The organism is Ensifer sp. ENS08 (genome assembly GCF_014852195.1).
Lineage (GTDB): Bacteria > Pseudomonadota > Alphaproteobacteria > Rhizobiales > Rhizobiaceae > Ensifer > Ensifer adhaerens.
Window position 1 is genome coordinate 57,672 of record NZ_JACVBF010000009.1, and the last position, 177,498, is coordinate 235,169.

At 63.2% G+C, this 177,498-nt stretch carries 156 protein-coding genes (1 of these 156 cut by a window edge); 92 read left to right on the forward strand and 64 right to left on the reverse strand.

Annotated features, from left to right (window positions below):
* Positions 1-680, forward strand: partial view of a xanthine dehydrogenase accessory protein XdhC gene (xdhC, locus tag IB272_RS19870; protein WP_192444882.1) — the 3' portion only. 187 nt of this gene lie to the left of the window's left edge; 680 of the gene's 867 nt are visible here — the last part of the coding sequence; the start codon falls outside the window, past its left edge; its stop codon occupies positions 678-680.
* Positions 681-692: 12 nt separating this feature from the next.
* Here xdhC and IB272_RS19875 read toward each other — a convergent pair whose 3' ends face one another.
* The gene (locus tag IB272_RS19875) at positions 693-1,502 is read right to left on the reverse strand and encodes an NAD(P)H-dependent oxidoreductase (protein WP_192444759.1); all 810 of its coding nucleotides are present in this window, start codon (positions 1,500-1,502) and stop codon (positions 693-695) included.
* Between the two features lie 94 nt (positions 1,503-1,596).
* Between IB272_RS19875 and IB272_RS19880 the strand changes: the two genes are divergently transcribed.
* Both IB272_RS19880 and IB272_RS34740 read left to right on the forward strand, forming a co-directional pair.
* Complete coding sequence (locus IB272_RS19880; protein WP_192444761.1) at positions 1,597-2,523, forward strand: LysR family transcriptional regulator; 927 nt, start codon at positions 1,597-1,599, stop codon at positions 2,521-2,523.
* A gap of 269 nt (positions 2,524-2,792) precedes the next feature.
* Positions 2,793-3,317 (forward strand): hypothetical protein, encoded by a 525-nt coding sequence (locus tag IB272_RS34740; protein WP_210339481.1) that lies wholly within the window; start codon positions 2,793-2,795, stop codon positions 3,315-3,317.
* 189 nt (positions 3,318-3,506) lie between these two features.
* On the opposite strand, the gene IB272_RS19890 is transcribed toward IB272_RS34740, so the two are convergent.
* Positions 3,507-4,421 carry a LysR family transcriptional regulator gene (locus IB272_RS19890; protein WP_034799367.1) on the reverse strand — a complete coding sequence of 305 codons (915 nt, stop codon included), beginning with the start codon at positions 4,419-4,421 and terminating at the stop codon, positions 3,507-3,509.
* A 147-nt stretch (positions 4,422-4,568) separates the two neighbouring features.
* Here IB272_RS19890 and IB272_RS19895 point away from each other — a divergent pair, with 147 nt between their 5' ends.
* Both IB272_RS19895 and guaD read left to right on the forward strand, forming a co-directional pair.
* Positions 4,569-5,807: a urate hydroxylase PuuD gene (locus tag IB272_RS19895; RefSeq protein WP_034799370.1), complete on the forward strand. Its 1,239-nt coding sequence runs from the start codon at positions 4,569-4,571 to the stop codon at positions 5,805-5,807.
* Complete coding sequence (gene guaD / locus IB272_RS19900) at positions 5,804-7,156, forward strand: guanine deaminase (RefSeq protein WP_192444762.1); 1,353 nt, start codon at positions 5,804-5,806, stop codon at positions 7,154-7,156. Before IB272_RS19895 ends, guaD begins: the two co-directional genes overlap by 4 nt.
* Positions 7,157-7,245: 89 nt before the next feature.
* Here guaD and IB272_RS19905 read toward each other — a convergent pair whose 3' ends face one another.
* On the reverse strand, positions 7,246-8,067 hold the full coding sequence (locus IB272_RS19905) for an IclR family transcriptional regulator (protein ID WP_034799375.1): 822 nt from the start codon (positions 8,065-8,067) through the stop codon (positions 7,246-7,248).
* 171 nt (positions 8,068-8,238) lie between these two features.
* Between IB272_RS19905 and gcl the strand changes: the two genes are divergently transcribed.
* The 4 genes from gcl (at position 8,239) to IB272_RS19925 (ending at position 13,313) form a co-directional block, all read left to right on the forward strand.
* Positions 8,239-10,023 carry a glyoxylate carboligase gene (gene gcl, locus IB272_RS19910; RefSeq protein WP_192444764.1) on the forward strand — a complete coding sequence of 595 codons (1,785 nt, stop codon included), beginning with the start codon at positions 8,239-8,241 and terminating at the stop codon, positions 10,021-10,023.
* A 77-nt stretch (positions 10,024-10,100) separates the two neighbouring features.
* Positions 10,101-10,916 (forward strand): hydroxypyruvate isomerase, encoded by an 816-nt coding sequence (hyi, locus tag IB272_RS19915; RefSeq protein ID WP_192444766.1) that lies wholly within the window; start codon positions 10,101-10,103, stop codon positions 10,914-10,916.
* A 5-nt stretch (positions 10,917-10,921) separates the two neighbouring features.
* Positions 10,922-11,806: a 2-hydroxy-3-oxopropionate reductase gene (locus IB272_RS19920; protein ID WP_034799385.1), complete on the forward strand. Its 885-nt coding sequence runs from the start codon at positions 10,922-10,924 to the stop codon at positions 11,804-11,806.
* 238 nt (positions 11,807-12,044) lie between these two features.
* Positions 12,045-13,313, forward strand: coding sequence for a glycerate kinase (locus tag IB272_RS19925; protein WP_192444768.1), 1,269 nt, complete (start codon positions 12,045-12,047; stop codon positions 13,311-13,313).
* Positions 13,314-13,355: 42 nt separating this feature from the next.
* Here the strand turns inward: IB272_RS19925 and hpaH are convergent, their stop codons facing one another.
* The 3 genes from hpaH to IB272_RS19940 form a co-directional block, all read right to left on the reverse strand.
* Complete coding sequence (hpaH, locus tag IB272_RS19930) at positions 13,356-14,159, reverse strand: 2-oxo-hept-4-ene-1,7-dioate hydratase (protein ID WP_034799390.1); 804 nt, start codon at positions 14,157-14,159, stop codon at positions 13,356-13,358.
* A gap of 72 nt (positions 14,160-14,231) precedes the next feature.
* Positions 14,232-14,846, reverse strand: a complete 615-nt coding sequence (locus tag IB272_RS19935; RefSeq protein ID WP_192444770.1) for a LysE family translocator — start codon at positions 14,844-14,846, stop codon at positions 14,232-14,234.
* Between the two features lie 207 nt (positions 14,847-15,053).
* Entirely contained in the window at positions 15,054-15,713 is a 660-nt protein-coding gene (locus tag IB272_RS19940; RefSeq protein WP_034799397.1) for a response regulator transcription factor, read from the reverse strand.
* Positions 15,714-15,901: 188 nt separating this feature from the next.
* Between IB272_RS19940 and IB272_RS19945 the strand changes: the two genes are divergently transcribed.
* On the forward strand, positions 15,902-17,578 hold the full coding sequence (locus tag IB272_RS19945) for an ATP-binding protein (RefSeq protein ID WP_348646797.1): 1,677 nt from the start codon (positions 15,902-15,904) through the stop codon (positions 17,576-17,578).
* Here IB272_RS19945 and pbpC read toward each other — a convergent pair.
* The 3 genes from pbpC to IB272_RS19960 form a co-directional block, all read right to left on the reverse strand.
* The gene (gene pbpC / locus IB272_RS19950; RefSeq protein WP_192444774.1) at positions 17,568-19,649 is read right to left on the reverse strand and encodes a penicillin-binding protein 1C; all 2,082 of its coding nucleotides are present in this window, start codon (positions 19,647-19,649) and stop codon (positions 17,568-17,570) included. The genes IB272_RS19945 and pbpC overlap by 11 nt on opposite strands.
* Positions 19,650-19,657: 8 nt before the next feature.
* Positions 19,658-25,108: an alpha-2-macroglobulin family protein gene (locus IB272_RS19955; protein ID WP_192444884.1), complete on the reverse strand. Its 5,451-nt coding sequence runs from the start codon at positions 25,106-25,108 to the stop codon at positions 19,658-19,660.
* A gap of 218 nt (positions 25,109-25,326) precedes the next feature.
* Entirely contained in the window at positions 25,327-25,992 is a 666-nt protein-coding gene (locus IB272_RS19960; protein WP_051659493.1) for a GntR family transcriptional regulator, read from the reverse strand.
* Positions 25,993-26,245: 253 nt separating this feature from the next.
* Between IB272_RS19960 and IB272_RS19965 the strand changes: the two genes are divergently transcribed.
* Together IB272_RS19965 and IB272_RS19970 are read left to right on the forward strand one after the other, a co-directional pair.
* Positions 26,246-27,145: a GNAT family N-acetyltransferase gene (locus IB272_RS19965; RefSeq protein ID WP_112974747.1), complete on the forward strand. Its 900-nt coding sequence runs from the start codon at positions 26,246-26,248 to the stop codon at positions 27,143-27,145.
* Between the two features lie 296 nt (positions 27,146-27,441).
* A complete protein-coding gene (locus IB272_RS19970) occupies positions 27,442-28,473 on the forward strand; it encodes a proline racemase family protein (RefSeq protein ID WP_112974748.1) in 1,032 nt (343 codons plus the stop codon).
* A 71-nt stretch (positions 28,474-28,544) separates the two neighbouring features.
* Here the strand turns inward: IB272_RS19970 and IB272_RS19975 are convergent, their stop codons facing one another.
* Positions 28,545-29,165: a cupin domain-containing protein gene (locus IB272_RS19975; RefSeq protein WP_192444776.1), complete on the reverse strand. Its 621-nt coding sequence runs from the start codon at positions 29,163-29,165 to the stop codon at positions 28,545-28,547.
* A 227-nt stretch (positions 29,166-29,392) separates the two neighbouring features.
* Between IB272_RS19975 and IB272_RS19980 the strand changes: the two genes are divergently transcribed.
* The 15 genes from IB272_RS19980 (at position 29,393) to ugpC (IB272_RS20050) (ending at position 47,418) form a co-directional block, all read left to right on the forward strand.
* Positions 29,393-30,970 carry an ABC transporter substrate-binding protein gene (locus tag IB272_RS19980; protein ID WP_113079851.1) on the forward strand — a complete coding sequence of 526 codons (1,578 nt, stop codon included), beginning with the start codon at positions 29,393-29,395 and terminating at the stop codon, positions 30,968-30,970.
* 63 nt (positions 30,971-31,033) lie between these two features.
* A complete protein-coding gene (locus IB272_RS19985) occupies positions 31,034-31,975 on the forward strand; it encodes an ABC transporter permease (RefSeq protein ID WP_060518297.1) in 942 nt (313 codons plus the stop codon).
* Complete coding sequence (locus IB272_RS19990; protein ID WP_034799417.1) at positions 31,972-32,841, forward strand: ABC transporter permease; 870 nt, start codon at positions 31,972-31,974, stop codon at positions 32,839-32,841. Before IB272_RS19985 ends, IB272_RS19990 begins: the two co-directional genes overlap by 4 nt.
* Position 32,842: 1 nt before the next feature.
* Positions 32,843-33,856 (forward strand): ABC transporter ATP-binding protein, encoded by a 1,014-nt coding sequence (locus IB272_RS19995; RefSeq protein ID WP_060518295.1) that lies wholly within the window; start codon positions 32,843-32,845, stop codon positions 33,854-33,856.
* Positions 33,853-34,881: an oligopeptide/dipeptide ABC transporter ATP-binding protein gene (locus IB272_RS20000; protein WP_348646798.1), complete on the forward strand. Its 1,029-nt coding sequence runs from the start codon at positions 33,853-33,855 to the stop codon at positions 34,879-34,881. Before IB272_RS19995 ends, IB272_RS20000 begins: the two co-directional genes overlap by 4 nt.
* A 10-nt stretch (positions 34,882-34,891) precedes the next feature.
* Positions 34,892-36,694: an aminopeptidase P family protein gene (locus tag IB272_RS20005; RefSeq protein WP_192444778.1), complete on the forward strand. Its 1,803-nt coding sequence runs from the start codon at positions 34,892-34,894 to the stop codon at positions 36,692-36,694.
* A gap of 223 nt (positions 36,695-36,917) precedes the next feature.
* On the forward strand, positions 36,918-37,649 hold the full coding sequence (locus IB272_RS20010; RefSeq protein WP_034799429.1) for a DeoR family transcriptional regulator: 732 nt from the start codon (positions 36,918-36,920) through the stop codon (positions 37,647-37,649).
* 173 nt (positions 37,650-37,822) lie between these two features.
* Positions 37,823-38,836, forward strand: coding sequence for a deoxyribose-phosphate aldolase (deoC, locus tag IB272_RS20015; protein ID WP_192444780.1), 1,014 nt, complete (start codon positions 37,823-37,825; stop codon positions 38,834-38,836).
* A 5-nt stretch (positions 38,837-38,841) separates the two neighbouring features.
* Positions 38,842-41,226, forward strand: a complete 2,385-nt coding sequence (locus IB272_RS20020) for an aldehyde dehydrogenase family protein (RefSeq protein ID WP_192444782.1) — start codon at positions 38,842-38,844, stop codon at positions 41,224-41,226.
* A gap of 134 nt (positions 41,227-41,360) precedes the next feature.
* Positions 41,361-41,813: an RbsD/FucU family protein gene (locus tag IB272_RS20025; protein WP_060518285.1), complete on the forward strand. Its 453-nt coding sequence runs from the start codon at positions 41,361-41,363 to the stop codon at positions 41,811-41,813.
* Positions 41,814-41,916: 103 nt separating this feature from the next.
* Positions 41,917-42,849, forward strand: coding sequence for a ribokinase (rbsK, locus tag IB272_RS20030; RefSeq protein WP_060586191.1), 933 nt, complete (start codon positions 41,917-41,919; stop codon positions 42,847-42,849).
* On the forward strand, positions 42,846-43,721 hold the full coding sequence (locus IB272_RS20035) for a sugar ABC transporter permease (RefSeq protein WP_034799444.1): 876 nt from the start codon (positions 42,846-42,848) through the stop codon (positions 43,719-43,721). Before rbsK ends, IB272_RS20035 begins: the two co-directional genes overlap by 4 nt.
* The gene (locus tag IB272_RS20040; protein WP_034799447.1) at positions 43,718-44,746 is read left to right on the forward strand and encodes a carbohydrate ABC transporter permease; all 1,029 of its coding nucleotides are present in this window, start codon (positions 43,718-43,720) and stop codon (positions 44,744-44,746) included. Before IB272_RS20035 ends, IB272_RS20040 begins: the two co-directional genes overlap by 4 nt.
* Before the next feature lie 40 nt (positions 44,747-44,786).
* The gene (locus IB272_RS20045; RefSeq protein ID WP_034799450.1) at positions 44,787-46,241 is read left to right on the forward strand and encodes an extracellular solute-binding protein; all 1,455 of its coding nucleotides are present in this window, start codon (positions 44,787-44,789) and stop codon (positions 46,239-46,241) included.
* 85 nt (positions 46,242-46,326) lie between these two features.
* A complete protein-coding gene (ugpC, locus tag IB272_RS20050; protein ID WP_034799453.1) occupies positions 46,327-47,418 on the forward strand; it encodes a sn-glycerol-3-phosphate ABC transporter ATP-binding protein UgpC in 1,092 nt (363 codons plus the stop codon).
* Positions 47,419-47,461: 43 nt separating this feature from the next.
* Here the strand turns inward: ugpC (IB272_RS20050) and IB272_RS20055 are convergent, their stop codons facing one another.
* The 5 genes from IB272_RS20055 to IB272_RS20075 form a co-directional block, all read right to left on the reverse strand.
* Complete coding sequence (locus IB272_RS20055; RefSeq protein ID WP_034799456.1) at positions 47,462-47,968, reverse strand: GAF domain-containing protein; 507 nt, start codon at positions 47,966-47,968, stop codon at positions 47,462-47,464.
* Between the two features lie 68 nt (positions 47,969-48,036).
* The gene (locus IB272_RS20060; RefSeq protein ID WP_060586295.1) at positions 48,037-48,777 is read right to left on the reverse strand and encodes an ABC transporter ATP-binding protein; all 741 of its coding nucleotides are present in this window, start codon (positions 48,775-48,777) and stop codon (positions 48,037-48,039) included.
* The gene (locus tag IB272_RS20065; RefSeq protein ID WP_192444784.1) at positions 48,774-49,607 is read right to left on the reverse strand and encodes an ABC transporter ATP-binding protein; all 834 of its coding nucleotides are present in this window, start codon (positions 49,605-49,607) and stop codon (positions 48,774-48,776) included. The genes IB272_RS20060 and IB272_RS20065 overlap by 4 nt, the downstream gene beginning before the upstream one ends.
* Complete coding sequence (locus tag IB272_RS20070) at positions 49,607-50,512, reverse strand: ABC transporter permease (RefSeq protein WP_034799460.1); 906 nt, start codon at positions 50,510-50,512, stop codon at positions 49,607-49,609. The genes IB272_RS20065 and IB272_RS20070 overlap by 1 nt, the downstream gene beginning before the upstream one ends.
* Positions 50,513-50,525: 13 nt before the next feature.
* Positions 50,526-51,518 (reverse strand): ABC transporter permease, encoded by a 993-nt coding sequence (locus tag IB272_RS20075; protein WP_210339025.1) that lies wholly within the window; start codon positions 51,516-51,518, stop codon positions 50,526-50,528.
* 210 nt (positions 51,519-51,728) lie between these two features.
* Between IB272_RS20075 and IB272_RS20080 the strand changes: the two genes are divergently transcribed.
* The 3 genes from IB272_RS20080 (at position 51,729) to IB272_RS20090 (ending at position 54,566) form a co-directional block, all read left to right on the forward strand.
* On the forward strand, positions 51,729-52,412 hold the full coding sequence (locus IB272_RS20080) for an XRE family transcriptional regulator (protein ID WP_034799462.1): 684 nt from the start codon (positions 51,729-51,731) through the stop codon (positions 52,410-52,412).
* A gap of 10 nt (positions 52,413-52,422) precedes the next feature.
* Complete coding sequence (locus IB272_RS20085; RefSeq protein WP_192444788.1) at positions 52,423-54,012, forward strand: ABC transporter substrate-binding protein; 1,590 nt, start codon at positions 52,423-52,425, stop codon at positions 54,010-54,012.
* A 125-nt stretch (positions 54,013-54,137) separates the two neighbouring features.
* Positions 54,138-54,566, forward strand: coding sequence for an OsmC family protein (locus tag IB272_RS20090; protein ID WP_060518277.1), 429 nt, complete (start codon positions 54,138-54,140; stop codon positions 54,564-54,566).
* 81 nt (positions 54,567-54,647) lie between these two features.
* Here IB272_RS20090 and IB272_RS20095 read toward each other — a convergent pair whose 3' ends face one another.
* From IB272_RS20095 to IB272_RS20115, 5 genes are all read right to left on the reverse strand, one after another.
* Positions 54,648-55,943 (reverse strand): MFS transporter, encoded by a 1,296-nt coding sequence (locus IB272_RS20095; RefSeq protein WP_192444790.1) that lies wholly within the window; start codon positions 55,941-55,943, stop codon positions 54,648-54,650.
* A 185-nt stretch (positions 55,944-56,128) separates the two neighbouring features.
* A complete protein-coding gene (locus tag IB272_RS20100) occupies positions 56,129-56,524 on the reverse strand; it encodes a MarR family winged helix-turn-helix transcriptional regulator (protein ID WP_192444792.1) in 396 nt (131 codons plus the stop codon).
* 69 nt (positions 56,525-56,593) lie between these two features.
* Positions 56,594-57,118, reverse strand: a complete 525-nt coding sequence (locus tag IB272_RS20105; RefSeq protein ID WP_348646799.1) for a GNAT family N-acetyltransferase — start codon at positions 57,116-57,118, stop codon at positions 56,594-56,596.
* Positions 57,119-57,134: 16 nt separating this feature from the next.
* Positions 57,135-57,656 carry a hypothetical protein gene (locus IB272_RS20110; RefSeq protein ID WP_060644423.1) on the reverse strand — a complete coding sequence of 174 codons (522 nt, stop codon included), beginning with the start codon at positions 57,654-57,656 and terminating at the stop codon, positions 57,135-57,137.
* 52 nt (positions 57,657-57,708) lie between these two features.
* Complete coding sequence (locus IB272_RS20115; protein WP_034799473.1) at positions 57,709-58,134, reverse strand: Lrp/AsnC family transcriptional regulator; 426 nt, start codon at positions 58,132-58,134, stop codon at positions 57,709-57,711.
* A 92-nt stretch (positions 58,135-58,226) separates the two neighbouring features.
* Here IB272_RS20115 and IB272_RS20120 point away from each other — a divergent pair, with 92 nt between their 5' ends.
* The 8 genes from IB272_RS20120 to IB272_RS20155 all read left to right on the forward strand — a co-directional run bounded on the left by IB272_RS20120 (position 58,227) and on the right by IB272_RS20155 (position 65,483).
* A complete protein-coding gene (locus IB272_RS20120) occupies positions 58,227-59,309 on the forward strand; it encodes an ornithine cyclodeaminase (protein WP_060530301.1) in 1,083 nt (360 codons plus the stop codon).
* A gap of 1 nt (position 59,310) precedes the next feature.
* Positions 59,311-60,282 carry an arginine deiminase-related protein gene (locus IB272_RS20125; protein ID WP_034799479.1) on the forward strand — a complete coding sequence of 324 codons (972 nt, stop codon included), beginning with the start codon at positions 59,311-59,313 and terminating at the stop codon, positions 60,280-60,282.
* Between the two features lie 31 nt (positions 60,283-60,313).
* The gene (locus IB272_RS20130) at positions 60,314-61,117 is read left to right on the forward strand and encodes an arginine deiminase family protein (RefSeq protein ID WP_034799482.1); all 804 of its coding nucleotides are present in this window, start codon (positions 60,314-60,316) and stop codon (positions 61,115-61,117) included.
* A gap of 27 nt (positions 61,118-61,144) precedes the next feature.
* Positions 61,145-61,945 carry a transporter substrate-binding domain-containing protein gene (locus tag IB272_RS20135; protein WP_034799485.1) on the forward strand — a complete coding sequence of 267 codons (801 nt, stop codon included), beginning with the start codon at positions 61,145-61,147 and terminating at the stop codon, positions 61,943-61,945.
* Between the two features lie 160 nt (positions 61,946-62,105).
* On the forward strand, positions 62,106-62,819 hold the full coding sequence (locus tag IB272_RS20140) for an ABC transporter permease subunit (protein ID WP_034799489.1): 714 nt from the start codon (positions 62,106-62,108) through the stop codon (positions 62,817-62,819).
* Positions 62,819-63,520 carry an ABC transporter permease subunit gene (locus IB272_RS20145; protein ID WP_060586196.1) on the forward strand — a complete coding sequence of 234 codons (702 nt, stop codon included), beginning with the start codon at positions 62,819-62,821 and terminating at the stop codon, positions 63,518-63,520. Before IB272_RS20140 ends, IB272_RS20145 begins: the two co-directional genes overlap by 1 nt.
* 36 nt (positions 63,521-63,556) lie before the next feature.
* Entirely contained in the window at positions 63,557-64,321 is a 765-nt protein-coding gene (locus IB272_RS20150; RefSeq protein ID WP_090426603.1) for an ATP-binding cassette domain-containing protein, read from the forward strand.
* Positions 64,322-64,331: 10 nt separating this feature from the next.
* Positions 64,332-65,483, forward strand: a complete 1,152-nt coding sequence (locus IB272_RS20155) for a M20 aminoacylase family protein (protein ID WP_192444794.1) — start codon at positions 64,332-64,334, stop codon at positions 65,481-65,483.
* Positions 65,484-65,509: 26 nt separating this feature from the next.
* On the opposite strand, the gene IB272_RS20160 is transcribed toward IB272_RS20155, so the two are convergent.
* Together IB272_RS20160 and IB272_RS20165 are read right to left on the reverse strand one after the other, a co-directional pair.
* Positions 65,510-66,886, reverse strand: coding sequence for an FAD-containing oxidoreductase (locus tag IB272_RS20160; protein WP_112772153.1), 1,377 nt, complete (start codon positions 66,884-66,886; stop codon positions 65,510-65,512).
* The gene (locus IB272_RS20165; RefSeq protein ID WP_060518257.1) at positions 66,883-67,350 is read right to left on the reverse strand and encodes a hypothetical protein; all 468 of its coding nucleotides are present in this window, start codon (positions 67,348-67,350) and stop codon (positions 66,883-66,885) included. The genes IB272_RS20160 and IB272_RS20165 overlap by 4 nt, the downstream gene beginning before the upstream one ends.
* A 335-nt stretch (positions 67,351-67,685) precedes the next feature.
* On the opposite strand from IB272_RS20165, the gene IB272_RS20170 reads away from it, so the two are divergent.
* The 14 genes from IB272_RS20170 (at position 67,686) to IB272_RS20235 (ending at position 80,342) form a co-directional block, all read left to right on the forward strand.
* Positions 67,686-68,597, forward strand: coding sequence for an ABC transporter substrate-binding protein (locus IB272_RS20170; RefSeq protein WP_134887177.1), 912 nt, complete (start codon positions 67,686-67,688; stop codon positions 68,595-68,597).
* A gap of 99 nt (positions 68,598-68,696) precedes the next feature.
* Positions 68,697-69,866 carry an ABC transporter permease gene (locus IB272_RS20175; protein WP_192444797.1) on the forward strand — a complete coding sequence of 390 codons (1,170 nt, stop codon included), beginning with the start codon at positions 68,697-68,699 and terminating at the stop codon, positions 69,864-69,866.
* On the forward strand, positions 69,863-70,801 hold the full coding sequence (locus IB272_RS20180) for an ABC transporter ATP-binding protein (RefSeq protein ID WP_034799514.1): 939 nt from the start codon (positions 69,863-69,865) through the stop codon (positions 70,799-70,801). Before IB272_RS20175 ends, IB272_RS20180 begins: the two co-directional genes overlap by 4 nt.
* Entirely contained in the window at positions 70,801-71,538 is a 738-nt protein-coding gene (locus IB272_RS20185) for an ABC transporter permease (protein ID WP_192444799.1), read from the forward strand. The genes IB272_RS20180 and IB272_RS20185 overlap by 1 nt, the downstream gene beginning before the upstream one ends.
* Positions 71,539-71,617: 79 nt before the next feature.
* Positions 71,618-72,430 carry a pirin family protein gene (locus IB272_RS20190; RefSeq protein ID WP_113293628.1) on the forward strand — a complete coding sequence of 271 codons (813 nt, stop codon included), beginning with the start codon at positions 71,618-71,620 and terminating at the stop codon, positions 72,428-72,430.
* Between the two features lie 241 nt (positions 72,431-72,671).
* On the forward strand, positions 72,672-73,829 hold the full coding sequence (locus IB272_RS20195) for a Gfo/Idh/MocA family oxidoreductase (RefSeq protein ID WP_127889961.1): 1,158 nt from the start codon (positions 72,672-72,674) through the stop codon (positions 73,827-73,829).
* Between the two features lie 13 nt (positions 73,830-73,842).
* Entirely contained in the window at positions 73,843-74,727 is an 885-nt protein-coding gene (locus IB272_RS20200) for a sugar ABC transporter permease (protein ID WP_034799524.1), read from the forward strand.
* A complete protein-coding gene (locus IB272_RS20205; protein WP_192444801.1) occupies positions 74,724-75,581 on the forward strand; it encodes a carbohydrate ABC transporter permease in 858 nt (285 codons plus the stop codon). Before IB272_RS20200 ends, IB272_RS20205 begins: the two co-directional genes overlap by 4 nt.
* 38 nt (positions 75,582-75,619) lie before the next feature.
* A complete protein-coding gene (locus tag IB272_RS20210; protein WP_034799533.1) occupies positions 75,620-76,849 on the forward strand; it encodes an ABC transporter substrate-binding protein in 1,230 nt (409 codons plus the stop codon).
* A gap of 95 nt (positions 76,850-76,944) precedes the next feature.
* Positions 76,945-78,078, forward strand: a complete 1,134-nt coding sequence (gene ugpC, locus IB272_RS20215) for a sn-glycerol-3-phosphate ABC transporter ATP-binding protein UgpC (RefSeq protein WP_192372788.1) — start codon at positions 76,945-76,947, stop codon at positions 78,076-78,078.
* Between the two features lie 152 nt (positions 78,079-78,230).
* Entirely contained in the window at positions 78,231-79,007 is a 777-nt protein-coding gene (locus IB272_RS20220) for a helix-turn-helix transcriptional regulator (RefSeq protein ID WP_192444803.1), read from the forward strand.
* Between the two features lie 126 nt (positions 79,008-79,133).
* Positions 79,134-79,529, forward strand: coding sequence for a VOC family protein (locus tag IB272_RS20225; protein WP_127889965.1), 396 nt, complete (start codon positions 79,134-79,136; stop codon positions 79,527-79,529).
* A gap of 55 nt (positions 79,530-79,584) precedes the next feature.
* Positions 79,585-79,989 carry a VOC family protein gene (locus IB272_RS35610; protein WP_060518242.1) on the forward strand — a complete coding sequence of 135 codons (405 nt, stop codon included), beginning with the start codon at positions 79,585-79,587 and terminating at the stop codon, positions 79,987-79,989.
* A complete protein-coding gene (locus tag IB272_RS20235) occupies positions 79,989-80,342 on the forward strand; it encodes a DUF1801 domain-containing protein (protein WP_210339483.1) in 354 nt (117 codons plus the stop codon). The genes IB272_RS35610 and IB272_RS20235 overlap by 1 nt, the downstream gene beginning before the upstream one ends.
* 35 nt (positions 80,343-80,377) lie before the next feature.
* Here IB272_RS20235 and IB272_RS20240 read toward each other — a convergent pair whose 3' ends face one another.
* Positions 80,378-81,853 carry a M81 family metallopeptidase gene (locus tag IB272_RS20240; protein WP_034799551.1) on the reverse strand — a complete coding sequence of 492 codons (1,476 nt, stop codon included), beginning with the start codon at positions 81,851-81,853 and terminating at the stop codon, positions 80,378-80,380.
* Between the two features lie 122 nt (positions 81,854-81,975).
* Entirely contained in the window at positions 81,976-82,473 is a 498-nt protein-coding gene (locus tag IB272_RS20245) for a hypothetical protein (RefSeq protein ID WP_034799555.1), read from the reverse strand.
* A gap of 114 nt (positions 82,474-82,587) precedes the next feature.
* Here IB272_RS20245 and IB272_RS20250 point away from each other — a divergent pair, with 114 nt between their 5' ends.
* From IB272_RS20250 to IB272_RS20275, 6 genes are all read left to right on the forward strand, one after another.
* The gene (locus IB272_RS20250) at positions 82,588-82,977 is read left to right on the forward strand and encodes a RidA family protein (RefSeq protein WP_034799761.1); all 390 of its coding nucleotides are present in this window, start codon (positions 82,588-82,590) and stop codon (positions 82,975-82,977) included.
* A gap of 72 nt (positions 82,978-83,049) precedes the next feature.
* A complete protein-coding gene (locus tag IB272_RS20255; protein ID WP_034799558.1) occupies positions 83,050-83,913 on the forward strand; it encodes a MurR/RpiR family transcriptional regulator in 864 nt (287 codons plus the stop codon).
* A 21-nt stretch (positions 83,914-83,934) separates the two neighbouring features.
* Positions 83,935-84,711, forward strand: coding sequence for an SDR family oxidoreductase (locus IB272_RS20260; protein WP_034799561.1), 777 nt, complete (start codon positions 83,935-83,937; stop codon positions 84,709-84,711).
* A gap of 24 nt (positions 84,712-84,735) precedes the next feature.
* The gene (locus IB272_RS20265) at positions 84,736-86,655 is read left to right on the forward strand and encodes a beta-N-acetylhexosaminidase (RefSeq protein WP_192444807.1); all 1,920 of its coding nucleotides are present in this window, start codon (positions 84,736-84,738) and stop codon (positions 86,653-86,655) included.
* An 11-nt stretch (positions 86,656-86,666) separates the two neighbouring features.
* Complete coding sequence (locus IB272_RS20270) at positions 86,667-88,109, forward strand: M81 family metallopeptidase (RefSeq protein ID WP_034799565.1); 1,443 nt, start codon at positions 86,667-86,669, stop codon at positions 88,107-88,109.
* A 181-nt stretch (positions 88,110-88,290) separates the two neighbouring features.
* Positions 88,291-89,511 (forward strand): MFS transporter, encoded by a 1,221-nt coding sequence (locus tag IB272_RS20275; protein WP_192444810.1) that lies wholly within the window; start codon positions 88,291-88,293, stop codon positions 89,509-89,511.
* A gap of 1 nt (position 89,512) precedes the next feature.
* Here IB272_RS20275 and IB272_RS20280 read toward each other — a convergent pair whose 3' ends face one another.
* The 15 genes from IB272_RS20280 to IB272_RS20350 form a co-directional block, all read right to left on the reverse strand.
* Positions 89,513-90,151 (reverse strand): hypothetical protein, encoded by a 639-nt coding sequence (locus tag IB272_RS20280; protein ID WP_192444812.1) that lies wholly within the window; start codon positions 90,149-90,151, stop codon positions 89,513-89,515.
* Positions 90,152-90,419: 268 nt separating this feature from the next.
* The gene (gene hutU / locus IB272_RS20285) at positions 90,420-92,093 is read right to left on the reverse strand and encodes a urocanate hydratase (protein ID WP_192444890.1); all 1,674 of its coding nucleotides are present in this window, start codon (positions 92,091-92,093) and stop codon (positions 90,420-90,422) included.
* Positions 92,094-92,095: 2 nt separating this feature from the next.
* Positions 92,096-92,914, reverse strand: a complete 819-nt coding sequence (gene hutG, locus IB272_RS20290; protein ID WP_192444814.1) for an N-formylglutamate deformylase — start codon at positions 92,912-92,914, stop codon at positions 92,096-92,098.
* A gap of 1 nt (position 92,915) precedes the next feature.
* A complete protein-coding gene (hutH, locus tag IB272_RS20295; protein WP_060530312.1) occupies positions 92,916-94,451 on the reverse strand; it encodes a histidine ammonia-lyase in 1,536 nt (511 codons plus the stop codon).
* Entirely contained in the window at positions 94,448-95,692 is a 1,245-nt protein-coding gene (hutI, locus tag IB272_RS20300; RefSeq protein WP_192444816.1) for an imidazolonepropionase, read from the reverse strand. Before hutI ends, hutH begins: the two co-directional genes overlap by 4 nt.
* Before the next feature lie 300 nt (positions 95,693-95,992).
* Positions 95,993-96,577 carry a phosphonate metabolism protein/1,5-bisphosphokinase (PRPP-forming) PhnN gene (gene phnN / locus IB272_RS20305; protein WP_192444818.1) on the reverse strand — a complete coding sequence of 195 codons (585 nt, stop codon included), beginning with the start codon at positions 96,575-96,577 and terminating at the stop codon, positions 95,993-95,995.
* Entirely contained in the window at positions 96,574-97,713 is a 1,140-nt protein-coding gene (locus IB272_RS20310) for an alpha-D-ribose 1-methylphosphonate 5-triphosphate diphosphatase (RefSeq protein WP_060530314.1), read from the reverse strand. Before IB272_RS20310 ends, phnN begins: the two co-directional genes overlap by 4 nt.
* Position 97,714: 1 nt before the next feature.
* Positions 97,715-98,422 carry a DUF1045 domain-containing protein gene (locus IB272_RS20315; protein WP_060518331.1) on the reverse strand — a complete coding sequence of 236 codons (708 nt, stop codon included), beginning with the start codon at positions 98,420-98,422 and terminating at the stop codon, positions 97,715-97,717.
* Positions 98,423-98,548: 126 nt separating this feature from the next.
* Positions 98,549-100,066, reverse strand: a complete 1,518-nt coding sequence (phnE, locus tag IB272_RS20320; RefSeq protein ID WP_192444820.1) for a phosphonate ABC transporter, permease protein PhnE — start codon at positions 100,064-100,066, stop codon at positions 98,549-98,551.
* A 9-nt stretch (positions 100,067-100,075) separates the two neighbouring features.
* Positions 100,076-101,038 (reverse strand): phosphonate ABC transporter, permease protein PhnE, encoded by a 963-nt coding sequence (gene phnE / locus IB272_RS20325; protein ID WP_060518329.1) that lies wholly within the window; start codon positions 101,036-101,038, stop codon positions 100,076-100,078.
* 169 nt (positions 101,039-101,207) lie between these two features.
* Positions 101,208-102,113, reverse strand: a complete 906-nt coding sequence (gene phnD, locus IB272_RS20330; RefSeq protein ID WP_034799586.1) for a phosphonate ABC transporter substrate-binding protein — start codon at positions 102,111-102,113, stop codon at positions 101,208-101,210.
* A gap of 84 nt (positions 102,114-102,197) precedes the next feature.
* Positions 102,198-103,040, reverse strand: a complete 843-nt coding sequence (gene phnC, locus IB272_RS20335) for a phosphonate ABC transporter ATP-binding protein (protein ID WP_034799588.1) — start codon at positions 103,038-103,040, stop codon at positions 102,198-102,200.
* Between the two features lie 237 nt (positions 103,041-103,277).
* Positions 103,278-103,661, reverse strand: coding sequence for a YciI family protein (locus tag IB272_RS20340; protein WP_090295868.1), 384 nt, complete (start codon positions 103,659-103,661; stop codon positions 103,278-103,280).
* A 389-nt stretch (positions 103,662-104,050) separates the two neighbouring features.
* Positions 104,051-105,178 (reverse strand): FAD-binding oxidoreductase, encoded by a 1,128-nt coding sequence (locus IB272_RS20345; protein ID WP_192444822.1) that lies wholly within the window; start codon positions 105,176-105,178, stop codon positions 104,051-104,053.
* Between the two features lie 79 nt (positions 105,179-105,257).
* The gene (locus IB272_RS20350) at positions 105,258-106,226 is read right to left on the reverse strand and encodes a LysR family transcriptional regulator (RefSeq protein ID WP_060530317.1); all 969 of its coding nucleotides are present in this window, start codon (positions 106,224-106,226) and stop codon (positions 105,258-105,260) included.
* A gap of 235 nt (positions 106,227-106,461) precedes the next feature.
* Here IB272_RS20350 and IB272_RS20355 point away from each other — a divergent pair, with 235 nt between their 5' ends.
* The gene (locus tag IB272_RS20355) at positions 106,462-107,649 is read left to right on the forward strand and encodes an acyl-CoA dehydrogenase (protein WP_034799596.1); all 1,188 of its coding nucleotides are present in this window, start codon (positions 106,462-106,464) and stop codon (positions 107,647-107,649) included.
* 11 nt (positions 107,650-107,660) lie between these two features.
* Positions 107,661-108,845: a CaiB/BaiF CoA-transferase family protein gene (locus tag IB272_RS20360; protein ID WP_192372792.1), complete on the forward strand. Its 1,185-nt coding sequence runs from the start codon at positions 107,661-107,663 to the stop codon at positions 108,843-108,845.
* A 92-nt stretch (positions 108,846-108,937) separates the two neighbouring features.
* Here the strand turns inward: IB272_RS20360 and htpG are convergent, their stop codons facing one another.
* Positions 108,938-110,827: a molecular chaperone HtpG gene (gene htpG, locus IB272_RS20365; RefSeq protein ID WP_192444824.1), complete on the reverse strand. Its 1,890-nt coding sequence runs from the start codon at positions 110,825-110,827 to the stop codon at positions 108,938-108,940.
* 358 nt (positions 110,828-111,185) lie between these two features.
* Here htpG and IB272_RS20370 point away from each other — a divergent pair, with 358 nt between their 5' ends.
* From IB272_RS20370 to fabI, 4 genes are read left to right on the forward strand one after another with little or no spacing between them, the layout of a single operon-like run.
* A complete protein-coding gene (locus IB272_RS20370; protein ID WP_192444826.1) occupies positions 111,186-113,402 on the forward strand; it encodes a DUF3141 domain-containing protein in 2,217 nt (738 codons plus the stop codon).
* A gap of 15 nt (positions 113,403-113,417) precedes the next feature.
* Positions 113,418-114,374: a phosphate acetyltransferase gene (locus IB272_RS20375; RefSeq protein ID WP_060586225.1), complete on the forward strand. Its 957-nt coding sequence runs from the start codon at positions 113,418-113,420 to the stop codon at positions 114,372-114,374.
* Positions 114,375-114,376: 2 nt separating this feature from the next.
* Complete coding sequence (locus IB272_RS20380) at positions 114,377-115,561, forward strand: acetate/propionate family kinase (protein ID WP_192444828.1); 1,185 nt, start codon at positions 114,377-114,379, stop codon at positions 115,559-115,561.
* 17 nt (positions 115,562-115,578) lie between these two features.
* Positions 115,579-116,364 (forward strand): enoyl-ACP reductase FabI, encoded by a 786-nt coding sequence (gene fabI, locus IB272_RS20385; RefSeq protein ID WP_034799607.1) that lies wholly within the window; start codon positions 115,579-115,581, stop codon positions 116,362-116,364.
* A gap of 20 nt (positions 116,365-116,384) precedes the next feature.
* Here fabI and IB272_RS20390 read toward each other — a convergent pair whose 3' ends face one another.
* The gene (locus tag IB272_RS20390) at positions 116,385-117,860 is read right to left on the reverse strand and encodes an NAD-dependent succinate-semialdehyde dehydrogenase (RefSeq protein WP_113293612.1); all 1,476 of its coding nucleotides are present in this window, start codon (positions 117,858-117,860) and stop codon (positions 116,385-116,387) included.
* Between the two features lie 257 nt (positions 117,861-118,117).
* Positions 118,118-119,386: a 4-aminobutyrate--2-oxoglutarate transaminase gene (locus IB272_RS20395; RefSeq protein WP_034799611.1), complete on the reverse strand. Its 1,269-nt coding sequence runs from the start codon at positions 119,384-119,386 to the stop codon at positions 118,118-118,120.
* A gap of 225 nt (positions 119,387-119,611) precedes the next feature.
* On the opposite strand from IB272_RS20395, the gene IB272_RS20400 reads away from it, so the two are divergent.
* Positions 119,612-120,424, forward strand: a complete 813-nt coding sequence (locus IB272_RS20400) for a MerR family transcriptional regulator (protein ID WP_034799613.1) — start codon at positions 119,612-119,614, stop codon at positions 120,422-120,424.
* 143 nt (positions 120,425-120,567) lie between these two features.
* Here the strand turns inward: IB272_RS20400 and fba are convergent, their stop codons facing one another.
* Positions 120,568-121,611: a class II fructose-bisphosphate aldolase gene (gene fba, locus IB272_RS20405; RefSeq protein WP_192444830.1), complete on the reverse strand. Its 1,044-nt coding sequence runs from the start codon at positions 121,609-121,611 to the stop codon at positions 120,568-120,570.
* 760 nt (positions 121,612-122,371) lie between these two features.
* On the opposite strand from fba, the gene IB272_RS20410 reads away from it, so the two are divergent.
* The 4 genes from IB272_RS20410 to IB272_RS20425 are packed head-to-tail and all read left to right on the forward strand — an operon-like array spanning position 122,372 to position 127,674.
* Complete coding sequence (locus tag IB272_RS20410; protein ID WP_034799615.1) at positions 122,372-123,970, forward strand: peptide ABC transporter substrate-binding protein; 1,599 nt, start codon at positions 122,372-122,374, stop codon at positions 123,968-123,970.
* A 54-nt stretch (positions 123,971-124,024) separates the two neighbouring features.
* Entirely contained in the window at positions 124,025-124,948 is a 924-nt protein-coding gene (oppB, locus tag IB272_RS20415; RefSeq protein ID WP_034799616.1) for an oligopeptide ABC transporter permease OppB, read from the forward strand.
* Positions 124,941-126,071 carry an ABC transporter permease subunit gene (locus tag IB272_RS20420; protein ID WP_034799617.1) on the forward strand — a complete coding sequence of 377 codons (1,131 nt, stop codon included), beginning with the start codon at positions 124,941-124,943 and terminating at the stop codon, positions 126,069-126,071. Before oppB ends, IB272_RS20420 begins: the two co-directional genes overlap by 8 nt.
* Position 126,072: 1 nt before the next feature.
* Positions 126,073-127,674: an ABC transporter ATP-binding protein gene (locus tag IB272_RS20425; protein ID WP_060530325.1), complete on the forward strand. Its 1,602-nt coding sequence runs from the start codon at positions 126,073-126,075 to the stop codon at positions 127,672-127,674.
* Positions 127,675-127,749: 75 nt separating this feature from the next.
* Here the strand turns inward: IB272_RS20425 and IB272_RS20430 are convergent, their stop codons facing one another.
* Positions 127,750-129,111, reverse strand: a complete 1,362-nt coding sequence (locus tag IB272_RS20430; protein ID WP_192358259.1) for a sigma-54 dependent transcriptional regulator — start codon at positions 129,109-129,111, stop codon at positions 127,750-127,752.
* Positions 129,108-130,934 carry a sensor histidine kinase gene (locus IB272_RS20435; RefSeq protein WP_060586233.1) on the reverse strand — a complete coding sequence of 609 codons (1,827 nt, stop codon included), beginning with the start codon at positions 130,932-130,934 and terminating at the stop codon, positions 129,108-129,110. Before IB272_RS20435 ends, IB272_RS20430 begins: the two co-directional genes overlap by 4 nt.
* Positions 130,935-131,168: 234 nt before the next feature.
* Between IB272_RS20435 and IB272_RS20440 the strand changes: the two genes are divergently transcribed.
* Together IB272_RS20440 and IB272_RS20445 are read left to right on the forward strand one after the other, a co-directional pair.
* On the forward strand, positions 131,169-132,098 hold the full coding sequence (locus IB272_RS20440) for a VOC family protein (protein WP_034799621.1): 930 nt from the start codon (positions 131,169-131,171) through the stop codon (positions 132,096-132,098).
* A 154-nt stretch (positions 132,099-132,252) separates the two neighbouring features.
* Entirely contained in the window at positions 132,253-132,855 is a 603-nt protein-coding gene (locus IB272_RS20445) for an alpha/beta hydrolase (RefSeq protein WP_192444832.1), read from the forward strand.
* Here IB272_RS20445 and IB272_RS20450 read toward each other — a convergent pair whose 3' ends face one another.
* From IB272_RS20450 to IB272_RS20485, 8 genes are all read right to left on the reverse strand, one after another.
* The gene (locus tag IB272_RS20450) at positions 132,856-133,968 is read right to left on the reverse strand and encodes an ABC transporter permease (RefSeq protein ID WP_192444834.1); all 1,113 of its coding nucleotides are present in this window, start codon (positions 133,966-133,968) and stop codon (positions 132,856-132,858) included.
* Between the two features lies 1 nt (position 133,969).
* Entirely contained in the window at positions 133,970-135,118 is a 1,149-nt protein-coding gene (locus IB272_RS20455; RefSeq protein WP_192444836.1) for an ABC transporter permease, read from the reverse strand.
* Positions 135,115-136,845 carry an ATP-binding cassette domain-containing protein gene (locus IB272_RS20460; RefSeq protein ID WP_192444839.1) on the reverse strand — a complete coding sequence of 577 codons (1,731 nt, stop codon included), beginning with the start codon at positions 136,843-136,845 and terminating at the stop codon, positions 135,115-135,117. Before IB272_RS20460 ends, IB272_RS20455 begins: the two co-directional genes overlap by 4 nt.
* A complete protein-coding gene (gene hlyD, locus IB272_RS20465; protein ID WP_192372802.1) occupies positions 136,842-137,849 on the reverse strand; it encodes a secretion protein HlyD in 1,008 nt (335 codons plus the stop codon). The genes IB272_RS20460 and hlyD overlap by 4 nt, the downstream gene beginning before the upstream one ends.
* Positions 137,846-138,547 carry a CerR family C-terminal domain-containing protein gene (locus IB272_RS20470; RefSeq protein WP_192444841.1) on the reverse strand — a complete coding sequence of 234 codons (702 nt, stop codon included), beginning with the start codon at positions 138,545-138,547 and terminating at the stop codon, positions 137,846-137,848. Before IB272_RS20470 ends, hlyD begins: the two co-directional genes overlap by 4 nt.
* A gap of 181 nt (positions 138,548-138,728) precedes the next feature.
* Complete coding sequence (locus IB272_RS20475; RefSeq protein ID WP_034799628.1) at positions 138,729-139,895, reverse strand: HPP family protein; 1,167 nt, start codon at positions 139,893-139,895, stop codon at positions 138,729-138,731.
* A 169-nt stretch (positions 139,896-140,064) separates the two neighbouring features.
* Positions 140,065-141,423, reverse strand: coding sequence for a HAMP domain-containing sensor histidine kinase (locus IB272_RS20480; protein WP_192444843.1), 1,359 nt, complete (start codon positions 141,421-141,423; stop codon positions 140,065-140,067).
* A complete protein-coding gene (locus tag IB272_RS20485) occupies positions 141,420-142,094 on the reverse strand; it encodes a response regulator transcription factor (protein WP_034799630.1) in 675 nt (224 codons plus the stop codon). Before IB272_RS20485 ends, IB272_RS20480 begins: the two co-directional genes overlap by 4 nt.
* Positions 142,095-142,364: 270 nt before the next feature.
* On the opposite strand from IB272_RS20485, the gene IB272_RS20490 reads away from it, so the two are divergent.
* From IB272_RS20490 to IB272_RS20505, 4 genes are all read left to right on the forward strand, one after another.
* The gene (locus tag IB272_RS20490; protein ID WP_060586247.1) at positions 142,365-144,077 is read left to right on the forward strand and encodes a phosphoethanolamine--lipid A transferase; all 1,713 of its coding nucleotides are present in this window, start codon (positions 142,365-142,367) and stop codon (positions 144,075-144,077) included.
* A gap of 142 nt (positions 144,078-144,219) precedes the next feature.
* Positions 144,220-144,591, forward strand: coding sequence for a hypothetical protein (locus tag IB272_RS20495; protein ID WP_090295831.1), 372 nt, complete (start codon positions 144,220-144,222; stop codon positions 144,589-144,591).
* Between the two features lie 214 nt (positions 144,592-144,805).
* The gene (locus IB272_RS20500) at positions 144,806-145,477 is read left to right on the forward strand and encodes a metallophosphoesterase family protein (protein WP_034799633.1); all 672 of its coding nucleotides are present in this window, start codon (positions 144,806-144,808) and stop codon (positions 145,475-145,477) included.
* Positions 145,478-145,590: 113 nt separating this feature from the next.
* Positions 145,591-146,265 (forward strand): HAD family hydrolase, encoded by a 675-nt coding sequence (locus IB272_RS20505; protein ID WP_083523538.1) that lies wholly within the window; start codon positions 145,591-145,593, stop codon positions 146,263-146,265.
* 59 nt (positions 146,266-146,324) lie between these two features.
* Here the strand turns inward: IB272_RS20505 and IB272_RS20510 are convergent, their stop codons facing one another.
* Positions 146,325-147,914, reverse strand: a complete 1,590-nt coding sequence (locus tag IB272_RS20510; RefSeq protein WP_060518168.1) for an ABC transporter substrate-binding protein — start codon at positions 147,912-147,914, stop codon at positions 146,325-146,327.
* 154 nt (positions 147,915-148,068) lie between these two features.
* Complete coding sequence (locus IB272_RS20515) at positions 148,069-148,755, reverse strand: GntR family transcriptional regulator (protein ID WP_192444845.1); 687 nt, start codon at positions 148,753-148,755, stop codon at positions 148,069-148,071.
* Positions 148,756-148,994: 239 nt separating this feature from the next.
* Between IB272_RS20515 and IB272_RS20520 the strand changes: the two genes are divergently transcribed.
* From IB272_RS20520 to IB272_RS20535, 4 genes are all read left to right on the forward strand, one after another.
* Positions 148,995-150,026 (forward strand): amino acid ABC transporter substrate-binding protein, encoded by a 1,032-nt coding sequence (locus tag IB272_RS20520; protein ID WP_060530331.1) that lies wholly within the window; start codon positions 148,995-148,997, stop codon positions 150,024-150,026.
* Between the two features lie 171 nt (positions 150,027-150,197).
* The gene (locus tag IB272_RS20525; protein WP_060601369.1) at positions 150,198-151,346 is read left to right on the forward strand and encodes an ABC transporter permease subunit; all 1,149 of its coding nucleotides are present in this window, start codon (positions 150,198-150,200) and stop codon (positions 151,344-151,346) included.
* 3 nt (positions 151,347-151,349) lie between these two features.
* The gene (locus IB272_RS20530; RefSeq protein WP_192444847.1) at positions 151,350-152,456 is read left to right on the forward strand and encodes an amino acid ABC transporter permease; all 1,107 of its coding nucleotides are present in this window, start codon (positions 151,350-151,352) and stop codon (positions 152,454-152,456) included.
* Positions 152,449-153,888 (forward strand): amidohydrolase family protein, encoded by a 1,440-nt coding sequence (locus IB272_RS20535; RefSeq protein WP_192444849.1) that lies wholly within the window; start codon positions 152,449-152,451, stop codon positions 153,886-153,888. The genes IB272_RS20530 and IB272_RS20535 overlap by 8 nt, the downstream gene beginning before the upstream one ends.
* Before the next feature lie 16 nt (positions 153,889-153,904).
* Here IB272_RS20535 and IB272_RS20540 read toward each other — a convergent pair whose 3' ends face one another.
* Both IB272_RS20540 and IB272_RS20545 read right to left on the reverse strand, forming a co-directional pair.
* On the reverse strand, positions 153,905-154,492 hold the full coding sequence (locus IB272_RS20540) for a YqaA family protein (protein ID WP_034799640.1): 588 nt from the start codon (positions 154,490-154,492) through the stop codon (positions 153,905-153,907).
* A 129-nt stretch (positions 154,493-154,621) separates the two neighbouring features.
* Positions 154,622-155,527 carry an AraC family transcriptional regulator gene (locus IB272_RS20545; RefSeq protein ID WP_192444851.1) on the reverse strand — a complete coding sequence of 302 codons (906 nt, stop codon included), beginning with the start codon at positions 155,525-155,527 and terminating at the stop codon, positions 154,622-154,624.
* Between the two features lie 97 nt (positions 155,528-155,624).
* Here IB272_RS20545 and IB272_RS20550 point away from each other — a divergent pair, with 97 nt between their 5' ends.
* Positions 155,625-156,368 carry an SDR family oxidoreductase gene (locus IB272_RS20550; RefSeq protein ID WP_192444853.1) on the forward strand — a complete coding sequence of 248 codons (744 nt, stop codon included), beginning with the start codon at positions 155,625-155,627 and terminating at the stop codon, positions 156,366-156,368.
* A 25-nt stretch (positions 156,369-156,393) separates the two neighbouring features.
* Here IB272_RS20550 and IB272_RS20555 read toward each other — a convergent pair whose 3' ends face one another.
* From IB272_RS20555 to IB272_RS20565, 3 genes are all read right to left on the reverse strand, one after another.
* Positions 156,394-157,203, reverse strand: a complete 810-nt coding sequence (locus tag IB272_RS20555; RefSeq protein WP_060518324.1) for a PhnD/SsuA/transferrin family substrate-binding protein — start codon at positions 157,201-157,203, stop codon at positions 156,394-156,396.
* 127 nt (positions 157,204-157,330) lie between these two features.
* Positions 157,331-159,610 (reverse strand): methyl-accepting chemotaxis protein, encoded by a 2,280-nt coding sequence (locus IB272_RS20560; protein WP_112985874.1) that lies wholly within the window; start codon positions 159,608-159,610, stop codon positions 157,331-157,333.
* Between the two features lie 164 nt (positions 159,611-159,774).
* Positions 159,775-160,422, reverse strand: coding sequence for a TetR/AcrR family transcriptional regulator (locus IB272_RS20565; protein WP_112772179.1), 648 nt, complete (start codon positions 160,420-160,422; stop codon positions 159,775-159,777).
* Between the two features lie 134 nt (positions 160,423-160,556).
* Between IB272_RS20565 and ligD the strand changes: the two genes are divergently transcribed.
* The 6 genes from ligD to IB272_RS20595 all read left to right on the forward strand — a co-directional run bounded on the left by ligD (position 160,557) and on the right by IB272_RS20595 (position 166,821).
* Positions 160,557-163,028, forward strand: a complete 2,472-nt coding sequence (gene ligD, locus IB272_RS20570; protein ID WP_192444856.1) for a DNA ligase D — start codon at positions 160,557-160,559, stop codon at positions 163,026-163,028.
* A gap of 26 nt (positions 163,029-163,054) precedes the next feature.
* Positions 163,055-163,939 carry a Ku protein gene (locus tag IB272_RS20575; RefSeq protein ID WP_034799645.1) on the forward strand — a complete coding sequence of 295 codons (885 nt, stop codon included), beginning with the start codon at positions 163,055-163,057 and terminating at the stop codon, positions 163,937-163,939.
* Positions 163,939-165,021, forward strand: coding sequence for a tetratricopeptide repeat protein (locus IB272_RS20580; protein WP_192444858.1), 1,083 nt, complete (start codon positions 163,939-163,941; stop codon positions 165,019-165,021). Before IB272_RS20575 ends, IB272_RS20580 begins: the two co-directional genes overlap by 1 nt.
* Before the next feature lies 1 nt (position 165,022).
* A complete protein-coding gene (locus IB272_RS20585) occupies positions 165,023-165,664 on the forward strand; it encodes an alpha/beta family hydrolase (RefSeq protein WP_113136224.1) in 642 nt (213 codons plus the stop codon).
* Positions 165,665-165,677: 13 nt separating this feature from the next.
* Positions 165,678-166,451 (forward strand): exodeoxyribonuclease III, encoded by a 774-nt coding sequence (gene xth / locus IB272_RS20590; RefSeq protein WP_192444860.1) that lies wholly within the window; start codon positions 165,678-165,680, stop codon positions 166,449-166,451.
* 163 nt (positions 166,452-166,614) lie between these two features.
* Positions 166,615-166,821 (forward strand): molybdopterin-binding protein, encoded by a 207-nt coding sequence (locus IB272_RS20595; protein WP_034799649.1) that lies wholly within the window; start codon positions 166,615-166,617, stop codon positions 166,819-166,821.
* A 58-nt stretch (positions 166,822-166,879) separates the two neighbouring features.
* Here the strand turns inward: IB272_RS20595 and tsaA are convergent, their stop codons facing one another.
* The 4 genes from tsaA to IB272_RS20615 form a co-directional block, all read right to left on the reverse strand.
* On the reverse strand, positions 166,880-167,401 hold the full coding sequence (tsaA, locus tag IB272_RS20600; RefSeq protein ID WP_192444862.1) for a tRNA (N6-threonylcarbamoyladenosine(37)-N6)-methyltransferase TrmO: 522 nt from the start codon (positions 167,399-167,401) through the stop codon (positions 166,880-166,882).
* Positions 167,376-168,200: an ABC transporter ATP-binding protein gene (locus IB272_RS20605; RefSeq protein WP_192444864.1), complete on the reverse strand. Its 825-nt coding sequence runs from the start codon at positions 168,198-168,200 to the stop codon at positions 167,376-167,378. Before IB272_RS20605 ends, tsaA begins: the two co-directional genes overlap by 26 nt.
* Positions 168,197-169,204 carry an iron ABC transporter permease gene (locus IB272_RS20610; RefSeq protein WP_034799652.1) on the reverse strand — a complete coding sequence of 336 codons (1,008 nt, stop codon included), beginning with the start codon at positions 169,202-169,204 and terminating at the stop codon, positions 168,197-168,199. The genes IB272_RS20605 and IB272_RS20610 overlap by 4 nt, the downstream gene beginning before the upstream one ends.
* A gap of 117 nt (positions 169,205-169,321) precedes the next feature.
* The gene (locus IB272_RS20615; protein ID WP_348646800.1) at positions 169,322-170,266 is read right to left on the reverse strand and encodes an iron ABC transporter substrate-binding protein; all 945 of its coding nucleotides are present in this window, start codon (positions 170,264-170,266) and stop codon (positions 169,322-169,324) included.
* Positions 170,267-170,492: 226 nt separating this feature from the next.
* Here IB272_RS20615 and IB272_RS20620 point away from each other — a divergent pair, with 226 nt between their 5' ends.
* The 6 genes from IB272_RS20620 (at position 170,493) to IB272_RS20645 (ending at position 177,331) form a co-directional block, all read left to right on the forward strand.
* The gene (locus IB272_RS20620) at positions 170,493-172,262 is read left to right on the forward strand and encodes a cytochrome c biogenesis protein DipZ (RefSeq protein WP_192444866.1); all 1,770 of its coding nucleotides are present in this window, start codon (positions 170,493-170,495) and stop codon (positions 172,260-172,262) included.
* A gap of 9 nt (positions 172,263-172,271) precedes the next feature.
* On the forward strand, positions 172,272-173,012 hold the full coding sequence (msrA, locus tag IB272_RS20625) for a peptide-methionine (S)-S-oxide reductase MsrA (protein ID WP_246810389.1): 741 nt from the start codon (positions 172,272-172,274) through the stop codon (positions 173,010-173,012).
* A gap of 182 nt (positions 173,013-173,194) precedes the next feature.
* Complete coding sequence (locus IB272_RS20630; RefSeq protein WP_060530346.1) at positions 173,195-173,389, forward strand: hypothetical protein; 195 nt, start codon at positions 173,195-173,197, stop codon at positions 173,387-173,389.
* Between the two features lie 63 nt (positions 173,390-173,452).
* Positions 173,453-174,778 carry an acetamidase/formamidase family protein gene (locus IB272_RS20635; protein WP_246810390.1) on the forward strand — a complete coding sequence of 442 codons (1,326 nt, stop codon included), beginning with the start codon at positions 173,453-173,455 and terminating at the stop codon, positions 174,776-174,778.
* 329 nt (positions 174,779-175,107) lie between these two features.
* The gene (locus IB272_RS20640; protein ID WP_192444869.1) at positions 175,108-175,905 is read left to right on the forward strand and encodes an SDR family oxidoreductase; all 798 of its coding nucleotides are present in this window, start codon (positions 175,108-175,110) and stop codon (positions 175,903-175,905) included.
* Positions 175,906-175,987: 82 nt separating this feature from the next.
* A complete protein-coding gene (locus tag IB272_RS20645) occupies positions 175,988-177,331 on the forward strand; it encodes an epoxide hydrolase family protein (protein WP_034799663.1) in 1,344 nt (447 codons plus the stop codon).
* Positions 177,332-177,498 lie beyond the last annotated feature (167 nt).

The following is a 177,498-nucleotide window of genomic DNA, read 5'->3' on the forward strand; positions in this document are numbered from 1 at the left end:
GGGCGCTGAAGCGCGGCGACGCGCCGGAGGCGATGACGATCCCGCTCGGACCGGAGATCGGCCAGTGTTGCGGCGGGCGCGTGGCGCTTGCCTTCACACGAATCGATCGGGAGAAAGCCGCCATGCTGATTGAACGCAGCGACCTGGAAATCGCCAGCCGGCCGCATGTCTATGTCTTCGGCGCGGGCCATGTCGGCGATGCACTGGCGATGGCGCTCTCCCTGGTGCCGGTGCGCACCGTTCTTGTCGATACCCGCGAGAACGAGCTTTCGGCCGTTGCCGACATTCCCGGCATCGAGACCTGCCTGACGGCGATGCCGGAGGCAGTGGTGCGCGACGCGCCCCCCGGCAGCGCCTTTGTCATTCTCACCCACGACCACGCGCTCGACTTCCTGATCGCGGCAGAAGCGCTTCGCCGCGACGATGCCTCCTATGTCGGTATGATCGGCTCGAAGACGAAGCGCTCGACTTTCAAGAACTGGCTGTCGCGCGAGATCGGTCGACCGGACCTCTTCGACCGGCTGGTCTGCCCGATCGGCGGCACGACGGTGAAGGACAAGCGGCCAGCGGTGATCGCTGCGCTTGCCGCCGCCGAAGTCATGGCGGCTGCGCTCAATTTTCGCCAGCCGGTGCAAGCGGACATCTCGCGTCGGCCGGCTGCCGCCAAGCTTGCTCGTTAGCAAATCCGCCCGTCAGCGGAGCGCCGTTTCGCCCCGGTGCGCACCGTTGACGTGGAGCGCAAAGCCGTTGATGCGCGGGTCGCCGACCTCCGGTCGGAGTTCAAGCGTCGGGATCGCATAGTCCCCGCCGTTCTGCCGGCGATAGGGAATGGGCGCAGTTGTCGCGAGTGTGTGCATTCTTTCTTTCAGTTGATCCGCTGTGGCTTGAAAACCAGCGTCGTCAAGGCTGTCGACGCGGTAGGCGACGAACGGCGGGAGCACGTCGTAACCGGGATAGAAGAGGATCCCGTGGTTGATCGGGAAGAGCAGGTCGTCGATCGGCCCGTTCACGCCCCGCGGCGAATAGTGCTCCTCCCAGCCGCCCGTCGTCACGACAAGCATGGCGCGTTTGCCGGCCAGCGTTCCCTCGCCGAAGCGCCTGCCCCAATATTTGTCGCTGTGCTCGCCGACGCCATAGGCAAAGCCGTAGGCATAGACGCGATCGACCCAGCCTTTCAGGATCGCCGGCATTGAATACCACCACAGCGGAAACTGCAGAATCAGCGCGTCGGCCCAGAGCAGCTTTTCCTGCTCGGTCTTGACGTCGTCGGTCAGCGTATCGGTGGCGAAGGCCTCCTTCGACGCGCGGCTCGGCTTGAACCGGGCATCGGGGGCAAGGGCCGGAAAATCGGCGCGACCGATCTCGGACTTCCATCCCTCGGCATAGAGATCGGTGACACGAACCTCGTGGCCTTCGGCTTCAAGCGTCTTGACGGCGATATCGCGCAGCGCGCCGTTCAGTGAACGCGGTTCGGGGTGGGCATAAACAAGCAGAACTTTCATGGTCGATATCCTCGGTGCCATCAACTGAGACTCTAGGTAGACCGCCCCAGCCCTATGCGGTAGATATTCGAAATGCATAGGATCATGCCAAAAAATGGATAAGTCTGATGTTACGCTTGAACGCATGCGCACCTTCGTGCGCGTCGCCGAGCGGGGCAGTCTTTCGGCTGTTGCGCGTGAACTCGGCATCGGCCAGTCGACGGTGACGCGGCAGCTGCGAGAGCTCGAGGACGCGATCGGCGTGCCGCTGCTTAGCCGCACCACCCGTCGCGTCACGGTGACCGACGAAGGCACCCGTTACTACGCCGATAGCGTCCAGATCCTGCGACTGGTAGAACAGGCCGGCGACGAAGCGCGCGGTGCGCGTGGGGCTGCTGCCGGTACCATTCGTGTGTCCTGCACGTCCGCATTCGGAGTGCTGCACGTTACCCGGCTGATCTTTGCTTTCCAGGACAGGCATCCCGACATCGGCGTCGATCTGAGCCTGACCGACGAGCGCATCGACCTCGTGCGGGAAGGCATCGACGTCGCGTTGCGGCTCGGGCCGCTTAGCGACAGCTCCATGAAGCTTAGGCCGCTTGGGCAGAGCCGGCGTCTTCTGGTGGCTGCTCCGGCCTACCTGGCCGCGCGCGGATTTCCGCGCGCCCCAAGTGACCTCTCGGCGCATGAGGGGATCCGCATGTCGAACATTGCCGGCAGTGACAGGCTCAACTTCGAAGCCACAGACGGGCGGCATCTGTCCGTGCCCTTCGGTGGACGCCTTCGCATCGATCATGGGCTTGCTGCACGTGAGGCCCTCGTCGCCGGCCAGGGCATCGCGCCTGCCCACCGATGGCTCGTCGACGATCTGATCGAGGCCGGCGTGTTGGTACCGCTGCTTCCGGACTATTCATTGCCTGCGGTGCCGCTCAGCCTGCTGATCGTGCCGGAACGCTCTGGCATCGCCCGTGTTCGTCTGTTGGTTGATTTCCTGGTCGAGGCGATCGGCAACCTTCCGGGGATCGAGAGGTCCAGAGCCTAGCGGCCTCGTCCGTCCGCCAGCTGCGACAGCGTGATCCCTAACCCGAATGGATCGGTCGCATGACCCGTGCGCCGTAAGCCATACCACAAATGTGTCGCTTACCCTTTGCTTCCGGATCTGTCTATCATCAGTGGTTTCTAAAATAAGGTTGACGCTGAGGTCGACCTTAGCGGAAGTAAAGCGTCCAGTATTTTCTTTAGTGCTTTTCAGACAAGTCGCGTTTTACGCAATTGCACAGAGACGGGGACGCATCAGATCGGGAGACGACTATGAAGAAACTGACGCGTGCTCTGCTCTTGTCCACGGCATTCGCGGTGCTGACGCACTATAGCGCGCCGTTCATGATCGGCGTTGCCCACGCCGATGGGGGTACTACCAGTGGTGAAGGCAGCACGGGCGGCGATGGTGGTGGCACCGGCGGCGATGGCGGTGGCACCGGTGGTGACGGTGGTGGCACGGGCGGTGATGGCGGCGGCACCGGTGGCGATGGTGGCGGCACGGGCGGTGACGGTGGTGGCACGGGCGGTGATGGCGGCGGCACCGGTGGCGATGGCGGCGGCACCGGTGGCGACGGTGGTGGTACCGGCGGCGATGGCGGCGGCACGGGTGGCGACGGTGGTGGTACCGGCGGCGATGGCGGCGGCACGGGTGGTGACGGTGGCGGCACCGGTGGCGATGGCGGCGGCACCGGCGGTGGCGGTGGCGGCAAGCCCAAGCACGCCAACAACGGCTTCGGCAACGGCGGCGGTGACGGCGTTCCCGGCAAGTCGAAGCACAGCGACGTGAAACGCTGATCTCTGAAAAATATTGAGGGCGCGCCGCATCGGCGCGCCTTCTTTCTTTTGCAAACCACGTTGAGATCGCCCGGTGCCGGGCGAAAGAATCGGCTCTCCGTCGATAGGAGCCGCCGGCAGCCCCCGGCGATGCCTAGGGCGTGCAGTCTTGCTCCTTGGTCCAGGCCGAAACGGCCGGAAGACGAATGGTCAGGCCAGCATTCCGTTGATCAGGCGCTGACAGCGCTCGGCCATGTAATCGATCATCAGTCGCACCTTCGGGTCCTGGAACCGCTTGTGCGGATAGATCGCCGCAAGTTGCACGCTGAGCGGCGGCGTGTCGACGAGGATCGGCACGAGTGCGCCGGAATTGATGTGTGCCTTCACCTCGAACAGCGGCTTGTTGATAATGCCGCGGCCGTCGAGCGCCCACTGCGTCAGCACGTCGCCGTCGTCGGAATCATAGGGTCCGGTGACTTCGAGCTTGCGCACGCCTTCCATGGTCTGGAGCGTCCAGAAATACTCTTTCGAACCGGGATACCTGAGCAGCAGACAGTCGTGCTTGTCGGCGATCAGTGCGTCGGGCGTCTGAGGGATGCCCCGCTTCTCGAAATAGGCAGGCGCACCGCAGACAACGCGCTCGCAATTCATGATGCCGCGCATGCGCAGGTTCGAATCTTCGAGGATGCCGAGCTTGAAGGCGACGTCGACGCCTTCCGACAGGATATCGACATTGTGGTCCGACAGGCGAAGCCGCACTTCGATGTCGGGATACTTGTCGTGAAACTCCGGAATGCCCGATGCAATCAGCCGCCGACCTATCCCCAAAGGAGCGGTAATCTTCAGCGCGCCCTTCGGATTGCGCGAGAGATCGGCGATCGCATTTTCTGCTTCGTTGACAGCCTCGAGGATCTTCACCGCGCCGTCGTAAAAGACGCGACCGTGCTCCGTCGGGGTCAGCTTGCGCGTCGTCCGATTGAACAGGCGAACGCCCATATGGCGTTCCAACTCTTTGATTCTATTGCTTGCAACCGCCGGCGTCACGCGCTGGTCGCGACCCGCTGCCGACAGGGTTCCAAGCTCTACGACGCGTACGAAGACGCGCACATTGTCCAGATAAGACATGCCTCCGTCCCACTCCTTCAGGCTCTCTCTAGCCTATCCATTCCGTCGCTATTTTATAGATTTTTTTGAAAGTGTTGGTGAAGCAGCGACGTTCCCGCGACCTCCAGCAATGACACATAATGGTCCGAGGAGAAATGGGAGAATTTCATGTACGACTATGCCATCGCCTGGGATTGGCTGACCTTTGCCGTGAGATGGCTGCACGTCATCACCGCCATTGCATGGATCGGTTCGTCCTTTTACTTCGTCGCCCTCGACCTCGGTCTGAAGAAACATCCCGGCCTGCCGGTCGGCGCCTATGGCGAAGAATGGCAGGTGCACGGTGGTGGCTTCTACCACATCCAGAAATACCTGGTTGCGCCGGCCAACATGCCGGAGCACCTGATCTGGTTCAAATGGGAGTCCTACGTCACCTGGCTCTCCGGCTTCGGCATGCTCTGCCTGGTCTACTACGCCGGCGCCGACCTCTACCTGATCGACCCGAACGTGCTCGACGTCTCGAAGCCGGTGGCGATCGCCATCTCGCTCGGCTCGATTGCCTTCGGCTGGCTCGCCTATGATACGATCTGCAAGTCGCCCTTCGGTCGCGACAACACCCGACTGATGGTGCTGCTCTACTTCATTCTGGTCGGCATGGCCTGGGGCTACACGCAGCTCTTCACCGGCCGCGCAGCCTTCCTGCATCTCGGTGCGTTTACCGCGACGATCATGTCGGCCAACGTCTTCTTCATCATCATTCCGAACCAGAAGGTGGTCGTCGGCGACCTGATCGCTGGCCGCACGCCCGACGCCAAGTACGGCGTGATCGCCAAGCAGCGCTCGACCCACAACAACTACCTGACGCTGCCGGTTCTCTTCCTGATGCTGTCGAACCACTATCCGCTGGCGTTCGGTACCCAGTACAACTGGATCATCGCCTCGCTGGTCTTCCTGATGGGCGTGACCATCCGCCACTATTTCAACACGCGTCACGCGAACAAGGGCAACCCGACGTGGACCTGGCTCGTAACCGCGCTGCTCTTCGTCGTCATCATGTGGCTGTCGACCGTGCCGAAGATTCTTGCCGGCGGCGAGGAGGCGAAGATTTCCGCCGCGCAACAGCCGTTCGTGACGGCGGAAGCCTTTCCGAAGGTTCGCGACACGGTGCTTGGCCGCTGTTCCATGTGCCATGCCAAGGAGCCGGGCTGGGAGGGCATCGTCGTCCCGCCGAAGGGCGTGATGCTCGAGACCGACACTGAGATCGCCAATCACGCGCGTGAAATCTACCTGCAGGCCGGCCGCAGCCACGCGATGCCGCCCGCCAATGTCACCGGCGTATCGGACGAGGAGCGGCAGCTGCTCGTCGCCTGGTACGAATCCGTCGTGAATGGAGGAAAGACCCAATGACCGATCTGCTGATCCGCGGCCGTGTGCTGACCTTTGTCGAGGAACCGAAGGGCATCGACGACACTACCTCCTATCGCTACTTCGAAGACGGCGCCGTGCTCGTGCGCGGCGGCAAGGTCGCCGATATCGGCGATCATGCCGATGTCGCCCGTCGTGCCGGTGCCGGCGTCAAGGTCGCCGACCATCGCCCCCATCTGGTGTTGCCAGGCCTGATCGATACGCATCTGCATTTCCCGCAGACGCAGGCGATCGCCTCCTACGGCGCCCAGCTTCTCGAATGGCTGAACACCTACATCTTCGTCGAGGAGCAGAAGTTCCGTAAACCGGAGCATGCCGACTTCATCGCCGGCCGTTTCCTGGATGAGCTTCTGGCGAACGGCACGACGACGGCGGCCGCCTATTGCTCGGTGCATCCGGAGAGCGTCGACGCCTATTTCGGGGCCGCCGAAGCGCGCGGCATGCTGATGATTGGCGGCAAGGTGATGATGGACCGCAATGCGCCCGATGCGCTGCGCGACACGGCGCAGCAGGGCTATGACGAGACGAAGGCGCTGATTGCCAAGTGGCACGGCCGTGGCCGCGCGCACTACGCCATCAGTCCGCGCTTTGCCATCACCTCGACGCCGGAGCAGATGGAGGCGAGCCGCACGCTCGTCGCCGAGCATCCGGGGTGCTACGTCCAGACGCATCTCTCTGAAAACAGAGACGAAATCGCCTTCGCCACGTCGCTCTATCCGGAAGCGAAGGACTATACCGACATTTACGCGCGCTACGATCTGCTGACGCGCAAGACCTTGCTCGGCCACTGCATCTATCTGAGCGACCGCGAGATTTCGGTACTCGCCGAAACCGGTGCCGTCGGCAATTTCTGCCCGACCTCGAACCTGTTCCTCGGCTCGGGTCTCTTCGATCGCGATCGCTTCGACAAGCTCGGCGCCCGCTGGTCGGTCGCGACCGATGTCGGCGCCGGCACCAGCTTCTCGATGCTGGAGACGATGGACGAGGCCTACAAGGTTCTGCACCTGCAGGGCCAGCGGCTGACGCCATTCAACTCCTTCTACCGCATGACACTCGGCAACGCCCGGGCGCTCGATCTCGACGACCGTATCGGCTCGCTGCATGTCGGCGCCGATGCCGATATCGTGGTGCTTGATAGCCGCGCCAAGCCGTCGATGGACTTGCGCATGCGGGTTGCCGGTTCGCTTGTCGAAGAACTCTTCATCCTGCAGACGATGGGTGACGACCGATGCGTGGCCGAGACCTATGTCGCCGGCAAGCCGATGAAGGGAGCTGCACGCGCTGCGAAGGACGCAGTCACCTCGGCAGTAAAGAGCCTCGAAACGGCCTAAGGCGCGTCCGCCCCTGCTGGCTCGCCAGCATTGCTTATTATTACGCCGCGTGTCCGGATCGGACGCGCGGCGTTTCTGTTGGTCGGGGTTTAAAGCTCTTCCGGTCGCTTGCCGCCCATCGCCTTGGTCAGCGCATCCGCGCGTTCGCGCACGATGGGGCCGAAGGTCGAGAGCTTCTGATCGCTGACGCGGACCGACGGGCCCGAGATGGATATGCCGGCGATCGTTTCGCCATATTCGTTGAAGATCGGAGCGGCGACGCAGCGCATGCCGAGCGTGTGCTCCTCGTCGTCGACCGACCAGCCGCGGTGGCGGATCTCCTGGATATCCTTCAACAGCGCCGGCAGCGTATCGCGCGTCTTGTCGGTGAAATGCGCGAGTTCGCGACCGTGGAGCAGCTGGGCGATCTCCTTGTCGGACCAGGTGGACAGGATGGCCTTGCCGATGCCGGAGGCATGAACCGGACCGCGGCGGCCGGGACGGAAGAAAGCGCGCATCGGCGCGTGGCTTTCGACCTGCGAAATGAAGACGACGTCGCCGCCTTCCTCGATGCCGATATTCGCCGTCTCGCCGCTTTCCTCCATCAGTCCTTTTAGAAACGGCCGACTGATGGTGCCGAGCTTGCGGAAGCGCAGATAGGCGTTGCCGATCTCGAACGCCTTCAAACCGACAGTCCAGGCGCCCGTGTCCGGGTCGTGCATCACCATGCCGTGGCCGGCAAGCGTTGCCAGCAGCCGGTGCACGGTCGACGGCGCCATGCCGGTCTCGTCGGCGAGCTGGGTGAGGGTTGAGCCGTCGCCTTCGGCCACGACCGTCAAAAGGGCGAGACTGCGATCAAGCACCTGGACGGATGAAGGGGCGGCGTTCTCGCCCGCCTTGCGTCCGCGTTTTCCCCTGCCGTTGCCGTCCATAAAAGCCTCTCTGCAAATCACGTGTCTCGCCCATCATCCTCTATCAGGCCATGCCGCGATTTTCTCCGAATTATTGAAAATCTTTATTTCCACATGATGGAAATGAATTCCATTGGTGTGTTGCGTATCGACGATAATGGATTATTGTTTCAGGAAATTGGAGGAGTTCCCATGGCTAAGATGCGTGCCGTTGACGCGGCTGTTATTGTTCTGGAAAAGGAAGGCATCGACTGTGCCTTCGGCGTACCGGGTGCCGCCATTAATCCGTTCTACTCGGCGCTTAAGGCGCGCGGCTCGGTTCGTCATATCCTGGCGCGCCACGTCGAAGGCGCTTCCCACATGGCCGAAGGCTATACGCGCGCCAAGCACGGCAATATCGGAGTCTGCATCGGCACGTCGGGCCCGGCCGGCACCGACATGATCACCGGCCTCTATTCGGCCTCGGCGGATTCGATCCCGATCCTCTGCATCACCGGCCAGGCGCCGCGCGCCCGTCTCGACAAGGAAGATTTCCAGGCTGTCGATATCGCCAAGATCGCAGCACCGGTCACCAAGTGGACGGTTACCGTCATGGAGCCGGCGCTCGTTCCCTTCGTCTTCCAGAAGGCGTTTCACATCATGCGCTCCGGCCGTCCCGGCCCGGTGCTGATCGACCTGCCGGTCGACGTCCAGCTTGCCGAGATCGAATTCGATCCGGACACCTACCAGCCGCTTGAAGCCTACAAGCCGAAGGCGACGCGGGCCCAGGCCGAGAAGGCGATCGCGATGCTGAACGAAGCGGAACGCCCGCTGATCGTTGCCGGCGGCGGCATCATCAACGCCGATGCATCGGACCTTCTGACAGAATTTGCCGAAATCACCGGAATTCCGGTTATTCCGACGCTGATGGGCTGGGGCACGATCCCGGATGACCATCCGCTGATGGCCGGCATGTGCGGCCTGCAGACCTCGCATCGCTACGGCAATGCCAACATGCTCGCCTCCGACTTCGTGCTCGGCGTCGGCAACCGCTGGGCAAACCGCCACACCGGCAACGTTCCGACCTACACGGAAGGCCGCAAGTTCGTTCACGTCGACATTGAGCCGACGCAGATCGGCCGCGTCTTCGCGCCCGATTTCGGTATCGTCTCGGATGCCGGCGCTGCGCTGAAGCTGTTCCTTGACGTTGCGACCGAGTGGAAGACGGCGGGCAAGCTGCGTGACTGGTCCGCCTGGGCGGAAGAGTGCCGCGAGCGCAAGCGCACCATGCTGCGCAAGACCCACTTCGACCAGACGCCGCTGAAACCGCAGCGCGTCTATGAAGAGATGAACAAGGCCTTCGGCCGCGACACCTGCTACGTTTCGACCATCGGCCTCAGCCAGATCGCCGGCGCCCAGTTCCTGCACGTCTACAAGCCGCGCAACTGGATCAACTGCGGCCAGGCCGGACCGCTCGGCTGGACCTTGCCTGCGGCACTCGGTGTTCGCGCTGCCGATCCGGACCGGACGATCGTCGCGCTTTCCGGCGACTACGACTTCCAATTCCTGATCGAGGAGCTGGCTGTCGGCGCTCAGCACAAGCTGCCTTACCTGCATGTGGTCGTGAACAATTCCTATCTCGGCCTCATCCGCCAGGCGCAGCGCGGTCTCAACATGGACTTCGAAGTCAGCCTCGCCTTCGACAACATCAACGCGTCGGGCGATGCGGAGAAGGGTTACGGCGTCGACCACGTCGCGGTTGCCGAAGGTCTCGGCTGCAAGGCGATCCGGGTGCGCAGTCCGAACGAATTCCAGGAAGCCTTCGACCGGGCGCGCGCGCTGATGGACGAGCATCAGGTTCCCGTCGTCATCGAGTTCATCCTCGAGCGCGTCACCAACATCTCCATGGGCGCCGACATCAATGCGGTCGTCGAGTTCGAGGAACTGGCGCTGCGCGGCGAGGACGTGCCGACCGCGATCACGGCTCTGCTCGACTGAGCCTTGAATGACTGAGGAGATGCGGGCGCTCCGCCGCCCGCATCGCTCACAAGACAAACACAAGGAGGAAACATCGCATGGCGAAGTTCGCTGCGAACCTGACAATGCTGTTCAACGAGGTGCCGTTCCTCGATCGTTTCGCCCTTGCTGCCAAGGCCGGCTTCGAGGGCGTGGAATATCTGTTTCCCTACGAATTCGAAAAGGTGAGCCTGCGCGCAGAGCTTCAGCGCCATGGCCTGACCCAAGTTCTGCACAACCTGCCGGCCGGCAACTGGGCGAGCGGCGAACGCGGCATCGCCATCCTGCCTAACCGGGTCGACGAGTTCCGCAAAGGCGTGGCGAGCGCCATCGACTACGCGACGGCGCTCGACTGCAAGCAGGTCAACTGCCTGGTTGGCATCGCGCCTCACGGTGTCTCTGAACATGTGCTGCGCGACACGCTGGTCGCCAATCTCAAGCTTGCTGCAAGCGAACTCGGCAAGCAGGGCATTCGCCTGCTCATCGAACCGATCAACGACTTCGATATTCCGGGCTTCTATCTCAACACGGTCGAGCAGGCGGCTTCGATCATTGAGGAGGTCGGCAGCGACAACCTGTTCATCCAGTACGACCTCTACCACCAGCAGCGCACGCAGGGCGAGTTGATCGGCACCTACAAGCGCTTTGCCGATCGCATCGTTCATGTCCAGCTTGCCGACAATCCGGGCCGCAACGAGCCGGGCACCGGCGAGATCAACTATCCCTTCGTCTTCGACGCGCTGGAAGCGGCCGGCTACGACGGCTGGATCGGTTGCGAATATAAGCCGCGCACCACGACGGCCGAGGGCCTTGGCTGGCTCGGCGCCGAGCGCCAGCGCACCCAATCCGCAGACATCATCAAGATCAGGAGCTAAACACCATGGCAACAATCGGTTTCATTGGACTGGGTATCATGGGCACGCCGATGGCGCGCCACCTGCAGGATGCCGGCCACACCATCGTCACCTCGAAGTTCGTCATCCCGCCGCGCCAGGAGCTGCTCGACAACGGCCTCAAGTTCGTTGACTCGCCGAAGGCGTTGGCCGAAACCGTCGACACCATCATCCTGATGCTGCCGGATACTCCTGAGGTCAAGGATGTTCTCTTCGGCGAAAACGGCGTCGCCTACGGTCTTTCCAAGGGCAAGCTCGTCATCGACATGAGCTCGATCTCGCCGATCGAGACGAAGGAATTCGCCAAGAAAGTTCGCGAGACCGGTGCCGAATACATCGACGCCCCGGTTTCCGGCGGCGAAGTCGGCGCCAAGAATGCTTCGCTCTCGATCATGGCGGGCGGCGCCCAGGAGAGCTTCGACCGCGCCCTGCCGCTCTTGAAGTTGATGGGCAAGAACATCACGCTCGTCGGTGATTGCGGCGACGGCCAGGTCACCAAGGTCGCCAACCAGATCATCGTTGCGCTGACGATCGAAGCGGTCTCGGAAGCGCTTGTCTTCGCCTCCAAGGCGGGCGCTGATCCGGCGCGCGTCCGCGAAGCGCTGATGGGCGGCTTTGCCTCCTCGCGCATTCTCGAAGTTCACGGCGAGCGCATGATCAAGCGCACCTTCGATCCGGGCTTCCGCATCTCGCTGCACCAGAAGGACCTCAACCTGGCTCTCCAGGGTGCCAAGTCGCTCGGCATCTCGCTGCCGAACACGGCGGCAACGCAGGAACTCTTCAACAACTGCGCCGCCAACGGCGACAGCGGCCTAGACCACTCCGGCCTCGTCCGGGCGCTGGAGCGCATGGCGAACCACCAGGTTGCCTAAGCAATTCCAGGGAACGTGCGAAGCGGTTTTCCGTTAGGAACTGCGCCGCTTTGAAAAGATCAGGCGACGACCTTAAATGCGCATGACTCGTCCGGCGTCCCATTGTGCCGGACCGGTCATGCGTCCGGGCGGCGGTTGGAGGAACCGCCGCCCGAGACTTTCATGCAGTTCCAACCGCGATTTGCGCTGGGATGACATATAAGGATGGAGCGACGCGACATCCTCCAGGGGGAGACCAATGCCAGCCATCACCGATCCACGCCGTTTCCTCGAAGCGCTGTTCACCTCGGCCGTTGCGGCGGCTGATCCGGAGAAAGTGATCGCGGCCAACCTGCCGGCGCGACCGAAGGGGCGGACGGTGGTGGTTGGGGCCGGCAAGGGTGCGGCCCAGATGGCAGCCGCCTTCGAACGCCATTGGGATGGTCCGCTCTCGGGCGTGATCGTCACCCGCTATGGCTATGCAGCCCCATGCGAGACGATCGAGGTGCTGGAAGCGTCGCACCCCCTGCCTGACGAAAACGGTTTGCTGGCTTCGAAGCGCTTGCTCGCCGAAGTCGGCGGCCTGACGGCGGACGATCTTGTCGTCGCGCTCGTCTGCGGCGGTGGCTCGGCGCTTTTGCCCTCGCCACCACCCGGCTTGACGCTGGAAGACGAGATCGCCGTCAACCGGGCGTTGCTTGCCTCCGGCGCGCCGATCAGCGCCATGAACGCCGTGCGCAAGCACGTCTCGATGATCAAGGGCGGTCGGCTGGCTGCCGCGGCCTATCCGGCCAAGGTCGTTTCGCTGATCGTTTCCGATATTCCGGGTGACGATCCGGCGCTGGTCGCCTCCGGCCCGACACTGGCGGACGCCAGCACGCGCGAGGATGCGCTGACGCTGATCGAGCGCTACAGTCTGAACCTGCCGGCAAAGGTTATGGCGTGGATCAATAGCCCGGATAGCGCCGCGCCATCTCCTGATGACCCGCGTTTTGCCCGTAACGAAGTCCGGCTGATCGCATCCGCATCCGTCTCGCTCGAGGCCGCGGCTGCAGAGGCGCGTGCCGCCGGCATCGACGCGATCATTCTTTCCGATGCGATCGAGGGAGAGGCGCGCGACGTTGGCGGTGTGCATGCGGCGATCGCCCGGGAAGTCGCCGGCCGCGGTCGATCGTTCACCAAACCGGTCGTCGTTCTCTCGGGCGGCGAGACGACCGTCACCATCCGCGGCAAGGGCAAGGGCGGACGCAACAGCGAATTCCTGCTGGCGCTGGCGCTCGGCATCGACGGTGCCAAAGGGGTCTCGGCGCTCGCCGCAGACACCGACGGCATCGACGGCTCCGAGGACAACGCCGGCGCTTTCGCCGACGACACCACCATCGCCCGCCTCGCGGCGCAACGGCTGGATGCCGCGACATTCCTGCAGAAGAACGACAGCTGGTCGGCGTTCGATGCGCTCGGCGATCTCTTCAAGCCGGGGCCAACGGGCACCAACGTCAACGACTTCCGCGCCATCCTGGTGCAGTGATATCCGCGCGGCGGGTGTGTAGCTTGCCTGTCGTTATACACTTCACGCGAAGTGGCAACTGACCGAGCCGTAAGCGCCGAAATCGGCGACGATCGTGTCGCCGTTCCTGGCTTCGAGCGTGCGGATGAAAGAGCCTGAGAGAACGATTTGGCCGGGCTCGATCGCGTCGCCGCATTGCGCGAGACGATTGGCGAGCCAGGCGATGCCGCGCGCCGGATGGTTGAGCACACCGGCCGCAAGTCCCGTTTCCTCGATCACCGCATTGCGCGAGACGATCGCCCCCATCCAGCGCATGTCGACCGTATCGGGGCGCACGGCGCGGCCGCCGAGGATGAGGCCGCCATTGGCCGCATTGTCGGCGATCGCATCGACGAGGATGCGCGCCTTCTTTGTTTTCGGATCCGTGCGGACGATCCGGCTGTCGAGAATTTCCAGCGCCGGCATGACATAATCCGTGGCGTTCAGGACCTGGACGATGTTGACCCGCGGGCCTTTGAGCCCGGTTTTCATGATGAACGCGATCTCCGCTTCGACCCGTGGCTGGATGAAGCGATCGGCGGGTATGCTTGCGCCGTCGTCGAACAGCATGTTGTCGAAGAGCACGCCGGAATCGGGCGTGTCGATGCCGAGCGCCTGCTGCATGGCATTGGACGTCAGCCCGATCTTCCAGCCGATGATGCGGTGGCCGTCGTCGCGTTTGCGCCGGACCAGAGCCGCCTGGATCGCATAGGCGTCGTCGACCGTCATTTCGGGATGCTTGAGCGAGAGGAGCCCGATCTGTTTTCGATCGCGTTCGGCCTGATGCAGGCTTTCGGCGGCCTTGGCGATCTCGGTTGCATTCAGCATGGCGCCCCCCGACTTCAGCGTCCTTAAGGATACACCAAGGTCGGACCCGGCGCGCGCACCGTCTTTGGGCGATCAGATCGGCTGACTTGCCAGCATCAGGCCGAGGCCGATGAGGATCGAACCGCAGGCGCGCGGAACAAGATTGCCGGCGCCACCAACCAGCCGACCGAGCGTGAAGGAGGCGAGGAAGACGGCTGCGATATCGGCGACCGACAGGGCAAGGTTCACCAGCAGGCCGAACATCAGGAACTGCAGCGACATCGGCATCGCCGCGGCCGGATCCACGAACTGCGGCAGGAAGGTCACGAAGAACAAGGCGGTCTTGGGATTGAGGACTTCCACCACGATGCTGTCGCGCAGGACGCCGGGTTTCGCAGCCTCGGCGTGGGCGGCATGTTTGCCGACCCCGAGCAGCATGGTCGCGCCGAGCCAGACCAGATAGACGGCGCCGGCAAGCTTGATCGCCCCATAGAGAAGCGGTGCATGGTGAAGAAGGGCGGCAAGCCCGAGCGCCGCGGCGGCGATGTGGACGTAGCAGCCGATATGAATGCCGAGCGCCGCCAGGAGGCCGGCCTTGCGGCCATGCGCCAACGTCTGCGCCGTCATATAGAGAATGGCGGGGCCCGGCATGAAGGCGAAAATCGCCGTTGCCAGTGCGAACGAAATCCAATGCTCCAGCGACGGCATGGGGGCTCCTCCCGAAATAGCCGGAACGCCCCGGGCCGACGTCTTGGCGTCGAACCATCTCGGTGGCGCGATAGAGCGGGAGAACTACGCTTGGTTGTATCCGATTGACATACGGCAGGTGCCGTATTTCGGCGTTGTGGCAGGATCGCCTGTTTTGCCGTGGTTAAGGGAAGGTGATTTCCGGAAAGACCGGCGAGGACTGCGATATCAACCGATCGGCAGGCCGATGCGCAGCGCATAGGCCGCGATCTCTGCCGTGTTGTGCAGACTGAGCTTGCGCATCAGGTTCTCGCGATGCTTGCGGGCCGTGAGCGGGCTGATACCGAGGCGATCGGCGGTCTCGCGCGCGGTCAGCCCCTGGGCGGCGAGAGAGAGGATCTGCATTTCGCGGCGGGTGAGGGGGATGGGGGAGAGCGCCGTATCGGTTGTCGGCGGCGGCTGGTGGCTGCGGGGATCGTCGATGGCGAAACGAACCGATTGGCTGAGATAAATTTCGTTTCGCAGCATTGCGTCGAGTGCTGCATTCAGTTCGGCCGGGTCGCCGGTCTTCGTCAGGTAACCGCTGGCCCCGGCGGCGATCACGGCCCGCACGGTTCGCGGCTCGATGTTTGCGGTCAGCGCCAGGATCTTCATGCGCGGCGCGACCGCCCGGAGTTCGTTGATGAACTGCACGCCGGCAACCCCCGGCATGCCGAGGTCGAGGATCACCAGATCAGGACTGCTGGCGCGAACGATGGTCGTCAGCGTCTCGCCGTCGGCCGCTTCCGCAACCACCGATACGTGGTCCATGGTGGAGAGCAGCAGCTTCAGGCCCTCGCGAACGATGGCGTGATCGTCTGCCACCACGATCGTCAGCAGTTTGCGCATGTAAGCAATCCTTCATCGAAATCGGCAATTCTCCGCGGACATGGCGTTGCATCGAGACAGGAGCGGCAATGGAGACTCGCGAACACCTGCAACCTCTCCTGATAGGCTTATTATTTCGTCAATCTTACGCGGTGCTTTTTGCCAATTTCGCAATTCCACTGCCGGTTGCTTATGTCCTGCGCGATCTTGTGTCGTGGGACCTGCTGTTTTCATGGGGCGCCGCACTCTATCTGCTGACGTTCGCCCGCATTCTTCTCGACTGGCGATATCGGCGGCAGACGGATGAAGGGCGGACGCGGGACTGGCGGCGATGGGCCTGGCGCTTCACGCTGCTTTCGTGGGTTTCCAGCGGTCTCTGGGGCGCGCTTGGCTGGTTTGCCTTCCATCCGGACGAGCCGCAGACGCTTGCCTTCGTCTGCATCGTGATCACAGGCATTGCCAGCGGTGCGGTGCCGTCGCTGTCTGCCTTTCCGCTCGCCTATGCCGGCTCGCTGGTTGCGATCCTCCTGCCCTTCGCGATCCGCTGCTTCCTCGGCGAAGGGCCGATCTACGACACCTATCTGATTTTCACCATCTGCCTCTTCGGCGTCGACCTCTACTACAGCCGCGTCACCCACAGGACGCTTGCCGAAACGGTGCGGCTGCGTTTCGAGAATCTGTCGCTGATCACCAGCCTTGAGGCAGAGCGCGACAAGGCGCAGAGCGCCGATCGCTCCAAGTCGCGGTTCCTCGCTGCCGCAAGCCACGACCTGCGTCAGCCGATCCACGCCCTCAGCCTTTTCACCTCGACGCTCGCAGCACTCGGTCGCAACGGTGACGTTCCGGCCAAGAACGCCCGCGACCTCGCCGATCGCGCGCGCTCGGTTATCGGCAATCTCGGCGGTCTGCTCGACGCGTTGCTCGACATTTCCAAGCTTGACGCGGGAATCGTGACCGTCGCGCGAGAACCGGTGTCCCTACGGCGACTGTTCCACGACCTCAAGGCGGAGTTCTCCGGCATTGCGAAGGACCAGGGCCTCGGATGGCGCGTGGTGATGACGGATGTCTGGGTCGATACCGACCCGATGATGCTGAAGCGTGTCCTCGACAACCTCATTTCCAATGCGTTCCGTTACACACGGACCGGCAAGGTGCTGATCGGTTGCCGACGCCGCGGTGCGGCGGTGGAGGTGCAGGTCTGGGACACCGGTGTCGGCATCCCCGATTCAGAGCAGGAAGCGATCTTCGAGGAGTTCGTGCAACTGCAAAATCCTGCACGCAACCGGGCGCAGGGGCTCGGGCTCGGCCTTGCCATCGTGCAGCGTACCGCCGCTCTGCTCGGCCACCCGATCAAGGTAGTCTCGACGGAGGGTCGCGGTTCGATGTTTTCCATCACTTTGCCGGTGGTCGCGCCGCCTTCGCTGGCAAAGCCCGGACGCGCCCATCCGACCGCTGCGACGCAGCAAGGGGGTATCGTCGTCATCGACGACGAGCGCGACGCGCTGGATGCGACGGCGCTGTTGCTCCGCACGCTCGGCTATGCGGTCTATGCCGGGCGTTCGGCTGCCACGGCCCGAAAGGAGCTGGCGAAGGCTGCGCGCCTGGGAGAGGCGCCGGTCGATCTTGTCATCACCGATTACCGTCTCGAGGCCGGCAAGACCGGGATCGATGCGATCCGGGAGATCAGGGCCCATCTCGGGCGGGAGGTGCCGGCGCTGATCCTTTCCGGCGATACGTCGCCGACACGGCTGAAGGAAGTGACCGCAAGCGGCCACCGTCTTCTCCACAAGCCGCTCGATGCGGTGCGGTTGGAGGAGGAGATCGAAGCGCTCCTCGCCGAGCGGCCTGAAGATGCGGCACGCGAGATCCGCACTGTTACTCGATGAAGACGCGCACGCTGGCGGCGCGGCCGACGGAATCGATCACCGTCAGCGTCGAATAGCCGGCACCATCCGGTTGCCACTGCGTGACCCGCCGGCGGGTGAGCTCCGGCAGAGGCTTGCCATTGGCAAGCCAGCGGAACGGCGCGCGTCCGCCCTGGAGCTTGAGTGTCAGCGGCGAAAGCGCCTGATGGTTCGCACTGAGCTCGACGCGTGCGCCCTCGGGCGGAAACACGATCTGCGGTGCCGGCTCGCGGGCCGAAGCGTTGACGAGGCCGCTTGCCGTCAGCGAGAAGCGGCGCTGGCTGATCGGCAGTTCGGCTTGAGAAATGCGGATCGCGCCGGCCGGCGCATCGGGCAGCGGTGTGATGCCGAAGCCGGATTTGGCGAAGCCTTCGAAGAGAATGGGGGCGGCGCTGCCATAGCCGGTGAGGCCGGGAACCGCCCCATTGTCGGGCCGTCCGACCCAGACCCCGAGCACATGGCGGCCGTCATAGCCGACCGACCAGGCATCACGGTAGCCATAGCTGGTGCCGGTCTTATAGGCGATGCCGCGCTGGCGACTGCCAGCGGGCGGCAACACGCCGGAGAGCGCGTCGGAGACATTCCAGACGGCGACCGGCGAAAGCACCGGTTCCGCTTCGATCAGGCCCGCCTTGCCCTCAACGCCGTCGCCGAGCCGGAGCGGGAAGCCGCGATTGGCAAGCGCCGCATAGAGCTGCACGAGATCGCGCAGGGAAAGTCCGACGCCGCCAAGACCGATCGCAAGGCCGGGTGCTTCGCCGGCAGGAAGTGCCGGCTTCACCTCGCCGCGGCGAAAGCGCATCATCAGCTCGGCCGGGCCGACCGCGTCGAGCAGGCGGATCGCCGGAACGTTCAGAGACAATTGCAGCGCCTCGCGCACGCTGACATCGCCCTGGTAGCTCATGTCGAAGTTGCGTGGGCGGTAGCCGAAGAAGTCCGCCGGCCGGTCCTCGATGATCGTCTCCTGGCTGACGAGCCCTTCTTCGAAGGCAAGGCCATAGATGAAGGGCTTGAGGGTAGAGCCCGGTGAACGCGTGATGCGCGTCATGTCGATCCAGCCGGAGCGGCTCGCATCGAAATAGTCGGCCGATCCGACCGAAGCGACGATCTCTCCGGTCTTCGCATCGGCCATCACCATGGCGACCGAAACCTTCGGTCCGAGCTTGGCTGCCCCTTCCTTTGCCACGGCTTCGAGGTTGCGCTGGACGGCAAGGCGCAAGCTCGTCTCATGCCGAACCGCCTTCGGATCTTTGCGCAACGCCCGTTCGGCGAGGTGCGCGGCATAGGCCGGGAGTTGCAGCCGGCGCGACGGAACGGACGTGGCGATCGCGCGTTCCGCTTCGCCGTCGCCAATCACGTCAGCAACGGCGAGACGCCTCAGCACCCGTTCGCGGGCGGCGACAGCGGCGGCATGGTTGCGGTCCGGGCGGCGCTTCTCCGGCAATTGCGGTAGTGCCACGAGCAGGGCCGCTTCGCCGGCCGTCAGCCGTTTCGGCTCCTTGCCGAGCCAGGAGAGGCTCGCGGCGCGCACGCCCTCGATATTGCCGCCATAAGGCGCATGGGTGAGATAGAGATTGAGGATCTGGTCCTTCGATAGCCGTCGCTCGATCTGGATCGCGCGTGCGATTTGCAACAGCTTGGCGGTTATCGAGCGCTGCTGCCGTGGCTCGATCAGCCGGGCGACCTGCATGGAAAGCGTCGAGGCGCCCGAGACGATCCGGCCATTGCTGACGAATTGAAGCGCGGCGCGGCCAAGCGCCAGGATATCGACGCCGGAATGCTCCTCAAAACGCTGGTCTTCGTAGGCGATCAGCATCTTCAGGAACTGCGGATCGACATCGTCGACCGTGGTCTTCAGTCGCCAGAGGCCATCCGGCGTTGCGAAGGCGCGCAAGAGCTGTCCGTTGGCGTCGTCCACCTCGCGCGAGACGACGTCCGCCTCCGCAAGCGGCGGCGGGAAGGCCTCGTCAGCCTTTTCGATCGCAAAGCCCGTCAGCCCCGTCACCAGCAGGCAGACGGGCAAGGCGATCAGCAGTTTGCGCCCAATCGACATGATCTTGCCTATTGCGCGGCCAGCACCTCCATGCGCCCGGTCGCGGTGCGGGCCGAAAGCTGCGGTCGGTACATGTCCTCGACAGTTGCGGCCGGATGGTCATAGGTGCCCGGCGTTACCGCGCGCACGACATAGGCCAGCGTGACCTCGCGGCCGGCGCCGATGCTGCGGTCGAGTGCTGCGACGAAGCGGTCGTTACGGAACTCCGTATGGGTCGCGGTGATTTCGCCGAGCCACTCGAAATTGCTGAGCTGGGCACTGTCGACGAGGCTCGGATTGTCGATCTGGAAACCGGCCGGCAGCAGGTCGGTGACCAGCACGCGCGACGGCCAGTCGTTGGCCTCCGTGACTTTCAGCACGACGACGTAGCGTTCGTTCTGCCGCGCTTCCATGACGTTCGCCTCGGCTCCGTCGAGCGTGTAGTAGGTGCGCTCGATGGTGAAGCCGTCGCCGCCGGCCGAAAGCGGCTGGGCGGGGGCGGCGACCGTGGTGACCACGGCCGAAACCGGATCGGCACCCTGGTTGCGGATCACCACCGGGTGGGTGATGAGCGCGTCGCCGGTCATCTGGGCGGCATAGCTGCCGGACTTCGATGCGCCGTTGACGTCGAGCGCCATGTCCTCGTCGCCATTCTGGATGGCGCGGGCGGCAAGCAGCATCCAGGCCTGTTCCTGGGTGCTGGTATAGGTCTTCTGTTCCCATTCGCGGGCGACCATTTTTGATAGCTCTGGAACGATCGGCGGGACCGGTCGGCTTTCGGCCGCAAGCGCCAGCACCGCCGCGCCGTCACGCAGCGACGAGCCGTAGTCGGAGCGCGACAGGCTGACATTGACGAGGCCCGTCGACATGTTCGCCGCGTTGGCAAACGTGTCCTGCGCCCCTTGAGCATCGCCATACAGCGAAAGCGCTGCGGCGATATGAGCCTTGGCGAGCGGCGTCGGGAAGTCGTTGATCAGCGTGTTTGCGTAATAACGCAGGTCGTTGATCGCCGCCTTGCGATTGCGGGCAAGCACGTAGAGCGCATAGGCGATCTCGTTGCCGCGATCCTTGGCGTTGGTGTCGTAGCTGACGCCGTTCTGCAGGTTTTCCAGCGCCTGAACCATTGCGGCCTCGGGCACGTCATATTTCTGCTCGCGGGCGCGGGTCAGGAAGTCGGTGACATAGGCGTCGAGCCAGAGGTCGCCGTAGCCCGGCCCCCAAAGCCCGAAGCTGCCCGACGAGGACTGGTTGGAGAGCACGCGGTAGATCGCCTCCTGCACCCGTTTCGTCACGCCCTCGTCATCGGCAAGGCCGGACTGCTTGGCGAGTTCGCTCAGGTAGAGCAGCGGCAGCGCGCGGCTGGTCGTTTGCTCCGTGCAGCCATAGGGATAGCGATCGAGGGTCATCAGCAGTGCCGGCATATCGAAGGCGGCAGAGCGGGTGACGCTGAGGTTGACGGAAGCGCCCTGCAGGATGCTGTCGGCGAGCAACTGCCCGTCGACCGTCAGGCTGCTTCCTGGCGCGATCGAAACCACTTGTCGCTGTGTCACCGGCAGGGTTGCCGGACGCACGAGCAGGTCGAGCGACTGCTCGAGCGAAAGGCCGTTGGCGCCGGTCAGCGCCACGGTGACGACGCCGTTGCCGGGATATTGCCCGACGACCGGCAAGGTGATGGAGGAGCGACCGCCCTGGTCCAGGGTGACCGTGCTGCCCGTCCCCGGTTGCTCGACCGTGGCTTGGCCACTGGTCGTCACATGGATCTGGTAATCGCCGGCCGGTGCGTCGGTATTGGCGATATCGAGCCTCAGGTCCGACCGGTCTCCGGGCGCCAGGAACCGCGGCAGGCTGGCGGTAACGACGACGGGGTCGCGGATCACCACGTCGCGCGTGGCGTGGCCGACACCGGATTTCGTCCAGGCAACGGCCATCAGTCGCGCCGTTCCGTTGAACTGCGGGATGTCGAAGCTGACGGTTGCCTTGCCGTCGCCGTCGAGCTGTACCGGTCCTTCGAAGAAGGCGACCAGCTTTTCCGTGGGCGGGCTGCCCTGAAGCGCGACCTGGCCGCCATCGCCGCCGGTGCGCAGTTTTCCGGTCGCGCCGAGCGAGCCGTCGATCAGGCGACCGTAAAGGTCGCGGATTTCAAGGCCGAGCTGTCTCTGGCCGAAATACCAGGCTTCCGGGTTCGCCGGCTCGTAGCGGGTGAGATTGAGAATGCCGACATCGACGGCGGCGATCGTCACATAGGCTTCCTCATTGGCACCGGCACCGGCGACCTGGAGGCTGATGTCGAGCGGCTGGCGCGGCTCCATCTTTTCGGGCGCGTTAAGCGTGACGGCGAGCTTGCGCTCGGCCGGATCGACCGTGAGCCATTTGATGCCGATGGCGCGCATCGGCATGCGGCTTTCCTGGGCATCGCCCGGCCGGTAGAGCGTGGCGGTGACATAGGCGCCGGCGCCCCAGGCGTCGGTCACCGGCAATTCGACTTCGCCGCCTTCAGCCGCAATCGATGCCGTCTCGGTCGTGATCAGGTTCTCTGTGCCGACGGTGACCAGCAGTTCGCCGGCAAAACGCGGCGAGACCTTCAGCTTGGCCGTGTCGCCGACCGCATACTTCTCCTTGTCGAGCGCGATCTCAAGGCCGTCAGGCGTTTCCGTCGAGGTGGCCGCGACATACCAGCCGGCGTCGAATTCGACGCTCGAAGTCGGGCCATCGACCGCGGCCGTCTCGACTTCCAGGCGATAGCGCCCCCAGCCGACGGGCACGGAGATATCGCCGCCGTCTTCCGTCAGGTCGACGCTGCCGTTGGCCACCTGTTTGGTGGTAACGACGGGCTCGTATTTCCAGGCGCTGCCGTCGCGATACCAGTGATAGTTCCGTTCGACGCTGATCAGCTTCCAGAGGAGCCCCTGCATGGCGACCTTGCTGCCGGCCGGATCGACGGCGATGACGCGGAACTTGCCGACGGAGTTTTCGGCGAGCTCACCCTCGAATTCCGGCTTGATGCCGAGCATCGGGCCCTCGGCGCGCACCGGCAGTTTCAGCGAGCGCTCGACGGCGCGGCCGCCGGCTTCACGCATGCGAACGGTCACGGTGGCATTAAGCAGCTGCGTGGTCGAGGGCACTTCGTCGATGAGGACGTCGAAGCTGGATTTGCCTTCCTCGTCGAGCGACGAAAGCTCTTCGAGCGGCAGGCGCGTGTCTTCGCTCGCCTCTTCGTCGGCAAGACCGAAGGAATAGCCCTTGAAGGCGGCGTTTTCGCGCGTCGGCTTGATCGTCACTTCGCCTTCAAGTTCGAGGCCGGCAGCCGGCGCGCCATAGAGATAGCGCCCGTCGACTGCCACGCTTGCCGTCTCACCGACGGCGATTTCCTTGGCGTCGCTGGTGAGATCGAATTCGGTGCGATCCGGCACGAAGTCATCGATCAGGAACTGCTTCTCGCCGATCGCAGGCGACTTCGGGTCAGTGAAGATCTGCATCGTCCAGGTGCCGCGCATGGCGTTTGCCTGGGTGTCGAGGTCGAGCGTATGGCCGCCGAGCTTGCCGCCGGCACTGGTCATGCGGCGATATTCGACACCATCCGGGCGGAGGAAGACGAAGGTCAGCGGCAGGTTCTCGATCGCCATGCCGTCAACGTCACGGGCAAGCGCTGCCGCATGCACGGTTTCGCCGGCACGATAGATGCCGCGCTCGGTCCAGGCGAGAATGTCGATGGCGCCAGGAGCCGCGCGCCCCGTGACGCCACGATCCGAAAGGTCGAAGCCGGCGCGGCTCATGTCGAGGAAGACATAGTCGTCCTCGCCCTTCTTGGCGGTGATGACGGCGGGCGTGAGCCCGGCCGTGCCGCGGATCAGGCCAGCAGTGAAGGTCACGCGGCCGTCATTATCGCTCACCGCCGTGCCGAGGATCTCGTTGTTCTTGGCGACGAGTTGCAGTTCGACGCCTTCGATCGGCTCGGCAGTCGCAAGCGAGCGCACGAAGACGTTCAGCCCGTCTGTGCCGGCATAGGTGGAGATGCCGATATCGGAAACGACGAACCATTGCGTCGCGCGCGCATCCCATTCCTGGCTGATACCGGTGGTCGGTGCGGCGGTCAGGACGTAGACGCCGGGCTTGCGTTGAGGCAGTGCCTCGTCGACCGGGAAGCTTGTGACGACTTCCTTGTTGACGTCGCGCTCGATGTCGAGCGAGCCCTGCCAGACGAGTTCGCCGATCTCATCCTCGATGCGCTGGGCGCTGTAGCCGTCGAGCTGGGTCAGGAACTGCGAGCTCTGCAGCACCTGGGCGATGCTGCGATCGCCGACGCGGTAGAGTTTCAGCTTGGCGCTGTCGGTGTTGACGGAAACGAGCGGGATGCCGCGGCGCGCGGTCGACGGCAGCACGAAGCTGTCGCCGGTGAAGCGCACCATTTGGGCGCGGTCCGCGACATAGATATCGAGGGTGACGGGCGCTTCGAGCATTTCGTCGACGGTGGACGGCAGGCCGGCGCGAAGGGTCAGCTTGTAGCGCTCGCCATGCGATAGGCCTTCGATGCAGATCTGGTCGCCCTTCGCCTCAAGCGCCTTTGGCGCAGCACCATTGACGGTGACGAAGGAGGCATAGTCGGCGCCGCTCTTCAAAAGCTGCTCGGAGAACTGCACGCAGGCGCGCGGCGTCGCAGCGTCGGAATCGATCGTATGTTCGACGACGCGGAAGCCCTTGCGCTGCTTAAGGTCGAGATAGGCTGCCTCGACCGATTTTGCCTTCACCAGTTCCAGGCTCGCCTTGTAGGCGTTCAGTGCGGCGCGGAAATTCTCGGCGCCTTCCAGCGATTTGGCCATGACGGCAAGCGCATGCGCCCGGCTCTCGGTGGTGCGGGTCAGCTCGTAGCCGTTGATCGCGGCGATCGCCGCCTGGATCGATACGCTTGAATTGTTGGTGATGCGGTTCGCGGTTCGCGCCGCCTCCAGCCAGAGTTCGGCGTCATCAGGATTGATCGCCAACGCGCCCTGGAAGGCCTTCAGCGCATTTTCGATATTGCCCATGCCGGCCTGGCCGCGTGCCATGTCGATGAGCGTATTGACGCCCATGCCCTGCTGATCGTCGGCAAGGGTAAGATTGGCCTTGGTGTTGCGGGCGTCCTGCAGCAACTGATCCGACAGGAATTTCAGGCGCGGCGGCGCGCCGATGTCGGCTTGTGTGACCTGCGGCTGCACGACCTTGCCGGCGATGGCGCCGGGGAAGGTGTTGAGCTGGTTATAGTCGGACTTGAGGAAGCACCACTTCACCTTGGGATTGTAGGTGAAGGCGCGGCAGGCCTGGTCCGCGATGCATGTCTGCTGGCATTCGTCGAGCGAGACGTTCTGTTCGGTCCTGAGGTCGAAACCGAAATAATCGCCGTCCTGAGTGATCTCGATCTGCCGTCCACTCTCCTGGGCGACGGCGGGGATGCCGGCGGTCAAAAGCGACAGGAAGAGGGTGGAAAGGCCGAAAAACGCGCGCACAGACATCAAGTCCTCCCAACGCTGCCGGTCTCGATAGAGGCTTCACTTTTCAGGCTTCCGCCCCGCTTGTCAACCGGAGAGCGGTCGACGTGCGGCGCAATTTCAGCGGGAGCACTGCTGTGAAGGATCGAGCATCGATCCGGAATGAAACACGATAAAATGATATGTAAATCAAACTATTATGACGGTCGGCCAAAGCCGCGGGAGAAACCGCGCCGCTAGCCTCGTTGTTCTCTCAGGAAGACGGTCAGCGAGCGACCGGCATCGAGGATATGATCGCGCGTCAAGGCGCTGGCCCGCTCGGCGTCGCGCGCCACACAGGCATCCAGGATCGCCTTGTGTTCGCGGCGCGCACGCGCGACGCCCGAGGTTAGCGTCAGCTGCGCCCGCAGGTAACGGTCGATGCGATCGAGAGAGGCGCGAACGATCTGCAGGTAATAGGGGCGACGAGCTGCCTCGTAGAGGCTGTAGTGGAAGTTGCGGTTGATTTCGCCCCAGCGGTCGGAATTTTCCTCCTGCTCGAATTCCTCGCAATGCTGGCGTGCAAGGTCCAGAGTACGGCGGTCGAGACTGGGTACGGCAAGCCGAATGACCTCAGCCTCGATCAGTGCGCGGAACTCGAAAATCTCCTCGATTTCCTCAATCGAGAGGCCGGCGACAACGGCGCCCTTATAGCGCTCGGTGGTAATCAGCCCATGCTGCTCCAGCCGCGAAAGCGCCTCGCGCACCGGAATGCGGCTGGTGTTGAACATCTGGGCGATGTGGTCCTGGCGCAGGTTCTCGCCTTCGGCAAGGTCGCCTTCGATGATCGCCTTGCGCAAGGCCTCATAGACGATATCGGCCGCTGAGGCGGCTTGCCTGACATCGACGGCGTCGAGTTTCATCCTGTTCAAACCCCGCTGGCCAAGCCTCTCGGCACGGCGAATTCGGAAGCGTTTTCGCGCTGTTGGTCAACGGTCATAGGTCCAATCCGGGCGCCGGGCAACAGAGCTTTGGAAAGTAGGCGCGACGATCTCGTCGCCGGAGCCGGAAATCGTCTGACGGAGGAAAGGTCTCTGATGAAGCGGAGCGGCAGAGCGTGATATGGTCGAGCCTGCGAAGCCAGCCTTGTCTTGGAAACCTCTCGTGGTGTTACCAATGCCGCTCGTTTACAGGCCTGCTCAAGCCGACGAATTGGCTGCGACCGATGCACTGGTCGTCTCAAGCATCAACGATCTTACCATTCGGCACGGCTTCGGCGCGATGGCGGCGACAAGCCCTCCCAATTTTCAGCTTTTTTGCCTTAGGGACGATCCGGACGGCCTCTGGGTGGCCGAAGAGGGCGGGGGCATCGTCGGATGCGCCTGGAGTTGGACTTGCGGGGATCTCTGGTTTCTCGCCCAGTTGTTCGTCGATCCCGCTCAACAGGGCCGGGGCATCGGAAATTCGCTGCTGGAACGAACTCTGGAACATGCGCGCAAGTCAGGCGCAGCCCACAAGGCGCTGATCACCTTCACCTTCAATCGGGTGTCGCAGGGGCTCTACATGCGACACGGCTTCTTTCCGCGCACGCCGATCTATTTTTTCGATGCCAGGCGGGAGGCAGTGCGGATGTTGCCGGAGGCGGTCCTGCGCGCCGTGCCGATCGAACCCGATGCAGCGACCATGGAGACGCTGGCGACGGTCGATCGCTGCGCCATCGGCGTATCGCGGGACAAGCACCATCGCTACCTGCTTGGCGATCTGGCAACCCGAGGGTTTCTGTTTTACGCCGGCAGCGATCCTGCCGGATACGGCTATATCGGCGCCAACGGGCACATCGGCCCACTCGCCGTCCTGTGGCCCGACAATGTTCAAGATGCCTTCGCGGCCGCGTTGCGATTGGCCGCCGCGGGCACGTCTGAGAGGATTTCGGCCTTCTTGCCCGGGGCATGCGACGGCGCTTTGAGCCTTGCGGTCAATCAGGGGATGCGGATCACGTTTCCAATGCTGCTGATGGCGTCTCCCGGTTATGGCGACTGGACGCGCTATCTGCCCCGCAATCCGGGGTTCATGTGAGCTCTTGAGGTGTGCTCGAGGCGCTTCCATGTCGCAGATCGAACTCAAAGCGCAGCTATTTCGACGTCGCTGCCGACAAGCCGGTCGGCGGACTGTCACGGCGTACGTTTGCAGCAGGCCTCTCTGGCCGGATTTGGATTATGAGTATTTTCAGATTGTATATTGGATCCAATTTTTCTAAGAGTCGTTTCGTCGACGGGCGACGCCATCGCGTCACCCGGTGAAATGGGGGAGCGGCCGCAAGTGATGGGCGCGCCCGGGTGGCGTCCGTCCACCGTCACGGAAGGAGAAAGCGCATGCGCAGCAACAAGGTCGTTCATATCGTTTCCTGCCACGCGGAAGGGGAAGTCGGCGACGTCATCGTCGGCGGCGTCGCGCCGCCGCCTGGAAACACGCTCTGGGAACAGCGCCGCTTCATCGCCGAAGACCAGACGCTGCGCAATTTCGTGCTCAACGAGCCGCGCGGTGGCGTCTTCCGCCACATCAATCTGCTTGTGCCGCCGAAGGACCCGCGCGCGACCATGGGCTTCATCATCATGGAGCCCGAAGATACGCCGCCGATGTCCGGTTCGAATTCCATCTGCGTCTCCACCGTTCTGCTCGACAGCGGCATCGTACCGATGCAGGAGCCGGAAACGCGCCTGGTGCTGGAAGCGCCCGGTGGACTGGTCAACGTCGTTGCCGAGTGCCGCAACGGCAAGGCCGAGCGCATCACCGTCACCAACGTGCCGTCCTTTGCCGACAAGCTCGACGCCAAGCTTGAAGTCGAGGGTCTGGGCACGTTGACGGTCGATACCGCCTATGGCGGCGACAGCTTCGTCATCACCGACGCTCGCGCTCTTGGTTTCTCGGTGACGCCAGACGAGGCGCGCGAGCTTGCCGAAACCGGCATCAAAATCACCCGCGCGGCCAACGAACAGCTCGGCTTCACCCATCCGGAAAATCCGGAATGGGATCATATCTCCTTCTGCCAGCTGACGATGCCGGTCGAAGAAAAGGACGGCATCCTGCATGGCCGCAACACGGTGGTCATCCAGCCGGCCAAGCTCGACCGCTCGCCGACCGGCACCGGCTGCTCGGCGCGCATGGCGGTGCTGCACGCGCGTGGGCTGATGAAGGTCGGCCAGCGCTTCAGCGGCCACTCGATCATCGATTCGACCTTCAATTGCCGCATCGTCGGCGAAACGACGGTCGGCGGACGCCCGGCGATCGTGCCTGAGATCTCCGGACGTGCCTGGATCACCGGCACGCACCAGGTGATGCTCGACCCGGCCGATCCGTGGCCAGCCGGCTACCGCCTTGCCGACACCTGGCCGCGCAAGCAGTAAGGTCTGCCTTTGCGGGCCGCCTCGTTGCGGCCCGTACCTTTCGGCCCAAGCCTTTGGATTGTTCTGCCGGTTCAGTCTTCCTTGATGATCCGGGTGGTGCCGACCCAGAGTTCGCGGGCCGGTCCCGCGCCGACATTGCGGGCGCGGTGCGGCAGCGAGGCGGGGAAGTGCAGCGTGTCGCCGGCCTTCAGCAGATAGTCCTTGCCATCGATCTGGTAGAGCATCTCGCCCTCGATCAGGTAAAGGAAGTCCTCGCCCTCGTGGCTGGTCAGTTCCGACGCATAGCCCGGCGGCATTTGGGTGATGCAGCCGTTGAGCGCCGCGCCCGGAAAGCCGCGTTCGATCAGTTCGTAGACGCGCTCCTTGGTCTCGACATTGTAGCCGGGGCGTTCCCCTGCGTGCGAGACCATCGAATGCGAATGCTGCGGCGGCTGCGACAGGAAGGTGTCGACGCTGGTGCCGAGCGCATTGGCGACGTTGTACAGCGAGATTAGCGACGGGGTGGAAATGCCGCGCTCGATCTGGCTGATGAAGCCTTCGGTCAGCCCGGCCTCGCGCGCCACGTCCTTCATGGTCTTGCCGATTTCCTTGCGGCGAGCTCTGAGCATTTGCCCGAGCGAGGCGGGTGTCGAGGCTTCGGGGAGGGAGGCGCCTTCATGGGCTCCGGGCGCCTCTTCGATCTTCAGGGGCATGACTTTCTTTCCGCTTGACTCACGTCTATCGATGTACTTTAGTCCAGCTAAAGTTGGTTCGGCAAGCCGATCAGATCGTATGCCAGCCTTCTTGAAAAGGGGAACTACAAGAACGTCTTCGCGGCAATCCGTCGGCGGCAAAAAATACTAAGAAAAATTGGATCCAATATCCAATAAACGTGTTCAGCGCGCGATCGATGTCGGCTGCGGTCAAAAGGAGGAGTGAGATGAAACCTATATTGCCTATTCTGCTCGGCACGACGCTGGGTCTGCTTGCGGCCACCTCGGCGTTTGCGATCGAACGCGGTGGCGCGATGACATTCGCCCGCTACGACGACTCGACCGTCATCGATCCCGTTTACGCCGACCGCAATCCCGATCTCTGGATGGTGAACGGTCTCTACGAAACGCTGCTCCGCAACGGTCCTGATGGTTCGATCGTGCCGGGTCTCGCCGAGGCTCACGAGGTTTCGGCAGATGGCAAGACCATCACCCTGACGCTTCGAAGCGGCCTCAAGTTTTCCGACGGCTCCGACCTTACCGGCGCCGACGTCGTCTTCTCGCTGGATCGGGCACGCAATGCCGAACTCGGCCCCTGGGCGGGGCTGCTCGGCGCAGTCGACGCGGTCACGGCCGATGGCAACAAGATCACTGTGTCGCTGAAAAATCCCGACCCGACGATCATCTCGATCCTTGCAACTTTCAACACCGGCATCATGCCAAAGGCAGCCTTCGAAAAGGCGGCCGGCGCGACCGACCAGGAAAAGGCGCGCGCCTTCTTCTCGGCTGGTCCGGTGACATCGGGGCCCTTCGTCATGAAGAGCCATGTGCAGGGCTCGAGCATGAGCTTCGAACGCAACCCGAACTACTGGCGCCAGGGCGAAGACGGCAAGCCGCTGCCCTATCTCGACCGGGTGGAATTCCTCGTCATTCCAGATGACGCGACCCGCATCCTCAAGCTTCAGGCCGGCGAAGTCGACGCCGCCGAGTTCATTCCGTTTGCCCGTGTCGGCGAGCTCGGCGCCGATCCGAACCTGAAGATGGAGCTCTTCCCCTCGACCCGCATCGTCTACGCGCCGATCAATACGCGCGAGGCGAAGAAGGACGGCGCGAAGAACCCGCTTGCCGACGTCAAGGTGCGCCAGGCGCTGAACTATGCGACCGACAAGAGCGTGCTGATCAAGCTCGTGACCTTCGATACCGGCAAGCCGATGACCTCGCTGATGTCGGCTGCGACGCAGCTGCATTACGGTCCGGCGCCGCTTTACCCCTACGATCCGGAAAAGGCCAAGCAGTTGCTGTCGGAAGCCGGCCTCAGCGGCGGCTTCGAGGTTAAGCTCACCACGCTTGCCGGCAGTGCCGACGACGCAACATTGTTTACCGCACTTCAGCAGATGTGGGCGCCACTCGGCGTCAACCTCAAGGTCGAGCAGGTCGACAACCCGACCCGCGGCGAGAAGAACCGGTCCGGCGATTTCGACATCCACTCCTATGGCTGGGCGAACGACGTCAACGACCCGGCGCAGGTGACCGGCTGGCTCGGCTATTACAAGCAGCGTCAGGCCGTCGGCACCGGCTGGAACAACCAGGAATTCAACACGCTGTTCGAGGCCTCCAACGTCGAGACCGATCCGGCCAAGCGCAAGGACGAATACAAGCGCATGCAGGAGATCTACGCGGCCGAGGCACCGTTGCTCTTCCTGTTCGAAACGCCGTTTGCCGTCGCCGTCTCGAAATCGATCGAAGGCTACGTCCAGACGCCGCTCGGCGCCAATGACTTCTCTGAAGCCTGGCGCGCCGACTGATAGCGGAACGATCTGCGAAAACCGGGCGGCAAGCCGCCCGGTTCTCCGTTGAAGGTTGGAACCATGCCCTCACTTTCCTATCTCGTTGCACGGCTGCTGCAGATCATCCCGACGTTCCTGTTGGTGATGATCTTCATCTTCCTGCTCGTGCGCCTTTTGCCGGGAGATCCGGCCATCGCCATGGCCGAGGCCAAGGCGACCGATGCGCAGCTTGAACAGATCCGGCACAATCTCGGTCTCGATGAGCCGTTGCCGGTGCAGTTCCTCGTCTTCGTCAAGAACACGCTGACCGGCGATCTCGGCCGCTCGATCATGTTGAAGGCGCCGGTGACCGAGGTCATTCTCAGCCGGTTGCCGACGACGATCTTCCTGGCGCTCTATGCGGTCGTGCTTGCTGTGTTCCTCGCCGGGCCGCTCGCCTTCCTCGCGGCAGCGCGCGTCAACAGCCCTGTCGATGTTGCCATCCGCAGCGTCTTTCAGGTCGGTCTTTCCATGCCCGTCTTTTACATCGGGCTCCTGCTGCTCACCGTGCTTGCGGCGCAGTTGCGCTGGTTTCCGGTCGGCGGCTACGGCAAGACCTTTTTCGCCAATCTCTATCACCTGATCCTGCCCGCACTCAGCGTCGCGCTCTATACGTCGGCGATCATCCTGCGCAATCTGCGCGCCTCGCTGATCGAGGTGCTCGACGCCGACTATGTGCAGTTCGCGCGGGCCAAGGGCCTGTCGCCGCGCATCATCATGACCCGGCACGTGTTGCGCAATGCGCTCGTTTCGACGGTCACTCTGCTGGGGTTGTCGATCGGCAACCTGATGAGCGGCACGCTGGTGACCGAGACGGTTTTTGCCATTCCTGGTGTCGGCCGGCTGATGCTGGAGGCGATCTTTGCCCGCGACTATCCGCTGATCCAGGGCCTGACGCTCACCTTCGCCGTGCTCGTCTCCGTCGTCTTCCTCTTGACGGATGTCGTGCAATCCTGGCTCGATCCGAGGCTTCGCCAATCATGACGGTCCTGACTCTCACCCATTCGCGGACGCGGGGACGGCTCGCCGCCTTTCTGGCACGCGCCTTCGCCCGTCCTTCTTTCGTGATCGGCATTGTCATTCTCGGCCTGTCGCTGGCGCTTGCGGTGTTCCCTCAGCTCTTTGCTCCTTACGACCCGCTTGCCTTCGACCTCCAGGCGATCCAGCAGGGGCCGAGCCTTGCGCATCCCTTCGGCACCGACAATTTCGGCCGCGATGTGCTCTCGCGCGTCATCTGGGCCTATCGCGTCGACATGCAGATGGCCTTCTTCGCGACGATCTTCGCGCTTTTGATCGGCCTCACCGTTGGCGCCTTCGTCGGTTACTACGGCGGCATTGCCGACGTGATCTTCGGCCGTTGCGTCGACGCGATCATCACCTTTCCCTTCCTGGTGCTGGTGATCGCGATCGTCGCGGTGCTGGGCCCTGGCCTCGTCAACATGTATGTGGCGATCACCGCGGTGAACTGGGTCTATTACGCCCGGCTGACGCGCGCCGAAATCATGGCGCAGAAGGCCAACGACTATGCCGCGGCCGGCCGGGTTCTCGGCTACTCCGATCGCCGCATCATCTTCCGCCATCTGCTGCCGAACGCGATCTCGCCAATCCTCGTCTATTGGATGACCGATATGGCGCTCGCGATCCTGCTCGGCTCGTCGCTCGGCTATCTCGGCCTCGGCGCACAGCCGCCGGCTGCCGAATGGGGCGTCTTGATCGCGGAGGGCCGCAACTTCCTGATGACGGCCTGGTGGATGAGCCTGATGCCCGGCATCGCCATCGTTCTGACCGGGCTCGGCTTCAGCCTCGTCGGCGACGCGCTGGCCGATCTGCTTCGGCCGAAGGGGCGCTGAGATGAAAAGCACAGAAAAACCGGTCGTGCTCGACGTCAGGCACCTTCGAACCGAGTTCGGCCCGCAAGATCGCCCACTGGTCGCGGTGGACGACGTCTCGTTCCAGGTGGGGCAGGGCGAGATCCTTGGGCTGGTCGGCGAATCCGGCTCGGGCAAGAGCATCACGCTGCGCTCGATCCTCGGCATCATCCGGCCGCGCGGCCGGGTCGCCGGCGAAATCCTCTGGAACGGCCGCGACCTCGTTCCGCTCGACGAGGCGCGTCTCCGGCGCATCCGCGGCCGCGAGATTGCGATGATCTTCCAGGAGCCGATGTCGTCGCTCAATCCACTGCTGACGGTCGGCCTGCAGATCCAGGAAAACCTCGTGGCGCATACGAACCTCGACGCAAAAGCGCGGAAGGCACGCGCGATCGAACTGCTCGACCTCGTCGGCATCCCCGGCGCCCGCAATCGTCTCGACGATTTCCCGCACGAGTTCTCCGGCGGCATGCGCCAGCGGGTGATGATCGCCATTGCGCTTGCCTCCAATCCGAAGCTGCTGTTGGCCGACGAGCCGACGACGGCGCTCGATGTCACCATCCAGGACCAGATCCTCAGGCTCATCCAGTCGCTGAGCCGCGATCTCGGCATGGCGGTGATCCTCGTCACCCATGACATGGGTGTCGTCGCCGAGACCTGCGATCGCGTGGCCGTCATGTATGGTGGCAGGCTTTGCGAAGTCGGTACGACGACGGATGTGATCGCCGACGCGCGCCATCCCTATTCCTTGGGGTTGTTGCGCTCGATCCCGCGCGACGTTGCGCCGCGAACGCCGCTCTATTCGATCCCCGGCGCGCCGCCGGCGTTGAACGCGCTTCCAGGCGGCTGCGCCTTCAGCGCCCGCTGTCCGGTCGCAGGACGCGAATGTCCTGACATTCGGCCAGCGCTCGAAGTGATTGGTTCGTCGCGGCTCGTTGCCTGCCATCATCTTGAAGATGCCCAAGCGCATTTCGGACCGCGGGAGGCGGCGCAATGATCATGCCCACTTCAGCAAGCACAACGCCTTTGCTTTCGCTGCGTGCGCTGTCGATCCAGTTCGAGAAACGGCGCTCGCTGTCCGACACGCTCGCCCGCCGTCCGCAGCAGGTCGTCTCGGCGGTCAACGGCATCGATCTCGATGTGATGCCCGGCGAGACGCTCGGGATCGTCGGTGAATCCGGCTGCGGCAAGTCCACGCTTGCGCGCCTGATCGCCGGCCTGCACCGGCCGACATCAGGCGATATCCTGTTCGACGGCGAGAGCGTCGTCGGCCTCAAGGGGGCACGGAGGCGCGCCTATAACCGGCGCGTCCAGATGATGTTTCAGGACCCCTATACCTCGCTCAACCCCCGCATGACCGTGCGCGATACCTTGCGAGAGGCGATCACGGTGCATCGCATGCGCGATGGAGCGGCGATCGATCGTCGCGTCGACGAGCTGCTGGATCTGGTGCGGCTGCCCGAAGGGGCCGCGGATAAGTTCCCGCACGAGTTCTCCGGCGGCCAGCGCCAGCGCATCGGCATTGCGCGGGCGCTGTCGCTGGAACCGACCTGCCTGGTCGCCGACGAACTCGTTTCCGCGCTCGACGTTTCGGTGCAGGCGCAGGTCGTCAATCTCCTTATCGAACTTCAGGACGAGCTGGGCCTGACGGTGCTGTTCGTTGCCCACGACCTTCGCCTCGTACGCCATGTCTCGCACCGCGTCGCCGTCATCTATCTCGGCGCCATCGTCGAAATAGGCCCGTCGGAGGCGCTGTTTTCGAAGCCGATGCATCCCTATTCCAAGGGACTGCTTGCTGCCGCACCGTCGCTTGACCCGGGCGCCAGGCGTCGCACGCCGGCACTGTCGGGTGAGCTGCCGAGCCCGCTCGCCATCCCGCCCGGCTGCCCCTTCCACGTGCGCTGCCCGCACGCGACCGAACGCTGCCGCCGCGAAAAGCCGGCGTTGCGCCCGGTCGGATCGGGCATGACCGCCTGCCATTTCGCCGAGACGATCGGCGACGCCTCAAACGCCACTCGATAGGAAAGACATCATGGATACGAGAGCAAGGCCGGATATCTCCGGCCGCATCGGCGCGCTGCGGCGCAAACTTGCGGAAGCGGGGCTCGACGGCTACCTCGTGCCGCGCTTCGACGAACATCAGGGCGAATACTGCGCGCCACACGACCATCGACTGGCCTTTGTCACCGGCTTCACTGGCTCGGCCGGCGTGGCGATCGTCATGCGCGACCGCGCCGCGATCTTCGTCGATGGTCGCTATCAGGTGCAGGTGCGCGACGAAGTGGATCTCGGCACCTTCGCGATCGAACACTTCTATGACGCACCGCTCAAGGATTGGCTGAAGAACAATCTGCGCAACGGCGAACGCGTCGGCTTCAATGCGATGCTGCTGCCGTCCACCTGGGATGCGGATTGCAGCCGCTCGGTCGAGCTGGCGGGTGGCGTCTGGACGCCTGTCGACGGGGATCTTGTCGACGCGATCTGGACCGACCAGCCGGAAAAACCGCTCGGCAAGATCACCGCCTTCCCGGTCGCCAATGCCGGCGAAAGCGTTGCCGAGAAGAAGCGCCGCATCGCCGCCATGCTGGCGGAGCAGGGGGCCGATCTTTTGATCGAGACGCAGCCGGACAATATCGCGTGGTTCCTCAATGTCCGCGGCCGCGACGTCGCCTTCAACCCGATGCCGCAGTCCTTCCTGATCTTCGACCGCGCCGGGCAAACGGAATGGCTGGTCGATCATCGCAAGCTTCCGAACGACCTCTCGGACTTCGAGCTTGACGATGTTGCCATTGCCGAGCCTGGCAAGTTGCTCGACCGCGTCAGGGCGATGGCGGCCGGACGCACGGCGCTGATCGATCCCGGATTTGCCCCGTCGGCCACGGCCCATGCCACACGCGCCGCAGGCGGCACCGTGCAGCTCGCGAAGAGCCCGATCACGCTCGCCAAGATGCACAAGAACACGACCGAGCTCTCGGGCTTCCGCGATTGTCACCGTCTGGACGGCGCCGCCTGGGTTCGCTTCTTTGCCTGGCTCGAGCGGCACGCCGCCGAACGGGAGGCGAGCGGAAAACCGGTGACCGAACTGGAAGCGGAAGAGCGTATCCTCGCCTATCGCCAGATGGCCGAAAGTTTCGTCGAGCCGAGCTTCCGCTCGATTTCGGCAGCCGGCGGTCATGCCGCCATGTGTCACTACGCAGCCACCGAGGCGAGCAACGGGCTGATCCGCAAGGACGGCGTCTATCTGCTCGATTCTGGCGGGCAGTATCTGACCGGCACCACCGATGCCACGCGCACGACGGCGATCGGTCCGGTCAGCGACGAGATCCGGCGGGCCTACACGGCCGTCCTTAAGGGGTTGATCTCTATGGCATCGCTGAAATTCCCCAGGGGAAGCTTCGGCCACCAGCTCGACGCCTTTGCCCGCCGCCCGCTCTGGGATCTTGGTCTCGATTATGACCACGGCACCGGCCATGGGGTCGGTCACTTTCTTTCGGTCCACGAACAGCCGCAGCGCTTCGATCGCCGCGTCAACGAGATCGAGCTGAAGCCGGGCATGGTGACGACGATCGAGCCGGGCTACTACAAGGCCGGCGCCTACGGCATCCGCATCGAAAACCAGGTGGAGGTGGTCGACGACGGCGACGGTTTCCTGAGCTTCCGCAGCCTGACGCTGGTGCCGATCGATCTGCGGCTGGCCGATTTCGGCTTGCTGACGGCGGCTGAGCGGACCTGGATCGATGCCTATCACCGTCGCGTCGCGCAGGAACTGGACGGCTTGCTTGAACCGGAGACGGTGGGCTGGCTTTCCGACCGGACGGCTCCGATCAGCGCGTGATAGCGCCTCGTCCGCTTCTTCTCGCGGATTGATATGACGACAGCGGAGCGGCGGGCCGGTAGGTCCGCCGTTGTCATTTCTTGGCGATGGGCTCCCCGGCCGCGATCAGGTCGCTTTCAATCAATGTGACTCCTCTTGCTTGGGGGAGATGGTTTGTGATATTTTTCACAAAACCTGTTCACGCCATGAACGGCTGCAGAACTCGTCGGACACGGAAGAAATTATGGTCAGCCGCAAGACAGCCCGCATCATCCAGCTCGCAGATGCCCTTTCAGGACGGAGAGTCCTGCACTTGCGCGACGCCGCGGCCCTGCTCGGCGTCTCTGAAATGACGATCCGTCGTGACGTTGCCGACAATCCCGGCCAGTTTGCTTTTCTCGGCGGACATATCGTGCCGGCGTCGGAGATCGAAGGCGATGCGCCCTACGAGCTGGCACGCGAGGCCGACAGCCACGCTGCCGCCAAGCGCGAGGCCTGTGTCCACGCGGCGCGCCATATCCGCCCGGACGAGACGATCTTCATCGATTGCGGCACCACACTCGAATATCTCGTCGACCTCGTTCCCGAGAATTATTCAATAACAGCAGTATGTTATTCTCTGAACGTGGCGGAGAAGCTGACCCATAAGCCGAATGTTCGGATCGTCATGCTTGGTGGCGTCTATCACCCTTCGTCTGCGTCTTTCTCCGGCAACTCCGGTCTGGAGACTCTCGATTCGCTCGGCATCAACGTCGCCTTCCTGTCGGCCGCCGGCATCGATCCGGCGCGTGGTGCGACCTGCGTGCATTTCCACGAAGTGTCGGTGAAGCAGAAGGTCATCTCGCTGGCGCGCGAGAGCCATCTGGTCGTCGACCTCAGCAAGATCGGCAAGCTGAAGCCGGCTTTTTTCGCGCCAATCGGCGTTTTTCGCTCTATCATCACCGAAGAGGGCGAAACGCAGCTGCCGGGCCTGTGAAGGCGGCATCCGCAAAAATATTACGAAATCGTCAAAACGGCCGTGTCTCGCTTGACACTCTCTGTTCTTGATGGAATAGTCACAAAAATTCGATAGAAAAATAACAAAAATGAGTTCTCGGCGGCTGTGCTCGAGTGCGGCTGGTCGTGACAGGGAGTTCAAGGAGCCATCGCTTGGAAGACCTTGCTGTGAAAACTGGCGCGCCGAAGGCCGCGCATTCGCCGGCGGTGGGCCATAACTGGCCGCGCAACAACGGCATCGATCTCGATCTTGGCTGGGTGCTGGACCAGCGCGTCAATCTGTCGGCCGCCGAGCGTCGCGTTGCGACGCTGCCCGGTCGCCGCACGGTGAAGAAGGACGCGCAGGCCGCCTGGCTGTTGAAAGCCGTTACCTGCATCGACCTCACGACGCTCAATGGCGACGACACGACGGAGCGCGTCAAGCGGCTCTGCGCCAAGGCGCGCCAACCGGTGCGCCAGGATCTGCTCGACGCGCTCGGCATGGGCGGTCGCGGCATCACGACGGGCGCTGTCTGCGTCTATCATCGCTTCGTCTCGACCGCCGTCGAGGCGCTCGAAGGGTCCGGTATCCCCGTTGCTGCCGTCTCCACCGGATTTCCGGCCGGCCTCATCCCGCATGATGTGAAGCTGCGGGAAATCGAGGCGTCTGTCGCCGATGGCGCCAAGGAAATCGATATCGTCATTACCCGCGAGCATGTGCTGACCGGCAACTGGCAGGCGCTCTACGACGAGATGCGCGATTTCCGTGCCGCCTGCGGTGATGCCCATGTGAAGGCGATCCTTGCGACCGGCGACCTGAAGACGCTGCGCAACGTCGCGCGCGCCTCGCTCGTTTGCATGATGGCCGGTGCCGATTTCATCAAGACCTCGACCGGCAAGGAAGGCGTCAACGCCACGCTGCTGGTGACGCTCATCATGCTGCGCATGATTAGGGCCTATCAGGAGCAGACCGGCCTCAAGGTCGGCTACAAGCCGGCGGGCGGCATTTCTGCGGCAAAGGACATCTTGAACTACCAGTTCCTGATGAAGGACGAGCTCGGGCGCGAATGGCTCGAGCCGGATCTCTTCCGCATCGGCGCATCGAGCCTGCTTGCCGATATCGAGCGCCAGCTCGAACACCACGTTACCGGCGCCTATTCGGCCCTCAACCGTCACCCGATTGGATGATCCCGATGACTGTCGCAAGGTATTTTGACGAAATGTCCTATGGTCCAGCACCGGAAGCCGACACGGAAGCCCGCCAGTGGCTGGCGCGCCACAAGGGCGAATTCGGCCACTTCATCAACGGCGCCTTCGTCGCCTCCGCGTCCGGCAAGACCTTCGAGACGAACGAGCCGGCAACCGGCAAGCTGCTTGCAAAGATCGCGCTCGGCGGTGCCAAGGATGTCGACGATGCCGTCGCCGCTGCCCGCAAGGCGCAAGCCGCCTGGGCGAAGCTGCCGGGCCATGCCCGCGCCCGCCATCTCTATGCGCTCGCCCGCATGATCCAGCGCCACGCGCGCCTGATCGCCGTGGTCGAGGCGATCGACAACGGCAAGCCGATCCGCGAAACCCGCGACATCGACGTGCCGCTGGCCGCCCGCCACTTCTATCACCATGCCGGCTGGGCGCAGCTGCAGGAAACCGAATTTGCCGATCAGGTTCCGGTCGGCGTCGTCGGCCAGGTCATTCCCTGGAATTTCCCGTTCCTGATGCTCGCCTGGAAGGTCGCGCCCGCTCTGGCGCTCGGTAACACCGTGATCCTGAAGCCGGCGGAGTTTACGCCGCTGACGGCGCTGCTCTTTGCCGAACTGTCCGCTGCAGCAGGTCTTCCGGCCGGCGTGCTCAACGTCGTTACCGGCGAAGGTGAAACCGGCGCGCTGATTGTCGAGCATGCGGACATCGACAAGATCGCTTTTACCGGCTCGACCGAAGTCGGCCGCCTCATCCGTGAGCGCACTGCCGGCACCGGCAAGTCGCTGACGCTCGAACTCGGCGGCAAGTCACCCTTCATCGTCTTTGACGACGCTGATATCGACGGCGCCGTCGAAGGCGTGGTTGACGCCATCTGGTTCAACCAGGGCCAGGTCTGCTGCGCCGGCTCGCGCATCCTCGTGCAGGAAGGCGTGGCACCGCTGTTCTACGAGCGCCTGAAGCGCCGCATGCAGACGCTGCGCGTCGGCCATCCGCTCGACAAGGCGATCGACATGGCAGCGATCGTCGCGCCGGTGCAGTTGCAGCGGATCGAAGACCTGGTCGCCAAGGGCGTCGCCGAAGGAGCAGCGTTGCATCAGCCGAAGATCGAACTGCCGAAGGGCGGCAGCTTCTATCCGCCGACCCTGCTCACCGGCGTGCAGCCGACCTCGATCGTTGCGACGGAAGAGATCTTCGGCCCCGTCGCCGTCTCCATGACCTTCCGCACCCCGGAAGAGGCGATCCAGCTTGCCAACCATACGCGCTACGGCCTTGCCGGCAGCGTCTGGAGCGAGACCATCGGCCTGGCATTGCATGTCGCGGCCAAGCTCGCCGCCGGTGTGGTTTGGGTCAACGCGACTAACCTCTTCGATGCGTCTGCTGGCTTCGGCGGCAAGCGCGAATCCGGCTTCGGCCGCGAGGGTGGTCGCGAGGGCTGCTACGAATATCTGAAGCCGAAGGCTTGGGTCGGCCGAAAGCTGCGTCCCGCCGCCGCCGAACCGGCATTGAAGCCCGTGGCTGGCGATTTCGCCATGCCTGACGTCGACCGTACCGCCAAGCTTTTCATCGGCGGCAAGCAGGCACGGCCGGATGGCAACTATAACCGCAACGTGCTCTCGCCCAAGGGCAAGGTGCTTGGCGAGGTCGGCGAGGGCAACCGCAAGGACATCCGCAACGCAGTCGTCGCAGCGCAAGCCGCATCCGGCTGGTCGTCGGCAACGACGCACAACCGCGCGCAGATCCTCTACTACATCGCCGAAAACCTGAGTGGCCGTGCGGACGAATTCGCCGATCGGATCGCCGACATGACCGGCGCGTCTGCGGCCAACGCCAAGGCGGAAGTCGAAGCCTCGATCGCACGCCTCTTCACCTATGGCGCCTGGGCCGACAAGTACGAAGGCGCGATCCACCAGCCGCCGCTTCGCGGCGTAGCACTTGCGATCCCCGAGGCGATCGGCGTCGTCGGCGTCGTTTGCCCGCCGGAAGCGCCGCTGCTCGGTATGATCAGCCTGGTCGCGCCGCTGATCGCCGCCGGCAACCGTGTCGTCGTGGTGCCGAGCGAACAGCATCCGCTGGCGGCCACCGATTTCTATACGGTGCTCGAAACATCAGACGTCCCGGCCGGTGTCGTCAACATCGTCACCGGTTCGACGATCGAACTGGCAAAGACGCTCGCAAGCCACAACGACGTGGATGCGCTCTGGGCTTTCGGCTCGGCGGAACTTTCGACCCTCGCGGAGAGGCTCTCGGTCGGCAACCTGAAGCGCACCTTTGTCGACTACGGAAAGGCGACGAACTGGCTCGATCGCGAGGCGGCAGAAGGCCTAGCCTATCTGCGCCGCGCGACGGACGTCAAGAACATCTGGATCCCCTACGGCGAGTAGGAGAGCCACCACGCGCGGGGCGGGGGGAGCCGGCCCGCGCTGTGGGACAAGTGAACAGTAGGGAGACGCGTTCGCCTGCAAGGGGGAATGCATTGCGCGCCACGGAAACCGGAGCGCGCCAGGAGGAGGACTGTATGCTGAAGAATATCGATCCGGCGCTGAATGCCGATGTGCTGCACGCGCTCAGGTCCATGGGACACGGCGACACGCTGGTCATTTCCGACACCAACTTCCCGTCCGACGCCATTGCCCGCAAGACCACGCTGGGCACGCTGTTGCGCATCGACAACGTCTCGGCCGCGCGTGCCGTCGAAGCGGTGCTTTCCGTACTGCCGCTCGATACGCCGCTGCAGCCTTCGGCCGGGCGCATGGAGGTGATGGGTGCGCCCGACGAAGTGCTGCCCGTGCAGCAGGAAGTGCAGGCGGTAATCGATCGCGCTGAGGGTAAATCGGCGCCGATGTACGGCATCGAGCGCTTCAAGTTCTACGAGGAAGCCAAGAAGGCCTATTGCGTCATCACCACGGGCGAGACGCGCTTCTATGGCTGCTTCCTCTTCACCAAGGGCGTCATTCCGCCCAAGACCTGACGGACCGCGCGGTCGCCGCGCGGCACGAGACGACAGATGAAATCGCGAGAGATTGCCTGGACACGCCGCTTTGCTTGCGGTGCGGTCGCAGGGGGAGGCTTGAATGAAGACTGGTGTTTCGATCCTTGGCATCTTCGTGGCCGACACGGCCTATCTGGCGCGGCGCATGCCGGTTGTCGGTGAAACGATTACCGGCAGCGGCTTTTCCGTCGGGCCGGGTGGCAAGGGCTCGAACCAGGCGGTCGCCTGTGCTCGGGCGGGAAGTCCCGTTTCCTTCATCTCCAAGCTCGGCCGCGACACCTTTGGCGAGATGGCGCTGCGCACCTATGCCGAGGCCGGCGTGACGCCGAAGATCGTTGAGATGGACGATCTGCCGACGGGGGCTGCCTTCATCTATGTCAACGACCAGAACGGCGAAAACGCCATCATCGTCTATCCGGGAGCCGCCGGCTCGATCGGGATCGACGATGTCGAGGCCGCGCGCGAGACGATCGAAGGTTCGCGCATCTTCGTCACCCAATTGGAGCAGCCGGTGGCCGCCGCTCGGCGGGCGCTCGAAATTGCCCATGCGGCCGGCGTCATCACCGTCTTCAACCCGGCGCCGGCCGAAGCCTTCCCGGATGCGATCTATCCGCTCTGCGATTATCTTGTGCCGAACGAGACGGAAGCCGCAGCCATCGTCGGTTTTGCGCTCGCCACGGAAGACGACGTTCGTCGTGCCGGTGACGCGATCCTGAAGAAGGGTGCGAAAACGGCGCTGATCACGCTCGGTGAACGCGGCGTGCTCTATCACAACCACGAGCAGTCGGTGCTGGTGCCGGCGATCGCCAGCGGGCCGGTAATCGACACGACCGGGGCGGGGGACGCTTTTGTCGGAGGCTTCTCCGCAGCGCTCGCCCGCGACCTTTCACCCGTTGACGCTGTACGCTTCGGCTGCGCCACCGCCGGCATCGCGGTCACCCGCCGCGGCACCGCGCCCGCCATGCCGACGCTGGCCGAGATCGAGGCGCTGCTTGCGCGCGGGGCGTCCGCATGACGCGCAACGACCCGATCAAGCACTTCTTCATCTGGCCGGCGCTGATCATCGTGCTGATGATCTCGATCTTCCCGCTCGTCTATTCGCTGACGACCAGCTTCATGAGCATGCGGCTGGTGCCGCCGACGCCGGCCCGCTTCGTCGGCTTCGGCAACTATCTCGATCTCCTGCAGAACCCGCGGTTCTGGCATGTGGCGGGAACGACGACGCTGATCGCTTTCATCTCCGTCGGGCTGCAATATGTGATCGGCCTTTCGGTGGCGTTGGCGTTGAATTCTAGAGTGCCGGGAGAGGGCATCTTCCGCGTCAGCTTCCTGCTGCCGATGCTGGTGGCGCCGGTCGCCGTCGCGCTGATCGCCCGCCAGGTGCTGAACCCGACGATGGGCCCGCTCAACGAACTGATGACGGCAATCGGGTTCCCCAACCTGCCGTTCCTCACCCAGACCAGTTGGGCACTCGGCTCGATCATCGCCGTCGAGGTCTGGCAATGGACGCCTTTCGTCATCCTCATGCTGCTTGCCGGGCTGCAGACCTTGCCCGACGACGTCTACGAGGCGGCCGCGCTCGAAAATGCCACGCCCTGGCAGCAGTTCCGCGACATCACCTTTCCTATGCTCCTGCCGATCTCGGTTGCCGTCGTCTTCATCCGGCTGATCGAGAGCTACAAGATCATCGACACGGTCTTCGTCATGACCGGCGGCGGGCCGGGGATATCGACCGAGACGCTGACGCTGTTTGCCTATCAGGAAGGCTTCAAGAAGTTCAACCTCGGCTACACCTCGGCGCTTTCGTTCCTGTTCCTGATTGTCATCACGGTGATCGGTCTCGTCTATCTCGCCATCCTCAAGCCCTATCTGGAGAAGCACAAATGAGCGTGCGCACTCTCAAAGGGAAACGGCGCTGGCTGGCGCTCGGCGGCTGCCTCGTCTGGCTCGCCATCACCTTCTTTCCGCTCTATTGGGTGCTGATCACCTCGTTCAAGACGCCGATCGCCGTCGTCGGCGGGCCGACCTATCTGCCCTTCGTTGATTTCGAACCGAGCTTGACGGCCTGGAGCGAGCTGTTGTCGGGCCAGCGTGGCCAGTTCTTCAACACCTTCCTGGCCTCGACAATCATCGGCCTTTCGGCGTCGATCGCCGCGACCTTCATCGGCGCCATGGCAGCCTATGCGCTGGTGCGCTTCACCTTCCGCTTTCGCCTGCTCTCGGCACTGATCTTCGTGGTGATCGCCTTCGGCGGCTTCCTGCTCGGCCGCCATGTGCTTGGCTACGGCCAGGGCATCTCGCTGGTCTATGCCTTTGTCGCAGCGCTCGCGCTTGCGGTGATCTCGAGCCGCTTTCGCCTTCCGGGGCCGGAACTTGGCAACAACGACATCGTCTTCTGGTTCGTCAGCCAGCGCATGTTCCCGCCGATCGTCGCTGCCTTTGCGCTCTACCTGATGTACACCGAGATGGGCAAACTCGGCTTCAAGCTGGTCGACAGCTATATCGGCCTCACTTTCGCCTATATCGCTTTCTCGCTGCCGATCGTCATCTGGCTGATGCGCGACTTCTTCGAGGCGCTGCCGGTGGAGGTCGAGGAGGCGGCGATGGTCGACAACGTGCCGTCGTGGCGGATCTTCTTCGGCATTGTGCTGCCGATGTCGAAGCCGGGTCTGATCGCCACCTTCATGATCACGCTCGCCTTCGTCTGGAACGAGTTCCTGTTCGCGCTGTTCCTGACCAACTCCAAATGGCAGACGCTGCCCATTCTCGTTGCCGGCCAGAACAGCCAGCGCGGCGACGAATGGTGGGCGATTTCCGCTGCCGCCCTCGTTGCCATCATTCCGATGATGGTCATGGCCGGGCTTTTGAGCCGGCTCATGCGCTCCGGCCTGCTTCTTGGAGCGATCAAGTAACCAACCGCTTTGGCATGCATTCATTCACAGGGAGGATAGAATGAGGAAATTGCTACTGGCATCTGCATCTCTCGCCGCACTCGCATCGGGGAGTGCTGGAACGGCGCTCGCCTGCGACCCGGATTACACCGGCGTCGAACTGACGGCGACCACACAGACCGGTCCTTACATTGCCTCGGCGCTGCAGCTTGCGGCCAAGGGCTGGGAGGAAAAGACCTGCGGCAAGGTCAAGGTCGTCGAGTTCCCGTGGTCGGAGCTCTATCCGAAGATCGTTACCTCGCTGACCTCTGGCGAAGACGCTTTCGACGTGATCGCCTTTGCACCGGCCTGGGCCCCTGATTTCACCGACTTCCTGTCGGAAATGCCGGCCGACATGCAGAAGGGCGCCGACTGGGACGATATCGCGCCCGTCTACCGCGAACAGCTGATGGTCTGGAACGGCAAGGTGCTGTCGCAGACGATGGACGGCGACGCCCATACCTACAGCTACCGCATCGACCTCTTCGAGAACGCCGACAACCAGAAGGCCTTCAAGGAAAAGTACGGCTACGATCTGGCGCCGCCCAAGACCTGGAAGCAGTACCTGGACATCGCCGAATACTTCAACCAGCCGGCCAACAACCTCTGGGGCACGGCGGAAGCCTTCCGCCGCGGCGGCCAGCAATTCTGGTTCCTGTTCAGCCACGTGGCCGGTTATACCAGCCATCCGGACAATCCGGGCGCCATGTTCTTCAATCCGGAAACGATGGATGCGCAGGTCAACAATCCCGGCTGGGTTCGTGGCCTCGAGGAATACATCCGGGCCTCAAAGCTCGCGCCGCCGAACGCGCTGAACTTCTCCTTCGGCGAAGTGAACGCCGCTTTTGCCGGCGGCCAGGTGGCGGAATCGATCGGCTGGGGTGATACCGGCGTCATCGGTGCCGACCCGAAGCAGTCGAAGGTGGCCGGCAATGTCGGCTCGGCATCGCTGCCGGGATCGGACGAGATCTGGAACTACAAGACCAAGAAGTGGGACAAGTTCGACCACGTCGTCCAGACCTCCTTCATGGCCTTCGGCGGTTGGCAGGCGGCAGTTCCCGCGACCTCGACCAAGCAGGAAGCAGCCTGGAACTACATCCAGTACCTGACGAGCCCGGCCGTCTCGGGCCAGGCGGCGATTACCGGCGGCACCGGTGTGAACCCTTACCGCATCTCGCACACGACCAATCTCGATCTCTGGTCGAAGATCTTCTCCGAGCGTGAGGCGAAGGAATATCTTGGTGCGCAGAAGGAGGCGGTGACCGCCAAGAACATCGCGCTCGACATGCGCCTTCCCGGCTACTTCTCCTATACCGAAGTGCTGGAGATCGAGCTTTCCAAGGCGCTTGCCGGCGAAGTGACGCCGCAACAGGCGCTCGATAGCGTCGCGGAACAGTGGAACAAGCTGACCGACGAGTTCGGCCGCGACAAGCAGCTTGCCGCCTATCGCGCCTCGATGGGCTTGCCGCAGCAGTAACGAACCCACGCCCGCCCCGAAACGATCGGGGCGGGCGCCACCGTCCCCGGCGAGACCGGGCACAGACAGCATCAGAGGCTACAGCATGTCACAGGTCCGATTGCAGCAGATCACCAAGTCCTTCGGGAGCGTCACCGTCATTCCGCCGCTCGATCTCGACATTGCCGATCGTGAGTTCGTCGTGCTCGTCGGTCCCTCCGGCTGCGGCAAGACGACGACGCTCAGGATGATTGCCGGCCTCGAAACTGCGACTTCGGGTTCGATCCGGATTGGCGATCGCGACGTGACCGATCTCAGACCGGGCCTGCGCAATTGCTCCATGGTGTTTCAGAATTACGCGCTCTATCCGCACATGACGGTCGCCGAGAACATCGGCTACGGCATGAAGGTGCGCGGCACGCCGAAGGCGGAGATCGAAAAGGCGGTAACGGATGCCGCTCGCATCCTCAACCTCGGCGCCTATCTCAATCGCAAGCCGAGCGCACTATCGGGCGGCCAGCGCCAGCGCGTGGCGATCGGCCGGGCGATCGTACGCCAGCCGGATGTCTTCCTCTTCGACGAGCCGCTGTCGAACCTAGATGCCAAACTTCGCATCGAAATGCGCACCGAAATCAAGCTCTTGCACCGGCGTCTTCAGACGACTGCCGTTTACGTGACCCACGATCAGGTGGAAGCCATGACCATGGCCGACCGCGTCGTCGTCATGAACCAGGGCCGCATCGAGCAGGCGGCCGATCCGATCACGCTCTATGAGGCCCCCGCCAATCTTTTCGTCGCCGCCTTCATCGGTGCGCCGAGCATGAATTTCCTCGAGGGGCGGCTGGAGCGCGGCGATGGAGGGATGCAGTTCATAGCGGATGGGGACGTGGCCGTGGCTATCCCGGAAAACCGCGCCGAAAAACTCGGCGCCTACGTCGGAAAAGCGGTCGTGCTCGGCATCCGGCCGGAACATACGATGGCGACGGACGCCAATGCGCCAACAGTCAGGCTGATCGTGCGCGATATCGAACCGCTCGGCCCGCATACGCTGGCTCTTGGCCGGGTCGGGCCTGCCGCTTTCACGGCGCAGGTTCACGCCGCGTCACGCATCGGCCCCGACGATCAGATCGCGGTGCCGATCGAGACGGAGAAAATGCATTTCTTCCTGAAGGAAACCGGTGGGGCGATCGGCCGCTGAGCGGATGGATGGCCGAAGGCGATGACGCCTCCGGCCTGCTGTCTTACTTCTTCTCGGCGCGTGCTGCGGCGAGGAAGGCGAGCTTCGCCGGCAGCTCCAGGTGCTTGGAGAGTGCCACGCGCTCCGGCGTGTAGTGATGCTCGACGTCGAGGCAGTTGACGGTGCCGAGCAGCTCGCCGCCGACAACGACCGGGATGTTGGCAACCGAGCCGCAGCCGAGCGACCAGATCGTCTCGTGGTCCGGGAAAACCTTGGCGATATCGGCGATGGTGTTGGCGACGAAGGTCTGGTGCGCCTTGTGCACGATGTCGAACCAGCTGTCGTAGCGGATCGGCTTGGTGCCCGAGGTCGGGTACTCCGCGGGGTGCGAGGTGTAGGCGCGGCGCGCGACTTCGTTGACCATATCTACGGTCATGATGGTGAAGAGCTTGGCGCCGATCACCTGGCGGCTAAGCGTCTGCAATGCGGTCCATACCGCATCGGCATCGGTGGTCTTGGCAATGGCCGCGTCGAATTCCGCCAGCGCGGCAGCGATCTGTTCACTGTTCATGCTATGTCCTTGGGGTTACTCGATATCTTAGAAGGGGACAGACGATAAATCGTCGGTGTTGTCCCATCCTAGTTGGCATGCGCGGCGCTGATCTGCATCAGCTCGCGCGAATAGGGATCCTTGAGGTCACCGCGCTTGAGGTCGGCGACATCGGCAATCTCGACGATCCGGCCCTGGCGCATGACAGCGAGGCGATCGCAGAGGAAGGAGACGACCGCCAGGTTGTGGGTGACCATCAGGAAGGTGAGGTTCTGCTCGCGCCGGAGGCGCTTCAACAGGTTGAGGATTTCGGCCTGGACCGAAACGTCGAGCGCGGATGTCGGCTCGTCGAGTAAGAGCACCTTCGGCTTCAGCATCAGCGCCCGGGCGATTGCCACGCGCTGGCGCTGGCCGCCCGAGAGCTGGTGCGGAAAGCGGAAGCGGAACTTGCGATCGAGGCCGACCGAGGTCATGACCTCCTCGATGCGGGCGTTGCGGTCGCCGATGCCGTGGATCGTCAGCGCTTCGCCGAGCGTGGCGTCGACCGTCTTTCGCGGATGCAGCGAGCCGTAGGGATCCTGGAACACCATCTGGCACTGACGCGAAAAGGCGCGGTCGATGCCGTGGCCGCGGGGCGAGCCGAGCACGGTGATCTCGCCGGTCCATTCCGGCGCGAGACCTGCGATTGCCTTCAGCACCGTCGATTTTCCCGAGCCGCTTTCGCCGACAAGGGCAAAGCTCTCGCCGTCGGCGATATCGAGATTGACGTTGTGGGTGATCTGCACGTCGCCGTACGAGATGTCGAGGTTCTTCAGAGAGAGCGCGGTCATGCCTTGGCCCATGCGCTGCGGTCGAGCACCGGCAGCTCGTCCCGTGTTTCATCGAGGCGCGGAATGGAGGCGATCAGCCCGCGCGTATAGGGGTGCTTGGCCGCCATCAGTTCGCCGGCCTTGCATTCCTCGACCACCTCGCCGGTGTTCATCACGAGGATGCGGTCGCAATAGCTGGAGACGAGATTGAGGTCGTGGCTGATGAAGATCAGGCCCATGCCCTTGCGTTTCACCAGTTCGTCGATGATGTCGAGCACCTGGGCCTGGACGGAAACGTCGAGCGCCGAGGTCGGCTCGTCGGCGATCAGAAGGTCCGGCTCGGGGATCAGCATCATCGCGATCATCACGCGTTGGCCCATGCCACCGGAGACTTCGTGCGGGTAGAGCTTGGCGACGCGTTCCGGATCTGCAATGCGCACCGATTCCAGCATCGTAAGCACGCGCGCGTTGACCTCGCGGCGCGGCAGCTTCTGGTGCGTCAGCAACGCTTCGGCGATCTGCTCGCCGATGGTCATGACCGGGTTCAGCGAGAACTTCGGGTCTTGCATCACCATGGAAATGCGGGCGCCGCGGATGGCGCGCATCTGCCGCTCGGACTGCTTCAGGAGGTCGACGCCGTCGAAGACGAGCTTGTCGGCGGTGACCCGACCCGGTGCCCGGATCAGCTGCAGGATCGAGCGACCGGTCATCGACTTGCCCGAGCCGCTCTCGCCGACGATGCCGAGGCGTTCGCGGCCGAGGGTGAAGGAGATGTCGCGCACGACTTCGAGATCACCGCGGGGCGTCGGGAAGGTGACGCGCAGGTTTTCGACTTCGAGAAGATTGCTCATCAGCGCTGCTCCCCGCTCTTCGGATCGAGCACGTCGCGCAGGCCATCACCGAGGAAGCAGAAGCCGAGGCTAACGAGAATGATGGCAAAGCCGGGCATGGTCGCGACCCACCACTGATCGAGAATGAAGGAGCGACCGCGCGAGATCATCGCGCCCCATTCGGGAAGTGGCGGCTGAGCGCCAAGTCCGATGAAGCCGAGACCGGCAGCCGTCAGGATGATGCCGGCCATGTCGAGCGTGACGCGGACAATCATCGATGAGGTGCAGAGCGGAAGCACGTGGCCGAGATTGACCCGGAGGCTCGACGCGCCGAGCAGACGCACCGCCGAAATGAATTCGGAGTTCTTGAAGGTCAGCGTCTCCGCACGAGCGACACGGGCATAGCCGGGCCAGGAGGTGATCGCGATGGCGATGATCGCGTTCTCGATGCCGGGGCCAAGGGCTGCAACGAAGGCAAGCGCCAGGATGAGCTTCGGCAGCGACAGGAAGATATCGGTAATGCCCATCAGGATACGGTCGACCCAGCCACCGAAATAACCGGCGGCCACGCCGATCACCAGGCCGGCGGGGGCTGCGAGCACTGCAACCAGCGTGACGATGGCCAGCGTGATGCGTGAACCGTAGACAACGCGGGACCAGATGTCGCGGCCGAGTTCGTCGGTTCCCATCCAGTGGGCAGCACTCGGCGGCAGCAGGCGTTCGCTCAGCGACTGGCGCAGCGGATCATGGGTGGCGAGCCACGGCGCAAAGAGCGCGGTCAGCACCAGAACGAGGATGATGACGGCGCCGACAACGGCGAGCGGATTGCGCATCAGCGCGCCGAAGATGCGATAGAAGCGCCCGAGGCGCGCCTGCATCGGCGAGGCGGGGCTGTCGTCGATCAGCCAGTCGCGAAGTGTGGTCATGGTCGCTCCTCCCTTAGCGTGCACGCGGATCGAGCACGCGGTAGAGCACGTCCGAAATCTTGTTGATGCCGATGAAGACCGCGCCGATGACGAGGGTCGAGCCGAGCACGGCCGACATGTCGGCATTGAGCAGAGCGACGGTCAGGTAGTTGCCGATGCCGGGCCAGGAGAAGATCGTCTCGATCATCACGGAGCCTTCGAGCAGGCCGGCATAGGACAGGCCGATAACGGTGATCAGCGGCACGCGGATCGGCCGGAAGGCATGGCGCCAGATGACCAGGCGCTCCGGCACGCCTTTGACCCGGGCGGTCGTCACATATTCCTGGCTCAGCTGGTCGAGCATGAAGGAGCGCGTCATGCGGGCGATATAGGCGAGCGAGAAGAAGCCGAGGCAGGACGCCGGCAGGATCAGGTGCCAGACGGCGTTGCGGAAGATCTCCCATTCGCCAGCAATGATGCTGTCGACAAGGATCAGGCCCGTGACCGGCGACACCATGCCGTCGTAAAAGATGTCGACACGGCCGGGGCCGCCGACCCATTTCAGCTTCGCGTAGAAAATCGCCAGGCCGACGAGACCGAGCCAGAAGGCAGGCACCGAATAACCGAGCAGACCGATGACGCGGATGCCCTGATCGAGCCAGGAGCCACGGCGGGCGGCGGCAAAAACACCGAGCGGCACGCCGATCAGCACGCCGAGGATGATGCCGAGCGTCGCCATTTCGAGTGTTGCCGGGAAGACGCGAGCGAGGTCCTCGATAACCGGCTTGCCCGTCGAAACCGATGTTCCGAAATTGAAGGTGGCGACGTCACGTACGTAGCTGACGAACTGGGTGATGAGCGGCTGGTCGAGCCCCATTTCCTGGCGCACGCGCTCATAGACGGCGACGGGTGCGCGGTCGCCGACGACAGCCAGAACCGGGTCGATCGGCACGATGCGGCCGATGAAGAAGGTGATTGCGAGCAGGCCGAGGAAGGTTATCGCAAGCGTTACCAGAAAGCCTGCCAGTGAAAGAAGGCGCTGCCGTGCCCGACTGGGTCTGGCGGCGCGGCGCGCCGGCGCTGCTGCTGTCGTGCTGTCGTTTGCCACGTGGCGTCACCATCCCTCTTCGCTTGCGGTCTCACTTGTCGATACCGCAAAAATTTGCTTGGAGTATATAAATAAGTTTGCTTAAATCAAAAAAATTTTACTGGGGCGGAAACGGGAGGAATAACCGCTGTGAGCGATCCGTCAGAGGATACGCAGGCCGCTTCGGGCAAATCGGCCGGGGCAGGGCAGCCGAAGGTGGGCGCGCTGGTGCGTGCGCGCCGCCGGCAGATGCATATGACCCTGCAGACGCTCAGCGACGCAGCGGGCGTTTCGGTCGGCTATTTGAGCCAGATCGAGCGCGATCTTGCCATGCCCTCGCTCGGCACACTGGCCCAGATTGCGCAAGGCCTGGGCGCCGAACTCAACCATTTCATCCTGGCACCGGCGATCGACACCGGGCTTTCGCGCGCCGAGGGGCGCATGGTGTTTTCGGTCGGCGGCTCGCCTGTTTCCTATGAGCGCATTGGCGCGGATTTCGCCGGCAATCAGCTTTCGAGTTTCGTCATCACCATTCCGCCGGGGCATCGCTCCGAGGTCTTCAGCCATGAGGGCGAAGAGCTCGTCTACATGCTCGAAGGCGAGATCCTCTTCGGGCTCGATGGCGACGACACCATGCTTTCGCCTGGCGACGGCCTGCACTTCCGCGGCATCCAGCCTCACTACTGGTGGAACAAGACAGACGCACCCGTGCGGTTGATCTGGACCGGCACTCTGCCGCTCTTCCGGCCCCGCGCTTCCCAATCCAACGAGACCGGTCAGCCGCAATCGGCGCTGAAGCCGGCACCGACAAAAACCAAGCCTCATCGAAAATAGGAGAATGATGATGAGAATGTTCAAGGCCGCGGTCTTCGCGGCGTCCCTGATGATGAGCGTGGCGCCGGCCGCACTCGCCGAAACGCCAGCCGATGTGTTGGTCGTTGCCCAGAATATCGACGACATCGTCAGCATCGACCCGGCCGAGGCCTACGAGTTCTCCTCGGGCGAATACGTCACCCAGACCTATGACCGCCTGGTGCAGTACGATGCGCCCGACGTGAAGAAGCTGGCGCCGGGTCTTGCCTCCGAATGGACGGTCGACGATGCGGCAAAGACGATCACCTTCACGCTGCGTGATGGCGTTACCTTTTCCTCCGGCAATCCGCTGCGTGGCGAAGACATCGTCTACTCCTTCAAGCGCGTCGTCGTTCTCAACAAGGCGCCGGCCTTCATCCTGACGCAGCTCGGCTGGACGCCCGAAAACATCGACAAGATGGTGACCGCCGAAGGTAACAAGGTCACGGTCAAGTATGACGGCGACTTCTCGTCGGCCTTCGTTCTCAACGTTCTCGCCGCTCGCCCGGCTTCGGTGATCGACGCGGAAACCGTCAAGGCCAACGAGGCCGATGGCGACTTCGGCAATGCGTGGCTCAAGGCCAATTCGGCCGGCACCGGCCCGTTCGTGCTCAAGGCCTTCCGCGCCGGCGAGCTGCTCAACCTTGCGAGCAACCCGAACTACTTCGGCGGCGCTCCTGTTATCAAGGGCGTCATCATCCGTCACGTGGCCGAAGCCGCAACCCAGCAGCTGATGCTGCAGACCGGCGACGTCGACATGGCGAAGAACCTGACCCCGGACCAGGTTTCGGGTCTTGAAGGCAAGGACGGCGTGAAGGTCGAATCCTATCCGCAGGCCGCCGTACACTTCCTGTCGTTCAACCAGAAGGACGCGGCACTGCAGCCGGAAGCCGTCTGGGAAGCCGCCCGCTACCTGGTCGACTACAAGGGCATGACCGACAGCTTCCTCAAGGGCCAGATGGAAGTTCACCAGGCTTTCTGGCCGAAGGGCTTCCCGGGCTCGCTCGACGAGACCCCCTACAGCTACGACGTCGAAAAGGCGAAGAAGATTCTCGCCGATGCCGGCATCAAGACGCCGATCAAGGTGACCCTCGACGTCATCAACTCGACGCCGTTCACCGACATGGCGCAGTCACTGCAGGCGTCGTTCGCCGAAGCCGGGATCAACTTCGAGATCATCCCGGGCACCGGTAGCCAGGTCATCACCAAGTACCGCGCGCGCACCCACGAAGCGATGCTGCTCTATTGGGGCCCGGACTTCATGGACCCGCATTCGAACGCCAAGGCCTTCGCCTATAACGAAGACAACGCCGACGACAAGTATCAGTCGACGACCACCTGGCGTAACGGCTGGGCGGTTCCGGCGGAACTCAACGAAGCGACCAAGGCAGCCCTCAAGGAAGCCGATCCGGCCAAGCGCGACGCGCTTTATGTCGACCTGCAGCGCAAGGTGCAGGAAAAGTCGCCGATCGTGATCATGTTCCAGGCAGCGACCCAGGTCGCGATGAAGGACAAGGTCGAAGGCTACGTCAATGGCGCCATCTCGGACTATGTCTTCTACCGCCTGGTGAAGAAGAACTGATCCGCTAGCGATCGCCCTTGCGCCGATGAGAAAAAGGCGCACATATCAAAACGCCCTGGGCCTTCCGGCCCGGGGCGACGTGTTTCTACCGATCGGTTTGATAAGTTCTGGGAAGGTTTTACGACATGGCGGATGTGAAGGTGAGAACGCGGGAAACCGGTGCGACGGCTGTGGTCGGCAAGACCGGCTTTCCGCATGTGACCTCGGTCACCGGTGGTGAACTCGATATCGTCACCGGCCCGTCGCAGGCGGGCTACGGCCCGCTCGATCTGCTCTATGCGTCGCTCGCAAGCTGCCTGGTGCTGAGCGCCCGCATCGCCGCCAGCCGTTTTGGCGTGCTCGACCGGCTGACGGAAGTGAGTGCCAAGGTGACGGGCGAGAAAGCCCATGACGAGCCGTCCCGCGTCGCAAAATTCAACATCGTCTTCGACATCAAGGGTGATTTTGACGACACGGTCCGCCATGCGATCGCGGAAGCCGCCGAAAACGAGATCTGCACCGTTAGCAATACGATCCGCGGCAATCCGGAATTCGTGACCGAGTTTGCCCACTGACGTTCATTGGGTCTCAGCGTCCAACAAAAGGGCGGGCTGCCATTGGCAGCCCGCCCTTTTCGATGCAACTGGCAGAAGGACTCAGGCCGGTTGCGGCGTAAGCGCCTCCGGTTGACGCCGACCGATCGTCAGCACCAGCAGGGCCGCGACAATGCAGAGCATCCCGGCGGCAATCAGCGCCGGCGTATAGGTTTCAAGCGACGTCCGGCTGGCGCCTGCGAGGAAGGTCGCACTGGCCGCACCCAGCTGGTGACCGGTGAAGACCCAGCCGAAGACGAGGGCGGCGTGTTCCGGACCGAAGCGTTCGGCCGAAAGTTTCACCGTCGGCGGTACCGTCGCGACCCAATCCAGGCCGTAGAAGATCGCAAAGATCGACAGCGTGTAGATGTTGAAGCCGCTGAACGGCAGGAACATCAGCGACAGGCCGCGAAGGCCGTAGAACCAGAAGAGCAGCCAGCGGTTGTCATAACGGTCCGAGAGCCAGCCGGAACCGATGGTGCCGATCAGATCGAATACGCCGATCAGCGCCAGCAGGCTGGCTGCTGCGACGGGGGCAATACCAACATCGCCGCAGATCGAAACCCAATGGGTCTGGATCAGCCCGTTGGTGCTGAAGCCGCAGACGAAGAAGGTCGCAAACAGCACCCAGAAGGTGTTGGTCTTGGCGGCGTCGGAAAGCGCCCGGATCGGTGCCATCAGCAGTTCCCCGAAGCTCTTCGCCTTCGGCGGCGCCGCCACCATTTGCTTGCCGCCGAAGGGCGCAAGGCCAAGGTCCCCAGGGCGATCCTGCATCAGAAGCAGGACCAGGGTGAAGGCCGCAAGCAGGATGACGATGATCAGCGTCAGCGCCGAGCGCCAGCCGATCGTTTCGGTGAGAGAAGCGAGCAACGGCAGGAAGACCAGCTGGCCGGTGGCGTTGCTGGCGGTCATCAGCCCGACGACGAGCCCGCGCCGTTTGTCGAACCAGCGCGTTGCGACCGTCGCGCCGAGCACCAGCGCCGTCATGCCGGTACCCACGCCGAGCACGACGCCCCAGATCGCCACCAGGTGCCAGAGTTCCGTCATGTAGAACGAGGCGGCGATGCCGGAGATGATCAGGATCAGCGCCGTAGACACGACCGGGCGCACGCCGAAATGGTTCATGAACGAGGCTGCGAACGGACCGAGCAGACCGAAAAGGCAAAGCCGGATGGCGAGCGCCAGCGAGATTTGCGCATTGGTCCAGCCGAATTCGGTCTCGAGCGGTTTGATGAGCACGCCGGCCGAGCCCATGGCGCCCGCTGTCGAAAGCATGACCAGGAAGGTGACGGCGGCGACAGCCCAGCCGTAGTGGATATTGCGTCTGGCAAGATAACGCGCAAGCGCCGGACCGAGCATCGTCGACTTCCTTTCGTCGGTGTTTTTAGGGCGTGCGACAGCGCTGCGCGGGCTTTCGGAGCGCAGGTCGCAGATTGAACGGTTGTTTGGCAGTTTTCTGCCGGTTCCTGGCAGCTTAGGCTGCCCGGATTCTTCTGGCCTCAAGTCGCAGACTGCGACCAGAAAGTTGGTCTGGAAACGAGGCGCTAGAGCGCCAGCAGCAGGTCCTCCAGCTGGGTGGCGGCGTCGGCTCCCAGCCGCGCCTCGATCTTGTCCTGAGCGGCCTGCCAGAGCGGCGCGCCGTCAGCCAGTATCCGGTGGCCGCTCTCCGTAAGTTCGACAATGGCCTCCCGCTGATCCTTTCCGCTTCCAGTTGCGGCCAATCCCATTCCCTCCAGCACCTTGACGTTGCGGCTGACCGTCGATCGCTCGAGTTCGATCTTGCGGCCAAGTTCGGTCATCGAGATCGGTTCATCGCGCGCGATGTGTCGAAGCAGGCTGAACTGGGCAAGGTTAAGACCAATCGGCTGCAGCGCGTCGTCATAGACTGACGTCACTCGCCGGGTGGCTTTGCGTAAGAGGGCACAATAGCAACGAGACATAATGTGTGTATATACACGCAAGCGATCGACGTCAACCGTTTCTTGGTGTGAAGGCGCTGTTCGAAGCGATCAGCGGTCCAAGCGAAACTGAAGAACGTGGTTGGGGTAAGCCTTGTCGCCGATCGTGAAATGGGTTTGTCCCGCCATCTCAAAGCCACTCGCGAGGTAGAAGGCCATGGCTTTTTCGTTTTCGGCGTTCACCGCCAGCCAGGTGCCTGGCTGGCCCGTGTCCAGGCAGAATTGCAGGCCGGTCTTCAGGAGTGCCTTGCCGAGGCCGCGACCATGGTGGTGGGGCTGGACATAGAGCGTCGTGATTTCCAGGTTGGAGGCGATATCGACCGGTGCCGGCGAATTCGCCGACATGCGCAAGAAGCCGTCGATACCGACAACGTTCTGCGAAACCCAGACGGTCTCGTTGCGGTCGCCCAGAATTTCTTCGAAGCGCGCGGTGGTAAACTGCTCCAGCGCATAATCGGCAAAGAATGCGTTGACGCCATCCCTGATATACGTGTTGAGCCAGACTTCCAGGCTGATCGCCGCAAGGCTTGACGCATCCGCGACGGTCGCGCGCCTGATCGTCATATCGTTTGTCACGCTGCTCTTCACTGTCTCAATCGACGAAGGGTTCCAGTTCCTTGTCGAACTCCACTTCGACGACATTGTTGAAAAGCGCCGTCGCCACCATGATGCCGGAGAAAGCGACGAGGTCGACCAGCGCCTTGGCGTCGTAGCGTGCCTTGAGGCCAACCCAGATTTCCTCCGGAACGGCATTGCTGTCGGCGACGATGGCGCGGCCGAAGGCGATCAGGCGCTGTTCGTCCTCGGTCGGTTGAACGGTGTGAAAGTCGAGGCCGGCGTTGGCGAAGGCGCGTCGAAAGAAGCCCATGGCGATTGGGGATTTCATGGCCTCCGAAATGGAATGGGAGAGGAACCAGATCGCCCTATCGTCGAGGGTAGGGCGTAGTTCCTCGCGGAGCGTGAACCATTCCGCATAGATCCGGTGCGCGACCGGCGAATGTAAAAGCGTGCGCTTCATGTTGGTCATGCGGCCACGCACGCGCACCTCCTCGTCGTGGGCGGCGCGGATTTCATCCGAGGCGGTGTCGTAGTCGATCTGGGGGATATGGCTCATGGTCATGCCTGTCTTGGTCGTGCGCGAGCTGCGCAGATGATGGGTAGGAGCGTCAGACGGTGCTGAGCAGAATGCTCGTTTCGCTGTTCGACACGCCCTCGACGTCGCGCACTTCGCGCAGGATGCGGTCGAAATCGCTGAGGCTGTTGGCGCGGATTTCGGCGACTAGGTCCCAACCGCCGTTGGTGGTGTGCAGGGCATAAAGTTCCGGCAGGCCGCGCAGGTATTTGATCACCTTGGTGGTGTTTCGGCCGCTCACCTCGATCATCATGATCGCACGGATGGCGCGATCGTCATAATCCTGCCGCACGCGCAGCGTGAAGCCCAGGACCGCGCCGCTTTCGAGCAGCCGGTCGATGCGAGTCTGCACGGTCGCCCTCGATATGCCGAGCACCGCAGCGATCTTGGAGTAGGGCGCGCGCCCGTCTTCTCGCAGGAGCGAGATGAGCTGGTGGTCGAGGTCATCGAAGATATGCATGAAAGGTGTATATTACGATTGTGCAAATTGCTCAATATGCCCTGTAATTTTGCGCAGGTTTAAAATTTCAACTCACTTCTTGCAAGCCTAGGCTGACTTCATCGAATTTCTCCGATGGAGTTTTAAACGTGGTTCAGTATGTCGGTGTCGGCAACGTAATCGAGCTGGTCAAATCGATCGGCATTGAGACGTTTCTTGTGGGTCTTGCGGAATACATCGAAGACGATTTCCGCCGGTGGAACGTTTTCGAAAAAACTCCGCGGCTGGCCAGCCACTCGAAGACCGGCGTCATCGAGTTGATGCCGACCTCGGACGGCGAGCACTACGGCTTCAAATACGTCAACGGCCATCCGAAGAACCCCAATGTCGGCCTGCAGACGGTGACCGCCTTCGGCGTTCTTTCCGACGTCAGCACCGGCTACCCCTGTCTCGTTTCCGAAATGACGATCATGACGGGCCTGCGTACGGCGGCGACATCGGCGCTTGCCGCGAAGTACCTCGCACGTCCTGATGCCCGCTCGATGGCGATCATCGGTCTCGGCGCCCAGTCCGAATTCCAGGCGCTCGCCTTCCGCGCCCTTCTTGGCGTCAAGCGCCTTCAGGTCTTCGATATCGATGCGGAAGCCGCCGCCAAGTTCTGCAACAACCTCTCGGATATGGACTTCGACATCGTCGTCGCAACCACGGCGGAAGAAGCGGTTGCTGGCGCGGACATCATCACGACCGTCACGGCCGACAAGCGCAATGCCACGATCCTCTCCGACAACATGGTGGGCGCCGGCGTTCACATCAACGCCGTTGGCGGCGATTGCCCCGGCAAGACGGAGTTGCAGGGGGACATCCTGCGCCGCGCCGACGTCTTCGTCGAATATCCGGAACAGACCCGCATCGAGGGCGAGATCCAGCAGATGGCGCCGGACTTCCCGGTCACCGAACTCTGGCAGGTGATTGCCGGCGAGGCCGAAGGCCGTCGCTCGAGCGCCCAGATCACCATCTTCGATTCCGTCGGTTTTGCTACCGAAGACTTCTCGGCCCTGCGCTTCCTGCGCGACAAGATCCAGGGTACCGCATTCTACACCGAGCTCGACCTGACGACCCAGCCGGACCATCCGCGCGATCTCTACGGCCTGTTCCGGCAGCAGCCGGCGGTCCCTGCCGAGCGGAGTGCCGCATAACATGAAGAGACTGTCCGTACAGGCGCCGAAGGGCGTCGTGATGATCCGCCCGCACCACTTCGGCCCCAACCCGATGACGGCCAAGGACAATGCCTTCCAGGCGACCGACGCGGCGCGCCAGCCGACTGCGATCGCCAAGGCCGCCTATGACGAAGTGAGCCGCATGGCCGACGGGCTTTCGAACGCCGGCGTCGCAGTCCATCTCTTCGAAGACGAGACGACGACGCGGCCGGACTCGGTGTTCCCCAACAACTGGTTCTCGACCCATTCGGGTGGCCATGTCGCGATCTATCCGATGTATTCGGAAAGCCGCCAAAGCGAGCGCCGCTCCGACATCATCGAGATGCTGAAGAACGAGTACCGCGTTCAGGACGTGATCGATTACTCCGGCCTTGAAAAGGACGGCGTCTATCTCGAAGGCACGGGCGCCATGGTGCTCGACCATATCGGTCGTGTCGCCTATGCCGCACGTTCCAACCGCACCAATGAAGTGGCGCTAGAACGCTTCTGCACCCACTTCAATTTCGAGCCGATGATCTTCGGCGCGGTCGATCGCCAGGGCAACTCGATCTACCACACCAACGTGCTGATGTGCATCGGCACCGAGTTTGCACTGATCGGCACGAGCATGATCCCGGATCTCGCCCGTCGCCAGGAGATCTGCTTGCGGCTTGAGGAAACCGGCCGCCAGGTCATCGATCTGACGCTGGAGCAAATCGAGAACTTCGCCGGCAATGCTATCGAACTCGACGGTGCCGATGGCCGCGTCGTGGTCATGTCGGCTCGCGCGCTCGCCTCGCTCCGCGCCGACCAGATCAAGGCGCTCGAAGTCTCTGCCCGTGTTCTCGCCTTCGACGTTCCGACCATCGAGCTCGCGGGCGGCTCCGTGCGCTGCATGCTCGCTGGCGTTCACCTGTCACGTCGGGAAAACGTGAACAAGCAACCGCTTTACGCCGCCATGTCCGATCGATAGAAGCACCTCATCCAAGCCAAAGGTACTACAAATGTCGCAGTCACGCCCCGTCTACCAGTTCAACAACATCATCGTCCGCACCCCGTCGAAGTCGGTCGTCAACGGCCTTCGCGCCGATGACCGCGGCAACCCCACCTTCGAAGGTGTAAAGGCAGAACACGATGCCTATATCGCGGCGATGAAGGACGCGGGCGTGAAGGTGACGGTGCTGCCGGCGCTCGAAGCCTTCCCGGACTCGATCTTCGTCGAAGATCCGGCGCTGGTCTTCACCGAAGGCGCGATCCTCTTGCGTCCGGGTGCCGAAACCCGCGTCAAGGAAACGCCGGAGATCGAGCCGACGCTTCGCGCCATGTTCGAAACGGTTCTCGATCTGCCAGGCACCGGCTTTGCCGATGGCGGCGACGTTCTGACCACCCGCGAAAGCGTGATGATCGGCCTTTCGGCCCGTACCAACAAGGTTGGCGCCGAAGCACTTCAGGCCTGCCTGACCAAGCTCGGTCGCAAAAGCGAGATCGTCGCGACGCCTGAAGGCGTGCTGCACTTCAAGACCGATTGCTCGCTGCTCGACGACGAGACCGTGCTTTCGACCGCGCGCCTCGCCAAGTCCGGCGCCTTCGAGCGCTTCAAGCAGGTGATCATTCCCGAAGGCGAAGAGCCGGCAGCGAATGCGCTGCGCGTCAACGACGTCGTCATGGTCGGCTCGGACTTCCCGCGCACGATCGAGATGCTCGACAAGCTCGGCTACAAGGTCGTGCCGATGAAGACGACGGAGATCGGCAAGATCGACGCAGGTCTTTCCTGCATGTCGCTACGCTGGTTCAGCAACACGCTCTGATCCGACGCAATCCCCGAGGAGGAACATATGAAGACGTTGAAGACCGCCCTGTTCGCAGGGATCGCCCTTTCCATGGCTGCCGGCAGCGCGTTTGCCGAGGAGACGCTGCGCCTCGGCATGACGCCGGAGCCCTACATGCCCTTCACCCAGGTGAACGCCGGCGGCGAGTGGGAGGGCCTTGAAGCCGATCTCTCCCGCGCGCTCTGCGAGAAGATGGCCGTCAAGTGCGACATCAACCAGATGGCCTGGGACGGTCTCATCCCGTCGCTGAAGGAAAACAAGGTCGATTTCATCATCGGCGCCTTCTCGATCACCGACGAGCGCCGCCAGGTCGTCGATTTCTCGACGCCCTATTACACCGAAGGCACGTCCTTCGTTGGCTCCAAGGGTGACACGAGCGAGATCAAGACGGCCGACGCCGCCGACGGTTCTGGCAAGATCATCGACCCGGCAAGCGTCGAGGGCAAGATCATCGGCGTGCAGACGTCGAGCGTGCAGTCGGCCTATGTCGCCAAGTACCTGACCGGCGCCGAAGCCAAGAGCTACGACACCGCCGACAACTCGGTCGCCGACCTCATCGCCGGTCGCGTCGACTACGTCCTAATCCCCGACCTCTACATCCAGACCTTCCTGAAGACGCCTGAAGGCGCCGACTACGAGGTCAAGGTCGAAGTGCCGAAGAACGTCACGCTCGGCGAAGGCGTCGCCTATGCCGTCCGCAAGGGTGACGCTGCGACCCTCGACAAGGTCAATGCCGGCCTTGCCGCGCTCGAAAAGGACGGCACGACGCAGAAGCTCGTCGACAAGTGGATCTTCGGCAAGAAGTAAACCGAATTTCGGAGGGCGGCGGCCAGCCTCGCCGCCCTCATTCGCCAGAACCGGCCGCAGCGCCGGGGCACCATCGCAGCAACCGCTACAGCCACCTTGCCCGCACCGATCGGGCAGCGGCGTAGGGGCTGACGAGACAATCGGGAACAGGTAACGACGGATGGACTATTACTGGCAATTGCTTGCCTGGGGCGGCGAGGGCTGGGGCGACGATTTCGCCTGGGGCCTGGTGATGACCCTTCAGGTCTCCGTGGTCGCCTATGCGGTTGCGGTTCTCTTCGGCTTCCTGGGCGCTGCCGGCAAACTATCGAAGCACCGGATCCCGCGTTTCCTTGCCGATATCTACACGACGGTCGTGCGCTCGCTGCCTGAGCTGCTCGTCATCCTGCTTCTCTATTTCTCGGTCGCGAGCGGGGCGGAACGGCTGTTGAAGCACTTCGGGCTCGTTGCCGAAACCTTTCAGTTCAGCTCGTTCTGGGCGGCGATCATCGCGCTCGCCTTCGTCTCCGGCGCCTTCATGACCGAGGTGCTGCGCTCGGCCTTCCTCTCCGTGCCGCCGGGCCAGATCGAGGCGGCGGTTTCGATCGGCATGAATAGGCGCAAGGTCTTCACCCGCATCATCTTCCCGCAGATGATGCGCCACGCGGTCCCCGGCATGGGCAATCTCTGGCTGTCTATCACCAAGGAAAGCGCCATCATCAGCGTGCTCGGCTCCTTCAGCGAGCTGCTCTACACGGGCTATCGCGCGGCGGCAGGCACCAAGCAGTACATCTTCTTCTACGGGCTGACGGCCATTCTGTTTCTGGCAATTACGCTCGTTTCCGTCCTGGTGATCGCCCAGATCGAGCGCCGCCTCAATCGGGGGCACAACTGATGGAAACGATCTCCAACGTCGTCGGCTTCCTGCCGGCGCTGATCAAGGCGACACCGCTCACGCTGCTTCTGACGGCGGTCGCCGGCGTCTTCGGCCTCGTCATCGGCACGCTCGTGGCGCTCGCCCGGCTTTCCGGTCGCCGCGTGCTTTCGGTTCCGGCCTATGTCTTCACCTTCGCCTTCCGCGGCACGCCGCTTCTGGTGCAGATCTACCTGATCTATTACGGCCTCGGGCAAATCCTACCCGGCACCTGGGTGCGCCATAGCTTCCTCTGGCCCTATCTGCGTGACGGCCTGTGGTATGCGATCTTTGCACTCAGCCTCAACCAGGCTTCCTACAATGCCGAGGTCATCCGCGGCGCGATCAAGGCGATCCCGCGCGGCCAGATCGAGGCGGCAAAATCGATCGGCATGCGCTCGTCGATGGTCCTGCGCCGCATCACCCTGCCGCAGGCGTTCCGCTCGTGCCTGCCGGTTTTGACGGGTGACCTGATCATCCTGCTGAAGACGACGTCGCTTGCCTCGACCATCACCATTCTTGAGGTCATGGGCACCGCCCGCATGCTGCAGCGCCAGTCGCTGCTGATCTTCGAACCGCTGATTGCCGCCGGCATCATCTATTTCACCGTCGTGTTCATCCTGACGCGCATCATGGGCGTCGTCGAGAAGCGGCTCACGCGCTACCGCACGGCGAAGGCATAAAGAGGAGACGCGCCACGGCGCGCGAGAGGAATGAACATGGTCGCATCAGCGCTTTCGGTGAAGAACATTCACAAGAGCTTCGGGTCCGTCGAGGTGCTGAAAGGCGTCTCCTTCGAGGCGAAGTCCGGCGACGTCATCTCGCTGATCGGCAGCAGCGGCTCGGGCAAGAGCACGCTTCTGCGCTGCATCAACTATCTGGAGACGCCGGACGAGGGCGAGATCTCCGTCTCGGGCGAGGTGATCCGCACCGTCAAGGGCAAGGACGGCAAGTTCCATGCAGCCGACAAGCGGCAGCTCGAACATATCCGCACGCGCCTCGGCATGGTGTTCCAGAGCTTCAACCTCTGGTCCCACAAGACCATTCTCGAAAACATCATCGAAGGGCCGATCCACGTGCTCGGCATGACCAAGAAGGATGCGATCGGCGAAGCCGAACTGCTGATGGAGAAGGTCGGCATCACGCCCAAGCGCGACCATTATCCCAATCAGCTCTCGGGCGGTCAGCAGCAGCGCGCGGCAATCGCCCGCGCGTTGGCAATGAAGCCGGAAGTGATGCTCTTCGACGAGCCGACCTCGGCGCTCGATCCGGAACTCGTCAACGAGGTGCTGCTCGTCATCAAGAAGCTTGCCGAAGAGGGCCGCACCATGGTGATGGTCACCCACGAAATGTCACTCGCCCGTGATATCTCCAGCGAAGTGATCTTCCTGCACAAGGGTTTGGTCGAAGAACGCGGCGCCCCCCAGCAGATGATGCGTGACCCGCAATCGGCGCGCCTGCGCCAGTTCCTGCAGATGGCTTGAGGAAACCCCGATGCGCGACACCAATTTTTCCGAGTTCCTGCCCGAACTCGTCGATATCCGCCACAAGCTGCACGAAATGCCCGAGATCGGCCTTTCCGAGGTGAAGACCTCCGAGTTCGTTGCGGAACTGCTGCAGTCCTGGGGCTTCGAGGTCACCCGCGGTCTTGCGACAACCGGCATCGTTGCAACGCTGAAGCGTGGCAACAGCAACCGCGCCATCGGCTTTCGCGCCGACATGGACGCGCTGCCGATGCAGGAGGAAACCGGTCTTGCCTATCAGAGCAAGCATCCGGGCGCGATGCATGCCTGCGGCCATGACGGTCATACCAGCATGTTGCTCGGGGCTGCCTGGGCGCTGTCGAAGGACGAAAGCTTCAACGGTACGGTTCATCTGATCTTCCAGCCGGCCGAGGAAAACTTCGGCGGCGGCAAGCTGATGATCGAAGACGGCCTTTTCGAGCGCTTCCCTTGCGAGCGGGTCTATGCGCTTCACAACTGGCCGGGTCTTCCAGTCGGCCAGTTCTCCAGCCGCGCCGGTGCCATGGCGGCATCGATCGACGTGCTGACGCTGACGATCAAGGGTAAGGGCGGCCACGGCGCCCAGCCGGAACTGACGGTCGATCCGGTCGTCATCGGTTCCAGCGTGGTGATGGCGCTGCAGACGCTGGTGTCGCGCAATGTGTCGCCGCACCAGCCGTCCGTGTTGACGGTCGGCTCGTTCCAGGCGGGTTCGGCCTCGAATATCATTCCGGATACCGCAGTGCTGGAAATCAGCATGCGCGCGATGGATCCTGTCGTCCGCAAGCAGTTGCAGGAGCGCGTCGAGCAGATCGCCCGCCTGCAGGCGGAAAGCTACAACGCCGAAGCCGTCTTTGACTGGCAGGTCGGTTATCCCGCGACGATCAACGATGCCGAGGCGGTCGAGGATGCGCGTGCGGTGATCGCCGACACATTCGGCGCGGATGCCTATGTCGAACTGCCCGAGCCGCTGATGGGCAGCGAGGACTTCTCCTTCCTGCTGGAAAAGGTGCCGGGCGCCTATGTGCTGATCGGTAATGGCGACAGCAGCGGGCTGCACACAACCCGCTACGATTTCAACGACGACATCCTTGAGCGCGGCGCGACCTATTTCTACCAGCTCGCACGCGCAGCGCTCGTTTAAGCGCGCGGCATCAATTGCCCGGCCGCTCAGGTCGCCGGGTGCATGTCTCCAAAGACCGTCGGGATCAGTTCCGACACGGTTGGGTGGATATGAACCGCGTGCGTGATCGTCGTGTAGGGCTTGCCCGCATACATCACGTCGAGGATGCTCTGCACTGCCTCGTCGCCGCTCGTTCCGAGGATCGATGCACCGAGGATCTCCTTGCTGTCGGCGTCGACGATCACCTTCATGAAGCCTTCGGTCTCGCCCTTTTCCACGGCGCGGCCGACGCGGGTCATCGGCCTCGTGCCGATGAGCAGCTTGCGTCCCGACTTGCGCGCCTCGGTCTCGGTCATGCCGGCGCGGCCGAGCGGCGGATCGATAAATAGGCCGTAGGTTGAAATGCGATCGCTGACCTTCCGCGCCTCTCCGTCGAGCAGATTGGCGGCGATAATCTCGAAGTCGTTATAGGCCGTATGGGTGAAGGCGCCGCGGCCATTGCAGTCGCCCATCGCGAAGATGTGCGGCACGTTGGTCTTAAGCGTCTCGTCGACTTCAACATAGCCGCGGGCGTCAGTCTTGACGCCGCTCCGGCCGAGATCGAGGTCGTCCGTGTTCGGCCGGCGGCCGGTTGCCAGCAGCAGGTGAGAGCCGACGATCTCGGGTGCGCCCGCCGTGCAATCCACGCCGGCGACCACATCGTCGCCGCTCCTGGCAAAGCGGATGCATTCGGCATTGAGGCGAAACTGGATGCCCTCTTTTTCGAGGATCGCGAGAATGGCGTCGGAAACGTCCGCATCCTCCCGGCCGATCAGCCGCGGCCCCTTCTCGATTACGGTGACCTCGGAGCCGAAGCGACGGAACATCTGCGCAAACTCGAGTCCGATATAGCTGCCGCCGACGACGATCAGGTGGCGGGGCAGGGTGTCGAGATCCATGATCGAGACGTTGGTGAGATAGGGCACCTCGGCGACACCAGGGAAATCCGGGGTTGCGGCGCGTCCGCCGACATTCAGAAAGATCTGGTCGGCCGAGAGCAGCGCGTCGCCGACTCGGATCTCATGCGGGCTTTCGAAGCGCGCATGGCCTTCGAAGACGGTGCAGTTCTCCATGCCTTTCAGCCAGTTTTCGATGTTTCCCCGGGACGTGAACCGCACCGTGTCCTTGCGCGCCATGACGCGGGTAAAGTCGATGGTGACGGGACCGGTCGTCACGCCATAGTCCGCGCCCCGTCGCGCCAGATGCGCGGCATAGGCGCTCGCGACCATCGCCTTGGTCGGCATGCAGCCGGTGTTGACGCAGGTGCCGCCGAAGTGCTTGCGCTCGATCAGCGCGACGGTTTTGCCCGCTGCCGTCAACCGGCCGGCAAGCGATGGGCCGGCCTGGCCGGCACCGATGATGATTGCGTCGAAATGTTTCGTCATGAGACCGAGGACACCACCCAGAGTGCGAGGAGAACGGCAACAGCATCCTCGAGAAGGGCGATCGGCAGGTCCTTGCCGCCGATGGCCGCGACGAGGCGCTTGCGGGCTTCATAGCCGCCGAGCGTGCCGATGACGGCACCGATGATGCCGGCGACCAATCCTTGGAGCATAGCATGTCCGGTCAATCCGAGCGCGGCCCCGCAGAACGCGCCGCTGACGATGCGGGCGCCGAACTGTTGCGGCACCTTTCGGCTCGGTGTGCTCGGCAATTGGTCGGTGACGAATTCCACCAGGGCCAGAAGGCCGAAGATGTAAGGTGTGAAGCGAAAGCCCATGAAGGCCGCCCAGGTACCGCTGAGCGGCAGCCATCCGGCGGCTGCGCCAATACTGACGGCGGCGGGTGCGGTCATGGTGCGCAGGCCAGCGACCACGCCGATAATGAGCGTCAGAAAATAGATCGACATCGTGTCCCCGAACGTTCGCCGGGCGAACCCAAGCCACCAGCCCCCAAGCGGTTCGGGTCGAGCGGCATCGCAACCAAGAGTGAAAGCGGATTTTTCTGGCGGGCCGCGATCAGAGTGGCCGACAACGCCGGCGATTGCAACGCCCAATCAGCTACCGCCATAAACGGTAATCTATGCTTTCAATCGTGTTTATCAATGTAGGAAAATATTCGCCTGCCACAGTCTCTGGATGCAACCCTATTTTTTGCCGGGGGCTGACATATATGGAATGGCTTGCCCCGACGGAGCGGACGTTCCGTGATCAAACTTGCGCATCGAAATCCGAGGAGAAACCTATGCGCCTGACCAGACTGCTTATCGGAACTGCCCTTGCCTTGACCTTGACTGCCGCCGCGGCGAGCGCCGATGTGGTCGTATCCTCGAAGATCGACACGGAGGGCGGGGTGCTCGGCAACATCATCCTTGCCGTGCTCAACGCCAACAACATCAAGACGGTCGATCGCGTCCAGCTTGGGGCGACGCCGGTCGTACGCAAGGCGATCACCGCCGGCGAGATCGACATCTATCCGGAGTATACCGGCAATGCCGCCTTCTTCTTCGAAAAGGCCGACGATCCGGTCTGGAAGGATGCTGCCAAGGGCTACGAGACGGCCAAGAAGCTAGACTACGATGCCAACAAGATCGTCTGGCTGACGCCATCGCCGGCCAACAACACTTGGGCGATCGGCCTGCGCAAGGAAGTCGCTGACGAAAACAAGCTGAAGACGCTGAGCGATTTCGGCAAGTACATCGCTGGCGGCGGCAAGGTCGTGCTTGCGGCGTCGTCGGAATTCGTGAATTCGGCCGCCGCACTGCCGGCGTTCCAAACCACCTACGGCTTCACCTTGAAGCAGGACCAACTGATCACGCTTTCCGGCGGTGATACCGCGGCAACGATCGCGGCCGCGGCGAACCAGACCAACGGTGCGAACGCAGCCATGGTCTATGGCACCGACGGCGGCATCGCCCCGTCCGGCCTCGTGGTCCTGGAAGACGACAAGGCCGTCCAGCCCGTCTATCAGCCGGCCCCGATCATTCGCGAAGCGGTGCTCAAGGAAAACCCGCAGATCGAGGAACTCTTGAAGCCCGTGTTCGAGAAACTGGACCTGGTGACGCTGCAAGACCTGAACGGTCGCGTGCAGGTCGGCGGCGAACCGGCCAAGGCGGTCGCCGAGGACTTCCTGAAGAAGAACGGCTTTCTGAAATAAGTTGACGGAGATCCGGGACGCTGGTCGGATGGCTGGCGTTCCGGGGATAGGCCTGCAGGTGCCGGAGATGCGCCGGCACAGGCGGGGAGGGAATGTGGTTTGAAAGCACTCCGCTTTGACAAGCTCGGAGCGATCATTGCGGCCCTGGCGCTCGGCGGCGCCTTCATAGCGCCTTTTGCAACGTTTCGTGCCAACCGTATCGTCGCCGGTGAGGTCAAGTCGGTGGCCGACGCCCTGCCTGCGGGGTGGAGTGCCGTGCTGCTGGGCATCGTGGTCTGCGCGGTCATCGTCGCGCTGGTCCGATCGCCCGCTTACCTGCGTCTCGCTGCCGCCTTTGTCGCGCTCGCCGCGCTGGCGCTCGGCATCGGCGTTGCCGCCACGCATCTGACACCCGAAGCCAACACCTATGCCCGCGTCTCGCCGGCTTCGGGCTTCTGGATCGTGCTCTTTGCCTTCGGGTTGCTCGCCGCCGACGCCTTGACGCGACTGCGCCCGGCGCCCTTCGTGCGCATCGTCGTTCTCGCCGTCGTGCTGGCCTTTGCTTCGGCCATCCTTCTCGCCGGCGCCTGGGACGGCCTGTCGATTCTCAAGGAATATGCAAGCCGGGTGGACACGTTTTGGGCGGAGGGCCGCAAGCATGTGACCCTGGCGCTCGGTTCGCTCGTGGCTGCGACCCTCGTCGGCATCCCGCTCGGCATCCTCTGCCACCGCGTCACGCGGCTGCGCGATGGGTTGCTCGGCGTCCTGAACGCGATCCAGACGATCCCGTCGATTGCGCTCTTCGGCATTCTCATCGCGCCGCTCGGCTGGATCGCCCTCCATGTGCCGGGTGCGGCTGCCATCGGCATTCGTGGCATCGGTGTTGCCCCGGCCTTTGTTGCGCTCTTTCTCTATTCGCTGCTGCCTGTCGTCGCCAACACCGTCGTCGGTCTGGCAGGCGTTCCGCGGGACGCGAATGATGCCGCGCGTGGCATCGGCATGACCGATTGGCAGCGGCTGGTCGGCATCGAATTTCCGCTGGCCTTCCCGGTGATCCTCACCGGCATCCGCATCGTGCTCGTCCAGAATATCGGCCTTGCGACCATTGCCGCGTTGATCGGCGGCGGCGGCTTCGGCGTCTTCGTCTTTCAGGGCGTCGGTCAGACCGCGATGGACCTCGTGCTGCTCGGCGCCGTCCCGACGGTCGTGCTGGCGTTCGCCGCGGCGATCGTGCTCGACGCGGTGATCGAGATGGCCACACCCAACACCAGGCAGGCAGAGGCCGCATGATCGAGATCGAGAACATCACCAAGCGCTATGGCGAAAGCACCGTTGTCGACGACGTCAGCCTGACGATCGCGCCGCGCACCGTCACCGTCGTCGTCGGCACCTCCGGCTCCGGCAAGACCACGCTCTTGCGCATGGTCAACCGGCTGGTTGAGCCGACCTCGGGCGCGATCCGTCTCGATGGCGAGGACAATCGTTCGCTGCCCGGTTATGAGTTGCGCCGGCGGATCGGCTATGCAATCCAGGGGCACGGTCTGTTTCCCCATCGCACCGTAGCCCAGAACATCGCGACCGTGCCGACCTTGCTCGGATGGGAACGGGCGCGCATCGATGCGAAGGTGGAAGAACTCCTGCGCCTTTTCCAACTCGATCCCGCCGATTTCGGTCCACGCTTCCCACACGAGCTTTCCGGCGGCCAGCAGCAGCGTGTGGGCGTTGCCCGGGCGCTTGCCGCCGAGCCGAAGGTGCTCTTGATGGACGAGCCCTTCGGGGCGCTCGATCCGATCATCCGCGCCAAGGCGCAGGACGACCTGCTTGCCATCCAGAAACACTTCCAGACGACGATCATTCTCGTCACCCACGATATGGAAGAGGCCTTTCACCTCGCCGATCGCATTGCCGTCATGGACAAGGGCAAAGTGGTGCAGTACGCGACCCCCGCCGAAATGCTGCTGAAACCGGCCACGCCCTTCGTCGAAAGCCTGATCGGGGCGGGCGAACGGCCCTACCGCCTGCTCGCGATCGCGCCGGTCTCGAGCGCGGTTGAGCCCGGGGCCGCCGAAGGCGCGCCGATATCGAGCGATGCCAGCCAAAGGGAAGCCCTGGCCGAACTCCTCTGGTCCGGACGAGATGCGTTGCCGGTGGCAGGTCCCGACGGCGCCGTAATCGGCAGGGTCAGCCTGGAGGGGTTGGCCAAACGCGCGGCCGGTCCAGCCTGATGCCGAAGCTCGCCACTCTCATTCGCATCGCGGTTTTCCTGGTTCTCGTCGCGTTCCTGCTGCAGCCCCATTGGTTCGAGCCGCTGCTGCGGCCGCTGGTGCAGGACAACGCCCCTGTCATCTACAACCAGGGAAGCCTGCTGCAGCTGACGTTCTTGCATCTGCGCACGGTGGCGCTGGCGGTGGCAGCGGCCGCGTTGGTTGCGCTTGCGCTTGCCATTCTCGTCACGCGCACGTCCGGAGCAGAATTCCTGCCGCTGTCGCGCAGCCTGGTGAATATCGGTCAGACCTTTCCGCCCGTCGCGGTTCTGGCGCTCGCTGTTCCGATCTTCGGCTTCGGCGAAAAGCCGACGCTGATAGCGCTTTTTCTCTACGGCTTGCTGCCGATTTTCGAGAATGCGCTGACGGGGCTGACGACCTTGCCTTTCTCGGTCATGGAGGCGGCGCGCGGCGCCGGCATGACCAGCGGCCAGCGGCTTCTCAAGGTGGAGTTGCCGCTGGCGATGCCGGTGATCCTGGCGGGCATCCGGCTTTCGGTCGTCATCAGCCTGGCAACCGCCACGATCGGATCGACGGTCGCCGCAAAAACACTCGGCGAAGTAATCATCGCCGGGCTGCAATCGAACAACCTTTCCTTCGTCGTTCAGGGCGGCCTGATCGTCGCGACGCTTGCGGTGCTTTTGCACGATGGGTTGCAGGCGGCGGAGCGCAAGCTTGCCGCGCGGATGGGGCGCTAGGCGCAGGCGGTGGAGATGCGCGGCCGGGCAATCGGCCGGCTGTCGCAGCAAACTGCGGTCACCCGTGTTAGGATGGCCGATGCTCTACCGCGGCGCCAAAAGTCCTGTTGTCAGGGACATGGGTGGATTCAAGGTCAGGCTCAACATGCCCGGCTGGCTGTTGCCCTGGCCGCGCGATCATGGCTACGGACCGCTCGCGATGGTCGCTGAAACGATATTGGATCCTGGCAGGCTGGTCGCCATGCACGAGCACAGGAACGACGAGATCCTGTCATGGGTGCCGGAAGGGGTCATGCGCCACGACGACCGGGCGACCGGCAGACTGGTCACCGATCGCGCGCACCTGATGGTGATGAACGCCGGTCAAAGCTTCTGGCATTCGGAGGAAACCTTGTCTGGTGATCCTCCGCTGCGCATGCTGCAAATTCTCGTGCGCCCCCACAGCGTCGATCTCCCGCCAAACATTCAGTACGGTCCGATCGAGCCGGCGCCCCTCAATTGCTGGCGGCATCTCGTTGGGGCCGAGGGGGAGGGAGCGCCATTCTACTTCCGCAACGCCATCGATTTCTTCGATCTCAGGCTCGAGGCGACGGCAAAGGTGGCGTTTCCCCGGAAGGAGGGGAGGCACCTTTACTTCTATGTGTTCTCCGGTTCGGTGGAAGTCGGCGGCGTCCGGTTTGACGAGGGAGATCAGGGTCTCCACCAGTCGGACGGACCATTGGACCTCGTCGGCATCGGCAACGCGCTGATCGTCGCGTTCCTGATCGATCCGCGGGCGCCGGCAGCGCGCAAGGGGACGGTCGGCGATCATCCCAAGATCCCGTCACCCGTTCTGGCGCGGACCTTGCTGACACTGCTACGCTTGCGCGATCGTCTCCGACGGAGGAGCTAAGTGGATCAGCGACCCCTCACGCAACGTGCAGTGGTCTGGACCGCTTTCCTCCTGCCGTAGAGTTGCGATGCGTGCACCCTTCTTGGTTGTCTGTAGAATGCCTGCTTTGTCGGCATTTGCCTGAGATATGAAAATGAATTTCACAATTTTACAAAATATGCGGATTTGAGTTGACGGCCTGAAAAAACTGTCCCAGTCTGCGAAAATAAATTACGCCAAAAGGCAGGGGAACAGGACGAGCATGAAAGTTGGCATCATCGGACTCGGATTCCGTTTGGGTTATCTCGGCTATGTCTTCAAGGCCATGGACGAGAGCTTCGAAATCGCCGGATACGTCGATCCGAACCCGGCCGGTCTGGCCACGCTCACAGAAAAAGGCATCTCGCCTGGCAAGGCCTACGCGACGCCCGAAGAGTTGATCGCCAACGAGAAGCTCGATCTCCTGATGATCGGCTCCCCCAACCACATGCACCTCGACCACATCCGGATCGGCCTTGAGGCCGGCCTGAAGGTCTTCAGCGAAAAACCGATCGTCACCACGATCCAGGAAAGCCTGGAACTCGCAGCGCTGATGGCGAAGTTTGGCCATGAGCGGCTGATGGTCGGTCTCGTGCTGCGCTACGCGCCGATGTACCGCGACCTCCGCCAGGCGCTTGCCGAAGGCAAGCTAGGGCAGGTGGTCTCGATCGAGGCTTCCGAGCACATCGAGCCCTACCATGGCGCCTTCTTCATGCGCGACTGGCGCCGCTACGAGCGCTATTCCGGCAGCTTCATGCTGGAGAAATGCTGCCACGACCTCGACCTCTACAACGGCGTCGTCGGAGCCCGGCCGGAACGCGTCGCAAGCTTTGGCGGCCGCAAGAGCTTCATCCCTGCCAACGACCCGGCCCGCGAAGGCATCAACGACCTCGAACTCTTCCATCGCAAGCCGAGCGGATGGATGGGGTCCGACAAGGTCTTCGACAGCGACGGCGACATCATCGACTACCAGGTGGCGATCGTCGAATACGCCAACGGCGTCGGCATGAACTTCCACACCAATCTCAACGTGCCGGATCAGTTCCGCCGCTTCTGCATCATGGGCTCGCGCGGCATGGCCGAGGGCGATTTCATCCGCGGTTACTTCGACGTGCACGAGATGCTGACCGGCAAGAAGGTCATAGAGAACAAGTATAGGGCCACCGAACTGTCGCAGCACTATGGTGCCGACGAGCAGATGGCGACCGACATCATCGGCCACGTCCGCGACGGCCGACCTCTGCCGGTTTCGACGCGCGATGCGCTGGAAGCCGGCATTCTGGCGCTCTCCATGGACGAGGCTCGGCGCAAGAAGAGCGTCATAGACCTCCGGCCCATATGGGACCGTTTCGACGAAGCCCTGCATTCCCGCGCGGCGTAAGGGGAGGCGACGGATGAGTGTTCAACGCAGCACAGTCATCTTCGCCTGGATCCTGCTTCTTCCTGCTGTTCTTTACGTCACGGTGATCGTCGCCTATCCGCTGGTCGACACCTTCATCCTGTCGTTTACGGACGCGTCGCTGAAGAAGACGACCAATTGGGTCGGCTGGACCAACTATGACAAGATCTTCAACGAGACCTTCGCCGAGGTCATCTTCCGGACCTTCATCTGGACGTTTTTTTCGGTGTCGATCAAGATGATCATCGGCGTTTTCGGCGCAACGATGCTGAACGCGGCCGTGCCCGGCCGGGCGCTTTTCCGCCTGCTCACCATGCCGCCATGGATCGTGCCGATGGCCATCGGCATCTTCATGTGGGGCTGGATGTACAACGGCCAGTTCGGGATGATCTCCGGCGTGCTGCAGAACATGGGGTTGTCGAACGGGCCGATCGCCTTCCTCGCCCGCGGAGAGACTGCCTTCTGGGCGACGATCATCACGGACGTGTGGATCGGCGTGCCGCTAGTGACGCTCTATATGCTGGCAGCCATGCAGGCGATCCCGCAGGATCTCTATGAGGCCGCGTGGACCGATGGGGCAGGGCGTTTCTATCGCTTCCGCCGCATCACGTTGCCTCTGCTCGTGCCGTCGCTGATCACCATGTCGATGCTGTCGCTGATCGCGACCTTCAACTCGTTCGATATCATCTGGATCCTCACCCAGGGTGGACCCAACGGTGAGACGACGACGATGATCATCGACACCTATCGCACCGCGATCGGGTCGAAGAAGTATGGCGAAGGGGCAGCGCGCGCCGTGCTGATCTGCATCTTCCTGTCGATCTTCTGCTTTGCCTATTTCCGGGTGACGAGCCGCCTTTCTCAGGGGGAACAGAAATGAGCCAGCCTGCCCTGATCAATCGCTACCGCTGGTACGAGCTTGTCGGAATCTATGCCGGTAACTTCGTGTTCCTGTGCTTTATCCTGGCGCCCTTCGTCGAGGGCTTTCTGGTGTCGCTGAAGCCGCTCGGGCTGCTGTTCTCGTCACCCTATCGCTTCTGGCCGGAAAACGGCTCGTTCGCCGCCTACTTTACGATGTGGGAGAGCGTGCCGGGCTTTGCCCGCTACATCTTCAATTCCTTCTTCATCTCCACCATCGTCACGGCCATCGTGCTGGTGCTGGTCATACCCGCTGCCTATGCCTTCGCCCGCTTCAACTTCCGTGGCGCCGGCGTGCTTTTGGGGGCATTCCTTGCCGTCAACATGTTTTCGGGGGCGGTGCTGCTGATCCCGCTCTTCCGGCTGATGCGCACCTTCGGCGTCCTCAACACCTATCTGGCCATGATCGTGCCGGGCGTTGCCTTCCTGATCCCGTCGGCGATCTGGCTGTTGCGCACCTACATGATGCGCATCCCGCGTGAACTGGACGAGGCCGCCTTCGTCGACGGCGCCAGCCACTTCTATACGCTGCGCCGGGTGATCCTGCCGATCGCCATGCCCGGCATCACCGTGGTGGCGATCACCACCTTCATCGGCGCCTATGCCCAGCAGTTCATCTACGCGCTGACCTTCAATTCCAAGAGCGAATACATGCCGCTTCCCGTCGGGCTGTTTGCCTATTTCGGACGCCAGGAAGTGGTCTGGAACGAACTGATGGCGGCAAGCTTCGTCGGCATCGCGCCGGCTGTCGTCGTGATCTTCCTCTTGCAACGCTATCTCGTCAGCGGGCTCACCGCGGGCGCGGTGAAACAATAAGACTTAAGTCAACCACCAGAGAACGGGAGCATAAAAACGTGTCTATTCAATTCAAGACGGGGGTGCTCGCCCTTGCCCTGCTCGGCTCGACCGCGCTGGGCGCCGTGACCGCCAAGGCGGCCGACCAGGAGATCAGCTGGATCTACTGCGGCGACACCATGGATGCGGTCCACCAGAAGTACATCAAGCAGTGGGAAGAGAAGAACCCGGGCTGGAAGGTAACGCCTGAAGTCGTCGGCTGGGCCCAGTGCCAGGACAAGGCAACGACCCTTGCCGCCGCCGGCACACCGGTCGCCATGGCCTATGTCGGGTCGCGCACGCTGAAGGAATTTGCACAGAACGACCTCATCGTTCCGGTGCCGATGACGGATGACGAAAAGAAGACCTACTACCCCAACATCGTCGATACCGTGACCTTCGACGACAACCAGTGGGGCGTTCCGATCGCCTTCTCGACCAAGGCGCTCTACTGGAACAAGGACCTGTTCAAGCAGGCCGGCCTCGATCCGGAAACGCCGCCGAAGACCTGGGCTGAAGAGATCGAATTCGCCAAGACGATCAAGGAAAAGACCGGCATTGCCGGTTACGGCCTGCCGGCCAAGACCTTCGACAACACCATGCACCAGTTCATGCACTGGGTGTACACCAACAACGGCAAGGTCATCGACGGCGACAAGATCGTCATCGACAGCCCGCAGGTGCTCGCAGCGCTGCAGGCCTACAAGGACATCACGCCTTTCTCTGTTGAAGGCGCCACCGCCTACGAACAGAACGAAATCCGCGCCATCTTCCTTGACGGCAAGGTCGGCATGATCCAGGCGGGCTCGGGTGCCGCAACGCGCCTGAAGGAAACCAAGGTCAACTGGGGCGTAGCACCGCTGCCGCTCGGCCCGGAAGCAAAGGGCGAGGGCACCTTGCTCATCACCGACAGCCTGGCGATCTTCAAGGGCTCGGGCGTTGAGGAGAAGGCGATCGAATTCGCCAAGTTCATCACCTCGCCAGGACCGCAGGGCGAATACGAGCTTCAGGGCGGCGCTGGCCTGACGCCGCTGCGTCCGTCGCCGATGGTCGATGAGTTCGTCAAGAAGGATCCCTATTGGAAGCCGTTCATCGACGGCATCACCTATGGTGGTCCCGAGCCGCTCTTTACCGACTACAAGGGCTTCCAGAACGTCATCATCGAGATGGTTCAGTCGGTCGTGACCGGAAAGGCTGAGCCGGCCGACGCCTTGAAGAAGGCGGCTTCCAGCCTCGAAGAATACAAGTAAGGCCACCGGGGCCGCGCGCCGACAAGATCGGTTCGCGGCCCCACCTAACTCTGCTATAAATGAGCCGCTTCTCGCCGGTGGCCGGAGACAGTTTTTTGGGACAGCTCAATCTCAATCGGGTTCAGAAATTCTACGGGACGTTCGAGGTGCTGAAAAGCATCGATCTCGAAGTCAGGAACGGTGAGTTCGTCGTTTTCGTCGGGCCCTCCGGTTGCGGCAAATCGACCTTGCTCAGGATGATCGCTGGTCTCGACGAGACCAGCTCGGGGGACATCCTGATCGAGAACAAGCGCGTCAACGATCTGCCGCCGGTCAAGCGCGGGATCGCCATGGTCTTCCAGTCCTACGCGCTCTATCCGCACATGTCGGTCTTCGAGAACATCGCCTTTCCGCTTCGCGTGGAAAAGATGGCCGAGGAGAAATTGAAAGCCAAGGTGGAGCATGCCGCGCGCATCCTGCACCTGGACCAGCGGCTGCAGCAGAAGCCGGGCATGCTTTCGGGTGGCCAGCGCCAACGTGTCGCGATCGGGCGGGCGATCGTGCGCGAGCCGAAGATCTTCCTCTTTGACGAGCCGCTCTCAAACCTCGATGCGGCCCTTCGGGCCGACATGCGCATCGAACTGGCGAAACTGCACCGGCAACTGAAAGCAACGATGATCTACGTCACGCACGACCAGGTCGAGGCGATGACGATGGCGGACCGGATCGTCGTTCTCAATGCCGGTGAGATTGCCCAGACGGGCGCGCCGCTGGAGCTCTACCACAAGCCTGCCAACACCTTCGTTGCCGGCTTCATCGGCAACCCGAAGATGAACTTCCTGCCGGTCACCTGCAAGGGCGTCAGCGATGCCGGCGTCGAGGTCGACTACAAGGGGCAGACGGCGGTCATCCCCGTCACCCCGCAAAGCGGCCTTGCCGGGCGCACGCTGACGCTTGGCGTGCGGCCGGAGCACATCATGCTCGGGTCCGGCGACCTGACCCTCAAGGTGACGCCAACGGTCATCGAACGGCTCGGCGCCCATACGGTTGCCTATGCGGCGGTCGGTGGTGAGGGCGAGAACTTCTGTGCCATGCTGCCGGGAACAGCAGCTGTGCGACCGGAGGAGACCATCCAGACAGGTATCAAGGCAGCCGATTGCCACCTGTTCGACGAGGCTGGCCTCGCGCTCGAACGTCGCGTCGAGTTGACCGACATCGATATGGGCGTGCTCGACCCCGCGGCTGCCTGACGTCGTCGAAGGCAGGATCATGGTCTCGGCCAATCAGGGCGCGGCCAGTGCTTGGCCGTTGTGGCTGGATATCCGGCAGCTCTACCTGTAAGGATTGCCGGTCGCCGACGCCCTCTATTCAAAGGCGATCAAGCGGACTTGGATAGAGCATCATGACGCTTGGCCGTTATACGGAACTTCCCCATCTGGCCGACGCCAATGCCGGGATCGAAGCCGTCTGGGCGTCTGTCAGTCGCAACGAGGGCAGCTACCGGGTCCTGCCGGATGGGCGATGCGACATCATCCTCCGATTTACGCTGAACGCCCTGCCACTCTGCGAGCTGACGCCGATCGTGACCGGTCCAACCACGGGCTATTACGATGTTCCGCTGGAACCCGGCGCCGCCTTCGTCGGCGTGCGCCTGCGGCCTGGCCATTTCCAGAGAATTCTGGGCCTGGAGCCGATCCGGTTGCACGGTGACGCCCTGATCGGCGCAGCGGCTCTGGGTCAATGGCCCGACATGGCCGCCCTTTGCGTGCCGGCATCGGACCAGCAGGAGCTTGCCGGCCGCCTGGTGCGGTTTGTCCGCAAGCGTGATGCCGAGAGCGACTTTGAGGTGGCGCCGCTCGGCCGTAACATCATAAGCGCGCTGCACGCCTCCGGCGGGCGGCTGCGCATCGCCGAGCTTGCCGCGATGCACGGTGTCTCCGAGCGCACCGCAAGGCGCATTCTCCTTCGCGCAACTGGGCTCACGCCGAAGGCGTTTGCCGCCATCATCCAGTTTCATCGTGCATTGCGGCTGTTGCGGGATCACCATCTCAGTCCTGCGGATGCCGCGTTCGAAGCCGGTTTCGCCGACCAATCCCACATGACCCGCGTCTTCCGGCGCCTGGGCGGGTTCTCGCCGGCGCGCTTGCCCGAAGTCACACTGGTGACGATCTCGGACTGATGTCCGAATTGTTCAAGATCAGAGCCTGGCAATGAATGATGATCGCCCGTAACCGTTCGCGCTGCTTGGGGTAGCGCGCTTAGCGCGTTGCCGACTTCGGCGGCGAGCAACCCTTGGAGACGAACCATGGCCGTCCGTTTCGGATACACAATCCTCTATGTTCCCGATGTGCCGGCAACGGTCTCGTTTTATGAGGCTGCCTTTGGTCTGAAGCGCAGGTTCGTACACGAAAGCAGCCTCTATGCGGAGATGGAGACGGGTGAGACGGCTCTGGCCTTTGCCAGCGAAACCATGGCGGAGCTGAATGGTTTTGCTGTTCGCGCGAACCGCAGGAGCGATCTTGCCGCCGGGTTCGAAATCGCGCTGGTCTGCTCGGCGCCGCACGAGGCCTATGAAAAGGCTGTTTCGGCCGGAGCATCGCCGGTGAAGCCGCCGGAAGAAAAGCCGTGGGGGCAAGTGGTGGGCTATGTTCGCGATCTCAACGGCTGCCTTGTCGAACTCTGTTCCGCCACGCCCGCTTAGCCGCCCGGCCCGACCACGCAACCCACGAACGCCATGACTCAGGAGGAGCCCGCCTGTGCGCCCGACCACTGCCTCGCCCTGCATCACGACCAACCAGATCGGCGCGTCGCGAGACTTCTATCAGACATATTTCGCCGCACGGCTGACGTTTGACTGCAGCTGGTACATCAGCCTGGAACTCGGCCAAGGCCTGTCCCTCCAGTTCATGGAACCGCAACAGGGGCAGCCTGTGTGCAACACCGAAGGCCTCACCTACAATTTCTGCGTCGCAGACGTCGACGGCGAGTATAGCCGGATCAGGGCAGCAGGCCTTGCCCCGGCGTTGCCGATCGAGGATCACCCATGGGGAGATCGTGGCTTCGCCGTAAAGGATCCGAACGGTGTCCTGCTCTATATCTACTCGAATCGCGAACCCGCGCCGGAGTTCAAGCCGTTTGTCATCGCTTCGGGTGCGGCATGATGGATGACCGGATCCAGACCCTTCTGCGGGAGATCGAGCTTCATCGCGGCGATCAGTTCGTGATCGTAACCCGACTACGGGAAATCGCGCTTGCCTCGGGCCCTGCAGTCACCGAAGAGGTAAAGTATGGCGGCATCCTGTTTTCGTCCAAGGACAGCTTCTGCGGCGTCTTTTCCTACGCCCAACACGTGACGCTGGAGTTTAGCCGGGGCGCCGCTTTGCCCGATCCACATGCCGTCCTGGAGGGTTCAGGCAAGCTTCGCCGCCACATCAAGCTCCTGGGCCCGGCGGATATAGATGAGAAACAAGTCGCGCTATACATCAAGATGGCTCGCCAGGCTGCCGATCGCTGAAGGGTCGGTTGCGCCCGGCGACGGTGCCGCAAACCTCAGGCCGCGCCCTTCTCGGTTCCGTGCGGGTTGTCGACCTTCGGCCAGATGTTCTTCGGCGCGCGCTTGTAGTCGGTCTTGGCGGGATTGTTCGGGTAAGGCGTGCCGGCCGAACAATAGAGGATTTCGGACGCGATCTTGGAGAACGAGGCGTAGAAGTGGTTGGTCGACTTGATGACCAGGATCTTCTTGCTTGTCGGGTCGATGCCCATCACCGAAAACAGGCTTGGATCGAAGCTCTGCGCGCGGGTCGAGTTGAGGATGATGTCGATGCCTTTGAAGCGAATGTGGGCCGCATCGCCGAAGGGGGCGAAGCTCTCGCCGAAGCGCATCTCGGCGTCGCGCACCAGCTTGACCACCTTGACCGTGCCATCGACCGGATTGCCGGTTCCCGGCGCCGACTTGGCGCCGAAGCGCAAGGGGATGTCGGCGCCTTCGCCGGCCGCCATGCAGATCTGCACCGCCATCGGGTCCCAGATCGTGCCGACCGCAACGTCGGTTGCGCCGCGAGCCAGCAGTTCTTCGAGCAGAACTGTCGCGTCGCCGGCCGTACCACCGCCCGGGTTGTCCCAGACATCGGCGATGACGACGGGACCTTTGGTTGCTGCGAGTGCCTCATCGACCGCCTGCCTCTCGTCGATCTGCGGCATGATGAAGGTGCCGCGGTGGGAGAAGAGTTCCAGACCCAATTCCCGTGCGAGGCTCGCGCCTTTCTCCGGCTTGCCGTCGGTGACGGCGAGCAGCTTCGTTCCCATTTCCGGGACGTCGCCGGCCATGAAGCCGTGGATCACGGAGAGCGAAAGCACGTCTGCGTCTTCCTTCTCGATCCGCATCAGCTTGTCGACGAAGGAGCGCATCGGATCGCGAGATGTCGGGTAGACGTCGATCATCCGACAGTCGAAGATCGACATGACGGGCGTGATGCGGCCTTCGAGCGTGTCGACAGCGATCTTCCAGAGGTCCTCCGCGCGGTCGACGAAGTCGGTGTGCGGGAATTCCTTGAAGTAGACGAAGAAGTTCGATGCGGCGGCGCGGTTGGCCGTCAGGTGGCTGTGGGGATCAAGCTCGGCGCAGACGAGGATATCGGGACCGACGATCGCACGGACGCGTGTCAGCAGGTCGCCTTCGGGGTCTTCGTAGCCGTCGGCGACCATGGCGCCGTGCAGGCCGAGCACCACGGCATCGACGGGCATGGCGGCGCGCAACTGGCCGAGGATCTCGTCGCGCAGGCCCTCATAGGTCTCGCGGTTGACGAGGCCAGCCGGGTCCGCCCAGGTCGCGGTTCCCTCGATCAGTTCCCAGCCCTTCTCAACGCAGACGCGCCGGCCGACGGTGATCGGCGCCGTGCAAAGCGTCGGTGTTTCCGGGTGTTCTCCCGGCGGGGCGTAGAGCGAGGCTTCGAAGGCCCGGCGGTCGATGCAGATCGGGGAGAAGGTATTGGTCTCGGTCGCAAGCGCCGCTGTGAAGATCCGCAATGCCGTTGCCTTTTCTATTGCGTCACGCCTGCAGCGCCGCTCATCCGGCCGGATGTGCTAAGGTCGCTGCGGGCTCTAAGTCTGGCGCATGATTTTTCCCGGATGCATGGCGATCCAGGAAACTACGCGGAAGCCGCGCCCATCGGGTTCGGCAGGTAGCCGGTAAAGCCGGCAATCTTCCAGCGTCCTTCGTGCAGACGGCAGTAATAGACCGTCTGCCATTTCAGGATGTCGACGCTGCCGTCCGTCTTCTTCAGGCTGCCATCGAACTTCTTGCGCGCCAACGCCTGGTCACCGTTGATCTCGATGTCCTCGAGCGTCGTCGTGGTGAAGATCGCCGTGCGCGGGTCTTCGGCGAAGCTCTGTGTCGCGAAATCCTGCGCCTGGCGCAGCCACTCTTCGCGATAGGCGGCCAGCGACGGGAAGGTCAGCCGCCAATTGTCCGGATTGGTTTCGCGGCGGCCGTCGATGCCGATGAAGCTCTCCCCGACGAAATCGTCTGCAACCATCGACCAGTCAGCTGCCAGAAAGGCAGTGATGTCGCGGGAGACCAGCATCTCCCAGATCGAGTGGCGTGCAGCATCGGAAGAGGGGAATGGATTGAGAAAAGGATCCCGCATATTCGCGCCCTGGATTGAAATTCTTTTCATGAATGGCGTTTTTCGCTAGCCAAATTCGGCTTTCTATGGTCACTTGTCAACGATCAAAGAAAATAATTTGCAAGAAGGCTCATGATGACGATCAAGCGCTATGGTGCGGAACAGGTCGGCGCTGGCGGCAAACCTTTGCCCTTCGCGCGCGCTGTCGAGGCGGACGGCTGGCTCTATGTCTCTGGTCAGGTTGCCATGGAAAACGGCGAGATCATCGAGGGCGGGATCATCCCCCAGACCCACAAGACGATCGCCAATGTGATGGCCATCCTGACGGAAGCCGGCTACGGTCCGGAGCATGTGGTTCGTTGCGGCGTCTGGCTCGACGATCCCAGGGATTTCTGGACATTCAACAAGATCTACCAGGAGTATTTCGGTGCTCATCCGCCGGCGCGGGCCTGCGTCCAGTCGTCGATGATGGTCGATTGCAAGGTCGAGATCGACTGCGTCGCCTATAAGCCGAAAGAAGGCTGATCCTGGAGCGGGAGCGGTTTTCTGCCCGCATCCCGCTCTCACTCGTGATCCGAAGCAAGGCATAAGCGGGCGATGGACATCTTCGCGACATTGCAGGAAGAAAAGGGGCGGCTCTCCCAGTCGGAAAACCGCATCGCCGATATTCTCCTGAACGATTTCGAGTTCGCGGTAAACGCCTCCATCATCGAGCTCGCGAGCAAGGCGGACGTTTCGCCGCCGACCGTCACCCGCTTCTGTCGGCGGTTGGGTTGTGACAGCTTCTCCGACTTCAAGGTGCAGCTCGCGCGGACCGCCTATATCGGCATGCGCTACCTGAAGCCCGAGCCGAAGAGCCGGGAGACCGGCGATGTCGCCCAGGACATCATCACCAAGTCGCAGAACGCGCTGTTTCTTCTGCATCGCTCGCTCGATCTCGCCGCGATCGAGCAGGCGGTCGAGCGGATTGCCTCAGCGGAAATGATCTACGCCTTTGGTTCCGGCGGCAATTCGTCGATGATCGCCGGCGAGCTTCAAAACCGGCTCTTTCGTTTCGGCCTGCGCATCACATCGAGCTCGGATCACAGCATGCAGTTGATGATGACGGCGGCGGCCCGGCCGACGGACGTGCTGATCGGCTCCTCCTTTTCCGGCCGCAACGCCGAACTCGTGCGCGCCTTCACGCTTGCGCGCGAACTGAAAGTGCCGACCATCGCGCTGACGCAGAGCGGCAGCCCGGTGGCCACCGCTGCCAGCATCACCGTTCCGGTCGATCTGCCCGAGGGCAACAATATCTACCGCCCCACCTCCACCCGCATCGCCTATCTGGCGCTGCTCGACATCCTCTCCAGTCTCGTCGCTTATCGGGTTCAGCCGCAGGCGACAGCCACACTTCGGCGCATCAAACAGCAGCTGGTGACCCACCGCGACGGTGACGACCGCCAGTTGCTCGGAGACTGACGTGCCGCGAAAGGTCAACGCATGACGCAATCTCTCGCGATCGTCACCGGCGCCGCCGGCGATATCGGCCGTGCTATCGCCCGCAAGCTTGCCGACGACCATGACGTGGTTCTGCTCGTCGACATCGATGCGGAGGCCGCCGAAAAGGCAGCGCGGGCGCTTGGCGACGGCAAGCGCTTCGTCGCAGTCGCCTGTGACGTCACCAATGCCGAAAGCGTGGCGGCGATGGCAGCGAAGGCCGCAGAGAAGGGCGCTGTCCGCACCCTCGTCAACAATGCTGGTGCTGCCCGTGCCGTCAGCCTGCACGACACGACGCCGGAGATCTGGCGCATGGACAATGCGCTGAACCTCGAGGCGGCCTTCCTCACTTTTCGCGCCGTCGAGGACATGCTGAAAGAGACCCACGGCTCGGTCGTCAACATCGCCTCGGTCAACGGCATGAACGTCTTCGGCCATCCGGCCTATAGCGCCGCCAAGGCCGGGCTCCTGCACCTGACCCGGCTGATTGCGGTCGAATACGGCAAGTTCGGCATCCGCTCGAATGCGGTGGCACCCGGCACGGTTCGCACCCAGGCCTGGGAGGCGAGGGCGGCATCGAACCCGGATGTCTTCGAAGAGGCGCGCCGCTGGTATCCGCTGCAGCGCATCGTCAATCCGGATGACGTCGCCAATGCCGTGCATTTTCTCGCAGGCCCGCTCGCGGCCGCCATTTCGGGCGTCTGCCTGCCTGTCGATTGCGGCCTGACCGCCGGACAGGCTGAGTTGGCCCGCACGTTCTCGCAATCAAACCACTACTGACATAGAGCATTCTGGAGGAAGAGCATGCACCCGGTTTCCTACCGTCTCGAGGCGTCCTGGCAGCCGGATGGCGGGCCGTTCGGGCGGTTTACCTTCACGCTGTTCAATTTCTCCGGCGCGCCACTTTCCGGCTTCAGGATCGTCTACACCTCGCTCACCCGGGTGATCGATCCCAAGGCCTGCGACAATGCCGTGTTCCTGCGCCGTAACGCCAATTTTCACGAATTCGCGCCGCCTGCGGGGCTGACGATCGAAAACGGCGGGAGCTGGACCTTCACCGTCAGCGGCCTGCACCGCAACGCGCGCCACTGCACCGACGGTGCCAAGTCCGCCTATCTGACGCTTGCCGATGGTGGTCACGTGCCGGTCGCTGTCTCCGATCTGTTGCTTGAAAGTGCCGTCAGTGAACCGCCGCCGGTGCGGCTACCGGACGGCAAGCTCGATCAGCCCTATGCGTTGCAGCCCTGGCCAGCGAAGCTTGAGCTTCGTCCTGGAGACGGTTTTCCAGTGGTGCTCTATCCGGCGGTCGGCTCGACGGGCGAGGATGTCGCTGCCATCGATACGGTTCTGGCGATGTACCATCGGCTGTTCCCTGCGGGCCACGCCCCCTTCAGCCTGGCAGCCTCGAAGCAGGGGCGGGCGATTGTCTTTACCGCCGACGCTGGTCTTAAGGCTGAGGCCTATCGGCTCGACTTCTCTGAGACCGAAATCCGGCTTAGCTTTGGCGGCAGCGCCGGCCGGCAATATGGTTTGACCAGTCTGGCCCAGCTTCTGGATGGGGCACGCAACCATCCGGAAAAGTTCCGCTTTCCGGCGAGCGGCAAAATTTCGGATGCGCCGCGTTACAGCTGGCGCGGTTGCCATCTCGACGTCTCCCGCCAGTTCTACCCGACGGCGGATGTGGCGCGGCTGATTGACATTCTCGCCTGGTTCAAGCTCAACGTTTTCCACTGGCACCTGACCGACGACGAGGCCTGGCGCCTGGAGATCAAGGCCTACCCGCAGCTGACGACGCTTGGCGTCCTGCGCGGGCCGGATGAGCCGCTTCTGCCGCAGCTTGGTAATGGCGCTGAGCCTGTCGGCGGCTTCTACAGCCAAGCGGACGTGAGGGCGATCGTCGCGCAGGCGACGGCGCTGCATGTCGATGTCGTGCCGGAGATCGATATCCCTGGCCATAGCACGGCGACCTTGGTGGCGCTGCCGGATCTGACAGACGGTCAGGAGGCCCCGGAGAGCTACCATTCGGTTCAGGGCTATCCCAATAACGCGCTCAACCCGGCCGTTGCCTTTACCTACGAGTTTCTGGAGAAGGTCCTCGACGAAATGGTCGAGCTTTTCCCGAGCGCCTACATCCATATCGGCGGCGACGAAGTGGCGAACGGTTCTTGGCTCGCTTCGCCGCTGGCCAAGAAGCTGATGGAGCAGGAGGGCATCTCCGGCACCTTCGCGCTGCAGTCCTATTTCCTGAAGCGGGTGAAGCAGATGTTGACGGCGCGTGGCCGCAAGCTCGCCGGCTGGAACGAAGTGGCGCATGGCGGCGGTGTCTCGACCGAAGATACGCTGCTGATGGCCTGGGAGCGGCCGGAGGTCGGCATCGAGCTCGCCCGCGAAGGCTATGACGTGGTGATGACCCCCGGCCAGGCCTATTACCTCGACATGGCGCAGGCCGATGCCTGGCAGGAGCCAGGTGCAAGCTGGGCCGGCACGGCGACACCCGCCCACACCTACGGCTACGAGGCCGAGGGCGAATTCCCGGACGAGCTGAAGGCCCGCCTCAGAGGCGTGCAGGCGTGCATCTGGTCCGAGCATTATCTTTCGCGCGGCTACTTCAACCGGCTCGTCTTCCCGCGGCTTCCGGCGATCGCCGAGGCGGCATGGACACCGAAGTCGGCGAAGGACTGGCTGCGCTTTGCGGCCATCGCGCCGCTCAGCCCGAACCTCTGAGAGGAACGCTCATGCGCATCGCCGTTGGTGGCATCCATACCGAATGCAGCACCTATTCGCCTGTTCTGATGACAGAGGAAGATTTTCGCGTTCTGCGCGGCCAAACGCTGCTGGACGCCGAGTACTTCAGTTTCATGAAGGCCGAGGGTGTCGAGCATCTGCCGCTTTTGCATGCCCGCGCCGTGCCCGGCGGCCCCGTGTCGCGCCCAACCTACGACGCCTTCAAGGCCGAGTTCCTCGAAATGCTGCGTGACGCGCTGCCGATCGACGGGCTTTATCTCGCCATGCATGGCGCCATCAAGGTCGACGGGATGGACGACGCCGAAGGCGACTGGATCTCCGCCGCCCGCGCTGTCGTCGGTCCCAATTGCCCGGTGGCGGCGAGCTACGACCTGCATGGCAATGTCAGCCAGGAGATCATCGACCAGCTCGATATTTTTGCCGCCTACCGCACCGCGCCGCATATCGATACGCCGGAGACCATGACCCGTGCCTGGTCGATGCTGGTATCTGCGCTGAGAGACGGGACGCGCCCGGGCATCGCCTGGGCACCGGTCCCGGTCCTGCTTCCCGGCGAATGCACCTCGACCGAGGACGAGCCGGCAAAGTCGCTCTACGTGCAACTGCCCGAGATCGATAAGCGGCCGGGCGTTCTCGATGCCAACCTGATGGTGGGCTACGTCTGGGCCGACGAGCCGCGGGCGACCGCCTGTGCGGTCGTAACGGCCACCGACAGGGCGGCGGCCAAACGGGCAGCGGAAGAGATTGCCGCGGGCTACTGGTCGGAACGTCGAAACTTCCGCTTCGGTCCGGTCACCGGACCGCTCAACGAAATGCTGGATATCGCCGAGCGGGCGACGACGACGCCGATCATTCTTGCGGACTCCGGCGACAACCCGACCGGCGGCGGCGTTGGTGATCGCGCAGACGTGCTGAAGGCGCTGCTCGCCCGCGGCTGGCGGGGCGCGTTGATCGCCGGCATCACGGACCTGCCGGCGGTCGAAGCCTGCTTTGCCGCTGGGGTCGGCGAAACGTTGATGCTCAAGATCGGCGGCAGCCTCGATCCGGCAAGCCCCCGTGCGGAGATGCTGGCCGAGGTCGTCACGCTGGATGATCCCGGGCCTGCGAAAGAGCGGCAGGCGGTGGTGCGGGTCGGCGCGATCGATGTCGTTATCGCGGCACGGCGCAGGCCCTACCACAACATCGAGGACTTCCGGCGGCTGGGCCTCGACCCTGAGGCGGTGCGGCTGCTCGTCGTCAAATCGGGCTACCTGTCGCCCGAACTGGCGCCGATCGCCAACCCCAACCTGATGGCCCTGACCGAAGGGGTCGTCAATCAGGACATCCAAGGGCTCGCGAGCCTCCGCCGTCAGCGGCCGGCCTACCCCTTCGATCAGGACTTTTCCTTTGAACCCGTCGCCCGCTTTTCGGCGCGTTGGTCGAGCGGCGCCTGAGACATGCTTCGCACATTTCCTACCCGAGTTTCGGGTAGGGGCTTCCCTCAAAGCACCGCGCGTCGTTCGACGCGCATGGGCGCTGAAACGCCTTAGCCTTCCGCATAACACCGTCCTTAAATCGATCACAATTTAAGCGATTGTGCGATATCCTCCACCCGCTTCGCGGACACATTCTAGCATGACCTCCACCATTCTCAGCGCCATGCGCAACCCGGCCATGCGGATCAGCATGCTGGCAATCTTCCTGTTCGGGTTTGCCGGTGCGGCCACCTCGCCCTACCAGTCCGTCGTCGGCATCAACGAGCTGGGGCTCAGCGATGCCGTCTATTCGCTGCTGATCCTGCTTGCCTCGACGGTGAACGTCATCGTCAGTGTTTCGATCGGCATTCTGGCCGATCGCGTCGGCAACTGCCGGCTGCTGATGTCGACGGCGATCTTTTTCGGCGTTGTCGGCTACGGCATCGTCTATGTGCTCCCGCATCAGATGAGCTTCGTCGTTAGCGTCTTGTTGCTGTTGCCGATCTACGGCGCGGTCTACACGCTGCTCTTTGCCAATGTGCGCAGCATCGCCCGGCGGATGAGCGGCCATGACGCTGCCTCGCTCACGACGGGCGCCCGCGCGGCCATATCAGTGTCCTGGGTTCTGGTGCCAGGACTGGTCGGCTTTGCACTCGCCGGCGGCGACAGCATGCTGCCGGCCTATCTGCTCGCCTGTCTCGGCTGCCTCGCCAATCTGCTGATCGTCTATTTTAAACTGCCCAACGAAAATGGGGCCGACGCATCGCTCGGCAAGCGGCTTTCTTACTGGACGTCTTTTCGGGAGATCCTGGCGCCGGGGATTTTCCTGCGCGTCATCGCCGTTGCGATCATCACCTCGTCGCTGCACGTCAACGCCGCCGTGCTGCCCCTGATCATGACCGACGAGATCGGCGGCAGCGTCACCGATATCGGCATCATCGTTGGGATCGTCGCTTTCCTCGAAGTCGTGTTCATCTTCGTCTGGGCGCGCATCCAGCTGAGCCTTGTTCCATTCAAGGCGCTGGCGCTCGGAACCGCGATCTACATCGGCTACATGGTGCTGCTCGGCTTCTCGACGGCGACCTGGCAGATCTACGCGCTCACCGTGATCAGTGCCTTTGGTGCCGCCGCGTTGATCACGATCCCGATCAGCTACCTCCAGGACCTGATTGCCGACCGCCCGGGCCTCGGAAGCTCATTGCTCGCCGTGAACCTCTTCCTGAGCGGCGGCCTTTGCGCCGGGCTTTTTGCGCTCGGCACGCGGATCAGCGACTATTCGGGCACGGCGCTGCTTGGCGGCGCCGCAGGCCTTGCCGGGCTGGTGCTGCTGCTCGCGCTCGACGGCGATAAAACAGGGAAGAAAACAGTCCGCCGCTCGTGAATTAGTCCCAGGGCTCATCGACAAAACTGCAGGTGAACTTTGTCTGGTTGTCCTGGAGACATCTCTTCTTTTGATCGGCGAGGATCATGATCCTCGCGAAGAAGCGCGAAAAGTCGGTCTTGCTGGAGGTAAACGTGGCTATCCCCAAAGCGTGCGCCTGGGCCTGCGCCACGCAGGTCGCCAATTCCTGATCGGGGACATCGCTGTTTGCAACGATGACAGCGCGGTCAAATCGCCCTTCCGCGGAATAGTTCACGGCGGAAGCGCAATTTGGTACGCCAGTTGCTGCAGTATCGTTCAGCAACCGCTCGTAGTAGGGGTCGAAGCCGAAATCTTCAATTTTGCTGACGTCGACCCGGCCATTCTTGACGACGTCCTTTCTGAAGATCACGCCGATGGTGTTTCTTCCGAGGCCCGGTTGGGCCTTGGTCTCAATTCCGGCGGCCATGGCGATCATTTGAATTGTCGAGAAGACCACGTCCCTCTTCTTGGTCTCCCCTTGGCTCATTCCGACGCCGATAAATTCCGGGAAGGCGGTAAAGTGCCGTTCTCCATTGCGAACAGGGCCGAAGAAACTCACGTTTTGAGCGACCGCAGACGAGGCAACAAAGACGCTCGCAAGAAGCCCGGTGGCAAACATAAGATGTCTAATGGTTCTTCTCCCGTACCCGCCCTAGCGCATGAAGCCTTCTCATAAAAAACCAGCGCTCGCGTGAGCGAACAGAGATGTTCTGCAACGCGTCGCCAGCAATGCGATGGCATCTCGATTTTTCTAGCATTGCTATCAACAGCTGCAAGGCGCCGGAGCGAGGAAGACGCAGTCCTGACGCTAGTCTCATCAAAAAGTGATTGGGGCGCCTTTCGGCGCCCCAATCAGTACGTCCGTGAGTATGTCGGTCGAGAGCGGATCAGTTGCCGAGAATGCCCGGCAGGCGCAGGCCCTTTTCCTTGGCGCAATCGAGCGCAATGTCGTAGCCCGCATCGGCATGGCGCATGACGCCGGTTGCCGGGTCGTTCCAGAGCACGCGTTCGAGGCGCTTGGCCGCATCGTCGGTACCATCGGCGCAGATGACGACGCCCGAATGCTGCGAGAAGCCCATTCCGACGCCGCCGCCGTGGTGCAGCGACACCCAGGTGGCGCCCGATGCGGTGTTGAGCAGGGCGTTGAGCAGCGGCCAGTCCGAAACAGCGTCCGAGCCGTCCTTCATCGCTTCGGTCTCGCGGTTCGGCGAGGCGACCGAGCCGGAATCGAGGTGGTCGCGGCCGATGACGACCGGCGCCTTCAGTTCGCCGTTCTTGACCATTTCGTTGAAGGCGAGGCCGAGGCGGTGGCGATCGCCGAGTCCGACCCAGCAGATGCGCGCCGGCAGGCCCTGGAAGGCGATGCGCTCACGTGCCATGTCCAGCCAGTTGTGCAGGTGCTTGTTGTCGGGCAGCAGTTCCTTGACCTTGGCGTCGGTCTTGTAGATGTCTTCCGGATCGCCGGACAGGGCCGCCCAGCGGAACGGGCCAACGCCGCGGCAAAAGAGCGGGCGGATATAGGCCGGAACGAAGCCCGGGAAGGCAAAGGCGTTTTCGAGGCCTTCTTCCTTGGCCATCTGGCGGATGTTGTTGCCGTAGTCGAAGGTCGGGATGCCCATGTCCTGGAAGGCGATCATCGCTTCGACGTGGTCGCGCATCGAGGCGCGCGCGGCCTTTTCGACGGCCTTCGGATCGCTGACGCGCTTTTCCTTCCACTGGCCCATGGTCCAGCCCTTCGGCAGGTAACCGTTGACCGGGTCGTGCGCAGAGGTCTGGTCGGTGACCATGTCCGGGCGGATGCCGCGACGGACCATCTCCGGCAGGATTTCGGCGGTGTTGCCGAGCAGGCCGACGGACTTGGCTTCGCCGTTCTTCGTCCAGCGGGCGATCATCTCCATCGCTTCGTCCAGCGTCTCGGCCTTTTCGTCGAGGTAGCGGGTGCGCAGGCGGAAATCGATCGAGTCCGGGTTGCATTCGACGGCCAGGCACGAAGCGCCTGCCATGACGGCGGCGAGCGGCTGGGCGCCACCCATGCCGCCGAGGCCGCCGGTCAGCACCCACTTGCCCTTAAGGTTGTCGCCATAGTGCTGACGACCGGCTTCGACGAAGGTTTCGTAGGTGCCCTGAACGATGCCTTGCGTGCCGATATAGATCCACGAGCCGGCGGTCATCTGGCCGTACATGGCGAGACCCTTCTTATCCAGCTCGTTGAAGTGATCCCAGGTCGCCCAGTGCGGCACGAGGTTGGAGTTGGCGATGAGAACGCGGGGCGCATCCTTGTGGGTGCGGAACACGCCGACCGGCTTGCCCGACTGCACCATCAAGGTTTCGTCGTCGTTGAGGTCCTTCAGCGTCTCTACGATCTTGTCGAAATCGGCCCACGTGCGGGCGGCACGACCGATGCCGCCGTAGACGACCAGCTCGTGCGGGTTTTCCGCGACGTTCGGGTCCAGATTGTTCATCAGCATGCGCAGCGGCGCTTCGGTCAGCCAGCTCTTGGCATTGAGCGTGGTGCCCAGAGGGGCGCGCACGTCGCGAATATTGTGGCGCGGATTGTTGATGGTCATGCCTCGCTCCCTGTCAGTGTCTTGAGGTCAAATGCGATGGTTTCGATGCGGTTCAGGATCGCACCCAGCGGCTTTCGCAACAGGGCGGATCGTGTGGCGTCGAGCGCGAAAGGCAGCTCTTCGGCGGCGAGATGGGTCGATTGCGCGAGCTCCATCTGGATGGCATGCACGCCGGTTTCCGGGCGGCCATAGTGGCGGGTCGTCCAGCCGCCCTTGAAGCGGCCGTTGAGAATGCTGCTGTAACCTTCCGCAGCGGCAGCGATTTCGGCCGTCGCCTTCTCGATGTCAGGCGCGCAGGTCTTGCCCATGTCGGTGCCGATGTTGAGATCCGGCAGCTTGCCTTCGAACAGGAACGGAATGCGCGAGCGGATCGAGTGGCAGTCATAAAGCACGACCACGCCATGGATCGCCTTGACCCGCTCGATCTCGGCGGCAAGGGCCGCGTGATAGGGCGCATGGAATGACCGGAGCCGTTCGGCGATATCCGCTTCGGTCGGTGCCTCTCCGTCCTTCCAGATCGGCTTGCCGTCGAAATCCGTTTCCGGGATCAATCCGGTCGTGTTCTGGCCGGGATAGAGGCTGACGCCCTCGGGATCGCGGTTGGCGTCGATCACGTAGCGGTGGAAGGTGGCGCGAACGACGGTCACCTCCGGCAGCAGGCCATCATAAAGTTGATGGATATGCCAGTCGGCATCGGCGAGGATGCGACCGTTATTGTTCAGCCGATCCCAGATCGCAGCCGGCACGTCGGTGCCGGTATGCGGAAAGCCGAGAATGACCGGCGAGTTGCCTTGTCTGACTTCGACGACCGCCATTTCAGGCCTCCAGGCTTGGCAGGATGCCGGCGGAGACGGCGGCGTTCAGACGGCCCGAGGCGATGAGGTCGCCGGCGGCCTTGAGGTCGTTGGCCATGTAGCGGTCCTCTTCGATCGTCGGCGAGACGGCGCGAAGGGCGGCAGCGGCCTTCTGCAATTCAGGGCTCGTGGCGAGCGGCGCGCGGAATTCGACGCCTTGGACGGCGGTCAGTGCTTCGATGCCGACGATTGAGAACAGGTTCTCGGTCATCTGCAGCAGGCGGCGCGCGCCGTGGCAGGCCATGGAAACGTGGTCTTCCTGGTTCGCCGACGTCGGCGTCGAGTCGACAGACGCCGGATGCGAGAGCTGCTTGTTCTCCGACATCAGCGCCGCCGAGGTGACTTCCGCGATCATCAGACCAGAGTTCAGGCCCGGCTTCTTGGCGAGGAAGGCCGGCAGGCCGTAGGAGAGAGCCGGGTCTACGAGCAGCGCGATGCGGCGCTGCGAGATCGCGCCGATCTCGCAGACGGCAAGGGCGATCTGGTCGGCGGCAAAGGCAACCGGCTCGGCGTGGAAGTTGCCGCCGGAGACGACCGAGTTGTCAGAAAGAACGAGCGGGTTGTCGGTGACGGCGTTGGCTTCGGTTTCAAGCACGCGGGCGACCGAGCGCAGCAGATCGAGGCAGGCGCCGTCGACCTGCGGCTGGCAGCGGATGCAATAGGGATCCTGCACGCGCTCATCGCCTTCGATGTGGCTTTCGCGGATTGCCGAACCGGCAAGCAGCGCGCGGAGAGCCGCGGCCGTATCGATCTGGCCGCGATGACCGCGCAACGTATGGATATCCGGATGGAAGGGCGCTGACGAGCCCATGGCCGCATCGGTCGACATGGCCCCGGTGATGAGTGCCGCCTGTGCGGCACGATGGGCGCGGAAGAGACCGGCGAGTGCCAGCGCCGTCGACGTCTGGGTGCCGTTGATCAGCGCAAGGCCTTCCTTGGCCGCCAGCACCACCGGTTTGAGGCCGGCGGCGGACAGCGCTTCGCCGCCGGACATGCGACGGCCTTCGAAATAAGCTTCGCCGTGGCCCATCATGACTGCGGCCATATGGGCGAGCGGGGCGAGGTCGCCGGAGGCGCCGACCGAGCCCTTTTCGGGAATGACAGGGATGACGCCCTTTTCGAGCATGGCTTCGATCAGCCGCACGAGTTCGAGGCGGACGCCGGAGGCGCCGCGACCGAGCGAGACGAGCTTCAGCGACAGGATGAGGCGAACGACGTTCTCGGCGAGCGGCTCGCCGACGCCGCAGCAATGTGACAGGATCAGGTTGCGCTGCAGCGTTGCAACGTCGGCGCTGTCGATCTTGATCGAGGCGAGTTTGCCGAAGCCGGTGTTGATGCCGTAGACCGGCGCGTTACCGGCGACGATCTCGGCAATGCGGGCGGCAGCCTTGTTGATGCCGGCGTCAAAGGACGGATCGAGGCGGGCCGGCTCGCCGGTCCAGTAAATGGTTTCGAGATCGCGGAGGGGCACGGAGCCCGGGTGTAGAGTGATGGTCATTGACCGATCCTTTGCCCTCTAAAGATGCGTTCATGAAGCGGATTGAAGCCGATGCGGTAGACGAGCTCGGCCGGATCCTCGATGTTCCAGATTGCCAGATCGGCGGATTTTCCGACTTCGATCGTGCCGGTTTCGGCCAGTAGGCCAAGCGCGCGGGCGGCTTCGCGCGTCGCACCGGCAAGGCATTCGGCAACCGTCAGCCGGAAGAACGTCGCCGACATGTTCATGGTGAGAAGCAGCGAGGTCAGCGGCGAGGTGCCGGGATTGCAGTCGGTGGCGATCGCGATACGCGCGCCGGCATCACGCAAAGCCTGGACCGGCGGCAGGCGCTCTTCGCGCAGCGCATAGAAGGCGCCGGGCAAAAGCACGGCGACCGTACCTGATTTGGCCAGGGCCGCAGCCCCTTCGGCGTCGAGATATTCGAGGTGGTCGGCCGAAAGCGCGCCGTAGGAGGCCGCGAGCTTTGCGCCGCCAAGGTTGGAGAGCTGTTCTGCGTGCAGCTTGACCGGCAGGCCGAGTGCCTTGGCGCGGTCAAAGACGCGGGCGATCTCGGCAGTCGAAAACGCGATGCCCTCGCAGAAACCGTCGACCGCATCGACCAGGCCTTCGGCATGGGCGGCGTCGAGGCCGGGCAGCACGACATCGGTGACGTAGTCATCGTTGCGGCCCTTGTAGTCCACAGGCGTTGCGTGTGCGGCGAGATAGCTCGTCACAACGCGCACTGGCCGCAGCGTTTCGAGTTTGCGGGCGGCCCGCAGCATGTTGAGCTCGGCCGTGACGTTCAGTCCGTAGCCGGATTTGATTTCGACGGTCGAGACGCCTTCGGCAAGAAGCGTGTCGAGCCGCGGCAGGGCGCTTTCGACAAGCTGGTCGACGGTCATCGCATTGGTCGCCTTGACCGAGGAAACGATGCCGCCACCGGCGCGCGCAATCTCTTCATAGGTGGCGCCTTCGAGGCGCATCTGGAATTCGCGGGCGCGGTTGCCGCCATGAACGAGATGGGTGTGGCAGTCGATGAGAGCGGGCGTCACTACGCGGCCCTCGTAGTCCGTCGCTTCGAGGCTGCGTGCGAGGTCGGCAGGCAGTCCGTTCTCCGGCCCGGCATAGGCGATACGCCCATCGACGACCGCAACGGCCGCATTCTCGACGGGGCCAAGACCGTCAACGGTTTCGCCAAGCGTCAAGAGACGCACATTGCGCCAGATGCCGGATGTCTGCCTGCGGGTCGAGAGTTCTTTCATTAGGTCGCCTCCACTGAATATAATGTATATACATATTAATCCGCTCCACAAGGGGAAATTTATGGAGCCTGCGGAAAAGGAAAGGGTGATCGGCCGAGTGAAACAGAGCGGGGGCTTTGAGGAGATGGCCGTAGAACTCTGATTTCTCCAGAATTTCTCCCCCCGGGTTCGTCAACACGGCAGGCAAAAAGAAAAGGCCCCGAGCCCTGAGGTTCGGAACCTTTGTCTGTGTCCTTGGAATGGGGATCGCGACGCGTGCCCGCGACCCGGAACCCTGCCGGGCCGCGAAAACAGATCACGCTAAACCGGGTGATCCGCCTTAGTGCGCAGCCGTTCAACCACCTCGACGAAGCGATTTCCGGCAATGTCGAGGCGACCGCTGTTGTCGATCACGCTGACATCCGGGCCTGAGGTCACGTCAGGAGCCTGGCGGCTGAGGCGCCGCAAAACTTCCTCTTCACTTTCGCGGCCGCGTTCGGCAAGCCGCTTTGCAAGCACCGGCGTCTCGGCTGTAACAACGACGACGGCGATCTCGCCGAAGGCTTCGCGGAACGCCGGCAGGGCACCACGGCTGCCATTGACGATCGCCGTCATGCCGTCCCTGACATTCCTGAGCACGACGGCGGGGATGCCGTATTTCAGCCCATGCGCATCCCAGAAAACGGCGAAGGCGCCGTCCTTCTGCATCTCGACGAACTCGTCTTCCGAGACGCTTTCATGCACCTCACTGCCGGCATCCGACGGACGGGTGATGACGCGGCGGACGAAATGCACGTCATGACAATCCGCAAAATGCCGGGCGGCAAAGCCCATGACGCTGTCCTTGCCGGCGCCGCTTGGTCCAACGACGACGACAAGCGCGCCGCCCTGGTTGTTCGCGCTCATGCGACACGCCGTCCTTCGCGCCAGACGGAGCGCACGACCGGGATGCCTTCCTTGCGATGGACGCGAGCGATATCGGCGCGAAGGCCGACGCCGATGCGGCCGCGGTCATCGAGACCGACGGTACGCGCCGGCGTCGACGTCACCATGGCGATTGCCTTTGGCAGGTCGACGGCGTCGAGTTCGTCGGAGAGCACGAAGGGGGCGTGGATCAGACTGAAGGGCACATAGTCCGACGACAGCACGTCGAGCACGCCGCGCTCGGCGAGATCGCGGGCGGCGATGTTGCCGGAGTGCGACTTGCCGCGCACGATGTTCGGCGCGCCCATCAGAACGCTGAGGCCCGCGCGGTGCGACGCCTCGGCGGCCTCGAAGCTCGTCGGGAACTCCGCAAGCTTGATGCCGAAGCCGATCGATTCCTCGACGTGGTCGACGGTCGCGTCGTCATGGCTGGCGATCGTGATGCCGCGGGCCGCACAGGCCTCGGCGAGCGCGGTGCGGTGCGGACCGGCATACTTGGCCGACAACGCCTGCTGCCGCTCGACGAAGCGCGCGAATTCTTCGTCCGAGAAGCCGCGCTTGGCTTTGTAGTAGAGCGTGTACTGGTCCATCGTCTGGAACTGGCGCTGGCCCGGCGCATGGTCCATCAGCGAGACGAGCTTGACCTGCGGATCGTTCTGGAAGTCCTCGTAGTGATCGAGCACGTCGGACGTTGAAACTTCGCAGCGCAGGTGGATCAGGTGATCGGCGCGAAGGCGACCCTCTTCCTTGGCCTGGGCCAGCGCGTCGGCCATGCTGCGCATCTCGCCCTTCTGGAAGCCGCCATCCTCGTCGGAGCCGAGACGCAGGCAGTCGAAGACCGTGGTGATGCCGGAGGTGACCACCTGTGCGTCATGGGCCTGGATTGCCGCGATCTTCAGCCAGCGCACGCCCGGGCGCGGCGAGTAGTGGGCTTCGAGGTGGTCGGTGTGCAGCTCGATGAGGCCGGGGATCAGATAGTCGCCTTCAAAGTCCTCGCCGCTGGCAACCGTGCCCTCGGAAATGTCGGCAATCTTGCCGTCGCGGATCAGCACCGAACCGTCGAGGATACTATCCTCGAGGACGATGCGGGCGTTGGTCAAAACCTGTTCTTTGCTCATCTCATGCGATCTTTCGTTGGGTGTCGCTGCCGAGCGGCAGCAGGGAGCGGACAGTAAAGGGTGCGCCGCGCTCCGGTTCGACGAAGAGCGCGACTGACGTGACGTGAAGTGGCTTGCCGATATGCTCGGCAAAGGTGGTTTCGAGCGCGGTACGCATCACGCCGCTGGTTTCCGTGGGCACCGGGCCAGTCAAGGTCAGGTGGAACTGGAACTCTTCGAAAACATAGGGATAGCCCCATTCTTTGAGGTAGCGCCTCTGGCGCTCAGGCAGGCTGTTTGGCTTGCGGCGGGCAAAGTCGGCGTCCGACAGCGGCGCGCGGAACGGGTCGAAGCGGTGAACGGCGTCTTCGGCCAAATCCAGCAGGTCGACGCAAGGCGCGGACGGCACGAGTGCGAAGAACGGGCCCAACTGGTGCAGCACGATTTCGGGGATCTCGAACGGGTCGAGGTCGGCGGCAAAGCACTCGAAAATACTTAGGAGCTCGTCTTCGTCCCGGCCTTCGGCAAGCTCGAAGGGAGCCTTCAGCGTACCGTGGAAACCGTAGCGCCGCGGGTCAGCCGTCAATGTGCGTTGCGTCTCTTCGTCAATCCCGGCGATCGTCGGAAGCGTGAGGTCCTCACCGGTAAAGGCGTCGCGCCCCAGCCAACGGGACGCGACCTGCGACAGCCGGTCGTCCGCCGGCGGCGCGAAATAGATGGCATAACGCACGGTCTTCACTTTCTTGTAGCGACCGGTCCGCCGGGCGGCGGATCGATTGTTTGCGGGATGCGATGCGCAGCTAGCCGATTTCCATGACAACATCATGATGGCGGACACGCAAATGCTTGGCTGTCGTCAATGTGCCTTGCTGCCCATCAGGCGCGAACGGCACGCGTTCGAGATGCTGTCGAAAATAAAGACAACCAGCAAGATCAGAAGCACCATATAGGCGACATTTTCCCAATCGGAATTGGTACGCATCGCTTCCCAGAGTTTGAGGCCGATACCGCCGGCGCCGACGGCGCCGATGATCGTCGCCGAGCGAGTGTTCGATTCCCAGAAGTAGAGCGCCTGGCTGGCAAAAACCGGCAGCACCTGCGGAAGCACGCCGAAGCGCTGCACGGCAAGCGGCGTCGCTCCGACCGACTTCACGCCCTCGCGCTGCTTGTCATCGATGTTTTCCAGCGCCTCGGAATAGAGTTTGCCGAGCGTACCGGTGTCGGTGAAGAAGATCGCGGAGATGCCGGCAAGCGGTCCGGGGCCGAAGGCGCGGGTGAAGAACAGTGCCCAGATGAACATGTCCACCGACCGCAGGAAGTCGAAGAAGCGCTTGACCACCTGGTTGGTCAGGAAGCTCGGCGTGATGTTTCTGGCGGCAAGGAAGCAGAGCGGGAAGGCGATCAGCGACGCAAAGAGCGTGCCGACGAAAGCCATGACAACCGTCTGCAACAGCTTCGTCCAGACGTCCAGATGCTGCCATTCGGCGTTATAGAGGATGTTGTTCCAGGCGAGCGAAAGGTTCGAACGCGTCGGGTCGATCTGTTCGCCGGATGTGATGAGCGCGACGACCTCGCCATAGCTTTTGCCGAAGAAGGGCGAGTTGGTGTCGAACAGGAAGTTCGCCCAACCGAAGAAGCGGTTGCGGACGGAAACCTCGTCGCCTTCCACTTCAGCCCACCCGGTGGCGCCAAAGGCAAGCACGATCTTTTCGCCTGGCCGCTTCTGTGTCGCCCAGGCGGGCAGTTGGCCCTGCGGCCTCACCGTGTCGACGCCGTCTACGGTCATCACAAACGTGTCACCGCCATGGGTAGCCTTCACCAGGCCATCGGCGATCTCGATCCTGGTCGAGCGGTCGTAGGTTACGACGACGCGCGTCAGCACGTCTTCCGTCCGGGTTTCGATACGGTTCTGCGTTTCGGCAGCGGCTGTGCCACCGAGCGCGGAGCCGGGCGCCATGAAGCTGAACGACGAGCTTGCCTTCGGCTTGACCGCCTGCGCGGTGGAGGCCGGTATCTCGACCTGGCGCGTCACCGTCTGCCTGTCGAGCTCCACCCAATCCGGATTGGGATTGGGCCCGAGCGGCGAATTGCGCTGATAGTTGAGACGCATCGTACGGTCGGGGGCGACGTGGATTTCCGGGCGTACCTCATAGGAAACCCAGTCGGCGAGGTAGGTGCCAGCGATGCCCCAGTTGGCATTGCCGAGCACGTGGCCGATCGAGAAGAACCACCAGCTGAAGATGAGGTAGGCGACGACGCCGCCGGCGATGGCTGCGGTGCGCACGCGGCTGGAGGTCGAGGATTTGAGGAGGTCGGGATGGCGGCTCGCGATCGCGTCCATTTCCATCGGGTTCAATCGTGTGGTCGTGGTCATGGTACGCACCTACTGGGCAAGCTGGAAGGCCTGCTCGCCAACGAGGCGGCGGCGAAGCCAGGCGGAAAACTGGTCGACGGCAAAAATGGTCGCAAACAGCAGGAGGACGATTGCAAGGGTCTTGGCCTGGTGTCCCTGGCCGATCGAAAGGCGCAGCAATTCGCCGATGCCGCCGCCACCGACGGCGCCGATGATCGTCGAGGCGCGCACGTTGATCTCGAGGCGCAGCAGGAAATAGCTGGTGAAATTGGGCAGCACCTGCGGCACCATGCCAAACCAGACGCGCTCGATCCAGTTGCCGCCGGCAGCCCGCAGGCCCTCGTCCGGCTTCATGTCGGCGTTTTCGACCACTTCATAAAAGAGCTTGCCGAGCGCGCCGATCGTGTGGATCGAGACAGCGGCGATCGCCGGAATGGGGCCGAGCGAGAGGATCGCGAGGAAGAAGCCGGCGATCACCACCTCCGGAAAGGCCCGGAGAACTTCCATGATGCGGCGAACGATGCCGCGGATCCACGGATTGGGCATCAGGTTGCGCGCGGCAAGGAAGCAGAGCACGAAGCCGAAGGCCGTACCGATCACCGTCGAAAAGATCGCGATGTTCACGGTCTCCAGCATCTTGTGCACGTATTCGGGGATGTAGAAGCTTTCGGTCAGGTACAGCCGGCCCTCGGGGTAGTTGTACTTGAAGCTGCCATCGTCATAGGGCGAGGGCAGGTCGAACATGGCGCGGAAAATTTCTAGCCCGTCGCGCGGCGCGAGATCGCCGACGAAATCGAAGAAATGCGGCAAACGGTCGAAGAACTTGCCGGCATTGGAATCGTTGGCGAACCAGAGCGAGCCCGATAGCGCCAGGAGGAGAACGCCGAAGCCAAGCCAGGAATAGAGCCGGCGGCGGGAACTGAGTTCCTGCCAGTGACGCTCGATGACGGCGCCGTTGTCGCTCAGATGTCGCGGGAGCAGGGAAGTTGCCATGACCGTTCCGGCTTTCGCCGGCCTCTTGAGCATTTCCAGGTAAAGTGCGAAGCGGTTTTCCGCCCCGAAAATGCGTGAAAACAATGCGGCGAAGGATGCGAAAGCACCCCTTCAAACAGTGAAACGCTGGCCGTTTGGGCGGCCAGCGTTCCCGAGTGGTGCGGGTCTATCAGCCGCCGATCGTCGCCTTGCGGGCGTCGATGATCGGCTTGTAGAAGTCGGCGTTGACTTCGGTGTAGCCGGTGAAGTCACCGCCCTGGATGGCCGAGAAGCAGGCCGCGTCGGTCTTCGGCAGGTCCAGCATGAACTGCTTGAACTTCGCCTTCATGTCGTCGTTCATCGTGTTGCGCACGACGATCGGGCCGTTCGGGATCAGCGGCGACTTCCAGAGCTCGACCAGGTCGTTCATGTCGAGGATGCCCTTGTCGACCATCTTCTTCAGGTTGCCCGAGGTGTAGCCGTCCTTGAATTCGCCGACGCCCGAGCCGAAGGTCGTGCCGGCATCGAAGGTGCCCTTGACGACTTCGAGAACGAGGTTTTCGTGACCGCCGCCGAAGCCGGTTTCACCGAAGAATTCCTTGACCGGGGCGCCGATCGCTTCCGGGAGCGTGACGAGCGGGACGAGGTAGCCCGAGGTCGAGTCCGGGTCGGCGAAGCCGAGCTTCTTGCCCTTCAGGTCTTCGATCTTGGTGATGCCGGAATCCTTGCGGGCAACCATGATCGAGTGGTAGCCGGTCGAACCGTCGGTCTGAACGGTCGTCAGGATCGGCTCGACGGCGTCAGCCTTGGCGAGGTAGATCTTGGCGTAGCCGGAAGCGCCGAGTTCGGCGTAGTCGAGCGTGCCGCCGAGCAGGCCCTGGATGACGCCGTCATAGTCGGCGGCCGGGAACAGCGAGACCTTCTCGACGCCAATGGCGGCCGGCAGCTTGTCGACCAGGCACTGGAAGTTGCGCAGGCGGTCGGCTTCGTTTTCGCCGCCGAGGATGCCGATGCGGAATTCCTTCAGGTCTTCAGCCTGGGCGTGGCCGACGAGGGCGAGGAGCGCTACGGCGCCCAGAAGAGCTTTCTTCAGCATAAGGTTCTCCCGTGTCCGGCTTGGCCGGATCCTATTGGGTTTCAAAGAGGTGCCCTTGACGCGGGCTTTCGATCATGGCGGGCGTCAGATGCCGGCCAGTGCCAGCGGCTTGAGGCCGGCCGATGCCGTTTCTTCCTGCGGTACTGCCGCCGGAATGTTGATGCTGGTGGAGGTCATCGATTCCTCGATGCCTGTGTCGGCGCCGTAGATCTCGGCAACCGCTGCCGCGGTCAGATCCTTGGGTTGGCCGTCGAAGACGACGCGGCCATGCGCCATGCCGATGATGCGTTCGCAATAGTTGCGGGCGGTATCGAGCGTGTGGAGGTTGGTGATCACCGTGATGCCATCGCGCTCGTTGATATCGCGCAGCGCATCCATGACGATCTTGGCGTTCAGCGGGTCGAGCGAGGCGATCGGCTCGTCGGCAAGCAGAACCTTCGGCTGCTGCATCAGCGCGCGGGCGATCGCGACGCGCTGCTGCTGGCCGCCGGAAAGCGTGCCGGCCGGCTGGAGCGCGGTCTGCTCGATGCCGAGGCGCTCAAGTGCGCCGATCGCCATGATGCGTTCTTCACGGGTAAACATGTTGAGGATGCTCAAAACGGTCGAGCGGTGGTTGAGACGCCCGAGCAGCACGTTGGTGAGCACGTCGAGGCGCGGCACCAGGTTGAACTGCTGGAAGATCATCGCGCAGTCGCGCTGCCAGGTGCGAAGGGCAGCACCGCGCAGCGACGAAACTTCCGTGCCGTCGAAGACGATCGAGCCGGATGACAGATCGACGAGGCGGTTGATCATACGCAGAAGCGTCGACTTGCCGGCGCCCGAGCGGCCGATCACGCCGACCATCTGGCCTTGCGGTATGTCGAAGGTAACCGAACTCACGGCTGTCTTCTTGCCGAACTGGCGGGTTACATTCTTCAACTGAAACATGTCTAGCAGGTCCTCTTCCGGGGAGACCGGTCATCGGTATGACCCTGCCATATCGGCGCTTCATGAAGCCGGAATGTCAGTTTGTTGTAAGTTCTGTTACAGTTCACAGCCCCGCATGTTTGGTTAACAAAATTTGAATGGCTTCGCGCAGGCGCCTGCGCTCCCCGTCAACTTCAAGGGGGGCGCATCAACATCGAGCGGATATCTGTGGTCGGAGCCGCCGTCGCGGCGCAGTCGCTAGCTCTGTGGACCGGGGTCCAGCGTCGCGCCGGGAACATAGAGCGCAATCGGCCGGATCTCGTAGATCGCGGTCGGATTGGAGCGGCGCAATTCGCGCGCGGCGTCAACTGCCGCGTCGATGGCCGGGAAGTCGACGACGTAGAGGCCGAGCAATTGCTCCTTGGTTTCGGCGAAGGGGCCATCGGTGACAATGCCTTCGCCCTTGCCCCTCAGCGTCACAGCACCTTCTGTAGGCCCGAGCCGTGCGGCCGGGCCAAAGGCCTTCTGCTGGACGAACCGGTCATGAACTTCAAGCAGGTCGGACATCAGCGCTGCGTCCTCCTCCTCGGTCCAGGATTCGACGACGCCTGCTGTATGGTAGGCCAAGATTGCGTAATACATGAACCGTCCTCCCGCGCGTATTCGTGTCAGGTTTTGCCGGCCGCATCAACGCCTCGTCGTGCGGACGGCGTCACCGAGCGTGCCGCCGGAGTGGGGCGCGTGTTCAGCGGATCAGCCCCAGGCCGCCGCTGCCTAGCGACAGGCCTGCCTGGCAATCCGAGAACCGCGCTTGATCTCGCCGCGGGCTGCTGCGTCGCGGGCCCTCCAGACGGGGCCGCGCGCGAGCGAGCGGGCAACTTCGCGCCCGGGTATCTTCGGCTGAGCGCGCGCAGGCCTTCATCGATCGCGGCGTTGCCGAAGACCTCGTCACAGTCGTATTTCGACCCCGTCGCGGCCCGCAGTATCGTGCTGGGCGTGGCCTTCCTCGCCTGCGGCCAACTCTGCTCGGGCTAGCGTTCCAATCGAGCCGGGCTGAACTTTGCGGCATCGAGGCCGATCGCTTCGAAGGCCTCGGGCGCTGGTGCACCGACGAGGAGGCTTGCGGCGAATGCGCCGAGCGCCGGTGAGGTGAGGATGCCGTAGCCGCCCTGGCCGGCGAGCCAGAAGAAATCCGGTCGCTCGCGGGCAAAGCCGATCACCGGAAGCTTGTCCGGCGAGAAGCTGCGCATGCCGGCCCAGCTCTTGAAGATGCGGCGCACCGGCACGGTCGTTGCCTCCTCGACGTAGTGCGCAGCCCAGGCGATGTCGATCTCCTCCGGCTGGACGTCGGCCGGCTCGCACGGCGTTGCGTCAGCGGGCGAGGAAAGCAGCCGCCCGCCTTCGGGCTTCATGTAGAAGTCTTCATCGATCTCGTTGATTTCGGGCAGCGTCAGCGCGTCGATGCCTTCGGGCAGGTCGACGGTGATTGCGGTGCGGCGATGCGGCACGATGCCGATGGGGGCGACGCCGAACGATTGTGCGACGGGATCGGCCCAGCCGCCGGCAGCATTGACGATCGTCTTTGCACTGACTTCGCCGGCACTCGTCGCCAGCACCCAGCGGTCGCCGTTCCGGCGCGGCGCCAGCACGTCCGAGCGCTCGATAATTACCGCGCCATGGCGACGCGCGCCCCGGACGTAACCCTGCAGCAGGTTCTCGACTTCGATGTCCCAGAATTGCGGATCGTAATAGGCCGCAGCCACATAGTCGCGGCGCAGGATCGGCACACGCGCGATCGCCTCGTCGACGGTCAGCCGTTCAATTTCGGCGTTGGCACGGCTCTCCGCGGCAAACACCTCTTCGAACCGGGCAACTTTCTCGGCATTGGCGATCATGACGCCACCGCGCTGCTTGAGCAGCGCGACGTCCGAGAAGCCTTCGGGTGGATTATCGAAAAAGCCCTTGGATATCGCCGCCAGCGCACAGACCTCCGGCGCGTTATAGCGCAGCACGAACTCTGCCGCCGAGCGGCCGGTGCTGTGATAGCCGAGCCCTTCTTCCCGCTCGATCACCACGACGGAGCGATGCGGTGCCAGGAAATAGGCAAGCGACAGGCCGGCGATTCCAGCGCCAATGATCGCCACGTCGTAGTCTTGCATGTCCCGCCTCCGTTGGTTGTCGGCCGGACCATAGGCAAGGCGTCATCTGTGTTCAAATTTATAACTGGAAAGGTGGCTATCAATCCTGATGATGGTCGGCCCGATCGTCGAGGCAGTGGTCCAGCGGCTCCGTATCGGCCACATGGGCAAGAAATGCGGCCTCTGCCGGATTGAGGATCGCATTCGGATTGGAGATGCGGAAGACATCGGTGCTGGGCAGATCGCTATAGGGCGGCAGCTGCCACAGTTGGCCCGCCGCGACGGCTGGCGATGCCAAGTGATCCGGCAGCATGCCGATGCCGACATTGGAGGCGATCAGCCGCATCACCTCCTCGACATTGCAGGAGACGGCGCGGACCTGCTGGCCAAAAGACCCGATCGCGCGCACGGCGGTTACCGAGTTCATGTGCTGGCCGCCCAAAACGTCGGCGATGAAAGCGATATAGGGATTGCCCCTGAGGTCGTTGAAGTCGACGCCTTCGACCCCAAAAAGCGGATGGCTTCTGCCGCAATAGAGCGCATAGCGCTCGCGCACGTGAAACCGCCTGTTCAGCCAGTCAGGAATGTTGCCGTCGCATAGGCCCATGGTCGCAACATTGCGCTCGACGGCGCTCAACACATCCACGGTAGTTGCGACCGTGACCGACAGCGTGACCTTGGGGTGCAGGCGAAAGAAGCTTTCGAGCTTGCGGTCCCAGGCGGGATTATGCGCGTGGCTGACCGAGTGGATGTTGAGATGGCCGGTGATCTCCTCGCCGGCGGTTTCAAGAACATTCGGCAGGCGGATGACGGCTGCGAAGATATCGCGGCACTGCGCATGCAGGCGCGCACCGGCGTCGGTCAGGTTGAAACGCCCGGGACGCCGGTCGATGAGTTTCTGGCCGACGGTTTGCTCCAACCGCTTCAACGCCATGCTGACGGCCGGCTGTTGCAGGAGCAACCGGTTGGCGGCGGCCGTGATGCTGCCTTCCTCGACGAGCACGACGAAGGTGCGCAGCAGATTCCAGTCGAGATTGTGGGCGAAGCGTTCGAGGCGGTCATTGGCCATGGTCGTGGCTTGCTTCTGATCTCTGGCGTTGAACTGGCCCTTTGTTCTGCAAGGAGGGAAGCGGAGCGAAGGACGTCCGTTCTTGTCGTCATATTCCAGCGAATTTGCAACATGGGCTGCTCGATGGCGAGGGAGGGGCCATTCCCCGGACGCATGAGGCGGTGCCTCAATTTCGTTTGAAACGGCATGCACCCCTTGCGATAACGTGAGCCGAATAATCCGATGGGAGAGAAACATGGCCGGCAAGACGCAATTTCAATGGGATGATCCGTTCCTCCTCGACGATCAGTTGACCGAGGACGAGCGTATGATCCGCGACACCGCGCGGGCCTATGCGCAGGACCGGCTGCAGCCGCGCGTCATCGACGCCTACCGCGAAGAATCGACCGATCCGGAGATCTTCCGCGAAATGGGCGAGCTCGGTCTGCTCGGCGTCACCGTTTCCGAAACCTATGGCGGCGTCGGCGCTTCCTACGTTGCCTACGGCCTCGTTGCCCGCGAAGTCGAGCGCGTCGATTCGGGCTACCGCTCGATGATGAGCGTGCAGTCGTCGCTGGTGATCTATCCGATCTATGCCTATGGTTCTGAGGAGCAGAAGCAGAAGTACCTGCCGAAGCTCATCAGCGGCGAGTGGATCGGCTGCTTCGGCCTGACCGAGCCGGACGCCGGTTCTGACCCGGCCGGCATGAAGACGCGCGCGATCAAGACCGAGAGCGGCTACCGCCTCGTCGGCTCGAAGATGTGGATCTCTAACGCACCGATCGCCGATGTCTTCGTTGTCTGGGCAAAGTCGGAAGCGCATGGAGGCGCCATCCGCGGTTTCGTGCTCGAAAAGGGCATGAAGGGTCTGTCCGCCCCGAAGATCGCCGGCAAGCTGTCGCTGCGGGCGTCGATCACCGGCGAAATCGTCATGGACAATGTCGAGGTCGGCGAAGAAGCGCTGCTGCCGAACGTCGAGGGTCTCAAGGGCCCGTTCGGCTGCCTTAACCGTGCCCGCTACGGCATCTCCTGGGGTGCGCTCGGCGCTGCCGAGTTCTGCTGGCATGCGGCGCGTCAGTACGGTCTCGATCGCAAGCAGTTCAACCGGCCGCTGGCGCAGACGCAGCTCTTCCAGAAGAAGCTGGCCGATATGCAGACGGAGATCACGCTCGGCCTGCAGGGGTCGCTGCGCGTCGGCCGCCTGATGGACGAAGGCCGCATGGCCCCGGAAATGATCTCGATCGTCAAGCGCAACAATTGCGGCAAGGCGCTCGACATCGCCCGCATGGCCCGCGACATGCACGGCGGCAACGGCATCTCGGAGGAATACCAGGTCATGCGCCACATGGTGAACCTCGAGACCGTCAACACCTACGAGGGCACGCATGACGTCCATGCGCTGATCCTCGGTCGCGCCCAGACCGGCCTTCAGGCCTTCTTCTGAGCGGTGCCGTCATGGAAACGCCGCTGAAGGGCATTCGTGTCCTGGAACTGGCCCGCATTCTGGCGGGCCCATGGATCGGCCAGACGCTGGCCGATCTCGGTGCCGACGTCATCAAGGTGGAAAGCCCGGCCGGCGACGACACCCGCACCTGGGGCCCGCCCTTCGTTGCGGGCGAGGAAGGCGAGAAGCTCGATGCCGCCTATTTCCACGCCTGCAACCGCGGCAAGCGCTCGGTGGTGCTCGACTTCACGACCGAGGAGGGGCAGGAGGCCGTGCGCCGCCTTGCCGCCCAGTCGGACGTGCTGCTTGAGAACTTCAAGGTCGGCGGGCTTACGAAATACGGGCTCGACTACGAGAGTCTGAAGAAGATCAATCCGCGGCTGATCTACTGCTCGGTCACTGGCTTCGGCCAGGATGGTCCCTATGCGCACCGCGCCGGCTACGACTACATCGTCCAGGGCATGAGCGGCATCATGGACCTGACCGGTGAGCCCGATCGCGAGCCACAGAAAATCGGCGTCGCCTTCGCCGATATCTTCACCGGTCTTTACGGCGTGATTGCCGTGCAGGCAGCCCTTGCCCAGCGCGAGCGCACCGGCGAGGGGCAGCAGATCGATATGGCGCTGCTCGACTGCATGACGGGCGTGCTTGCCAACCAGGCGCTCAACTTCCTCGTCTCGGGCAAGGCGCCGCGCCGGCTCGGCAATGCGCACCCGAACATCGCGCCCTATCAGGTCTTCCCGACTTCGGACGGTCACCTGATCGTCGCTGTTGGTAACGACCGGCAGTTCGTGAAGTTCTGCACCTTGCTCGGGCGTTCGGATCTTGCGACCGACGAGCGTTATCTGACCAACGCGCTTCGCGTGCAGAACCGGGACACGTTGACGCCGGAACTCGCCGCCGAAACCGCGAAGATCGAGCGCGACACGCTGTTGAAGTTGCTGGAAGATGCAGGCGTGCCCGGCGGACCGATCAACACCGTTGCCGACGTCTTTGCCGATCCGCAGATCGAGCATCGGCAAATGCGGGTGGATACGCCGCATTCGGGGGCCGCTGCCGGTACGTCGCCCGGGGTCCGGACGCCGATCCGGTTTTCGGCCGCCGAGCTTGCGCTCGAGCGTGGCGTGCCGCGGCTTGGAGAGCATACGGCCGAGGTGTTGGCCGAAATCGGGATGGACGCGTCGAAGAGCGATTAACGCAACGTGAGACGCTGAGTGTCTCGTTGAGGCGTGACCTGAAGAAAATAGCGAAAGCCCTGGAAATCGGCGAGATTTCCAGGGCTTCCTTGTTAAGCCTTGAGGGCGCGATCAAAGACGCGCGACAGCCGTTCGGCGAAGCCGCGTGGGTCCTGCGGCTTGTCGCCATCGAGCACGCGCGCCTGGTCGAGCAGGAGCTGGACGGCGTCCGTGCGGAACGCCGTATCGCCGGCGGGGCTCGCGGCCATGGCGGTGATCAGAGCGTGGCTCGGGTTGATCTCAAGGATCGGCTTGGGGGCGTCGTCGAGACGGCCAGCACCTTGCAGCATCTTTTCGAGCTGGCGGTCGGGGCCGTGTTCGGGTGCCACCAGGCAAACGGCGCTTTCCGTCAGGCGGTCGGAGGTGCGCACGTCCGAGACGGACGCACCGAGCGTCTCCTTGGCGAACGCGACGAAGTCGATGACCAGCTGGCTGGCCTGCGGCGCTTCTTCCTTGGCCCCCTCGGCCTTGGCGATGGCGCTGAGATCGGCCGCACCCTGCGTGATCGACTTCCACGGTTTTCCGTCGAAATCGGGCGCGGATGTCACCCAGAAGCTGTCGACCGGATCGGTCAACAGCAACACCTCGATCCCGCGGGCGCGAAAACCTTCGAGCTGTGGTGAGGCCTTGAGCTGGGCGAGGTTGTCACCGGTCAAGTAATAGATCGCCGACTGGCCGTCCTTCATGTCCTTGACGTAATCGGCAAGGCTGCGCTGGCTCGCATCCGAAGTAGTGGTGCGGAAGCGCGACAGCGCCACCAGCTGCTCGCGGCGCTCGTAATCCTCATAGATGCCTTCCTTCAGCACGCTGCCGAAGTTTTCCCAGAGCTTGTCGAAGGTCTCTGTCTCGTTTTCCGCAAGCTTCTCGATCGCCGTCAGCACGCGATTGGTGACGCCCTTGCGGATGCTGGCGAGCAGCGGGCTTTCCTGGATCATCTCGCGCGAAACGTTGAGCGGTAGGTCCGACGTGTCGACGAGGCCGCGCACGAAACGCAGGTAACGCGGCAGCAATTCCGCTTCGTCGGTGATGAAGACGCGCTTGACGTAGAGCTTCATCCGGCCCTTGCGGTCCGGGTCGAACAGATCGAATGGCTTGGAGCCGGGCACGAAGGCAAGGGCCGTATATTCATGGCGGCCTTCGGCGCGGAAATGCACGGTCAGCGCTGGGTCGTCATACTGGCCGGCGACGCCGCGGTAGAAATCGGCATAGTCTTCCTTGCTGATCTCGCTCTTCTGCTTGGTCCAGAGCGCGGTGCCGTCCCCGACCTGGACAGGCTCGGCATCGGGCTTTTCGAGAATCGAGATAGGCACCGGCACGTGGCCGGATTGGTCCTTGACGATGCGCTCGACGGTCCAGCGCGACGTGTAGGTCTTGGCGTCTTCCATCAGGTGCAGCGTGATGCGTGTGCCGCGCGCCGGGGCGTCCGCAAGTTCGGCTGCGGAAACGGTGTAGCTGCCCTTGCCGTCGGACGACCACAGGAAGGCGTGCTCCGAGCCGGCGCGGCGCGAGACCACATCGACCTTGTCGGCGACCATGAAGGCGGAATAGAAGCCGACGCCGAACTGGCCGATGAGCTGCGCGCCCTCCTTGCCCTGGGCGGCTTCAATGCGCTCCATGAAGGCGCGTGTGCCCGAGCGGGCGATGGTGCCGAGCGCTTCGACAAGCTCGTCGCGACCCATGCCGATGCCGTTGTCCTCGACGATGAGCCGGTTGTTTTCCTCGTCCAGCGTCAGGGTGATGCGCGGGGTCGGGTCGCCCGCCAGAAGCTCCGGCGAGACGATCGCCTCATAACGCAGCTTCTCGCAGGCATCCGCCGCGTTCGAAATCAGTTCGCGGAGGAAGACGTTCTTGTCGGAATAGACCGAATGCACCATCAAATGGAGCAGTCGCGCCACATCGGCTTCGAAGACATGTTTCTCTACGGACATTTCGGTTTCGCTCATTGCCTGGCAACTCCTTTGGGTTTCGCCCCAATTGGCAAGCTGTGTCCTGAATTTCAAGGCCCGACTTGCGCACTCCCCATTTCTGGACAATGCTGCACTGCGAAAGATCACTCAACACCAGCGAAACGATGCTTCTTCAACGGGGTCGAAGGCGAGGAATTCGCAAGGGCGACAAGTCGCCGTAACACTCCGCTGTTATGTTCCTGCGACCCGGACAGATGGTCCTGGGTCATCATGCCGAGTTCATATCGCGCTCTGCCGCCAGTCGATTTGACTAAGGTCAATGCGCGACAAATTGCGTTGCTCTATTGGCCTTGGCGACGGGGCTGACCTTCAATCGCACCGAGGAGTGGACATCATGCCCAAGCATTCCACGAGCCCGACAATCCCGACTTTCGCAGATGCCTATTCCTTTTCGCTCGATGCTTGGCAACGTTCGATCCTTTTTCTCGATGTCATGCGTCAGCGCGGCGCGCAATACGAGGAACATCGCACGCAGACCGCGCCGAACGTGCTGGAGTTCGAGGCCCAGCTTGTTACCGATGGGCGCACGCTCGCCCGGCCGGTGAACTATGCGCTGGTCAGCATCGTTCCGCCCGAGGGCGTCACGGTCGATCCGACCAAGCGTCCCTTCGTCGTCGTCGACCCCCGGGCCGGCCACGGCCCCGGCATTGGCGGCTTCAAGGCCGACAGTGAAATCGGTGTCGCGCTGAAAGCGGGCCATCCCTGCTACTTCATCGGCTTCTTGCCGGATCCGGTTCCTGGACAGACGATCGAGGACATCGCACTGGCCGAAGCCGGCTTTCTCGAAACCGTCATCGCCCGCCATCCGCAAGCGGACGGAAAGCCCTGTGTGATCGGAAACTGCCAGGCGGGTTGGGCGGTCACGATCGTCGCCGCGCTGCGTCCCGAACTCTTCGGCCCGATCATCATTGCCGGCGCGCCGCTGTCCTATTGGGCAGGCGTGCACGGGCAGAACCCGATGCGCTATTCCGGCGGGCTTCTCGGCGGCAGCTGGCTGACGGCGCTGACCGGCGACCTCGGCGGCGGCATATTCGACGGTGCCTGGCTGGTGCAGAATTTCGAGAACCAGAATCCGGCCAACACCCTCTGGACCAAGCAATACAATCTCTATTCGAAGATCGACACGGAAGCCGCGCGCTACCTCGGGTTCGAACGCTGGTGGGGTGGCCACGTCACGCTCAATGCCGAGGAGATGCAGTTCATCGTCGACGAACTCTTCGTGGGCAACAAGCTTGCCGCGGGCGAAATCCGAACATCGGACGGCACGGCGATCGACCTTCGCAACATCCGCTCGCCGATCGTGGTCTTCTGCTCCAAGGGCGATAACATCACCCCGCCGCAGCAGGCGCTCGACTGGATCCTCGACCTCTATGACAGCGTCGACGAAATCCGGGCCTACGGCCAGACGATCGTCTACACCGTCCACGAAACCGTGGGACATCTCGGCATTTTCGTCTCCGCCGGCGTCGCGCGGAAGGAACATGACGAATTCGCCTCCAACATCGAGTTGATCGACGTGCTGCCGCCTGGGCTTTACGAGGCGGTGCTGACGCCGGCGAACGAGGCGGCCGAGGGCAGGGCGCTCGTCTCCGGAGAATGGCTGATGCGCTGCGAGCCGCGCACCCTCGAGGACATCCGCGCGCTTGGCGGCAACGACATCGAGGATGACAGGCGTTTCGCCACCGCGGCGAAGCTTTCGGAGATCAATCTGGCGCTCTATCGCACCTATCTGCAGCCGATGGTCAAGGCAGCGGCAACGCCGCCCGTGGCGGAGGCGATGCGCAACATGCACCCGCTGCGTCTGCAATACGCGCTTTTCGGGCCCGACAACCCCTTCATGGCCTGGACGTCGGCGCTCGCGGACTATGTCCGTGAAAACCGCGAACCTGCTGCCGCCGGCAACCCGTTCATCGGCTGGCAGGAGGCGCTGTCGCAGCAGATCGTGGACGGGTTAGAGACCTGGCGACGGACGGCTGAATATCTTTCGGAGCAAAGCTTCCACGCCATCTACGGCGCTCCGACCCTGCAAGCGGCACTCGGCATCGACACGAACTCAGACCAGCCGCCGCGCAAAGCGGAGAAGAGCCTCTTGCACCGCGAACTCGTCAAGGCGCGGATCGCCGAACTCAAGGCCAGAATGGCCGTGGGCGGAACCTGTGAAGGTCTTGCCAGAGCCCTGACCTTCGTCGGCATGGCGCGCGGAGGCGCGGACGAACGCGGCTTCGAGGCTGTGCGCCGGCTCCGGCTTTCCCATCCGGAAGCAAAGCAACTGAGCCTGGCCGACTTCAAGACCGTTATGCGGGAGCAGTATTTCATGCTGCTGATCGACGAGGCTGCGGCGCTCGCCGCTCTTCCGAAGCTGCTACCGGAGGCGGTCAAGGAGCGTCGCAGTGCCTTTACGGCCCTTCGTGAGGTACTGGAGGCATCCGGAGCCGTGACGGGCGTGGCTGCCGAGCGGTTGCAGCAGGTTGCCGCGCTCTTCCGCCTGGACAGCGAGCCGCCGGTTCCGATCGCGGCGGGCAAGATCATTCGCAATCGCACCGCTACCTGATGGGGGAGTATCGACGTGTCCGAGGTAACCGAACTGCCGATTGAGCAGTCCAAATACGATCTCCTGATTGCCACCGCGCGAGACGAAACGCCGGCGGTCACCATTGTCGCGCATCCCTGCGACGAGACCTCTCTGCGCGGTGCGTTGGAGGCCGCGCAAATGGGGCTGATCGCGCCCGTTCTCGTCGGGCCAGAGGCAAAGATCCGCAGCGTGGCCGCCGAACATGGCCTCGACCTCGGTCGGTGCGAGATCGTCGACGCGCCGCATAGCCATGCGGCCGCAGCGAAAGCGGTGGCGATGATCCGCGAGGGTCGTGGCGAGTTGCTGATGAAAGGCAGCCTGCATACCGACGAACTGATGAAGGAGGTCGCGGCGTCGGCGACCGGGCTCAGGACCGATCGAAGGATCAGCCACGTCTTCATCATGGACGTACCGGGGCATTCAGAGACGCTCTTCATCACGGACGCCGCCATCAACATCTTTCCCGACCTCGAAGCCAAGCGCGACATCGTGCAGAATGCCATCGATCTCTGGGTGACGATCGGCCTCGGCGAGCCGCGCGTCGCCATTCTTTCTGCGGTCGAAACGGTAACGACGAAGATCCCGTCAACGATCGAGGCGGCAGCACTCTGCAAGATGGCCGAACGCGGCCAGATCACCGGCGGCCTGCTCGATGGTCCGCTTGCCTTCGACAACGCGATCGACCCGGAGGCAGCAAGGATCAAGGGCATCACGTCGCCCGTGGCCGGCCGCGCCCAGATTCTGGTGGTGCCGGACCTTGAGGCGGGCAACATGCTCGCCAAGAACCTGACGTTCCTGTCCCATGCCGACGCTGCCGGCATCGTGCTTGGAGCGCGCGTGCCCATCGTGCTGACGTCGCGGGCGGACTCCGTGCGCACGCGCCTCGCCTCCTGCGCGGTCGCCGCGCTCTATGCGGCGCGCCGGCGGACCTCGCAAGTTGCGGCGGTATGACCATGGATGCGCTTCTCGTCGTCAACGCCGGCTCATCGAGCTTGAAGTTCCAGGTTTTCGGGATCACGGATCAAGGGCTCGAACGCCAGATCAAGGGCCAGATCGGTGGCATCGGCACGCGTCCCCGCCTGCAGGCGAAAGCGGCCGACGGCACCATTCTGATCGACAAGAGCTATGATGCCGACGTCGTTGGCGATCTGCCGGCGGCGATCGCGGCGGCACGCGACTGGTTGATGACGCTCGAAGGCTTCACCTTACGGGCGGTCGGCCATCGCGTAGTACATGGTGGCCCCGATTATGCGGCGCCGGTGCTGATCGATGCGACCGTCCTTGATCGCCTCGCGAGCTACCAGGATCTGGCACCGCTGCACCAGCCCAACAATCTTGCTCCGATCCGTCAGGCGATGGCGATCAATCCGGATGTACCGCAGGTCGCCTGTTTCGATACCGCCTTCCATCATGGCCACCCGGAAGAGGTGAACTGCTACGCCATGCCGCGCAGCTTCTATGAGGACGGTGTGCGGCGCTACGGCTTCCACGGCCTTTCCTATGAGTACATTTCAGAGCGTCTGCGGGATGTGGCGCCTGCGGTCGCAGGTGGTCGCGTCATCGTCGCCCATCTCGGCAGCGGCGCCTCTATGTGCGCCTTGCGCGATGGTCACAGCATCGAGAGCACCATGGGCTTCACCGCGCTCGACGGCCTGCCGATGGGAACGCGGCCCGGTCAGCTCGATCCGGGCGTCGTGCTCTATCTGATCCTGCAACGCGGCATGAGCGCTCAGGCCGTTTCTGACCTGCTCTATCACGAGGCCGGCCTCAAGGGGCTCTCTGGCGTCTCGAATGACATGCGCGACCTGCTCGCAAGCGCAGATCCCCATGCCAAGCTCGCGATCGACCACTTCGTCTATCGCGCAGGGCTCAATGTCGGGATGCTTGCAGCCGCGCTCCGTGGCATCGACGCCTTGGTTTTCACGGCGGGCGTCGGGGAGAACTCCGCACAGATCCGCGCCCGCATCGCCGAGAACATCGCCTGGCTCGGGGCCGAACTCGACCCAGCCGCCAACGAGGCCGGCGCGACGCTGATTTCGACGCCTTCGAGCCGCGTTGCGCTTTACGTCATCCCGACCGACGAGGAACTGATGATCGCCCGCCACACGCTTGCACTGCTTAAAATCCGCGCAGACTGATCCATCGGAGACAATTGATGTCCATTCCTGTCGCAAAGGCCAAACTTCTGGACGGCCGCAAGGGCCTGATCGTCGGCATTGCCAATGATCGATCGATCGCCTGGGGCTGCGCCCGTGCCTTCCGCGCCTTCGGGGCGGAGGTGGCGGTCACCTATCTGAACGACAAGGCGAAACCTCACGTCGAACCCCTGGCGCGTGAAATCGAAGCGCCGATCTTCCTGCCGCTCGACGTGGCCGTGCCAGGGCAAATGGAAGCGGTGTTCGAGGAGATCGAGAAGACCTGGGGTGAACTCGACTTTGTCGTCCATTCGATCGCCTTTTCGCCGAAGGATACGCTCGGCGGCCGCGTCGTCGATGTCCCGCGCGAGGGCTTCCTGAAGACTATGGACATTTCCTGCTGGTCCTTCATCCGCATGGCGCATCTCGCCGAGCCGCTGATGAAGAACGGCGGCACGCTCTTCACCATGACCTATCATGGCTCACAGGTGGTGGTGGAAAACTACAACATCATGGGTGTCGCCAAGGCCGCACTCGAAAGTGCCGTCCGATACCTCGCCTCCGAACTCGGCCCGAAGGGGATCCGCGTGCACGCCATTTCGCCTGGCGCGCTGGCGACGCGCGCCGCTTCCGGCATTCCGGAATTTGACGCGCTGCTCGAAAAGACCAAGGTCAAATCGCCGAGCCGCGAGCTGATTGACATCGACGACGTCGGCGCGGCCACCGCCTTCCTTGCGCATGACGCCGCCCGCCTGATCACGGGCCAGGTGCTTTATGTCGACGGCGGCTACCACATCATCGACTAACCGCCGGGTCTCCGCATGGGTCAGATATTGCCCATGCAGAGATACTTCATCTCGAGATAGTCTTCGAGCCCGTGGCGGGAGCCTTCGCGGCCGATGCCCGATTGCTTGATGCCGCCGAAGGGCGCGGCTTCGGAGGACATGCGGCCGGTGTTGATGCCGACCATCCCGTATTCGAGCGCCTCAGCCACATGCCAGACGCGCTTCAGATTTTCGGCGTAGAAATAGGCGGCAAGACCGTAGATCGTGTCGTTGGCTTCGGCGATCACCTGCTCGGCGGTCTCGAAGCGGATGATCGGGGCGATCGGACCGAAGGTCTCTTCCTGGGCGACGCGCATGTCTGTCGAAATGCCTGTTAGCACCGTCGGCTCGAAGAAGGTGCCGGACGTGCCGATCCGGTGGCCGCCGGCGCGCACCTTGGCACCCTTCGAAACGGCGTCGGCGACATGGGCCTCGATCTTTTCGATCGCGTGTTTGTCGATCATCGGGCCGATGGTGATATCAGGCGTGAAACCGTCGCCGACAGTCAGCTCGGCGACGCGCCTGACGAACTTTTCGGCAAAGGCGTCATGCACGCCCGCTTGCACATAGATGCGGTTGGCCGAGACGCAGGTCTGGCCGGCATTGCGGAACTTCGCCTGGATGGCGCCATCGACCGCCTCGTCGATGTCGGCGTCGTCAAAGACGATGAAGGGGGCGTTGCCGCCAAGCTCCAGGCTGACCTTCTTGATCTGGTCGGAGCATTGTCGCATCAACAGCCGCCCGACCTCGGTCGAACCGGTGAAGCTGATCTTGCGCACCTTCGGGTTGCTGCAAAGTTCGCGGCCGATTGCAGCGCCTTCTGCGGCATAGAGCAGGTTGACGACACCAGTCGGGAAGCCTGCCTTTTCGGCGAGCAAGAACATCGCGCCGGCAACGAGCGGTGTCTGTTCGGCGGGTTTCAGCACGATGGTGCAGCCGGCGGCTAGCGCCGGCGAGATCTTGCGGGCGACCATCGAGGCCGGGAAATTCCATGGCGTGATCGTGCCGACGACGCCGACGGGCTGCTTGATCACAAGCATGCGGCGGTCGTTGGCCGGGGCGGGGAAGGTTTCGCCATAGATGCGTTTCGCCTCTTCCGCATACCACTCGACATAGGCCGCGGCATGCAGCACTTCACCCTTCGATTCGCCGATGGGTTTCCCCATCTCGGCCGTCAGGATGGCTGCAAGGTCGTCGGCATGCGCGACGATCAGGTCGTACCAGCGGCGAAGCACGGCACTGCGGTCTTTGGCAGGCTTTGCCGCCCAGAGAACTTGCGCCTTGGCCGCAGCTTCGATTGCCGCATGGGCTTCGTCGATGCCCATATCCGGCAGCGTCGCCAGCTTTTCGCCGGTCGATGGATTGAAGACGTCGAAGGTTGCGCCAGCCCAATTCTTGCCGGCCGCGGGGATGGAATGAAGCGAAGCGAACAGGTCGGCGTCGCGCAAGTGCTTGGTCAAGGCGGGGGTCAAGGTCATGGCGGGCATCCTCCGGCGATGGCCTGCCGCGAGACGGCAGGCCCGCTTTTGCTTGTTCTTGCGGGTGCCGATCAATCCCGGCACCCGAGAATTGCGCGTCTGAATTGGCGCGCAGCACCTACAGCGCCGCGCATCCCTCAGGATGCGCTAAGGCCGCCATAGCACTTTGAATTGCTGCATAATTTTGCCCTCAAGTCGATCCTGAATTGAGGAATTATGCACCGGGCAACCCACGTTGCTGGTCGCCCGGTCGAGGATCAAGCACGCGCTGCGAGGATCGACGCTTCGAGAATGTCGAGCGCTTCGGCGAAGACTTCGTCCTGGATGGTGATCGGCGCCAGGAAGCGGATGACGTTGCCGTGCACACCGCAGGTAAGCAGGATCAGGCCCTTTTCCAGAGCGATCAGGCGCACCTTGTTGGCAAAGTCAGCGCTCGGCAGGTTGGTCTTCACGTCGTTGAACTCGACGGCGTTCATGAAGCCGGGGCCGCGGATGTCGGCGATTTCGGGCGCCTGCTCGCGGATTGCGGCAAGCCGCTGCTTCAGTCGGCCGCCAAGCTGCTCGGCGCGCTCGCAGAGCTTCTCCTCAGCGATAACGTCAAGGACGGCGTGCGCTGCGGCGATGCCGAGTGGGTTGCCGCCATAGGTGCCGCCAAGGCCGCCCGGCGCTGGAGCATCCATGACTTCGGCGCGGCCGGTGACGGCGGCAAGCGGGAAGCCGCCGGCGAGGCTTTTCGCCATGGTGATGAGATCGGGCGCGACATCATGGTGGTCCATGGCAAACATCTTGCCGGTACGGGCAAAGCCGGTCTGAACTTCGTCGGCGATCAAGAGAATGCCGTGCTGGTCGCAAATTTCGCGCAGCGCCTTCATGAAGGCGGCAGGCGCCGGATAGAAGCCGCCTTCGCCCTGCACGGGCTCGAGAATGATCGCGGCGACGCGACCCGGATCGACGTCGGCGGCAAAGAGCTTCTTCAGCGCAGCGAGCGACTGTTCGGTGGTGACGCCGTGCAATTCGATCGGGAAGGGGGCGTGGAAGACGTCGCCCGGCATCGCGCCGAAGCCGACCTTATAGGGAACGACCTTGCCGGTGAGCGCCATGCCCATGAAGGTCCGGCCGTGGAAGCCGCCACTGAAGGCGATAACCGCCTGACGGCCTGTCGAGGCGCGGGCGATCTTGACGGCGTTTTCGACGGCTTCGGCGCCGGTGGTCACGAAGATGGTCTTCTTGGCGAAGTCGCCGGGCGTCAGTGCATTGAGGCGCTCGGCGAGATGCACGTAGGATTCGTAGGGAACGACCTGGTGGCAGGTGTGGGTGAAGCGATCGATCTGCGCCTTGACCGCCTCGATCACCTTCGGGTGGCGATGGCCGGTATTGACGACCGCGATGCCGGAGGCGAAGTCGATGTAGCGATTGCCTTCCTTGTCCCAGATTTCCGAATTTTCCGCGCGGTCGGCGTAGATCTGGGTGGTCATGCCGACGCCGCGCGAGATGGCGGCGTTCTTGCGGTCGGGGAGGCTGGTCATGGCGCGTTCCTGTCGTCTGGAGTTAATATATTGCATTTTTTCTGCAAGTTTATTGTGGAAGTGGTACACCTTTCACTGTCGATTGCAAATCAAATTTGGTGATCGAGACACCACGGTTGCTGATGCGCCGTTCTTGTCAGATCTCGATCGCGGCGGCTAAGGTTGCGGACACGCCGGAATTGCAAGGATTCGGGCAGCGCCGCTGGGCGGTAAAGGGAAATTGGAATGGGCGCAGTGCGCTACAAGGTCGCTGAAGCGGCGCGACTGGCGGGGGTTTCCGCCTCGACGCTGAGGCTATGGGAGACGCAAGGTCTCGTCGTGCCCGAGCGCTCGCCGACGGGGCATAGGCAGTATACCGAGAACGATCTTGCCCGGTTGAAGCGCATCTCCTGGTTCCGGGCCGAGCGTGGTCTCAATCCGGCTGCGATCCGTGAGGCGCTGGACGCCGAAGCGGCTGCGGATGACCAGCCCCCATCGGCGACGAGCGACGGGCCTGAAAACCAGATCGGGCGCAAGCTACGCAGCCTCAGGCACGCCGCCGGCAAGACGCTGGAGCAGGTCGCCGGCGAGATCGGCATCGCCGCCTCGGTGCTCTCGACGCTGGAGCGCACGTCGCAGGGCGTCTCGGTCGCTGTGCTGCACAACATCGCGGAATTCTTCGGAACCACCGTTTCCAGCCTTGCTGGTGAAGAGGAGGCGGATACGCGCGCCGTCGTTCGGGCCGGCGAATGGCGGACATGGCCGCGCACGACCCCCGGCGTCACGGTGCAACTGCTTGCCGATGGCCGCAACCAGATGGATTGCCACCGCTTCGTGCTGGAGCCAGGCGCGTCCAGCGAAGGCGCCTACGGGCACGAGGGCGAGGAGTTTGTCTATGTGCTTTCCGGCCGTGTCGAGTTCATTCTCGACAGCGACCAGTTCTACGACCTCGGTGTCGGCGACTCGCTCTATTTCGAGAGCAAGAGGCGGCACGCCTGGACGAACCGGCATGACGGCGAAACCGTGCTGCTCTGGGTCAACACGCCGCCGACGTTCTAATCGTCGGACGGTCACGCGGCATTCCCAATTGAAACGAAATCGGCGCGCGGTCCGAATAGAACCGCGCGCCGATCGGTGTTGTGAGCCCAGACAAGCCGTCTGCTCCCCGATCCGGTGACCCGGAGCGGGGAGGGATTGTCGGATCAGCCGGCCGCGTAGCGCTTTGCCATTTCCGGCAGGCGCAGCGTGCGGATCTTCGAGGCCTTGCCAGCGGTGCGGAAGGCTTCGAAGCGCTCCTTGCAGACTTCGGTCATCAGCGCGGTTGCCGGCTTCAGGTAGGTGCGCGGGTCGAAGTTTTCCGGGTTCTCGGCGAAGTTCTTGCGGATCGTGCCGGTCATGGCGAGGCGCAGGTCGGTGTCGATGTTGACCTTGCGAACGCCGAGCGGGATCGCCTTCTGGATTTCCGAGACCGGCACGCCCCAGGTCGGCTTCATCTTGCCGCCATAGGTGTTGAAGAGATCCTGCAGATCCTTCGGCACCGACGACGAGCCGTGCATGACGAGGTGGGTGTTCGGCAGCTTCTTGTTGATCTTGGCGATCGTTTCGATCGACAGGATGTCGCCATCGGGCTCGCGGGTGAACTTGTAGGCGCCGTGGCTGGTGCCGATGGCGACGGCCAGTGCGTCGACGCCGGTCTTGGTGACGAAGTCGAGCGCCTGCTCCGGATCGGTCAGCAGTTCTTCACGCGACAGCTTGCCGTCGAAGCCGTGGCCGTCTTCCTTGTCGCCGGCGCCAGTTTCGAGGTTGCCGAGGCAGCCGAGTTCGCCTTCAACCGAAACGCCGGCCGCATGCGCGATCTTCACGACTTCTGCGGTGACGGCGACATTGTATTCATAGCTGGCAACGGTCTTGCCGTCCTTCTCCAGCGAGCCGTCCATCATGACGGAGGTGAAGCCGTTGGTGATGGCCGAAATGCAGGTCGACGGCTGGTCGCCGTGGTCGAGGTGCAAACAGACCGGGATATGCGGGTATTCTTCCGCCGCGCCAAGGATGAGGTGGCGCAGGAACGCGTCACCGGCGTAGGAGCGGGCGCCACGGCTTGCCTGAAGGATGACCGGACTGTCGGTCGCATCGGCGGCGCGCATGACGGCCTGAATGTATTCCAGATTGTTCACATTGAACGCCGGCAGCGCGTAGTCGTTCTCCGCCGCATGGTCGAGCAGTTGCCGCAATGTGATCAATGCCATTCGCTATCTCCCTTTGGATACTCGGTGCAACCTATGCGGCGCACCACAAAAACAATCCGGCCGTTGAACCGCACGAAATGCATCGATGGCAAAGTCGATGGCCGGCTTTTTCGTGCGGCGTGACGGCGCGCGCGAATTGGTCGCGCCCACCGAAGTCAGGCGCACAATAGTTCATCGAAGTGGTTTGACAACCGGGCAAAAGGCAGGTTGCCAGAGGTCGAAACTCGCTTCAATCGATTTTACTGTGGACTGGATGCAACACCTTCAGTGTGAAGTGTTTTCACTTTCTGGTGGTGCCTGAGAGGAGGGGGAGTCGAGGGCAGTGGATGCAACCATTGGGCGCTGATTTTGTCTGTTACACCATCGTGGTGGATGCCCTGTCGGAGACAGTCTGTCGACAGGAGGTGAACGTCCCGCAAGAAGATTGCGGCAACGCCCCTCTTTCTTTGCGCAGATTACGTAAACTGCCGCTAAAATTCACAAACTTTGCATCGCGGATGATTCGAGGCCCAATCCGGCCGACAAAAAGCGCGGACCTAAAACGTTGCAGTAGATTTCGCAAAAATGCCCTGTTCACGTCATATGCCCGTCGCAAAGGCGACGAAAAGAATCGCAAACAAAATACAACCTATGGGATAGGCCGATTCCCCTCCTATAGATAAAGATGCAGACAGCCGCAGAATCCGCCTTGCGTTCGCGAACGATTTGCACTTCTCTCCTGCGATCACAAACCCAAAACAAGGGGAAGGAGAGAAACAAAATGGCATCACTGAAACTCAACCTCCGCGCTGCCGCGCTGATTGGCTCGCTGCTCATCGGAGCAAGCCCGGCACTTGCCGAAGCTGTCCTGCATCGCGGCAACGCAGGTGAGCCGCAGACGCTCGACCAGCACCACACCTCGATCAACATTGAAGCGTTCATCCTCAAGGACCTCTACGAAGGCCTGACGATCTATGACGCCTCTGCCAAGATCGTCCCCGGTGTTGCTGAGACGTGGGAGCTTTCGGACGATGGCACGGTCTACACCTTCAAGTTGCGCGCCGATGCAAAGTGGTCGGACGGTTCGCCGGTAACGGCTGAAGACTTCGTCTTCTCCTTCCGCCGCGTCGAGGATCCGAAGACGGCTGCCGGCTACGCCAACATTCTCTTCCCGATCAAGAACGCCGAGAAGGTCAACAAGGGCGACCTGCCGACCGATCAGCTCGGCATCAAGGCGATCGACGAAAAGACCGTCGAAATCACGCTCGAGCGTCCGACCCCGTTCTTCCTGGAGCTGCTCGCACACCAGACGGCACTTCCGGTCAGCAAGGCCAGCGTCGAAAAGAACGGCGCAGACTTCGTCAAGCCGGGCGTCATGGTATCGAACGGCGCCTTCACGCTGCAGGCCCACGTTCCGAACGACAGCCTGACAGTCGTCAAGAACGCCAACTACTGGGATGCGGCCAACGTCAAGCTCGACAAGGTCATCTTCTACCCGATCGACGACCAGGCTGCTTCGGTTCGTCGTTTCGAAGCCAAGGAAATGGACCTCGTCTACAACTTCTCGGCTGACCAGATCGACCGTCTGCGCACGTCCTATGGCGAGCAGGTCCATGTCTCGCCGTCGCTTGCGACCTATTACTACGCCTTCGACACCCGCCAGGAGCCCTATAGCGACGTTCGCGTCCGCCAGGCTCTCTCCATGGCCGTCGACCGCGACTTCCTCGCCAAGGAAATCTACGCCGGTTCGCAGCTCCCCGCCTATTCGATGGTTCCTCCGGGCATCGAGAGCTACGGTGAGCCGTCCAAGGCCGAGTTCGGCACGCTGTCGCAGCTCGACCGCGAAGACAAGGCCATCGCCCTGATGAAGGAAGCCGGCTACGGCGAAGGTGGCAAGCCGCTCGACATCGAGCTGCGCTACAACACCAACCCGAACCACGAGCGCGTCGCAACGGCTGTCGCCGACATGTGGAAGAACACCTTCGGCGCCAAGGTGTCGCTGGTGAACCTCGACGTGTCCTCGCACTACGCCTACCTGCAGGAAGGCGGCAAGTTCAACGTTGCCCGCGCCGGCTGGCAGGCTGACTACGCGGATGCCGAGAACTTCCTGGCGCTCAGCGTCGGCTCCAACAAGACCTTCAACTACGGCCATTTCGAAAACGCCGAGTTCGACGGCCTGATGAAGAAGTCCTACGACGAGCAGGATCCGGCCGCTCGCTCGAAGCTGATGCATGAAGCCGAAGCGCTGCTGATGAAGGAACAGCCGATCGCTCCGCTTCTGACCCAGGCCGACCTGTGGCTGGTTGCCAGCCGCGTCAAGGGCTGGGCGGACAATGCTCCGAACGAGCACCTCAGCAAGTTCCTGAGCATCGCCGAATAACGAACAGAGACGACGCGCGGTCATAAGGTCGCGCGTCGCCTCCGGAGCACGTCCATGATTTCCTTCATCCTTCGCCGATTGGCGAGTGCGGTGCCGACCTTGTTTATCGTCGTCACCATTTCGTTTTTCTTGATGCGGTTCGCCCCTGGTGGCCCCTTCAACCTCGAGCGTCCTCTTCCGCCACAAACGATGGCGAACCTGATGAAGACGTACCAGCTCGACCAGCCTCTTTGGCGCCAATACACGCACTATCTCAGCAATGCGGTGACCGGCGACTTCGGCCCGAGCTATGTCTACAAGGACAACAACGTCGCTGAACTGATCGGCAAGGGTCTGCCCTATTCGATGGAACTCGGCTTCTACGCGTTGCTTATTGCGCTGATCGGCGGCGTCACCGCCGGAACGATCGCCGCGCTTCGGCAAAACAGCGTCCTCGATTTCACCATCATGTCGTTTTCGACGATAGGGGTCACCGTGCCCAACTTCGTCGTCGGCCCGGTGCTGACACTGGTCTTTGCGATCGTGCTCGCATGGCTGCCGGCCGGTGGTTGGGGGGATGGATCGCTGCGCTTCCTGATCCTGCCGATGATCGCGCTGGCATTGCCGCAGCTTGCGGTTTTTGCGCGGCTCACGCGCGGCTCGATGATCGAGGCGCTGCATACCGACCATATCCGAACAGCCAAGGCCTATGGCCTGCCATCGCGAACGGTCGTCGTTACCCATGCGATGCGTGGTGCGATGCTGCCGGTCGTGTCCTATCTCGCGCCCTGTGCTGCGGCCCTTCTGACCGGCTCGGCCGTCGTTGAGACGATCTTCACCATCCCGGGCGTCGGTCGCTACTTCGTCCTTGGCGCCATCAACCGTGACTACACGCTGGTGATGGGCACAGTTATCCTCGTTGCCATCTTTGTCATCGTTTTCAATCTCCTGGTCGACATTCTCTACGGCCTGCTCGATCCGAGGGTTCGCCATGACTGATATCGCCCAGACCCCGGCGGCGACGCCGGAAACAAAGGGGCGCAGCCTCTTCCAGCTCGCCGCCATGCGTTTCAAGCGCAACCGCGCCGCCATGGCCGGCTGCTTCATGCTGGCGCTTATCGCGCTGTTCTCGTTCCTCGGCCCGTTCTTCGTCCCGCACACCTATGATCAGGTGTTTCCGTCCTACGTCTCGATCAGCCCGAGCCTGGAGCCGCGTCCAGATACGTCGACGCTTCAGGACGTGATGGAAGGCGTCGCCACACGGGCACGCGTCACGCTCAAGGAGTTCAATCTCGAGGGGGAAACCTTCACCGCGACGATTACCTCCGAACAGCCGATCGATTCCCGTGCCACGCGCTACTTCGACCGCGCCAACGAATTCCGTGACACCCAGGTGGTGGCAACGGAAAACGACGGTAAGACGCTGAAGGTGACCGGTCAGGTCGACCGGGAATACTTCCCCTTCGGCACGGATTCCAACGGCCGCGACCTCCTGGTTCGCGTCATGCTCGGCGGCCAGATCTCGATCGCCGTCGGCCTGCTTGCGAGCCTCGTGTCTCTCGGGATCGGCGTGGTCTACGGCGCGACATCGGGCTACATCGGCGGTCGCGTCGACAACGTCATGATGCGTCTGGTTGAGATCATGTATTCTCTGCCCTTCGTGTTTCTGGTCGTCGTTCTCGTCGTGTTCTTCGGGCGCTCGTTCATCCTGATCTTCCTGGTGATCGGGGCAGTGGAATGGCTCGACATGGCCCGTATCGTGCGCGGTCAGACATTGGCGTTGAAACGTCGAGAATTCGTCGGCGCCGCGCAGGCGCTCGGCCTGACAGACTGGCAGATCATCCGCCGGCACATCATCCCCAACACGATTGGCCCGGTCATCGTTTTCGTGACCGTCGTCGTGCCCAAGGTGATCCTGCTCGAGAGCTTCCTCTCCTTCCTCGGCCTCGGCGTTCAGGCGCCGCTGACGAGCTGGGGGGCGCTGATCTCGGAAGGCGCAAACAACATCCAGTCGGCGCCATGGCTTCTGATCTTCCCGGCCATCTTCTTCGTCCTGACGCTGTTCTCGCTGAACTTCGTCGGCGACGGCCTGCGCGACGCGCTCGACCCGAAGGATCGCTGACATGGCAGATACCAAGGAAACCATCCTGGCCGTTCGCGGTCTCAAGGTGAACTTCTCGACGCCTGACGGCACGGTCGAAGCGGTCAAGGGCATCGACCTCGATGTGCGCACCGGCGAAACGCTCGCGGTCGTCGGCGAGTCCGGCTCCGGCAAGAGTCAGACGATGATGGGCATCATGGGCCTGCTTGCCAAGAACGGCACCGTGACCGGCTCGGCAACCTACCGCGGGCAGGAGCTCGTCGGACTGCCGGCTAAGGCCTTGAACCAGGTCCGCGGCGCGAAGGTCACCATGATCTTCCAGGAGCCGATGACCTCGCTCGATCCGCTCTATCCAGTCGGTCGCCAGATCGCCGAGCCGATCGTTCACCACCGCGGCGGCACGTTCAAGCAGGCGCGGGCGCGCGTGCTCGAACTGCTGGAGCTCGTCGGCATTCCGGAACCGGCGCGCCGCATCGACAGCTATCCGCACGAGCTATCGGGCGGCCAGCGCCAGCGCGTGATGATCGCGATGGCACTTGCGAACGACCCGGATCTGCTGATTGCGGACGAGCCGACGACGGCGCTCGACGTGACGATCCAGGCGCAGATCCTCGATCTCCTGAAATCGCTGCAGAAGCGATTCGGCATGGCGATCGTGCTGATCACCCACGACCTCGGCATCGTCAAACACTTCGCCGACCGTGTCGCCGTGATGCGTCGCGGCGAAGTGGTTGAAAAGGGCACGACGGCCGACATCTTCGAACGGCCGCAGGCCGACTATACGAAGATGCTGCTTGCCGCCGAACCGAGCGGCCGCAAGGCGTCTCCGCCCGACAGTGCGCCGATCATTCTTGAAGGTCGCGACGTCTGCGTCGACTACCAGATCGGTGGCGGTCTCTTCCGCGGCGGAAAGTCCGTCTTCCGTGCGGTCGACAGCGTCAATCTGCGCTTGAAGGAAGGGCAGACGATCGGTGTCGTCGGCGAGTCCGGTTCGGGCAAGTCGACGCTCGGCCGCGCGCTTCTTCGACTCCTGCCGAGCAGCGGCCACTACCGCTTCGGCACGACGGATATCTCCGGCTTCGACCGAGGGCAGATGCGGCCGTTGCGGCGCACCCTGCAGCTCGTCTTCCAGGATCCCTACGGCTCGCTTTCGCCACGGCGCACCGTCGGCGAAATCATCACCGAAGGCCTGCACGTGCACGAGCCCGAGCTCACCCGCGCCGACCGCGACCGCCGGGCGTCGGAAGCGTTGAAGGAAGTGGGGCTTGATCCCGCCTCCCGCAACCGCTATCCGCACGAGTTCTCGGGCGGCCAGCGCCAGCGCATCGCCATTGCTCGTGCCATGATCCTGAAGCCCAAGGTCGTCATCCTCGATGAGCCGACGTCGGCGCTCGACCGTTCGGTCCAGGGGCAGGTGATCGAGCTGTTGCGCGACCTGCAGCGCTCACACGGGCTCTCCTACATCTTCATCAGCCACGACCTTTCGGTGGTGAAGGCGATGTCGGACTATGTGATCGTCATGAAGAACGGCAAGATTGTCGAGGAAGGCGAGACCGATGCGATCTTCGAGGCGCCGAAGCAGCCCTATACCAAGACGCTGATCGGCGCTGCCTTCAACGTTTGAGCAGGCACAGGCCTTCAAAATTTGGCGGGGACGCGAGCGATCGCGTCCCCGTTTCCGTTCTCGGGCTCGGAAACGTCAGGTCTCGTTCTCTGCGGAGAAATCGGAAGCGACGAGTTTCTTGTCGAGCCCGAACTTCTGCATCTTTTCGTAGAGCGTCTTGCGCGAGATGCCGAGGGTCTCGTAGACCGGCTTCAGCGCGCCGCCATGGGCGGCGATTGCGCTGGCGATGAGGCCTTTTTCATAGGCCGCCACCTTGTCGGCAAGGCGGTTGCCGTTTTCCGATCGCGCGCTGTCGTCGGGAGCCGCATCGAGCCCGAGCACCAGCCGCTCGGCGGCATTGCGCAACTCGCGCACGTTGCCCGGCCAGTCGCGCTCGGCGATTTCGGCCAGCATCGATTGGGAGATCTCCACCTCATCCCGGCCGTAGCGAGCGGCCGACTCCCTGACCAGTTGCAGAAAGAGCAGCGGAATGTCGGCGCGCCGCTGGGCAAGCGAGGGGACGCGGAGCGTCGCGACGTTGAGGCGATAGAGGAGGTCCGCCCGGAAGCGCCCGGCGGCGACTTCCTTTTCGAGATCGACCTTGCTGGTGGCGATGAAACGGACGTCGAGCGGGACCTGCTCGTTCGATCCCAGACGGGTGATGACGCGTTCCTGCAGCACCCGCAGAAACTTTGCCTGGAGGTCGAAGGGCATCGAGCCAATCTCGTCGAGCAGGATCGTACCGCCGCGACCATGTTCGAACTTGCCGTAGCGTGGACGGATGGCGCCGGGAAAGGCGCCGGGCTCATGGCCGAAGAGCTCGCTTTCGATCAGGTTTTCGGGCAGTGCGGCGCAGTTGATAGCGATGAACGGGCTGTTGGCGCGGGTGCTCAGATCATGCAGCGTGCGGGCCAGCACCTCCTTGCCGACGCCGGTATCGCCGATGATCAACGTATCGGCATCGGCCGCGCCGAGCGCGCGGATGCGGTAGCGCAGGTCGACCATGACCTGGCTTCGACCGGGCAGCCGCTGTTCGATGTCGTCGCGCTTGCCGGCAACCGCCTTCAGCCGGCGGTTTTCAAGAACGAGCGCGCGCCAGTCCAGTGCCCGGCGGATCGTGCCGGCGAGCATCTGTGCTGCAAAGGGCTTCTCGACGAAGTCATAGGCGCCTTCGCGCATGGCCCGGACCGCGAGTTGCACATCGCCATGGCCGGTGACGAGGATAACCGGTACCTCCGCATCGATTTCGCGGATGCGCTGCAGGAGGGTCATGCCGTCCATGCCCGGCATGCGGATATCGCTGATCACCACGCCAGCAAAACTGTAGCTGATGAATTCGAGCGCGTGTTCGGCGGCCGAGAAGGCTTCAACGCGGAAACCGGCCAGCTCCAGCGCCTGGGCGCTCGAATGGCGCACATCCTCTTCGTCATCGACGAGCAGGATCCGGCTCTCGATCATTCGGCGGCCTCCCGGGCATTGCTGTTTTCGGCAGCGAGTTCGATGCGGAACTCGGCGCCGCCTTCCGCGAGGTTAGTCGCGACAAGGCTTCCGCCGAAATCCTTGATAATGTTATAGGAAATCGAAAGGCCAAGGCCCAGTCCCTTGCCGACGCCCTTTGTGGAAAAGAACGGGTCGAAGATACGTTCGGCAATCGCCGGCGCAATGCCGGGGCCGCGGTCGCTGACGGTCAGCACGACTTTGCCGTCTTCCTGCTTCGCACGCAGGCGGATGGTGCGGTCGTCAAGGCCCTCGACGGCATCGGCGGCATTGGAAATGATGTTGACGAGCACCTGCTGCAGGCGGACCGAGCCGGCCCGGACGACGAGCGGTTCGTTGCCGAGATCGATGTCGATGGTCGCCGCCGCCGCCTTCAGCCGAACCGACACGATCTCCATCGTGTCGCGCACCACTTCCTCGACCGGGACCGGCCCGAGTTTCTCGTTCGGTTTGCGGGCGAAATTGCGCAGGTGCTTGCTGATCGCCGCCATCCGGTCGACAAGCCCGGAGATGCGGCGGATATTGTCCGTCGCCTCGTCGGACCGACCCCGCTCGATCAGCAGTGCGGCGCTGTCAGCATAGGTCTTGGCGGCGGCGAGCGGCTGGTTGAATTCGTGCGAGAGGGCGGCGGACATCTGCCCGAGCCCTGCCAGTTTTCCGGCCTGGATCAGATCGGCCTGCGTCCGTCGCAGTTGCTTCTCCGTCAGCCGCCGTTCGGCGATCTCTTCCTCGATCTGGCCGTTGACGCGGGCAAGATCGGCGGTGCGTTCGTCTACGCGGCGTTCCAGCTCGGCCTGTGCTTCCGCCTGCATCGACAGGCGCTCGTTGAGCCGCGCGCGCCGCTGGAGAATGATGGCGACGCCGAGACCGGCAAGGCAGAGCAGAAGCAGAGCGGCGATAACAGTCGTCAGCGCCTGTGTTCGCACCGACGCGGTGTCGACCAGCACATTTACCGTCCAGTCGGCGTCGGGCATCCGCTGCGAAAGCATAAGGTATTCGCGGCTTGAGTTTTCGGCCGAGACGGTGAGGAAATGACGGTCGGACGAAACGCGCTCCGACACGGGAAGGGCATGTACGGTCGCATCGGCGTAGCGCCTGGAGGCCTCGGTTCGTGCAAGCCGGTCCGACGTCAGCGGCAGGATCGACGCGTAGCGCCATTCCGGATCGCCGGACATGAAGACGATGCCTTCCGGGTCGGAGACGAAGATCTTGTACTCGCCGCCCTGCCAGGACGCTTCGATGCGCTCGACATCGACCTTGAACACCATGACGCCGCGGATCTCGTTGCCGACCCGGATCGGGGATCCGAAAAAGTAGCCGCGTTTCAACGACGTGGTTCCGAGTGCATAGAACCGCGATTGCTCGCCGCGAAGCGCTTCCTGGAAGTAGGGCCGGTAGCTGAAATTCTGCCCAACGAAGCTCGTCGGCCCGTCATAGTTGCTGGCGGCGATGGTGTTGCCATCCGGCGTGATCACGTAGATGTCCGAGGACTGCAACAGGCCGTTGATGTCCTTGAGGTAGCTGTCGACGGCCTCCCGCAGTCGCCGGTCCCGTGGGCGGGTGACGAGCTCGCGGACATCGTCATGATCCGCGATCAGTGCCGGCAACGCCTGGTAGCGGTTGAGGTGGCCGTCGAGCGCGGTGACGGCGAGGCGCAGCGCCGTGGTCGCCTGAGCACCTGCCTCGCGCAAATAGCTGTCGGTCGTGACCGCATAGCCTTTCCATGCCAGCATGGCTGCAAGCAGCGGCAACAGCAGGAACGCAAGGACCAAGCGATGTTTCACAGATATGCGCGCCCCTCCTCGCGTCGTTGCAGCAAATGCCGCCCGCCGATCTTAAGCATCGGGGCGAGGGCTCACAAGTCGCCGCTGGAACTCGCTTCTGTTGACGAGTTTTAGGTGTCGTCAACGATCTGTTGACAATGCGTTTGGTTGCGGCCGTCTTTCGCCGAGGAGCGGATAGGCGCATCTAAGACCCAACGGAGCGCCCGGTGGCGCCGGAGAGAAAGGATCACGGCAATGCTCAATCAGATCAAGGGTCTGCATCACGTCACCTCGATGGCGGACGATGCGCGCGAGAACAACCTGTTCTTCACCAAGTCGCTCGGCCTGCGCCGTGTCAAGAAGACGGTCAACTTCGACTCGCCGGATGTCTACCACCTCTATTACGGCGACGAAGCCGGCACGCCTGGTACCGTCATGACCTATTTCCCGTTCCCGCAGATGCCGCGTGGCCGCGCCGGTACTGGCGAAGTCGGAACCACCGTCTTCTCCGTGCCCGAAGGTTCGCTCGGTTTCTGGAAAGAGCGGCTGGCGACGCTCGGCGCCACCGGTCTCAAGGATGAAGAAACCTTCGGTGAAAAGCGCCTGAACTTTGCCGGTCCTGATGGTGACGGCTTTGCGCTTGTCGAGGTCAGGGACGATGGGCGCACGCCCTGGACGGAAGGCGGCATTTCCGCTGATCATGCGATCCGCGGGTTCCATTCGGCAGCACTGCGCCTGCGTGACGAAGGTGCGACGGCGGAACTTCTGAAGTTCATGGGCTACGAAGAACTTGACCGCAAGGATGGTGTAACTCGTCTAATCGTGCCCGGCGGCAACGATGCCCGCGTCATCGACCTCGAAACGATGCCGAATATCGGCCGCGCCTCGCAAGGGGCCGGCTCGGTGCACCACATCGCCTTCGCGGTCGATAACCGCGAAAAGCAACTCGAGGTGCGCAAGGCACTGATGGACACGGGCTATCAGGTGACGCCGGTCATCGACCGCGATTACTTCTGGGCGATCTATTTCCGCACGCCGGGCGGCGTGCTGTTCGAGATCGCGACAAACGAGCCTGGCTTCGACCGGGACGAGGACCTCGCCCATCTCGGCGAGGCGCTGAAGCTGCCGCAGCAGCACAAGCACCTGCGCCCGATCCTCGAAAGTCACCTGCAGAAGATCGACTAAGACGCCAAAAAGGCTCGCCGCCGCGGCGAGCCTCGCTACCCGATCTTGCACAGGTCGGTTCACAGTTTCGTCGAAACCGTGAAGCCAACGCTTTGAAATCAGGCAGGTTCGCACGAGGCTTCGACCCGTCGGAGGCCTGCCCCAGGAGACAAAAATGGTAGATCATGGCTATGTTCACAAGCTGAAGGCCGGAAAGCCCGGCCAGCCGATTTTCTTCGTGTTCCACGGGACCGGCGGTGACGAGAACCAGTTCTTCACTTTCGCATCCGAGTTGCTGCCCGACGCGACGATCGTTTCGCCACGAGGCGACGTTTCGGAATTTGGCGCCGCACGCTTCTTCAAGCGCACCGGCGAGGGTGTCTACGATATGGCCGACCTTGCTCGCGCCACCGAAAAGATGACGGGCTTCGTCAAGGCGCTGGCTACGGAGCATCAGGCTTCTCAGGTGATCGGCCTTGGTTATTCCAACGGCGCGAACATCCTTGCCAACGTGCTGATCGAAGGTGGTGTTTTCTACAAGGCGGTGCTGATGCATCCCTTGATCCCGTTCCGCCCGAAGGACAATGCGGGGCTGAAGGAGCGTAGCGTCCTGATCACCGCCGGCGAGCGTGACCCCATCTGCCCGGCGCCGCTGACCCAGGCGCTCGCGGACTTTTTCCAGGGGCAGGGCGCGGCAACCGAGATCGAGTGGCATTCGGGCGGGCACGACATCCGCCAGAATGAAATCGCGGCGATCGCGCGCTTCCTGAAGGATTGATCACTCCAGCCGGCGACGGAACAGCCAGGAGGCGGCCGAGAGGGTGACGATGGCGATCAGAAACAATGGGATCGTCTGTCGCGCCACCTCGACCGCCGGAATGTCCTTGAGGAACACGCCCTTCACGATCACGAGGAAGTAGCGCAGCGGATTGACATAGGTGATCGGCTGCAGCCAGGAGGGCATGTTCTCGATCGGCGTGGCGAAACCCGAAAGCAGCATCGCCGGCACCATGAACAGGAACGCGCCGAGGATCGCCTGCTGCTGCGTCATCGACAGGGCAGAAATGAACAGGCCGAGGCCGACGACGGAGGCGAGGTAGAACACCGCGCTGCCGTAGAGCAAAAGCAGCGAGCTGCGCAGCGGCACGCCGAAGATGAAGACGGCCGCCAGGATGTAAATGCTGATGTGGAAGAGGCCGATCATCATCGGCGGGATCAGCTTGCCGATCAGGATCTCGTGGGTTCGAAGCGGCGAGACCATCAGTTGATCGAAAGTGCCGAGCTCCCGTTCGCGCGCGATCGATAGCGCCGTGACAATAAGACCGATCAACAATGCGATGCTGGCGACGAGGTTCGGAACCATGAACCACTGGTAGGTAAGGTTTGGATTGAACCAGTTGCGGGCAACGACGGTGACCGCCCCCGATGCCATGCGCTTGCCGGCGGGCGTCTCGGCGGCAAGCGCGCCGACGATACGGCCGAGATAACCGGAGACGATCTGCGACGCATTGGAGCGGCGGCCGTCGAGGATGACCTGCACCTCCGCCGGCCGGCCGGCCTCGATATCGCGCGAGAAGGTGGGGCCGATTTCGATCGCCGCAATGACCTGCTGGGTGTCGATCGCCAGGCGTACCTCCTGCTGACTGTCGGTGAAGCGGATGCTTCGGAAGGTTGGCGAGCCGTCGATCCCCTCGATCAGATCCTGGCTCCAGTGGCCGTTGTCGCGGTTCAGCACCAGCACGTTGACATTCGTGACCTCCAGCGTCGCAGCGTAGGAGAACACCAGAAGCTGCAGGATCGGCGGTACGATCAGCACGGTGCGCCCCTTGGGGTCGCGCAGCACCGCCAGCAACTCCTTGACGATCAGGGCCTTCAGTCTCGTCCACCACATGTCAGCCGATCCTCTTGCGGGTACTGCGGGCGGCGAGCGCGAAGAACACGCTGCCGATCAGGAGCATGGCGGCAATGGACTTGCCGAACATCGGCCAGATGTCGCCAGCCAGAAACACCGTCTGCAGGCTCGGGATCAGATAGCGCGCCGGCACGATAAAGGTGATCCACTGGATGACCGTCGGCATCGAATTGATCTCGAAGAGAAATCCCGAAAGCAGAAAGGCCGGAAGAAACGCCGAAATCAGCGCGAGCTGCGAGGCGAGGAACTGGTTCTTGGTCGCCGCCGAAATCAACAGGCCCTGACCGAGCGCCGGCATCAGGAAAGTCGCTGACAGCGCGTAGAGCGCTGCGACCGAGCCGCGAAAAGGAACGCCGAAGAGGAAGACGGCAAGGAGGACGCAGAGCGTCATCGAGGTGAGCCCGAGAATAAAATAGGGCAGCAGCTTGCCGGCAAGGAGTTCGGCTGCCGAAACCGGCGTCGCCATCATCGCCTCCATCGTGCCGCGCTCCCATTCACGTGCAACGACGAGCGAGGTGAGCAGCGTCCCGACCAGCGTCATGACGATGGCGATCGAGCCCGGCACCAGGAAGTTCCGGCTGGTCAGCTCCGGGTTGAACCAGAAGCGCTGCTCGGCCGAGATCGCCGGCGGCCGGCCGGCGCTGTCGCTCAACCGCTGGCGCTCCCAATTGGCTACGGTCGCCTGCGCATAGTTCTGGACGAAGTTCGCGGTGTTGGGATCGGAGCCATCGACGAGCACCTGCAAGGCGGGGTGCCGACCGGCCGAGTAGTCGGCCACGAAGCTCTTGGGGATTACAACGATGCCGCGGACCCGGCCAAGCACTAGGTCTTCCTCGAACTCGCGGCGGTCCCGACCGACCGCCACCGTGAAATAACGCGAGGCCTGAAATCCCGCAGCGAGATCGCGCGTCAGCGGGGCCTCTTCTTCGACGACGAGGCCGATGCGGGTCTGCGTCGTGTCGAGCGAAACACCATAGCCGAAGAGAAACAACAGGATCATCGGCAGCACGAAGGCGATCAGGATGCTGCTCGGGTCGCGAACGATCTGATAGCTTTCCTTGCGCACCAACGCGGCAAAGCGTCTGGCTCTCGTGGCCCCGCCCTCGGTCGTTGCGGCGCGCGCGCTCATGCGGCCTCCTTCTCCTCTGAGCCTTGAACCAGAGCGATGAAGGCATCCTCCATCGTCGGGTCCGGAAGCTCGGGGCTAGCGACTTGCGCCTTCAATTCGTCCGGTGAGCCGAGCGCGATCGACCGGCCGCGATAAATCAGCGAAATGCGGTCGCAATATTCGGCTTCGTCCATGAAGTGGGTGGTGACGAGTACGGTGACGCCCTTTTCGACAAGGCCGTTGATGTGGGTCCAGAATTCGCGCCGGGTGATGGGGTCGACGCCGGAGGTCGGTTCGTCGAGAAACAGCGCTTCCGGTTCGTGCAATACGGCGCAGGCGAGTGCCAGACGCTGCTTGAGGCCGAGCGGCAGATCTTTCGCCGACATGTCGAGCAGGCGGGCGAAGCCGAAGATTTCCGTCATCAACTGGATGCGTTCGCGTTTGCGCGCGCCGGCAAGACCGTAGACGCCCGCAAAGAAGCTGAGGTTCTGGCCGACGCTCAAATCGCCGTAGAGCGAGAATTTTTGCGCCATGTAGCCCAGCCGGTTGCGTGCTTCCGCTGCGTCTCGCCGTAGATCGAAACCGGCGACGCGGCCTTCGCCGGCCGTGGGCTTCAACAGCCCGCACAACATCTTGAAGGTCGTGGATTTGCCGGCGCCGTTCGGGCCTAAGAGCCCGAAGATCTGACCGCGCGGTATGTCGAAGGTGATCGCATCCGCGGCGGTGAAATCGCCGAAGCGTTTCGTCAGTCCGCGCGCTTCGATGACCGGGCGTTCGCCGTCGGTCGGGAAGGGGGTCTGGGTTTCCGCGAGCTTGGAGCGGCCACCGGGACCGCCGCCGAGCATGTCGATGAACGCATCCTCGAAACGCGGCGTGGTCGTCGCCACGCCCGATGCGGACGAATGTCCCTCCGGGGTTGGCGGTTTGGTCCCTGGCTTCATGACCAGGCGGATCGCTTCGCCCTGGATGACCCCGTCGACGACATCGTCGTCGTCGAGATAGCTTGCGAGCTTCTGGCGCCGCCCATGGGGAATGCCGGAAACCTTGAAGACGCGATCGGCAACCCTGGCGGTCAATTCGGCCGGACTGCCCGTGAACAGGAGCTTGCCTTCGTTCAAGAGCAGAACGCTGTCGCAGGCCTCCGCCTCGTCCAGATAGGCCGTGGACCAGACGACTCCGATGCCTTCCTTCGTCAGGTTTTCGACCATCTTCCAGAGATCTCGGCGCGAGATCGGGTCGACGCCGACGCCCGGTTCGTCGAGGAGAAGCAGCCTCGGCTTGCGCAGCAGGGCGCAGGCAAGGCCAAGCTTCTGCTTCATGCCGCCGGAGAGCTTGCCGGCAAGGCGGCTAGTGAAACGCTTGAGGTCGGTAAATTCGAGCAGTTCGTCGAAGGTCGCTGCGCGCTCGCCAAGCGGCAGGCCGCGCAGATCGGCGTAGAGATTGAGGTTTTCCTGAACGGAAAGGTCCTCATAGAGGCCGAAGCGTTGCGGCATGTAGCCGATGGCCGCCTGGATATCGGCAGCATTCGCCACCGTATCGAAACCGAGAACCTCGACCTCGCCTTCGTCCGGCACCATCAGCCCGGTCATCAGACGGATCAGCGTGGTCTTTCCGGCGCCATCGGGGCCGACGAGCCCGGTGATCCGCCCGCCCAAGATTTCGCCAGCGATATGGTCGAGCGCCGGCGGGGCATCGCCGAAGCGCTTGACCACATCCGCGATGCGAACGAACGGCACCTCGTCGCTCATTGCGCGGCTCCAGCCTTTTCCGGCAGATGCACGGTCACGGGCATGCCCTGCCGGAGATCGGGGCCCGGCTTGTCGACCACGATGCGCAGGCGATAAACGAGATCGGTGCGCAGTTCCGGCGTTTCCACCGACTTGGGCGTGAATTCGGCGACCGGTGAAATGAACCCGACCGTCGCCTTGTAGCGGTGGTCCGGGGCGCTGTCGGACGTGACCTCGACGGCCATGCCGGGATGCACCCGGCCAAGGTCCGGTTCCGCCACATAGGCGCGCACCCAGACGGGTTCGTTCAGCGAGACGACGTAGACGGTGTCGGAAGGCGCGACGATGGCACCAGCCTCGCGCACCCGTGACAGGACCGTGCCGGCGCTCGGCGCGAACAGTTGGGTATCGGCAAGCGAGGTGCGGGCGCTTTCGAGCTTGGCTTCGGCGGCAAGCACCTGCGCCTGGGCGGCTTCAATATCCTCGATCCGGCTTCCCTCTTCGATGAGCGCCAAGGCCTCGCGGGCGGAGGTGGCGCGCGCTGCGGCTGCCGCCCTGTTGGCATTCGCCTCGTCGAGATTGGCCTGGGAGATGGTGCCGTTCGGGCGCAATTGCCGCGCGCGTTCATAAGCGAGATTGGCGTTTTCGAGATCGGCCAGACGTTCCTCATGGGTCGCGCGCGCCTGGGCGATCTCAGTCGGGCGTGCCCCCGCCCTCAGCTTTGCAAGGTTGGCCCTGAGCGCACCGAGATCAGCCTGCGCCGCGGCGACCGCCTGCTCGAACGGGACGGCGTCCAGCGTCGCCAGAACGTCCCCGGGCTTGACCACGTCTCCTTCGTCGACGCCAAGGCTTGCGATTCGGCCGCTGACGCGGAAGCCGAGTGAAACCTGCCGAATGTCGACATTGCCGTAGAGCACCGAGGTCTGCTCCGTGCCGATCCAGCCGAGCCGCTGCGGCACGTCGAACCACCAGGCACTGGCCGCGGCTCCGGCAAGCAATACAAGGGCTACTGCCGGCTTGTTCATGACCGGTCCTCCCGCTTGCTTCCAATGGTCGCGACCAGCTCGGCAGCATGTCGGCGCAAGAGGTCGAGCTCGTCAGGACCGACCGCCTGCCATTTCATCTGCCGAAGCACGGCTGCGTGGGCCATGCGGAAGACCAGGATGCTGCCGACGAAGGACAGGGTTTTCAGCCGGACCTGTTCCGATTGAGGAGGCTCGCCAAGGATGGTGGCAACCAGCCTGCCGGCCATGCCGATCATCGGGCCCATGACGTTGGAATAGACGCGCTCAAAGGCTTCCGTCGGCTCCATCTGTTCGCGGATGATGAAGCGCGCCCAGCTTTCGGACTGACGGCTCACGAAGAGGGCGACCATGTGCTGCGCCAGCTGGGTGAGCATGTCGCGGGCTTCCCGGGGTTCCAACGGCTGGCCTTGGCTGTCGAGGTGGGCAAGGCGAGCAAGAACCGCGTTTCGAAGGTCTGCGACGTGGTCGATGATGATCGAGGCAAGGTGCTCTGCAGCGGCGATATGGAGGCCTTCCTTGCCGCCGAAGTAATAGGGGATTGCCTGGAGGTTCACGCCTGCCGTTTCGGCGAGCATGCGAGTGGTTGCGCCGTCAAAGCCGTAGCGGCCAAAGACGTCGATGGAACTGGTCAGCAGTTTCTCGCGGGTGACATCTCCGCGGTCCTGCTTGGTCGGACGGGGCGAGGTTTCTTTTTTCATGACATACTGAAATTACATCATTCCATTGAATAAGTCAATCGAATGAATGTATGCGACGGATGACGACATGCCTTGGTTCGATGAGGTCGTGTTGCAGAAAGCGAGTCGCGCAAAGGCGCACAGCGGTTTTGCTGTGGCGCTCTATTTTGCGGGCGAGGAACCTCCGGTGAACCTTTTTGGCCTAAGCGACGTCGCGCTCTTCGCCCCGTTCGAGGCGGCGCTGAAAGAGGGCGGCGATGAGATCCGATTGGGTGACGACGCCGAGCAGCCGGTTATCCGGATCGACCACGGGCATATGGTGCAGCCCCATGTCGGACATCGGCGGCACGAGTTTGGCGATCATGGTTTCCGGCAGGGCGGATTGCACCTTGCGGGTCATGATGTCGGATACGAGCCGCGGCGTTTTCGGCCCGAAGCCGATAACGTTTCCGAGCCGCTGGCGGATGCCGCCCTGCGGCGTGAGCATCGCGTGTTTCATGAAATCGGTTTGCGTGACGATACCGACGAGGCCGTCCTTTTCAGTCACGACCGGTAGCGCCTTGATGTGATGCTTGATCAGGGTCTGCCAGGCCTGGCGCAAGGTCGTCTCGGGCGTGGCCGTGGCGACGTCGCGCGACATGATCTCGGCGCAGGTGATTTCGCCGGAGCGGCGGTTGAAGGCGCGGATCTGCGCCTGGTGGATCAACGCGTCGAGCTCTTCGGGACTGACGTCGACCACTTCACCATATTGGGCGAGAACGGCCTGCAGGTCTTCGGGGACGATGCCGAGCCTGTGCGTCGGCGCGGGGTCGCTCGTTCCATGCAGCGTCGGCGCCTGCGCAAGATGCGGGTAGCGGCGACCGGTCACGTTGTTGAACGCCAGCGCGATCAAGAGGATGACGACCGAATTGATGGCGACCGGCGACAGGACGAACCAGTAGCCCGCCTCGTGGATCGCCGGGCCACCGAGCACGGCGGTCAGCGCAACCGCCCCGCTCGGCGGATGAAGGCAGCCGAGCAGCAGCATGATCGCGATGGCGAGCCCGACGGCGACTGCGGCTGCGACGACCGGATCCGGGATCAGCAACGCCGCGGTCACGCCGATCAGCGAAGAGATGGTGTTGCCGCCGACGATCGACCAGGGCTGGGCGAGCGGGCTGGCCGGGGCGGCAAAGAGAAGGACGGCCGAGGCGCCCATTGGCGCGATCAGCAGCGGCAGGCTGGCGCCCGCCCCGAGGGCATAGCTGCTGATCAAGCCGGTAAGCAGGATGCCAAGAAGCGCGCCCAAAGACGCACGCAGGCGTTCCAGATGGCTGATCGGAACGAGCGATGGGATGAAACGCTTGATGTACGCGCGGGCCTTCGACATGGAGCCTCTCGGGAGGGGAGGTACGGACTTGGGCACGCCATTAGCACATGGCGCAGCATTGGGCATGAAATCCGCATCCAAAAACCGGCGTTGGATTGAAATATATGCATCGCGCCTAAAAAATGTGCGATGCACACGCGGGCGCGTGCTGTCCCTGTCGTCGGGCTCGTCAGCCCGACAGGGCGGCGGAAAAATCGATCGAGAACCGGGTGCCACGGCCGGGCGTCGTGTCGACCGCGACGGTTGCCTGGTGCAATTCACTGATGCGCCGCACGATCTTCAGGCCGAGGCCGAGCTGCCCGGAGCTTTTTACATAGCCGAGGTCTTCGTTGTGCTCCGGAAGGTCGATCAGCCCCTTGCCGTCATCCTCGACACAGACGACCGGGCCGGGGCCACAGGTCAGGACGATCCGGGTTCCCGGCGGGTTGTGCTTGACGGCGTTCTCGATGAGGTTGCGCAGCATGTTTTCGACGAGCGCCGGAATGGCGGTTATCTGTGGCGTGCCTTCGTCTACGAATTCGAGGGACTTGTCGTGGTCGAAGACGAAAGGTGCAATCGCCTCCGCAACGGCGGCGCCGATCTGAGACAGGCTGGTGCGCTGGTAGGCGGAGGGATCGACGGCATCGGCGCGCGCGAGCGAGGTCAACTGCTCCAGAATATGGGTGAGTGCGTCCAGGTCGCGCTCCGCATTGCGCGCCCGCGGGTCGTCGATGCGGCTCAGTTCCATCTTGGCGATCGACACCGGCGTGCGGATTTCATGGGCGATCGACGACGAGAACAGCTTTTGCGACTGGATGAGATCGGCAACCCGGGTCAGCATCCGATTGACTGCGGTGACGAGACGGGCGATTTCCTGCGGCATCCGCGTCAACGGCAGGCGCGCATTGCTGTCGCGCGGGTCGAGGGCGTCGGCGGCCTGCGCGGCCACGGCGACCGGCCGCAGGGCGCTGCGCACCGACCAGATCGTCGCGCCGATCACGAGACAGAACATTAGCGTCATCGGCACGATCATCGAATCGAACATCTCGTGCAGCAAGGCGCCGTACATGAAGCCGTTCGGATCGTTGAGGATCGCGAGTTCGACCAGGACGACCAGGCCGCCCCGTTCGAAAGTCTGGCCGCCGGCAACGCTGAAAGGTTTGCCCGGCGCGATCAGGCGTTTCCAGAATTGCGGCGCGTCGACGTTGAGCGGCAGGAAGTGCTGGGCACATTCGGCAGTGCAGTTCGAATGGATCATCTCGCCGGACGCAGTGCGGATACGCAGGAAAATCGCGCCGTTGTCGTCGGACCGGTCGAGATAGCGTTCGCGCACGTCGCGATTGGGCTCGTAACGCGCCACGCCGTCGCGCACCTGGACATACTCGATCAGGTTTTCGGTTTCCTGCTGCAGCATGAGCACGCTCAGCTTGTCGTCGTCGAACCAGTAGTCGGCGAAGACGACGCCGATCTGGATCGCCATGGCCAGCAGCGAAAAGGCGATGATGCGGCGGGCTACGATACCGATCAGGGAAGGGTTTCGGCTCCTCATGGAGCTTGCCTGAGGAGGTAGCCGATGCCGCGCACCGTCTCGATCTGAACGCCGCTATCGAGCGGCTGCAGGCGTTTGCGCACCCTTGAAACAGCCAGTTCCAGGGCATTGGGCGTGACTTCCTGGCCATATTCCGAAAGGGCCGTTTCGAGCTTCCGCTTCGGCACGACGCGACCGACCTCGCGCATCAGGATCTCGATCAACGACCGCTCGCGCGGCGGCAAAGGCACCACCGTGCCGTCGCAGGTGAGGTCGGCGGTTGCCGGGTCGTAGCGCAATGTCCCAGCTTCCAGTACCGGCTGTACGGCCTGGGGATTGCGCCGCAGCATCGCGCGACAGCGCGACAGCAGCTCGCGATGGTGGAACGGTTTTACGAGATAGTCGTCGGCCCCGGCGTCGAGCCCGGCGATGCGCTCGTCGACAGAGCCCTTGGCCGTGATGATCAGCACCGGCAGCCCGGGATACTCCAGGCGGACGCGGCGAAGCAGCGACAGGCCGTCGCCATCGGGCAGCCCGAGGTCAAGCAGCACCAGGTCATGCTCGCGCGCCGCGATCGCCGTTTCGGCATCGGCCACGCTTGAAACCGCATCGAGGCGCCAGCCCGCATCCCGCATGGTTTCACCGACCAGTTCAACCAGTCGCGGACTGTCTTCGACCAGGAGCAGGCGCATTGATTCGTCTCGATATTACAGGGCCACCGCCGACCATATGGGCTTTCGCCGGGACTGCCAACTGCCTGCGCGACACCTACCAGCGCGCGTATCGGCGCAACAATGAGCAATCTTGACGGGGTTTGGACAGCTTGTCCGTCGTATCTCAACGGCTGAGGGGGAGGCTGCAACCTAGCAGGTGGCCGCCACGCGGCCTCCATCTCGATTGAATGCCCGTGCCTGCAACGCCCCTCCCATGCGCTCTTGCAGTCACCGCAGGAGACTACAGTTTTGAGATTTTCAGGTATTCGCCGCCCCGAAATCGGCAGTATTGCGCTCAGCGCTCTTGTCAGTGCCTATCTGCTCCTCGCCACCAACAAATCCTTCTGGACACACACGGTCGCCTATTTCGACGATTCCCTCACGGCGCGTCTGTCTTTCAGCGCGGCTCTGTGTCTGCTGACCTTCGCAGGCCTGACGCTGGCCTCCGTCAAATATGTGATGAAGCCGGTGATGATCTTCCTGATCATGGTATCGGCCGCCGCCTCCTACTTCATCGATACTTTCGGCGTCATCATCGACAAGGACATGATCGGCAACGCGGCGGTGACGACGCAGGCCGAAGCCAGCCACCTCCTGACCGGCAGTCTGGCGACGCATCTGCTGCTTTACGGGGTACTTCCGTCGCTGCTGGTGATCTGGTTCAAGCTCCGCTACCGGCCCTTCCTGTCGAATGCTGCGGTCAACCTGGCGGTGATCATTCCCTGCCTCCTCGTCAGCGGGGGGCTGGTTTACGCGAACTTTGCAAACGTCGCCTACGTGATCCGCGAACACAAGGACCTGATGAAGCGGTTCAACCCGACGGGGCCGGTTTCGGCTGCCGTGCGATATGCATCCTCGACCTATAAGCAGCGCAACATCGTCGTGCAGCCACTCGCAACCGATGCCCGACAGGGTGCGCGGATTGCCGCTGCCGGCAAGCCCGTGGTTGTCGTCGTCGTTGCCGGCGAAACCGCGCGCGCGATGAACTTCTCGCTGAACGGCTATGGGCGCGAGACCAATCCGGAACTCAAGGCTCTGGGCGTCGTCAACTACACCGACACCACGAGCTGCGGCACGGCGACGGCAACGTCGCTCCCCTGCATGTTCTCCGTCTACCCGCGTGATGAGTACAGCGACTGGAAGGCGCGCTCGACGGAAAACCTCATGAACGTGCTGACGCGCGCCGGCGTTTCGACCACCTGGTGGGACAACAACACCGGCAGCAAGGGCATTGCCGACCTCATCAACTTCGCCAGCATGACCGACCAGAAGAACAGCCCGCTCTGCAAGAACGGGGAATGCCTGGACGAGATCTTCCTCGGCGAGCTCGACAAGAAGCTCTCGGCGACCAAGAAGAACAGCGTGATCGTACTCCACCAACTCGGCAGCCACGGACCGTCCTATTACCTGCGCTATCCCGAGAAGTTCCGGCGTTTCACGCCCGATTGCCGCACGCCCGAACTGATGAAGTGTTCGGTTGAAGAAATCACGAACGCCTATGACAACACGATCCTCTACACCGACTACGTGGTGGCGAGTGTCGCCCGGTTGCTGGAAAAGCATCAGGACCAGATCGCGGGCGCGATGATCTATATGTCCGATCACGGCGAGTCGCTCGGCGAGAACGGCATCTATCTGCACGGCGCGCCCTATGCCATCGCCCCGCGCGAACAGACGCAGGTGCCGTTTATTGCGTGGTTCTCGAAGCCCTACCAGGCGGCAATGGGTGTCGATACGGCGTGCCTCGCCAAGGATACGGCGCAGCCGAAATCCCACGACAACCTGTTTCATACCGTGCTCGGCATGATGAATGTCGAGACCAAGGTCTACAAGCCGGGCCTTGATGCCTTTGCGAGCTGCACGAAGAAGCCGGGCGGCGGGGCGGCGTTCCAGGCCGCGGATACGACCAACGACTTGCCGGCAAGCCCCGTGCGTTCCTCAGGGTTTCCAGGCGCCCTTTAACGGCCCGTAAATTTGCCCACGGTCGGAACAAAACCCGGCCTCGACGCTTCCTTGAAAACACACCCCGATTTCGTTCCCGCCACGGCCGAGGCGGCCAACGCGGCCTCGGCCCTTCGGGACAGCCCAAGGAAGGAGAGGTCCGATGCGCATCGTCGGCCAGCAGGTCACTGCCGAAAGAGCCGGTCGCTCAGGGTTCACCGTCGAATTCATAGGCGACGGCGATGAGGTGGTGACAGTGATGTGTCCCCAGGACAAGGCCGGATCCCTTAACCGGCTGAACGCGATCGCGAAGGCAAAGGAAATTCTGCATGCGGCCATTGCGGCCGACGAAACGGTCGCGGCCGCCGGCGACCAGGCAGGGGTGCGTCGCGGCACCCTGCCGAACGCGCGCCGGGCGCATGATCGCGATGCGATGGAAGAGCAACTCGACGAAGGGCTCGAGGATACTTTTCCGGCAAGCGACCCGGTGTCGATCGCCAGCTCGACCATCGCCAAAGGCCATTCCCGACGCTGACATCAGGACGGCACAATAGTGGCTCCCAAGTGCGGGCATCTCGCCCGTGGCTCCTTACACGGCGGCCCTCATTCTTAATTGTCGCACGGGTCCGCGTCGCGGCCGCCGCATCTTGCATCCTTTCCGCAAAAGGCATGTTATAGCGCCTTGATCTGGCGATATTTTCGGCCTCGAACCGGCCGGCGCCCGCTATCGGAATTTGGAGAGTGAATGCATGGCCGTCCGGCATCTGACGTTCGCCGTCGGCGATATTCACGGCTGCCTCGACCAGCTGCGCGCGCTGCTGGATGAAATCGAAGACTATGCGCCAACGGGGCGGGTGATCTTTCTCGGCGACCTGATCGACCGGGGGCCGGACAGCCGCGCCGTCATTGAACTGATCATGGCTGGTCCGACGAAGCCCGGCTGGACCTGGCTGACCCTCAAGGGCAACCACGAGGAAATGCTTTGGGGTGCCAGCAGTGGTGAAAGCGATGTCGACTGGTGGCTGGTCAACGGTGGCCGAGAGACGTTGATCTCCTATGACGGCACGGTTCCCGGGCGGCACCTGAAATGGATCAAGGAGCTGCCGACGATCCTGGTCGAGCGCTTTCGCATTTTCGTTCATGCGGGCGTCGACGACACGCGGCCGCTGGAACAGCAGGACGACGGGGTTTTCCTCTGGATCCGGCCGCCCGACGACTATTCCGGCGAGTACTGGGGCCGGCACCTTTGTCATGGCCACACGCCGAGCACGGCCAATCCGCGCACGGTCGGAAACCGCACCAATGTCGATTCCGGCGCGGTGTTCAGCGGCATCCTCTCCTGCGCCATCTTCGACGACGATCAGGCGGGCGGGCCGATCGACTTCCTGACGGCGAGCAAGGCTGCCTGGCGCGTCGAGTGAGCGTTGGCATCGGTGGCGTAAATGGCATTGTGCGGGCGGCTCTCCGGTAGTAGGTGTGGCTTCTCCGCTGGGCGAAGCCTTTGCCGCCCGTCTCATCATCTCAGGGGATTGCCTTGGACGCCGCGCCTTCATCCGTTTTCACGAAGAATTTTGCTGCCCTCCTGTTCGATATGGATGGCACGTTGCTGAACTCCATGGCCGTGGTCGAGCGTGTCTGGGGCGCATGGGCGGAGCGCAATGGTCTCGACCCAGTCGAGTTTACCAAAACCGTACATGGCGTGCGCGCCGTCGATACGATCCGCAATCTCGAGCTGCCGGACATCGATCCGGAGAAGGAAGCCTACGACCTGGCGCTGGCCGAGATCGCCGACGTTGAAGGTATTGTCGAGATCCCCGGTGCGGTTGATTTCCTGAATTCTCTGCCGCCGGAAAGGTGGGCGATCGTGACGTCCGCGCCGCTGGATCTCGCCGTGCGCCGTCTCGCGGCCGCCGGCATTCCGACGCCCCAACTGATGATCACCGGTGAGGATGTTTCCATCGGCAAGCCCGATCCACAGGGCTACCGGATGGCGGCCGAGCGGCTGGGCGTGCGTGCGGAGGATTGCCTGGTGTTCGAGGACGCACCGGCCGGAATTCTGGCCGGGCTCGCAGCCGGGGCCGATGTCGTCGTCGTCACCGGTGCGCATGCGGCCGCCGAGGGAACGCCGCACATGACGCTTGCCCGCTACCACGACATCGCGGTGGAGCGCGCAACAGACGGCACGGTATCACTGCGCCGTACCGCTTGAAAACCCGTCGATGAGAACGGGAGGCCGCGTGCGGACCTCCCGTCATTCGCGTCGCTGGTTTAGGCGTTGAGCCAGCATTTCGTCAGCGCGTGCCCGCCCATCAGTTCGCCGTTCGGATCGTCGATCCAACCGCCGACCTTGTCGTTGGTCGCGTCGATATAGTTGTTGAACATCGGTACGATGACGCCGCCTTCGTCGCGCAGCATCATCGCCGCCTGATGATAGAGTGCCTTGCGCTTGGCGTTGTCGAGTTCACCACGCGCCGCAAAGATCAGCTTGTCGAAGTCCTCCCGGAGGAAGCGGGTATCGTTCCACTCGGCCTTGGAGAGATAGGCGATCGAATAGACCTGGTCCTGCGTCGGCCGCCCTGTCCAATAGGACATGCTGAAGGGCTGCTTGTTCCAGACGTCCGACCAGTAGCCGTCGCCCGGTTCGCGCTTCAGGTCGATGGTGATCCCGCATTTGGCGGCGCTCATCTGGAAGAGTTGCGCCGCATCGACGGCACCGGGAAAGGCGACATCGGAGGTCCGAAGCAGAACCGAGCCGCTGTGCCCGGATTTCTTGTAGTGGAACTTCGCCTTGTCCGGATCGAAGACGCGCTGCTCGATATCGTTGTCGAACAGCGGATAGCCCTTGATCATCGGCGTGTCGTTGCCGACGGTGCCATAGCCGGCGAGCACCTTTGCCACCATCTCCTCGCGGTCGACGGCATATTTCAGCGCCAGGCGCAGGTCGTTGTTGTCGAAGGGCGCCGTGTTGCAATGGGCGATGAAGACATAGTGACCCTTGCCCGGCACATTCCGTATGACGACGCCGGGAAGGCGACTGATCAGGGCGACCACCTTGGGCTCGATGCGGTTGATCATGTGGATCTGGCCGCTCTGGAGGGCCGCGGTCCGAGCGGTCGAGTCGTTGATGACAGCGATTTCGATCTGATCGGCATGGCCGCGCTCGGCCGAGCCCCAATAACCTTCGTGCCGCTCTGCGATATGTTTGACGCCCGGCTCGTTGGACACGACCTTGTAGGGGCCGGTGCCGATGCCCGCCGTCGGGTCGTCCTTGCCGCCGTTCGGCTGGATCATCAGGTGGTAATCGCTGACGATATAGGGCAGGTCGGCATTGGGCGCGCGCAGCGTGATGACCACGCTGTCGCCATCGACTTTGATCGTCTCGAAGTCCTGAACGAAGGGCAGGGCCGCAGACTTGGAGTCCGCGTCGCCATGACGCTCGAACGTCGCCACCACGTCGGCCGGGGTCAGTTCCTTGCCGTTGTGGAAGGTCACGTCCTTGCGGATCTTGAAGCGCCAGGTCTTGGCGTCCGGCGTCGCCTCGTAGGCTTCCGCAAGCCGGTACTCGATCTCGCCCGTCGGCGAGACTTCGACGAGCTGTTCGCCCCAGCAGCGCCCGAGCGTGTAGGGGACCTGACTTGCCCAGGTTGCCGGGTCCAGGCTGTTCGTCGATTCCCCGCCGACGAGGCCCGCCTTGAGTGTTCCGCCCTTGACCGGCCCTGCGGCGCGGGCCGCTTGGCCAAGCAGCAGGTTCGCCGAGGCGGCGGTTATCCCGAGTGCCGCGGCGCGTCCGAGAAACTCCCGTCGCGACAGCCGGCCCGCGGCAACCTGCTTGCTCATGAATTCCAGTTCAATTGGCATGTCTTACTCCCTCTCTTGCAAGACCCACCCGGTGTAACCGGTATCGTTGCAGATATTGGAGGCAGATGCCGCGCCTGGTGTGTTGCCGCGCGACAGATGGTGGCGCAGATCGGCGAAAGAAAGTCGTATTCTCGACCGAATAGTTGAGGCGCCGTCACCCCTTGCGGGCGTAGCGTTGCAGGATCGCGGAGATATCCGGCTCGGTCTTGTCGGTGTCGAGTTCGGCGCGAAGCTCGACCGCGTCGAGGTGTTCGAGCATGATCCGTTCCGCCGTGGCGGTGTCGCGCGATTGCAGGGCGCGGATGATCTGGACATGCTCGTCGACGGCACATTCCGGCGAATGCAGCCGCGCGAAGCGAGCGAGGATCAGCGAACAGCGTGAGACGATCTCGCGGACGAACCGCGTCAGCGCCTGTGAGCCCGTAAGCTCGGCAAGCAGGATGTGAAACTCGCCAGCGAGCCGGATCGAAAGCGGGCCGTGATCTGTAAGCGCCGTCTCCTCCTGCCGGACATGCTGCTGCAGCCGCTTGACGCCGGGGGCGTCGAGATCGGCGACGAGCCGTCGGATCACCTCGGCTTCGAGCATGCGTCGCAGTGCGAAGATGTCGCGGGCTTCCTCCAATGTCGGCTCGGCCACGCAGGCGCCCTTATTGGCGCGTAAATCGACAATGCCTTCTGCGTTGAGCCGGACCAGGGCCGCCCGAACGCTGGTACGGCTGACCTTGAAATGGTCGGCGATCGTATCTTCGGAAAGTTTCGTTCCGGGCCTCAGGGCCTGTTCCAGGATCGCCTGGCGCAGAAGCTTGTAGACCACTTCGCTGCGGCTAGATTTCTCAGACAAGGTTGCCTCCCCAACGGGCGATCGGGGACCGGCCGAACATGTCCCTTGTCTTCGATAGCGCCCGTCCAAATGGTCGTCAATATTGTATACAATAATGTTGATGTTTGTATTCTCTTGTCGTATGCAATTGCAGGCGCCGACAAAAAAAGGCCGGTGCCGGCCGGTTCGGGAGGAGGCGTGCGGAGAGGACCGCGCGACCTGAGAAGGCCTGAAAGGGAACAGCCAATGGGAGGGAATTCATGAACAGCAGGATTCTGCAGCTCTGTGCGACAGTTGCCGGCATCGCCGTCGGCCTGGTGGCCACGACCACTGCCAACGCCGCGACGACGCTCGAAACCGTCAAGGCCCGCGGCAAGCTGATCTGCGGCGTCTCGATGAGCACGCCGGGCTTTGCGACGGCCGATGCCAAGGGTCACATGGAGGGCTTCGACGTCGATGTCTGCCGCGCCGTGGCGGCTGCCGTATTCGGCGATCCGGAAAAGGTCGACTTCGTCCTGACCAACATCAATACGCGCTTCCAGGCGCTTCAGTCCGGCGAGATCGACATGCTGTCGCGCCAGACGACCATGACCTTTTCGCGCGAAACCTCACTCGGGCTCGATTTCGGCCCGACCGTGTTCTACGACGGCCAGGGTCTGATGGTGCCGAAGTCGCTCGGCGTCAGCAGCGCCAAGGAACTGACCGACGCGGCGATCTGCACGCTGCCGGGCACCACGACCGCCCAGAACCTCAGCGACTTCTTCCGTACGATCGGCGGCAAGTTCGAGTTGGTCGTCTTCGAAAGCCCGGACGAAAACCGCAACGCCTTCTTCTCCGGCCGCTGCGAGGCGATCTCGTCCGACCGTTCGGACCTTGCCTCGATCCGCGCCGTTGCCAACAACCCGGACGATTACGTCGTGCTGCCGGAAACGATCTCCAAGGAGCCGCTGGCGCCGGCCGTTCGCCAGAACGATTCCAACTGGCGTGACATCGTCTCCTGGTCTGCCTGGATGCTGATGGCTGCCGAAGAGCGTGGGATCACCCAGGCCAATGTCGACGAGATGACCAAGAGCGAGGATCCGGAGATCCAGCGCATGCTCGGCGTCAGCGAAGAACTCGGCAAGATGCTGAACCTCGACAACAAGTGGGGCTACAACATCATCAAGGGGGTTGGAAACTACGGCGAAGTGTTTGAGCGCAACCTCGGCACCAAGACCGCGCTTGGCCTGACGCGTGGCCCGAACACGCGCTGGAGCGAAGGTGGCCTACTCTACGCACCGCCGTTCCGTTGAGAATCGACGGGCCCGCGCGTTTCGCTCGGGTCCACGTCTCCACATGGTGCCTAATCGGCCCGTGGAGAGTGCGCGCGGTATGCCGCCGTACTATAAACGATAGAAATCGATCAAGTTATGATCTTGGGTCGCGCCGGCCCGAGATCATTGTGCTCCAAGGGACGGGTGCCGATGCCCCTGTTTTATGACGCGCGCATTCGCGCCTATCTCTATCAAGTGATCGCCGTCGGCGTCGTGCTGCTCATCGCCTGGGTGATGTTCAGCACCGCAAGCGCCAATCTTGCCAAGCAGGATATTGCGACCGGTTTCGGCTTCCTGGCGCGCCAGGCCGGATTTGTCATTACCGAATCTGCCATCACCTATGAGCCGACGGATACGATCGGCCGCGCGATCCTCGTCGGCATCACCAACACGGTCAAGGTTTCGCTGCTCGCTGCCCTGTTCGGCACTGTTCTCGGGCTGTTGGTCGGCATCGGGCGGCTGTCGCACAATCCGGTGTTGTCGCGGCTGATGCTTGCCTATGTGGAAGCGCTGCGCAACGTGCCGCTGCTGCTTTATCTTCTGCTCTGGTATTCGCTGATCATCTCCGTGTTTCCGCCAGTCAAGCAGGCGATCGAGATGCTTCCCGGCGTCTTTCTCTCGAACAGCGGCCTGGTCACGCCGGCGTTGCACTGGCAGAGCGGTTTCGCTGCGCTGGTCACGGCCTTTGTTGCCGGCGTCGCTGCCGCCGTCGTTACCGCGCGCATTCTCGGCCGCCGCCGCATCGCAACCGGCAAGGAGCGGCCGATTGCCCTGTTCGCGACGATCGCGTTTCTGCTGCCGCTCGCCGCAACCATCCTCTTCGCAAACATCTCGGTCACCTGGGATGTGCCGGAACTCGGCCGCTTCCGCCTGAGCGGCGGCTATCATTTGCGCCCCGAATTCGTGGCGCTTCTGCTAGGGCTGACGCTCAGCGTGTCGGCCAATGTCGCGGAAATCGTTCGCGCTGGCATCCAGGCAGTCAGCAAGGGGCAGTGGGAAGCGGCGACGGCACTTGGCCTGTCGCGGGCACGCACGCTGAAGCTCGTGATCCTGCCACAGGCGCTGCGCATCATCATTCCGCCGCTCACCAACACCTATCTGACCGTGTTCAAGAACAGCTCGCTCGCGATCGCCATCGGCTATCCGGATCTGGTGATGGTCTCAAACACGATTATGAACCAGACGGGCCAGGCGATTGAAGCCATTGCCATTTTCATGGGCGTCTATCTCGGCCTGTCGATCCTGATCTCGCTGGTGATGAACTGGTACAATGCGCGGGTCGCGCTGAGGGAGCGTTGAGCCATGACACAGGTCGACACCCTCGTGAGCAATGCGACGCTTGCGCCGAGCCGCGAAGCGCCACCGGCATCGCGCAGCCGCTGGTTCAGCGCCTATTTCGGCACGCCCGGCAATGCGCTGATCACCATCCTCTGCCTCGGCACGGTCTTTGCGCTCGCCAAGCTCGCAATCGGCTGGCTCTTCGTCGACGCCACCTTTGTCGGCACGCCGGCGGAATGCAAGGCGACCAGCGGCGCCTGCTGGCCGTTCCTGTCGGCGAAGATGCGCTACATCTTTTTCGGCTTTTATCCCTTTGAAGAGCAATGGCGCCCGCTGACGGCGATGCTTCTGTTTCTCGGCGCCTGCCTCGTCTCGATGATGCCGAAGGTCTGGGGGCGGGGACTGCTGATCGCCTGGGTCGCCATCGTCCTGCCGGTGCTCTATGTGCTGATGGCGGGCGGCTATTTCGGCCTCACGGTCGTGCCCACGACGCAATGGGGCGGGCTGCCGCTTTCCTTCATGCTCTCCTTCATCGGGCTTGCCTGCGCGCTCCCGCTTGGCATTGCGCTGGCGCTCGCCCGCGCATCGAGCCTTCCGGCAATCCGCGTCCTCGGCGTCGGCTTCATCGAGATCGTGCGCGGGGTGCCGCTGATCAGCATCCTGTTCATGGCGACGGTCATGCTGCCCCTGTTCATGCCCAATGGCATCACCATCGACAAGCTCGTCCGGGCGCAGGTGGCGATCATCCTCTTTGCCGCCGCCTATATTGCCGAGATCGTGCGCGGCGGCCTGCAGGCGGTTCCCAACGGGCAGGTCGAGGCCGGCCATTCGCTGGGTCTGCATTACTGGCAGATCATGCGTAAAATCGTGCTGCCGCAGGCGCTGAAGAAGGTCATTCCGCCCTTGGTCAGCCTGTTCATCGGCTTCTTCCAGGATACAACGCTGGTGACGATCGTCGGTCTGCTCGACTTCCTCGACACCGTCCGCACCGCCATGCGCGACCCGCAATGGCAGGGCATCGCGGTGCTGGAGGGCTATGTCTTCGCGGCTGTTGTATACTTCGTTTTCAGCGCTCTCATGGGGGCTTACAGCCGTTTCCTCGAGCAATATTTCAGGACCACGCATGACTAAAGAGATCCACGTCATCCGCAAAGCGCATACGCTCGTCGCCTTCGACCGCAAGCTTAATGGCCATGTCTATCTCAACGACGCCGACGTCGCCTATGACGAGAAGGGCTTCGTGCATGTCGGCGGCCACTATGACGGTCCGTTCGTCAGCGAAAGCTCCGGCCGCGACCGGATGATCCTGCCGGGCTTCGTCAACGTGCATTGCCATTCCGGCGAGGAGCCGATCTCCAAGGGCATCTTCGAGGACATGGGGACGGCAGCGCTCTGGGGCAATGCGCTCTACGAATACTCCAACCTTCTGGAAATCGATGACGATGCGATTGAGGCGTCGCTGACGGTCATGGTCGGCGACCTGATGCGTAGTGGCGTCACCACGTTGCTCGATATTGCCGGCCCGCATGCGAGCTGGCTGCCGACGCTTGCCAAGAGTGGTGCACGCGCCTTCGTCGCGCCGGGTTTCCGCGAAGCGCAATGGCACGTCGAAGACAGCCATCGTCTTGACTTCCGTTGGGACAGGGCGCGGGGGCGCGATGCCTTTGCGCGAGCGCTTGAGGTCGTCGATACTGCGAATGCACACCCATCGGGCCGCCTTGGCGGCGTCGTCGCACCGTCGCAGATCGAGACCTGCTCGCCGGAACTGCTGCAGGATGCGGTGGCGGCAGCGCGTCAGCGCGGCATGCCGATCACCATTCATGCTGCCCAGACCATGACCGAGCACGAAGAACTCTTGCGCCGGCACGGGCTGACGGCCGTACAATATCTCGAAAAGCTGGGTCTGCTCGGCAAGGACCTGATCCTTGGTCATTGCATCTTCGTCGACAGCCATTCCTGGACGCGACAGCGCACGGAGATCGACTTGCGTCTGCTCGCCGATCGCCAGACGACCGTCGCCCATTGCCCGGTCACCTTCTCGCGCAGCGGCATGGCGCTGGAATCGGTCGGCCGCTACCGCCGCGCCGGCGTCAACGTCGCGCTCGGAACCGACAGTTATCCGTTCAACATGCTCGAAGAAATGCGCCAGGCGATGATCTGCGCGCGGCTCTCGGGCAAGTCCGTCTTCGACGTATCCACCGGCGACATCTTCGAGGCGGCGACGACCGCCGGCGCGCGGGCACTTGGCCGGGACGACATCGGCCGGATCGCCGTCGGCTCGAAGGCGGATTTCCTGGTGGTCGATCTCAGGCACCACGCCATGCAGCCGGTCTACGACCCCTTGCGCAATCTCCTGCATTGCGCGGCGGAGCGGGCGATCGAGCGTGTCCACGTGGACGGCACTTGCGTCGTCAGTGATGGCCGCCCGACCTTGATCGATTATGACGGCGCGCTCGCAAAGCTCCAGGAAGCGCAGGACTGCGCTTGCCGCAAGGCGGCTGAGAACGACACGAAGGGTCGCGCGATGGAGACACTTGCGCCGCTCTCACTGCCGCGCAGGTAATTCCGGCCGCGGTCCGTCAGGACAGAAAGCGGTGTGCGGCGAAGAGGCAGATCAGGACTGTCGCCGCCGCGCCCGCCAGCGCGCCAAGACGCCTTTCGAGGAAATCCCGGATCTCTTCGCCGAAACGGCGCAGCAGCCAGGCGAGCAGGAAGAATCGCGCGCCGCGGGCAATGATCGCCGAGACGATGAACAGGCCGAGATTGATGTTGGCGGCGCCTGAAAGGATGGTCACGACCTTGATCGGCGGCAGATGCGCCAGGCCCGAGGTGACGAGCAGCAATGCCAGCATCTCGCTGTCGACCGAGGCCTTCAGGTGCTCGAAGGTGTCGAGCTTGCCGTAGAACTCGAGCAATGGCCTTGCGATGGTGTCGAAGGCATAATGGCCGAGATACCAGCCGGCGATGCCGCCAAGTACCGAGCAGACCGTCGCCACGAGCGCATAGCGCCAGGCCCGTTCCGGGCGCGCCAGCGCCATCGGGATCAAGAGAAGATCGGCCGGAACCGGGAAGATCGAGCTTTCCACAAAGGCAATGATGCCAAGCCAGACAATGGCGGTTTCCCGTGTGGCGAGCGACATTGTCCAATCGTACAGGCGTCGGAGCATGAGGTGCGGTTCTCTGTTGGCCCGGGGTCCGTTTACAGGCCCCAAGGCTCGTCTATAGGCCAGAGAGCAGGGTGTAAATGTGGCTGACTTCTGTATTTGAGACAATTCTCACGAGAAGCCGTGCCGGCGTTATCGGGCAGCCGCCATGCGCGCGTAGCGCCCTGGCGGTTGCCCGACATGGCGGCTGAAGGCCGTGCTGAAGGTGCTTGCCGAGCTGTAGCCGACATGTTCGGCGACGGCGGCAAGATCCAGTTCGCGTTGCCGCAGCAGGTCCTTGGCGATCGCCATGCGCCAGACGAGCAGATACTCCATCGGTGGCACGCCGACGGCGCGCGTGAAGCGCTCGAAGAAGACGGAGCGCGACAGTGCGGCCTCGTGCGCCAGCTCCGTCACGGTCCAGGGATGGGCGGGATCGGCGTGGATCTGGCGAATGGCCACCGCCAGCCGCGCATCTCCCAGCCCGCGCAACAGGCCGGGTGCCGCGCTCTCCCCTTCAATTGATCGAAGCGCCTCGACAAGCATCACTTCCACAAGGCGTGCGAGGACCAGGTCGTGGCCCGGGCGTACGTCGCGTGCTTCTTCGCCCACTATGCGGATGAGCGTCGAAAGCCGTTCTATCCCGCGCAGATGCATCAATGCCGGCAGCAGCGAAACGAGCAGTCCGGCGTCGGGCGACTCGAGGACGAAATAGCCGCCGAGCAGGCGCACGTCCGGTTCGCCGTCCTGCCTGCCATGGCGAACTTCGCCGACCGGTGACGGCGCCGCCTTGGGATCGATGAAGGTCGGCTGAACCGGATCGAAGCCCGAGATGGTGAAGCCGGGCGTGCGAGGCAACAACACGAAGTCGCCCGCCTGCAGCGTCACCGGCGCCGCGCCATCGACTGCCAGCCGGCACGATCCCTCGATGGCGGTACAAAAGCTCGGATGACCGAATTCGGAGTAGCGAACCGCCCAGCGGCCGGCACCGCTGATGCCTTTGGTGAACACTGTGCGTGGGCGGAGAAGCTGAATGAGCTGCGAGAGAGGATCGGTCATTTCAGGATGCTAGCAAATAAAATCAGGACTTCAAGCCGTAGAACGTCCGCAGTCCGCGCAGTACTCCGTTTCCATCGCAACCACGAAGGATACCGCTATGAAGACCGTACTGATCACTGGCTGCTCTTCCGGCTACGGGCTGGAGACTGCGCGCCGCTTTCATGCCGAAGGCTGGGGCGTGATTGCCACGATGCGCTCGCCCCGACACGATATTCTGCCGAATTCGAAGCGGCTTCGTTTGCTGGCACTCGATGTCACCAATCCCGACAGCGTCTCAGCCGCCATCGCGGAAAGCGGTCCGATCGATGCGCTCGTCAACAATGCGGGCATCGGCGTGGTGGGTGCCTTCGAGGCAACGCCGATGTCCCATATCCGCAAGGTCTTCGACACCAATACCTTCGGCGTGATGGCGATGACCCAGGCGGTGATCCCGCAGTTCCGTGCTCGCCGGTCCGGCGTCGTCGTCAACGTCACCTCCAGCGTGACGCTTGCTTCCATGCCGCTGGCTGCCGCCTATACCGCCAGCAAGACGGCGATCACTGGCTTCACCGGTTCGCTTGCCCACGAGCTTGCCGCCTTCGATATCCGTGTCAAGCTGGTCGAGCCAGGTTACGCGCCAACCACGCGCTTTGCTCACAACACGACGATGCGGGTCGAGGACCTGATCCCCGAGGCCTATGCCGAATTCGCAGCGCCGATCTTCGCCCAATTTGCAGCACCGTCTCTGGTGACGACCGAGGCCGACGTCGCGGAGGCCGTCTGGCAAGCGGCGAACGATTTGTCCGGCCAGCTCCATTTCCCGGCCGGCGACGATGCGGTGGCGCTGGCACAGGCAGGCTGACGTACCTGAACTCAACTGCGCGTCTTCAGGCGATCTCGGGGTAGCCGAGACGATGCGCGAACCGCGCCAGTTCCGCCACAGGCTCGTAATCGGCATCCGACAGAACCGCGAAGTCTTTTAGGGAAAGCACAGCGCGGGCCTCAGCCAAATGGGGCTCCGTGATCGCCCGTCCGAGTGAACTGCGCAGCAGCAAAAGCTCGTCGTCCGAGGCGTCGCCGCGGGTGACGAGAGGCAGGCCCGGCGTGCTGGCGGTGGCGGTCAAGACCCGCAGACCGGCCACGCGTTCCGGATCAAAACGTTGCGTGTTGCCATAGGTCACGCAGTCGATGGCGGCCACGTCGGCAGTGCCCGATGCAACCGCATCTATGCTTGCCAAATGGCTGCCGGTTTCGGCAACAGAGGAGAAGAACCGGCCATTGCGGCTGCGGGGCGCGATCGCGGCGCGCAACAGGTTGGTTCCGGAATTGCTGATCGGATCGTTGATGGCAGCCCGTGTCCCCCGGAGATCTTCGAGGGAACGGACCGGTGCGTTTGCTCGCACGATGACGAAGCTGCACATGTCGGGCCCGTCGCAGCCCGGGTGCCCGTAGACCGGCGTAGCGACAAGGCGAACCTTGCCGCGCAAATGCCGCACGTAGGGATAGCCGCAGGTTTGCGCGAGCAGCAGCGCCGGATGAAGCCAGGCATCGGCATGATGGAGGACGGCGTCCAATCGGTCGGGCACATCCGTCAGGCCCTCGCGCCGCAGGTCGTCGCGCAGGAACGCCCAGAGCGTTGCCGTTGCGGCCGCGAGCGGCTGAGGGCTGACATACATCGCAAGGCTGGCTATCCGCATGGTTTCCCCGCGCTCCATGAGCACTCCCGCCATGGCGTAAAATGCGTTCGGCGAAGCGTCAAGGCCGTGGTCGCGGCGCCAAAGCGGTGGCAGCCATGCGTCTGGATGGCGGCGCCGATGTGCGGTGCTAGGCCGTGCGGCGAAGGCCAGCCCGCTCCACCGCGGCCGTTTCAGATCGACGTCCGCTGGATGTCGTGCGGAAGCGCTCGACCAGATCGAACAGGCCGGATGCCTGGCCTGAGAGCCTGTGGGTCATGGCGGTGCTGTCCTCGACCATCGCATTGTTCTGCTGGGTCACGGCGTCCAGCGACAGCATGGTCTGGTTGATGTGCTGCAGGTCGGTTGCCTGGTTGCGCGCGTCGCCCGCGATCTGCAGCGTCTGCTCGTTGATCGCGTGGATCTGACCGGAGATTTCGTCGAGCGCGTCGCCAGCGGCCCTGACGAGAGAAACGCCCTTCGCCACTTCCTCGGCCGACGCGGTGATGATCGCCTTGATCTCCCGGGCGGCCTGCGCCGACTTCTGCGCGAGTTCCCGCACCTCATGGGCAACGACCGCAAAGCCCTTACCCGCTTCGCCGGCACGCGCCGCCTCGACCCCGGCGTTCAGCGCCAGGAGGTTGGTCTGGAAGGCGATATCGTTGATCGTGCCGATGATCTGAGAGATGGCGACCGATCCCTTCTCGATCTGGGCCATGGCGCAGACGGCGTTCATCACCACCTGACCCGAACGATCGGAACTCGCCTTGGCAGCGGCGGCGATCGTGGTTGCGGATGTGGCGTGTTCTGCGGTGCGGCCGATGGTGGCGGTGATTGCGCCGAGCGCCGCGGTCGCTTCCTCCAGCGTCGCCGCCTGATGTTCGGTGCGCTTGGCGAGTTGGCCGATGGCGTCGCGCATCTCGCCGGTCTCGCCGTCGATCTCGGCGCTTCTCGCCTTCACGTCACCGAGCGTGACCGCCAGGCTCTCCAGCGACAGGTTGAAGTCCGAGCGCAGGCGATCGAAGCCGGCGCCGAAGGGGCGGTCGATGCGGGCCGTCAGATCGCCGTGGGACAAACGTTCGAGCCCCGAGGCCAGCATTTCGACGGCCTCGTTGATCTGGCGCGATACCTCGGCCTGGGTCGTCTCGCGGCCGTGCCGTTCCTCCTCGATCATGGTTTGCGTCTCCGCTGCCTCGGTTTCGAGGCGGGCACGGTCGCGAAGAGCGTCGCGGAAAACAAGGACGGAGCGGGCCATGTCACCGATCTCGTCCTTGCGGGTACCGCCAACACCGCTGATCGTCGTGTCGCCATCGGCGAGCCTGCTCATGTCGCGGACGAGACCGGTAATCGGGTGCGTCAGTCGGCGCGAGTACCAGATGGAGATCGCCAGCGCAGCCGCGAGGACGGCAAGCGCGGTCGCGAGCGTCCAGTTGCGCAAGGCGGTAACCGCGGAAAAGGCCTCCTGCGAGGTCATGACCGCAGCAATGGTCCAGCGCGTGCCGAAAGCATCAAGGTTGGTGGCCGCCATCTGGGCTTCCTCGCCGCGGAAATCCGCAAGCCTGCTGCTGACGATGCCGTCTTCCGCCGGCTGGTCGGCCACGATCCGGGCGTTCAGCATATCGTTGCCGGGTGTGGCGGCGCTGTCGGCGAGGAAGAACCCGTTACTGTCGAGCAAAATCGTTTCGCCGGTTTCGCCAAGGCCCGTGCGGTTGCCGACGATTTCGCCGATGCGCCCATCCGGCATTTCGAGGATCAGCGTGCCGATCTTGCCGTCGATCGATTCCAGGGGGGTGGCGACGAACGCAGCGGGGCTGCCGCCAAGCGGCGAATAGGCCTCGTAGGACGCAAAGGCGAGCTTGCTCTTGTCCGTTCCCTCGGCCGTTTCCCGGAAGACGCGGCCAAGCCCGGTGTCCTTCCAGGCCGCGTCCTTGAGGTTGACGCCAAAATCCCGCTTCTTGTTGAGGGCGTATACGACATCGCCGCTGAGATTGGCGAGCAGCACGTCGCGATAGCCGTGGGCTTCCGCGAAGCGCCGGAAGAACGGGTGATAGCGCGCATGCAGCGCGTCGTAGTCGTCGACGCCGGCGGAGCTGTAGAGGGCGCGCTTGTCTTCGGCGTTGGGGTTTTCCGCCAGATAGCGGCGCTGCAATTCGCTTTCGGTCTTTTCCCCGAACTTGGCGGCTGCGCCATTGAGGTCGGTTAGCGCCTTGGCGACGGACTTCTGTGCTTGCAGATTGCGCAGGTCGTTTTCCACGGTGGTGAGGTAATGGCGTAGCTCGTTGCGGCGGGCATCGGCGAGCGCCTCCAGCTTTTCGATTGCCGCGCGTGACGAGAGATTGCCGCTGACGGTCAGGCTGGCAAGACTGGTGGCAGCAATGGAAAAGGCGGCCAGAGCCGCCGCAGCGAGAGGAAGCTTCGCGGACAAACGCATAACAATCACCGGACGTGCAAGGGGAGGAGGCCATGCCGAAGGCTGGTCGCGACGCCTCATGCGTCCGGCGGAAGGGCTTCCGCGCGGAGAGTTATACTGTCTCACGTTACAGCTTGATGACAGCTGGATGACATCGCCAAAGTTTGCCGTGAAGAGCGACGGCTCTATCTCGGCAAGGCGCCTGTCAGGAAAATGTCGGCGCAGCTTTCTGCTCGCGCCGTGATCGTCGCCTCGTCGATGGTGCCAAGGCAACCCATCATGACGGCGCGTTGCGGCTCCATCGCCATCATGCCGCGCAGCATGCCTGCGGTCAGACGCGGGTCTGCCACCGCGAGCCGGCCGTGGGCCACCTGCGTCCTCAGCCATCGCTCCAAGGTGGCACTTGTCCGCTGGATCGCCTGTTCCCAGAAGGTGGCAGCAACTTCGGGAAAGCGTTCTGCCTCGGCGAGCACCAGGCGGATGATCGCGATCGTGTCGTGCGAGAGCACGAGATGTCCGTAGGCGGCAAGCAGGTGCACCAGGCCACCCCTTACGCCCAGATCTTCCAGGTTCTCTTCATCGGCTTCCAGTACGAACTCGGCGATCCTGAGGGAGATGACGCGCTCGAAGAGATCGGCCTTGGTGGGAAACAGCCGATAGAGCGTCTTGGTGGAAACGCCGGCATTCTGAGCTATGACGTTGATGTTCGCCGCCTCGTAGCCGAAGTCGCAGAATTGCCGTTCGGCGGCGAGGACGATCACCTGGCGCGTCTCGTCGTCCGGTCGGACCTGGGGACGGCCGCGGGAGCGTCGCGGCTTCTGCTTTTCGATCATGGCGGCTTTCCAAATTCATCGAATTTTTAGGTGAGCCGAGTTGAGAAAGCAATTGTTTTCCGAAATTTTCTGTGCCGCCTGTCCTGACCGTGGCGGATATTGCGACCTTTGCGAACACGTTCTAGCTTTGCTGCATGGCGACGTCGAAACTCACGACCTATCGTGCGAAGCGGGACTTTTCCCGGACGCCGGAGCCTGCCGGAAGAAGTGGCGCGGAGGGCAATCGTTTCGTCGTGCACAAGCACCATGCCACTGCCGATCACTATGATCTCAGATTACAGGTCGGCGACGTGCTGAAAAGCTGGGCGGTCCCCAGGGGGCCGTCGCTCAACCCCGCCGACAAACGGCTGGCTGTCGAGACCGAGGATCATCCGCTCGACTACATCGACTTCGAGGGCGTCATCCCGGAAGGCGAATATGGCGGTGGGCCGATGATCGTCTGGGACACCGGCGTCTGGGCACCGATGGACGATATCGAAAAGAGCCTGAGAACCGGCGCGTTCAAGTTCCGTCTAGCCGGCGAAAAGCTCAATGGCGGCTGGATGCTGACGCGGCTGAAGCCGAAACCGGGAGACGACGACACGCGCAACTGGCTGCTGTTCAAAGAGCATGATCCAGCCGCCGATCCTGATGTCGACATTCTGACGGCACGCCCGGAGAGCGTGAAAAGCGGGCGGCGCATCGAAGAATTGGTCGAGCCGCCAAAGAAGCCGGCTAAAGCGGCGAAGCCGGCCGTCCTCAAGCCCGGCTCGTTGCCGGGCGCTGTGAAAGGTCCGAAGCCGCAGCGGATCGAGCCGCAGCTCGCCAGCCCGACCCCGAAACCGCCCGGGGCCTCACCGGGAGAACAGACCTGGCTGCACGAAATCAAGTTCGATGGCTACCGCACGATGGCGGATCTCTCGGATGGTTCCGTACGGCTGATCACGCGCAGCGGGCTCGACTGGACGAAACGCTACGGCGATCTGCCAGACGCATTCCGCAAGTTGCCTTGTCGGGAAGCGATGATCGATGGCGAGATCGTCGCTCTCGACGACAAGGGCATTAGCCGCTTCTCGCTGTTGCAGGAGGCTCTTTCATCCGGGACCGATGGCAAGCTCGTCTTCTATGCCTTCGACATCCTCCATCTCGACGGCTGGAATCTCGCCGAAGTTCCATTGGAAAAGCGCAAGGGTCTGCTGGCGCAGCTGCTTGAAGGGCAGATATCGAGCCGTTCCGCCATTCAGTTCAGCGACCATGTGGAAGGTGACGGGCGCGGGCTCTACGATCAGGCGGCCGAGCTGGGGCTGGAAGGGATCGTATCAAAGCGTGCCTCCGCACCCTACCGCAGCGGACGCACCCAGACCTGGACCAAGACCAAAGCGCTCAAAAGCGAAGACTTCGTGATCGCAGGCTACACCGTCTCCGAGGCGGCCGAGGGGCTGGCGGCACTGGCGCTCGGGGAGTGGGTGGACGGCGAGCTGCACTACCGCGGCAAGGTCGGCACCGGCTTCGATGCGGCGACAGCCAAGCAATTACTCGCCCGGCTGCAAGCCTTGCGCGGGGGTGAGACCGCGCTGGACGGTGCGCCCAGGGAAATCCTCTGGGTGCGGCCGGTGCTATCCGCCCGCATCCACTACTCCAACCGCACGACCGACAATGTCTTGCGGCATGCGGTGTTCAAGGGGCTTCGCGATGTCGAGCTTTCGGCCCCGGCGACGGCGCCGCGCAAGCGGCTGATCACGGACGCCGACCTGGCGACGATCCAGGTGACCAACGCCGACCGCCGGGTGTTCGGAAGATCCGGACCGACCAAACTCGACATTGCCGTCTACTATGCGCTCGTCGGCGATTTCATGCTGCCGCATATCCTCGGACGACCGGTGTCGCTTTTCCGCTGCCCGACGGGGAAGCGGGCCGATTGCTTCTTCCAGCGCCATCCCTTCACCGGCATGCCGCCCTCCATCGTCGGCTTCAACGCGACCAATTCCGAGGGCGAGAGCAAGTCCTTCCTCTCGATCGAAGGCACGAAGGGTTATCTTGCGCTCGCTCAGTTCGGCGTGATCGAGCTTCATAGCTGGGGTTCGCGGCGCACGCGCTTGGAGAAGCCCGATCGCGTCGTCTTCGATCTTGATCCCGGCGAGGGGATCTCGTGGCGCGACGTGGTCGAGGCAGCGGTCCATATTCGCGGCGAGCTGGAAGCAATCGGCCTCGTTCCTTTCGTCAAGACGTCTGGCGGCAGCGGCATCCACGTCGTGGTGCCGGTCAAGCCGAAGCTGGACTGGAAGAAGACACACCAGGCAACGAGCGCGATAGCGACGCGGTTGGCGGCGGCCGCACCCCAGACCTTCACCACGACCATGGGCAAGGAAAACCGCGTCAAGCGCATCTTCATCGACTTCCACCGCAATGCCCGCAGCCATACGGCGGCCGCTCCCTATTCGCTGCGGGCACGCACCAATCTGCCGGCTTCGGCCCCGCTTCAGTGGGCGGATCTGGAGACTATCGACGCTCCGGAGGATTTGAACTATTCTTCGCTGCCTGGACTTCTGGATACTTTCGGCGATCCCTGGGCGGATATCGACGACTTTGCCAAGGATCTGCCGCTTCTGTCCGAAACGAGGACGTAATGCGTTTGGCCGCGTAGGAGACATCAATGGCGCCCAGGGCAAGTTGGAAAGGTTATCTCAAACTCAGTCTCGTCAGTTGCCCCGTCAGGCTCTATCCGGCGACCAGTTCGAGCGAGCGCATCAGCTTCAACCAGCTGCACAAGGACACCCACAACCGGATCAACATGAAGCCGGTCGATCCGGAACTCGGGCTCGTCGAGCGCTCGGATCTGGTCAAGGGCTACGAATACGAGGACAAGAAATATATCATCATCGAGGACAGCGATCTCGACAGCGTCAGGATCGAATCCAATCACACGATGAACATCGAGGCCTTCGTCGATGAAGGCTCCGTCGACGTGATCTACCAGGACGCGCCCTATTATCTCGCGCCCGACGGCGCGATGGCCGAGGAAACCTTCGTCGTCCTGCGCGAAGCGCTGAAAAAGAGCGGCAAGGTGGCGATCGCGCGCCTGGTGCTTTCGAGCCGTGAACGCGTCGTGACCATCGGCGCGCGCGAAACCGGAATGTTCGTCTGTACGCTGAGAAACCCGAGCGAAGTGCGCGGAACCGCTGAATATTTCGGCAATGTACCCGTTGGTCATCCGGACCCTGAAATGCTGCAGCTTGCCGAAGCCTTGATCCAGCAGAAGATGACGGTCTTCGACCCGAAGAACTATGAGGATCGTTATGAGATCGCGCTGATGAAGATGATCCGCGAGAAGCTCAAAGGTCATAAGCCGATCATTGCGGCAGCCCCTGAGCGCGGCAATGTCATCAACCTTATGGATGCGCTGAAGGCGAGCCTGTCGCAGTCGAAGCCGCCTGCAAAGAGCAAGCCCAAGGCCGAGCCGGCAGCCAAGCAAACCACCAAGGCGGCAGCGCCAGCCAAGCGGACGGCGGCAAAGCCGGCCGCGAAGAAGAAAGCCTGATGGCTGTTGCAGGCCAGACATTCGGTATCGTCGGGGCGTTGTCGGCCTTCCCGCGCCGGCTTGTGGCGCGCGAGGTCGAGCGCCAGCACGGCCACGTGCGTCGCGGCGTGACGCGCCAGACGACCTATCTGGTGTTCGGCCGCAGCCTGCTTGCCAAATCGAGTGAGGCGGAGATCGAAGCCCGTTTCGATGCCGAACATTCGTCCGGGCGGTGGCTTATCAGCGAGAACGGCTTTCTTCGCCTTTTGGGGTTGATGTCGGTGCCGGCTGCGTCCGCGCTTAGTCGCCAGTCGCTGATCGATCAGGCGAGGCTCTCGCCGCGCATCTTCGACCTGCTCTCGCTGTTCGACGCTTTCGAGCATGGCAGCGAGCCCTACTCGTTCCGCGACCTCATCCTCGCCAGGAAATATGCCGAGCTGATTGCCAGCGGCGCGAGTTGGACTGCGATCGCCCGGTCCGTTCATCGCTCCGGACCGGTCGCCTCGTTGACGGCGCTTTCGCTGCACCACGGTGGCACCGATGCGATCTATGCCCGCAGCGCCGAGGGCCTGAGCGAGCTGAATGGGCAATTGCTCTTCGATCTCGACACACCCGACGATGCCGCCCTGGAAGATCTCTTCGATCTGGCCGAGGAGGCGGAAGCCAATGGCGACTACCTGGAGGCTGCGGCCTTCTATCAACGCTATCTCGCTATGGACCGGACGGATTCGGTCGCGGCCTTCAACCGCGCCAATTGCCTGAAGGCAGCCGGACGGGAGCTAGATGCGGCCCATGATTACGCCCGCGCCATCAAGCTCGATCCATCCTTCGTCGAGGCCTGGTTCAACCTCGCGGGGCTGATGAACGAACGGGGGCGGATCGACGCCGCGCGCAGGCATCTCGGGAAGGCGATCGAGATTGACGGCGACTATGCCGACGCCGTCTTCAACCTGGCGAAACTCGAATTCGATGCCGGCGATCTCGCGGAGGCGAAGCGTTGGTGGACCCGCTATCTCGAACTCGATAGCGATAGCGAATGGGCGCGAACGGCGGAGCGCGGCGTGCAATATGTCGACCTGCAGAGCCGCCCGAGAACAGGCTGATGTGGGCGACAAATTTCTCTTCGACGGACCCGACGATGCCGCGGTCACCATCCTTCTTGCCCATGGCGCCGGCGCGCCGATGGATTCGGCTTCGATGACCGCGACCGCAGCGGCGCTTTCGACGGCAGGCTTTCGCGTTGCACGCTTCGAGTTCGGCTATATGGCGGCAAGGCGTACCGTTGAGGGGCGCAAGCCGCCGCCTCGCGCCGACACGCTCAATCCGGAATATCACGCCGCCATCGAGGATCTGGACGTCAAAGGCCCACTTATCATCGGCGGCAAGTCGATGGGGGGACGCGTCGCGAGCATGATCGCCGATCCGCTGCATGCGGCCGGCAGGATCACCGGGCTGCTCTGCCTCGGTTATCCCTTCCATCCGCCAGCCAAGCCCGAGCAACTGCGCACCAAGCACCTGGCCGGCCTCAAGACGCCGACGCTGATCTGCCAGGGAACCCGCGACGAATTCGGCACGCGCGAGGAAGTGCAGAACTACGTGCTTTCCGATGCGATCGAAGTCCTGTGGCTCGAGGACGGAGACCATGATCTCAAACCGCGCAAGAGCATTTCCGGCTTTTCGACCGCCGATCACTTAAGGACCTTGGCCGATGCGGTGGCAGCCTGGGCTGCCCGGCTGACACGCTGATCCGATCGCCGGAATGAAGATCGCCACCTTCAACATCAACGGCATCAACAGGCGGCTCGACAACCTGATCGCCTGGCTGGGCGAGGCGGAGCCGGACATCGTCTGTCTGCAAGAGTTGAAGGCGCCCGATCGCCAGTTCCCGCGCTCGGCGATCGAAGCGGCCGGCTACGGCGCCGTGTGGCAGGGACAATCCGCTTGGAATGGTGTGGCGATCCTCGCCCGAGATAGCGAGCCGGTGCTGACCCGTGTCGGGCTCGACGGCGACCCGTCGGATGCCGAGGCGCGCTATATCGAGGCTGCCGTCAGCGGCATCCTGGTCGCCTGTCTCTACGCGCCCAACGGCAACCCACAGCCAGGCCCCAAGTTCGTCTACAAGCTTGCCTGGCACGAGCGTCTGGCCAAACATGCCGCCGAACTCTTCGCCCTCGATCTGCCTGTCGTGCTTGCCGGCGACTACAACATAGTTCCGGAGCCGCGCGACATCTACCCGACAACCTCCTACGACGACAATGCGCTGGTCCAGCCCGAAAGCCGCGCCGCATTCGGCGAACTTCTGGACCAGGGCTGGCTCGATGCGCTGCGCAAGATTCACCCGAAGGACCAGCTTTTCACCTTCTGGGACTATCGCCGGAACCGTTGGCAGCGCGACGCGGGGCTTCGGCTCGATCATATGCTGCTCAGCCGCAAGCTTTCCCGCAAGCTTACCGGTGCCGGCATCGACCGGGAGGTTCGTGGCACGGAGGGTGCGAGCGATCATGCGCCGGTGTGGATCACGCTCCGCGATTGACCTGACAATGCTGCGGGGAGACTGCACGTCCATGCGCGACGGTGATACTGTTTCGCCTCGAACGCCGCTATTCGCAGCCGCGATCCGGGCTAAACCCCGTCTGGCCTAGCGGCTGAATGCGGTGACCGCGACATTCAGCCTGGTCAACACGAAGGAGAACCGCATGAAAATCAGCGCGCGCAACCGCCTCAAGGGCAAGATTGTCGAAGTCATCAAGGGCGCAACCACCGCCCATGTCCGGATCGACGTCGGCGGCTCGATCGTGACTGCAGCGATCACCAACGAGTCGGTCGACGAACTTGGCCTGAAGGTCGGTGGCGAGGCCTATGCGGTCATCAAGGCCTCGGATGTCATGGTCGGCATCGACTGATACGCTTGCGGCAAGGGCGCGTGGATCGACCGTCGCGCCCTGCCAAATCGCGACCGGATCACGCCTTCTGGCAGTAATGCGCTTTGCCGTCGCCGGTCTCGAAGTCGCCGCGTTGCGGCGGCGCAATCGGCTTGAACAGCGTCCGGTCGGGCTTGAGATCGATGAGTGGCGTACCGTCGAGGCAATCAAGGCCGCGCACGAGAAGGCTCGAGCCTTCCACGGCTTCGAGCTTGACGATCGAGGTGCCGATCGGGTTCGGCCGAACCGGCGAGCGCAGTGAAAATGTTCCGTGCACTTCGCCGTTGCTGGCTGGGCTTTGCAACACCAGATCGCGCCGCGAACGGTCGAGCCAGTAGAGGATTTCCAGCCGCTCGAACGCCTCCACGCCTTTCAGCGCCAGGACCCAGGGTTCGAAGATTTCGATACGGCAGACAGGGCCGTCATGCCGACCCTGGCAAGGGGTTTCCATGCGCGAGGTCCAGGGCGTGGAAATGCGGCCGATAAAGACGAGACCGGCGTCGGTTGCCGCGGGCGGTACCACGGCCACCTCGTTCTCACGGATTTCGTTCTGGCGGACCATGGTCAGTTCCTTTCCTTGCAGAGGGGGTGGTGAGGCGCGGCGCACAGACACGGGCGTCGCTGCCGTCGATCGAGCCGATCACCACATCGATGTCGTAGAGTTGTTTGAGAGAGGCGGGCGTCAACACGTCCTTGGGTAAGCCGAGCGCGCTGAGTTTCGAGGCGTGGAGAAGGGCGACGCGGTCCGCGACCAGGAAGGCGTGATCCGGATTGTGCGTCGAAAGCACGACCGAAAGCCCGCGTGCCGCCAGCGCTCGGACATGCGAAAGCACCCGCATCTGGTTGCCATAGTCGAGATTGGCGGTCGGCTCGTCCATGACGAGGATGGCGGGTTCCTGCGTCAGTGCGCGGGCGATCAACGCCATCTGGCGTTCGCCACCGCTGATCTCGGTATAGGGGCGCATGGCAAGGTGGGCCATGCCGAGGCCGCCAAGCGCTTCCATGGCAATCCGACGGTCGCGAGCGCCAGGCGATGAGAACGGCGCGAGGTGAGGGGCTCGCCCCATCAACACCACCTCCAGCACTGTAAACGGGAAAAGTGCCGCATGCGCCTGCGGGACATAGGCGATCTGCCTGGCGCGTTCGCGCCGCGACCAGGCGGAAAGCGGTCGTCCGTCCAGGATAATGTCTCCAGCCTTAACTGGCAGAAGGCCGAGGACGGTCTTGAACAGCGTCGTCTTGCCGGCGCCGTTGGGGCCGAGCAGGGCCAGCACCTCGCCGGACTCAAGCGACAGGGAGGCATTCTCGCCTACCGTGCGTCCGCCATAGCCGAAGGCGAGATCCCTGATGTCCAGCGTCATAGCCAGGCCCTCCGGCCGGAGGCGAGCAGCCACAGGAAGAAGGGCGCACCAACGGCAGCGGTCAGGATGCCGAGCGGCACTTCGATGAGCGCGATGCTGCGCGCCAGCATGTCGACAACAAGCAGATAGGCAGCACCAGATATCATCGAGGCCGGCAGCAGGCGGCGGAAGTCCGGGCCGACCAGCATGCGCGCAATGTGCGGGATGACGAGGCCGATCCAGCCGATGACGCCGCTGACGGAGACGGCCGCCGCAGTGATCAGCGTTGCCGCCGCGATCAGCAATGCGCGGGTAAGACGCGTGTCGACGCCCAAGGTCTGGGCTTCCTCGTCGCCGAGCGTCATCAGGTTCATGCGCCAGCGAAAAAGCACCAGCGGCACCAGCCCGATCAAAAGCGACGGCAGGATCGAAACGACGTCGAGACGCGTGATCGCAGTGAGGCTGCCGAGCAGCCAATAGGTGATCGCCGGCAACTGGTCATAGGGATCGGCGAGGATCTTGATCAGCGATATGCCGGCACCGACGAGGGCGCCGATGGCGATCCCTGCCAGAACGAGCGTCAGGGCCGGATCGCGTCCGCGGATTGCCATGCCGACGGCATAGACTGCGGCGACGGCGAGCAGCCCGCCTGCGAAGCTGATCGCCTGGATTGCCAGGACCGGCAGCGACAGAAAGATGCCGATGACGGCGCCGAGACTGGCACCGCCGGAAACGCCAAGGATATCCGGCGAGACGAGGGGATTGCGGAAAAGCCCCTGATAGGTGGCGCCGGCTGCGGCAAGTGCTGCGCCGATCAGGATCGCACCCGCCACCCGAGGCAGCCGCACGTTCCAGAGCACGGTTGAAAGAACGGGGTCGCTCGGCTGTCCCGATAGGGCCGCGTGCAGCGCCCCGGCGATCTCCGACGGGCCGGCATATTTGCCGACCGACATCGACACCAGGGCGAGCAGGAGGAGGGGGCCGACGAGGAGCCAGAGATTGCCCTTGCGCCCGTCGGCCAGCATGCCCGATGTTTCCTGCCTCCGGTTCATTTCGAAGCCGGCACCGCCCCCTTCAGGAGCGTGGCCACTTGTTCGTCCGTCAGGTCGACCTGGTAGAACAGCTTGTAGAAATCGCGGGTCTCAGCCTTCAGGTCCCCCTTGAAGCGGTCGGGATAAAACAGCTTCTGCAGCCAGACGACACCGATCACTCGGTTGATCGCAGGCGGCGAAATCGAACCAGCCGTAAGGCAGGGACGGCGCGGTGAAGACTCGACCGGTCGTGATTGCCTTCACGTCGGCCCAGAGCGGGTCCTTCTTTGCCGAGGCTGCGAACTTTCCGCTTGCCGCGATGATGACGTCCGGGTTCCAGGAGAGAATCTGTTCGAGCGACACCTGGGTCAGGCTGCCCTTGCCGGCTGCCGCCGCGACGTTTTCGGCGCCGACGGCTTCCAGGATCTCGACATTGATCGAGCCGGAAAGCCCCGTTTCCAGCCCTTCCGGGCCGCGGCCATAATAGACGCGCGGCCTTTGATCGGCCGGTATCATGGCGAGACTGTCGTTCAGATCCTTGATCCGCTGGTCGGCATAGGTTGCGAGCGTTTCGGCGCGTGCGGCCGCGCCAAGCAGCGCGCCGACGTCGCGCAGCGTCTTGCCGCTATCAGCGAAGCGTCCATCGATCAGCACGTAGGGAATGCCGGTCTGCGCCTGCACCTTGTCGGCCAGCGAGCGGTAGGTGTCGTTGACGGTTCCAACGTCGAGGATGATGTCCGGCTTGGCGGCAAGCACCGCCTCGACATTGGCGCTGCCGCCCTTGCCCGTGATTTGGCCATAGGTCGGCAGGTCGCGGACCGACGGTAGCAGATATGCTTTTTGCTCCTCCGTCGGCTCGCGCGCCCAGCCGGCGAGCTTGTCCGGCGCCAGAACATAGGTGAGCACCGAGGCCGGCGGGCCGGCAGCAAGCACGCGGGTGATGGTATCGGGAACCTCAACCGTCCGCCCGGCGGCATCGGTGATCGTACGCGCCTCGGCGGCGCCTGAGGCAAGGCCGAGCACGGCTGAGAAGATTATCGCAAGAGATTTCAACATGAAGGCCACGATAGCGAGAGGGATCGGTCAGGCCGCACTATGACATAGCGTTATATCTCATGGAATATATTGATTGCGCGATTTGCGATGATTGGGGAGCCACCCTGATGCACTGAGATACAAATCCGCTCCTGTCGGAAACATCCGCGATACGTCGCGATGGTCCTCTGCCGCACGTGACAAGCGATCTGTGCCTCGGGCATTGATCCCATGCGGAGAGACGGTGATGATCCTCTTTGTTGTAGCCTATCTTGCCGGCGTGCTGACGATCGTCAGCCCGTGCATCCTGCCGGTGCTGCCATTCGTGTTTGCCCGCGCCGGCCAACCCTTTTCCACCAGCATTCTTCCGATGCTGCTCGCCAAGATCGTGACCTTTGCGGGTATCGCCTCGCTTGCAGCCCTAGGCGGCAACTGGGCGGTGCAGGCGAACGCCTATGGCCGCTACGCAGCGATCGCAATGCTCGCAGTCTTCGGCGTGACGCTGCTCTCGACGCGGGCTGCCGCCTTTGTGACCGGTCCGCTCGTGGAACTCGGCAACCGATTGTCGAGAAAGGCTGCGACCGGGGAGAAGGGCAGCATCGGCGGCTCGATCCTCCTTGGCGTTGCGACCGGATTGCTCTGGGCGCCCTGCGCCGGACCGGTGCTCGGTCTGGTGCTGACCGGGGCGGCGCTGAACGGCGCGAATGCGCAGACCACGCTGCTGCTTGTGGCCTATGCGGCCGGTGCTGCGACCTCGCTGGCGCTCGCCGTCCTGGCCGGTGCCAGAGTATTCGCGGCGATGAAGCGCTTCCTCGGCCTTGGCGACCGCATCCGCCAGGGTCTCGGCGTTGCGGTGCTCGCCGGTGTTGGCGCGATCGCGCTGGGGCTCGACACCGGTCTTTTGGCGCAGCTTTCCTATGCCAGCACGTCGGGCGTCGAACAGTCGATCCTCGATCGCCTGCGCAGCGGTGCTTCGCCCGTGGACGTCGCAAGTACCCGCATGACCCTTGCCGCAAAGGATACGCGACAGGCGGCCTATCGCAGCGACCTTCCGGTGGAAGGGCAATTTCCGTCGCTCGACGGCGCGGTTCAGTGGCTGAATTCGAAGCCGCTGACGCCGGCCGAGCTCCGCGGCAAGGTCGTTCTCGTCGATTTCTGGACCTATTCCTGCATCAACTGCATCCGAACCATCCCTTACGTTCGGGCCTGGGCGGAGAAGTACCGGGACCAAGGTTTGGTCGTCATTGGCGTGCACGCCCCCGAATTCGCCTTCGAAAAGCAGATCGGCAACGTCGAGAAGGCGGTGCGCGATTTCAAGATCACCTATCCGGTGGCGATCGACAACAACTTCGCCATCTGGCGCGCCTTCTCCAACAGCTACTGGCCGGCCCACTACTTCATCGATGCCGAGGGGCAGATCCGCTACACCCATTTCGGCGAGGGCGACTATGAAGGATCCGAGCGGGTGATCCAGGATCTGCTGGCGGAAGCCGCCGGCAAGAATAAGGCCGAAGGCGATCTGGTCAAACCGGAGGCAAAGGGTGCCGAGGCCTCGCCGGACCTGGCACGCCTCGGATCCGGCGAGACCTATGTCGGTTATGCGCGTGCCGCAAACTTCGTCTCGCCCGAGGGCGTCTCGGCCAATACGTCCGCGGGGTACACGGTCGGCAACCCGGGGCTCAATGAATGGGGGCTGACCGGCAACTGGACGGTCGGCGCCGAAGAGGCACGCCTCAACGAGGCCGGCGGCGGCATCACCTACCGGTTCCGCGCGCGGGACCTGCACCTGGTGCTCGGCACTGGCGCCGGCGGCAGGCCGGTCCCGTTTCAGATAACCATCGATGGGGTGGCGCCGGGCGCGGACCATGGCGCGGATATCGATGCGGCCGGCAAAGGTACCGTTACGGCGACCCGCCTTTATCAACTCGTCCGCCAGTCCGGAGCAGCCCGGGAGCGGACCTTCGAGATCCGCTTTCTCGCACCCGGCGCAGAAGCCTTCGTTTTCACCTTTGGATGAGAGTTTGCCATGAGCGACAATGAAAAACGGCGCGGGCGCACCTGGTCCGCCCTCACGCGACGCCTTCTCGTCGCCGCGACCATGGTCGGTGGCGGATTGACCTTCGTTCTCAACGGGCCGCCGTCGGCGGCACAGGAGACCAGGCCTGTGCCGAAGGCGCTCCACGATATCGCGCCGACGGACGGCCGCCAGACGGCGGTCTTTGCCGGCGGTTGCTTCTGGGGCGTGCAGGCGGTGTTCCAGCACGTGGCTGGCGTCGCGAGCGTCACGTCAGGATACGCGGGCGGCAACGCCGCGACGGCGACCTACGAAAAGACGGAGACCGGCGCCACAGGGCATGCCGAAGCGGTGGAGATCACGTTCGACCCGAAGCAGGTGAGCTACGGCAAGCTGCTCGAGATCTACTTCTCCGTCGCTCATGATCCGACGCAGCTTGGTGGGCAGGGACCCGATAGCGGACCGCAATATCGATCGGTGATTTTTCCGCGCGATGAAAAGCAGGCGAAGGTTGCTACCGACTATATCGCGCAACTGGATGCGAGCGGCGTTTTCAGCCGCCCGATTGCGACGACCATCGAGGACGGCAAGACCTTTTACCCGGCCGAGGCGTATCACCAGGATTACGTCTACAACAATCCCGGCCAGCCCTATGTGGTCATCTACGAGAAACCGAAGATCGGCGCGCTGCATCGTCTGTTTCCGGGCCTCTATCGGCAGAAGCCGGTGCTTGTGTCAGACAGCGCTTCTTAGCTGATGAGGTGCCGTGAGGCCTCCCGAAGGGGCGCGCCGGTTCGGGCCTTTACACAAGGATACAGTTTCGCGGCCTGCTGCACGCACCCGCGATACGTCCAAGAGACACTCTGGCCGCGAGCACGTTTCGAGCCTTCGGCGACGAAACGCCGCTGCTGACATCAATAACGGAAGGAGCCATCATGCGTATCTTCGCGACAGTTTTCGCCATCGCCGCGCTCGCGGCGGCACCATGCGCCTGGGATAGCGACCCGAGAGAACCCTCGCTTCTTGCCGCACTCGTCTCCGGTTCCGGATCTGCAACGGTTGCTGAGAAGGGAGCAGGATTGCTGCAAGAGGCGCCGCACGAGGAGTTTGCCGATCCGTTCTTCGACTGACGATAGTACCGCCGAGACGGGCGGCCCGAACCTTTGATGCCAATCAACCTGGAGGAAAGTGACATGCTGGAGAAAACGAGAGAGCGCCAGACGACCGGGGCTCGGACAGTATTTGTCAACGAGTTGACCAACGGGATACTCGACCCCGCCGAGCCGATGCTGGGGCCTGTCGCCGATGGCGGTGTCATCATCGCGAACACGGCGCCGGGATGTTGGGGGCCGATGATCACGCCGGAGATCCGCGGCGGACATGAGGTGACGCGCCCTGTGGCGGTCGCGGGCGCTGAAATCGGCGACGCCGTTGCCATTCGGATCCGATCGCTGATCGTCACGTCCGCGGCGACGGCCTCGGGCAACGACGAGGTGGTGGCTGGTCGCTTCAACGGTGATCCCTTCTGCGCGGCCGTTTGCCCGGGCTGCGGCACGGAATGGCCGCGCACGCGCGTGGAGGGCATCGGCCAGACTGCGATCCGCTGCGAGAAGTGCGGCGCGGACGCGACGCCCTTCATCTTCACCAACGGCTACACGATCGCCTTCGACGATGAGCGCCAGGTGGGGCTGACCGTCGGCAAAGCGACTGCCGAGACCTTTGCCACGGATGCGGAACGGCTGCTGGCCCTGCCGGACGGCTCGATCCAGCATCCGATCCTGACCTTCGCGCCAGCGGACCTCATCGGTGTTGCCACAAGGCTTCGGCCATTCCTCGGCCAATTGGGCACGACGCCGTCGAAGGCGATGCCGGACTCGCACAATGCCGGCGATTTCGGCCAGTTTTTGACCGACGCACCACATGCTTACTCCCTGACCGCGGACGAACTCGTCCAGCATAAGACTGACGGCCACATGGACGTGAATACCGTGCGGGAAGGCGCGATCCTGATCTGCCCGGTCAAGGTGCCGGGTGGTGGCATCTATATGGGGGACATGCATGCCCTGCAGGGCGACGGCGAAATTGCCGGCCATACCTGCGACGTCGCCGGCACGGTGACGCTGGAGGTCCATGTCATCAAGGGGCTCAAGATCGACGGGCCGATCCTTCTGCCGGTGCTGGATGATGTACCGTTCCTTGCACGTCCGCTCGACGAGGCGGAACGCACGCGGGTGGCGGCACTTGCCCGCAAGCACGGTGTCCGAGAGGTGGAAGCTGACGCCCCGGTCACCTTCATCGGCACGGGCGCGAACCTCAACGATGCGACCACGAACGGGCTGGAGCGGGCGGCAGACCTGCTCGGTCTCAGCGTTCCCGAAGTGATGAACCGGGCAACGATCGCAGGTGCAATCGAGATCGGCCGCCATCCGGGCGTGGCGCGGGTAACGTTTCGTGCCCCGCTCAGCCTGCTCGACGCAAAGGGCATCGGCGCGTTCGCGCGCAGTCTCTACAATCTCTGAGCCTCCTGTATTTTCAGGGAGTTGCTTGCAGATGATAGCGGGGCCGACGTCATGTCGGCCCCGTTTTGATTTCTGACGCTAAGGCGCAGGCGTCAGAAACCCCAGGGCATTTCGTATCGGTTTGCCGCCGTGCGCGGCCGTTCAAACATTGCGATACACAGAGGCCGCTTCCGAACACATCGCGGATACACAGCACACGCATGGTCACGGCGAAATTTGGTTCGCGTCCGCCCAGGCGGGTTATGTCCTGAAAAGACGGAATTATGACATTTGAGACGCGATCTTTCGGCCGTACCATCGAGGCTCCAACCCAAGCAAAGGAGCTTGAAATGAGCAAATCAAAAGGCACTGCACTGATCACCGGTGCTTCGTCCGGTATCGGCGCGATCTATGCTGACCGCCTGGCACATCGCGGATATGACCTCATTCTCGTCGCGCGCAACCGCGTACGCCTCGACGATCTAGCCCGCCGGCTGGCGGACGAAACCGGCCGCGCCATCGAAGTCGTCGCTGCGGACCTCGGCAACAGGGATGATGTCAGGCGGGTCGAGAAGATCCTCGAAAGCGATGCGAGCATCACGATGCTGATCAACAATGCCGGGGTCGGCGCGACGGCGCCGCTGCTCGCCTCCGATGTCGACAAGATGGACGAGATGATCACGCTCAACGTCAGCGCGCTGACGCGGCTGACCTATGCGGTGGCACCCGGATTTGCGGCGCGCAGCACTGGCACGATCATCAACATCGCCTCGATCGTCGGCGTGGCGCCGGAAGTTCTGAACGGCGTCTATGGTGGCACCAAGGCCTTCGTCCTGGCCTTCACCCTGTCGTTGCAAAAGGAACTTGCCGACAAGAATATCCGCATCCAGGCCGTGTTGCCGGGTGCGACCGCCACCGATTTCTGGGGCATTGCCGGCACCCCCATCGAACACGTGCCGAGCGAGATCGTCATGCGCGCCGAGGACATGGTGGACGCGGCACTTGCCGGCCTCGACCAGGGCGAAGTGATCACTATCCCAGCGCTGCCGGATGCCGCTGACTGGGCAGACTATGAGGCCGCACGGCAGAAGCTGATGCCGAACCTTTCCAGGAAAACGCCGGCTGCTCGCTACCGTATCGGGAGCTAGCGCCCGCTCACCTTCCGGCAACCTTCCAACCCGGACTTTCGAGGCGGTTCCTCGCCTCGCCAATCGAACCAGGAGAATGATGATGTTCAGACGTTCCATGCCCATTGTCCAAAACCGCCGACTGGCCGCCTTGGCATTGTCGGGCGCGATCGCGATCCTGCTTCCTCCGCTCGCCGCTCAAGCGGCGGGCGTGTCCGCCGGCGGCGACGTCCAAATCACGTCGGCTGCCAAACCGGCCACGGACGAATCCATCCGCCCTTTCCAATTCCACGCCAGTGATGCCGCACTTGCCGACCTCAAGCAGCGCATCGCGGCGACCAAGTGGCCGGATCGCGAACTGGTGGCGGACGGCACCCAGGGCGTGCGGCTTGCCACCATGCAGAAGCTCGCCGACTATTGGGCAACAAACTACGATTGGCGCCGCGTGGAGAAGACACTCAACGACCTGCCGCAGTTCGTGACCAACATCGACGGCGTTGACATCCACTTCATTCACGTGCGCTCCAAGCATAAGAACGCGATGCCACTCATCGTCACCCACGGCTGGCCGGGCTCGATCATCGAGCAGTTGAAGATCATCGATCCCCTGACCAATCCGAACGCGCATGGGGGCACGGAAGCCGATGCTTTCGACGTGGTCATCCCCTCGCTTCCCGGCTACGGCTTCTCCGGCAAACCGACGGAGCGCGGCTGGGACCCTGTCCGGATCGCGCGCGCCTGGGCAGTGCTGATGCAGCGTCTCGGCTATTCCCATTACGTCGCGCAGGGTGGCGACTGGGGCGACGCTGTTACCGAGCAGATGGCGCTGCAGCAGCCGGCGGGCTTGCTCGGGATCCACACCAACATGCCGGCGACCGTGCCTGACGAGATCCAGAAGAGCCTCGATGCCGGCCAGCCGGCACCAGCGAACCTTTCGGCCGACGAGCGCCGCGCCTATGAGCAGCTCGACTTCTTCTACCGGAACGGGCTGTCCTATGCGCAGGAGATGAGCAAACGTCCGCAAACGCTTTATGCGATTGAGGATTCGCCGATCGGGCTTGCGAGCTGGATGCTCGACCACGATGCCCGCAGCTACGAGTTGATCGCCCGCGTCTTCGATGGCAAGCCGGAAGGGCTGACGCGCGATGACGTGCTCGACAATGTCACGCTCTACTGGCTGACCAATACCGCCGTGTCGTCGGCACGGCTCTATTGGGAAAACAAGCTTGCCTTCTTCCAGCCGAAGGGCGTGCAGATCCCGGTGGCCGTCAGCGCCTTCCCGGACGAGCTTTATCAGGCACCAAAATCCTGGGCGGAGAAGGCATTCCCCAAGCTCATCCATTATAATCGTCTCGCCAAGGGCGGGCACTTTGCAGCCTGGGAACAGCCGCAAGCCCTAGTCGACGAGTTGAGGGCTTCATTCAAGTCACTGCGTCAACCGAGCTGACAGGAAGAGGCGTGCGAAAGCGCGCCCCACCGTCGCAACAAAGGAGGTGGCATGAAAGAGACCGCGTCCGCTGAGAGAACGGATCACTGAGATGCAGGTGATGATTGAGGGACAGCCACGCTTCCGGCCTTTCGGCTTATCCTGTTGGGGTTTTGGAGATCTCAACA

What these genes read in the sequence shown, in the direction of transcription:
- IB272_RS20410 (WP_034799615.1), top strand. Translation starts at nt 122,372, where the DNA reads ATGGCATCACTGAAACTCAACCTCCGCGCTGCCGCGCTGATTGGCTCG.
- IB272_RS20470 (WP_192444841.1), bottom strand. Translation starts at nt 138,547, where the DNA reads ATGAAAAAAGAAACCTCGCCCCGTCCGACCAAGCAGGACCGCGGAGAT.
- IB272_RS20115 (WP_034799473.1), bottom strand. Translation starts at nt 58,134, where the DNA reads ATGCATATCTTCGATGACCTCGACCACCAGCTCATCTCGCTCCTGCGA.
- IB272_RS20350 (WP_060530317.1), bottom strand. Translation starts at nt 106,226, where the DNA reads ATGGCCAATGACCGCCTCGAACGCTTCGCCCACAATCTCGACTGGAAT.
- IB272_RS20345 (WP_192444822.1), bottom strand. Translation starts at nt 105,178, where the DNA reads ATGCAAGACTACGACGTGGCGATCATTGGCGCTGGAATCGCCGGCCTG.
- IB272_RS20260 (WP_034799561.1), top strand. Translation starts at nt 83,935, where the DNA reads ATGACGCAATCTCTCGCGATCGTCACCGGCGCCGCCGGCGATATCGGC.
- hpaH (WP_034799390.1), bottom strand. Translation starts at nt 14,159, where the DNA reads ATGCTGAATGCAACCGAGATCGCCAAGGCCGCCGAAAGCCTGCATCAG.
- IB272_RS20500 (WP_034799633.1), top strand. Translation starts at nt 144,806, where the DNA reads ATGGCCGTCCGGCATCTGACGTTCGCCGTCGGCGATATTCACGGCTGC.
- IB272_RS20025 (WP_060518285.1), top strand. Translation starts at nt 41,361, where the DNA reads ATGCTGAAGAATATCGATCCGGCGCTGAATGCCGATGTGCTGCACGCG.
- IB272_RS20265 (WP_192444807.1), top strand. Translation starts at nt 84,736, where the DNA reads ATGCACCCGGTTTCCTACCGTCTCGAGGCGTCCTGGCAGCCGGATGGC.
- IB272_RS20170 (WP_134887177.1), top strand. Translation starts at nt 67,686, where the DNA reads ATGCGCCTGACCAGACTGCTTATCGGAACTGCCCTTGCCTTGACCTTG.
- IB272_RS20530 (WP_192444847.1), top strand. Translation starts at nt 151,350, where the DNA reads ATGACACAGGTCGACACCCTCGTGAGCAATGCGACGCTTGCGCCGAGC.
- IB272_RS20575 (WP_034799645.1), top strand. Translation starts at nt 163,055, where the DNA reads ATGGCGCCCAGGGCAAGTTGGAAAGGTTATCTCAAACTCAGTCTCGTC.
- IB272_RS34740 (WP_210339481.1), top strand. Translation starts at nt 2,793, where the DNA reads ATGAAGAAACTGACGCGTGCTCTGCTCTTGTCCACGGCATTCGCGGTG.
- IB272_RS19960 (WP_051659493.1), bottom strand. Translation starts at nt 25,992, where the DNA reads ATGAAACTCGACGCCGTCGATGTCAGGCAAGCCGCCTCAGCGGCCGAT.
- IB272_RS19990 (WP_034799417.1), top strand. Translation starts at nt 31,972, where the DNA reads ATGACGGTCCTGACTCTCACCCATTCGCGGACGCGGGGACGGCTCGCC.
- IB272_RS20005 (WP_192444778.1), top strand. Translation starts at nt 34,892, where the DNA reads ATGGATACGAGAGCAAGGCCGGATATCTCCGGCCGCATCGGCGCGCTG.
- IB272_RS20070 (WP_034799460.1), bottom strand. Translation starts at nt 50,512, where the DNA reads ATGACCACACTTCGCGACTGGCTGATCGACGACAGCCCCGCCTCGCCG.
- IB272_RS20130 (WP_034799482.1), top strand. Translation starts at nt 60,314, where the DNA reads ATGTCGCAGTCACGCCCCGTCTACCAGTTCAACAACATCATCGTCCGC.
- IB272_RS20270 (WP_034799565.1), top strand. Translation starts at nt 86,667, where the DNA reads ATGCGCATCGCCGTTGGTGGCATCCATACCGAATGCAGCACCTATTCG.
- xth (WP_192444860.1), top strand. Translation starts at nt 165,678, where the DNA reads ATGAAGATCGCCACCTTCAACATCAACGGCATCAACAGGCGGCTCGAC.
- oppB (WP_034799616.1), top strand. Translation starts at nt 124,025, where the DNA reads ATGATTTCCTTCATCCTTCGCCGATTGGCGAGTGCGGTGCCGACCTTG.
- IB272_RS20620 (WP_192444866.1), top strand. Translation starts at nt 170,493, where the DNA reads ATGATCCTCTTTGTTGTAGCCTATCTTGCCGGCGTGCTGACGATCGTC.
- fba (WP_192444830.1), bottom strand. Translation starts at nt 121,611, where the DNA reads ATGGCATTGATCACATTGCGGCAACTGCTCGACCATGCGGCGGAGAAC.
- IB272_RS20595 (WP_034799649.1), top strand. Translation starts at nt 166,615, where the DNA reads ATGAAAATCAGCGCGCGCAACCGCCTCAAGGGCAAGATTGTCGAAGTC.
- IB272_RS20485 (WP_034799630.1), bottom strand. Translation starts at nt 142,094, where the DNA reads ATGCGCCTGCTCCTGGTCGAAGACAGTCCGCGACTGGTTGAACTGGTC.
- IB272_RS19905 (WP_034799375.1), bottom strand. Translation starts at nt 8,067, where the DNA reads ATGGACGGCAACGGCAGGGGAAAACGCGGACGCAAGGCGGGCGAGAAC.
- IB272_RS20160 (WP_112772153.1), bottom strand. Translation starts at nt 66,886, where the DNA reads ATGACGAAACATTTCGACGCAATCATCATCGGTGCCGGCCAGGCCGGC.
- phnN (WP_192444818.1), bottom strand. Translation starts at nt 96,577, where the DNA reads ATGAGCGCGAACAACCAGGGCGGCGCGCTTGTCGTCGTCGTTGGACCA.
- IB272_RS20480 (WP_192444843.1), bottom strand. Translation starts at nt 141,423, where the DNA reads ATGAGGAGCCGAAACCCTTCCCTGATCGGTATCGTAGCCCGCCGCATC.
- hlyD (WP_192372802.1), bottom strand. Translation starts at nt 137,849, where the DNA reads ATGAACAAGCCGGCAGTAGCCCTTGTATTGCTTGCCGGAGCCGCGGCC.
- IB272_RS20225 (WP_127889965.1), top strand. Translation starts at nt 79,134, where the DNA reads ATGGCCGTCCGTTTCGGATACACAATCCTCTATGTTCCCGATGTGCCG.
- IB272_RS19940 (WP_034799397.1), bottom strand. Translation starts at nt 15,713, where the DNA reads ATGCGCAAACTGCTGACGATCGTGGTGGCAGACGATCACGCCATCGTT.
- IB272_RS20340 (WP_090295868.1), bottom strand. Translation starts at nt 103,661, where the DNA reads ATGTATTACGCAATCTTGGCCTACCATACAGCAGGCGTCGTCGAATCC.
- IB272_RS20550 (WP_192444853.1), top strand. Translation starts at nt 155,625, where the DNA reads ATGAAGACCGTACTGATCACTGGCTGCTCTTCCGGCTACGGGCTGGAG.
- IB272_RS20395 (WP_034799611.1), bottom strand. Translation starts at nt 119,386, where the DNA reads ATGACCAGCCTCCCCGACCGCAAGAACGCCGCCATCTCGCGCGGCGTC.
- IB272_RS19975 (WP_192444776.1), bottom strand. Translation starts at nt 29,165, where the DNA reads ATGCCCCTGAAGATCGAAGAGGCGCCCGGAGCCCATGAAGGCGCCTCC.
- IB272_RS20630 (WP_060530346.1), top strand. Translation starts at nt 173,195, where the DNA reads ATGCGTATCTTCGCGACAGTTTTCGCCATCGCCGCGCTCGCGGCGGCA.
- IB272_RS19880 (WP_192444761.1), top strand. Translation starts at nt 1,597, where the DNA reads ATGGATAAGTCTGATGTTACGCTTGAACGCATGCGCACCTTCGTGCGC.
- hutH (WP_060530312.1), bottom strand. Translation starts at nt 94,451, where the DNA reads ATGACCATCACTCTACACCCGGGCTCCGTGCCCCTCCGCGATCTCGAA.
- IB272_RS19895 (WP_034799370.1), top strand. Translation starts at nt 4,569, where the DNA reads ATGTACGACTATGCCATCGCCTGGGATTGGCTGACCTTTGCCGTGAGA.
- hyi (WP_192444766.1), top strand. Translation starts at nt 10,101, where the DNA reads ATGGCGAAGTTCGCTGCGAACCTGACAATGCTGTTCAACGAGGTGCCG.
- IB272_RS20180 (WP_034799514.1), top strand. Translation starts at nt 69,863, where the DNA reads ATGATCGAGATCGAGAACATCACCAAGCGCTATGGCGAAAGCACCGTT.
- guaD (WP_192444762.1), top strand. Translation starts at nt 5,804, where the DNA reads ATGACCGATCTGCTGATCCGCGGCCGTGTGCTGACCTTTGTCGAGGAA.
- IB272_RS20565 (WP_112772179.1), bottom strand. Translation starts at nt 160,422, where the DNA reads ATGATCGAAAAGCAGAAGCCGCGACGCTCCCGCGGCCGTCCCCAGGTC.
- IB272_RS20560 (WP_112985874.1), bottom strand. Translation starts at nt 159,610, where the DNA reads ATGCGTTTGTCCGCGAAGCTTCCTCTCGCTGCGGCGGCTCTGGCCGCC.
- IB272_RS20635 (WP_246810390.1), top strand. Translation starts at nt 173,453, where the DNA reads ATGCTGGAGAAAACGAGAGAGCGCCAGACGACCGGGGCTCGGACAGTA.
- IB272_RS20095 (WP_192444790.1), bottom strand. Translation starts at nt 55,943, where the DNA reads ATGCTCGGTCCGGCGCTTGCGCGTTATCTTGCCAGACGCAATATCCAC.
- IB272_RS20455 (WP_192444836.1), bottom strand. Translation starts at nt 135,118, where the DNA reads ATGAGCGCGCGCGCCGCAACGACCGAGGGCGGGGCCACGAGAGCCAGA.
- IB272_RS20390 (WP_113293612.1), bottom strand. Translation starts at nt 117,860, where the DNA reads ATGACCTTGACCCCCGCCTTGACCAAGCACTTGCGCGACGCCGACCTG.
- IB272_RS20605 (WP_192444864.1), bottom strand. Translation starts at nt 168,200, where the DNA reads ATGACGCTGGACATCAGGGATCTCGCCTTCGGCTATGGCGGACGCACG.
- IB272_RS20040 (WP_034799447.1), top strand. Translation starts at nt 43,718, where the DNA reads ATGAGCGTGCGCACTCTCAAAGGGAAACGGCGCTGGCTGGCGCTCGGC.
- phnC (WP_034799588.1), bottom strand. Translation starts at nt 103,040, where the DNA reads ATGTTTCAGTTGAAGAATGTAACCCGCCAGTTCGGCAAGAAGACAGCC.
- IB272_RS20165 (WP_060518257.1), bottom strand. Translation starts at nt 67,350, where the DNA reads ATGTCGATCTATTTTCTGACGCTCATTATCGGCGTGGTCGCTGGCCTG.
- IB272_RS20400 (WP_034799613.1), top strand. Translation starts at nt 119,612, where the DNA reads ATGGGCGCAGTGCGCTACAAGGTCGCTGAAGCGGCGCGACTGGCGGGG.
- hutG (WP_192444814.1), bottom strand. Translation starts at nt 92,914, where the DNA reads ATGGCGGTCGTCGAAGTCAGACAAGGCAACTCGCCGGTCATTCTCGGC.
- IB272_RS20280 (WP_192444812.1), bottom strand. Translation starts at nt 90,151, where the DNA reads ATGTTTGCCACCGGGCTTCTTGCGAGCGTCTTTGTTGCCTCGTCTGCG.
- IB272_RS20640 (WP_192444869.1), top strand. Translation starts at nt 175,108, where the DNA reads ATGAGCAAATCAAAAGGCACTGCACTGATCACCGGTGCTTCGTCCGGT.
- IB272_RS20205 (WP_192444801.1), top strand. Translation starts at nt 74,724, where the DNA reads ATGAGCCAGCCTGCCCTGATCAATCGCTACCGCTGGTACGAGCTTGTC.
- ugpC (WP_034799453.1), top strand. Translation starts at nt 46,327, where the DNA reads ATGTCACAGGTCCGATTGCAGCAGATCACCAAGTCCTTCGGGAGCGTC.
- phnE (WP_192444820.1), bottom strand. Translation starts at nt 100,066, where the DNA reads ATGACCACGACCACACGATTGAACCCGATGGAAATGGACGCGATCGCG.
- IB272_RS19995 (WP_060518295.1), top strand. Translation starts at nt 32,843, where the DNA reads ATGAAAAGCACAGAAAAACCGGTCGTGCTCGACGTCAGGCACCTTCGA.
- IB272_RS20010 (WP_034799429.1), top strand. Translation starts at nt 36,918, where the DNA reads ATGGTCAGCCGCAAGACAGCCCGCATCATCCAGCTCGCAGATGCCCTT.
- IB272_RS20535 (WP_192444849.1), top strand. Translation starts at nt 152,449, where the DNA reads ATGACTAAAGAGATCCACGTCATCCGCAAAGCGCATACGCTCGTCGCC.
- IB272_RS19875 (WP_192444759.1), bottom strand. Translation starts at nt 1,502, where the DNA reads ATGAAAGTTCTGCTTGTTTATGCCCACCCCGAACCGCGTTCACTGAAC.
- IB272_RS20150 (WP_090426603.1), top strand. Translation starts at nt 63,557, where the DNA reads ATGGTCGCATCAGCGCTTTCGGTGAAGAACATTCACAAGAGCTTCGGG.
- IB272_RS20190 (WP_113293628.1), top strand. Translation starts at nt 71,618, where the DNA reads ATGCTCTACCGCGGCGCCAAAAGTCCTGTTGTCAGGGACATGGGTGGA.
- fabI (WP_034799607.1), top strand. Translation starts at nt 115,579, where the DNA reads ATGTCCATTCCTGTCGCAAAGGCCAAACTTCTGGACGGCCGCAAGGGC.
- IB272_RS20460 (WP_192444839.1), bottom strand. Translation starts at nt 136,845, where the DNA reads ATGAGCGACGAGGTGCCGTTCGTTCGCATCGCGGATGTGGTCAAGCGC.
- IB272_RS20430 (WP_192358259.1), bottom strand. Translation starts at nt 129,111, where the DNA reads ATGATCGAGAGCCGGATCCTGCTCGTCGATGACGAAGAGGATGTGCGC.
- pbpC (WP_192444774.1), bottom strand. Translation starts at nt 19,649, where the DNA reads ATGTCGATTGGGCGCAAACTGCTGATCGCCTTGCCCGTCTGCCTGCTG.
- IB272_RS19985 (WP_060518297.1), top strand. Translation starts at nt 31,034, where the DNA reads ATGCCCTCACTTTCCTATCTCGTTGCACGGCTGCTGCAGATCATCCCG.
- IB272_RS20020 (WP_192444782.1), top strand. Translation starts at nt 38,842, where the DNA reads ATGACTGTCGCAAGGTATTTTGACGAAATGTCCTATGGTCCAGCACCG.
- IB272_RS20425 (WP_060530325.1), top strand. Translation starts at nt 126,073, where the DNA reads ATGGCAGATACCAAGGAAACCATCCTGGCCGTTCGCGGTCTCAAGGTG.
- IB272_RS20555 (WP_060518324.1), bottom strand. Translation starts at nt 157,203, where the DNA reads ATGCGGATAGCCAGCCTTGCGATGTATGTCAGCCCTCAGCCGCTCGCG.
- IB272_RS20200 (WP_034799524.1), top strand. Translation starts at nt 73,843, where the DNA reads ATGAGTGTTCAACGCAGCACAGTCATCTTCGCCTGGATCCTGCTTCTT.
- IB272_RS20310 (WP_060530314.1), bottom strand. Translation starts at nt 97,713, where the DNA reads ATGAGCAAAGAACAGGTTTTGACCAACGCCCGCATCGTCCTCGAGGAT.
- hutI (WP_192444816.1), bottom strand. Translation starts at nt 95,692, where the DNA reads ATGAAAGAACTCTCGACCCGCAGGCAGACATCCGGCATCTGGCGCAAT.
- IB272_RS20540 (WP_034799640.1), bottom strand. Translation starts at nt 154,492, where the DNA reads ATGCTCCGACGCCTGTACGATTGGACAATGTCGCTCGCCACACGGGAA.
- IB272_RS20645 (WP_034799663.1), top strand. Translation starts at nt 175,988, where the DNA reads ATGTTCAGACGTTCCATGCCCATTGTCCAAAACCGCCGACTGGCCGCC.
- IB272_RS20085 (WP_192444788.1), top strand. Translation starts at nt 52,423, where the DNA reads ATGAGAATGTTCAAGGCCGCGGTCTTCGCGGCGTCCCTGATGATGAGC.
- IB272_RS20495 (WP_090295831.1), top strand. Translation starts at nt 144,220, where the DNA reads ATGCGCATCGTCGGCCAGCAGGTCACTGCCGAAAGAGCCGGTCGCTCA.
- IB272_RS20250 (WP_034799761.1), top strand. Translation starts at nt 82,588, where the DNA reads ATGACGATCAAGCGCTATGGTGCGGAACAGGTCGGCGCTGGCGGCAAA.
- IB272_RS20125 (WP_034799479.1), top strand. Translation starts at nt 59,311, where the DNA reads ATGAAGAGACTGTCCGTACAGGCGCCGAAGGGCGTCGTGATGATCCGC.
- IB272_RS20450 (WP_192444834.1), bottom strand. Translation starts at nt 133,968, where the DNA reads ATGTGGTGGACGAGACTGAAGGCCCTGATCGTCAAGGAGTTGCTGGCG.
- IB272_RS20065 (WP_192444784.1), bottom strand. Translation starts at nt 49,607, where the DNA reads ATGAGCAATCTTCTCGAAGTCGAAAACCTGCGCGTCACCTTCCCGACG.
- IB272_RS20035 (WP_034799444.1), top strand. Translation starts at nt 42,846, where the DNA reads ATGACGCGCAACGACCCGATCAAGCACTTCTTCATCTGGCCGGCGCTG.
- IB272_RS20510 (WP_060518168.1), bottom strand. Translation starts at nt 147,914, where the DNA reads ATGCCAATTGAACTGGAATTCATGAGCAAGCAGGTTGCCGCGGGCCGG.
- IB272_RS19970 (WP_112974748.1), top strand. Translation starts at nt 27,442, where the DNA reads ATGCGCAGCAACAAGGTCGTTCATATCGTTTCCTGCCACGCGGAAGGG.
- IB272_RS20355 (WP_034799596.1), top strand. Translation starts at nt 106,462, where the DNA reads ATGGCCGGCAAGACGCAATTTCAATGGGATGATCCGTTCCTCCTCGAC.
- IB272_RS20545 (WP_192444851.1), bottom strand. Translation starts at nt 155,527, where the DNA reads ATGACCGATCCTCTCTCGCAGCTCATTCAGCTTCTCCGCCCACGCACA.
- IB272_RS20255 (WP_034799558.1), top strand. Translation starts at nt 83,050, where the DNA reads ATGGACATCTTCGCGACATTGCAGGAAGAAAAGGGGCGGCTCTCCCAG.
- IB272_RS20090 (WP_060518277.1), top strand. Translation starts at nt 54,138, where the DNA reads ATGGCGGATGTGAAGGTGAGAACGCGGGAAACCGGTGCGACGGCTGTG.
- IB272_RS20245 (WP_034799555.1), bottom strand. Translation starts at nt 82,473, where the DNA reads ATGCGGGATCCTTTTCTCAATCCATTCCCCTCTTCCGATGCTGCACGC.
- IB272_RS20370 (WP_192444826.1), top strand. Translation starts at nt 111,186, where the DNA reads ATGCCCAAGCATTCCACGAGCCCGACAATCCCGACTTTCGCAGATGCC.
- ligD (WP_192444856.1), top strand. Translation starts at nt 160,557, where the DNA reads ATGGCGACGTCGAAACTCACGACCTATCGTGCGAAGCGGGACTTTTCC.
- htpG (WP_192444824.1), bottom strand. Translation starts at nt 110,827, where the DNA reads ATGAGCGAAACCGAAATGTCCGTAGAGAAACATGTCTTCGAAGCCGAT.
- IB272_RS19980 (WP_113079851.1), top strand. Translation starts at nt 29,393, where the DNA reads ATGAAACCTATATTGCCTATTCTGCTCGGCACGACGCTGGGTCTGCTT.
- IB272_RS20420 (WP_034799617.1), top strand. Translation starts at nt 124,941, where the DNA reads ATGACTGATATCGCCCAGACCCCGGCGGCGACGCCGGAAACAAAGGGG.
- IB272_RS20055 (WP_034799456.1), bottom strand. Translation starts at nt 47,968, where the DNA reads ATGAACAGTGAACAGATCGCTGCCGCGCTGGCGGAATTCGACGCGGCC.
- IB272_RS20140 (WP_034799489.1), top strand. Translation starts at nt 62,106, where the DNA reads ATGGACTATTACTGGCAATTGCTTGCCTGGGGCGGCGAGGGCTGGGGC.
- gcl (WP_192444764.1), top strand. Translation starts at nt 8,239, where the DNA reads ATGGCTAAGATGCGTGCCGTTGACGCGGCTGTTATTGTTCTGGAAAAG.
- IB272_RS20380 (WP_192444828.1), top strand. Translation starts at nt 114,377, where the DNA reads ATGGATGCGCTTCTCGTCGTCAACGCCGGCTCATCGAGCTTGAAGTTC.
- IB272_RS20060 (WP_060586295.1), bottom strand. Translation starts at nt 48,777, where the DNA reads ATGACCGCGCTCTCTCTGAAGAACCTCGACATCTCGTACGGCGACGTG.
- IB272_RS20195 (WP_127889961.1), top strand. Translation starts at nt 72,672, where the DNA reads ATGAAAGTTGGCATCATCGGACTCGGATTCCGTTTGGGTTATCTCGGC.
- IB272_RS20000 (WP_348646798.1), top strand. Translation starts at nt 33,853, where the DNA reads ATGATCATGCCCACTTCAGCAAGCACAACGCCTTTGCTTTCGCTGCGT.
- IB272_RS20110 (WP_060644423.1), bottom strand. Translation starts at nt 57,656, where the DNA reads ATGAGCCATATCCCCCAGATCGACTACGACACCGCCTCGGATGAAATC.
- IB272_RS20135 (WP_034799485.1), top strand. Translation starts at nt 61,145, where the DNA reads ATGAAGACGTTGAAGACCGCCCTGTTCGCAGGGATCGCCCTTTCCATG.
- IB272_RS19965 (WP_112974747.1), top strand. Translation starts at nt 26,246, where the DNA reads ATGCCGCTCGTTTACAGGCCTGCTCAAGCCGACGAATTGGCTGCGACC.
- IB272_RS20520 (WP_060530331.1), top strand. Translation starts at nt 148,995, where the DNA reads ATGAACAGCAGGATTCTGCAGCTCTGTGCGACAGTTGCCGGCATCGCC.
- IB272_RS20610 (WP_034799652.1), bottom strand. Translation starts at nt 169,204, where the DNA reads ATGCTGGCCGACGGGCGCAAGGGCAATCTCTGGCTCCTCGTCGGCCCC.
- IB272_RS20275 (WP_192444810.1), top strand. Translation starts at nt 88,291, where the DNA reads ATGACCTCCACCATTCTCAGCGCCATGCGCAACCCGGCCATGCGGATC.
- IB272_RS20145 (WP_060586196.1), top strand. Translation starts at nt 62,819, where the DNA reads ATGGAAACGATCTCCAACGTCGTCGGCTTCCTGCCGGCGCTGATCAAG.
- tsaA (WP_192444862.1), bottom strand. Translation starts at nt 167,401, where the DNA reads ATGGTCCGCCAGAACGAAATCCGTGAGAACGAGGTGGCCGTGGTACCG.
- IB272_RS19935 (WP_192444770.1), bottom strand. Translation starts at nt 14,846, where the DNA reads ATGCCGTCGCTGGAGCATTGGATTTCGTTCGCACTGGCAACGGCGATT.
- IB272_RS20185 (WP_192444799.1), top strand. Translation starts at nt 70,801, where the DNA reads ATGCCGAAGCTCGCCACTCTCATTCGCATCGCGGTTTTCCTGGTTCTC.
- phnD (WP_034799586.1), bottom strand. Translation starts at nt 102,113, where the DNA reads ATGCTGAAGAAAGCTCTTCTGGGCGCCGTAGCGCTCCTCGCCCTCGTC.
- phnE (WP_060518329.1), bottom strand. Translation starts at nt 101,038, where the DNA reads ATGGCAACTTCCCTGCTCCCGCGACATCTGAGCGACAACGGCGCCGTC.
- IB272_RS20155 (WP_192444794.1), top strand. Translation starts at nt 64,332, where the DNA reads ATGCGCGACACCAATTTTTCCGAGTTCCTGCCCGAACTCGTCGATATC.
- msrA (WP_246810389.1), top strand. Translation starts at nt 172,272, where the DNA reads ATGAGCGACAATGAAAAACGGCGCGGGCGCACCTGGTCCGCCCTCACG.
- IB272_RS19890 (WP_034799367.1), bottom strand. Translation starts at nt 4,421, where the DNA reads ATGTCTTATCTGGACAATGTGCGCGTCTTCGTACGCGTCGTAGAGCTT.
- IB272_RS19920 (WP_034799385.1), top strand. Translation starts at nt 10,922, where the DNA reads ATGGCAACAATCGGTTTCATTGGACTGGGTATCATGGGCACGCCGATG.
- IB272_RS20475 (WP_034799628.1), bottom strand. Translation starts at nt 139,895, where the DNA reads ATGTCGAAGGCCCGCGCGTACATCAAGCGTTTCATCCCATCGCTCGTT.
- IB272_RS20440 (WP_034799621.1), top strand. Translation starts at nt 131,169, where the DNA reads ATGCTCAATCAGATCAAGGGTCTGCATCACGTCACCTCGATGGCGGAC.
- IB272_RS20360 (WP_192372792.1), top strand. Translation starts at nt 107,661, where the DNA reads ATGGAAACGCCGCTGAAGGGCATTCGTGTCCTGGAACTGGCCCGCATT.
- IB272_RS20525 (WP_060601369.1), top strand. Translation starts at nt 150,198, where the DNA reads ATGCCCCTGTTTTATGACGCGCGCATTCGCGCCTATCTCTATCAAGTG.
- IB272_RS20100 (WP_192444792.1), bottom strand. Translation starts at nt 56,524, where the DNA reads ATGTCTCGTTGCTATTGTGCCCTCTTACGCAAAGCCACCCGGCGAGTG.
- IB272_RS19925 (WP_192444768.1), top strand. Translation starts at nt 12,045, where the DNA reads ATGCCAGCCATCACCGATCCACGCCGTTTCCTCGAAGCGCTGTTCACC.
- IB272_RS20220 (WP_192444803.1), top strand. Translation starts at nt 78,231, where the DNA reads ATGACGCTTGGCCGTTATACGGAACTTCCCCATCTGGCCGACGCCAAT.
- IB272_RS20580 (WP_192444858.1), top strand. Translation starts at nt 163,939, where the DNA reads ATGGCTGTTGCAGGCCAGACATTCGGTATCGTCGGGGCGTTGTCGGCC.
- IB272_RS20445 (WP_192444832.1), top strand. Translation starts at nt 132,253, where the DNA reads ATGGTAGATCATGGCTATGTTCACAAGCTGAAGGCCGGAAAGCCCGGC.
- IB272_RS20615 (WP_348646800.1), bottom strand. Translation starts at nt 170,266, where the DNA reads ATGTTGAAATCTCTTGCGATAATCTTCTCAGCCGTGCTCGGCCTTGCC.
- IB272_RS20045 (WP_034799450.1), top strand. Translation starts at nt 44,787, where the DNA reads ATGAGGAAATTGCTACTGGCATCTGCATCTCTCGCCGCACTCGCATCG.
- rbsK (WP_060586191.1), top strand. Translation starts at nt 41,917, where the DNA reads ATGAAGACTGGTGTTTCGATCCTTGGCATCTTCGTGGCCGACACGGCC.
- IB272_RS20235 (WP_210339483.1), top strand. Translation starts at nt 79,989, where the DNA reads ATGGATGACCGGATCCAGACCCTTCTGCGGGAGATCGAGCTTCATCGC.